Source organism: Pseudomonas zanjanensis, from assembly GCF_014268745.2.
GTDB classification, from domain to species: Bacteria; Pseudomonadota; Gammaproteobacteria; order Pseudomonadales; family Pseudomonadaceae; genus Aquipseudomonas; species Aquipseudomonas zanjanensis.
The window spans coordinates 2928269-3154481 of record NZ_JABWRB020000001.1 but is presented as its reverse complement, the minus strand read 5'-3'; the positions used below and the strand labels follow the sequence as shown (position 1 = coordinate 3154481).

Annotated in this window: 209 protein-coding genes and 5 pseudogenes (1 of these 214 only partly in view); 82 read left to right on the top strand and 132 right to left on the bottom strand. The window is 61.7% G+C overall.

Annotated elements, in window-relative coordinates; translation table 11 throughout:
* On the top strand, positions 1–786 hold the 3' portion of the coding sequence (locus tag HU715_RS13205; protein ID WP_186707525.1) for an ABC transporter substrate-binding protein. Its footprint begins 957 nt before the window's first position; the window shows 786 of its 1743 coding nt (coding positions 958–1743); its start codon lies beyond the left edge, outside the window; it ends in the stop codon at positions 784–786.
* Positions 787–1856: 1070 nt separating this feature from the next.
* On the opposite strand, the pseudogene HU715_RS27675 reads toward HU715_RS13205, so the two are convergent.
* Both HU715_RS27675 and HU715_RS27670 read right to left on the bottom strand, forming a co-directional pair.
* A pseudogene (locus HU715_RS27675) lies at positions 1857–2378 on the bottom strand (methyl-accepting chemotaxis protein); the annotation flags it as partial.
* A gap of 339 nt (positions 2379–2717) precedes the next feature.
* Positions 2718–3800, bottom strand: a pseudogene (locus HU715_RS27670) (HAMP domain-containing protein); the annotation flags it as partial.
* A gap of 289 nt (positions 3801–4089) precedes the next feature.
* Here HU715_RS27670 and HU715_RS13195 point away from each other — a divergent pair.
* Positions 4090–5133, top strand: a complete 1044-nt coding sequence (locus HU715_RS13195; protein WP_186709725.1) for a GlxA family transcriptional regulator — start codon at positions 4090–4092, stop codon at positions 5131–5133.
* A 96-nt stretch (positions 5134–5229) separates the two neighbouring features.
* Here the strand turns inward: HU715_RS13195 and HU715_RS13190 are convergent, their stop codons facing one another.
* Together HU715_RS13190 and HU715_RS13185 are read right to left on the bottom strand one after the other, a co-directional pair.
* The gene (locus HU715_RS13190; RefSeq protein ID WP_186709726.1) at positions 5230–5643 is read right to left on the bottom strand and encodes a hypothetical protein; all 414 of its coding nucleotides are present in this window, start codon (positions 5641–5643) and stop codon (positions 5230–5232) included.
* 398 nt (positions 5644–6041) lie between these two features.
* Positions 6042–6764 carry a pirin family protein gene (locus HU715_RS13185; RefSeq protein ID WP_186709727.1) on the bottom strand — a complete coding sequence of 241 codons (723 nt, stop codon included), beginning with the start codon at positions 6762–6764 and terminating at the stop codon, positions 6042–6044.
* 333 nt (positions 6765–7097) lie between these two features.
* On the opposite strand from HU715_RS13185, the gene HU715_RS13180 reads away from it, so the two are divergent.
* Both HU715_RS13180 and HU715_RS13175 read left to right on the top strand, forming a co-directional pair.
* Positions 7098–8048: a GlxA family transcriptional regulator gene (locus HU715_RS13180; protein ID WP_186709728.1), complete on the top strand. Its 951-nt coding sequence runs from the start codon at positions 7098–7100 to the stop codon at positions 8046–8048.
* Between the two features lie 184 nt (positions 8049–8232).
* Entirely contained in the window at positions 8233–9711 is a 1479-nt protein-coding gene (locus tag HU715_RS13175; RefSeq protein ID WP_186709729.1) for an ATP-binding protein, read from the top strand.
* Here HU715_RS13175 and HU715_RS13170 read toward each other — a convergent pair.
* Positions 9658–12462 carry an ATP-binding protein gene (locus HU715_RS13170; protein WP_186709731.1) on the bottom strand — a complete coding sequence of 935 codons (2805 nt, stop codon included), beginning with the start codon at positions 12460–12462 and terminating at the stop codon, positions 9658–9660. The genes HU715_RS13175 and HU715_RS13170 overlap by 54 nt on opposite strands.
* Before the next feature lie 357 nt (positions 12463–12819).
* Between HU715_RS13170 and HU715_RS13165 the strand changes: the two genes are divergently transcribed.
* From HU715_RS13165 to HU715_RS13135, 7 genes are all read left to right on the top strand, one after another.
* Positions 12820–13641, top strand: a complete 822-nt coding sequence (locus HU715_RS13165; RefSeq protein WP_186709733.1) for an alpha/beta fold hydrolase — start codon at positions 12820–12822, stop codon at positions 13639–13641.
* A 132-nt stretch (positions 13642–13773) separates the two neighbouring features.
* The gene (locus tag HU715_RS13160; RefSeq protein WP_186709747.1) at positions 13774–14715 is read left to right on the top strand and encodes a LysR substrate-binding domain-containing protein; all 942 of its coding nucleotides are present in this window, start codon (positions 13774–13776) and stop codon (positions 14713–14715) included.
* Positions 14712–15125, top strand: coding sequence for a DoxX family protein (locus tag HU715_RS13155; protein ID WP_186709749.1), 414 nt, complete (start codon positions 14712–14714; stop codon positions 15123–15125). Before HU715_RS13160 ends, HU715_RS13155 begins: the two co-directional genes overlap by 4 nt.
* Entirely contained in the window at positions 15118–15744 is a 627-nt protein-coding gene (locus HU715_RS13150) for an antibiotic biosynthesis monooxygenase (protein WP_186709750.1), read from the top strand. Before HU715_RS13155 ends, HU715_RS13150 begins: the two co-directional genes overlap by 8 nt.
* A gap of 159 nt (positions 15745–15903) precedes the next feature.
* On the top strand, positions 15904–17742 hold the full coding sequence (locus tag HU715_RS13145; RefSeq protein WP_186709751.1) for an amidohydrolase: 1839 nt from the start codon (positions 15904–15906) through the stop codon (positions 17740–17742).
* A 142-nt stretch (positions 17743–17884) separates the two neighbouring features.
* On the top strand, positions 17885–18514 hold the full coding sequence (gene ycaC, locus HU715_RS13140; RefSeq protein WP_186709752.1) for an isochorismate family cysteine hydrolase YcaC: 630 nt from the start codon (positions 17885–17887) through the stop codon (positions 18512–18514).
* Positions 18515–18862: 348 nt separating this feature from the next.
* Complete coding sequence (locus HU715_RS13135) at positions 18863–19741, top strand: LysR family transcriptional regulator (protein ID WP_186709753.1); 879 nt, start codon at positions 18863–18865, stop codon at positions 19739–19741.
* A gap of 54 nt (positions 19742–19795) precedes the next feature.
* Here HU715_RS13135 and HU715_RS13130 read toward each other — a convergent pair whose 3' ends face one another.
* The 3 genes from HU715_RS13130 to HU715_RS13120 form a co-directional block, all read right to left on the bottom strand.
* Entirely contained in the window at positions 19796–20272 is a 477-nt protein-coding gene (locus HU715_RS13130) for a PA2171 family ribosome-binding persister protein (protein ID WP_053123224.1), read from the bottom strand.
* Positions 20273–20562: 290 nt separating this feature from the next.
* Positions 20563–20838 carry a type II toxin-antitoxin system RelE/ParE family toxin gene (locus HU715_RS13125; RefSeq protein WP_186709754.1) on the bottom strand — a complete coding sequence of 92 codons (276 nt, stop codon included), beginning with the start codon at positions 20836–20838 and terminating at the stop codon, positions 20563–20565.
* Positions 20838–21110, bottom strand: a complete 273-nt coding sequence (locus HU715_RS13120) for a CopG family ribbon-helix-helix protein (RefSeq protein WP_186709756.1) — start codon at positions 21108–21110, stop codon at positions 20838–20840. The genes HU715_RS13125 and HU715_RS13120 overlap by 1 nt, the downstream gene beginning before the upstream one ends.
* 414 nt (positions 21111–21524) lie before the next feature.
* On the opposite strand from HU715_RS13120, the gene HU715_RS13115 reads away from it, so the two are divergent.
* Positions 21525–21992: a GNAT family N-acetyltransferase gene (locus HU715_RS13115; RefSeq protein ID WP_186709758.1), complete on the top strand. Its 468-nt coding sequence runs from the start codon at positions 21525–21527 to the stop codon at positions 21990–21992.
* 137 nt (positions 21993–22129) lie between these two features.
* On the opposite strand, the gene nuoN is transcribed toward HU715_RS13115, so the two are convergent.
* The 22 genes from nuoN to HU715_RS13005 all read right to left on the bottom strand — a co-directional run bounded on the left by nuoN (position 22130) and on the right by HU715_RS13005 (position 48438).
* Positions 22130–23593: an NADH-quinone oxidoreductase subunit NuoN gene (gene nuoN, locus HU715_RS13110; RefSeq protein ID WP_003203388.1), complete on the bottom strand. Its 1464-nt coding sequence runs from the start codon at positions 23591–23593 to the stop codon at positions 22130–22132.
* Positions 23594–23600: 7 nt separating this feature from the next.
* On the bottom strand, positions 23601–25133 hold the full coding sequence (gene nuoM / locus HU715_RS13105) for an NADH-quinone oxidoreductase subunit M (protein WP_053123219.1): 1533 nt from the start codon (positions 25131–25133) through the stop codon (positions 23601–23603).
* Positions 25134–25172: 39 nt separating this feature from the next.
* Positions 25173–27026, bottom strand: coding sequence for an NADH-quinone oxidoreductase subunit L (gene nuoL / locus HU715_RS13100; protein ID WP_186709762.1), 1854 nt, complete (start codon positions 27024–27026; stop codon positions 25173–25175).
* Positions 27023–27331 carry an NADH-quinone oxidoreductase subunit NuoK gene (gene nuoK, locus HU715_RS13095; RefSeq protein ID WP_003180046.1) on the bottom strand — a complete coding sequence of 103 codons (309 nt, stop codon included), beginning with the start codon at positions 27329–27331 and terminating at the stop codon, positions 27023–27025. The genes nuoL and nuoK overlap by 4 nt, the downstream gene beginning before the upstream one ends.
* 4 nt (positions 27332–27335) lie before the next feature.
* Positions 27336–27836 carry an NADH-quinone oxidoreductase subunit J gene (gene nuoJ / locus HU715_RS13090; RefSeq protein ID WP_186709763.1) on the bottom strand — a complete coding sequence of 167 codons (501 nt, stop codon included), beginning with the start codon at positions 27834–27836 and terminating at the stop codon, positions 27336–27338.
* Positions 27837–27845: 9 nt separating this feature from the next.
* On the bottom strand, positions 27846–28394 hold the full coding sequence (gene nuoI / locus HU715_RS13085; protein ID WP_003180051.1) for an NADH-quinone oxidoreductase subunit NuoI: 549 nt from the start codon (positions 28392–28394) through the stop codon (positions 27846–27848).
* 11 nt (positions 28395–28405) lie between these two features.
* The gene (gene nuoH / locus HU715_RS13080; protein WP_053123213.1) at positions 28406–29413 is read right to left on the bottom strand and encodes an NADH-quinone oxidoreductase subunit NuoH; all 1008 of its coding nucleotides are present in this window, start codon (positions 29411–29413) and stop codon (positions 28406–28408) included.
* Entirely contained in the window at positions 29410–32124 is a 2715-nt protein-coding gene (nuoG, locus tag HU715_RS13075) for an NADH-quinone oxidoreductase subunit NuoG (RefSeq protein ID WP_186709764.1), read from the bottom strand. Before nuoG ends, nuoH begins: the two co-directional genes overlap by 4 nt.
* Positions 32125–32264: 140 nt before the next feature.
* Positions 32265–33623 (bottom strand): NADH-quinone oxidoreductase subunit NuoF, encoded by a 1359-nt coding sequence (gene nuoF, locus HU715_RS13070; protein ID WP_053123209.1) that lies wholly within the window; start codon positions 33621–33623, stop codon positions 32265–32267.
* Entirely contained in the window at positions 33620–34117 is a 498-nt protein-coding gene (nuoE, locus tag HU715_RS13065; RefSeq protein ID WP_186709765.1) for an NADH-quinone oxidoreductase subunit NuoE, read from the bottom strand. Before nuoE ends, nuoF begins: the two co-directional genes overlap by 4 nt.
* A gap of 2 nt (positions 34118–34119) precedes the next feature.
* The gene (nuoC, locus tag HU715_RS13060) at positions 34120–35904 is read right to left on the bottom strand and encodes an NADH-quinone oxidoreductase subunit C/D (protein ID WP_186709766.1); all 1785 of its coding nucleotides are present in this window, start codon (positions 35902–35904) and stop codon (positions 34120–34122) included.
* A gap of 72 nt (positions 35905–35976) precedes the next feature.
* The gene (locus HU715_RS13055; protein WP_030141322.1) at positions 35977–36651 is read right to left on the bottom strand and encodes a NuoB/complex I 20 kDa subunit family protein; all 675 of its coding nucleotides are present in this window, start codon (positions 36649–36651) and stop codon (positions 35977–35979) included.
* 10 nt (positions 36652–36661) lie between these two features.
* Entirely contained in the window at positions 36662–37075 is a 414-nt protein-coding gene (locus HU715_RS13050) for an NADH-quinone oxidoreductase subunit A (protein ID WP_003203367.1), read from the bottom strand.
* A 662-nt stretch (positions 37076–37737) separates the two neighbouring features.
* Positions 37738–39063, bottom strand: a complete 1326-nt coding sequence (gene aceA / locus HU715_RS13045) for an isocitrate lyase (RefSeq protein WP_014337679.1) — start codon at positions 39061–39063, stop codon at positions 37738–37740.
* Positions 39064–39520: 457 nt separating this feature from the next.
* Positions 39521–40282, bottom strand: a complete 762-nt coding sequence (locus tag HU715_RS13040) for a secretin N-terminal domain-containing protein (RefSeq protein ID WP_186709767.1) — start codon at positions 40280–40282, stop codon at positions 39521–39523.
* Positions 40283–40537: 255 nt separating this feature from the next.
* A complete protein-coding gene (locus tag HU715_RS13035; protein WP_186709768.1) occupies positions 40538–40963 on the bottom strand; it encodes a GNAT family N-acetyltransferase in 426 nt (141 codons plus the stop codon).
* Positions 40956–42122, bottom strand: coding sequence for a ribosomal protein uL16 3-hydroxylase (locus HU715_RS13030; protein ID WP_122568505.1), 1167 nt, complete (start codon positions 42120–42122; stop codon positions 40956–40958). The genes HU715_RS13035 and HU715_RS13030 overlap by 8 nt, the downstream gene beginning before the upstream one ends.
* Positions 42123–42206: 84 nt before the next feature.
* Complete coding sequence (gene purB, locus HU715_RS13025) at positions 42207–43577, bottom strand: adenylosuccinate lyase (protein ID WP_186709769.1); 1371 nt, start codon at positions 43575–43577, stop codon at positions 42207–42209.
* Positions 43578–43847: 270 nt separating this feature from the next.
* Positions 43848–44471: a high frequency lysogenization protein HflD gene (gene hflD / locus HU715_RS13020; RefSeq protein WP_053123192.1), complete on the bottom strand. Its 624-nt coding sequence runs from the start codon at positions 44469–44471 to the stop codon at positions 43848–43850.
* Positions 44468–45592: a tRNA 2-thiouridine(34) synthase MnmA gene (mnmA, locus tag HU715_RS13015; RefSeq protein WP_186709770.1), complete on the bottom strand. Its 1125-nt coding sequence runs from the start codon at positions 45590–45592 to the stop codon at positions 44468–44470. Before mnmA ends, hflD begins: the two co-directional genes overlap by 4 nt.
* Positions 45593–45651: 59 nt before the next feature.
* The gene (locus tag HU715_RS13010) at positions 45652–46098 is read right to left on the bottom strand and encodes an NUDIX hydrolase (RefSeq protein WP_186709771.1); all 447 of its coding nucleotides are present in this window, start codon (positions 46096–46098) and stop codon (positions 45652–45654) included.
* A gap of 114 nt (positions 46099–46212) precedes the next feature.
* Positions 46213–48438 carry an NADP-dependent isocitrate dehydrogenase gene (locus tag HU715_RS13005; RefSeq protein WP_186709772.1) on the bottom strand — a complete coding sequence of 742 codons (2226 nt, stop codon included), beginning with the start codon at positions 48436–48438 and terminating at the stop codon, positions 46213–46215.
* 482 nt (positions 48439–48920) lie between these two features.
* On the opposite strand from HU715_RS13005, the gene icd reads away from it, so the two are divergent.
* Entirely contained in the window at positions 48921–50177 is a 1257-nt protein-coding gene (gene icd / locus HU715_RS13000) for an NADP-dependent isocitrate dehydrogenase (RefSeq protein WP_053123183.1), read from the top strand.
* An 80-nt stretch (positions 50178–50257) separates the two neighbouring features.
* Here icd and HU715_RS12995 read toward each other — a convergent pair whose 3' ends face one another.
* Complete coding sequence (locus HU715_RS12995; protein ID WP_275957405.1) at positions 50258–50533, bottom strand: cold shock domain-containing protein; 276 nt, start codon at positions 50531–50533, stop codon at positions 50258–50260.
* Between the two features lie 227 nt (positions 50534–50760).
* Between HU715_RS12995 and clpS the strand changes: the two genes are divergently transcribed.
* Together clpS and clpA are read left to right on the top strand one after the other, a co-directional pair.
* Complete coding sequence (gene clpS, locus HU715_RS12990) at positions 50761–51123, top strand: ATP-dependent Clp protease adapter ClpS (protein ID WP_186709774.1); 363 nt, start codon at positions 50761–50763, stop codon at positions 51121–51123.
* 29 nt (positions 51124–51152) lie between these two features.
* Positions 51153–53423 carry an ATP-dependent Clp protease ATP-binding subunit ClpA gene (gene clpA / locus HU715_RS12985; RefSeq protein WP_024616766.1) on the top strand — a complete coding sequence of 757 codons (2271 nt, stop codon included), beginning with the start codon at positions 51153–51155 and terminating at the stop codon, positions 53421–53423.
* Between the two features lie 747 nt (positions 53424–54170).
* Here the strand turns inward: clpA and infA are convergent.
* From infA to trxB, 4 genes are all read right to left on the bottom strand, one after another.
* Entirely contained in the window at positions 54171–54389 is a 219-nt protein-coding gene (gene infA / locus HU715_RS12980) for a translation initiation factor IF-1 (RefSeq protein ID WP_002553999.1), read from the bottom strand.
* 122 nt (positions 54390–54511) lie between these two features.
* A complete protein-coding gene (locus tag HU715_RS12975; protein ID WP_186710162.1) occupies positions 54512–55219 on the bottom strand; it encodes an arginyltransferase in 708 nt (235 codons plus the stop codon).
* 57 nt (positions 55220–55276) lie between these two features.
* Positions 55277–55957 carry a leucyl/phenylalanyl-tRNA--protein transferase gene (aat, locus tag HU715_RS12970; protein ID WP_186710169.1) on the bottom strand — a complete coding sequence of 227 codons (681 nt, stop codon included), beginning with the start codon at positions 55955–55957 and terminating at the stop codon, positions 55277–55279.
* Between the two features lie 76 nt (positions 55958–56033).
* Positions 56034–56993, bottom strand: a complete 960-nt coding sequence (gene trxB, locus HU715_RS12965; RefSeq protein WP_186710171.1) for a thioredoxin-disulfide reductase — start codon at positions 56991–56993, stop codon at positions 56034–56036.
* A gap of 319 nt (positions 56994–57312) precedes the next feature.
* Between trxB and HU715_RS12960 the strand changes: the two genes are divergently transcribed.
* The 6 genes from HU715_RS12960 to cysG all read left to right on the top strand — a co-directional run bounded on the left by HU715_RS12960 (position 57313) and on the right by cysG (position 64940).
* A complete protein-coding gene (locus HU715_RS12960; RefSeq protein ID WP_186710172.1) occupies positions 57313–59718 on the top strand; it encodes a DNA translocase FtsK in 2406 nt (801 codons plus the stop codon).
* A gap of 58 nt (positions 59719–59776) precedes the next feature.
* Positions 59777–60400 carry an outer membrane lipoprotein periplasmic chaperone LolA gene (gene lolA, locus HU715_RS12955; protein WP_186710180.1) on the top strand — a complete coding sequence of 208 codons (624 nt, stop codon included), beginning with the start codon at positions 59777–59779 and terminating at the stop codon, positions 60398–60400.
* A gap of 152 nt (positions 60401–60552) precedes the next feature.
* The gene (locus HU715_RS12950) at positions 60553–61878 is read left to right on the top strand and encodes a replication-associated recombination protein A (RefSeq protein WP_186710181.1); all 1326 of its coding nucleotides are present in this window, start codon (positions 60553–60555) and stop codon (positions 61876–61878) included.
* Positions 61875–62249: a fluoride efflux transporter CrcB gene (crcB, locus tag HU715_RS12945; RefSeq protein WP_018608522.1), complete on the top strand. Its 375-nt coding sequence runs from the start codon at positions 61875–61877 to the stop codon at positions 62247–62249. The genes HU715_RS12950 and crcB overlap by 4 nt, the downstream gene beginning before the upstream one ends.
* A 15-nt stretch (positions 62250–62264) precedes the next feature.
* The gene (gene serS, locus HU715_RS12940; protein ID WP_186710182.1) at positions 62265–63545 is read left to right on the top strand and encodes a serine--tRNA ligase; all 1281 of its coding nucleotides are present in this window, start codon (positions 62265–62267) and stop codon (positions 63543–63545) included.
* Positions 63546–64940 carry a siroheme synthase CysG gene (gene cysG, locus HU715_RS12935; protein ID WP_053123159.1) on the top strand — a complete coding sequence of 465 codons (1395 nt, stop codon included), beginning with the start codon at positions 63546–63548 and terminating at the stop codon, positions 64938–64940.
* Positions 64941–65078: 138 nt separating this feature from the next.
* On the opposite strand, the gene HU715_RS12930 is transcribed toward cysG, so the two are convergent.
* From HU715_RS12930 to HU715_RS12900, 7 genes are all read right to left on the bottom strand, one after another.
* On the bottom strand, positions 65079–66083 hold the full coding sequence (locus tag HU715_RS12930) for a glutathione S-transferase family protein (protein WP_186710183.1): 1005 nt from the start codon (positions 66081–66083) through the stop codon (positions 65079–65081).
* 88 nt (positions 66084–66171) lie between these two features.
* On the bottom strand, positions 66172–67173 hold the full coding sequence (locus HU715_RS12925) for a glycosyl transferase family protein (protein WP_186710184.1): 1002 nt from the start codon (positions 67171–67173) through the stop codon (positions 66172–66174).
* Positions 67170–67505, bottom strand: a complete 336-nt coding sequence (locus HU715_RS12920) for a TusE/DsrC/DsvC family sulfur relay protein (RefSeq protein WP_186710185.1) — start codon at positions 67503–67505, stop codon at positions 67170–67172. The genes HU715_RS12925 and HU715_RS12920 overlap by 4 nt, the downstream gene beginning before the upstream one ends.
* Positions 67502–67795 carry a sulfurtransferase complex subunit TusB gene (gene tusB / locus HU715_RS12915; protein ID WP_186710187.1) on the bottom strand — a complete coding sequence of 98 codons (294 nt, stop codon included), beginning with the start codon at positions 67793–67795 and terminating at the stop codon, positions 67502–67504. Before tusB ends, HU715_RS12920 begins: the two co-directional genes overlap by 4 nt.
* Positions 67795–68157, bottom strand: a complete 363-nt coding sequence (gene tusC, locus HU715_RS12910) for a sulfurtransferase complex subunit TusC (protein ID WP_186710189.1) — start codon at positions 68155–68157, stop codon at positions 67795–67797. Before tusC ends, tusB begins: the two co-directional genes overlap by 1 nt.
* The gene (tusD, locus tag HU715_RS12905) at positions 68157–68549 is read right to left on the bottom strand and encodes a sulfurtransferase complex subunit TusD (RefSeq protein ID WP_053123601.1); all 393 of its coding nucleotides are present in this window, start codon (positions 68547–68549) and stop codon (positions 68157–68159) included. The genes tusC and tusD overlap by 1 nt, the downstream gene beginning before the upstream one ends.
* A 230-nt stretch (positions 68550–68779) precedes the next feature.
* Positions 68780–69115, bottom strand: coding sequence for a DUF6388 family protein (locus HU715_RS12900; protein WP_186710191.1), 336 nt, complete (start codon positions 69113–69115; stop codon positions 68780–68782).
* A 135-nt stretch (positions 69116–69250) separates the two neighbouring features.
* On the opposite strand from HU715_RS12900, the gene HU715_RS12895 reads away from it, so the two are divergent.
* Positions 69251–69601, top strand: a complete 351-nt coding sequence (locus HU715_RS12895; RefSeq protein ID WP_186710193.1) for a hypothetical protein — start codon at positions 69251–69253, stop codon at positions 69599–69601.
* A gap of 128 nt (positions 69602–69729) precedes the next feature.
* Here HU715_RS12895 and HU715_RS12890 read toward each other — a convergent pair whose 3' ends face one another.
* Positions 69730–70161: a GNAT family N-acetyltransferase gene (locus HU715_RS12890; RefSeq protein WP_186710195.1), complete on the bottom strand. Its 432-nt coding sequence runs from the start codon at positions 70159–70161 to the stop codon at positions 69730–69732.
* A gap of 298 nt (positions 70162–70459) precedes the next feature.
* Here HU715_RS12890 and ggt point away from each other — a divergent pair, with 298 nt between their 5' ends.
* The 4 genes from ggt (at position 70460) to HU715_RS12870 (ending at position 74839) form a co-directional block, all read left to right on the top strand.
* Positions 70460–72187, top strand: a complete 1728-nt coding sequence (gene ggt / locus HU715_RS12885) for a gamma-glutamyltransferase (RefSeq protein WP_186710197.1) — start codon at positions 70460–70462, stop codon at positions 72185–72187.
* Between the two features lie 36 nt (positions 72188–72223).
* Positions 72224–72757: a cysteine hydrolase family protein gene (locus HU715_RS12880; RefSeq protein WP_186710199.1), complete on the top strand. Its 534-nt coding sequence runs from the start codon at positions 72224–72226 to the stop codon at positions 72755–72757.
* Positions 72758–72951: 194 nt separating this feature from the next.
* Complete coding sequence (locus HU715_RS12875) at positions 72952–74172, top strand: helix-turn-helix domain-containing protein (RefSeq protein ID WP_186710201.1); 1221 nt, start codon at positions 72952–72954, stop codon at positions 74170–74172.
* A gap of 34 nt (positions 74173–74206) precedes the next feature.
* Positions 74207–74839, top strand: a complete 633-nt coding sequence (locus HU715_RS12870; RefSeq protein WP_186710202.1) for a Vgb family protein — start codon at positions 74207–74209, stop codon at positions 74837–74839.
* A gap of 152 nt (positions 74840–74991) precedes the next feature.
* On the opposite strand, the gene HU715_RS12865 is transcribed toward HU715_RS12870, so the two are convergent.
* Together HU715_RS12865 and HU715_RS12860 are read right to left on the bottom strand one after the other, a co-directional pair.
* Complete coding sequence (locus HU715_RS12865; protein ID WP_186710203.1) at positions 74992–75852, bottom strand: CAP domain-containing protein; 861 nt, start codon at positions 75850–75852, stop codon at positions 74992–74994.
* Positions 75853–76187: 335 nt separating this feature from the next.
* Positions 76188–77153 (bottom strand): EamA family transporter, encoded by a 966-nt coding sequence (locus HU715_RS12860; RefSeq protein WP_186710204.1) that lies wholly within the window; start codon positions 77151–77153, stop codon positions 76188–76190.
* Positions 77154–77448: 295 nt separating this feature from the next.
* Between HU715_RS12860 and HU715_RS12855 the strand changes: the two genes are divergently transcribed.
* Positions 77449–78540 carry an SMP-30/gluconolactonase/LRE family protein gene (locus tag HU715_RS12855; protein ID WP_186710205.1) on the top strand — a complete coding sequence of 364 codons (1092 nt, stop codon included), beginning with the start codon at positions 77449–77451 and terminating at the stop codon, positions 78538–78540.
* Positions 78541–78742: 202 nt separating this feature from the next.
* On the opposite strand, the gene HU715_RS12850 is transcribed toward HU715_RS12855, so the two are convergent.
* From HU715_RS12850 to HU715_RS12835, 4 genes are all read right to left on the bottom strand, one after another.
* A complete protein-coding gene (locus HU715_RS12850; RefSeq protein ID WP_186710209.1) occupies positions 78743–79129 on the bottom strand; it encodes a DUF1850 domain-containing protein in 387 nt (128 codons plus the stop codon).
* On the bottom strand, positions 79126–81153 hold the full coding sequence (locus HU715_RS12845; protein WP_186710211.1) for a TRAP transporter permease: 2028 nt from the start codon (positions 81151–81153) through the stop codon (positions 79126–79128). The genes HU715_RS12850 and HU715_RS12845 overlap by 4 nt, the downstream gene beginning before the upstream one ends.
* Before the next feature lie 78 nt (positions 81154–81231).
* A complete protein-coding gene (locus HU715_RS12840) occupies positions 81232–82185 on the bottom strand; it encodes a TAXI family TRAP transporter solute-binding subunit (RefSeq protein WP_186710213.1) in 954 nt (317 codons plus the stop codon).
* Positions 82186–82418: 233 nt separating this feature from the next.
* Entirely contained in the window at positions 82419–83417 is a 999-nt protein-coding gene (locus HU715_RS12835) for a LacI family DNA-binding transcriptional regulator (RefSeq protein WP_186710215.1), read from the bottom strand.
* 165 nt (positions 83418–83582) lie between these two features.
* Here HU715_RS12835 and HU715_RS12830 point away from each other — a divergent pair, with 165 nt between their 5' ends.
* The 3 genes from HU715_RS12830 (at position 83583) to HU715_RS12820 (ending at position 87335) form a co-directional block, all read left to right on the top strand.
* On the top strand, positions 83583–84758 hold the full coding sequence (locus HU715_RS12830; RefSeq protein WP_186710217.1) for a Gfo/Idh/MocA family protein: 1176 nt from the start codon (positions 83583–83585) through the stop codon (positions 84756–84758).
* Complete coding sequence (locus HU715_RS12825) at positions 84755–85846, top strand: sugar phosphate isomerase/epimerase family protein (protein WP_346343482.1); 1092 nt, start codon at positions 84755–84757, stop codon at positions 85844–85846. The genes HU715_RS12830 and HU715_RS12825 overlap by 4 nt, the downstream gene beginning before the upstream one ends.
* 256 nt (positions 85847–86102) lie before the next feature.
* Entirely contained in the window at positions 86103–87335 is a 1233-nt protein-coding gene (locus HU715_RS12820) for a nucleoside permease (protein WP_186710221.1), read from the top strand.
* 18 nt (positions 87336–87353) lie between these two features.
* On the opposite strand, the gene HU715_RS12815 is transcribed toward HU715_RS12820, so the two are convergent.
* The gene (locus tag HU715_RS12815; protein ID WP_186710223.1) at positions 87354–88010 is read right to left on the bottom strand and encodes a polysaccharide lyase family 7 protein; all 657 of its coding nucleotides are present in this window, start codon (positions 88008–88010) and stop codon (positions 87354–87356) included.
* 246 nt (positions 88011–88256) lie between these two features.
* Between HU715_RS12815 and HU715_RS12810 the strand changes: the two genes are divergently transcribed.
* Positions 88257–88592, top strand: coding sequence for a hypothetical protein (locus HU715_RS12810; RefSeq protein WP_186710227.1), 336 nt, complete (start codon positions 88257–88259; stop codon positions 88590–88592).
* 149 nt (positions 88593–88741) lie between these two features.
* On the opposite strand, the gene HU715_RS12805 is transcribed toward HU715_RS12810, so the two are convergent.
* The 6 genes and pseudogenes from HU715_RS12805 to HU715_RS12785 form a co-directional block, all read right to left on the bottom strand.
* A complete protein-coding gene (locus HU715_RS12805) occupies positions 88742–90505 on the bottom strand; it encodes an L-lactate permease (protein WP_186710228.1) in 1764 nt (587 codons plus the stop codon).
* A 289-nt stretch (positions 90506–90794) separates the two neighbouring features.
* A pseudogene (locus HU715_RS27665) lies at positions 90795–90893 on the bottom strand (DUF6124 family protein); the annotation flags it as partial.
* Positions 90894–91420: 527 nt separating this feature from the next.
* A complete protein-coding gene (locus tag HU715_RS12800) occupies positions 91421–91801 on the bottom strand; it encodes a RidA family protein (RefSeq protein WP_186710229.1) in 381 nt (126 codons plus the stop codon).
* A 73-nt stretch (positions 91802–91874) separates the two neighbouring features.
* Positions 91875–92756: an NmrA family NAD(P)-binding protein gene (locus HU715_RS12795; protein ID WP_186710230.1), complete on the bottom strand. Its 882-nt coding sequence runs from the start codon at positions 92754–92756 to the stop codon at positions 91875–91877.
* A 17-nt stretch (positions 92757–92773) separates the two neighbouring features.
* Positions 92774–93457, bottom strand: coding sequence for an SOS response-associated peptidase family protein (locus HU715_RS12790; protein ID WP_186710233.1), 684 nt, complete (start codon positions 93455–93457; stop codon positions 92774–92776).
* Positions 93458–94552: 1095 nt separating this feature from the next.
* Positions 94553–95509: a LysR family transcriptional regulator gene (locus tag HU715_RS12785; RefSeq protein ID WP_186710701.1), complete on the bottom strand. Its 957-nt coding sequence runs from the start codon at positions 95507–95509 to the stop codon at positions 94553–94555.
* Positions 95510–95609: 100 nt separating this feature from the next.
* Between HU715_RS12785 and HU715_RS12780 the strand changes: the two genes are divergently transcribed.
* Complete coding sequence (locus HU715_RS12780) at positions 95610–96470, top strand: aldo/keto reductase family oxidoreductase (RefSeq protein WP_186710703.1); 861 nt, start codon at positions 95610–95612, stop codon at positions 96468–96470.
* On the opposite strand, the gene HU715_RS12775 is transcribed toward HU715_RS12780, so the two are convergent.
* Entirely contained in the window at positions 96467–97249 is a 783-nt protein-coding gene (locus HU715_RS12775) for an MBL fold metallo-hydrolase (RefSeq protein ID WP_186710705.1), read from the bottom strand. The genes HU715_RS12780 and HU715_RS12775 overlap by 4 nt on opposite strands.
* Before the next feature lie 91 nt (positions 97250–97340).
* On the opposite strand from HU715_RS12775, the gene HU715_RS12770 reads away from it, so the two are divergent.
* Entirely contained in the window at positions 97341–98309 is a 969-nt protein-coding gene (locus tag HU715_RS12770) for a GlxA family transcriptional regulator (RefSeq protein ID WP_186710707.1), read from the top strand.
* Between the two features lie 6 nt (positions 98310–98315).
* Here the strand turns inward: HU715_RS12770 and kefC are convergent, their stop codons facing one another.
* The 4 genes from kefC to HU715_RS12750 all read right to left on the bottom strand — a co-directional run bounded on the left by kefC (position 98316) and on the right by HU715_RS12750 (position 102898).
* On the bottom strand, positions 98316–100142 hold the full coding sequence (gene kefC / locus HU715_RS12765; RefSeq protein ID WP_186710709.1) for a glutathione-regulated potassium-efflux system protein KefC: 1827 nt from the start codon (positions 100140–100142) through the stop codon (positions 98316–98318).
* Position 100143: 1 nt separating this feature from the next.
* Positions 100144–100665 carry a glutathione-regulated potassium-efflux system oxidoreductase KefF gene (gene kefF / locus HU715_RS12760; RefSeq protein WP_186710711.1) on the bottom strand — a complete coding sequence of 174 codons (522 nt, stop codon included), beginning with the start codon at positions 100663–100665 and terminating at the stop codon, positions 100144–100146.
* Between the two features lie 179 nt (positions 100666–100844).
* Positions 100845–102191: an ATP-binding protein gene (locus HU715_RS12755; RefSeq protein WP_186710713.1), complete on the bottom strand. Its 1347-nt coding sequence runs from the start codon at positions 102189–102191 to the stop codon at positions 100845–100847.
* Positions 102188–102898 carry a response regulator gene (locus HU715_RS12750; protein ID WP_186710715.1) on the bottom strand — a complete coding sequence of 237 codons (711 nt, stop codon included), beginning with the start codon at positions 102896–102898 and terminating at the stop codon, positions 102188–102190. Before HU715_RS12750 ends, HU715_RS12755 begins: the two co-directional genes overlap by 4 nt.
* A 339-nt stretch (positions 102899–103237) precedes the next feature.
* On the opposite strand from HU715_RS12750, the gene HU715_RS12745 reads away from it, so the two are divergent.
* The 4 genes from HU715_RS12745 (at position 103238) to HU715_RS12730 (ending at position 106258) form a co-directional block, all read left to right on the top strand.
* Complete coding sequence (locus tag HU715_RS12745) at positions 103238–104026, top strand: MlaA family lipoprotein (RefSeq protein WP_186710717.1); 789 nt, start codon at positions 103238–103240, stop codon at positions 104024–104026.
* Positions 104019–104255, top strand: a complete 237-nt coding sequence (locus HU715_RS12740) for a hypothetical protein (protein ID WP_186710719.1) — start codon at positions 104019–104021, stop codon at positions 104253–104255. Before HU715_RS12745 ends, HU715_RS12740 begins: the two co-directional genes overlap by 8 nt.
* A gap of 152 nt (positions 104256–104407) precedes the next feature.
* Entirely contained in the window at positions 104408–105709 is a 1302-nt protein-coding gene (locus HU715_RS12735; protein ID WP_186710723.1) for an Nramp family divalent metal transporter, read from the top strand.
* A gap of 69 nt (positions 105710–105778) precedes the next feature.
* The gene (locus HU715_RS12730) at positions 105779–106258 is read left to right on the top strand and encodes a VOC family protein (protein ID WP_186710725.1); all 480 of its coding nucleotides are present in this window, start codon (positions 105779–105781) and stop codon (positions 106256–106258) included.
* 84 nt (positions 106259–106342) lie between these two features.
* On the opposite strand, the gene HU715_RS12725 is transcribed toward HU715_RS12730, so the two are convergent.
* The gene (locus tag HU715_RS12725; RefSeq protein WP_186710727.1) at positions 106343–106744 is read right to left on the bottom strand and encodes a RidA family protein; all 402 of its coding nucleotides are present in this window, start codon (positions 106742–106744) and stop codon (positions 106343–106345) included.
* 129 nt (positions 106745–106873) lie between these two features.
* On the opposite strand from HU715_RS12725, the gene HU715_RS12720 reads away from it, so the two are divergent.
* Positions 106874–107800: a LysR family transcriptional regulator gene (locus tag HU715_RS12720; protein ID WP_186710729.1), complete on the top strand. Its 927-nt coding sequence runs from the start codon at positions 106874–106876 to the stop codon at positions 107798–107800.
* 33 nt (positions 107801–107833) lie between these two features.
* Positions 107834–108226 carry a GFA family protein gene (locus tag HU715_RS12715; RefSeq protein WP_186710731.1) on the top strand — a complete coding sequence of 131 codons (393 nt, stop codon included), beginning with the start codon at positions 107834–107836 and terminating at the stop codon, positions 108224–108226.
* A 331-nt stretch (positions 108227–108557) separates the two neighbouring features.
* On the opposite strand, the gene HU715_RS12710 is transcribed toward HU715_RS12715, so the two are convergent.
* On the bottom strand, positions 108558–109511 hold the full coding sequence (locus HU715_RS12710; RefSeq protein WP_186710733.1) for an alpha/beta fold hydrolase: 954 nt from the start codon (positions 109509–109511) through the stop codon (positions 108558–108560).
* A gap of 633 nt (positions 109512–110144) precedes the next feature.
* Positions 110145–110945, bottom strand: a complete 801-nt coding sequence (locus HU715_RS12705) for a DUF6630 family protein (RefSeq protein ID WP_186710735.1) — start codon at positions 110943–110945, stop codon at positions 110145–110147.
* Between the two features lie 204 nt (positions 110946–111149).
* On the opposite strand from HU715_RS12705, the gene HU715_RS12700 reads away from it, so the two are divergent.
* Entirely contained in the window at positions 111150–111896 is a 747-nt protein-coding gene (locus HU715_RS12700) for a substrate-binding periplasmic protein (protein ID WP_186710737.1), read from the top strand.
* A 238-nt stretch (positions 111897–112134) separates the two neighbouring features.
* Here HU715_RS12700 and HU715_RS12695 read toward each other — a convergent pair whose 3' ends face one another.
* Positions 112135–114234, bottom strand: a complete 2100-nt coding sequence (locus HU715_RS12695) for a TonB-dependent siderophore receptor (RefSeq protein WP_186709247.1) — start codon at positions 114232–114234, stop codon at positions 112135–112137.
* Positions 114235–114565: 331 nt separating this feature from the next.
* Between HU715_RS12695 and HU715_RS12690 the strand changes: the two genes are divergently transcribed.
* Both HU715_RS12690 and HU715_RS12685 read left to right on the top strand, forming a co-directional pair.
* Positions 114566–115615, top strand: coding sequence for a nucleoside hydrolase (locus HU715_RS12690; protein ID WP_186709249.1), 1050 nt, complete (start codon positions 114566–114568; stop codon positions 115613–115615).
* Between the two features lie 94 nt (positions 115616–115709).
* Positions 115710–117698 (top strand): M10 family metallopeptidase C-terminal domain-containing protein, encoded by a 1989-nt coding sequence (locus tag HU715_RS12685; RefSeq protein ID WP_186709250.1) that lies wholly within the window; start codon positions 115710–115712, stop codon positions 117696–117698.
* Between the two features lie 194 nt (positions 117699–117892).
* On the opposite strand, the pseudogene HU715_RS12680 reads toward HU715_RS12685, so the two are convergent.
* Both HU715_RS12680 and HU715_RS12675 read right to left on the bottom strand, forming a co-directional pair.
* Positions 117893–118123 (bottom strand): annotated as a pseudogene (locus HU715_RS12680) (hypothetical protein); the annotation flags it as partial.
* A 330-nt stretch (positions 118124–118453) separates the two neighbouring features.
* Complete coding sequence (locus HU715_RS12675) at positions 118454–119371, bottom strand: LysR family transcriptional regulator (protein WP_186709251.1); 918 nt, start codon at positions 119369–119371, stop codon at positions 118454–118456.
* Positions 119372–119455: 84 nt separating this feature from the next.
* Here HU715_RS12675 and HU715_RS12670 point away from each other — a divergent pair, with 84 nt between their 5' ends.
* On the top strand, positions 119456–120247 hold the full coding sequence (locus HU715_RS12670) for an NAD(P)H-dependent oxidoreductase (RefSeq protein ID WP_186709252.1): 792 nt from the start codon (positions 119456–119458) through the stop codon (positions 120245–120247).
* A gap of 240 nt (positions 120248–120487) precedes the next feature.
* Here the strand turns inward: HU715_RS12670 and HU715_RS12665 are convergent, their stop codons facing one another.
* From HU715_RS12665 to HU715_RS12650, 4 genes are all read right to left on the bottom strand, one after another.
* Positions 120488–120670: a hypothetical protein gene (locus HU715_RS12665; protein WP_186709347.1), complete on the bottom strand. Its 183-nt coding sequence runs from the start codon at positions 120668–120670 to the stop codon at positions 120488–120490.
* Between the two features lie 78 nt (positions 120671–120748).
* Positions 120749–121183, bottom strand: a complete 435-nt coding sequence (locus tag HU715_RS12660; RefSeq protein ID WP_225917593.1) for a hypothetical protein — start codon at positions 121181–121183, stop codon at positions 120749–120751.
* A 62-nt stretch (positions 121184–121245) separates the two neighbouring features.
* Complete coding sequence (locus tag HU715_RS12655) at positions 121246–121494, bottom strand: hypothetical protein (RefSeq protein ID WP_225917592.1); 249 nt, start codon at positions 121492–121494, stop codon at positions 121246–121248.
* Positions 121495–121620: 126 nt separating this feature from the next.
* Positions 121621–121893: a hypothetical protein gene (locus tag HU715_RS12650; RefSeq protein ID WP_018601122.1), complete on the bottom strand. Its 273-nt coding sequence runs from the start codon at positions 121891–121893 to the stop codon at positions 121621–121623.
* Between the two features lie 288 nt (positions 121894–122181).
* On the opposite strand from HU715_RS12650, the gene HU715_RS12645 reads away from it, so the two are divergent.
* Complete coding sequence (locus HU715_RS12645) at positions 122182–122853, top strand: DUF2268 domain-containing putative Zn-dependent protease (RefSeq protein ID WP_186709253.1); 672 nt, start codon at positions 122182–122184, stop codon at positions 122851–122853.
* Here HU715_RS12645 and HU715_RS12640 read toward each other — a convergent pair.
* A complete protein-coding gene (locus HU715_RS12640) occupies positions 122813–123328 on the bottom strand; it encodes an HIT family protein (protein WP_186709254.1) in 516 nt (171 codons plus the stop codon). The genes HU715_RS12645 and HU715_RS12640 overlap by 41 nt on opposite strands.
* A gap of 111 nt (positions 123329–123439) precedes the next feature.
* Entirely contained in the window at positions 123440–124306 is an 867-nt protein-coding gene (locus HU715_RS12635) for a LysR family transcriptional regulator (RefSeq protein ID WP_186709255.1), read from the bottom strand.
* Between the two features lie 102 nt (positions 124307–124408).
* On the opposite strand from HU715_RS12635, the gene HU715_RS12630 reads away from it, so the two are divergent.
* Positions 124409–125326, top strand: coding sequence for a DMT family transporter (locus HU715_RS12630; protein WP_186709256.1), 918 nt, complete (start codon positions 124409–124411; stop codon positions 125324–125326).
* 210 nt (positions 125327–125536) lie between these two features.
* Positions 125537–125734, top strand: coding sequence for an antitoxin Xre/MbcA/ParS toxin-binding domain-containing protein (locus HU715_RS12625; RefSeq protein WP_186709258.1), 198 nt, complete (start codon positions 125537–125539; stop codon positions 125732–125734).
* A gap of 272 nt (positions 125735–126006) precedes the next feature.
* On the opposite strand, the gene HU715_RS12620 is transcribed toward HU715_RS12625, so the two are convergent.
* Together HU715_RS12620 and HU715_RS12615 are read right to left on the bottom strand one after the other, a co-directional pair.
* Positions 126007–126549, bottom strand: a complete 543-nt coding sequence (locus HU715_RS12620) for a hypothetical protein (protein ID WP_186709260.1) — start codon at positions 126547–126549, stop codon at positions 126007–126009.
* A 246-nt stretch (positions 126550–126795) separates the two neighbouring features.
* Positions 126796–126990 (bottom strand): hypothetical protein, encoded by a 195-nt coding sequence (locus HU715_RS12615; RefSeq protein ID WP_186709262.1) that lies wholly within the window; start codon positions 126988–126990, stop codon positions 126796–126798.
* Between the two features lie 111 nt (positions 126991–127101).
* Between HU715_RS12615 and HU715_RS12610 the strand changes: the two genes are divergently transcribed.
* Entirely contained in the window at positions 127102–128229 is a 1128-nt protein-coding gene (locus tag HU715_RS12610; RefSeq protein ID WP_186709348.1) for a mechanosensitive ion channel family protein, read from the top strand.
* 12 nt (positions 128230–128241) lie between these two features.
* Here HU715_RS12610 and HU715_RS12605 read toward each other — a convergent pair whose 3' ends face one another.
* The 9 genes and pseudogenes from HU715_RS12605 to HU715_RS12565 form a co-directional block, all read right to left on the bottom strand.
* A complete protein-coding gene (locus HU715_RS12605; RefSeq protein ID WP_186709264.1) occupies positions 128242–129315 on the bottom strand; it encodes a protein-glutamate methylesterase/protein-glutamine glutaminase in 1074 nt (357 codons plus the stop codon).
* Between the two features lie 2 nt (positions 129316–129317).
* The gene (gene cheD, locus HU715_RS12600) at positions 129318–129815 is read right to left on the bottom strand and encodes a chemoreceptor glutamine deamidase CheD (RefSeq protein WP_186709266.1); all 498 of its coding nucleotides are present in this window, start codon (positions 129813–129815) and stop codon (positions 129318–129320) included.
* The gene (locus HU715_RS12595) at positions 129812–130648 is read right to left on the bottom strand and encodes a CheR family methyltransferase (protein ID WP_186709268.1); all 837 of its coding nucleotides are present in this window, start codon (positions 130646–130648) and stop codon (positions 129812–129814) included. Before HU715_RS12595 ends, cheD begins: the two co-directional genes overlap by 4 nt.
* Entirely contained in the window at positions 130645–131181 is a 537-nt protein-coding gene (locus HU715_RS12590; protein WP_186709271.1) for a chemotaxis protein CheW, read from the bottom strand. The genes HU715_RS12595 and HU715_RS12590 overlap by 4 nt, the downstream gene beginning before the upstream one ends.
* Before the next feature lie 39 nt (positions 131182–131220).
* A complete protein-coding gene (locus HU715_RS12585; protein ID WP_186709272.1) occupies positions 131221–132879 on the bottom strand; it encodes a methyl-accepting chemotaxis protein in 1659 nt (552 codons plus the stop codon).
* A gap of 33 nt (positions 132880–132912) precedes the next feature.
* Positions 132913–135015, bottom strand: coding sequence for a chemotaxis protein CheA (locus HU715_RS12580; RefSeq protein WP_186709273.1), 2103 nt, complete (start codon positions 135013–135015; stop codon positions 132913–132915).
* Between the two features lie 29 nt (positions 135016–135044).
* A complete protein-coding gene (locus HU715_RS12575; protein WP_186709274.1) occupies positions 135045–135329 on the bottom strand; it encodes an STAS domain-containing protein in 285 nt (94 codons plus the stop codon).
* A gap of 15 nt (positions 135330–135344) precedes the next feature.
* Positions 135345–135713 (bottom strand): response regulator, encoded by a 369-nt coding sequence (locus tag HU715_RS12570; protein WP_186709275.1) that lies wholly within the window; start codon positions 135711–135713, stop codon positions 135345–135347.
* A gap of 11 nt (positions 135714–135724) precedes the next feature.
* A pseudogene (locus tag HU715_RS12565) lies at positions 135725–136666 on the bottom strand (methyl-accepting chemotaxis protein); the annotation flags it as partial.
* Between the two features lie 816 nt (positions 136667–137482).
* On the opposite strand from HU715_RS12565, the gene HU715_RS12560 reads away from it, so the two are divergent.
* Together HU715_RS12560 and HU715_RS12555 are read left to right on the top strand one after the other, a co-directional pair.
* A complete protein-coding gene (locus HU715_RS12560; RefSeq protein WP_186709277.1) occupies positions 137483–138829 on the top strand; it encodes an MATE family efflux transporter in 1347 nt (448 codons plus the stop codon).
* Positions 138830–139011: 182 nt separating this feature from the next.
* Positions 139012–139680 (top strand): HAD family hydrolase, encoded by a 669-nt coding sequence (locus tag HU715_RS12555; RefSeq protein ID WP_186709278.1) that lies wholly within the window; start codon positions 139012–139014, stop codon positions 139678–139680.
* A 95-nt stretch (positions 139681–139775) separates the two neighbouring features.
* Here HU715_RS12555 and ppnN read toward each other — a convergent pair whose 3' ends face one another.
* A complete protein-coding gene (gene ppnN, locus HU715_RS12550) occupies positions 139776–141149 on the bottom strand; it encodes a nucleotide 5'-monophosphate nucleosidase PpnN (protein ID WP_053122984.1) in 1374 nt (457 codons plus the stop codon).
* Between the two features lie 217 nt (positions 141150–141366).
* Between ppnN and HU715_RS12545 the strand changes: the two genes are divergently transcribed.
* Together HU715_RS12545 and HU715_RS12540 are read left to right on the top strand one after the other, a co-directional pair.
* Positions 141367–141900 carry a DUF3087 family protein gene (locus HU715_RS12545; protein WP_186709279.1) on the top strand — a complete coding sequence of 178 codons (534 nt, stop codon included), beginning with the start codon at positions 141367–141369 and terminating at the stop codon, positions 141898–141900.
* 106 nt (positions 141901–142006) lie between these two features.
* Entirely contained in the window at positions 142007–142762 is a 756-nt protein-coding gene (locus tag HU715_RS12540) for an OBAP family protein (RefSeq protein WP_186709281.1), read from the top strand.
* Between the two features lie 202 nt (positions 142763–142964).
* Here HU715_RS12540 and HU715_RS12535 read toward each other — a convergent pair whose 3' ends face one another.
* The 8 genes from HU715_RS12535 to HU715_RS12500 form a co-directional block, all read right to left on the bottom strand.
* A complete protein-coding gene (locus tag HU715_RS12535) occupies positions 142965–143192 on the bottom strand; it encodes a hypothetical protein (protein ID WP_186709283.1) in 228 nt (75 codons plus the stop codon).
* A 63-nt stretch (positions 143193–143255) separates the two neighbouring features.
* Positions 143256–143435 (bottom strand): con-10 family general stress protein, encoded by a 180-nt coding sequence (locus tag HU715_RS12530; protein WP_082343568.1) that lies wholly within the window; start codon positions 143433–143435, stop codon positions 143256–143258.
* A gap of 222 nt (positions 143436–143657) precedes the next feature.
* Positions 143658–144221, bottom strand: coding sequence for an ATP-dependent Clp protease proteolytic subunit (locus HU715_RS12525; RefSeq protein WP_186709285.1), 564 nt, complete (start codon positions 144219–144221; stop codon positions 143658–143660).
* A 118-nt stretch (positions 144222–144339) separates the two neighbouring features.
* A complete protein-coding gene (locus tag HU715_RS12520; RefSeq protein WP_186709287.1) occupies positions 144340–145395 on the bottom strand; it encodes a DNA topoisomerase IB in 1056 nt (351 codons plus the stop codon).
* A 206-nt stretch (positions 145396–145601) separates the two neighbouring features.
* Positions 145602–146681, bottom strand: coding sequence for a molybdenum ABC transporter ATP-binding protein (modC, locus tag HU715_RS12515; RefSeq protein ID WP_186709289.1), 1080 nt, complete (start codon positions 146679–146681; stop codon positions 145602–145604).
* 3 nt (positions 146682–146684) lie between these two features.
* Entirely contained in the window at positions 146685–147365 is a 681-nt protein-coding gene (modB, locus tag HU715_RS12510; RefSeq protein WP_186709291.1) for a molybdate ABC transporter permease subunit, read from the bottom strand.
* Positions 147366–148115 carry a molybdate ABC transporter substrate-binding protein gene (gene modA / locus HU715_RS12505; RefSeq protein ID WP_186709293.1) on the bottom strand — a complete coding sequence of 250 codons (750 nt, stop codon included), beginning with the start codon at positions 148113–148115 and terminating at the stop codon, positions 147366–147368.
* Between the two features lie 357 nt (positions 148116–148472).
* Positions 148473–149546 carry an NAD(P)H-dependent flavin oxidoreductase gene (locus HU715_RS12500; RefSeq protein ID WP_186709295.1) on the bottom strand — a complete coding sequence of 358 codons (1074 nt, stop codon included), beginning with the start codon at positions 149544–149546 and terminating at the stop codon, positions 148473–148475.
* Between the two features lie 149 nt (positions 149547–149695).
* Between HU715_RS12500 and HU715_RS12495 the strand changes: the two genes are divergently transcribed.
* On the top strand, positions 149696–150184 hold the full coding sequence (locus HU715_RS12495) for a GyrI-like domain-containing protein (RefSeq protein ID WP_186709297.1): 489 nt from the start codon (positions 149696–149698) through the stop codon (positions 150182–150184).
* Here the strand turns inward: HU715_RS12495 and ada are convergent.
* From ada to HU715_RS12470, 5 genes are all read right to left on the bottom strand, one after another.
* Positions 150148–151221, bottom strand: a complete 1074-nt coding sequence (gene ada, locus HU715_RS12490) for a bifunctional DNA-binding transcriptional regulator/O6-methylguanine-DNA methyltransferase Ada (protein WP_186709299.1) — start codon at positions 151219–151221, stop codon at positions 150148–150150. The two genes, HU715_RS12495 and ada, sit on opposite strands and share 37 nt — an antisense overlap.
* Before the next feature lie 87 nt (positions 151222–151308).
* Positions 151309–151989 (bottom strand): DNA oxidative demethylase AlkB, encoded by a 681-nt coding sequence (alkB, locus tag HU715_RS12485; RefSeq protein WP_437182506.1) that lies wholly within the window; start codon positions 151987–151989, stop codon positions 151309–151311.
* Positions 151976–152695, bottom strand: coding sequence for a 2OG-Fe(II) oxygenase (locus HU715_RS12480; protein ID WP_186709301.1), 720 nt, complete (start codon positions 152693–152695; stop codon positions 151976–151978). The genes alkB and HU715_RS12480 overlap by 14 nt, the downstream gene beginning before the upstream one ends.
* A 276-nt stretch (positions 152696–152971) precedes the next feature.
* Positions 152972–153142, bottom strand: coding sequence for a hypothetical protein (locus tag HU715_RS12475; RefSeq protein WP_186709303.1), 171 nt, complete (start codon positions 153140–153142; stop codon positions 152972–152974).
* 28 nt (positions 153143–153170) lie between these two features.
* Positions 153171–153473, bottom strand: coding sequence for a DUF1883 domain-containing protein (locus tag HU715_RS12470; protein ID WP_003182962.1), 303 nt, complete (start codon positions 153471–153473; stop codon positions 153171–153173).
* A 202-nt stretch (positions 153474–153675) separates the two neighbouring features.
* Here HU715_RS12470 and HU715_RS12465 point away from each other — a divergent pair, with 202 nt between their 5' ends.
* Both HU715_RS12465 and HU715_RS12460 read left to right on the top strand, forming a co-directional pair.
* Complete coding sequence (locus HU715_RS12465) at positions 153676–154026, top strand: hypothetical protein (RefSeq protein WP_186709305.1); 351 nt, start codon at positions 153676–153678, stop codon at positions 154024–154026.
* A gap of 109 nt (positions 154027–154135) precedes the next feature.
* Positions 154136–154366 carry a hypothetical protein gene (locus HU715_RS12460; protein ID WP_186709307.1) on the top strand — a complete coding sequence of 77 codons (231 nt, stop codon included), beginning with the start codon at positions 154136–154138 and terminating at the stop codon, positions 154364–154366.
* A 13-nt stretch (positions 154367–154379) separates the two neighbouring features.
* Here HU715_RS12460 and HU715_RS12455 read toward each other — a convergent pair whose 3' ends face one another.
* Both HU715_RS12455 and HU715_RS12450 read right to left on the bottom strand, forming a co-directional pair.
* On the bottom strand, positions 154380–154661 hold the full coding sequence (locus HU715_RS12455; RefSeq protein ID WP_186709309.1) for a hypothetical protein: 282 nt from the start codon (positions 154659–154661) through the stop codon (positions 154380–154382).
* 129 nt (positions 154662–154790) lie between these two features.
* The gene (locus HU715_RS12450; protein WP_060741669.1) at positions 154791–155003 is read right to left on the bottom strand and encodes a hypothetical protein; all 213 of its coding nucleotides are present in this window, start codon (positions 155001–155003) and stop codon (positions 154791–154793) included.
* Positions 155004–155236: 233 nt separating this feature from the next.
* Here HU715_RS12450 and galU point away from each other — a divergent pair, with 233 nt between their 5' ends.
* From galU to ahpF, 4 genes are all read left to right on the top strand, one after another.
* Complete coding sequence (gene galU / locus HU715_RS12445) at positions 155237–156076, top strand: UTP--glucose-1-phosphate uridylyltransferase GalU (protein ID WP_003182953.1); 840 nt, start codon at positions 155237–155239, stop codon at positions 156074–156076.
* Between the two features lie 318 nt (positions 156077–156394).
* Complete coding sequence (gorA, locus tag HU715_RS12440) at positions 156395–157750, top strand: glutathione-disulfide reductase (RefSeq protein ID WP_186709317.1); 1356 nt, start codon at positions 156395–156397, stop codon at positions 157748–157750.
* 177 nt (positions 157751–157927) lie between these two features.
* On the top strand, positions 157928–158491 hold the full coding sequence (gene ahpC / locus HU715_RS12435; protein WP_053122943.1) for an alkyl hydroperoxide reductase subunit C: 564 nt from the start codon (positions 157928–157930) through the stop codon (positions 158489–158491).
* A 125-nt stretch (positions 158492–158616) separates the two neighbouring features.
* Positions 158617–160179, top strand: a complete 1563-nt coding sequence (gene ahpF / locus HU715_RS12430) for an alkyl hydroperoxide reductase subunit F (protein ID WP_186709319.1) — start codon at positions 158617–158619, stop codon at positions 160177–160179.
* A gap of 276 nt (positions 160180–160455) precedes the next feature.
* On the opposite strand, the gene gloA is transcribed toward ahpF, so the two are convergent.
* Positions 160456–160977, bottom strand: coding sequence for a lactoylglutathione lyase (gene gloA / locus HU715_RS12425; RefSeq protein ID WP_186709321.1), 522 nt, complete (start codon positions 160975–160977; stop codon positions 160456–160458).
* Positions 160978–161273: 296 nt separating this feature from the next.
* On the opposite strand from gloA, the gene HU715_RS12420 reads away from it, so the two are divergent.
* Positions 161274–164144: an acyltransferase domain-containing protein gene (locus HU715_RS12420; protein ID WP_186709325.1), complete on the top strand. Its 2871-nt coding sequence runs from the start codon at positions 161274–161276 to the stop codon at positions 164142–164144.
* Positions 164145–164230: 86 nt separating this feature from the next.
* On the top strand, positions 164231–164758 hold the full coding sequence (locus HU715_RS12415; protein WP_186709327.1) for a DUF4946 domain-containing protein: 528 nt from the start codon (positions 164231–164233) through the stop codon (positions 164756–164758).
* A 100-nt stretch (positions 164759–164858) separates the two neighbouring features.
* Here HU715_RS12415 and HU715_RS12410 read toward each other — a convergent pair whose 3' ends face one another.
* The 3 genes from HU715_RS12410 to HU715_RS12400 all read right to left on the bottom strand — a co-directional run bounded on the left by HU715_RS12410 (position 164859) and on the right by HU715_RS12400 (position 168091).
* Complete coding sequence (locus tag HU715_RS12410; protein WP_072411532.1) at positions 164859–165224, bottom strand: histone-like nucleoid-structuring protein, MvaT/MvaU family; 366 nt, start codon at positions 165222–165224, stop codon at positions 164859–164861.
* 223 nt (positions 165225–165447) lie between these two features.
* On the bottom strand, positions 165448–166992 hold the full coding sequence (locus HU715_RS12405; RefSeq protein ID WP_186709329.1) for an EAL domain-containing protein: 1545 nt from the start codon (positions 166990–166992) through the stop codon (positions 165448–165450).
* Between the two features lie 235 nt (positions 166993–167227).
* The gene (locus HU715_RS12400; RefSeq protein ID WP_186709331.1) at positions 167228–168091 is read right to left on the bottom strand and encodes a LysR family transcriptional regulator; all 864 of its coding nucleotides are present in this window, start codon (positions 168089–168091) and stop codon (positions 167228–167230) included.
* Positions 168092–168313: 222 nt separating this feature from the next.
* On the opposite strand from HU715_RS12400, the gene HU715_RS12395 reads away from it, so the two are divergent.
* Together HU715_RS12395 and hppD are read left to right on the top strand one after the other, a co-directional pair.
* A complete protein-coding gene (locus tag HU715_RS12395) occupies positions 168314–169258 on the top strand; it encodes a DMT family transporter (RefSeq protein ID WP_186709332.1) in 945 nt (314 codons plus the stop codon).
* A gap of 252 nt (positions 169259–169510) precedes the next feature.
* A complete protein-coding gene (hppD, locus tag HU715_RS12390; RefSeq protein ID WP_186709334.1) occupies positions 169511–170587 on the top strand; it encodes a 4-hydroxyphenylpyruvate dioxygenase in 1077 nt (358 codons plus the stop codon).
* 174 nt (positions 170588–170761) lie between these two features.
* Here hppD and rarD read toward each other — a convergent pair whose 3' ends face one another.
* From rarD to HU715_RS12375, 3 genes are all read right to left on the bottom strand, one after another.
* Positions 170762–171646: an EamA family transporter RarD gene (gene rarD / locus HU715_RS12385; protein ID WP_186709337.1), complete on the bottom strand. Its 885-nt coding sequence runs from the start codon at positions 171644–171646 to the stop codon at positions 170762–170764.
* Positions 171647–171799: 153 nt separating this feature from the next.
* A complete protein-coding gene (locus HU715_RS12380) occupies positions 171800–172813 on the bottom strand; it encodes an aldo/keto reductase (RefSeq protein ID WP_186709346.1) in 1014 nt (337 codons plus the stop codon).
* Positions 172814–172936: 123 nt separating this feature from the next.
* On the bottom strand, positions 172937–173884 hold the full coding sequence (locus tag HU715_RS12375) for an IS110 family transposase (RefSeq protein WP_217884314.1): 948 nt from the start codon (positions 173882–173884) through the stop codon (positions 172937–172939).
* A gap of 365 nt (positions 173885–174249) precedes the next feature.
* Here HU715_RS12375 and HU715_RS12370 point away from each other — a divergent pair, with 365 nt between their 5' ends.
* The 4 genes from HU715_RS12370 (at position 174250) to HU715_RS12355 (ending at position 179026) form a co-directional block, all read left to right on the top strand.
* Positions 174250–175386, top strand: coding sequence for a glycerate kinase (locus HU715_RS12370; RefSeq protein WP_186706140.1), 1137 nt, complete (start codon positions 174250–174252; stop codon positions 175384–175386).
* A gap of 239 nt (positions 175387–175625) precedes the next feature.
* A complete protein-coding gene (locus HU715_RS12365) occupies positions 175626–176810 on the top strand; it encodes a pyridoxal phosphate-dependent aminotransferase (protein ID WP_186706141.1) in 1185 nt (394 codons plus the stop codon).
* 208 nt (positions 176811–177018) lie between these two features.
* Complete coding sequence (locus HU715_RS12360) at positions 177019–177720, top strand: response regulator (RefSeq protein WP_122566285.1); 702 nt, start codon at positions 177019–177021, stop codon at positions 177718–177720.
* Positions 177721–177724: 4 nt separating this feature from the next.
* On the top strand, positions 177725–179026 hold the full coding sequence (locus HU715_RS12355) for an ATP-binding protein (RefSeq protein ID WP_186706142.1): 1302 nt from the start codon (positions 177725–177727) through the stop codon (positions 179024–179026).
* 87 nt (positions 179027–179113) lie between these two features.
* On the opposite strand, the gene HU715_RS12350 is transcribed toward HU715_RS12355, so the two are convergent.
* Positions 179114–179755: a DUF1345 domain-containing protein gene (locus HU715_RS12350; RefSeq protein WP_186706143.1), complete on the bottom strand. Its 642-nt coding sequence runs from the start codon at positions 179753–179755 to the stop codon at positions 179114–179116.
* Between the two features lie 619 nt (positions 179756–180374).
* Between HU715_RS12350 and HU715_RS12345 the strand changes: the two genes are divergently transcribed.
* A complete protein-coding gene (locus HU715_RS12345) occupies positions 180375–182453 on the top strand; it encodes a putative bifunctional diguanylate cyclase/phosphodiesterase (protein WP_186706144.1) in 2079 nt (692 codons plus the stop codon).
* Between the two features lie 7 nt (positions 182454–182460).
* Here HU715_RS12345 and HU715_RS12340 read toward each other — a convergent pair whose 3' ends face one another.
* Positions 182461–183561 (bottom strand): DNA alkylation repair protein, encoded by a 1101-nt coding sequence (locus tag HU715_RS12340; protein WP_186706145.1) that lies wholly within the window; start codon positions 183559–183561, stop codon positions 182461–182463.
* Positions 183562–183841: 280 nt separating this feature from the next.
* Here HU715_RS12340 and HU715_RS12335 point away from each other — a divergent pair, with 280 nt between their 5' ends.
* The gene (locus HU715_RS12335) at positions 183842–184150 is read left to right on the top strand and encodes an RcnB family protein (RefSeq protein WP_186706146.1); all 309 of its coding nucleotides are present in this window, start codon (positions 183842–183844) and stop codon (positions 184148–184150) included.
* On the opposite strand, the gene HU715_RS12330 is transcribed toward HU715_RS12335, so the two are convergent.
* Both HU715_RS12330 and HU715_RS12325 read right to left on the bottom strand, forming a co-directional pair.
* Complete coding sequence (locus tag HU715_RS12330) at positions 184147–184470, bottom strand: protealysin inhibitor emfourin (protein ID WP_053122893.1); 324 nt, start codon at positions 184468–184470, stop codon at positions 184147–184149. The genes HU715_RS12335 and HU715_RS12330 overlap by 4 nt on opposite strands.
* Entirely contained in the window at positions 184470–185531 is a 1062-nt protein-coding gene (locus tag HU715_RS12325) for a M4 family metallopeptidase (RefSeq protein WP_186706147.1), read from the bottom strand. Before HU715_RS12325 ends, HU715_RS12330 begins: the two co-directional genes overlap by 1 nt.
* A 144-nt stretch (positions 185532–185675) precedes the next feature.
* Between HU715_RS12325 and HU715_RS12320 the strand changes: the two genes are divergently transcribed.
* Positions 185676–186017, top strand: coding sequence for an FKBP-type peptidyl-prolyl cis-trans isomerase (locus tag HU715_RS12320; RefSeq protein ID WP_092254046.1), 342 nt, complete (start codon positions 185676–185678; stop codon positions 186015–186017).
* Between the two features lie 15 nt (positions 186018–186032).
* On the opposite strand, the gene HU715_RS12315 is transcribed toward HU715_RS12320, so the two are convergent.
* Complete coding sequence (locus tag HU715_RS12315) at positions 186033–187154, bottom strand: cytochrome P450 (protein WP_186706148.1); 1122 nt, start codon at positions 187152–187154, stop codon at positions 186033–186035.
* A gap of 82 nt (positions 187155–187236) precedes the next feature.
* Here HU715_RS12315 and HU715_RS12310 point away from each other — a divergent pair, with 82 nt between their 5' ends.
* Positions 187237–187992: an ArsR/SmtB family transcription factor gene (locus tag HU715_RS12310; RefSeq protein WP_186706149.1), complete on the top strand. Its 756-nt coding sequence runs from the start codon at positions 187237–187239 to the stop codon at positions 187990–187992.
* A 616-nt stretch (positions 187993–188608) separates the two neighbouring features.
* Here the strand turns inward: HU715_RS12310 and HU715_RS12305 are convergent.
* Positions 188609–189403 (bottom strand): AraC family transcriptional regulator, encoded by a 795-nt coding sequence (locus HU715_RS12305; protein ID WP_186706150.1) that lies wholly within the window; start codon positions 189401–189403, stop codon positions 188609–188611.
* A 113-nt stretch (positions 189404–189516) separates the two neighbouring features.
* Between HU715_RS12305 and HU715_RS12300 the strand changes: the two genes are divergently transcribed.
* The gene (locus HU715_RS12300) at positions 189517–190446 is read left to right on the top strand and encodes a DMT family transporter (RefSeq protein WP_186706151.1); all 930 of its coding nucleotides are present in this window, start codon (positions 189517–189519) and stop codon (positions 190444–190446) included.
* A 218-nt stretch (positions 190447–190664) separates the two neighbouring features.
* Here HU715_RS12300 and HU715_RS12295 read toward each other — a convergent pair whose 3' ends face one another.
* From HU715_RS12295 to HU715_RS12275, 5 genes are all read right to left on the bottom strand, one after another.
* The gene (locus HU715_RS12295) at positions 190665–191684 is read right to left on the bottom strand and encodes a branched-chain amino acid aminotransferase (protein ID WP_186706271.1); all 1020 of its coding nucleotides are present in this window, start codon (positions 191682–191684) and stop codon (positions 190665–190667) included.
* Positions 191685–191965: 281 nt separating this feature from the next.
* Positions 191966–193348 carry a dihydrolipoyl dehydrogenase gene (lpdA, locus tag HU715_RS12290; protein WP_186706152.1) on the bottom strand — a complete coding sequence of 461 codons (1383 nt, stop codon included), beginning with the start codon at positions 193346–193348 and terminating at the stop codon, positions 191966–191968.
* Positions 193349–193351: 3 nt separating this feature from the next.
* Complete coding sequence (locus tag HU715_RS12285) at positions 193352–194620, bottom strand: dihydrolipoamide acetyltransferase family protein (protein WP_186706153.1); 1269 nt, start codon at positions 194618–194620, stop codon at positions 193352–193354.
* Positions 194621–195679 carry an alpha-ketoacid dehydrogenase subunit beta gene (locus HU715_RS12280; RefSeq protein ID WP_030141237.1) on the bottom strand — a complete coding sequence of 353 codons (1059 nt, stop codon included), beginning with the start codon at positions 195677–195679 and terminating at the stop codon, positions 194621–194623. It lies immediately after the preceding gene.
* 1 nt (position 195680) lies between these two features.
* Positions 195681–196916, bottom strand: coding sequence for a 3-methyl-2-oxobutanoate dehydrogenase (2-methylpropanoyl-transferring) subunit alpha (locus HU715_RS12275; protein WP_030141238.1), 1236 nt, complete (start codon positions 196914–196916; stop codon positions 195681–195683).
* Between the two features lie 194 nt (positions 196917–197110).
* On the opposite strand from HU715_RS12275, the gene bkdR reads away from it, so the two are divergent.
* Positions 197111–197599 (top strand): Bkd operon transcriptional regulator BkdR, encoded by a 489-nt coding sequence (bkdR, locus tag HU715_RS12270; RefSeq protein ID WP_003202929.1) that lies wholly within the window; start codon positions 197111–197113, stop codon positions 197597–197599.
* A gap of 387 nt (positions 197600–197986) precedes the next feature.
* Here the strand turns inward: bkdR and HU715_RS12265 are convergent, their stop codons facing one another.
* The gene (locus tag HU715_RS12265) at positions 197987–198850 is read right to left on the bottom strand and encodes an MBL fold metallo-hydrolase (RefSeq protein WP_186706154.1); all 864 of its coding nucleotides are present in this window, start codon (positions 198848–198850) and stop codon (positions 197987–197989) included.
* A 226-nt stretch (positions 198851–199076) separates the two neighbouring features.
* Between HU715_RS12265 and HU715_RS12260 the strand changes: the two genes are divergently transcribed.
* Complete coding sequence (locus HU715_RS12260; protein WP_186706155.1) at positions 199077–199877, top strand: sulfite exporter TauE/SafE family protein; 801 nt, start codon at positions 199077–199079, stop codon at positions 199875–199877.
* A gap of 176 nt (positions 199878–200053) precedes the next feature.
* On the opposite strand, the gene HU715_RS12255 is transcribed toward HU715_RS12260, so the two are convergent.
* The 7 genes from HU715_RS12255 to HU715_RS12225 all read right to left on the bottom strand — a co-directional run bounded on the left by HU715_RS12255 (position 200054) and on the right by HU715_RS12225 (position 207159).
* Positions 200054–200923 (bottom strand): aldose 1-epimerase, encoded by an 870-nt coding sequence (locus HU715_RS12255; RefSeq protein WP_186706156.1) that lies wholly within the window; start codon positions 200921–200923, stop codon positions 200054–200056.
* A gap of 198 nt (positions 200924–201121) precedes the next feature.
* Positions 201122–202402 (bottom strand): TRAP transporter large permease, encoded by a 1281-nt coding sequence (locus HU715_RS12250; protein WP_186706157.1) that lies wholly within the window; start codon positions 202400–202402, stop codon positions 201122–201124.
* Positions 202402–202929, bottom strand: a complete 528-nt coding sequence (locus HU715_RS12245; RefSeq protein WP_186706158.1) for a TRAP transporter small permease — start codon at positions 202927–202929, stop codon at positions 202402–202404. The genes HU715_RS12250 and HU715_RS12245 overlap by 1 nt, the downstream gene beginning before the upstream one ends.
* A 76-nt stretch (positions 202930–203005) precedes the next feature.
* On the bottom strand, positions 203006–203974 hold the full coding sequence (locus HU715_RS12240) for a TRAP transporter substrate-binding protein (RefSeq protein ID WP_186706159.1): 969 nt from the start codon (positions 203972–203974) through the stop codon (positions 203006–203008).
* 56 nt (positions 203975–204030) lie between these two features.
* Positions 204031–204936 carry an SMP-30/gluconolactonase/LRE family protein gene (locus HU715_RS12235; protein WP_186706160.1) on the bottom strand — a complete coding sequence of 302 codons (906 nt, stop codon included), beginning with the start codon at positions 204934–204936 and terminating at the stop codon, positions 204031–204033.
* Positions 204937–204979: 43 nt separating this feature from the next.
* Positions 204980–205801 carry an NAD-dependent epimerase/dehydratase family protein gene (locus HU715_RS12230; protein WP_186706161.1) on the bottom strand — a complete coding sequence of 274 codons (822 nt, stop codon included), beginning with the start codon at positions 205799–205801 and terminating at the stop codon, positions 204980–204982.
* A 170-nt stretch (positions 205802–205971) separates the two neighbouring features.
* Positions 205972–207159, bottom strand: a complete 1188-nt coding sequence (locus tag HU715_RS12225; protein WP_437182513.1) for an OprD family porin — start codon at positions 207157–207159, stop codon at positions 205972–205974.
* A gap of 903 nt (positions 207160–208062) precedes the next feature.
* Between HU715_RS12225 and HU715_RS12220 the strand changes: the two genes are divergently transcribed.
* Together HU715_RS12220 and HU715_RS12215 are read left to right on the top strand one after the other, a co-directional pair.
* On the top strand, positions 208063–208413 hold the full coding sequence (locus HU715_RS12220) for a DUF6124 family protein (RefSeq protein ID WP_186706162.1): 351 nt from the start codon (positions 208063–208065) through the stop codon (positions 208411–208413).
* Positions 208414–208643: 230 nt separating this feature from the next.
* On the top strand, positions 208644–209264 hold the full coding sequence (locus HU715_RS12215) for a TetR/AcrR family transcriptional regulator (RefSeq protein ID WP_186706163.1): 621 nt from the start codon (positions 208644–208646) through the stop codon (positions 209262–209264).
* Positions 209265–209309: 45 nt separating this feature from the next.
* Here HU715_RS12215 and HU715_RS27295 read toward each other — a convergent pair whose 3' ends face one another.
* The 4 genes from HU715_RS27295 to hydA all read right to left on the bottom strand — a co-directional run bounded on the left by HU715_RS27295 (position 209310) and on the right by hydA (position 214939).
* Positions 209310–210401 (bottom strand): RHS repeat-associated core domain-containing protein, encoded by a 1092-nt coding sequence (locus HU715_RS27295; protein ID WP_225917591.1) that lies wholly within the window; start codon positions 210399–210401, stop codon positions 209310–209312.
* Between the two features lie 272 nt (positions 210402–210673).
* The gene (preA, locus tag HU715_RS12205; protein ID WP_186706164.1) at positions 210674–211948 is read right to left on the bottom strand and encodes an NAD-dependent dihydropyrimidine dehydrogenase subunit PreA; all 1275 of its coding nucleotides are present in this window, start codon (positions 211946–211948) and stop codon (positions 210674–210676) included.
* Positions 211949–213316 (bottom strand): NAD(P)-dependent oxidoreductase, encoded by a 1368-nt coding sequence (locus HU715_RS12200; protein ID WP_186706165.1) that lies wholly within the window; start codon positions 213314–213316, stop codon positions 211949–211951.
* Positions 213317–213499: 183 nt separating this feature from the next.
* Positions 213500–214939, bottom strand: coding sequence for a dihydropyrimidinase (gene hydA / locus HU715_RS12195; RefSeq protein ID WP_186706166.1), 1440 nt, complete (start codon positions 214937–214939; stop codon positions 213500–213502).
* 606 nt (positions 214940–215545) lie between these two features.
* On the opposite strand from hydA, the gene HU715_RS12190 reads away from it, so the two are divergent.
* From HU715_RS12190 to HU715_RS12175, 4 genes are all read left to right on the top strand, one after another.
* A complete protein-coding gene (locus HU715_RS12190) occupies positions 215546–217030 on the top strand; it encodes an NCS1 family nucleobase:cation symporter-1 (RefSeq protein ID WP_186706167.1) in 1485 nt (494 codons plus the stop codon).
* Between the two features lie 150 nt (positions 217031–217180).
* A complete protein-coding gene (locus HU715_RS12185; RefSeq protein WP_186706168.1) occupies positions 217181–218464 on the top strand; it encodes a Zn-dependent hydrolase in 1284 nt (427 codons plus the stop codon).
* A gap of 85 nt (positions 218465–218549) precedes the next feature.
* The gene (locus HU715_RS12180; RefSeq protein ID WP_186706169.1) at positions 218550–220034 is read left to right on the top strand and encodes a helix-turn-helix transcriptional regulator; all 1485 of its coding nucleotides are present in this window, start codon (positions 218550–218552) and stop codon (positions 220032–220034) included.
* A gap of 240 nt (positions 220035–220274) precedes the next feature.
* A complete protein-coding gene (locus HU715_RS12175; protein WP_053185383.1) occupies positions 220275–220520 on the top strand; it encodes a DUF1652 domain-containing protein in 246 nt (81 codons plus the stop codon).
* A gap of 180 nt (positions 220521–220700) precedes the next feature.
* On the opposite strand, the gene HU715_RS12170 is transcribed toward HU715_RS12175, so the two are convergent.
* Together HU715_RS12170 and HU715_RS12165 are read right to left on the bottom strand one after the other, a co-directional pair.
* A complete protein-coding gene (locus HU715_RS12170) occupies positions 220701–222086 on the bottom strand; it encodes a sensor histidine kinase (RefSeq protein WP_186706170.1) in 1386 nt (461 codons plus the stop codon).
* Positions 222064–222747: a response regulator transcription factor gene (locus tag HU715_RS12165; protein ID WP_053122824.1), complete on the bottom strand. Its 684-nt coding sequence runs from the start codon at positions 222745–222747 to the stop codon at positions 222064–222066. Before HU715_RS12165 ends, HU715_RS12170 begins: the two co-directional genes overlap by 23 nt.
* Before the next feature lie 275 nt (positions 222748–223022).
* Between HU715_RS12165 and hcnA the strand changes: the two genes are divergently transcribed.
* The 3 genes from hcnA to hcnC are packed head-to-tail and all read left to right on the top strand — an operon-like array spanning position 223023 to position 226007.
* Positions 223023–223349, top strand: a complete 327-nt coding sequence (hcnA, locus tag HU715_RS12160) for a cyanide-forming glycine dehydrogenase subunit HcnA (RefSeq protein WP_434575355.1) — start codon at positions 223023–223025, stop codon at positions 223347–223349.
* A complete protein-coding gene (gene hcnB / locus HU715_RS12155) occupies positions 223346–224755 on the top strand; it encodes a cyanide-forming glycine dehydrogenase subunit HcnB (protein ID WP_186706171.1) in 1410 nt (469 codons plus the stop codon). The genes hcnA and hcnB overlap by 4 nt, the downstream gene beginning before the upstream one ends.
* Entirely contained in the window at positions 224748–226007 is a 1260-nt protein-coding gene (gene hcnC / locus HU715_RS12150; protein ID WP_186706172.1) for a cyanide-forming glycine dehydrogenase subunit HcnC, read from the top strand. Before hcnB ends, hcnC begins: the two co-directional genes overlap by 8 nt.
* Positions 226008–226213: the final 206 nt, after the last annotated feature.

Here is a 226213-nt window from a genome sequence, read left to right as displayed (position 1 = left end):
TACGTGGATTGGATGAAGAAATACGCGCCACCGGAAGCGGCGGGCATGACCTTCTCCGAATCCGGCCCGGTGCCGTCCCAAGGCAACATCGCCCAGCAGATTTTCTGGTACACCGCTTTCACCGCCGACATGACCAAGCCGGGCCTGCCGGTGGTGAATGCCGACGGCACGCCGAAATGGCGCATGGCGCCTTCGCCACGCGGTCCGTATTGGGAAGAGGGCATGAAGCTGGGGTATCAGGACGTGGGTTCGTGGACGTTCATGAAGTCCACGCCTGAGAAGCAGAAACTCGCGGCCTGGCTCTATGCGCAGTTCGTGACGTCCAAGACGGTATCGTTGAAGAAGACCATCGTCGGCCTGACGCCGATTCGTGAGTCGGACATCAACTCCCAGGCCCTGACCGACCTGGCGCCGAAGCTCGGTGGCCTGGTGGAGTTCTACCGCAGCCCGGCCCGCGTGCAATGGACCCCGACCGGGACCAACGTGCCGGACTACCCACGCCTGGCGCAACTGTGGTGGAGCCACATCGCCGAAGCGGCCAGCGGCGAGAAGACCCCACAGCAGGCCCTCGACGGGTTGGCCAAGGACCAGGACGCGATCATGACGCGCCTGGAACGCTCCAAGGCCCAAGCCACCTGCGCACCTAAGATGAACCCTGAGCGCGACGCGCAATACTGGTTCGACCAGCCGGGTGCTCCGAAGCCGAAACTGGCGAACGAGAAGCCGAAAGGCGAAACCGTGAGCTACACCGAGCTGTTGAAGTCGTGGGAGGCGGCCCGCAAGTAAAGCCCCTGCTGTGAGTGTGAAAACGGCACCGAAAGGTGCCGTTTTTTTTCCTGGGCTTACGGCGACAGACAGGCCCACCGCCTTCGCGAGCAGGCTCGCTCCCACAGGGTTTTGTGGTGGATGCAGATATGGCTGACATCACAAGTCCACTGTGGGAGCGAGCCTGCTCGCGAAGGCGGTGGGTCAGCTTGCATCAGTATTGACTGTACCGCCGCCATCGCGAGCTCGGCTCCCACAGGGTTTTGTGGTGAATGCAGATATGGCTGGCACCACAAGTCCACTGTGGGAGCGAGCCTGCTCGCGAAGGCGGTGGGTCAGCTTGCATCAGTATTGACTGTGCCGCCGCCATCGCGAGCAAGCTCGGCTCCCACAGGGTTTTGTGGTGAATACAGATATGGCTGACACCACAAGTCCACTGTGGGAGCGGGCTTGCTCGCGAAAGCGGTGTGCCTGTCACCGGAATGCTGAATGTACCGCCGCCATCGCGAGCAAGCCCGGCTCCCACAGGGTTTTGTGGTGAACGCAGACATGGCTGACACCGCAAGCCCACTGTGGGAGCGAGCCTGCTCGCGAAAGCGGTGGGTCAGCTTGCATCAGTATTGACTGTACCGCCGCCATCGCGAGCAAGCTCGGCTCCCACAGGGTTTTGTGGTGAATGCAGATATGGCTGGCACCACAAGTCCACTGTGGGAGCGGGCTTGCTCGCGAAAGCGGTGTGCCTGTCACCGGAATGCTGAATGTACCGCCGCCATCGCGAGCAAGCTCGGCTCCCACAGGGTTTTGTGGTGAACGCAGACATGGCTGACACCACAAGTCCACTGTGGGAGCGGGCTTGCTCGCGAAAGCGGTGTGCCTGTCACCGGAATGCTGAATGTACCGCCGCCATCGCGAGCAAGCTCGGCTCCCACAGGGTTTTGTGGTGAATACAGATATGGCTGACACCACAAGTCCACTGTGGGAGCGGGCTTGCTCGCGAAAGCGGTGTACCTGTCACTCGGATGCTGGATGTGCCGCCGTCACCGCGAGCAAGCCCGCTCTCACATTTGATCTTCAGTGGACGTAAGCCCGGTTTAGAACTTGAAGCGCCCCACCAACCCCTTGAGCTGTCCAGAAATATCCGTCAAGCGCCCCGAGCCGGTCTGCGCCGTGTGAGCAAACTCTTCAACCAGCTGCGCATCGGCATGAATCTGCGCGATGTGCCGGTTGATGTCCTCGGCGACTTGGTGCTGTTGCTCTGCCGCCGTGGCGATTTGCGTGTTCTGGTCGCGAATCGAGTCCACCGAGTTGCGGATCTTGTCGAAGCTGTCCCGCGCCTGCTGGATGCGCTCGACGCTGGTGTGTGACACCTGCAGGCTGCTTTGCATCTGCTGGGTCACTTCCTGGGTGCGCCGTGCGAGGTTGCCCAGCAGGCTGTCGATCTCGCCGGTGGAGTCGGCGGTGCGGCGGGCCAGGGCCCGTACCTCATCGGCTACCACCGCAAAGCCGCGACCCTGGTCACCGGCGCGCGCGGCCTCGATGGCGGCGTTGAGGGCCAGCAGGTTGGTCTGCTCGGCGATGGAACGAATGGTGTCGAGGATGGTGTTGATGTTCTTACTGTCCTGCTCCAGCGCCTGCATGGTCTGGGTCGACTGCTGCAGGTCCTCGCTCAGTTTCAGCACGCTGCCAGTGGCTTCGCCGATATGGTGCTGACCATCGTGTACATCGCGATAGCCCTCGTCCGCACTGGTGGCGGCCTGGCTGCACGAGCGGGCCACTTCGTTGGCGGTGGCAACCATTTCGTTGAATGCGGTGCTCACCAATTCAACGGCCTGGCGTTGGCGCCCGGCGGCGTCGTTCATGTTCTGGGCCACGTGGCTGGTATCGGCTGCGGCGGTCTGCAAGTCGGAAGAGGCGCTGCCGATGCGCTGCATCAGTTGCGCGATCATGCCCAGGAATTGGTTGAACCAGCCCGCCAGGGTGGCCGTTTCGTCCTTGCCTTGCACCGAGAGTTTACGGGTGAGGTCGCCTTCACCCTCGGCGATTTCCTGCAGGCCGTTGGCTACGCCGCGAATCGGCCGCACGATGACGCTGGCGAAACTGGCGCCCACCACAGCGAAGACCGCGGCCAGCGCGGCGGCGATGATGGCGATCAGCCAAGTCAGGCTCGAAGCCTCGGCCATCACTTCATCGCGTTTGATCAGGCCAATGAAGCGCCAGCCCAACCCTTTGGAACTGACCACGTTGGCCATGTAGGGCACGCCGTCGATCTCGATCTGGGTCACGCCATCGCTGCTTTTGGCCAGCTCGGCATAGTTGGGGCCCAGGTCGGCCAGCGGCTTGAAGTTGTGCTTGGCATCGGCGGCGTCCACCAGGACGTTGCCGTTGGCTTCCACCAGCATCAGGTAGCCACTGTCGCCCAGCTTGATGTTCTTCACCAATTCGGTCAGTTGCTTGAGCGACACGTCCAGGCCGACCACGCCCACCAGCTTGCCGGCGGCGTCGGAAACCGTGTGCACGATGCCGATCAACGACACATCATCCGGCGCCCAATAATATGCGTCGGTGCGCACGGTGGTGCCCGGCGCGGCGATGGCCGCCTTGTACCATGGACGCACCCGTGGGTCGTAGTTGGAGATTTTGGGGTCGTCAGGCCAACTGGCATAACCGCCGTCGGCCAAGCCCAGGGAAAGGTAGGCGGTCGTCGGGTGACTCTTGGCGAATCGGTCGAAGATCTCCAGCAGCTGTTTATTGTTCTCGGTAAGCGGGGTTTGTGCAGCGTCGGCACCGGAGTAGTTTTTCAGATCCTTGGCTGCGACGATCCGTGGATCCTTGGCGAAGTATTCGACGTTCTGGCTGATGCCATCGAAGAACTGCTTCATGCCGTTGTCGATCTGGCGGATTTCTCGGCCGCTGCTGTCCAGGAAGTTGGCTTTCGCAGCGTCGCGCAGGTTCAGTACGACAAGCACCGCCACCAGGATAACCGGAAGGCAGGCGATGGTCGCGAACGCCCATGTCAGCTTCTGTTTGATATTCATGACTTCTCCCGCGGAATATTTTAAGTGTTGGAACGGCGGAAACGGCTGTGGTTGGCGTTGCGAGTCTCTGGAAGGGAAAAGCGCCCATGCCTACTGCCAGTGTATCGACCAAAGTCGTAGGCACTTGAGGCTTGCCTTTTTTGGCGCGGGCCGAACGGTAGACGGCGCAGGTGCGAATGCGGCCGGCTTGACTTGTCTGGAAGATAACGTGATCTGCCCTGCGCCTTCGCCCTGCGGCAGGGTACCCACGTGCAGCCAATCCTCATCTTTAATGTACTAACGAGGCCCTATGCCAAGCGCATTCGAGAGCGTACTCAAAAACAAGAACATGGCTTATCGGCCACTCGGATCGGCACCCGCCAGTCAGGCGCCGATCCGCGTCGCGTTTGTATTGATGGACAACTTCTCGATGATGTCTTTCACCGGCGCCGTGGACGCGCTGGTGACCGCCAACCTGATGAGCGACATGCCCCTCTACGAGGTGCTGACGGTGGGGGTGTCGGGTGGGCAGGTGACGAGCGACCTGGGCATTGTCATCTCGACGGACATCGAACTGGCGCAGATACCGGAAAACCAGGATGTGCTGATCGTTGCCGGGGGCTTTCGCGTGAAGTTGCAAGGCCATCCCTTGCTGCGCCGCAAGCTGCGGGCCAACGCGACGTCCGGGGCGATCCTGGGCGGGTTATGGAACGGTGCCTTCTTTGTGGCCGATGCCAATCTGCTGGATGGTTTCGAATGTGCTGTTCACCCAGAAAGCCGCGCCATGATGGCGGAGGTGTTCCCCCATGTGAAGGTGTCCAATCGAGCCTATGTGGTTGACCGGGAGCGGGTCAGTTGCGCGGGGGCCAACAGTTCGCTGCGCATGATGCTCCAGTTGATCCGCCAGACGGGCGGGGCGATGTTGGTGGGGGCTATCGAGGAAATCCTGCGTTGCGATGAGTCCGGCGAGGATGCGACAGACTTGCCGCCGGTTTTTGTCGAGACCGACCCGACGCTGCCGGAAAGCCTCAAGTTGGCGTTGGAACTGATGTGGCAGAACGTAGAAGAGCCCTTGACCATCGATGAACTGGCGGCGTGCGTAAAGATTTCCAAGCGCCAGTTGGAGCGGCGCTTCTGCAGTTTTCTCGGTGCGACCCCCACACGTTATTACCTGGAGCTGCGCCTGACGCGCGCGCGCCAACTCATCCAGCAGACCAATCGGTCCGTGACCGAAATCGCCGTGGCGACAGGTTTCGTCAGTTCGCCGCACTTCCAGCGTCGTTTTCGGGATTTCTTCGGTGTACCGCCTGGCAGCTACCGTTCGAAATCGGAGCGCAAGCAAGCCTTGCGATGAAGACGCTGGTTGATCAGGGATGAGTATCTGGGGCGGGGATAGGGCATTGCCGGGGAGCTATGTGGGAGCAAGCTTTGCTCCCACACAGCTCACGAGTCAGCTGTTATCGTCGGTTTGTGTTTCGGTAGGCAGGTCTTCGGTTTGCGGTGCGGCTTGCGATGCGGTCAAGGTCGTCTCCTTGCACAGCGTCTTGCCGACTTCATCGGCGATCGAGCCGTCGATGATTCGTCCTTGCATCTGGTCGAACTCGGCTTTCTCCAACCCTGCGAGACTGTTGTACATGCCCATGTGCCGTACATTGCGGCTGGCACAGTCGAGTTCCAGTTTCGTGTAGTTGGTGAAGTAAGTGCCCTTTCTCTGCACGGTGGCCTGGATGGCTGAACCGCTGTCGACAGACGAGACGATGGAGTACACGGCATCCGAATCATCATATAGGTATTTGATGTTCTGAACGTCCGCGGTCGCACTGCACGCAATCGAGATTAAAGCGAAGGATATGGCGGTTTTCATGCTTTCTTCCGTGAATAAGCAAGTCAGGAGAGAATTGGTGGCAAAGTGAAATCATTTTGCCTAGGCTCTTGCGTTGGGTCAATTTACTTCAGACAGTATCAATGACCGTCGGTCAGAAACGAAATATTTTCGGGAACTTTATAGTTCGCCGTGCTTCGTGGCAACAGACGAGCGCGTTCAGATTAGACGATGATGCTGTCCGAAGCGTGCTGTAGCTCCAAATAGATCAAAGCCTGAATTTGACCCATCGTTAATCCAATGTGGGAGCGAGCTTGCTCGCGATGGCGTCAGGTCAGCTGATACTCGTGTGATTGACACTCCGCTATCGCGAGCAAGCTCGCTCCCACAGGGGTTAAAGGTTGATCCATGTCATCTGTGGCAGTTTCTCCCACGGTGCTTCATGGCATCTGCGGCAATTCCTGCGGCCGCAGATCGAACACCAGCACCTCGGCATCCTGGCCATTGCTCAAGGTCAGGGCCTGCTCCTGGCGCACCCGCACGCCATCCCCTTCCTGTAATTGCACGCCGTTAAGCTCGACAGCGCCCCGGGCCACGTGCACGTAGGCATAACGATCCGCTGCCAGGGCCAGGGTGGCGCGTTGTTCGCCATCGAACAACCCGGCGTAGACCCGCGCGTCCTGGCGCACCTGGAGCGAGCCGTCGGCGCCATCCGGGGAGATGATCAATTGCAGGCGTCCCTGTTTCTGCTCGCGGCTGAAGTGCTCCTGTTGATAACGGGGGGTGGCACCGCTGACGTCGGGCACGATCCAGATCTGCAGGAAGTGCACCGGCTCGTCCGCGCTGTGGTTGAACTCGCTGTGGGCCACGCCGCTGCCGGCGCTCATCAACTGCACGTCACCGGGGCGAATGACCGAGCCCGTGCCCAGGGTGTCCTTGTGTTCCAGCGCCCCTTCGAGCACATAGGAAAAGATCTCCATGTCCCGGTGCGGATGCTGGCCAAAACCCTTGGCGGCGGCGACCCGGTCGTCGTTGATGACCAGCAGGTCGGAGAAGCCCTGTTCGTTGAGGTTGCGGTAGCTGGCGAACGAGAAGGTGTGGAACGAGGTCAGCCAGCCGTGGCGGGCAATGCCGCGGTCCGAAGCTTTGCGAAGGGTCAGCATGATGAATTCTCCTGATGTCTTTGGGCGGCGGCTGGGGCCGTTCGCCGGGTTCAGGAGAAGGTTAATGGTTACCGAGATATTCAATAAGCAGGTGGAAAACGAAAGACTGTCCGTTTTGGGTGGACAATCGAGAATGCCTACCGGCGGATGCTTCGCTTCGACATAATGCTAATCGTCAGCCCGACGATGAACTTGTGGGAGCGGGCTTGCTCGCGAAAGCAGCGCAACAAGCAGTATTTTCGTCGACTGACACGCCGCTTTCGCGAGCAAGCCCGCTCCCACATGGGATCATCTGTGGCCTACAGTTCCCTCGATTTTTTGGCGTCCCTCTTGATGAAAACCGTTGCAATGGTGCTGTTCCCGGATTTCTTGCTGCTCGACATGGCCGGGCCGCTGGAGGTGTTTTCCATCGCCAATCGTTACCTCGAGACGAACCAGCGTTATCAACTGCTGACCCTGGGGACCGAACGCGGGCCGTTGCGCGCATCCAACGGCGTGGCGGTGCAGGCCGATATCCATATCGACCAGGCCTGGGCGGCCTATGACGTGTTGTTGGTGCCGGGCGGGCCGGGGGCCTATAACGACCAGCATCCGGGGCTGCACACCTGGCTGCGCGCCGCGGCGCAACGGGCGACGCGCTACGGTTCCATCTGCACCGGCGCCTTTGTGCTCGGTGAGGCGGGCTTGCTCGACGGTTATCGCGTCACTACCCATTGGCATTACACCGAACGCCTGATCCAGCGTTTCCCCAAGGCCCTGGTGGAAACCGACAAGATCTTCCTGCAGGACCGCCGTCTGATCACCTCGGGCGGCGTCACCGCCGGGATCGACCTGGCCCTGTCCATCGTCGCCCAGGACCATGGCCGCAAAGTCGCGTTGGACGTGGCCAAGGTGTTGTTGGTGGTGATGAAACGCCAGGGTGGCCAGGCGCAGTTCAGTCCCTCGGTGGCGGCGGTGTCGACACAGGAATCGGCCATCACCCGGGTGCAGAATCATGTGATGGAGCACCTGGAAGAGCCCTTCACCATCGAACGCATGGCCGCGCTGGCCGCCATGAGTGCGCGGCATTTCGCCCGGGTCTTTGCCCGAGAAGTGAAGATGACGCCCATGGAGTTCCTGCAAGGCGCACGCATCGACCGGGCGCGTCAGTTGCTGGAAACCACTGACCTGCCACTCAAGACCGTGGCGTTTCGCAGCGGCTTCGGCAGTGTGCGGCACATGCGTTTTCTGTTCGGTGAAAAGCTCGGCCTGACCCCGGTGCAATATCGTCAGCAGTTCAGTTGAGCCGTCGGTGTCCGTCCAAGGCACCGTGATGTCCGTGGTGCTCCCTGTGCCAGCATTGTCCTGCGGCGTGCGCCTGCCAAGATAACGGCGAACCCCTTGGAAAGGATGCGCAGGAGCCCAGGGCAGACGTGTTCGGTGATCCGCACGCTGACGCCCGCACCGGTTTTCCGGCGCTGGATCGCCCATGAACAGTTTCGTCAAACCCGACAGCGAGCCGGCGGTGAGCTTCGGTCCGTTTGCCTTCTACCGGCAGCAGCGGCTGGTCACCCGTGACGGCCAGCCACTCGCATTGGGTGGTCGCGCCCTGGATGTTCTGCAGGTGCTGGTGGAGCACGCCGGCCGTTATGTCAGTAAGCAAACCCTCATCGCCCACGTCTGGCCTGACAGCGTCGTGGAAGACATCAACCTGCGGGTGCACATTGCGGCGCTGCGGCGGGCCTTCGGCGACGGGCGGGACGGCGCGCGCTATATCCTCAACCATCCACGACAAGGCTATTGCCTGGCGGTTCACGAGGACATCGAGACGCCGTTCAGTCCCCCAGCGGAGCGACACAACTTGCCCGCGCGCTTGAGCCCGTTGGTCGGCCGCGACAGAATCCTGGGACGGTTGTTGGCGCAAGTGCCTCGTCAAGCCCTGACCACCGTGACCGGCCCGGGCGGGGTCGGCAAGACCACCGTGGTGCTGCGGGCGGCAGAGCTGTTGCTTGAATATTTCGACGACGGTGTCTGGTTCGTTGACCTGGCCGCCATCAGCGAGCCCTCGCAGGTGACGGCTCAGGTGGCCGGCGCGCTGGGCCTGGCGCACGGAGCTTTTGGCCGGGGCCTGGAATCCTGCCGGATGTTGCTGGTGCTCGATGGCTGCGAGCATGTGCTCGGCGCCTGTCGGGAACTGGCCCAGGCGCTGGCTGCGACGGCACCGGGGGTGGCGCTGTTGTGCAGCAGCCGCGAACCGCTGGAACTGTCGGGCGAAAAAATCGTGCCACTGCCGGGCCTGGCCGTGGCATCGCCTCTCGAGCCGGAGCACCAGATCGTCGCATGCCCGGCGGTGCAACTGCTGGTTGAGCGGGTTAGCGCCCGGCAGCAGGATTTCAAGCCCCATGGCCGCGACTGGCTGATCCTGGCCCAGATTTGCCAGCGCCTGGACGGCTTGCCGCTGGCGCTGGAATTGGCGGCGGCCCAGGTCGACGCCTTGGGGGTGGCTGGGGTGCTCGAACAGTTGGACTACGGTTTGTCCCTCCTGAGCCATGGGCGGCGTACCGCAGTGGCCCGGCATCGGAGCCTGGAGGCGGTGTTGGATTCGAGTGTCGAGCGTTTGAGCGCTGACGAACGAACCGCGTTCCAGCGCCTGGCGGTGTTCGAGGGGCCGTTTACGCTCAAGGCGGCACAGGCCGTGATCAGTTGCGCTGAACTGAGTGTCGGGCAGGTGCCCAGGTTGCTGTTGCGGTTGGCGAGCGTGTCACTGCTGATGGTCGAGCCGTTGGCCGAGGGCGGGCGTTTTCGACTGCTGCACACCACCCGCGCCTACGCCATGGACAAACTGCGGCGCAGTGGACAGTGGCCTGTGTTTCATCGGCGTTACGTACTGCAAGGTGCTTGGGGGGCGCGGCGTTCACGGCCCCAACCGGCGAGTCAGCGTTTGGAGCAGCGCGTCGGCTTCCAATAGATCGGGAGTGTCGAAGCCCTCGCTGAAGCGGCGGTAGACCGGCCCGAGCAGTTCCTGCGCAGCATGCACCTGCCCTTGACGTTGCCACAAGCGGGCCAGGGAGGTCGCGCTGCGCAGCTCCCAGGCCAGGGCTTGTTGACGACGGGCCACGGCCATGGCGTCCAGCAGTTGCGCTTCGGCGGCTTCCTCCAGGGACGGCTCGTTCCGCGCCAGCAAGGTTTCGGCGCCGGCCCGCAGGATCTCCGCCGAACACCAGCCCGCGGCGCCACTGCGGGCCCGTTCCAGTTGCGCGGGGCTGACCAACTCAGGGCGCAGAGTGACCGCGATGTCTTGGATCAGCCCGTTTTTTGTGCTGGTCTCCAGCGTCTCGCCATCCAATACGCAGCCGTAATGGCAGGCCCAGTCATGGAACAGCATCACCGAATGTTTCTTGGCCTGTTGCTTCAACAGATCGAGCCTTTCCCGCGTGGTCGAATGCTCGCCGGTGTAGTGGGCGATCACGCAACCGGTGAGTGCCAGGGTGTAGCAGATCGAAATGCCGTGATTGATCTGCAAGGCGATCTGCAACGCCAGGTTGGCGGTGCGCCGGGCTTTCTCGGCAAAACCTTGTAGCCAGAGGATCCGCGCCAGAATCGTCAGCGCCGCCACGCTCTGGTCGTATTGCACGCCGAAGCCATGACTGAAGCGGCTGAGGTGGCCGCTCTGGGCCAGGCGCTGGATCACTTGCTCGGCCTCATGCCGCGCCGCGCCCTGGTCGCCGATGAAATGCAGTGCCAGCACCCGCAGGCGTTGGGCGCTCAAGGACAGGGTCGGGTCGCCCTGCAAACCCAACCGATCGAAATCCAGGCTGTGGTCCAAGGCCTGTTGGTACTGGCCGCAACTGAGGTCGACGGTCATTTGCCCGGACACGGCCCGCAGCTCGCCGGCCAGGTCCTGGCATTGCCGGGCCAGTTGTCGGGCGGTGGCAAAGGCCCGCACGGTGGCCGCTGTACCGCCCTCGGTATGGTAGTTGAAACTGGCGTGGGCCAGTTCCAGGGCCAGGGTCAAGCGTGGGCAGGGACTGGGGCTGGCCCGCAGCAAGTTCAGCGCCCGGTTGACGTAGAGGCCGTGCTCCTTGAGCAGCGACAGTTCCTGCCAGAGGGGCAGGGTGCGAGCAGTCAGGCGAATCGCCACGGCGTGTGAACCCTGCGGGCCCAGGCCTCGGTCGAGTGCGGCGCGGATGTCATCGCGATAGTCGGCGTAGCGGGCGATCCACAATCGGGTAGGGGTGTTTTCCCAATCGCGTTCCGCTTGTCCCATGAGCGCCAGGCAGCGTTCGGCGTGGCGTTCCTGGCTGGCCGCCAGTTCCCCGGCTTCGGCGAGTTTTTCCAAGGCATAGCGGCGGGTGGTATCCAGCAGGCGATAGCGCACCTCTTCATCGCCGATCTCGACGTTGAGCAACGACTTGGCGACCAACTGGCTGATCGACACCAGCACCTGTTCGGGCGCCACATGCTGGCCGACGATCACTGCCGCGGCCGAGGCCAGGTTGAAACTGCCCATGAACACCGCCAGCCGCCGCAGGCAGGTCTGCTCGCAGGCCGTGAGCAGCGCGAAGCTCCAGTCCAGCGTGGCGCGCAGGGTTTGCTGGCGCGGTGCGGCGCCGGTGTCGTTGTGGAGCAGGGCGACGCTGTCTTGCAGGTGTCGGTGAAGCTCTTCCAGAGTGAAGCGGCCAAGCTGTCCGGCCGCCAGCTCGATGGCCAGGGGAATGCCGTCCAGCCGCTGGCAGATGTCGATCACCAACGGCACCTCGCGGTCGTTCAGTTCGAAGTCGTCACGGCTGGCCATCGCACGCTCGGCAAACAGTTGCAGCGCCGGGTACTCCAGGGCGGGATAACCCTCGATGGGCATTTCACAGGGCGGGAACGCCAGGGCGTCCAGGCGCTGCATGTGTTCACCTTCGGCGCGCAGGCCTTCGCGGCTGGTGGCCAGGATGTGCAGGTGAGGCGCACCACGCAGCAAGGTTTCGCTGAGCTGGGCGATGGCGTCGATCAAGTGCTCGCAGTTGTCGAGCACCAGCAACAGATGTCGTTCCTTGAGCTGTCGGGCGAGGGTGTCCAGTGGATCGCCGTCCTGCAGGGGCAGGTCGAGCAACGCACAGAGGTTGGGAGCGATCATGGCCGCGTCGTTGAGCGACGCCAGGTCCAGCAGGTGGGTGCCGTCACGGTAATGGCCGATCAGCCGTTCAGCGACCCGCAGGGCAACGGTGGTCTTGCCGATGCCGCCGGTGCCGACCAGGGTAATGAAGCGTTTTCGCGGCAGCTGGGCCACCAGGTTTTCCACCAGGGCCTGGCGGCCGATCAGGCGCGTACGCTGCAGTGGCAGGTTGCGTGCCAGGGACGGATGGGGGATGCGCGCCAATGGGTCAAGGGATTCGAAAGCCAGCGGCGCGACAAAGCTGTAGCCCCGCTGCGCCACGGTGACGATGTAGCGCTGCCCGGCCTGGCCGTCCCCGAGGGCCTTGCGCAGGGCTGCGACGTGTACGCGCAGGTTGGTGTCTTCCACCACGCTTTTGGGCCAGACCCGGGCGATCAGTTGCTGCTTGCTCACCACCTCGCCAGCATGTTCGAGCAACACCAGCAGGATCTCCACGGCCCGCCGCCCCAGGCGCAACGGTTGCTCGCCTTCCAGCACCAGGCGCTGGCGCGGATGGACCCGGTAAGGGCCGAAGTGCACCGTCTGTTCGACGGGCAGGCTGAGGTAGTGGCTCATGGTGCTCTCAATGTTCTGGTCCCGATGCCCGGGCTTTACCCGAGCATATTCCTCAGGTTTGGTGTCAAGCGCAACGGTGCAGGCTCTACTCCCGGCCTTCCAGACGCCGAACCTGTGGCGAGGGAGCTTGCTCCCGCTGGGCCGCGAAGCGGCCCCAAAGGCCCCACCTCCCAATCAATCTGACACTCCGAGGTGACAGTTCTGGGGCTGCTGCGCAGCCCAGCGGGAGCAAGCTCCCTCGCCACAAAAGCGGGTTTTTAACACCGCCGTTCCGAAAAAATTAACAACGTTTAACTCACGCAAACGCCTCCTCTGACCGGACCATGAAGCGATCCACCCACCTCAAGGAACCCTGTCATGAGCACCTTCATCACCCGCGACGGCACCGAGATTTACTACAAGGATTGGGGCACTGGGCAACCGGTGGTCTTGAGCCACGGCTGGCCGCTGAACTCGGACAGTTGGGAGGGGCAGATGATGTTCCTGGCGTCCAACGGCTACCGGGTGATCGCCCACGACCGCCGTGGACACGGCCGCTCCAGCCAACCCTGGGACGGCAACGACATGGACACCTACGCCGATGACCTGGCTGAGCTGATCGAACGGCTGGACTTGAAAGACGCGGTGTTGATCGGCTTCTCCACGGGCGGTGGTGAAGTGGCGCGCTACATCGGCCGCCATGGCGCGGCCCGCGTCGCCAAGCTCGGCCTGATCTCGGCGGTGACGCCGTTGATGCTCAGGACCGCGGCCAACCCCGGTGGCTTGCCGATCGAAGTGTTCGACGGTTTCCGCCAAGCCTCCCTGGCCGACCGTTCTCAGCTATACAAAGACGTGGCCAGCGCGTTTTTCGGCGCCAACCGCCCGGGCGCCAAGGTCTCCCAAGGCATGATCGACTGGTTCTGGATGCAAGGCATGCAGGCCGGCCACAAGAACACTTACGACTGCATCAAGGCGTTCTCGGAGACCGATCTTTCCGAAGACCTGCGCAACATCGACGTGCCGACCTTGGTGGTGCACGGCGATGATGACCAGATGGTCCCCATCGAAGCGGCCGGCATTGCCGCTGCCCAGTTGCTCAAGAACGTGCAGTTGCTGGTCTACCCCGGCGCGCCCCATGGCCTGACCGATACTCACAAGGACCGCTTGAACGCGGACCTGTTGGCGTTCATCCAGGGTTGATCAAGCCACAAACCTGTGGGAGCGGGCTTGCTCGCGAATGCGGTGGCACATTCGACATAAGTGCCAACTGACCCACCGCTTTCGCGAGCAAGCCCGCTCCCACAAGATCGGCATTCAACAGGAACAACACCCATGAACCGCAACGATTTACGCCGTCTCGACATGAACCTGCTGGTGATCTTCGAGGCGCTGATGTTCGAGAAAAACCTGACCCGCGTCGCCGAAAAGCTGTTCATGGGCCAGCCGGCGGTGAGTGCGGCGCTGGGGCGGTTGCGGGATCTGTTCGACGATCCGTTGCTGATCCGTCACGGTCGCGGCATGGAACCGACGCCGCGGGCCCTGGCGATCCTGCGAGAGCTGCAACCGGCCATGGACACCATCTCCGGCGCGGTCAGCCGGGCCAAGGCGTTCGACCCGTCCACCAGTTGCGACGTGTTTCGCATCGGTCTGTCCGACGATGCCGAATTCGGCCTGTTTCCTCCGCTGCTGAGCCAACTGCGCGAAGAAGCGCCGGGGATCATCGTGGTGGTGCGCCGGGCCAATTTCCTGCTGATGTCCTCGCTGCTGGCCAGTGGTGAAATCAGCGTCGGCGTCAGCTACACCACCGACCTGCCGGCCAATGCCAAGCGCAAGAAACTGCGGGACATTCCCTGCAAGGTCTTGCGCGGCGACAAGCGCCCGGGGCCGCTGACCCTGGACGAATACTGCTCGCGCCCCCATGCCATGGTTTCGTTTTCGGGCGACCTGAGCGGCAACATCGACTTGGACCTGGCCCGCATCGGCCGGTGCCGCAAAGTGGTGTTGGCGGTGCCGCAATTCAGCGGGCTGCGAGCATTGTTGGCGGGCACCGAGCTGATCGCCACCGTGCCCGACTACGCCGCCTGCGCACTGGTGGAAGGCTGCGCCTTGCGCGCCGAGGACCCGCCGTTCGAGATCAACGCCGCCGAACTGTCGATGGTCTGGAGCGGCGTGCATGACAACGACCCGGCCGAACGCTGGCTGCGTTCGCGCATCGCCAGCCACATGTCGCAACCACTGCCGGCCGCTGCGGTCGCGGACGGAGCCCACCGATGAACCTGACCGATGAGCGCCCGTTGCAGGACCTGGGCTTGTTGTTCCTGCGCCTGAGTGGCGGATTGTTTTTGCTGTGGGTCCACGGCTTGCCGAAGCTCTTGAATTACAGCAGCGAGCTGACCCGCATCGAAGACCCGTTCCACCTCGGCGCCGCGCCGACCCTGGTCCTGGCGATTTTCGCCGAGGTGCTGTGTCCGCTGTTGATCATGGCCGGTGTGCTGGTGCGCCTGGCGTGCCTGCCGATCCTGTTCCTGCTAGCCGTGGCGCTGCTGGTGGTGCACCCGCAGTGGAGCCTGGAAGAAGGCCAGTTTGGCTGGTTGCTGTTGATTGTATTTACCAGCGTGTTCATTGCCGGCCCTGGACGCCTGGCGCTGAACGCGCGTTTTGATGGAGTGCTGCGTCATGCCTGAGTCCCAAACCCTCGGATCCACCGCGAGCCCGGCGGTACCCGGTTTCGATGAAATCGTCACCTTGGTGGTCAAGCACCGAATCAAAGCCGGGCAGAACGATGCCTATGAGGCCTGGTTGCGGCGCATCGTCACCGTGGCTGGCCAGTGGCCGGGCCATTTGGGCGTCGATGTTGTGCGGGGCAAGCAGGACGGATTGTCATTGTTTACCTGCGTGCTGCGTTTTCGCTCCACCGAGGCCATGCAGCGCTGGCTGGACTCCCCCGAGCGGCGTGAATTGGTGGCCGAGGCTGCGCCACTGTTGGCCGACGGTGATCAGATCGAGGCCGGTTCGCACAAGGAATTCTGGTTCGCCCCGTTGGCCGATGCCGCCACGCCACCGCCGCGCTGGAAGCAATCGGTGGTGACGCTGCTGGTCATCCTGCCGCACACCTTGCTGGTGCCGTTGCTCTGGGGCCCGTTGCTGCAACTCAACGCCTTTCTGTCCAACTACGTGGTCGCCACGTTTTTGATCACCGTGACCATCGTGCTCTCGGTGGTGTACGTGTGCATGCCGCTGGCGACCCGGCTGTTCGCGCCGTGGCTGGAAGCTTCCACAACCCACGAACACTTGGAGCCCTGAGCAGCGCCGAACTTTTGTGACAAACATTGTTGTGGCGAGGGAGCTTGCTCCCGCTGGACGCGTAGCGTCCGCTCTTTTGGGGCCGCTTCGCAGCCCAGCGGGAGCAAGCTCCCTCGCCACGGATTAGTCCGCACATCCATTATTGTTGAAGGAAATCCGATGAACGCCGACCTGATTCTGTTCAATGGCCAATTCCACACCGTCGATCGCGAGAAGCCTCGCGCCAGCGCGGTCGCCATCAGCCAGGGCCGCTTTGTCGCCGTGGGCACCGACGCCGAGGCCATGGCCCTGCGCGGCAGCGGTACCCAGGTCATCGACCTCAAGGGCCGCACCGTCATTCCCGGTCTCAACGACTCGCACCTGCACTTGATCCGGGGTGGCTTGAACTACAACCTGGAGCTGCGTTGGGAAGGCGTGCCGTCGTTGGCCGATGCCTTGCGCATGCTCAAGGACCAGGCCGACCGCACGCCAACGCCGCAATGGGTTCGCGTGGTGGGCGGCTGGAACGAATTCCAGTTCGCCGAAAAGCGCATGCCGACCCTGGAAGAACTCAACCAGGCCGCCCCCGATACGCCCGTGTTCGTGTTGCACCTGTATGACCGCGCCTTGCTCAACCGCGCCGCGCTGCGTGTCGCCGGCTACACCCGCGACACGCCGAACCCGCCGGGTGGCGAGATCGTACGCGACAGCAAGGGCGAGCCCACCGGCATGCTGGTGGCGCGGCCCAACGCGATGATCCTGTATTCGACGCTGGCGAAAGGGCCGAAGTTGCCGCTGGAATACCAGGTCAACTCCACCCGCCAGTTCATGCGCGAACTCAATCGCCTGGGCCTGACCAGCGCCATCGACGCCGGCGGCGGCTACCAGAACTACCCGGACGACTACGAGGTCATCGAGCAGTTGGCCCGCGAGCAGCAGTTGACGGTGCGCATCGCCTACAACCTGTTCACCCAGAAGCCCAAGGAAGAACTCACCGATTTCAAGAACTGGACCGGCAGCGTCAAGCTGCACCAGGGCGACGATTTCCTGCGGCACAACGGTGCCGGGGAAATGTTGGTGTTCTCGGCGGCGGACTTCGAAGACTTCCTCGAACCGCGCCCGGACCTGCCACCGGGCATGGAACAGGACCTGGAGCCGGTGGTGCGTCACCTGGTGGAGCAGCGCTGGCCGTTCCGCCTGCACGCCACCTACGACGAATCCATCAGCCGCATGCTCGACGTGTTCGAGAAGGTCAATCGCGACATTCCGTTCAATGGCCTGCCGTGGTTTTTCGACCACGCCGAAACCATCACGCCGAAAAACATCGAGCGTGTACGGGCACTGGGCGGCGGTATTGCGATCCAGGACCGCATGGCCTTCCAGGGCGAATACTTCGTTGACCGCTACGGCGCCAAGGCCGCCGAAGCCACGCCGCCGATCAAGCGCATGCTCGCCGAAGGCGTGCCGGTGGGCGCCGGCACCGACGCCACCCGCGTGTCGAGCTACAACCCGTGGACTTCGTTGTACTGGATGGTCAGTGGCCGTACCGTCGGCGGCCTGTCGTTGCACGAAGAGGGCCTGCCGCGCCTGACCGCGCTGGAGTTGTTCACCCACGGCAGTGCCTGGTTCTCGTCGGAGCAGGGCAAGAAAGGCCAGATCAAGGTCGGCCAACTGGCGGACCTGGCGGCCCTGAGCGCGGACTTCTTCAGCGTCGAGGAAGAAGCCATCAAGTGGATCGAGTCGGTGCTGACCGTAGTGGATGGCAAAGTGGTGTACGCCGCTGGCGACTTCGAAAAACTCGGCCCGGCCAGCGTCCCGGTGCTGCCGGACTGGTCGCCGGTGGTCAAGGTCCCGGGCCACTGGCGCCCGGCCTCACCGCTGCAGGCGCAAGTCCACCAGTGCAGCGGGCCGTGCAAGGTGCATTCCCACAGCCACGAACGGGCGCGATTGTCGAACGTTCCGGTCAGCGATTTCCAGGGTTTCTGGGGCGCGTTTGGTTGTTCCTGCTTTGCCTTTTGACTAACACATTTTCCCCTGTGGGAGCGGGCTTGCTCGCGAAAGCGGTGTGTCAGCTTGCAAGGCTGTCGGATGTGACGACGCCTTCGCGAGCAAGCCCGCTCCCACAGGGGGCCTGTAACATCCATCCCAAAGGAGTCACCCCATGAGCAACGTTCCCGCCTACAACCGTCTGAACAAAGACGACGCGGTCGTCCTGCTGGTCGATCACCAGACCGGTCTGATTTCCCTGGTCCAGGACTTCTCGCCCAACGAGTTCAAGAACAACGTATTGGCGCTGGCCGACCTGGCGAAGTTCTTCAACCTGCCGACCATCCTGACCACCAGCTTCGAACAAGGTCCCAACGGCCCGATCGTGCCGGAACTCAAGGAAATGTTCCCGGACGCGCCGTACATCCCGCGTCCAGGCCAGATCAACGCCTGGGACAACGAAGATTTCGTCAAGGCAATCAAGGCCACCGGCCGCAAGCAACTGATCATCGCCGGCGTGGTCACCGACGTCTGCGTGGCGTTCCCGACCTTGTCGGCGCTGGCTGAAGGCTTTGACGTGTTCGTCGTCACCGACGCTTCGGGTACCTTCAACGAAACCGTGCAACAAGCCGCCTGGGTGCGCATGACCGCTGCTGGCGCGCAGATGATGAACTGGTTCTCGGTGGCCTGTGAGCTGCACCGCGACTGGCGCAACGACATCGAAGGCCTGGGCAACCTGCTGTCCCAGCGCATTCCGAACTACCGCAACCTGATGAACAGCTACTCGGCGCTGACGGCCAAGTAAGCGGTTCATGTTGTATGACGCCCGCCTTGTGCGGGCGTTTTTGTGCAGGGCATTAAACCCTTGCAAACCGAACCACCGCTATCGCGAGCAAGCTTTGCTCCCACATGGGATCGGGAAAAACCTGTGGAAGCAGCTTGACCAGATCAGCTTTGCTCCCACATGGGATCGGGAAAAACCTGTGGAAGCAGCTTGACCAGATCAGCCTTGCTTCCACATGGGATCGAGGGAAAGCCTGTGGGAGCAAAGCTTGCTCGCGATGGCGATGGTACATTCGACACCTTTCCAACCTGCATTACACCACCCACAATGCCCAACTCATCTCCCTGACTGTCCACTCCAGGAATGACAATGAACCCCTTCGAAGAAATGCGCATCTTTGCCCAGGTCATGGAGTCAGGCAGTTTCACCGCCGCCGCGGACAAGCTCGGGCTGTCCAAGCAGTTCGTCAGCCGCAAGCTCATGGCACTGGAGCAGCGCCTGGGCGTGCGCCTGCTCAATCGCTCGACCCGCCGGCTGGACGTCACCCCGTTGGGCCAGCGTTACTACGAAGCGGCACTGCGCCTGCTCAATGACGTCGAACAAGTGGAGCAGGGCATCAGCGGCCAGACCAGCGAGCCCCGCGGCACGATTCGCCTCAGCGCACCGCTGTCCTTCGCTGTGGCGCACCTGGGCAGCCTGTTGCCGCTGTTTCTGCAACGCTATCCGGGCGTCAGCGTCGAGGTGGACCTGAGCGACCGTTCGGTGGATCTGCTGGGGGAGGGCTATGACCTGGCGCTGCGCATCGGCGTGCTGGAGGATTCGACCCTGATTGCCCGGCGTATCGCGACCATCGAGCGGGTGTATTGCGCCAGCCCCACCTACCTGGCGCAAAAAGGCACACCCGCGCGGCCTGAAGACCTGCGCAGCCATGACTGCCTGCCCTATGGTCACAGTCGTCAGGTGCAGTGGCGTTTCGCGGGGGCGGGCAAACCGTTGACGCTGGAGGTCACGGGGCGCATGCGCGCCAATAATGGTGATTTGCTCAGGGACGCGGCCATTGCCGGCATGGGCATCACCTATCTGCCCGCTTTCATCCTCGGCGATGCCTTGAAGGATGGTCGGCTGATCAAGGTCCTGGAAGGCTTCGAGACCGAACCGTTGGCGCTATCGGCGGTGTATCCCCAGCATCGGCAAAGTGCACGCCCAGTGCAGGCGTTGGTGGAATTCTTACGCGAACAAATGCAGTAAAGGGGCGCAACGCATTCAGCCGCCACATGACGGCTGAAGCATCTGGCGCTTTGATCAGGCGGCGAGGTTGGCGCTGCTCAGTTCTTTTTTGTACTGCGCTTTCATGGTTTCCATTTCCGCGCCCAAGGCGTCGAGCTTGGCCTTACCCAGCAGTTTTTTCGCGTGGGGGAACATTTCCTTTTCTTCTTCTTCGATGTGGTGCTCAAGCAGTTCCTTGACCACTTTCACCCGACCGGCGAATTCCGGCTGGGTTGGATCGGTGGTTTTCAGGTCCGGCAGCACCAACGAGTCGACGGTGCGGTGTTCTTCCTTGGCCTCGTAGTACATTTCGGCCTCGTCCTTGCCACCGGCTTGCTTGAACGCCGGATAAAGAATTTCTTCTTCCAGGCGGGTGTGGATGGAAATTTCCATTTCCAGTTTCGCCAACAGGTCGGTGCGTTTTTTCACGGCGCGCTCGGTCGACTCGCTCAGTTGAGTCAAGATGGCTTTGACGCGCTCATGGTCGGCTTTCAACAGATCGATGGCATTCATGGGGAGCTCCTCGGCAATTCACGGATGCGGGCAGGCTTCGAGCGCCGACGCCGCGTAAGAGCTGAATTGCATGAGCTGTGCCAGCCGAGACGGGTTTTAAAACGCTTTAAAAACAATGGGTTGAGATGTTCTTGATTTTCAGTGTCGTGCAAGCTGCATGAGCCGGGGAAAAAACGCGTTGCAGTTTGCGCTGATGGCTAGCCACGGCGCGTTCGAATCGACATGCATCTCAGCCGATCACCAAATGGAAAGGCCACTGCGCTTTGGCAGTCAGGTTGGTCGAGCCGAAGTTATCGATCCTCACGTGTGTGCCAAAGGCGCAGCAGGTAAAGGGTGGAACTGACTATTTCATAGCGTATTTCGTAGTGGCCGACCTGAATCCTGCGCACATCTCGAGGTTCGAATTCTTCCAGGCGTTCACCCATGCGCGGGTTGGTCAGCAGAACGGTTGGCGCGGCCGTGAGTTGTTGCACGGTTCGCGCGGCGGCGGGTTGATTAACCGCCGCCAGAAACTCGTAAAGTCGAGCAATGTCGGAAAGCGCCTTGCTGGTCCACTTCAATTCCATCAGCGCGGTACCGGTAGCGGCGTGTCGGTGCTGAGACTATCGGCCCAAGCCTGGACAGCCTGGTGGTCAATCACTCGGCCAGCGTCAACATCGGCCAAGGCCTCGTGGGTCAGGCGGCTTCGCTCCTCCTCCTGGTCGATCCAGGCAGATAGCGCTTGTTTGACGATCCAGTTCCTGGAACGCTCAAGACGCTCAGCCATCAGGTCGACTTTTTCGGCCAGGTGCACGGGGACGTGAGCGGTGACCGAGCGGGTTTTGGCGGTGGTTGTCATGATGGAGTTCTCCTTTGGCAAATCGCAATGCGAGCCAGTCTTCTGGAACAGTCGCTTCTGGAAGGTGATTATAGGTGATTGGCTCTGGTTTGCTGTGGGGCAAAATAAATCATATTAAATAAGACTTCATCGATAACTGTCTGAGCCAGACCGAGCCACGGCTGACCGCCTGTCAGACCAGCCTGGATCAGGGGGCGGCAACTTCGCCGCTTTGAAATTGACTTGTCTGGCCACCCACAGCACTATCTGCCCATGACTTACGTACGCCGAATGAACATGATGTATTCCTCCATGACCGCTTCTGGCGGGCCATGAGGTCATGCGTGCATAGCATTTGACGTGTTACCCCAAGCCCCGCCAGAGATGGACGGGGCTTTTTAGTTCTCCGTCCAGACATGGCTGACGGAGAGTGAAATGTTCGAGATTAGACGAGCCAGCCACAGCGATTCCCAGACAGCATTCGACATTCGCCTGTTAGCGATCCGGCACCAATGCATCGGCGCCTACAGCGAGACGCAGCTATTGGCCTGGACGGCCGGTGCGGCCGATGATGGCTATTACACACTGATGGAGAAGCACTTCTATCTGGGCTGTATGGATGGAGAGCCGGTGGCGACAGGCATGCTTGACTTGGAGAACAGCGAAATCGGCGCGATCTTTGTGCATCCTGGCTTTATGCAGCAGGGTATCGGCGGGAGAATCCTGAAGCACCTTGAATGCCTGGCGCGAGAGTTGGGTCTGAAAGAAGTCAAGCTTGATGCGACATTGAATGCGGCTGACTTTTACCGACGCTGCGGTTTCGTGGGGGAGGAGCCTGCAATTTACCATTCCCCTTCGGGGCTTCAACTGGCATGTATTCCTATGGTGAAGCGGTTTTTATAGTGCAGGTTGATTTGATTGCTCAGGAACGGGAGCAAGGAAAAGGCAGTGATCACGGCTTCTGAAAACCATCATCGCCCAAACGCAGAAACGGCACCCAAAGGTGCCGTTTCTGTTTTCTACGATCTACCGCTACACGATCAACCCGTCAGCCCAGCCTGCTGAACCAACGTCAGCAACGGCTGCGGGTACACGCCGAGGAAGAACGCCAACACGGCGATGGCCAGCAGCATCACGCCGCCTGCCTTCTGTTCCCAGTGCAACTCGGCGTCGTGGCGACGCAGGTTCGGTTCCATCAGGTACAGGGTGACCATGACGCGCAGGTAGTAGAACACGCCGATGGCACTGCCCAGCACCAGGGAGCCGACCAGCCACCATTGGTGGGCCTCGACGCCGGTGGCGATGATGTAGAACTTGCCGATGAAGCCGGCGGTCAGCGGAATGCCGGCCAGGGACAGCATCATCACGGTCAGCACGGCGGTCAGGTACGGACGGCGCCAGAACAGGCCGCGGTATTCGTACAGGGCGTCGGCGTCGCGGCCGTTGTACGGCGAGGACATCAGGGTGATCACGCCGAAGGCGCCGAGGCTGGTGATCACGTAGGTGACCAGGTACACGCCGATGGCTTCCACGGCCAGGCCCTTGCTGGCGATCAGGGCGATCAGCAGGTAGCCGAAGTGGGCGATGGACGAGTAACCCAGCAGGCGCTTGAGGTTGCTCTGGGTCAGTGCCAGCAGGTTACCGAACAGGATCGACGCGATGGCGATGATGGTCAGCACGTTGCTCAGCACGCCGCTGCTGGCCACTGGCGAGATCTGGAACAACCGCACCATCACTGCGAACACCGCCACTTTCGACGCAGTGGCAAGGAACGCCGCCACGGGCGCCGGGGCGCCTTCGTAGACGTCCGGGGTCCAGAGGTGGAACGGAACCAGCGACAGCTTGAACGCCAGGCCGATCAGCATCATGCCCAGGCCCAATTGTGCTATCGGGCTAGGAAGGCCGGTGGCGGCCAGGGCCTGGCCGATGCCGACGAAGCTCAGGGTGCCGGCTTCGGCGTAGAGCAGGGCCATGCCGAACAACAGGAACGCGGAACCGGCCGCCGACAGCACCATGTACTTGATGCCGGCTTCCAGGGAGCGCTTGTTGAAGAAGGCGTAGGCCACCAGGCCGTAGACCGGCACCGACAGCAGTTCCAGGCCGATGAACAGGCTGGCCAGGTGCTGTGCGCTGACCAGGACCAGCCCACCGGCGGCGGCCATCAGGATCAGCAGGTACAGTTCTTCGCGGTTGCCCGGGTAACCCGAACCGCCATCGCCGAGGTAGGCGTGGGCGAGAGTGACGCAGGCCAGGGTGGCGACCAGGATCAACGCCATGTAGAGGCAGGCGAAGCTGTCGATCTGGATCAGCGGCGTGACCGCCAGTGGCGCGACTTTCAAGGCCGGCAAGATCGACAGCAAGGCCAGGTTCAGCCCCGCCACCGACAGCAGGAAGGTCTGTGAGTGATTGCGCCGCCAGGCGATCGCCAGCATCACCACGATGATCGTGGCGCTGGTGATCAACAGCGGCGCAAGCGCGATAAAGTGTTGAATCGTGAATTCCATAGCGCTCTTACCGGGCCGAAGCGAGTTGAGAGAAGGCGGTGCCGAGCCACTGCTGCACGCCATGCATCGTGGCGGCAGAGGTGTCGAGGAACGGTTGCGGGTAGACGCCGAGGTAAACCAGCAGCACCGCAAGGCCGAGCACCATGATCAGTTCGCGACCGTCCATGCCACGCAACACTTCATCCGACTTGGCCGGACCGAAGTAGGCGCGGTGGATCATGATCAGCGAGTAGACCGAACCGAACACCAGGCCGGACGTGGCAATCGCCGTGATCCATGGCGCGCTGACGAACGAGCCGATCAGGATCAGGAACTCGCCGACGAAGTTGCCGGTACCCGGCAGGCCCAGGGAAGCGGCCGCGAAGAACAGGCTGATGGCCGGCAGGTAGGCGATGCGCGACCAGATGCCGCCCATCTCACGCATGTCCCGGGTGTGCAGGCGCTCGTACAACTGACCGCTGAGGATAAACAGTGCGGCGGCCGACAGGCCGTGGGCGAGCATCTGGATCACCGCGCCTTGCAGGGCCAGCTGGCTGCCGGAGTAGATCCCGATCAGCACGAAGCCCATGTGCGAAACGCTGGAGAAGGCGATCAAGCGCTTGATGTCGGTCTGGGCGAACGCCAGGAACGCACCGTAGAAAATCCCGATCAGGCCCAGGGTCATGGCAATCGGCGCGAACTCGGCCGAAGCGTTGGGGAACAGCGGCAGGGCAAAGCGCAGCAGGCCGTAGGCCGCGGTCTTCAGCAAGATACCCGCCAGGTCCACGGAACCGGCGGTCGGCGCCTGGGCGTGGGCGTCCGGCAACCAGGAGTGGAACGGCACCACCGGCAACTTCACCGCGAAGGCGATGAAGAAACCGAGCATCAGCACGTACTCGGTGGTCTTGGACATCTGCACTTTCAACAGGTCGGCGTAGTTGAAGGTAATCACGCCGGTGTTGTTGAAGTTGACCAGCACCAGGCCAAGGATCGCCACCAACATGATCAGGCCGGAAGCCTGGGTGAAGATGAAGAACTTGGTCGCCGCGTAGATCCGGGTTTTCTTTCCGTCCGAAGAACTGTGACCCCAGAGCGCGATGAGGAAGTACATCGGCACCAGCATCATTTCCCAGAAGAAGAAGAACATGAACAGGTCCAGCGCCAGGAACACGCCGACGACGCCGCCCAGGATCCACATCAGGTTCAGGTGGAAGAAACCGACGTGACGCTGGATCTCTTTCCAGGAGCAGAGCACCGAGAGGATACCCAGCAGGCCGGTCAGCAGGATCATCAGCAGCGACAGGCCGTCGAGGGCCAGGTGCACGCTGATGCCGAAGCGCGCGATCCAGGCGTGCTTGAACTCAAGCGCCCAGGTCGGATCGGCGCCAGGGGCCGGTGCAAATGAATAGTCGCCGGTCGCCCACAGCCAGAGGCCGAGCGCGAGTTCCAGGGACATGGTCAGCAGCGCAATCCAGCGCGGGAGCGTGGAGCTGGAGCGCTCCGCGATCCAGCACAGCAGGCCGCCGATGAAGGGGATCAGGATTAGCCAGGGCAGAATCATGACGGGCTCGTTTCCTTTCGCAAGTTCGCAAGGTTCATATCAGACCGCTACCAGCACGATGGCGCCGATAACCAGCACGGCGCCAGCCGCCATGGAAGCCGCATACCAACGCAGTTGACCGGTCTCGGTACGGCTCAGGGCAGTGTGGCCGCCCTTGGCCATGCGCGGGATCAGGCCAATGGTCTGGTCGAGCGGGTCTTTGCGCAGAATGTGGCTGATCGCAAGGTATGGCTTGACGAACAGTTTGTCGTAGATCCAGTCGAAGCCCCAGGCGGCGAACCACCAGGCCGAGAGGAAACGCCCGATGCCGCTGTTGGCGATCGCCGTGACGAAACGGCGCTTGCCGAGGAACAGCAGGGCAGCCAGCAGGATCCCCGCCAGGGCGATGGCGCCCGAGGCGATTTCCAGGCTGTGCTTGGCTTCGCCGCCGGCATGGCCGACGCTTTGCGGCAGCACATCGGCCAGCGGTGGGGTGATCATGGCGCCGACGAAGGTCGACAGCACGATCAGCACCGACAGCGGCAGCCAATGGGCAATGCCGTGGCCGGCGTGGGCTTCGGTCTTGGCTTCACCGTGGAACGCGATGAAGATCAGGCGGAAGGTGTACAGCGAGGTCATGAACGCACCCACCAGGCCCGCGTAGAGCAGACCCTGGTTACCGCTGGCGAACGCTTCCCAGAGGATCTCGTCCTTGGAGTAGAAACCGGCGGTGACCAGGGGCAGGGCCGCCAGGGCCGCGCCGCCAACGATGAAGCTGGCGTAGGCCAACGGCAGTTTCTTCCACAGGCCGCCCATCTTGAAGATGTTCTGCTCGTGGTGGCAGGCAACGATCACCGCACCGGAGGCAAGGAACAGCAGCGCCTTGAAGAAGGCGTGGGTCATCAGGTGGAAGATCGCGCCTTCCCAGGCACCGACGCCCAGGGCCAGGAACATGTAGCCGATCTGGCTCATGGTCGAGTAGGCGAGGATGCGCTTGATGTCGGTCTGCACCAGGGCGGCAAAACCGGCCAGCACCAGGGTCACACCGCCGACGATGCCGACCAGGTGCAGGATGTCCGGCGCCAGGGCGAACAGGCCGTGGGTACGGGCGATCAGGTAGACACCGGCGGTCACCATGGTCGCGGCGTGGATCAGTGCCGAGACTGGGGTAGGGCCGGCCATCGCGTCCGCCAACCAGGTTTGCAGCGGCAGTTGCGCGGATTTACCGACAGCGCCGCCCAGCAGCATCAGGGTCGCCAGGACGATCCAGAAGTCACCGACCTTGAAGTGCTCGGGCGCCTTGACCAGCAGTTCCTGGATGTTCAGCGTACCCAGTTGCTGGAACAGGATGAACAGGCCGATGGCCATGAACACGTCGCCGATGCGGGTGACGATGAACGCCTTGAGCGCGGCGTTACCGTTGTTGCGGTTGCTGTAGTAGAAACCGATCAACAGGTACGAGCACAAGCCCACGCCTTCCCAGCCGAAGTACAGGAACAACAGGTTATCGCCGAGCACCAGGAACAGCATGCTGGCGATGAACAGGTTGGTGTAGGCGAAGAAGCGCGAGTAACCGGCTTCACCGCGCATGTACCAGGAAGCGAACAGGTGGATCAGGAAACCCACGCCGACCACCACGCCGAGCATGGTCACCGACAGGCCGTCCAGGTACAGGGCGAAGTTCGGCGTGAAGCCCTCCACCGCCATCCACTGCCACAGCACCTGCACGTAACGGCCACCTTCCGGTGGGGCGACGTTGAATTGCCAGATCACGTAGGCCGTGACGATGGCGGACAGGCCGATGGAGCCCACGCCTACCAGCGCCGACAGGTTTTCCGACCAGCGTCCACGGGAGAACGACAGCAGCAGGAAACCGACAAGGGGAAATATGAAAGTCAGGAAGAGAAGGTTCATCCGCGCATCTCGCTGGCAGCGTCAATATCGAGAGTGTGGAAGCGGCGATACAGCTGCAACAGGATCGCCAGGCCGATACTGGCCTCGGCGGCTGCCAGGCTGATCACCAGGATGAACATGATCTGTCCATCCGGTTGCGCCCAGCGAGCGCCCGCGACGATGAAGGCCAGGGCGGAGGCATTCATCATGACCTCCAGGCTCATCAGCACGAACAGGATGTTGCGGCGGACCATCAGGCCGACCAGACCGAGGCAGAACAGGATGCCGGCAACCGCCAGGCCATGTTCGAGAGGGATAGCAGGCATGTGATTACTCCTTCGCCTCGTTACGGCCCAAATGGAACGCCGTGACGGCTGCGGCAAGCAGCAGCATCGAGGCGAGTTCGACCACCAGCAGGTACGGGCCGAACAGGCTGATGCCCACGGCCTTGGCGTCTACGGTGGTGTGGCCGATGGCCTGGCCGCTCTGGTGAGCGAACAGCACATACAGCAATTCACCCAGCAACAGGGCGGACAGGATCACCGGTCCCGCCCAGATGCCGGGCTTGAGCCAGGCGCGTTCCTGCTGCACCGCGGCCGGGCCGAGGTTGAGCATCATCACCACGAACACGAACAGCACCATGATGGCGCCGGCGTAGGCGATCACTTCCAGGGCACCGGCGAACGGCGCGCCGAGGGCGAAGAAGGTCATGGCCACGGCGATCAGCGAAATGATCAGGTAGAGCAGGGCGTGCACGGGGTTGGTGTTGGTGACCACACGAAGCGTGGACACCACCGCGATACCCGATGCGAAATAGAAAGCGAATTCCATCTTTCTTCCTTAAGGCAGCAAGCTCTTCACGTTGATCGGTTCGGCTTCGTTCTGCGCGGCGCCTTTTGGCTTACCGGCAATGGCCATACCTGCAACACGATAGAAGTTGTAATCAGGGTTTTTACCGGGACCGGAAATCAGCAGATCTTCTTTCTCGTACACCAGGTCCTGACGTTTGAACTCGGCCATTTCGAAATCCGGCGTGAGCTGGATCGCGGTGGTCGGGCACGCTTCCTCGCAGAGGCCGCAGAAAATGCAGCGCGAGAAGTTGATGCGGAAGAAGTCCGGGTACCAGCGACCGTCTTCGGTTTCAGCTTTCTGCAGCGAGATGCAACCCACCGGGCACGCCACGGCGCACAGGTTGCAGGCCACGCAGCGTTCTTCGCCGTCGGGGTCGCGGGTCAGGACGATGCGGCCACGGTAGCGGGGCGCCAGATAGACCGGCTCTTCCGGGTATTGCAGGGTGTCGCGTTTGCGAAAGCCATGGCCGAAGATCATGACCAGGCTTCGCAGTTGGGTACCGGTACCCTTAACGATGTCGCCAATATATTTGAACATGGGTCAAATCCTCACTGAACCGCGGCCGCAGGCGCGTTCATCAAAACGATCGCAGCGGTCACCAGCATGTTGATCAGGGTCAGCGGCAGGCAGAATTTCCAGCTGAAGTCCATCACCTGGTCGTAGCGTGGGCGCGGGATCGAGGCGCGCAGCAGGACGAACAGCATGATGAAGAACGCGGTCTTCAGGGCGAACCAGACGAAGGACAGTTGCGGCAGGATGCCGAACGGACCGTGCCAGCCACCGAAGAACAGCGTTACCAGCAGTGCCGAGATCAGGATGATGCCGATGTATTCACCGACGAAGAACATGCCCCACTTCATGCCGGCATATTCAATGTGGTAACCGTCGGCCAGTTCCTGCTCCGCTTCCGGCTGGTCGAAGGGGTGACGGTGAGTCACGGCCACGCCAGCGATGAAGAAGGTACAGAAACCGAAGAACTGCGGAATGATGAACCACAGGTTCTGGGCCTGGTACTCGACGATGTCGCGCATGTTGAACGAGCCGGCCTGGATCACGATGCCCATGAGCGCCAGGCCCATGAACACTTCGTAGGACACGGTCTGGGCCGAGGCCCGCAGGCTGCCCAGCAGGGCGAACTTGTTGTTGCTCGACCAGCCGGCGAACAGCACCGCGTACACCGACAGGCCGGCCATGGCGAAGAAGAACAGCAGGCCGATGTTCAGGTCCGCCACGCCCCAGGTCGGGGTGATCGGGATGATCGCGAAGGCGATCAGCAAGGCGCTCATGGCCACGATCGGCGCCAGGGTGAAGATCACCTTGTCGGCAAACGGTGGTGTCCAGTCTTCCTTGAAGAACATCTTGATCATGTCGGCGGCGATCTGGAACATGCCGAACGGGCCGACGCGGTTCGGACCGTAGCGGTCCTGCCACCAGCCCAGCAGGCGACGTTCGACGAAGCTCAGCAACGCGCCGCAAACCACCACGGCCAGCAGGATCACGATGGCCTTGAGGACCGTCAGGATCACAGCGATCACTTCAGGGGTGAACCAGCTCATTGCGCTGCCTCCTGCAGACCGTCGACAGTCTTGCCGAAAATCGCCGGTGGAATACCCGCCAGGCCAGCCGGCAGGGCCACCAGGCCGGCGCCCAGTTCTTCATTGATGCGCAGCGGCAGACGCAGGGTCTGGCCGGCCACGTTCAGGCTCAGCAGGGCGCCGTCGTTGACGCCCAGGCGATCGGCTTCCGACTTGGCCAGCGACACGTAGGCGGCGGGGATGCGTTCCTGCACCGGTGCGGCTTTGGAAGAGTTCTCTTCGCTGCCGAACAGGTGATGGAACGGCACGACCTGCCAGGTGCCCGGTGCCGGGTTGAAGGCACGCGGCACGCTGGCGAACCAGCCCAGGCCATCGCCCTGGCTTTCGATCAGGCGGGTGCCCGGGTCACCGGCACGCAGGTGACCACCGACTTCGTCCTGGAACTTGTTCCAGGCTTGCGGCGAGTTCCAGCCCGGCGACCAGGCGAACGGCACTTGCGAGCGCGGTTCGGCGGAGCCCGAGTAACCTTCCATGGAGAACGAGAACGCGGTGTCCTTGTCCTGGGAAGTCCGGGGTTCGTGGACACTGATGTTGGCGCGCATCGCGGTGCGACCGGAGTAGCGCAGCGGTTCGCGGGCCAGCTTCAGGCCCTTGATGCGGAACGCGGCCGATGGCGCGGCATCGACGATGCGAGCCAGTTGCGGGCTGCTCGACGCGACGGCGGCGGTGACGTGGTCCAGTTGCGTCCAGTCGATCGGCTGGTCCAGCAGGGTGGCGCGCAGGGCATGCAGCCAGCGCCAGCCTTCATGGACCAGGATGCTGGCGTCCAGGTAAGTCGGGTCGAACACCTGGAAGAAGCGCTGGGCGCGACCTTCCTGGCTGACCAGCGTACCGTCGCCTTCGGCGAAGCTCGCCGCCGGCAGCACCAGGTGGGCGCGGTCGGTGGTGGCGGTTTTCTGATGGTCGGCGACGATCACAACCTTGGCGGCGTTCAACGCGGCATCGACCTTGGCCTTGTCAGTGCGGGTGAACAGGTCGTTCTCCAGCACGACGATGGCGTCGGCGTTGCCGTCGATCACGGCTTGCAGGGCTGCATCGACGGATTCGCCACCGAGCATGGCCAGGCCGAGGCTGTTGGCTTCCGGCACGATCAGGCTGATGGAACCGTTCTTCTCGCGCAGCTTCAAGGCCTTGGCGATGTTGGCGGCGGCTTCGATCAGCGCCTTGGAACCCAGGGAGGTGCCGGCGATGATCAGTGGGCGCTTGGCTGCCAGCAGGGCGTCGGCGATGCGTTGGGCGAGGGCGGCCGCTTCGCTGTCCAGGCCGTCGACGGCCGGGGCGCTGGCGTCCAGGGCGTGGGCCACGGCGAAACCGATGCGCGCCAGGTCGTCCGGGGCGGCGTGAACGCATTCTTCGGCCACGTCGTCGAGCTTGGTTTCAGCGAGGCTGGCGATGAACAGCGGGTTCAGCGCGTCCTGGCCGATGTTCTTCACGGCGGCGTCGAGCCACGGCTGGACGCGCATGGCGTCGGCCATGGCCTCGGCCTTGCCCTTGACCGACTGGCGCAGGGCAAGGGCCATGCGGGCGGCGGTCTGGGTCAGGTCTTCGCCAAGGACGAACACCGCGTCGTGGTCTTCGATGTCGCGCATCGTCGGCACGGGCAGCGGGCTGTCCTTGAGCACTTGCAGCACCAGGCGGATGCGTTCCAGCTCGCCGGCTTCGATGCCGCTGTAGAAGTGCTCGGCGCCGACCAGCTCACGCAGGGCGTAGTTGCTTTCCAGGCTGGCGCGAGGCGAACCGATGCCGACAATGTTGCGACCGCGCAGCAGCTCGGCGGCCTTGTCCAGGGCTTCGTCCAGGCTCAGCGTGGCGCCGCCCGCCAGCAGCGGCTGGCGTGGGCGATCCTTGCGATTGACATAGCCGTAGCCGAAACGGCCACGGTCGCACAGGAAGTACTGGTTCACCGAACCGTTGTAGCGGTTTTCGATGCGACGCAGTTCGCCGTAGCGTTCGCCCGGGGAAATGTTGCAACCGCTGGAGCAGCCATGGCAGATGCTCGGCGAGAACTGCATGTCCCACTTGCGGTTGTAGCGCTCGGAGTGGGTCTTGTCGGTGAACACACCGGTCGGGCAGACCTCGGTGAGGTTGCCGGAGAATTCGCTTTCCAGGGTGCCGTCTTCAACGCGACCGAAGTACACGTTGTCGTGGGCGCCGAACACGCCCAGGTCGGTGCCGCCGGCGTAGTCCTTGTAGAAACGCACGCAACGGTAGCAGGCGATGCAGCGGTTCATCTCGTGGGAGATGAACGGGCCCAGTTGCTGGTTCTGGTGGGTACGCTTGGTGAAGCGATAACGGCGCTCGTTGTGACCGGTCATCACGGTCATGTCTTGCAGGTGGCAGTGGCCGCCTTCCTCACAGACCGGGCAGTCGTGAGGGTGGTTGGTCATCAGCCATTCGACGACGCTGGCGCGAAACACTTTCGCTTCTTCGTCGTCGATGGAGATCCAGCTGCCGTCGGTGGCAGGGGTCATGCAGGACATGACGATCCGACCACGCTTGTCGTTTTCGTCGGTGTACTGCTTGACCGCGCACTGGCGACAAGCGCCAACGCTGCCAAGGGCGGGGTGCCAGCAGAAATAAGGGATGTCGAGGCCCAGCGACAGACATGCCTGTAACAGGTTGTCTGCGCCATCGACTTCGAGCTCTTTGCCGTCTACGTGGATAGTGGCCATGGTTCAAAGTTCTTCGTTGGCCCGGTGTCAGCGGGCGTGGCTAATGGAATCTTGTCGTTCGTCCGAATCCAAACAGCCTGGTAAAAGGCGTCATCGGACGAAAGGCGCAGGGCACGGACCCTGCGCCTTCTTAAGCGTCGTTACGCGCCGACCATGGTCGGCGTGACCACCTGATTGAGGTCGCCCGCGCGGGTTGGCGCGATGCCGGCCTCGAATTCAGGGCGGAAGTATTTGATCGCGCTGCCCAACGGCTCCACGGCACCCGGTGCGTGAGCACAGAAGGTCTTGCCTGGGCCGAGGAAACCCACCAGACCCAGCAGGGTCTCGATGTCGCCTGGCTGGCCTTCTCCGTTCTCGATGGCCATCAGCAGCTTGACGCTCCAGGGCAGGCCGTCGCGGCAAGGGGTGCAGAAACCGCAGGATTCGCGCGCGAAGAACTGCTCCATGTTGCGCAGCAGCGAGACCATGTTGACGCTGTCGTCCACCGCCATGGCCAGGCCGGTGCCCATGCGGGTGCCGACCTTGGCGATGCCGCCGGCGTACATTTGCGCGTCCAGGTGTTCCGGCAACAGGAAGCCGGTACCGGCGCCGCCAGGCTGCCAGCACTTGAGCGTGTAGCCGTCGCGCATGCCGCCGGCGTAGTCCTCGAACAACTCGCGACCGGTGACGCCGAATGGCAATTCCCACAGGCCAGGGTTCTTGACCTTGCCGGAGAAGCCCATGAGCTTGGTGCCCATGTCTTCGCTGCCGTCGCGGGCCAGGGATTTGTACCAGTCCACGCCGTCGGCGATGATCGCCGGCACGTTGCACAGGGTCTCGACGTTGTTCACGCAGGTCGGCTTGCCCCACACGCCGACGGCGGCAGGGAAGGGCGGCTTGGAGCGTGGGTTGGCGCGGCGGCCTTCCAGGGAGTTGATCAGCGCGGTTTCTTCACCGCAGATGTAGCGCCCGGCACCGGTGTGGACGAACAACTCGAAGTCGAAGCCTGAGCCCAGGATGTTCTTGCCCAACAGGCCGGCGGCCTTGGCTTCTTCCACGGCACGGTTCAGGTGCTTGGCGGCGGTGGTGTACTCGCCGCGCAGGAAGATGTAGCCACGGTAGGTCTTCAGCGCACGGGCGCTGATCAGCATGCCTTCGATCAGCAGATGGGGCAGTTGCTCCATCAGCATGCGGTCCTTCCATGTGTTGGGTTCCATTTCATCCGCGTTGCACAGCAGGTAGCGGATGTTGATGGATTCGTCCTTGGGCATCAGGCCCCACTTCACCCCGGTGGGGAAGCCCGCGCCACCACGGCCCTTGAGGCCGGCGTCTTTCACGGTCTGGACGATGTCGTCGCCGGCCATGTCGGCAAACGCCTTGCGCGCGGCGGCGTAGCCGTTCTTGGCCTGGTATTCGTCCAGCCACACCGCTTCGCCGTCGTCACGCAGACGCCAGGTCAGGGGATGGGTTTCGGCCGAACGCTGGATGCGGTTGGCGGGCCCGAAGGAAGTCAGGGTCATACGTAGCCCTCCAGCAGTTTGGCGACGCCGTCAGGCTTGACGTCACCGAAGGTGTCGTCGTCGATCATCAACGCCGGTGCCTTGTCGCAGTTGCCCAGGCAGCACACCGGCAGCAGCGTGAAGCGGCCGTCGGCGGTGGTCTGGCCGAGGCCGATGCCCAGTTTGCTCTGGATCTCGCCGACCACCGATTCGTGGCCGCCGATGTAGCAGACCATGCTGTCGCAGACACGAATGATGTGACGGCCGACTGGCTGGCGGAAAATCTGGCTGTAGAAGGTGGCTACGCCCTCGACGTCACTGGCCGGGATGCCGAGGATCTCGCCGATGGCGTAGAGCGCGCCATCAGGCACCCAGCCACGTTCCTTCTGGACGATTTTCAGGGCTTCGATCGACGCCGCGCGCGGGTCTTCGTAGTGATGCAGCTCGTGCTCGATGGCCGAGCGCTCGGTTTCGCTCAGGGCGAAACGGTCAGTCTGGATAAGCGTGCTGTTCATGCTTAGCGGTCCACGTCGGCCATAACGAAATCGATACTACCCAGGTACGCGATCAAGTCCGCGACCATGCTGCCTTTGATCACCGAAGGGATCTGCTGCAGGTGCGGGTAGCTTGGGGTACGAATCCGGGTGCGGTAGCTCATGGTGCCGCCATCGCTCGTCAGGTAATAACTGTTGATGCCCTTGGTCGCTTCGATCATCTGGAAGGATTCGTTGGCCGGCATGACCGGGCCCCACGAAACCTGCAGGAAGTGCGTGATCAGGGTCTCGATGTGCTGCAGCGTGCGCTCCTTGGGCGGCGGCGTGGTCAGCGGGTGATCCGCCTTGTACGGGCCTTCCGGCATGTTGCGCAGGCACTGGTCGATGATCTTGATGCTCTGGCGCATTTCCTCGACGCGGACCATGCAGCGGTCGTAGGCGTCACCGTTGGCCGCCAGCGGAACTTCGAACTCGAAGTTCTCGTAGCCGGAATACGGACGCGCCTTGCGCAGGTCGAAGTCGCAACCGGTGGAACGCAGGCCAGCACCGGTGACGCCCCATTCCAGGGCCTCCTTGGTGTTGTAGGCGGCGACGCCGATGGTACGACCCTTGAGGATGCTGTTCTGCAGGGCTGCCTTGGTGTATTCGTCCAGGCGCTTGGGCATCCACTCGACGAAGTCCTTGACCAGTTTCTCCCAGCCGCGGGGCAGGTCGTGGGCCACGCCACCGATGCGGTACCAGGCCGGGTGCAGGCGGAAACCGGTGATGGCTTCGATCACCGTGTACGCGCGCTGGCGGTCGGTGAAGGTGAAGAACACCGGGGTCATCGCGCCGACGTCCTGGATATAGGTGCCCAGGAACAGCAGGTGGCTGGTGATGCGGAAGAACTCGGCCATCATGATGCGGATGACATCGACCTTCTCCGGGACCTTAATCCCGGCGAGTTTCTCCACCGACAGCACGTACGGCAGGTTGTTCATCACGCCGCCGAGGTAGTCGATACGGTCGGTGTACGGGATGAAGCTGTGCCAGGACTGGCGCTCGGCCATTTTCTCGGCGCCACGGTGGTGGTAGCCGATGTCAGGCACGCAGTCGACGATCTCTTCGCCGTCCAGCTGCAGGATGATGCGGAAGGCACCGTGGGCCGAAGGGTGGTTCGGGCCCAGGTTGAGGAACATGTAGTCCTCGTTGGCGCCCGAACGCTTCATGCCCCAGTCTTCAGGCTTGAAGCGCGCGGCTTCTTCCTCGAGCTGTTGCTTGGCCAGGGACAGGCTGAACGGGTCGAACTCGGTGGCACGGGCCGGGAAGTCCTTGCGCAGCGGGTGACCTTCCCAGGTCGGCGGCATCATGATGCGGGTCAGGTGCGGGTGACCGGGGAAATCGATCCCGTACATGTCCCACACTTCACGCTCGTACCAGTTGGCGTTCGGCCAGATGCCGGTCACGGTCGGCACGCTGAGGTCGCCCTCGGACAAGGCGACCTTGATCATTACGTCACTATTACGCTCGATCGACATCAAGTGATAGAACACGGTGAAGTCGACGCCGTCGGGCAGCCCTTGACGCTTGGTGCGCAGGCGTTCGTCCACGCCGTGCAGGTCATAGAGCATGACGTACGGCTTGGGCAGGTTGCGCAGGAAGGTCAGGACTTCGACGAGCTTGGCACGAGCAACCCAAAGCACCGGCATGCCGGTGCGGGTCGGCTGGGCGGTGAACGCCTCGGGGCCAAAACGGTTGTTCAGTTCGACGACCACATCCTGGTCGTCTGCCTTGTAAGGCGGGATGTACAGAGCACTGCCTGTAGTCATGGTTATTTATCGCTTTCGGTCAACGTAAAGAATGAAGCCAGGATCTCGTTTCTTGTACAGAGCAGAGCTGGATCAGACTTCGTCGGGGCTGCGCAGGTTGGTGACTGCGATACGCTGTTCGCGGCGCTGTTCCTTTTGCGACGGCATCTCGGCGCGATAGACGCCTTGATCGCCAACGACCCAGGACAGTGGGCGACGCTCCTGGCCAATCGACTCCTGCAACAGCATCAAGCCTTGCAGGAACGCTTCAGGGCGAGGTGGGCAGCCAGGCACGTAGACGTCCACGGGCAGGAATTTGTCCACGCCTTGAACGACGGAATAGATGTCGTACATGCCACCGGAGTTGGCGCACGAACCCATGGAGATGACCCACTTGGGTTCGAGCATTTGCTCGTAGAGACGCTGGATGATCGGCGCCATCTTGATGAAGCAGGTACCGGCGATAACCATGAAATCCGCCTGGCGCGGCGATGCCCGGATCACCTCGGCGCCAAAGCGCGCGATGTCGTGGGGCGCCGTGAAGGCGGTGGTCATTTCCACGTAGCAGCACGAAAGGCCGAAGTTGTACGGCCATAGGGAGTTCTTGCGACCCCAGTTGACCGTGCTGTTCAGCACGTCTTCGAGCTTGCCCATGAAGATGTTCTTGTGGACTTGATCTTCTAACGGATCGGCGACGGTTTCCCGCTTGCCAATCGGATACTGCTCGTTAGGAGCATCGGGGTCGATCCTGGTGAGATTGTATTGCATTGCCAAAGCCTCATTGTTTCAGCTTCGCTTGCCGCTTGCGCCGAGCTTCCGGAGCCCAATCAAGTGCCCCCACCCGGTAAAGGTAGACAAGACCTGCCAACAGAATTGCTATGAAAACGAGAGCTTCGACGAATCCGGTCCAGCCGCTTTCGCGGACGGACACAGACCATGCAAAGAGAAAGAGGGCTTCGATATCGAAGATCACGAACAGCATCGCGACCAGATAGAATTTGGCTGAGAGCCGCAAGCGGGCGCCACCGGTAGGTAGCATGCCGGACTCGAACGGTTCATTTTTGCTGCGGCCCCAGGCTTTTGACCCAAGCAGGCTCGACACGCCGAGCATGAAAGCACACAGGCCAACAACGCCCAGAAGGAAAATGGCAAAGCCCCAGTTGTGGGCCATGAGTCCTGTCGCTTCGGACATGCTGGAAATCCTTAACAGAGAGCAAAGGTCTCTGAGCTTGAATGAAATAACGCAGTGACGATATGTCGCAGCAATCAATCGCGGTGATTTTATGGCTAAACACCGGGCAAGTAAAATTCCTATAGCGAAATTATTTATTGGAATAAGGACATAGCGCGCTTCCATGACCCCGCAGCCCCGGCGGGGCGGGCATTGACCCGTTATTCAACAATTATATTTCGTGCAGGTTGTAACAAGGAAAGCCTCAGCTAAATGATAATTATTATTGTTTGGCGTGGCTTTTGATCAATGCTGCGCCGCAGTGGCTGAGAACTTTTCTTACATGCTCGTTAACTGCAGTTGTCAGCGCCGGCCGTTTTACTCTTTTTCAGACTGCCTGATACTGCGTTCGATCAATTTTTTTGTCTTTCCTGTAGGAACGCTTCCTTAAGGCTTGTCTGAATCTTGTGGCGAGGGAGCTTGCTCCCGCTTGAGCGCGAAGCGCTCACAAAAAGGCTGCTGCGCAGCCAGCGGGAGCAAGCTCCCTCGCCACGGAATCATTTCATGCGACTACATTGCTGCCAAAGCATAGGCAAAAAAAAGCCCCGAACCAGTCGGGGCGTCAGATCGTCGGCTTTGCGGTTAGCTTTTATTCGGTCCGCAAGGGCCGTTTAGCTCATGGATCAGTGGAACTGTTCTTCTTCGGTGGAGCCGGTCAGTGCGGTCACCGACGAAGTGCCGCCCTGGATCACGGTGGTCATGTCGTCGAAGTAGCCGGTGCCCACTTCCTGCTGGTGAGCCACGAAGGTGTAGCCCTTGGCGGCGTCAGCGAACTCCTGCTCTTGCAGCTTCACGTAGGCGGTCATGTCGTTGCGGGCGTAGTCGTGCGCCAGGTTGAACATGCTGTGCCACATGTTGTGAATGCCGGCCAGGGTGATGAACTGGTGCTTGTAGCCCATGGCGGACAGTTCGCGCTGGAACTTGGCGATGGTCGCGTCGTCCAGGTTTTTCTTCCAGTTGAAGGAAGGCGAGCAGTTGTACGACAGCAGTTGGTCCGGGTATTCCTTCTTGATCGCTTCGGCAAAGCGACGAGCCTCGTCCAGGTCCGGCTTGGCGGTTTCGCACCAGATCAGGTCGGCGTACGGCGCGTAGGCCAGGCCGCGGGCGATGGCTTGGTCGAGACCGGCGCGCACTTTGTAGAAGCCTTCCTGGGTACGGGTGCCGGTGACGAACGGCTGGTCGTACGGGTCGCAGTCCGAGGTCAGCAGGTCGGCGGCGTTGGCGTCGGTACGGGCCAGGATGATGGTCGGTACACCGGCAACGTCGGCGGCCAGGCGGGCAGCGGTCAGCTTCTGCACGGCTTCCTGGGTCGGCACCAGGACCTTGCCGCCCATGTGGCCGCATTTCTTCACCGAAGCCAGTTGGTCTTCGAAGTGAACGCCAGCGGCGCCTGCCTCAATCATGCTCTTCATCAGCTCGTAGGCGTTCAGGACACCGCCGAAACCGGCTTCGGCGTCAGCCACGATCGGTGCGAAGTAGTCGATGTAGCCTTCGTCGCCGGGGTTCTTGCCGGCTTTCCACTGGATCTGGTCGGCGCGACGGAACGAGTTGTTGATGCGCTTGACCACGGTTGGAACCGAGTCCACCGGGTACAGCGACTGGTCGGGGTACATCGACTCGGCGGAGTTGTTGTCCGCGGCCACTTGCCAGCCCGACAGGTAGATCGCCTGGATGCCGGCCTTGACTTGCTGTACAGCCTGGCCGCCGGTCAGGGCGCCCATGCAGTTGACGAAATCTTTCTCGGGACGGAAGGCTGGCTTGGCGCCCTGGGTGACCAGGTTCCAGAGCTTCTCGGCGCCCATCTTCGCAAAGGTGTGCTCAGGTTGAACCGAGCCACGCAGACGGACGACGTCAGCAGCGGAATAATTGCGCTTCACGCCTTTCCAGCGCGGGTTTTCAGCCCAGTCTTTTTCAAGGGCTGCAATTTGCTGTTCGCGTGTCAGTGCCATGGAGATAAACCTCGTCGCATAGGTCTTGGTGGAAAATTCCGGCTCCTGCCGACCAGGGGGCTGGCGTACAAGTCGGTTCAGGCGGGGTGGCGACGGGATGAACGATGGGCTCAAGGGGAAAGTGAGCAGGTAGGGGCGAACTGCGGGCGCATTCGGGCGTCGTGGGCCTTTCATACGAACTCAGAGTGATGCCGGGTTACCTAGTTACGCTTCCGTCCCTCGGGACAACTTCGTTCCAGTCGCAACCTCGTCAAACACACCTTGTGGGCGGTACAGACACGAATCGGCTCGCAGGGTAGTTGCAAGCGTCGACCCGAAGGCCCTTGCCAGGGCCCCTGATTAGCGGGAGCGAGGCCATCATGCCTTCGGTTTTTTGCCTCGTCAAACGTTTTGTAGTGCTTTTTTTATGGCACTACATCTTTGGTCTAATACGACTCATCAGTCAGTTTTTGGTGCTTCAGTTCAGGGTATCGACCTTGACCCGCAAAATCATGTCGTCGCGTCCCTGGGTCGAGTAGCTGCGGGTCAGGCCCTGTTTATCGGCCTGAGTCTGGCGATTCACCCCGGCCAGGGTGATCCATTCGCCCAGGCGTCCGCTGACCGTTGTGTCGGTACTCTGAACGTTCACTACATCGGGACGTTCCTGGCTCATGCGGTCACGGTTGGTACTGATGCTCAGGTGAACGGTTTCGCCGGTGACGCTGGCGGTGACATAGAAACCCTGGGTGACGTTACGGTATTCGGTCTGGCTTTGCAGGCGACCATAGTTGTCGGTCTGGCTGCTGGTGAACGGTACGCTCTGGCCGACCTGAATCAGCGCCGGCTGGCCTTCGCTGGCCTGCACCTGCTGCACGCCGCCGTCACGGCTGGCGGTGCTGCGGTTGATGATGCGGGTCTGGCTGGGCGCGGCGCCGTTGATGGAATAACCCTGGTCGCCCTGCAGGTTGTTTTCGTTGGTATCGACGGTGATCAGCAGGCGCTTGGGCGCGGTGTCCAGTTGGGCGAGGAATTGCCGGAGTTCTTCGATCTTGCCGGGCTCGGCATTGACGATCAGTTGGTTGCCGTAGGCACTGACCTGGCCGTCCTTGCCGATGAAATTCTGTGCCACCGGCAACAGGTCGGCGCTGGTGCGGTAGTTCAGTGGCACGATTTGCGTGTCGGCCATGGCTGACAGGCTGCCACCCAGCAGCAGGAGGGTCAGCAGGGTACGTAGAAGCATGTCCATTTCTCCGTGAGACAAAGGCCTGATATTGCCAGTTTGTCGGCCTCGGGTGGGGCAAGTTGAATGGTAGACGGCAAAACGCCCCGGCATCGGTGGATGGCGGGGCGTTTTGGGCGTTGCATGATGCTTTTGTGGCGAGGGAGCTTGCTCCCGCTGGGTCGCGCAGCGACCCCAAAAAAAGAGGGCCGCTGCGCAGCCCAGCGGGAGCAAGCTCCCTCGCCACAGGGTAGTGTGTTGCTGCTTCTGGCAGTGTCAGGCCGAGCGCCGCACCATGTCCACATGAGGAATGCCGGCCTCCAGGAACTCCTCGCTGACCACCGCAAACCCCAGCCGCTCATAGAACGGCGTGGCGTGCACCTGGGCGCTGAGCATCTGTTGCTGGAGCCCACGCTTCTCGGCTTCGGCGATCACGGCGTGCATCAGCGCATCGCCCACCTTCAGGCCTCGCCAGTCCTTGAGGACCGAGACCCGGCCGATATGGCCATCGGTCAGCAGGCGCGCGGTGCCGATGGGGAAGTCGCCTTCGAAGGCTAGGAAATGTACGGCGTCCTGATCATCCGAATCCCATTCCAGTTCGGGTGGTACGGATTGTTCGGCAATGAACACGGTCTCACGAATGCGCCGGATCTCGGCGTTATCCTTTTGCCAGTCTGCGACACGAACGTGAATTTTATTCATCGGCAAACCCCAGGCTGCCTTGCTTGACCAGCTCGCAGACCAGGCCGCGACCGTCTTCGTCGGCCAACCATGGGCCGAGGTTTTCGATGTGCAGGGCGTCGGCGGCGCAGATCATTTTCAGCAATTCACGCAGCTTGCCCGGCAGGTAGCGGCTCTGGCCGCTGGCGAACAGCAGCAGGTCATCGTCGACTTCCGACCAGGCCAGGCGTGCGCTCGGGTTGCGGATGATCACGGCGCCTTGTTCCAGGCTGGCCAGCAGGTCGTCTTCTTCCAGTTCCGGGCCCACCACCAGCTCCGGGTAGCGTGGCTCGGTCATGAACTGGCCGAACCAGGTCAGCAGCAGGCGCTCGTCGCTCATGTGCTCGGCCAGCAGGCCCTTGAGGCGATCGAGGGCGTCGTGCTGGATCTGGTGCGGGTCGGCCACCGGACGCGCGTCGGCGTCGGTGTAGCGCTCTTCGTCCGGCAGGAACTGGCTCAAGAAGTCGGTGAAGTGGGTCAGCACTTCAGCGGCGCTCGGCGCACGGAAACCCACCGAGTAGGTCATGCAGTCGTCCACGGCCACGCCGCAGTGGGCCAGGCGCGGCGGCAGGTAGAGCATGTCGCCGGGTTCCAGGACCCACTCGTCAGTGGCTTCGAAGTCGGCGAGGATGCGCAGGTCGGCGTGTTGCAGCAGTGGGCTTTCGGAGTCGCACATCTGGCCGATTTTCCAGTTGCGCTGGCCATGGCCTTGCAGCAGGAACACGTCATAGTTATCGAAATGCGGACCCACGCTGCCACCCGGGGCGGCAAAGCTGATCATCACGTCGTCGATGCGCCAGCTCGGCAGGAAGCGGAAGTTCTCCAGCAGTTCGCTGACTTCCGGTACGAACTGATCCACCGCCTGCACCAGCAGGGTCCACTCGCGCTCCGGCAGCTTGCTGAATTCGTCTTCGGCGAACGGGCCGCGACGCAACTCCCAGGGGCGCTCGCCGTGCTCGATCACCAGGCGCGATTCGACTTCTTCTTCCAGGGCCAGGCCGGCCAATTCGTCGGCATCGATCGGGCTTTGGAAGTCAGGAATCGCCTGACGGATCAGCAGGGGTTTTTTCTGCCAGTAGTCGCGCAGGAACTCCCGTGCCGTGATGCCGCCCAGGAGTTGCAGAGGAATATCAGGATTCATGTGTAACCTATTGAAAAAATATACTTTTCAGACGCGAATAAAAACGCCCGGCGCGGCCGGGCGTCTCAAAGGTAAAGCGATGGATCAGATGCGCTTGGCTTGTGCCGCCGCGTTGCCGATGTAGCTGGCTGGCGTGAGCTTCTTCAGCTCGGCCTTGGCTTCGACAGGCATGTCCAGGCCATCGATGAAAGTCTGCAGCGCTTCAGGGCTGATGCCCTTGCCACGGGTCAGTTCTTTCAGCTTTTCATACGGGTTTTCGATGTTGTAGCGACGCATCACGGTCTGGATCGGCTCGGCCAGGACTTCCCAGCAAGCGTCCAGGTCGGCGGCGATCTTCTGCTCGTTCAGTTCCAGCTTGCTGATGCCCTTGAGGCTGGCTTCATAGGCAATGACGCTATGGGCAAAGCCCACGCCCAGGTTGCGCAGCACGGTGGAGTCGGTCAGGTCGCGCTGCCAGCGGGAGATCGGCAGTTTGCTCGCCAGGTGCTGGAACAGTGCGTTGGCGATGCCCAGGTTGCCTTCGGAGTTTTCGAAGTCGATCGGGTTGACCTTGTGCGGCATGGTCGAGGAGCCGATTTCGCCAGCGATGGTGCGCTGCTTGAAGTAACCCAGGGAGATGTAGCCCCAGATGTCACGGTCGAAGTCGATCAGGATGGTGTTGAAGCGTGCGATCGCATCGAACAGCTCGGCGATGTAGTCGTGCGGTTCGATCTGGGTGGTGTACGGGTTGAAGCTCAGGCCCAGTTCGTCTTCGATGAAGGCGCGGGCGTTGGCTTCCCAGTCGATGTCCGGGTAGGCCGACAGGTGGGCGTTGTAGTTGCCCACGGCGCCGTTGATCTTGCCCAGCAGCGGCACGGCGGCCACTTGGGCGATCTGGCGCTCCAGGCGGTAGACGACGTTCGCCAGTTCCTTGCCCAGGGTGGTCGGCGAAGCCGGTTGACCGTGGGTGCGCGACAGCATCGGCACGTCGGCGAAGCGGATCGCCAGCTCGCGGATGGCCTGGGCGGTCTGGCGCATCAGCGGCAGCATCACCTCATCACGGCCTTCACGCAGCATCAGGGCGTGGGACAGGTTGTTGATGTCCTCGCTGGTGCAGGCGAAGTGGATGAACTCGCTGACGTTAGCCAGTTCCGGCAGCTTGGCCGCCTGCTCCTTGAGCAGGTATTCGATGGCCTTGACGTCGTGGTTGGTGGTGCGCTCGATCTCTTTGACGCGCTCGGCGTGCTCCAGCACAAAGTTTTCCGCCAGGGTGTTGAGCACCGCGTTGGCTTCGGCGGAGAACGCCGGGACTTCAGGGATGGCAGGGTGAGCGGCCAGGCGCTGGAGCCAGCGCACTTCAACCAGGACGCGGGCACGGATCAGGCCGTACTCGCTGAAAATCGGGCGCAGGGCCTGGGTTTTGCCGGCGTAGCGGCCGTCAACAGGGGAAACCGCAGTGAGCGAAGAGAGCTGCATGGGGTGTTCTCGGACAGTCGGGCAACGAAATGGGGCGCGTATCATACATGAAAACCAGCGCCGGTCCGTCGCCAACTGACCGGCGTGTTACGCGTAACAAGCAAAACTGTTTATCACCCGTGGCGAGGGGATTTATCCCCGTTGGGCTGCGAAGCGGCCCCAAACCAGGCAACTCGGTGCGCCGGAACATTGAGTTCGCTGCTTTTAGGGCTGCTGCGCAGCCCAGCGGGGATAAATCCCCTCGCCACAAAAAAAGCAAGTTGAGGCGACTTATTCGTTGCGCATCAACGGGTAAAGCTCTTTCAACAATTTGCGTCGGCTGATCACCAGTTGCCAGCGATGGCCACCCAACTGCCGCCACAGCCGTGCCGAGCGGATCCCGGCCAGGAGCAGGGCGCGGATCTTCGAGGCATTGCTCGGCTGTTGCAGGTTGCGCATGTCGCCATGCACCTGGATGCGTTGGCGCAAAGTGCTCAAGGTGTCCTGGTACAGCGAGCCGCAGGCCGCGACGACGTTTTCGTGAGCCGGGCCGAAGTGCTCGACCTGGGACTGGATCTGCGGCAAGCGTTTGCCGATGGTCTCCAGTAGGTCGTCGCGCTTGGCCAACTGGCGCTCGAGGCCCAGCATCGACAGGGCATAGCGCAGCGGTTCGCGTTGCAGGGCGCTGGGGTCGCGCTCCAGGGCGCCAATCAGTGCACGGTAACCTTCACGCAGGTTCAAGTCGTCGCCGCCGTAGACCTCCAGGGTGTCCTTGGGGTCGCGAACCAGCAGGCTGCCGAGCATGCAGGCCACGCCTGCTTCGGAGGCCTGGCCGGTCTTGGCGATCCGGTCCACCAGCACGGCGGCGAGAAACACACCGCCCAATGCCGTCAGTTGTTCCTGGATAGGGGTCATGCCTGGCTGCTCCAGGGTTGCGCGACTTCGATCACGCCGCCGCCCAGGCAGACGTCGCCGTCGTAGAACACCACGGACTGGCCGGGGGTGACCGCCCGCTGCGGGTCATCGAAGGTGGCGCGGTAGCCCGTGGCGGTTTTTTCCAGGGTGCAGGGCTGGTCGCTCTGGCGATAGCGAACCTTGGCCGTCAGGCGGCGAGGTTCGCTGAGGTCGATCGGGTTGACCCAATAGATGTCGGAGGCGAGCAGGGCGCGGGAAAACAGCCAGGGATGGTCGTTGCCCTGGCCGACGATCAGCTCGTTGTGCTCCAGGTCCTTGACCAGCACGTACCATGGCTCTTCGCCGGCGTCTTTCAGTCCGCCGATGCCCAGGCCTTGGCGCTGGCCGATGGTGTGGTACATCAGGCCATGGTGACGGCCGATGACCTCGCCTTCGGTGGTCTTGATCTCGCCCGGCTGGGCCGGCAGGTATTGCTTGAGGAAATCGCTGAAACGACGCTCGCCAATGAAGCAGATCCCAGTGGAATCTTTCTTCTTGGCTGTGGCCAGGTCATGTTTCTCCGCAATTGCCCGTACTTCGGGCTTTTCCAGTTCGCCAACCGGGAACAGGGTCTTGGCGATCTGCTCGCCGCCGACGGCATGCAGGAAGTAGCTCTGGTCCTTGTTCGGGTCCAGGCCCTTGAGCAGTTCGGTGCGGCCGTCGATGTCGCGGCGACGTACGTAGTGGCCGGTGGCGATCAGGTCGGCGCCGAGCATCATGGCGTAGTCGAGGAACGCCTTGAACTTGATTTCGCGGTTGCAGAGGATGTCCGGGTTCGGCGTGCGGCCGGCCTTGTATTCGGCCAGGAAATGCTCGAACACGTTGTCCCAGTATTCGGCGGCGAAGTTGGCGGTGTGCAGCTTGATGCCAATCTTGTCGCACACGGCCTGGGCGTCCGCCAGGTCGTCCATGGCGGTGCAGTATTCGGTTCCGTCGTCTTCTTCCCAGTTCTTCATGAACAGGCCTTCCACCTCGTAACCCTGCTCGATCAGCAGAAGGGCGGAAACGGAAGAGTCCACGCCGCCGGACATGCCGACAATGACGCGTTGCTTGGGAGTGTTCGAAGAGGCTGGATCACGCATAGGAATTCAATGAGTGTCTTGAAAAAGGACGCGATTCTATCAGGCCCGGGCGCGCAAGGCTAAAGAGAAGGACGGATAAGCTCCAGGCTATGGCGATGGCCGGCCAGATAATCGTCGATGCAGCGGATGATCAGCTCGCTGCGCCAGTGTTCGCGCTGTTCGAGCAGTTCGTCGCGGGTCAGCCATCTGGCGCCGAGGATGCCGTCGTCCAGTTGGTATTCGGGATGGTGTTTCAGGGCCTTGGCGGCGAAGCAGACCCGTTGGTAAGTGACACCGTTGCTAGGGGCGGTGTAGAGGTAGATGCCGGTGACGCTGGTGGGCTCGACGTCCCAGCCGGTTTCTTCGAGGGTTTCGCGCACGGCGGCTTCGATCAGGGTTTCGTTGGGGTCCAGGTGGCCGGCGGGCTGGTTGAGTACCGCGCGGCCGCCTTTGGATTCTTCCACCATCAGGAAGCGGCCGTGGTCTTCGACGATGGTGGCGACGGTGATGTGGGGGTGCCAGTTCATGATGGTTCCTCTATTTTCAGATTGGAATGCCGATCTCACAGGGGATTGTTATCAGGGACGGCAGAAACACAAACCCCGGCACAAGGCCGGGGTTCGTGGTGCTTCCTTACAACCTTACACCAGCGCAGCAATCGCCGCGTTGAAGGTGTTGCTCGGGCGCATGGCCTTGCTGGTCAGTTCCGGGTTGGCGAAGTAGTAACCGCCGATGTCCACGGGCTTGCCTTGCACAGCATTGAGTTCGGCAACGATTTTTTCTTCGTTGTCGGTCAATGTCTTGGCCAGGGTGGTGAACTGGGCCTTGAGGGCTGCGTCGTCATCCTGGGCGGCCAGTGCCTGGGCCCAGAACAGGGTCAGGTAGAAGTGGCTGCCGCGGTTGTCGATGCCGCCGACCTTGCGCGAAGGCGACTTGTTGCGGTCCAGGAACTCGCCGGTAGCCTGGTCGAGGGTCTTGGCCAGCACCAGGGCTTTCGGGTTGTTATAGGTCACGCCCAGGTGTTCCAGGGACGCGGCCAGGGCCAGGAACTCGCCCAGGGAATCCCAGCGCAGGAAGTTCTCTTCCAGCAACTGCTGAACGTGCTTGGGTGCCGAACCGCCGGCGCCGGTTTCGAACAGGCCACCGCCGTTCATCAGCGGCACGATGGACAGCATCTTGGCGCTGGTGCCCAGTTCCATGATCGGGAACAGGTCGGTCAGGTAGTCACGCAGCACGTTGCCGGTCACCGAAATGGTGTCCTTGCCTTCGCGGGTGCGGCCCAGGGTGAACTTCATCGCGTCGACAGGCGACATGATGCGGATGTCCAGGCCGCTGGTGTCGTGGCCCTTCAGGTAGGCCTGGACCTTCTCGATGACCACGCCATCGTGGGCGCGCATCGGGTCCAGCCAGAAGATCGCCGGGGTGCTGCTGGCGCGGGCACGGTTGACGGCCAGCTTGACCCAATCCTGGATCGGCGCGTCCTTGGTCTGGCACATGCGGAAGATATCGCCAGCCTCGACGTTCTGCTCCAGCAGGGTCTGACCGCTGTTGTCCGAAACACGTACCACACCGGCGACCTTGATCTGGAAGGTCTTGTCGTGGGAACCGTACTCTTCGGCTTTCTTGGCCATCAGGCCGACGTTCGGCACGCTGCCCATGGTGGTTGGGTCGAAGGCGCCGTGTTGCTTGCAGTCTTCGATCACCGCCTGGTAGATGGTGGCGTAGCAGCGATCCGGGATCACGGCCTTGGTGTCGTGCAGCTGGCCGTCGGTGCCCCACATCTTGCCGGAGTCACGGATCATGGCCGGCATCGAGGCGTCGACGATGACGTCGCTCGGCACGTGCAGGTTGGTGATGCCTTTGTCGGAGTTGACCATCGCCAGGGATGGGCGTGCCGCGTAGACCGCCTGGATGTCGGCTTCGATCTGCGCCTGCTGTTCGGCCGGCAGGGCCTTGATGCGGGCGTACAGGTCGCCGATGCCGTTGTTCAGGTTGAAGCCGATCTGCTCCAGCACTTGCGCGTGCTTGGCCAGGGCGTCTTTATAGAACTCGGCCACGATCTGGCCGAACATGATCGGGTCGGAGACCTTCATCATGGTGGCCTTGAGGTGGACCGACAGCAGCACGCCTTTTTGCTTGGCGTCTTCGATTTCGGCGGCGATGAACTCGCGCAGGGCGTTTTTGCTCATCACGGCGCAATCGAGGATCTCACCGGCTTGTACGGTGGTCTTTTCCTTCAGGACAGTGGCAGTGCCGTCCTGGGCGATCAGCTCGATTTTCACGCTGCCGGCGGTGTCGATCAGGGCGGCTTTTTCGCTGCCGTAGAAATCGCCGGTGCTCATGTGGGCTACGTGGGACTTGGAGTCCGCGGCCCAGGCGCCCATCTTGTGCGGGTGCTTGCGGGCGTAGTTCTTGACCGACAGCGGCGCGCGACGGTCGGAGTTGCCTTCGCGCAGGACCGGGTTCACGGCGCTGCCCTTGACCTTGTCGTAACGGGCGCGCGCGTCTTTCTCGGCATCAGTGGTCACGGTTTCCGGGTAGTCCGGCAGTGCGTAGCCCTGGGCCTGCAATTCCTTGATCGCGGCCTGCAGTTGCGGCACCGAGGCGCTGATGTTCGGCAGCTTGATGATGTTCGCTTCGGGCGTAACGGCCAGGTCGCCCAGTTCGGCGAGGTGGTCGGCTACGGCTTTGTCACCCAGTTGCTCGGGGAAGCTGGCCAGGATGCGCCCTGCGAGGGAGATATCGCGGGTTTCCACGGCGATATCGGCCGAAGCGGTAAAGGCTTCGACGATCGGCAGCAGCGAATAGGTGGCGAGGGCAGGCGCTTCGTCGGTGAAGGTATAGATGATCTTCGAGCGGGTGGGCATATTCGGATTAACTCTCTTCTTTGCTAAAGCATGCGCAGAAACTCGAGGGGCGCCGGGTAAGCGCGTTCGTTCAAAGTCATCCGTGAGCCGAATGTCGAGGTTTCTTCGCGGTGATGTTGGGTGCATCAGTCGAGCGTCAAGCGGTCGGGCCGCGGTAACGGTCCGGCTTTCAAAATGGCGGAAAGTCTCGTAATAGAGCCATCAGCCGTCGTGACCCTGTGGTCAGCGGCGGCATTATACATAGGTAGCTGGCGATCTGCCGATGGTTCATAGACTTCCGTACACGTCCATTGGTCTAAACGTCGCAGTACTCCTGGGGCGGACTATGCTCATGTTTGGCGCTTTTCCCTTGGTTTTCAGGCTTGTACACGGCCAAGTGCAAGGCTTTGCCACGGATGGGCCTAACGTAGGGTTTGCGTGCCGATTCAACTGGGGTACGCTCGAACGCAGCCAGATGTTCAATCCAAGCAATGGAGTTCAGCATGGGGTATCAAAAGATTCAGGTTCCAGCCGTCGGTGACAAAATCACCGTCAATGCAGACCATTCTCTTAATGTTCCCGACAACCCGATCATCCCCTTCATCGAAGGCGACGGCATTGGCGTCGATATTAGTCCGGTCATGATCAAGGTTGTGGACGCTGCGGTTCAGAAGGCCTATGGCGGCAAGCGCAAGATTTCCTGGATGGAAGTCTATGCCGGTGAGAAAGCGACCCAGGTCTACGACCAGGACACCTGGCTGCCCCAGGAAACCCTGGATGCGGTCAAGGACTACGTGGTGTCCATCAAGGGCCCGCTGACCACGCCGGTTGGTGGCGGTATCCGTTCGTTGAACGTAGCCCTGCGCCAGCAGCTCGACCTGTATGTCTGCCTGCGCCCGGTGCGCTGGTTCGAAGGCGTGCCAAGCCCGGTCAAGAAGCCTGGCGACGTGGACATGACAATCTTCCGTGAGAACTCCGAGGACATCTACGCGGGTATCGAGTGGAAGGCCGGTTCGGCCGAGGCCACCAAGGTCATCAAGTTCCTGAAAGAAGAAATGGGCGTGACCAAGATCCGCTTCGATGAGGATTGCGGCATCGGCGTCAAGCCGGTTTCCAAGCAGGGCACCAAGCGCCTGGCTCGCAAGGCCCTGCAATATGTGGTCGATAACGATCGCGATTCGCTGACCATCGTGCACAAAGGCAACATCATGAAGTTCACCGAAGGTGCCTTCAAGGAATGGGCCTACGAAGTGGCGGCCGAGGAATTCGGCGCGACCCTGCTCGACGGTGGGCCGTGGATGCAGTTCAAGAACCCGCGGACCGGCAAGAACGTCATCGTCAAGGACGCCATCGCCGATGCGATGTTGCAGCAGATCCTGTTGCGTCCAGCTGAATATGACGTGATCGCCACCCTGAACCTGAACGGTGACTACCTGTCCGACGCCCTGGCGGCGGAAGTGGGCGGCATCGGCATCGCGCCGGGCGCCAACCTGTCCGACACCGTGGCGATGTTCGAGGCCACCCACGGTACCGCGCCCAAGTACGCTGGCAAGGACCAGGTCAACCCGGGTTCGCTGATCCTGTCGGCGGAAATGATGCTGCGTCACATGGGTTGGACCGAAGCGGCCGACCTGATCATCAAGGGCACCAATGGCGCGATTTCGGCCAAGACCGTGACCTATGACTTCGAACGCTTGATGGAGGGTGCCAAGCTGGTGTCGTCCTCGGGCTTCGGTGATGCCCTGATTTCGCACATGTAAGCGAATCGGCCCTCAGCGCGAATGCCCGGCTCGAGTGATCGAGTCGGGCATTTTCATTCGGGCGGGGAGGCGACTGGCGGTCAGTGCGTCTCGGTGACCCTGAAACTGACAGGGGCGGGTGCGGGTGCGTCTTCGACAGGGACAACCTTGATGTCGACCGCATGCAGGCCCCTGGGGCCCTGGATGACGTTGAACATCACGGGTTGCCCTGCCTTCAGGGTCTTGTAGCCTTCCATCTCGATCGCCGAATAATGGGCGAACAGGTCTTCGTTATCCCTGCCGTCAGCGAGAATGAAACCGTAACCCTTGGCATTATTGAACCATTTCACCTTACCCTTCATCTTGACGCCCGACATAAGCCATTTCCCTCTGCAACGCACTCCATCACTGGAGTATCATCCAGTCCATCCGCAGGCTAATCTTGTTATCAGGATAGATTCCACGGACCTTTTTAACCCACGATGGGCTCTATTGGTTGTAACACCGATTTCCCGATAGTCAAGGTGGCTCCGGTGGTCGTGGTTGAAATCGCCCACAAGCGCCCCCATCACTGTATTCGCCAACTAAACGAACCTTTCTTTCCATGCATGCAGTCAGCCAGATTCGACTAACATTCAATCAGGATCGCCCGGATCTACACGACGACGATTCCGCAGGCATTGCTGTTCAGGAAGCAAAGCCGACATTACAGGCGCCACCGATGTACAAGGTGGTTTTGTTCAACGATGACTACACACCGATGGATTTCGTCGTCGAAGTGCTCGAGGTGTTTTTTAACCTGAATCGGGAGCTGGCGACCAAGGTCATGCTGGCCGTCCATACAGAGGGACGGGCAGTATGTGGAGTGTTTACCCGCGACATCGCCGAGACTAAGGCCATGCAGGTCAACCAGTACGCCCGGGAAAGCCAGCATCCGCTACTCTGTGAAATCGAGAAGGACGGTTAACGCCGACCACTTGGGTATGAGGTGAAGCTATGTTAAACCGCGAGCTCGAAGTCACCCTCAATCTTGCCTTCAAGGAGGCTCGTTCGAAGCGTCATGAATTCATGACCGTCGAGCACCTGCTGCTGGCCCTATTGGATAACGAGGCTGCCGCCACCGTTTTGCGTGCCTGCGGCGCGAACCTCGATAAACTCAAGCATGATCTGCAGGAGTTCATCGACTCCACCACGCCATTGATCCCCGTGCATGACGAGGATCGCGAAACCCAGCCAACCCTGGGCTTCCAGCGTGTCCTGCAACGTGCTGTCTTTCATGTGCAGAGCTCGGGCAAGCGTGAAGTCACCGGCGCCAACGTGCTGGTTGCGATTTTCAGCGAGCAGGAAAGCCAGGCGGTGTTCCTGCTCAAGCAGCAGAGCGTTGCGCGTATCGATGTCGTCAACTACATCGCCCATGGCATCTCCAAGGTGCCGGGGCATGGCGATCATTCCGAGGGTGAGCAGGATATGCAGGACGACGAGGGCGGTGAGTCTTCTTCTTCAGGCAACCCGTTGGATGCCTATGCCAGCAACCTGAACGAACTGGCGCGCCAGGGACGTATCGATCCGCTGGTCGGGCGCGAGGCGGAAGTCGAGCGCGTGGCCCAGATCCTGGCCCGGCGTCGCAAGAACAACCCGTTGCTGGTGGGCGAGGCGGGCGTGGGCAAGACCGCGATTGCCGAAGGCCTGGCCAAGCGCATTGTCGACAACCAGGTGCCGGACCTGCTGGCCAACAGCGTGGTGTATTCCCTCGACCTGGGGGCCTTGCTGGCCGGTACCAAATACCGCGGCGATTTCGAGAAGCGCTTCAAGGCGTTGCTCGGCGAACTGAAAAAACGTCCGCAGGCGATCCTGTTCATCGACGAAATCCACACCATTATTGGTGCCGGGGCCGCGTCGGGCGGGGTCATGGATGCGTCCAACTTGCTCAAGCCGCTGTTGTCGTCGGGTGATATCCGTTGCATCGGCTCGACCACGTTCCAGGAATTCCGCGGGATCTTCGAGAAAGACCGTGCCCTGGCCCGGCGTTTCCAGAAGGTCGATGTGTCGGAGCCTTCGGTGGAAGACACCATTGGCATCCTGCGCGGCCTGAAGGGGCGTTTCGAGCTGCACCACAACATCGAATACAGCGATGAAGCCCTGCGCGCGGCGGCTGAACTGGCCTCGCGCTACATCAATGACCGGCACATGCCGGACAAGGCCATCGACGTCATCGACGAAGCGGGTGCCTATCAGCGCCTGCAACCCGTGGAGAAGCGGGTCAAGCGCATCGAAGTGCCGCAGGTCGAGGACATCGTCGCGAAAATCGCGCGTATTCCGCCCAAGCACGTCACCAGTTCCGACAAGGAACTGCTGCGTAACCTGGAGCGTGACCTGAAGCTGACGGTGTTCGGCCAGGATGCGGCCATCGACTCGCTGTCGACCGCCATCAAGCTGTCCCGTGCCGGTCTCAAGTCGCCGGACAAGCCGGTCGGTTCGTTCCTGTTTGCCGGTCCTACCGGTGTCGGCAAGACCGAGGCGGCACGGCAGCTGGCCAAGGCGATGGGCATCGAGCTGGTGCGCTTCGACATGTCCGAGTACATGGAGCGCCACACCGTATCGCGTCTGATCGGTGCGCCTCCGGGTTATGTCGGTTTCGACCAGGGCGGCCTGTTGACCGAAGCCATCACCAAGCAACCGCACTGCGTATTGTTGCTCGACGAAATCGAGAAGGCGCATCCGGAAGTCTTCAACCTGCTCCTGCAGGTCATGGACCACGGTACGCTGACCGATAACAACGGGCGCAAGGCGGACTTCCGTAACGTGATCGTCATCATGACCACGAACGCCGGTGCCGAAACCGCGGCTCGCGCTTCGATCGGTTTCACCCATCAGGACCACTCGTCCGATGCGATGGAAGTGATCAAGAAGAGCTTCACGCCTGAGTTCCGCAACCGCCTGGACACCATCATCCAGTTTGGTCGCCTCAGCCATGAAGTCATCAAGAGCGTGGTGGACAAGTTCCTTACTGAACTTCAGGCCCAGCTCGAAGACAAGCGTGTGTTGCTGGAGGTCACCGACGCGGCCCGCAGCTGGCTGGCGGAAGGTGGTTACGACGTGACGATGGGGGCGCGGCCGATGGCTCGCTTGATCCAGGACAAGATCAAGCGTCCGCTGGCGGAGGAGATCCTCTTTGGCGAGCTGGCCGAGCATGGCGGTGTGGTTCACATCGACATCAAGGACGGCGAGCTGACCTTCGACTTCGAAACCACGGCCGAAATGGCCTGATCGTTAGCTGCAATAAAGCAAAAGGCGCCGAAAGGCGCCTTTTTGCTGGCTTCAGAAATACGCCGACTTCCTGTGGGAGCGGGCTTGCTCGCGAATGCAGTTGCACATTCAACATCTATGCAAGCTGACCACCGCCTTCGCGAGCAAGCCCGCTCCCACAGTTTGTCTTGGGCAAGGCACAAGATTAGGTTTCGCCCCAATACCCTGTGGGAGCCGAGCTTGCTCGCGATGGCGTCGGTCCGGTCGACATTGATGTTGACTGACGCTCCGCTATCGCGAGCAGGCTCGCTCCCACAGTGTGTCTTGGGCAGGGCACAAGATTAGGTTTCGCCCCAATACCCTGTGGGAGCCGAGCTTGCTCGCGATGGCGTCGGTCCGGTCGACATTGATATTGGCTGACGCTCCGCTATCGCGAGCAGGCTCGCTCCCACAGTTTGTCTTGGGCGAAGCACAAGATTAGGTTTCGCCCCAATACCCTGTGGGAGCCGAGCTTGCTCGCGATGGCGTCGGTCCGGTCGACATTGATGTTGACTGACGCTCCGCTATCGCGAGCAGGCCCGCTCCCACAGTTTGTCTTGGGCAAGGCACAGATTGGGTTTCGCCCCAAGACCCTGTGGGAGCCGAGCTTGCTCGCGATGGCGTCGGTCCGGTCGACATTGATATTGGCTGATACTCCGCTATCGCGAGCAAGCTTGGCTCCCACAAACAAAAACGCCCGGCATCAGCCGGGCGTCTTGTATTGACTTGTTAGCGAGCGCGGTAAGTGATGCGCCCTTTGCTCAAGTCATAGGGCGTCAGCTCGACGCGCACTTTGTCACCGGTAAGAATACGAATGTAGTTCTTGCGCATCTTGCCGGAGATATGCGCGGTTACGACGTGCCCATTTTCCAACTCCACACGAAACATGGTGTTGGGCAGGGTGTCGACGACAGTGCCTTCCATTTCGAAGCTGTCTTCTTTCGACATGCAGTAAAGCCCTCGGTATCCAGTGAATGGCCCGGTGCAACTGCGCCAGGCAAAAGCGGCGTGCATTGTGCCCGAAAAAGGGGGGGCAAGCCAAGGGGTTCTAGCTTTTAAGCCGAAGGGGGCTAACTCAGGACAACCCACCGCTGGTTAACCAGCAATTCGATAGGCCGATATTGGGTCTTGTAGTTCATTTTCTTGCAGTTCTTGATCCAGTAGCCCAGGTACACCGCTTCCAGCCCCAGGCGCCGCGCTTCGTTGATTTGCCAGAGAATGGCAAAGCGCCCCAGGCTGCGCCGTTCCTCTTCGGGCTCATAGAAGGTGTACACCGCTGAAAGGCCGTTGGGCAGCAGGTCGGTGACAGCGATGGCGACCAGTCGCCCCTCGAGGCGGAACTCATAAAAGCGGGAAAACGGCAGGTCACGCACCAGGAAGGTCGAGAACTGATCCCGGCTGGGCGGGTACATGTCGCCATCGGCATGACGTTGTTCGATGTAGCGCTGGTACAGGTCGAAGTATTCCTCGGTGAACTGCGGCTTGGCCGGGCGGACCTGAAGGTCGGCGTTGCGCTTGAAAATGCGCTTCTGCTGGCGATTGGGCAAAAACTGCGCCACGGGGATCCGCGCCGGGACGCAGGCGTTGCAATGTTGGCAGTGGGGCCGGTAAAGGTGGTCGCCGCTACGACGAAAGCCCATTTCCGACAGGTCTGCGTAGACATGCACATCCATGGGCTGGCTAGGGTCGAGGAACAGCGTCGTGGCCTGCTCCTCCGGCAGGTAACTGCAAGAGTGGGGCTGAGTGGCATAGAACTTCAAACGCGCCAACTCGGTCATGAATCAACCCTCGGATGAGCTTTAAATCTAATTGTAAGCCAGGAGCGCGGATGTCGCTCAGCAAACCCAAGTCGCACGGTTGGGTTGGTCCAGGTGCGCCTCCAGATACTCGGCGAACCGCGTACGCGGGATCGAGCGGGCGCCGAGGCTGTGCAGGTGCTCGGTGGGCATCTGACAGTCGATCAGCACGAAACCGGCGGCCTTGAGGTGTTGGACCAACATGGCGAAGCCGAATTTCGACGCATTGTCGGCCCGGCTGAACATGGATTCGCCAAAAAACAGCTGGCCCATGGCCAAGCCATACAGGCCGCCCACCAACGCCCCTTGGTCCCAGACTTCCACCGAGTGGGCGAAGCCGCGCCGATGCAGTTCCAGATAAGCGGTTTGCATGGCCTCGGTGATCCAGGTGCCGTCGGCGTAGTCCCGTGGCGCGGCGCAGGCCTGGATAACCGCGGCAAAATCCTGGTCGAACGTCACTTCATAACGCTGCTTGCGCAACAGCTTGCCCAGGCTGCGGGAGATGTGCAGTTCGTCGGGAAATAACACCGTGCGGGGGTCTGGCGACCACCACAGGATCGGTTGCCCCTCGGAAAACCAGGGGAAGCAGCCGTGGCGATAGGCCTGGATCAGCCGGTCGGCCGACAGATCGCCACCGGCCGCCAATAACCCGTTGGGATCGCGCATGGCTTTTGCCAGTGGCGGAAATTCGAAGCTGTTGCGTTGTAACCAGGTCAGCATGAGTGTCCGGCTTGTAGAAGGGGAGGGCGGGTGACGGGGCTCGTCCGTCACGAGCACCCGCCGGGAAGGTTAACCGTCAAACGGCCGGGATGTCATCGAGATACTTCTCCGCGTCGAGCGCGGCCATGCAGCCGGCGCCGGCGGAGGTAATCGCCTGGCGATAGACATGGTCGGCCACGTCGCCAGCGGCGAATACGCCTTCGATATCGGTCGCGGTGGCGTTGCCTTCGCTGCCGCCGCGCACGAGCAGGTAGCCGTCGCGCATCGCCAACTGGCCCTGGAACAGATCGGTGTTGGGTTTGTGGCCGATGGCAATGAACACCCCGGCCAGAGACAGGGTGCTGGTTTCACCGCTCTCGCTGTGTCGCAGGCGCGCGCCGGTCACGCCGCTGGCGTCGCCCAGGACTTCATCCAGGTTCTGGTTCCAGTGCAGCTTGATATTGCCGCTGCTGGCCTTTTCGAAGAGTTTGTCCTGGAGGATTTTCTCGGCGCGCAGCTTGTCGCGGCGGTGGACCAGGTGCACTTCTCGGGCGATGTTCGACAGGTACAGGGCTTCCTCGACCGCGGTGTTGCCGCCGCCAACCACCGCCACCACCTGGTTGCGATAGAAAAAACCATCGCACGTCGCACAGGCGGAAACCCCTTTGCCGGCGAAGCTTTCTTCCGAGGGCAGTCCCAGGTACTGGGCCGAGGCGCCGGTGGCAATGATCAGCGCATCACAGGTGTAGGTGCCGCTGTCGCCGATCAATTCGAACGGGCGCTGCTGCAACTTGGCGGTGTGGACATGGTCGTAGACGATCTGCGTGTCGAAACGCTCGGCGTGCCGTTGCATGCGCTCCATCAATACCGGGCCGGTCAGGCCTTCGACATCGCCGGGCCAGTTGTCGACTTCCACGGTGGTGGTGAGCTGGCCACCGGCCTGTATGCCGGTTATGACAACGGGTTTGAGGTTGGCGCGGGCGGCATAGACAGCGGCGCTGTACCCCGCAGGGCCGGAACCCAGAATGATCAGGCGTGAATGCTTCACTTCGCTCATAAAAAACACCTCATAAGCCTTTGTCACAAAAGAGAATGCATGGTCCAATTGACGCGTGTGCACCTTGAGTCCGGCTATGTTGCTACCCAGCGCGCGGCCAATGCCTTGGCGTCGACAAACCCGTACAATGCATGGGTTTTGAACGCAGGGTGACCCAAAGATCAAAATTTTCCGCCGCGCCGGCAGTTTTCTGGATGCACCTCACAGTGGTAAAAGTAGTACCGGTTGTGCACATTCACTTTTTTACCTGCTCGTCATGGGCAGTTTTTTATAGTCATTCAACAGATGGACGCGCCATTGGCGCAGGAAAAGAAGCGTTTTGAAGAAATCCACCGCAGCACCCAAACCAGTCGTTCCGCTCTGGCGCCAGCAATTGCACTACCGGCTCAAGGAAGGTGCGTTGATCGCCATCGGCGCCCTGTGCCTGTTCCTGATGATGGCCTTGCTGACCTACGGCAAGGACGATCCGGGCTGGAGCCATAACAGCAAGATCGACGATGTGCAGAATTTCGGCGGTCCGGCCGGCTCCTACAGCGCCGACATCCTGTTCATGGTGCTGGGCTATTTCGCCTACATTTTCCCGCTGCTGCTGGCGATCAAGGCCTACCAGATCTTCCGTCAGCGCCACGAGCCGTGGCAGTGGAGCGGCTGGCTGTTCTCCTGGCGCCTGATCGGCCTGGTGTTCCTGGTGCTGTCGGGGGCCGCGCTGGCCCATATCCATTTCCATGCGCCCACCGGCTTGCCGGCCGGGGCGGGCGGCGCCCTGGGGGAAAGCCTCGGCGACCTGGCCAGGAACGCCCTGAACATCCAGGGCAGCACGTTGTTGTTCATTGCCCTGTTCCTGTTCGGCCTGACGGTGTTCACCGACCTGTCCTGGTTCAAGGTCATGGACGTCACCGGCAAGATCACCCTCGACCTGATCGAACTGATCCAGGGCGCCGTCAACCGCTGGTGGGCGGCGCGCACCGAGCGCAAGCAACTGGTGGCGCAACTGCGTGAAGTCGACGACCGCGTCCACGACGTGGTGGCCCCGACCACACCGGACAAACGCGAGCAGGCCAAGGTCAAGGAACGCCTGATCGAGCGTGAGCAGGCGTTGAGCAAGCACATGTCCGAGCGCGAAAAACAGGTGCCGCCGGTCATTACCATGGCCCCACCCAAGCCGCCGGAGCAGAGCAAGCGCGTGCAGAAAGAGAAACAGGCGCCGCTGTTCGTCGACAGCGCGGTGGAAGGCACCTTGCCGCCGATCTCGATCCTCGACCCGGCCGAGAAGAAGCAGCTCAATTATTCCCCTGAATCCCTGGCGGCCGTCGGCCACTTGCTGGAGATCAAGCTCAAGGAGTTCGGCGTTGAGGTCTCGGTGGACTCGATCCATCCGGGCCCGGTGATTACCCGTTACGAAATCCAGCCGGCCGCTGGCGTGAAGGTCAGCCGCATCGCCAACCTGGCGAAGGACCTGGCGCGTTCCCTGGCCGTGACCAGCGTGCGGGTGGTGGAAGTGATTCCCGGCAAGACCACCGTGGGCATCGAGATTCCCAACGAAGACCGGCAGATCGTGCGCTTCTCCGAAGTGCTGTCGACGCCTGAGTATGACAACCACAAGTCGCCGGTCACCCTGGCCCTGGGCCACGACATCGGCGGCAAGCCGGTCATCACCGACCTGGCGAAGATGCCCCACCTGCTGGTGGCCGGTACCACCGGTTCCGGTAAGTCGGTGGGGGTGAACGCGATGATCCTGTCGATCCTGTTCAAGTCCGGCCCGGAAGACGCCAAGCTGATCATGATCGACCCGAAAATGCTCGAATTGTCGATCTACGAAGGCATCCCGCACTTGCTATGCCCAGTGGTCACCGACATGAAGGACGCCGCCAACGCCTTGCGCTGGAGCGTCGCCGAGATGGAGCGCCGCTACAAGCTGATGGCGAAGATGGGCGTGCGCAACCTGTCGGGCTTCAACGCCAAGGTCAAGGAGGCCGAAGAGGCCGGTACGCCATTGACTGACCCGTTGTATCACCGCGAGAGCATCCACGACGAAGCGCCGCTGCTGCACAAGCTGCCGACCATCGTGGTGGTGGTGGACGAATTCGCCGACATGATGATGATCGTCGGCAAGAAGGTCGAAGAGCTGATCGCCCGTATCGCCCAGAAGGCCCGTGCGGCCGGTATCCACCTGATCCTCGCCACGCAGCGGCCGTCGGTGGATGTGATCACCGGCCTGATCAAGGCCAACATTCCGACCCGCATGGCGTTCCAGGTGTCGAGCAAGATCGACTCGCGGACCATCATCGACCAGGGTGGCGCCGAGCAATTGCTGGGTCACGGTGACATGCTCTACATGCCGCCCGGCACCAGCCTGCCGATCCGTGTGCACGGCGCGTTCGTCTCCGACGACGAAGTGCACCGCGTGGTGGAAGCCTGGAAACTGCGCGGCGCTCCTGAATACAACGACGACATCCTCAACGGTGTCGAAGAAGCCGGCAGCGGTTTCGAAGGCAGCAGTGGTGGCGGTGACGACGATGCTGAAACCGATGCGCTCTATGACGAAGCGGTGCAGTTCGTCCTGGAAAGCCGTCGGGCCTCGATTTCCGCCGTACAGCGCAAGCTGAAGATTGGCTACAACCGCGCCGCCCGCATGATCGAAGCCATGGAAATGGCCGGGGTGGTGACGGCCATGAATACCAACGGTTCGCGCGAAGTACTGGCGCCGGGCCCGATGCGCGACTAATGACCCGGGCGGCCTGCTGAAGCGCCGCCCGCCCCCCCACGACTTCATGAGGACTCCCATGCGCCTGATTCGCATGCTGCTATTGCCCGTACTGGCCTTGTCTACTTTGTCGGCCCACGCCGGCGAAAAGGACGTGGCTCGCCTGACCCAGTTGCTGGGTGGCTCCCAGACCCTGACCGCACGTTTCTCCCAGCTGACCCTCGATGGCAGCGGCACCCAGTTGCAGGAAACCGCCGGCGACATGGCCCTGCAGCGTCCGGGCCTGTTCTACTGGCACACCGATGCGCCAGCCGAACAGCTGATGGTCTCCGATGGCAAGAAAGTCTCCCTGTGGGACCCGGACCTGGAGCAGGTCACCATCAAGACCCTCGACCAGCGCCTGACCCAGACCCCGGCGCTGTTGCTCTCCGGTGACATTTCCGAGATCAGCCAGAGCTTCGACATCACCTCCAAGGAGGCCGGTGGCGTGATTGACTTCACCCTCAAGCCCAAGACCAAGGACAGCCTGTTCGACAGCCTGCGCCTGTCGTTCCGCAATGGCCTGGTCAACGACATGCAGTTGATCGACAGTGTCGGCCAGCGCACCAATATCCTGTTCACCGGGGTCAAGGCGAATGAGCCGATTGCCGCGTCCAAGTTCAAGTTCGACATCCCCAAGGGTGCCGATGTGATTCAGGAATAACCTGCCGGAACCTTGTATGTGGGAGCGGGCTTGCTCGCGAATGCGGTGTTTCAGTTAACAATAATGTCGATTGATACACCGCATTCGCGAGCAAGCCCGCTCCCACAAGGAATCTCGGCAACAGGACCCCAGTGGAGGTTGCATAAGTAGTGATGGACCTGTTTCGAAGCGCCCCGATTGCCCAGCCATTGGCCGCCCGCCTGCGCGCGACCAACCTGGATGAGTACGTCGGCCAGGAGCATGTACTCGCCCGCGGCAAGCCGCTGCGCGAGGCCCTGGAGCAGGGCGCCCTGCACTCGATGATCTTCTGGGGCCCGCCGGGCGTGGGCAAGACCACCCTGGCGCGGCTGCTGGCGGAAGTCTCGGACGCGCACTTCGAAACGGTGTCGGCGGTGCTGGCCGGGGTCAAGGAAATCCGCCAGGCGGTGGAAGTCGCCAAGCAGCAGGCCGGGCAGTACGGCAAGCGCACGATCCTGTTCGTCGACGAGGTGCACCGGTTCAACAAGTCCCAGCAGGACGCGTTCCTGCCCTACGTCGAAGACGGCACGCTGATTTTCATCGGTGCCACCACCGAAAACCCCTCGTTCGAACTCAACAACGCGTTGCTGTCGCGGGCACGGGTCTATGTGCTCAAGAGCCTCGACGAAACGGCGATGCGCAAGCTGGTGCATCGGGCGCTGACCGAGGAGCGCGGCCTGGGCAAGCGGCATTTGAGCCTCAGCGATGAAGGCTTCCAGATCCTGTTTTCCGCCGCCGATGGCGACGGTCGACGCTTACTCAATCTGTTGGAAAACGCCTCGGACCTGGCCGAAGACGACAGCGAGATTGGCGTCGAGCTGTTGCAAAGCCTGCTGGGCGATACCCGCCGGCGTTTCGATAAGGGCGGCGAGGCGTTCTACGACCAGATTTCGGCGCTGCACAAATCGGTACGCGGCTCCAATCCTGACGGTGCCCTGTACTGGTTTGCGCGGATGATCGACGGCGGCTGCGATCCGCTGTACCTGGCGCGGCGCGTGGTGCGCATGGCCAGCGAAGACATCGGCAATGCCGACCCGCGGGCCCTGAGCCTGTGCCTGGCGGCGTGGGACGTGCAAGAGCGCCTCGGCAGCCCGGAGGGCGAACTCGCCGTGGCCCAGGCCATCACCTACCTGGCCTGCGCGCCGAAGAGCAACGCCGTGTACATGGGCTTCAAGGCCGCGATGCGCAGCGCTACCGAACACGGCTCCCTCGAAGTGCCGCTGCACCTGCGCAACGCGCCAACCAAGCTTATGAAGCAGTTGGGCTATGGCGATGAATACCGTTACGCCCATGACGAGCCGGACGCCTATGCGGCTGGCGAAGACTATTTTCCCGATGAACTCGACCCCCAGCGCTTCTACCAGCCGGTGCCCCGGGGCCTTGAGCTGAAGATCGGCGAGAAGCTCAACCACCTGGCGCAACTGGACCGTCTGAGTCCACGGCAGCGGAGAAAACCTTGATCCCCTTGATACTGGCCGTTTCCGCTGGCGGCGTTGCCGGCACCTTGTTGCGTTTCGCCACGGGCAACTGGATCAACGCAAATTGGCCGCGGCACTTCTATACCGCGACGCTGGCCGTTAATATCGTGGGCTGTCTGCTGATCGGCGTTCTATACGGTCTGTTTTTGATTCGCCCGGAAGTGCCCATCGAGGTGCGGGCCGGGCTGATGGTTGGCTTTCTCGGCGGCCTGACGACTTTTTCATCCTTTTCACTGGATACGGTGCGCCTGCTGGAAAGCGGGCAGGTGCCGCTGGCCCTGGGCTATGCGGCCATCAGCGTATTCGGCGGGCTGCTCGCCACGTGGGCCGGCCTGTCCTTGACCAAACTTTGATAACGAGAGACCGACATGCTCGATTCCAAACTGTTACGTAGCAACCTTCAGGACGTAGCGGACCGCCTGGCTTCCCGTGGCTTCACCCTGAATGTCGCGCGCATCGAAGCGCTGGAAGAACAGCGCAAGACCGTCCAGACCCGCACCGAAGCCCTGCAGGCTGAACGTAACGCGCGCTCCAAGTCCATCGGTCAGGCCAAGCAGCGTGGCGAAGACATCGCGCCGCTGATGGCCGATGTCGAGCGCATGGCGGGCGAATTGAGCGCGGGCAAGGTCGAGCTGGACGCGATCCAGACCGAGCTGGATTCAATCCTGCTGGGCATCCCGAACCTGCCTCACGAATCGGTGCCGGTCGGTGAAGACGAAGACGGCAACGTCGAAGTGCGCCGTTGGGGCACGCCGACCACCTTCGATTTCCCGGTGCAGGACCACGTGGCATTGGGCGAGAAGTTCGGCTGGCTCGATTTCGAAACCGCCGCCAAGCTGTCGGGCGCGCGTTTCGCCTTGCTGCGCGGGCCGATCGCCCGTCTGCATCGGGCCCTGGCACAGTTCATGATCAACCTGCACGTGACCGAGCACGGCTACGAGGAAGCCTACACGCCGTACCTGGTCCAGGCCCCGGCGCTGCAAGGCACCGGCCAGTTGCCGAAGTTCGAGGAAGACCTGTTCAAGATCAGCCGCGACGGCGAGGCCGACCTCTACCTGATCCCGACCGCCGAAGTCTCGTTGACCAACATCGTCGCTGGCGAGATCGTCGACGCCAAGCAACTGCCGATCAAGTTCGTTGCCCATACGCCGTGCTTCCGCAGCGAAGCCGGGGCGTCGGGCCGCGACACCCGTGGCATGATCCGCCAGCACCAGTTCGACAAGGTCGAGATGGTCCAGGTCGTCGAACCTTCGAAGTCCATGGAAGCCCTGGAAAGCCTGACCGCCAACGCCGAGAAAGTCCTGCAACTGCTGGAACTGCCGTATCGCACCCTGGCGCTGTGCACCGGCGACATGGGCTTCAGCGCGGTGAAGACCTATGACCTGGAAGTCTGGATCCCGAGCCAGGACAAGTACCGCGAGATTTCGTCGTGCTCCAACTGTGGCGACTTCCAGGCCCGCCGCATGCAGGCGCGCTTCCGCAACCCGGAAACCGGCAAGCCGGAACTGGTCCACACCCTCAACGGCTCCGGCCTGGCGGTAGGGCGTACCCTGGTGGCCGTGCTGGAAAACTACCAGCAGGCCGACGGTTCGATCCGGGTGCCCGAGGTGTTGAAACCCTACATGGGCGGCATCGAGGTCATCGGCTAAATGGACTATCTGCCACTGTTCCACAACCTGCGCGGCAGCCGCGTGCTGGTGGTCGGCGGCGGGGAAATTGCCTTGCGCAAGTCCCGCCTGCTGGCCGATGCCGGCGCGTTGCTGCGGGTGGTCGCACCCGACATCGAACCGCAGTTGCGGGAACTGGTCAGTGGCAGCGGCGGCGAGTGTGTCCAGCGCGGTTACCTGGAGACGGATCTGGACGGTTGCGGGCTGATCATTGCCGCCACCGACGACGAACCGCTCAATGCCCAGGTCTCGGCCGACGCTCACAAGCGTTGCGTGCCGGTCAACGTGGTGGACGCGCCGGCCCTGTGCAGCGTGATCTTTCCGGCCATCGTCGACCGCTCCCCATTAGTGATTGCGGTGTCCAGTGGCGGCGATGCGCCGGTGCTGGCGCGGCTAATCCGGGCCAAGCTGGAAACCTGGATTCCTTCGACTTACGGGCAACTGGCGGGGCTGGCGGCGCGTTTCCGCAATCAGGTCAAAGGTTTGTTCCCCGATGTCCAGCAGCGCCGGGCATTTTGGGAAGAAGTGTTCCAAGGCCCCATCGCCGACCGTCAGTTGGCCGGGCAGGGCGGCGAGGCCGAGCGCTTGCTGCGGGAAAAGATCGACGGCCAGGCGCCGAACGCGCCGGGCGAAGTCTATCTGGTGGGGGCCGGGCCGGGTGATCCGGACCTGCTGACCTTCCGCGCCTTGCGCCTGATGCAGCAGGCGGACGTGGTGTTGTACGACCGCCTGGTGGCCCCGGCGATCCTGGAACTGTGCCGGCGCGACGCCGAGCGCATCTACGTCGGCAAGCGCCGCGCCGACCATGCCGTGCCCCAGGACCAGATCAACCAGCAATTGGTCGACCTGGCCCGCCAGGGCAAGCGTGTGGTGCGGTTGAAGGGCGGTGATCCGTTCATTTTCGGCCGTGGCGGGGAAGAGATCGAGGAACTGGCGGCCCATGGCATCCCGTTCCAGGTCGTCCCAGGCATCACCGCCGCCAGTGGTTGCGCGGCCTACGCCGGGATCCCGCTGACCCATCGCGACTACGCCCAGTCGGTGCGTTTCATCACCGGCCATCTCAAGGACGGCACCAGCGATCTGCCGTGGGCCGACCTGGTGTCCCCGGCGCAGACGCTGGTGTTCTACATGGGTTTGGTTGGCTTGCCGATGATCTGCAACGAGCTGATCAAGCACGGCCGTGCGGCGGACACGCCAGCGGCGTTGATTCAGCAGGGTACGACGTCCAACCAACGGGTTTTTACCGGCACGTTGGCGGATTTGCCGCGTCTGGTGGCCGAGCATGAGGTGCATGCGCCGACGTTGGTGATTGTTGGGGAAGTGGTGCAGTTGCGTGAGAAGTTGGCTTGGTTTGAAGGGGCTCAGGGGCAGGTCTGAAGACCGCGTCGCGCCCTTCGCGAGCAAGCCCGCTCCCACATTTGATCGCGTTCAGCCGAAGAATCAAGGCCAACGCCAATCCAGTGTGGGAGCGGGCTTGCTCGCGAAGAGGCCCTCAACTGCAACAAAGATCCAGGATCAATCCCCAGCCCCGCGCCAAATCCCTTTCCCACTCAACCGCTCCCGATCATGGGCCACCGTAAAATCCTGCTTCGGCCCCTTGGGCACGATCCCATTCGGATTGATGGTCTTGTGGCTGCCGTAGTAATGGCCCTGGATATGGGTGAAATCCACGGTGTCGGCAATCCCCGGCCATTGATACAGCTCCCGCAGCCAGTTCGACAGGTTCGGGTAATCGGCGATGCGCCGCAGGTTGCATTTGAAATGGCCGAAGTACACCGCGTCGAAGCGGATCATCGTGGTGAAGAGCCGGATGTCGGCCTCGGTCAGGTATTCGCCCGCCAGGTAACGACGGTTTGCCAGCAACGTTTCCAGCCAATCCAGCTCGGCAAATAATCGGTCGAAGGCTTCTTCGTACGCCGCTTGGGCCGTGGCGAATCCAGCGCGATAGACGCCGTTGTTCACCGCCGGGTAGATGCGCTCGTTCAACGCGTCGATCTCGCCGCGCAGGTTTTCGGGATACAGGTCCAGGTCGTTGCCGGTCAAGCCGTCGAAGGCGCTGTTGAACATGCGGATGATTTCCGCCGATTCGTTGCTGACGATGCGCCGTTGCTGTTTGTCCCACAGCGCCGGCACGGTGACGCGACCGGTGTAGTCCGGCGTGTCGGCGGTGTAGCGCTGATGAAGGAATTGCAGATCGTCGAGTTTGTCACCCGTGGAGCCGTGGGCCTTGTCGAAGGTCCAGCCGTTCTCCAGCATCAGGTAGCTGACCACCGAGACGTCGATCAGATTTTCCAGGCCCTTGAGCTTGCGAAAGATCAGCGTGCGGTGGGCCCAGGGGCAGGCCAGGGAGACATACAAATGGTAGCGCCCGGCCTCGGCGGCAAAGCCGCTCTCGCCGGAAGGGCCGGCGCTGCCGTCGGCGGTCACCCAATTGCGGCGTTGCGCCTGCTCGCGCTGGAAACTGCCGTCCTTGCTTTCATACCACTGGTCCTGCCAGCGGCCCTCGACCAACAAACCCATCTGAATGTCCTCGCTCAATAATCATTGGAGACGAGTCTATTCCGATAGGTTCGAACTAAAAGCGCAAAGGTTGGGCGTTAATGATCGGTTAAATCGAACGGTCCCGGGCGTCCCAATACTGCTGGGCTTTTTCGAACGCTTCTTCGCGAGCCAGGCCCAGGCCACGCAGGGCCAATGCCATGGTGGCGATCAGGGCCAGTTGCGGGTAGCTGTCCTCGACGTCACCGCGCCAGATTGCCTTCAAGTGCTCGGGGTCGAGGCGCTCGGGTTTGACGTGGCGCTGCTCGGCCAGTCGCGGCCATTCTTCGTCCCAACTGGTGCCGCCAGTGGTGCCATACAGGTGGCTATCGGCGTCCGGGTTGATCTCGATCTCGCCGCCGTCGCCCTTGATTACGATGGCGGTGTCACCGAGCAGGCCGCTGGCATCGCGATGCACGGCCTGGTAGCCCGGGTGGAAGATGCTTTGCAAGCCGCAACGAGCCGCCAGCGGATTGAGGATCCGCGCCAGGGAATGGATCGGCGAGCGCAGGCCCAGGGTGTTGCGCAGGTCGATCATGCGCTGCATTTGCGGCGCCCAATCCACCAGCGGCATGAAGGCCAGGCCGCCGTTGTCCAGCGCGCTGCCGACCTGTTGCCAATCCCTGCACAGCGGGATCCGCAGCAAGCCCAGCAATTGTTCGGTGTAGAGCCGCCCGGCGGTGTGAGCGCCGCCGCCGTGCATGAAGATCCGCACGCCGTTCTGCCCCAGGCATTTGGCCGCCAGCAGGTACCACGGCAAATGGCGCTTCTTGCCGGCGTAGGTCGGCCAGTCGAGGTCCACCGTCAACGCCGGAACCACCAGGCGCTCACGCAGGGCTTCGGTGAAGCCGGCCATTTCCTCGGCGCTTTCTTCCTTGTGCCGCAGCAGCATCAGGAAGGCGCCCAGTTGGGTGTCCTCGACTTTTTCATCGAGGACCAGGCCCATGGCTTCGCGGGCTTCTTCGCGGGTCAGGTTGCGGGCGCCGCGCTTGCCTTTGCCAAGGATGCGCACGAACTGGGCGAATGGGTGTTCGGCCGGGGTTTCAAGGGTCAGCGCTGGGAAGTCGGTCATAAGCAATTCGTCGGTTTGGGCAGGCCCGCCAGCTTGGCGGCGAGTTTGGCGGGAGTGCCTTTGAACAATCGGTTCAGGTGCAGGCTGTTGCCTTTGTCCGCCCCCAGTTTCAGCGCCGTGTATTTGATCAGCGGCCGGGTCGCGGGGGAGAGTTGGAATTCGTCGTAGAAGCCGCGCAGCAGTTCGAGGATTTCCCAGTGTTCGGGGCTCAAGTCGATGTCTTCGGCGGCGGCCAGGGCGGTGGCGACTTCGGCCGACCAGTCGTCCAGGTCGACCAGGTAGCCGTCCTTGTCCAATGCGATGGCGCGACCGCCCACGTTCAGCGTATTCATAGCCAGGTGTTGACCTTGTCGTGCTCGATCGACAGTTCGACGAAACCTGAGTAGTTGATGGCTTCGGCCCAGTCTGGCGTGTCCAGGGCGCGGGCCTGTAAGTCTTCGGCGAGCACGAACAGGCTCACGCCCGCAGCCTGCAGCACTTCGAACGGTGGGCTGCCCGGTTGCAACGCGTACGTCGCGTCGCCGCACAACAGCAGCGCATCCTGATTGCCCAGTACCCGCAGGCAACTGGCGAGGCGGTTGTCGCCGAAGGGCGAATGAGACAACACATGCAAAGTCGACATCAGAGGGTGATCACCTGGTCGTAGCGGTCGATGAGCGCGGCGATGTCCGCGGCGCCCAGTACTTTCACCTCGCCCAGCGCCAGGGCATCGGTGGCGACGCCGCGTTCGGCGGCGCTGTCGGCGCAGAGAAACAGGTCGTCGACACCGAACATCGGCAAGGCCTGCAGGTTGGCGCTCAGGTCCTTTTGCTGGACTGCCTTGGCGTTTTGGCCGGCGCTGAGCTGGAACACGCCGTCATCGAGAAACAGCAGGCCGATGGGCAGGTCGAACGCCCCGCCGGCGAGGACGATGTCCAGCGCTTCACGGGCGCCGGGGCCGGACCATGGGGCTTGGCGGCTGATCAGCAGTAAAGACTTGGCCATCATGCGCCTCCAAAACAGATCAAGCGGTCGGCGTCCTGGATCGCATCGTGCAACTGGCCCAGCCCGGACAAGGCCCAGGGCGCTTCGACACTGGCCGCCGAGCGCTGATAGCGCTGGGCCTCTTCCTCGTTCAACACGCCACGGCGCAACGCCGCGGCGATGCAGACCACGCCGTCGAGCCGGTTGTCGCTGACAAAGGCGCGCCACTGCTGGGGCAGGTCCTGCTCGTCCTGGGGCGTGACGACACTGGCACAGGCGTTGTAGACGCCGTCCTGATAGAAAAACAGCCGTACGATCTCATGCCCACCCGCCAGCGCCGCCTGGGCAAACAGCAAGGCACGGCGCGAGGAGGGCGCATGAGCGGCGGAAAACAGCGCAATGGCGAACTTCATGACAGACCCGATCAGCAAAACTGCGGCCATGATAAAGCTTTATGGGCGGTGGGGCGATTGTGAGGAGAGGGCGAGGCCTTTGGAGGATGACCCTGTGGCGAGGGAGCTTGCTCCCGCTGGGCTGCGCAGCAGCCCCTGGATCAGGCAACGCAGTGTGTCAGGTTGAATGAGTTGCTTTTTTTAGGCCTGCTGCGCAGGCCAGCGGGAGCAAGCTCCCTCGCCACAAGGGTTCAGTGCTTGGCCTTTAGGCCATTGAGCTCGCAATACTCGGCCCACTCCATCCCCGCCATTTCCGCCACTTCCTTATGCACCTCCAGGCGCTGGGCCTGGTAGTCCTCGGGCGAGGCGGCGGTCAGTTGCAGGGTCAGTTCCCAGGCAAACAGCCCCAGGCGCTCGGCCTCGGCTTCGAACGCTTCATGCAAGCGCTCGGCGCGGTACTGCGTGGCGGTCTCGCCCTTGGCCTGGGCCAGCAGCGGGTTGAGGTGGTCCAGTTCGTGGCGCAGTTCGGGGCGCTCATCGAGAAACCGTTCCAAGGCTCGTTCGTGTTGCTGTTCGGTTGCCGCCATGGTCACTCCTTGGGGGACAGGGCGCGACAGAGTGCGTGAATCGGTGTTCGCTGTCGCGGGTAAATTTCAGTAAAGCAGCACGATGACTGGGGCCGCAGTGCTACAGTCCGTTTTTTTTCTCGATGAGTGAACGCAATGCGAATGTTGACCGTGGCCCTGGCCGCCACCTTGCTGGCCGGCTGCGCGGGTTCGGCGATGAATGAAGCCCGGACCCAGGCCCCTTACAAGACCCTGAGCTCGGACAAACCGGAACAGGTCGTGGCCCAGTGCGTGCAGTTTTCCTGGCAGGACGAGGCAGTATTCGGCGTTGATGCCGGCGCCTACCTGCAACCGGGCAAGAAGGGCGGCTCGACGGTCTATACCCGCTCCGCCGAATCGTTTGTCGATTTGCACGCCGGTGCGACGGGCACCGAGTTGAGTTATTACGCCAAGCATGACGACTTCGTGGCCAAGCGCCGGTTGGCGGCGTTGGCGACTTGTCTTTAAGCAATCCGAATTGAAAACCGGATCGAGTGTGGGAGCGGGCTTGCTCGCGAAAGCGGTTAATCATTCAACATTGTTGTCGACTGATTCTCCGCCTTCGCGAGCAAGCCCGCTCCCACAGGATCAGTATTTCAATGGGCCTGAGTCAGGCGCTTCTGAAGGAAAAAGTGCTGGTGGCCCGGCGGGTAGTCGTCGATCTGGCCGATTTCCGTGAAGCCGTGTTTGCGGTAGAACGCCGGCGCCTGGAAGTCGAAGGTGTCGAGCCAGATGCCCACGCAGTTTTTCTCCCGGGCCAATTCTTCGGCCATTTGCATCAGGGTCGAGCCGGTGCCCTGGCCCCGGGCCTGTTCCGGCACGACCAGCAATTCGATGTACAGCCAGCTAAAAAACACTCGGCCGTACAGCCCACCGACAATTTCCCCCTGTTCATCCCGCACCAGCCAAGCCACCAGTTCCGGCACCGTCCCGCCGGTCTTGGCGGTGTTATAGGCGCGTAGCGGCGCGAGGATGGCCTGGCGTTCTTCGTCGGTAGGTGTGTCCGTGCGTTCGATTCGTAGCGTCATCGGCGATGTCCTTATGCAGTCAAGATGAACCGCAGGAGCCTATCCCAAAGGCTGCCCTGACGTCATCCGGTTGACTTGAAACGGGCGAATTACCCAAACCCAGCCATACTGAAATGTCCTGAAACATCCACTCGTCAAAAAAAGTGGGAGCAAGGCTTGCCCGCGATGCACACATCTCGGTGTAACTGAAAAGCCGAGGCGATGCCATCGCGGGCAAGCCTTGCTCCCACAGGTGATACAGGACACTTGTGCTCTTGATGCGCTCCCCCGACTTTCTAAAACAAGAAGAGGCCGACTCATGAAGTTCGAATCCTTAGCCCGGACCCTCATCGCTACGTCATTGACCCTCGGTTGTTTATCGACGTACGCCGCCTCCCAGGCGCCAGTGGCCGCCGAAAACGGCATGGTGGTCACCGCCCAGCACCTGGCGACCCATGTCGGGGTCGATGTGCTCAAGAACGGCGGCAATGCCGTGGATGCGGCGGTGGCGGTGGGCTATGCCCTGGCGGTGGTGTATCCGGCGGCAGGCAACCTGGGCGGGGGCGGTTTCATGACCCTGCAACTGGCCGATGGCCGCAAGACGTTCCTGGATTTCCGCGAAAAAGCCCCCCTGGCCGCCACAGCGAACATGTACTTGGACAAGGACGGCAACGTCGTGCCCGAGCTCAGCACCCGCGGCCACTTGGCAGTGGGTGTGCCCGGCACCGTGTCCGGCATGGAACTGGCGTTGAGCAAGTACGGCAGCAAGCCCCGGGCGGAACTGATCGCGCCGGCCATCCAGTTCGCCGAGGAAGGCTTCACCCTGGAGCAGGGCGATGTCGATCTGCTGGAAACCGCCACCGAGGTGTTCAAGAAAGACATGCGTGACTCCGGTGCGATCTTCCTGCACAACGGCGAGCCCATGCAGGTCGGCCAGAAGCTGGTGCAAAAGGACCTCGCCAAGACCCTACGGGAAATTTCCGCCAAGGGTGCCGACGGTTTCTACAAGGGCTGGGTCGCCGATGCCCTGGTCACTTCCAGCCAGGCCAACAAAGGCATCATCACCCAGGCCGACCTGGACAAATACAAGACCCGCGAGCTGGCCCCGGTGGAGTGCGACTATCGCGGCTACCACATCATCTCGGCGCCGCCGCCCAGTTCCGGCGGAGTGGTGCTGTGCCAGATCATGAACATTCTCGACGGCTACCCGATGAAGGAGTTGGGGTTCCATTCGGCCCAGGGCATGCACTACCAGATCGAAGCCATGCGCCACGCCTACGTGGACCGCAACAGCTACCTGGGTGACCCGGACTTCGTGAAGAACCCCATCGACCATCTGCTGGATAAAAACTACGCCGCCAAGCTGCGGGCGGCGATCGAGCCGCAAAAGGCCGGCGACTCGCAGAAGATCAAGCCCGGCGTAGCACCCCATGAGGGCAGCAACACCACCCATTACTCCATCGTCGACAAGTGGGGCAACGCCGTTTCGGTCACCTACACCTTGAACGACTGGTTCGGCGCCGGTGTCATGGCCAGCAAGACCGGGGTGATCCTCAACGATGAGATGGACGACTTCACCGCCAAGGTCGGCGTGCCCAACATGTATGGCCTGGTGCAGGGCGAGGCCAACGCCATCGCGCCGGGCAAGGCGCCGTTGTCATCCATGAGCCCGACCATCGTCACCAAGGACGGCAAGACGGTCATGGTGGTGGGCACCCCGGGCGGCAGCCGCATCATCACCGCGACGTTGCTGACCATCCTCAACGTGATCGACTACGGCATGAACCTCCAGGAGGCGGTCGACGCGCCGCGTTTCCATCAACAGTGGATGCCGGAGGAAACCAACCTGGAGACCTTCGCGGCCAGCCCGGATACCCAGAAGTTGCTGGAAAGCTGGGGGCACAAGTTCGCCGGCCCGCAGGACCCCAACCACATTGCCGCGATCCTGGTGGGCGCGCCATCATTGGGCGGCAAGCCCGTGGGCAAGAACCGCTTCTATGGCGCCAACGATCCTCGTCGCAACACCGGGCTGTCGTTGGGTTATTGAGGGCGCGCGGCTCCGATACCGTCAGAAGAGGGAAATATGAACACCGCATTGCTGATCATCGATGTCCAGGAGGCGCTGTGCAGCGGCGAAGAAGAGTGCTTCGATCGCCAGCGCATCCTCCAGACCATCAACGACCTCAGTGCCAGGACCAGGGTTGTCGGCCGGACAGTGATCCTGATCCAGCATGAAGAACTGGAGGGCGCGCTAGCCTATGGCGCTGCCGGCTGGCAACTGACCGCCGACCTGTTGACCGCGGCGGATGACCTGCGGGTGCGCAAGACCACCCCCGATGCCTTCTACCAGACCGACCTGCAACCGTTGTTGCAAGCCCGGGGCATCGACCGCCTGGTGATCTGCGGGTTGCAAACCGATTGTTGCATCAATGCCACCGTGCGCCAGGCCCATGCCCTGGGGTACGACGTGGTCCTGGCGGCCGACGCTCACTCCACCGTGGACAACGGCAGCATGGCGGCCGAGCAGATCATCGCCAATCACAACAACCGGCTGGGGCGGCTGAGCAGCGCGGTGTCGCGGATCGATGTGGTGGCGGCGGCTGGCATTCGCTTATAGCCGATACCCATTGCTTGGGCTGCGGCAGGTTTGGGTTGGGGCACGCATTTGTGGCGAGGGAGCTTGCTCCCGCTGGGGTGCGAAGCGTCCCCCATGAAGCTGCCCACATCAACCTGACACACCGTGGCGCCTGGTCTTGGGGCCGCTGCGCAGCCCAGCGGGAGCAAGCTCCCTCGCCACAAAGGTCGTTGTTCATGGATCACGAGATCACCACGGCAGCGCGCGCACTGGCAGCGGGAGACCCCGTGGCCGCGCTCAATCGCATCGCCTTGCGCAACGATGCCCCAGCCCTCGCGCTTCGCGGCACCGCCATGGCGCAGTTGGGCGATCTGGCCAAGGCCCGGGCCCTGATGCGTCGGGCCGGCGCGGCCTTCGGGCCCCAGGAGGCGGTGGCACGGGCGCGTTGTGTGATCGCCGAAGGTGAAATCGCCCTGGCGTCCCGTGACCTGGCATGGCCGATGAAACGCCTCGATGCCGCGCGGGCGGTGCTCGAAACCCACGGCGACCGAGCGAACGTCGCCCATGCCCACACGATCGAGATCCGCCGCCTGCTGTTGATCGGTCGACTCGACGAGGCCGAGCTCAAACTCGTTGATCTGGATTTTGCCTGGCTGCCCTTGGCATCTCGGGCGACTTGCGAGTTGGTGGCCGCGGGGATCGCCATGCGACGCCTGCAAACGCAAACCGCCCGTGCCGCCCTCGAACGAGCCGGGCACGCCGCTCAGCAAGCAGGAATCGGTGCGCTGAGCGCCGAAATCGAAAGCGCCTGGCAATTACTGAGCACGCCCGCCGCGCGCCTGATTGCCCGGGGCGAAGAGCGCCTGCTCGTGCTGGAAGAGGTGCAAGCCCTGTTGGCCGGCGCGGCGCTGGTGGTGGACGCGTGCCGCTATGGAATCAGTGGCGCTGGCATTCAGGTCGACCTGGCTCGGCGCCCGGTGTTGTTCGCCCTGGCGCGGGCATTGGCGCACGCATGGCCCGGCGACGTGTCGAGGGCAGCGCTCATGGCCCAGGGCTTTGGCTTGAAGCTGACGGATGAGTCCCATCGCGCCCGGCTGCGGGTCGAGATGGGGCGGTTGCGGGCGATGCTTCGCCCGTTGGCGGAGGTGAAGGCCACCCCGCGCGGTTTTACCCTGGTGCCGCGGCTGGCTGACGAGGTCGTGGTGCTCGCGCGCCCCGTCGAGGAACCCTACGGCGCGGTGCTGGCGCTACTGGCCGATGGCGAAGCCTGGTCCTCGTCGGCTTTGGCGCTGGCCCTGGACATCAGCCAGCGCAGCGTGCAGCGAGCCCTGGAAACACTGGCCGCCGCCGGCAAGGCGCAGTCGTTCGGGCGCGCCAGGGCCCGGCGTTGGATGGCGCCGCCGATGCCTGGATTCGCGACGGTATTGTTACTCACGGCACTGCCATCCGATGGCTAGGATGCACTCAACCCCTACCGATGAGGCGAGTGAAATGAAACGTTCAGAGGCACAGATCCTGCGTGAATACGGCCCGTTCCCGGGCGTCGACTGCGTGCACGGCGTCAGCCATGATGGCGAGCGCGTCTGGTTCGCTTCAGGCGAGAAGCTGCACGCCCTCGACCCCGCCAGCGGCCAGACCGTGCATGCGCTTGATGTCCCGGCGAACGCGGGCACGGCGTTCGACGGTGAGCATTTGTTCCAGATCGCCGGTGACAGTATCCGCAAGATCGACCCGCGCACCGGCCAGGTCCTGGCCACGATTCCGGCCCCCAACAGCGGTGATGATTCCGGCCTGGCGTGGGCCGAAGGCTCGCTCTGGGTCGGTCAGTACAAGGCGCGCAAGATCCTGCAGATCGACCCCGCCGACGGCCGGGTCCTGCGCACCATCGAGTCCAACCGCTTCGTCACGGGCGTGACCTGGGTCGACGGCGAACTGTGGCATGGCACCTGGGAAAACGACGAGAGCGACTTGCGGCGCATCGATCCGCAAACGGCGCAAGTGCTGGAAAGCGTGACGATGCCTCCGGGGATCGGTGTGTCGGGGTTGGAATCCGATGGGGCCGACCGGTTTTTCTGTGGCGGCGGAGGCAGTGGCAAGGTGCGGGCGGTGCGTCGGCCTATATGAGCGCTGGCCGATTCGCCGTAGCCCTTGTGGCGAGGGAGCTTGCTCCCGCTCGACCGCGAAGCGGTCGCCAATGCCTTGGGCCTGCTTCGCAGTCCAGCGGGAGCAAGCTCCCTCGCCACCACAGCGTATGGTTCAGCGCTGGGAGTAATGTTTCACGGCGCGCCAAGCACCATCGTCCAATACACCCCCGCATCGCTGCGTGAATCGCGGGCGGAGGCGGCGCCCATTTGGGTGAACATCGGGTTCATCAGGTTGGCGCAATGTCCGGGGCTGGCGAGCCAATCGTTCAGGGCCTGGCTTGGTGAGCGTTGGCCGGCGGCGATGTTCTCGCCCAATTTACGTCCGCGAAAACCGGCGCTCTTGGCCCGATCGGAGGTGGAGCGTCCGTCCGGGTCGCGATGGGCGAAATAATTCTCCCGGGCCATCGACCGGCTGTGGCCTTGGGCCGCCGTGCCCAAGGCGGCGTTCCAGCTCAGCGGCCGAGTCGCCGCGAAGCGCTGGCGCCCGCACATCCGGGGCTTGGCCCTGGCGGCATTGACCTGGGCCAGCAGCGTCTTGTCCGACGCTCCCGCATCGCTCATCCGCGCGCCGCCCATGGGCTGCGCCAGCACGACGCGCCATTCATCACCGACCCGATTGACGCCGATATCGGCGTACTGGTTGTCCAGCAGCGCTGCGCAATGTTCATCGGCCAGCATTTCAAAGGCTTCTTCGGCGTCCCGCGCATCGGTCAGGCGAATGCTGCGCACGGCCTGGGCTTGATAGCCGGCGTCTTTCAAGGTGTCCCGCAGACCGCCGCGAAAACCGGTCGGCAAGCCCAGGCTCGAACGCAGCACCAACGGCTGCGCCGCCCGCACCGTGCGCCATTCACAACGGTGGGACTGGCTACGGAAGTCGTTGATGGCTTCCACCAGCTGCCTTTCGCCGCGGGCCTGGGCGGGGCTGGTGAATAGGGGAAACAGGGCAAGCAGGCACAGCGAAACGAAACGGCAAGAGCGAACAGGGTGGCGCATGGGGCGAACGGCTCAAGAAGGGGGAGTTGCGTTAGCGCCAGGCTTGGCGCCGATCAGTTGGAAAATTCGTCGCTGCAGGTCGGCGAGGTTTTCACGGCTGGGGTAGGACTGTGGGTTTGGGAACAAGTTTCCGCAGGGCGGAGACTTAATCTCAGCCTGCGCGAACCCATGACAGGGCGGGCGCCGGGGCATTGACCGAACACACCCTTGTGGCGAGGGAGCTTGCTCCCGCTGGCCTGCGAAGCAGGCCCAAGGCATTGGCGACCGCTTCGCGCTGGAACGCCAGCCCGGCCGAGCGGGAGCAAGCTCCCTCGCCACAAGGGTGGTCAGTCAGTTCAATTCGCTGTTCCAGCCACCGGCACCTTGGCCCGCTCAACCTTGCGATAGGTCAGCAACACGATGCCCGTGACCACAATCGCGCCGCCCAGGATCTGGCCCGGGTTGAGCATCTGGTCCAGCACCAGCCAACCGATCAGCAGCGTCGCCAGCGGTTCGATGTTCATCACCGGGGCGTTGCGCGGCATGTCCAGGCGGGGCACGGAAATGAACAGCACGATGAAGCCGGTGCCATAGAGCACCACCAAGGTCGCCAGGGCGAACCAGCCGGTGCTGCTGGCCGGCAGGTCGAAACCGCCGGGCAGGGCACCGGTCAGGCCGGCGAGGTTGACGCTGCTGAACACGATGAAAATCGTCAGCAGGCTGCGAACTGAACCGCGCACCTGGGACAACTTGTGATCAGTGATCCACAGCGCACAGGCGAACACACACGCGGCGCAGAAGGCCAGGCCCACCCCGAGCAGCCATTGCGGGCCAACGTCCTGCCCAGACGACAACCGCGCCGGCACTTCCAGCACGAACACCAGCCCCACCAGGATCATGCCCATCAACGCGGCGGTGCGCGCCGTCGGGCGAGGGCCACCCAACGCCCAGGTCAGCAAGGCCAGCAGGATCGGAAACACGTTGCCCACCAACAAGGCCAACGCCACCGGCACCCGCGCCACAGCGGAGTACAGGCACAGGCTCTGGGCGCCGATCAACAGCCCCAGGGTCAATTGCCAACGCCACGCACCGGGCGGCAAGCGCAGGCTTTGCCGTTGCCAGAGCACCATCGCCGCCAGCACCAGCAGCGTCCCGCCCGAACGCAGCAGGATCGCCAGCAACACCCCGGCACCGTCATCGAACGCGGCCCGGGCGGCGACGTGGTTGCCGGCGAAGGCGCAGCCCATACACAGCAGGACAAGTACGGCGAGGTGGCGGGGTAACGGTGTGGGGGTAGCAGGTGTAGCGGTGGAGCGGGTCATGGCAGGGTCTCAAAAAGTGAAGTGCTGAAGTCAGGCAGCGTGGATATTATTATTTATGTTGTCGTACAACTTATGGATTTGTACCCCATAAGGCTCGCAAGAGACAAGCGCCGAAACGCGCCGCGGTGTCTACGTTGGGCTGCCGAAGGCCTCTATCAGCGTGGGAATGAAAGGTTTGTTCCGGCGAACCTGCCTGAGTCTCGGAAAATGAAAGCGTTTGAGTTGATCTTGTACGATGTCCTACCAAAGAGTAAAACTGTCATCCCCGTCCAATAATAATTAACGGAGACGCACGATGGATGCTTCGCAATCTGCAACCGCCGCCGATCAAGGCCGCCGGGTCTTCCTGAAAAAATCCCTGGTGGTCTCGGCCGCCGCCGCTACCCTCGGCAACCTGCCGGGGCTCGCCCAGGCCGAGCCCTTGAGCCAGCGTTACCCGGACCCGCTGATCAACATCCTTGATCCCAGCTTCATGGACTTGCGCATCTTCAACGCCAGCGTGGAGAAACTCGCCAGCGGCCTGCGTTGGGCAGAAGGGCCGGTGTGGGTCGGTGACGGGCGTTACTTGCTGGTCAGTGACATCCCCAACAACCGCATCGTGCGCTGGGATGAAATTACCGGTGGCCTGTCGGTGTACCGGGAAAACTCCAATTTCTCCAACGGCATGTGTCGCGATCGCCAGGGGCGACTGCTGGTGTGCGAAGGCTCCACCACCGCCAGCGAAGGCCGGCGTATCACTCGCACCGAACACAACGGCACCCTCACCGTGCTGGCGGACAGTTTCGAGGGCAAGCCTTTCAACTCGCCCAACGACATCGTCTGCAAGCGGGACGGTTCGGTCTGGTTCACCGACCCACCGTTCCAGACCGGCAACAACTACGAAGGGCACAAAGTCACCCCGGTCCAACCCCACGCGGTGTACCGCATCGACGGCGAAACCAGCAAGGTCAGCCGGGTGATCGACGACCTGGCGGGGCCGAACGGGTTGTGTTTCTCCCCGGACGAGAAAACCCTCTATGTGGTCGAAGGCCGGGCCAAGCCCAACCGCTTGGTCTGGGCCATCGCGGTCAAGGCCGACGGCACCCTGGGCGAGCGGCGCAAGCACATCGAAGGCCTGGATTACGCGGCGATCGACGGCATCAAGTGCGATGAAAGCGGCAACCTCTGGTGCGGTTGGGGCGGCAATGGCGACCCCAAGGCCGACCTGGAAAAACTCGACGGCGTGCGGGTGTTCAACCCCGAAGGAAAGGCCATCGGGCACATCTCCCTGCCGGAGCGATGCCCTAACGTCTGCTTCGGCGGCCGGGAAGGCAATCGGTTGTTCATGGCCGGCAGCCACTCGTTGTATTCGCTGTTCGTGAATACCCGAGGGGCGACGTTTGCCTGATTGAAGCACCCATCTTCGATGGCGTGATGGTCTCTGTGGCGAGGGAGCTTGCTCCCGCTGGGGCGCGAAGCGGCCCCCAATGAAACTGATTGAATCAACCAGACACACCGCACTACCTGGTTGAGGGGCTGCTACGCAGCCCAGCGGGAGCAAGCTCCCTCGCCACAGACGTCTACTTTTTCTCAGGTGTTTTCTGATGGGCTCAGGACTGTCCGCAACTCCACAGCTCCACCGTCGGCTGGCCCGCCGTAGGCGGCCCCAACCAATGACTCATCGGCCGACAACCCCCGTCGAAACACAATTGATAATCACCGGCCTGGGGCGTGCGCCCCAGTTTCAGCGGTTGCAGGGGTGGCACCTGGCGCTGATAGTGCCAGCTGCCATTTCCCAGCCGGGCATCGTCGGGAATCTCCATGCCCGCGCCGTTGCCCTTGACCCTGGCCTCACCCAGGACCAGCCCCTGCTCACTGACGCGATAGTCTTCCTCCCAGCGGATCTTCTCGATGGTGTGGTCCCACGCCAGGGTGAAATCGGTCACGGCAAGCTGGGCCCAGACCACGCCGGACAGGCCCAGGCACAGCCCGATCACGCCAAGGCCCGTCCGCTACGTCGTGCGCGCCAAACATGCTGGAAGATCAGCAGCCCACCCAGCACGAAGCCAATCTCATCAGTCAGGGGCAGGGCAACCACCAGTAACGCGCCAGCGGCAAAGCACAACAGGCGTTCCCACACCGGCATTTTCTGTTGCATATAACCGGTGGATGCCATCCCCCAGAGCCCAATGGCCAACAACGTCTTGACCAGCATGTACGCGGTCATCCACAGGTTGTCGCCCTGGAGCATCAAGGCCGGGTTATAGACCGTCATGAACGGGATGACGAAACCGGCGAGGGCGATGCGCACCGCCCAGAAGCTGATCTTCAGGCCACTTTCCCGGGCAATGGGCGCGGCGGCGAAACACGCCAGTGCCACGGGCGGGGTCAGGTCGGCGAGGATGCCGAAATAGAACACGAACATGTGCGACACGATCAGCGGCACGCCCAGTTCCAGCAGGGCCGGCGCGGCGATGGAGCTGGTGATGATGTAGTTGGGAATGGTCGGGATGCCCATGCCCAGCACCAGGCAGGTGAGCATGGTCAGCAGCAGCGACAGGAACAGGTTGTCCTTGCCGATCGCCAGGATGTAGCCGGCGAAGGTGGACGCCACGCCCGTCAGCGACACCACGGCGATGATGGTGCCGACCAAGGCGCAGGCGATCCCCACCGGAACAGCGTGACGTGCGCCATCCACCAAGGCATGCAGGCAGATGACCAGGGTTTCCCGCGTGCCTTGAATGAACCAGCACGCCACCACCAGCAGGCCGATCACCGCGAACACGATACCGATGCCCAGCCGGAAGAAACCGACGCACAGAATGCCCAGCGCGACCCAGAAGGCGCAGCGCAAGGCGTAGTTGGAAACTTTGAGAATGATCGCCGAACCGAGAATCACGATGGCCGTCAGCGCCAGCCCGACCATGCCGGAGAACAGCGGCGTGCGTCCGGAAAACAGCAGATAGACCAGCACCCCCAGCGGGATCAGCAGGAACCAGCTCTCCTTGACCGCGCCCCAGGCGCTCGGGCATTGGTCCTTGGGCAGGCCCTTGAGGTCGGAGCGCTTGGCTTCCAAGTGAACCATCCAAAATACCGAGCCGAAATACAGGCACGCCGGTATCAGCGCGGCCTTGGCGATTTCCACGAACGGCACGTTGATGGTTTCGGCCATGATGAACGCCACCGCGCCCATCACGGGTGGCATGATCTGGCTGCCCATGCTCGACGTCGCTTCCACGCCGCCGGCAAACGCCGCCTTGTAGCCAAAGCGTTTCATCAGCGGAATGGTGAACTGCCCGGTCGTCACCACGTTGGCGATGCCCGAGCCGGTGATGGTGCCCATCAGCGCCGACGACACCACCGACACCTTCGCCGGACCGCCCAGCTTGTGACCGAACAGGCCCATGGCGAAATCGGTGAACAGCTTGATCATGCCGGCCTTTTCCAGGAAGGCGCCAAACAGGATGAACAGGAAAATGTAAGTGGCCGATACATAGGTCGGCGTGCCGTAGAGCCCTTCGGTGCCGAAGGACAGTTGATTGACGAGTTGATCGACGCCGTAGCCGCGATGGGCCAGGTCGCCTGGCAGGTGTTCGCCGAACAGGCCATAGGCCAGGAACAGGCCGCAGATGATCGGCAAGGCGATGCCCATCACCCGCCGCGCCGCCTCGAACACCAGCACGATCAACATGATGCCGATGACCATGTCGGCAGTCGTCAGGTCGCCGGAACGCTGGATCAGGTCGGCCTCGAACACCCATTGATAGAGCGCCGTTGCCATTCCCGCCAGGCCCAACGCCCAAGCCAGGGGTTGCCAGGGTCGTTGCTTGCCATGGGCGGGGTAGCTGAGGAACACCACCCACAGCAGAAAGCCCACATGCACCGCCCGCAGCACAATGCTGGAAACCGGTGAAAAGGCTGCCGTGATGATTTGAAAGATGGAAAACAGCAACGCCACGTAAAACAGCGTCTTGGGCCAGTCCCTCGGGTCCGTGGCGATGCCGTGCTGGTCTTCACTCATGAAATGCCTGCCTGTTGTCGACGTGCGGATGCGAAAGGCAATGCTGCAACGGCGACGCGCGCCGTTGCAGGCCAGGGGCTATAGCGCGCCCACTTCCTTGTAGTAGCGCTCGGCACCGGGGTGGAGCGCGATGGGCAGGTTTTTCGCGGCGTTTTTCAGGTTGATGTCCTTGGCCGCCGAATGGGAAGTGCCCAGGCGGGCGAGGTTGTCGAACAGCAGCTTGGTCATCTGGTAGGCCACTTCGTCCGGGACGTCCGCGCGGGTCACCAGGATATTGGTGATGGCCACGGTGGGCACGGCATCAGCCTGGCCATCGTAGGTGTTGGCGGGGATCATCGCGCTCTGGTAGGCCGGGTTGCCGATTTTCTCCACCACATCGGTGGGAATCGACACGTAATTCAACTTCATCGTCGACGCCAGGTCACGAATGGCCGCCATGCCCAGGCCGGAGGATTGCAGGGTGGCGTCCAGTTGCCGGTTCTTGATCAGGTCAACCGACTCGGCGAACGGCAGGTATTGGACCTTCATGTCGTTGTAGGTGAGGCCGGCCGCCTTGAAGATCGCCCGGGCGTTGAGCTCGGTGCCGGATTTCGCCGCGCCCACGGAAACGGTCTTGCCCTTGAGGTCCGCCAGGGTCTTGATCCCCGATTCCTCGCTGGCAACGATCTGGATGTAATTGGGGTACGCGCCGGCAATCGCCCGCAGCTTGGTCAGCGGTGCCTTGAAGCCGGCATCCTCCACGCCGTTTTTCGCGTCGGCCACCGAGTCGCCCAAGGCCAGGGCCAACTCACCGCGCCCGGCTTGCAGCAGGTTCAGGTTTTCCACCGACGCCTTGGTGGCCTGGACCGACGTCTTGGAACCTTCGATGCCGCTGCTGTAGATCTGTGAAAGCCCAACCCCGATCGGGTAATAAACCCCGCTGGTGCCCCCGGTCAGGATATTGATAAACACCGGGGGAGCCGCGTGAGCGGTGGTGGTGACCGCCAAGGCTGCCGCGGCGGCCAGGAGGGTGAAGCGCTTGTTGACTCGCATGGGAAACTCTCCGTCTTGTTATGGCTTTATGCAGAGTCCTTCCACTGTAGTTCAAACGGGGGCGGAGGCGAGTCGAGGCACCGTAAAGGCTTTTTGTGGCGAGGGAGCTTGCTCCCGCTGGGCTGCGTAGCAGCCCCTCGACCAGGCAGCGCGGAGTGTCAGGTTGATTGAGTCCTGCTTTGGGGCCGCTGCGCGCTCCAGCGGGAGCAAGCTCCCTCGCCACAGGTTCCCGGTCACGCCAGGGGCGCTGTACTGCCACGCACCGTCAACTCAAACGGCAACACCACATGCCGTTCGGCAATCGGCTTCTTCTCGATCAAGGCAATCAGCATCTGCACCGCCTTTTGACCAAACGCTTCGGCAGGCTGGGAAATGGTGGTCAGGGGCGGGTCGCAGTAGGCGGCGAATGGGATGTCGTCAAAGCCCACCAGGGAAATATCCTCGGGCACTCGCAGGCCCATGTGCTTGATGCGCCTGAGCGCGCCGATGGCCATTTCGTCGTTTTCACAGAACAGCGCGCTGGGGCGGTCGGCCAACGCCAGCATCGCGCCAGCGCCGTCGTCACCGGCCTTCAAGGTGAAGTCGCCATGGCAAATCAGGCTGGGGTCGACGGCGATGCCGGCCTGGCCCAGGGCATCCTGATATCCGGCCACGCGGTCCAGGGTCAGCGGGCTACTGCGCGGTCCCTTGATGATGCCGATGCGGCGGTGGCCGAGGCCGATCAGATGCTTGGTCATGGCCTGGGCGGCGGCGCGGTTGTCGAGGCTGATGGTCGGGTAGGGGGCCCCCTTGACCACTTCACAGGCGTTGACCAGCGGCAGGCTATCAGCGCCTGCGGGCATCGATGCGTAAGGATCGCTGGCGCGCAACTGGATCACCCCGTCCGCCTGGCGGGCATAGACCAGGGCGGCGAACTCTCGCTCGATCTCCACCCGGCCCTGGGTGTCGCACAGCAGCAATCGGTAACCCGCCGCCTGCGCGGCCTGCTGCGCGCCACTGATGACCCGGGCGAAAAACGTGTTGGCGATGGCCGGCACCAGGATCACCAGGTTGCCGGTGCGGCGGGAGCGAAACTGCACCGCCATCAGGTTGGGCCGGTAGCCGGCCTGTTCCACTGCTGCGTTGACCTTGTCCCGGGTCTCGGGAAGCACCCGCTCGGGGGATTTCAGCGTTCTGGACACCGTGGCCACTGAAACACCCGCCAGCCGGGCCACTTCACGAATGTTGGACAAAATCACCTCGGGGAACAGGGGGACGGTGGGGGAGCTTACCGCAGGTTGGGCGCCTGACAAATGTTCAGGCGTGACCTTCTGGGTTTGACACGGAGGGAAACTGAGCCTAGATTTCCGCCATGATGTAACCGGTTACATCTGCATCCTGACAAGAAGAGAATCGCGATGAATCCTGTGGCACCGAAAATAAGAATGGGCTTCGTCGGCGGTGGAGAGGGCGCGTTCATCGGCCAGGCCCATCGTCAGGCGGCGGGCCTGGATGGCGGTTTCGAGCTGGTGTGCGGCGCGTTCAGCCGCGACCCTCACAACACTCGGCAAACCGGCGCGGCCCTGGGCCTGACGGCGTCGCGTTGCTACCACGACTGGCAGCAGATGCTCGACACCGAAGCGTTGCTGCCGCTTGACCAGCGCATGGAATTGCTGGTGATCGTCACGCCCAATCACCTTCACGCACCCATTGCCAGCCAGGCCTTGAAAGCCGGTTTCCATGTGTTCAGCGAGAAGCCCGCCGCCCTGGACCTCAAGGAGTTGCTCGCCCTCAAGCAAGTGCTGCAAGGCAGCCGTTGCCTCTATGGCCTGGCCCACACCTACCTGGGCTATCCCATGGTGTGGCAGGCCCGGGACATGGTGCGTGCGGGTGTGATCGGCGCGGTGCGCAAAGTGCTGGTCGAATACCCCCAAGGCTGGCTCAGCCAGGATGTCGCCGCCCAGGGCAACAAACAGGCCGAGTGGCGTGACGACCCTTCGCAGTCCGGCCTGGGCGGCTGCATCGGCGACATCGGCACCCATGCGTTTTCCCTGGCCGAGTTCGTCGCCGACCAGCCGATCCAGCAGCTGTGCGCGGCGTTGGGCACCCATGTCCCGGGCCGGCAGTTGGACGACGACGCGGCGATGCTGTTCAAGATGGCGGGCGGTGCCAGCGGTGTGTTGATCGCCAGCCAAGTCTGCACCGGCGAAGAGAACCCGCTGAAGATTCGTGTCTACGGCGACAAGGGCGCCTTGGAGTGGCGCCAGGAAGAACCGGCGAGCCTGATCCATCGCGCCTTCGACCAACCCTTGCGCATCCTGCGCAGCGGTGTCGGCCAGCCGTGGCTGTGCGAGGCGGCTCAACGTCGCATGCGTCTGCCGGCCGGGCATCCCGAGGGTTACCTGGAAGCCATGGCCAACCTCTATGGCGATTTCGCCCAGGCCATTCGCAGCCATGCCGAAGGCCCTGACGCCCCAGGCGTACCCGGCATCGAGACCGGTTTGCGGGGCATGGCGTTCATCGAGGCCGCCATCCTCAACCACCGCGGCGAGGCGAAATGGACCGCCGTACAAACTGGAGCATCCTTGTTGTGAATACCCCCGACCCAACACCGAGCGGCCTGCGCGGCCCCGGTATTTTCCTGGCGCAGTTCATGTCTGCCGAGGCCCCGTTCGACACCCTGGCCAACATTGCCCAGTGGGCCGCTTCGCAAGGCTACAAAGCCATTCAAGTGCCGACCTCGGGCACGCAATACATCGATCTGGCCCGGGCCGCCGAGAGCCAGGATTATTGCGATGAACTCAAGGCCACCTGTGCCCAGGCCGGTGTGGAGATCAGCGAGTTATCGACGCACCTGCAAGGCCAGTTGGTGGCGGTGCACCCGGCGTTCGACGCGCTGTTCGATGACTTCGCCCCGGCCCATGTGCGTGGCCAGCCCCAAGCGCGGACCGAGTGGGCGATCGAGCAACTCAAGCTGGCCGCCCGCGCCAGCCAGCGTCTCGGCTTGAAGGCCCATGCGACGTTTTCCGGAGCGCTGTTGTGGCCGTATGTCTATCCGTGGCCGCAACGCCCGGCGGGTTTGGTGGAGCAGGGCTTTGCCGAGCTGGCCCGGCGCTGGTTGCCGATTCTCGATTGCTTCGACGCGGCGGGGGTGGACCTGTGCTACGAAATTCACCCCGGCGAAGACCTCCACGACGGGGCCTCGTTCGAGCGCTTCCTGGAGGCGGTGGATCATCACCCACGGGCGGCGATTCTCTACGACCCCAGCCATCTGCTGCTGCAACAGATGGACTACCTGGGTTTCATCGACCGCTACCACGAACGCATCCGCATGTTTCACGTCAAGGACGCCGAATTTCGCCCCGATGCCCGTTCCGGCGTGTACGGCGGCTACCAGGGCTGGGTCGATCGCCCCGGGCGGTTCCGTTCATTGGGTGACGGCCAGATCGATTTCAAATCGATCTTCAGCAAGCTGACCCAATACGATTTCAGCGGTTGGGCGGTCCTGGAATGGGAATGTTGCCTGAAGGATTCGCAACAGGGGGCTGCTGAAGGGGCGGCGTTCATCCAGCGGCACATGATCAGCAAGACCGGCAAGGCGTTCGATGATTTCGCCAGCGTCACGGCGGATGAGGACTCCAATCGGCGGTTGTTGGGTTTGCCACCAATACCAAAAGCGTAACCCCTGTGGCGAGGGAGCTTGCTCCCGCTGGGCTGCGAAGCGGCCCCAAATGCGCTGGCGCGGTTTTCCAGAAGCACCGCGTCAGGAGGTTTTACGACTGCTGCGCAGCCGAGCGGGAGCAAGCTCCCTCGCCACAAAAGCAGGCCATAAAAAGCAGGCCACAAAAGCAGGTTACAAAAGCAAGTTACAAAAGCAGGCCACAAGCGCTGTGCAAGCTTTTCATTTTTACAAGAACAACAATAAAACGGTGACTGTCATGACCACGATGAATGCACGCCTGAGCGTGATGATGTTCCTGCAATTCTTTATCTGGGGCGGCTGGTTCGTCACCCTCGGCACCTTTCTGTCCAGCACCCTGGGCGCCAGCGGTGGGCAGATCGGCATGGCCTTCTCCACGCAATCGTGGGGGGCGATCATTGCGCCATTCGTCATCGGCCTGATCGCCGACCGCTTCTTCAACGCCGAACGGATCCTGGCGGTGCTGCACCTGCTTGGCGCGGTGTTGCTGTATCAGCTGTATTCAGCGGCGGATTTCAGCGTGTTCTACCCGTACGTGCTGGTGTACATGGTGGTCTACATGCCAACGCTGGCCCTGGTCAATTCGGTGGCGTTCCGGCAGATGCGCGACCCGGCGCTGGAGTTCTCTCGCATCCGGGTGTGGGGCACCCTTGGCTGGATCGTCGCCGGCGTGGTGATCAGCTTCGTGTTCGCCTGGGATTCGCGCGAAGCGATCGCGGCTGGCGGCTTGCGCAATACATTCTTGATGGCCGCCATCGCGTCCCTGGTCCTCGGGCTCTACAGCTTCACGCTGCCGGCCACGGCACCGCTCAAGGAACAGGCCAGCGCTGGCGGCGTCAAGCAACTGCTGGGGCTGGATGCGTTGGGGCTGTTGAAGGATCGCAGTTACCTGGTGTTTTTCATCGCCTCGATCCTGATCTGCATTCCCTTGGCGTTCTATTACCAGAATGCCAACCCGTTCCTGGCCGAAACCGGCATGACCAACCCCACGGCGAAGATGGCCATCGGGCAGGTCTCGGAAGTGCTGTTCATGTTGCTGTTGCCGCTGTTCATCCAGCGCTTCGGCATCAAGCTGGCGCTGCTGGTGGGCATGCTGGCGTGGGCGTTGCGCTACGTATTGTTTGCCTACGGCAATAACGGCGACCTGGCGTTCATGCTGTTCACCGGCATTGCCCTGCACGGCATCTGCTACGACTTCTTTTTTGTCTCGGGGCAGATCTACACCGACGCCAAGGCACCGGAGCGCTTCCGCAGCTCGGCCCAGGGCCTGATTACCTTGGCGACTTATGGTGTGGGGATGCTGATCGGTTTCTGGGTGGCGGGGCAGGTGACCGATCACTTTGTCGTGGCCGGTGGGCATGATTGGCAGAGCATCTGGCTGTTCCCGGCCGGTTTCGCGCTGCTGGTGTTGGTCGGCTTTGTGTTTACCTTCCGTGGCCAGCAGGCGCTCGCCACGCCATCAAAGGCTTGAAGCGGGGCTGAGCGTCAGTCATTTGTGACTGGCGCTCAGTTTAGTGTAGGTCACTTTCCCGCCTTCATTGGAATAGCCCTTGTTATCCAAGGTGTAGACGCCGGCCTTGAAATAGAAGTTGTAGCCTTGCCAGGACTTGTCCAACTTCACCTGTTTACCGCTCTTGCCGATCAGCACCGAGAGCTGGCCTTGCTTGTCCATTTGCAGCGTATACGAGAAGGATTTGTTCAACGGCACCTTGGGCACGGTGTAGATCACCGGGCTTTTCTTGTCCTTGGGTTTGAACCGGTATTCCACATCGATATTGCCGATGCCCTTTTCGTAGCGGTACACCAGTTTCAACAAGGGCGTCGGCGCATCCTTGGCGTGAATCTGCGCCACCACCACACGGCCTTCGGAAGGCACCTGGTTCACCGACAGCTCGCCCTTGAGGGTATTGATGGCGCTGTTGTAGCGCCAGTTGCGGTGTTTCCCGTCCCGGCTGGTTTCCCGCAGTTCGGAACGCGGGTATTTGCTGTTACCGGTATGGGAGCCGGTGACGGGCGCCCAGAAGATGATCCTCTGGCCGTTATTGTCGAAATACTTGTTCTTCAAGGTCGGCATGGCTTTGGTCGCCACGACCTGCGCCGGCGTTTGCACCGGCAGGGTTACGCTCCAGACAGTCACGTCAATCATATGAAATCCTCCAACGGGAGCGGCCGTTACCTGGCGGCCGTCAAGACAAAGAACGGCCTTCCGTGGCGTAGTTTTCATGTTATCGACGAGGGTCTGTTTCGCTGGAGGCGCACCTGACGGATGGCTCTGCGATGAGCCTCTCGGGCACTGAATTGGGCGGATTATGGTGTGTCAATTTATTACTGATCGGTTAGAGTACGCGCCGCCCGAGAGACGGATCCCGGGCGTCTTCCCATGGAGCGTCAAATGAATCACATCAGTAAAGTTGTTGCGTGCGCAGTGTTCGGCCTGGCCTTGGCGGGTTGCACCGGCACCCCGATGAAAACCCAGCAATACGACAGCACCCAATACACCGTTGTCGGCCACAGTGAAGCCAAGGCCACCGGCCTGCTGCTGTTCGGTCTGATCCCGATCCAGCAGAACAACCGTTTCGTGCGCGCCCAGACCGCCGCGATCAAGGCCAAGGGCGGCGACGCCATGATCAACACCCAAGTCCAGGAAAACTGGTTCTGGGCCTGGGTCCTGACCGGCTACACCACCTCGGTGTCCGGTGATGTGGTCAAGCTGAAAAGCGTTCAGTAACACCCAAGCGTTAAAGGTAAGCGTGCTTACCCGTGGCGAGGGAGCTTGCTCCCGCTCGATTGCGCAGCAATCGCAAAACAAGGGCTGCTACGCAGCCCAGCGGGAGCAAGCTCCCTCGCCACAACAGCCCGATCATGCCCGATCCTCGGTCAACGTCCGCCCACCACCATATGCGTGAACGGCTCGACATACGCCTGCAACGTCACCAGCCCGCCCACCAGGATCGCCAAGACCACCGAGTGGAAAAACACGTAGCGCAGGATTTCGCCTTCGTGGCCGTACCAACGGGTCGCGGTGGAGGCGACCACGATCGACTGGGCGTCGACCATTTTCCCCATCACCCCACCAGAACTGTTGGCCGCGGCCATCAGCACCGGGCTGATGCCCAACTGTTCCGCCGTCACCCGTTGCAAACCGCCGAACAACACGTTGGACGCCGTGTCCGAACCGGTCAGCGCCACGCCGAGCCAGCCCAGCAGGGTGCCGAACATCGGATAGAAAATGCCCGTGGCGGCGAAAGCCAGGCCCATGGTCGCGTCCAGGCCTGAATAACGCGTGAGGAACCCCAGCGCCAGCATCGCCACGATGGTGATCAGCGAGTAGCGCACCACCCACAGCGTTCGCAGGTAGTGGCGCACCAGTTGCGGGATGGAGTAGCCCATCAGCAAGCCACCGAGAATCGCCGCCAGGAAGATGCCGCTGCCCGTGGCGGTGAACCAGTTGAACTTGTAGACCGCTTCCTCGGTTTTCGGCTGCGGGACCACGGGCGGGACTTTTTCGATCTGCTGGTGGATGGTGCCGAAGGTCACCAGTGGCGAGAAGATCGGGTTGGCCTCGCGCATCGGCTTGCCTTGGGGGTCGAGCTTGGCCGATTGGGTTTGCGGGTCCAGTGCCGGGCGGGTGTCGAACAGATTCTTGAAGCCCTGGGTGCCCCAGGCGAAGACGAATACCGTGAGGATGATCCAGGGCATCCACGCACGCAGCACGGCGGGGCGATTGTCACTGCCGAAAGCGCCGGTGCTGACCGGTTGCTGCTGCTCGCTCGCGTCGATCTTCGAGTCGTCGTGGCGCCCCGTCAGCGCCGCGGACGTATGCACCGTGGCCGGTTTCCAGACCTTGAGGAAACCGGTGAGGCAGGCCATGGAGATCAACGCGGCGATGACATCCACCAGCATCGGCCCGTGGTAGTTGGACACCAGGAACTGCGGGATGGCGAAGCTGACGCCGGCCACCAGGATTGCCGGCCAGACCTCCAGCATCTTGCGCCACCCGGCGAAGGCCCAGATCAACCAGAACGGCACCAGCACCGAGAAAAACGGCAACTGCCGACCGACCATCATCGACAATTCCATTTCATCCAGCCCGGTGACTTTGGCCAGGGTGATGATGGGCGTGCCGAGGGCGCCGAACGCCACCGGCGCGGTGTTGGCGATCAGTGCCAGGCCCGAGGCGGCCAAGGGGGAAAATCCCAGCCCGATCAGGATCGCGCCGGTCACCGCCACCGGCGTGCCGAAGCCCGCCGCGCCTTCGAAGAACGCGCCAAAACAAAAGGCGATCAGCAGCAGTTGCAGGCGCCGGTCGTCGGTGATGCGCGCGAGGGAGTCCTGCAGGACCTTGAACGAGCCGTTTTCGGTGGTCAGCCGGTGCAGGAAAATGATGTTGAGGACAATCCAGCCGATGGGCAGCAGGCCGTTGGCCGCGCCATACAACGCCGCCGAACCGGCCATGTCGGCGGGCATGCCGAAGGCGAAGATCGCGATCAGCAAGGCCGAGGCCAGGGCGTACAACGCCGCCAGGTGCGCCTTGACATGAAAGAACGCCAGGGACGCCAGCATCACCACCACCGGAACCGCCGCCAGGAGCGTCGACAGCACCGCATTACCGAAGGGATCGTAGACTTGTTGCCAGACCATGTTCCACCTCTGCTTTTTATTGTTGGAAGTGCAGGCCCCGGGGGGGGGTGGCAGAGAAGTATAGGCGGGGATTTGTTAAGCGATTGCCAGGCAAACCCCTGTGACGAGGGAGCTTGCTCCCGCTGGGTGGCGAAGCCGCCCTAAGAATTTGTGCTGAAACAATGAACCTGGGCCTGCTGCGCCCGAGGCGTCGGACCGGTCCAGCGGGAGCAAGCTCCCTCGCCACAAAAGCGGGTTCGCGCTGGTCTCTGGGCGTTGTTCCTCAGAGGCCAGTTTCAAGGGGGATCGGCTAACGTGCTTCGACGTTATCCAATGCACGGTTCGCCAGCATTGCGCTCAGTTCGATCAATTGCTGGACACCCAGGGCAATGTGGCGTCTTGAGCCTTGATTGGTTGAGCCACCACGACCTATCGCTAAACAAGTAAAGGTGGCGGCTGTACGCAGGTTAGCGATCCGGGTCACAGAAACCCCGGGTAGACCAGAAGGTCTCCCACGCACAGCCACCATAAAGCGAGTTGCAGACGTAAAGACTGCAATCGAGACTGGGCATTGTTGCGTCTGTGTTGAGTCGGATCGCTAAACCCGATCGCTGATTTATCAGCGACGGGGAAACGACAAAGTCCGACCTTCAGGCGCACAAGCCGGCGGATTCTGGCGTAGTTGTAGGTAACGGCGCAAGACAACGTAGCCCGAACCCGAACGTTCCTACATCGGGATAAACAAGGTCTCCCGCTGGACGGGGGACCTGGGTTAATAAAACACCTGTGGCGAGGGAGCTTGCTCCCGCTGGGTGGCGAAGCCGCCCCAAAATTTCTGCATTGAGCAAAAAAACTTGGGCCTGCTTCGCAGTCCAGCGGGAGCAAGCTCCCTCGCCACAAAAGCAGTGCAGCGCTACAACGGTGCAGTGCGTCCGCTTAACCCTTCGCCGCCATCGCCGTCACTTCCACCTTCATCCCCTCGACCGCCAACGATGCCACGCCCACGGCGGCGCGAACCGGCCAGGGTTTGGTGAAGAAGCGTTTGTAGACCTCGTTGAACGCGGCGCGATCGGCCATGTCGGTCAGGTAGATGGTCAGGTGCAACACCCGGTCCATGGAACTGCCGGCACCCTCCAAGGCGGCCTTGAGGGCTTGCAACGTGCATTCGCTCTGCAGCGTGATGTCGCCCAGTTCCAGGCTGCCGTCGGCGCGGGTGGGGATTTGCGTGGAAACCAGCAGGCCGCCGAAGCCGGCGACGTCGGAGGAAATCGAATCGGCGTCCGGATCTGGAATAAACGTGATGTCTGGGTTGCTCATGCAAAGCCTCATGCAGGAAAGAAAAAGGACCGCCGCAGTTTACCGTCCATTGCCGCGCCGTTCCTGCATTCCTTTAGCCGTGCGTTTCCAGGCCATGGTTTTGCACCAGCGCCTGGATGTAGGCCTCCAGCGTCGTGGTGCCGTGCAGGGCCGCGTCGTCGCCCACCTCGAAGCCGCTGTCGAGGCTGACGGCGCTCATGCGCGCATAGGATTGCGCCGCAGCGGGGCTGAAGCCGAGGCTCCGGAAATGGCTTTCCCATTGGTCCCTGGGGATCACCTGGACCTCGACCGGCCGGCCGAGTGCCTGGGAAAACGCCTGTGCCACATCGTTGGGCGAATACAGGCGAGGCCCTTGCACATGACGCACGCCAACGTCGTCAATCGGCGAAAGCAAGCGCGCGGCGGCGACCTCGCCCAAGTCCCGGGGCGCCACCATGGGAAACGCCAGGTCGGCGGGGAACAGCGTGGGCAGCTTGCCGGTCTCGCGGACGGTGTCGAGCAGGTTGTCCCAGTTACTCATGTAGTAAGCCCCGCGATTGATCGCCGCCGGGATCGACTGGTTGCGCACGCCTTCTTCCAGTTCCCACAAGACGCTGAGATCACCGATGCGCTCACCGGGCTGGGCGCCGGCGGTGGATTGCACGACGATTTTCTCCAGCCCCGAGCCGTCAAGGGCCGCGAGGATGTTGGCGACCGTGCGCCGTTCCACCGCGTCGGTATCGGTACTGGGTGCGGCGGGCGGGTTGAGAATGAAGGCCCTGCGCCCGAGCCGAAAGGCGGCACGCAATGACTCGACATCTTCAGCATCGGCTTCGACGATTTGAGTGCCCCTGGCGTGCCATTCAGCGGCGTGGCTGGCATTGCGGGTCATGACCATCACGGCATGCCCTGGCGCCAGCAAGGCCCGGGCCGTGGCCGATCCAACGTGGCCGGTGGCGCCCATGATCACGTACATGGCTTCATCTCCTGGAATCAAAGGCCACCCTGGGCCGGACGTTGGGTGGTTTGCGCCGGTTCAAGGGGCGGTTGCGTGCCGTTCAGGCGTGCGACCAGTTGTTGTGCCTGTTCCCATCCCAGATCGGGCTCCAGCCAGTCGAGAGCGTCGTCGGCGCTGAAGGCCAGGACCCGTTGTTGCTGGTTGGCGATGTCGCCATAGGTCACCAGGGCCAAGCCGTCACAACCAAACGGGGTCTCGCTGGCCTGGGCCAGGGCGGCCAGGAAAATCGGCGCCGATTGCCGAGCGGTCAGGTAGGCGAGGCGTGGCGCCTGGGACGGCGAGGCGGGTGCTTGCGACTCATACCAGCCCTCCACGGCGACCAGTACGCGGCCTTCGTGCTTGATGGGATCGAAGACTTTGGAACGCATGACCAGGTGCAAGGGCAGGTGCGTCAGCGGCGGCATGGTGCCCACCGACCAGATCGGCGACCAGCCCCAGCGAACCTTGATGCATTCCAAGTGCCCGCCGCGACGGCGAATGGCGCTGACCTGCATGTTCGGCTTGACCAGGCTGTGCCGCTCCTGAGCCTTGGGCGGCGTTGTTTCGTACAGGTCCAGGGGCGTGACGGATGTACCGAAACGGCTGCCGGAGGTGTCTCGCTGGGCGAAATACGCCAGGGAATCTTTTGAAGAAACGTGTTGAACCAGACCGTCACACATAACGAACACTCCCGGCAGAGAAACGCAAAGAAGCCTTGATGTACCCGCCGTTCAAACCCCGGTTGCCGTGGCTTTCAGCGGTGTCATGTAGGTCCGAACCCGTGGCGAAATGCTTGGTTCGAAAATCCTCGCGGCGGGGAGACGAGCGGGCAATTGGGGTGGATGCACTGACGCCATCGCGAGCAGGCTCGCTCCCACAGTGGAATTGTGGCGGGTCAGGTCTCAGCTACACCGCCGAGCCCCCTGTGGGAGCGAGCCTGCTCGCGAAAGCGGTGGATCAGATTGCATCAATGCTGAATGTGCCGGCGCCTTCGCGAGCAAGCCCGCTCCCACAATGGAGTTGTGGTGGGGCAGGATTCTCAGCTACACCGCCGAGCCCCTGTGGGAGCGAGCCTGCTCGCGAAAGCGGTGGATCAGCTTGCATCAATGCTGAATGTGCCGCCGCCTTCGCGAGCAAGCCCGCTCCCACAATGGAGTTGTGGTGGGTCAGGATTTTCAGCTACACCGCCAAGCCCCCTGTGGGAGCGAGCCTGCTCGCGAAAGCGGTGGATCAGCTTGCATCAATGCTGAATGTGCCGGCGCCTTCGCGAGCAAGCCCGCTCCCACAGTGGAGTTGTGGTGGGGCAGGATTCTCAGCTACACCGCCGAGCCCCCTGTGGGAGCGAGCCTGCTCGCGAAAGCGGTGGATCAGCTTGCATCAATGCTGAATGTGCCGGCGCCTTCGCGAGCAAGCCCGCTCCCACAATGGAGTTGTGGTGGGGCAGGATTTTTAGCTACACCGCCGAGCCCCTGTGGGAGCGGGCTTGCTCGCGAAAACGGTGTGTCAGCTTGTATCAATGCTGAATGTGCCGCCGTCTTCGCGAGCAGGCTCGCTCCCACAATGGAGTTGTGGTGGGTCAGGATTCTCAGCTACACCGCCGAGCCCCTGTGGGAGCAGCCTGCTCGCGAAAGCGGTGGATCAGCTTGTATCAATGCTGAATGTACCGCCGCCTTCGCGAGCAAGCCCGCTCCCACAATGGAGTTGTGGTGGGTCAGGATTTTCAGCTACACCGCCAAGCCCCCGGTGGGAGCGAGCCTGCTCGCGAAAGCGGTGGATCAGCTTGCATCAATGCTGAATGTACCGCCGCCTTCGCGAGCAGCAGGCTCGCTCCCACGGCGTTGTGCATGGATGAAGTCTATAAACGCCCTCAACGGCGAAGGCAAGTAGCGCCGCCCGGGGTAGTAGAGGAACGGCCCGGTGAAGCGTTGCCACCAGGGTTCGAGCACCGGTTCGAGGGCGCCGCTGTCCAGGTGGGGCCGTAGCCAGTCCTCGAACAGGTGGACAATGCCCAGCCCATCCACCGCCGCCTGCACCGCCAGGTCCATGGCGCCGCCGATGCGCACGATCAACGGGCCGCTCGGGTCGACGCTCACGGTTTCGCCGTCACGTTCGTATTCCCACAAGGGCAAGGCGCCGCTGGGAAACTTGCCCGTCAGGCAGGCGTGCCCCAGCAGGTCCCGTGGATGTTCGGGGCGGCCCCGGGCGTCGAGGTACGCCGGGGCCGCGGCCGTGGCGAAGCGCTGGAACCGCGGGCCGATGGGGATGGCGATCATGTCTTGCTCCAGGCGTTCGTCGTAGCGAATGCCGGCGTCACAGCCAGCGGCCAGCATGTCGACGAAACTCTCTTCGGTGACCACTTCCAGGCGGATGTCGGGGTAGCTTTTCAGGAACGGCGTGATAATCGCCGGCAACACCAGCCGGGCAGCGCTGACGGGCACGTTCAGCCTGAGGGTGCCCGAAGGGCGGTCGCGAAAATCGTTGACCACGTCCATCGCCGCCTCGACTTCGCCCAGGGCCGGCACGATGCGCTCCATCAACCGGGCGCCGGCCTCGGTCGGCACCACGCTGCGGGTGGTGCGGTTGAGCAGGCGCACGCCGAGCCGGCTTTCCATCCGCCGTACGGCATCGCTGAGGCTCGACGCGGACTTGCCGCTCAACCGCGCGCCTTCACGAAAGCCCTTCGCATTGACCACCGCCACGAAGGCCAGCAAGTCTTGAATATCCGTCGCCATTGTTCTCTCCACCGTACAACCCGTGCTGATTGCACCTGATTATCACGGGAATGGTCAACGCCTATAGTCGGCCCACTCACATCGATCCGAGGGCTACGAGATGAACATTGCATACAAGGCGGGCAACTTTTTATTGGGCGAGCGCACGGTCAATCGCATGGGCTATGGCGCGATGCAGTTGGCGGGGCCCCAGGTCTTCGGCCCGCCGAAAGACCCGGCCGCCGCCGTCGCCGTGCTGCGCGAAGCGTTGGCGAGCGGGGTCAACCACATCGACACCGCTGATTTCTACGGGCCCCATGTCACCAACCAGCTGATCCGTGAAGCGCTGCACCCTTACGCCCAGGACTTGGTCATCGTGACCAAGGTCGGCGCCGTGCGCGGTGCCGACGCGTCCTGGAACCCGGCCCACAGCCCCGCCGAATTGACCCGTGCGGTCCACGATAATCTGCGCAACCTCGACGTGGAAGTCCTGGACGTGGTCAACCTGCGTGTGTGGGGCGACCTGCATTCGCCCACCGAAGACTCCATCGAGGCATCCTTCACGGCACTGGCCGAGCTGCAGCGCCAAGGCCTGATCCGCCACTTGGGCCTGAGCAACGTCACAGCCGCACAGGTCAGGGAGGCCCAGGGCATTGCGAAGGTGGTCTGCGTGCAGAACCACTACAACCTGACCCATCGCGACGATGAACAACTCATCGCCGACTTGGGCCGGCAGGGCATCGCCTATGTGCCATTCTTCCCGCTGGGTGGGTTTACGCCACTGCAATCGGAAACCCTGTCCAGCGTGGCGGCGCGCTTGCAGGTGTCACCGCTGTGCGTGGCCCTGGCGTGGTTGCTGCAACGCGCGCCGAATATCCTGTTGATTCCCGGCACATCGTCCGTGGCGCACCTGCGGGAAAACCTCTCGGCGAGTGCGCTGACGATTCCTGCGCAACTGCTCGCCGAGCTGGATGCAATCTAGGCCGCCTGGAACACCAACGTCTCGCCATCCTCCGGTATCAACAACCGGCTTGCGACACCGGCCAGTGCGGCAGCCTCGGCCAAGGCCTTGCGGGTCGTCGGGCAATGGCTGATCGCTTCCAGGTGATTGGCCACCACGGTCCCACGGCTCAGGCGGGTGAATTCCAGCGTCTCGTCGATGCCCATGATGATGTCGCCGCCGATATCGAACCGTGCCCCGCCTGCCGGCACCACGCTGACCTGCGGCTGGTGGCGCAAGACGAATTCGCGCACGGTGGGGGTGAGCACGGTGTCGCCGGTGAGGTAGACACTCGGTTCGCCGGGCAACTCGATCAGGTAGCCGACCCCATGCTCCATCAACTTGCCCACCAGGCCCAGCCCATGGGTGCATCTCACGGAGCGAATGGTGCCGCCGAGGAAGGGGTTGGATTGGTCATGTGCCTGGGCAAGTGGCTGGACGTTCAAGCCACGCTTGGCCAGGTACGGGGCGTCATGGGGTGTGCAGATGACGGGGATCTGTCTTTCCCTCAGCCAGCGCTTGGCCGCGCGGTCCAGATGATCGAAATGGCCTTTCTGGCAGTGGGTGATCAGGCAGTGCGTGACCGTCTCCAGGTCCTTCGCTGTTGACGCCGGAAGCGCCACCAGCGGATTGCGCTGGTTGGCACCAAACAGTCGAAGCGGCGGCAGCGTGCCCTTGTCCGCCAGCATTGGGTCGACGAGCACGCGATACGGGCCGAATTCAAGAAGGATGGTGGCGTTACGGATCTGCTGGATATTCATGAGGCGTTCCTGTTGAGCGAGCGCTTCATGGTGCCGATCCGGTCCGGTGTGCATAATGGCCGGATCTGACATCTTTGATTCGTTTTATGCCATGACCCAAAAACTCCGCATCGGTCTGCTCCTGTTTCCCGACTGCATGCCTGCCGGCCTGTTCGCCTTTGCCGATCTGCTGCACGCCGCCAACCGCAGGCGAGGGCGTGCGCTGTTCGAGGCACGCTACATCGCGTTGCAGGCCGGGCCGGTGGTGTGCGCCCATGGCGTGACCCTGCACGCGGAAGCGGCCCTGGAAAACGCCGGGCTGGATGCGGTCCTGGTTCCCGGTTTCTGGGCCGAATCGGCCGAGCAGGTGAATGCCGTCCTGACCGAGCAGACAGCCCTTTTGAGCGCGTTGTCGAAGCAAGCCCGAGCACTGCAGCTCTGGTCCTATTGCACCGGTGTCTGCGTGCTGGCCGCCAGCGGTCGATTGGACGGGCAGGGCGCGACGGTGACCTGGTGGCTGGCGCAAGCGATGCAACAGCAATACCGAAAGGTTCATTGGCAAAGCGAACAGAACTGCGTGTTCAACGCGCGCACGGCGACCGCGTCCGGGGTGAACGGCTACCTGCCCATCGCCGAACAACTCATCGAGCGCAGCGTCAGCAGCGACGTCCTGCGCGACATCACCCGGCTCATGGTGCTACCGCGTCCGGCCATTCCCCATGCGGCGTTCCAGGGCAGCACGCTGATCGAGCAACCCAACGGATGGTTGCGGCAGTTGCATGGGTTGATCGAGCAGATGCCGGCCGAGGGGATCACCGTGCAGGCCCTGGCAAGCGCGCTGGCGGTGTCCGAGCGCACCTTGGCGCGCAAGGTCAGTCGTGAAACGGGGCAGGCCGTCGCGGCCTACGCCCGGCGCATCAAGTTGAACCAGGTCAGCGAGCGCCTGACGTTGACCTCGCTGCCCCTCGCCAGCATCGGCGCCGAGCTGGGTTTCAGCAGCAGCTCCAACTTGCAGCGCATGTTCAAGGCGCTGACCGGGCTGACGCCGATGGCATACCGGCGCAAGTTCGGGCGTGTGTGACGTCGGTCAGCCCGGCGTCTTGTCGGTTTCGTTGCGATGGTGTTCCGGCCAGTTGTCCACGGGGTGGGCACGGTCTTCGTTGAACATCTCCGTGAGCAGCGCATTGGCGCGGCGGTAGGCGTCATGCCGGAACTTGAGGTCGTCTTCCGGCTGGGCGACGATTTCCTCCAGCATCTTGAGGTTCAATCGGCGGAACTGATCCGCGCGCTCACGCGCTTCGTAAGCCCCGACGCCCATGCGCTCCAGCGCGCTGCGACCTAAGGACAGCGCGCTCTCGAATGTCTCCCGCTCGGCCGCCTCCACGCCCATCTGCCGCAGGATGATGAGGTGGCCCATGTCCCGCGCCCGTACGATCAACTGCAACGCCGGGAAATGCTCCTGGGCCAGTCGAGTCAGTGTCAGGTTGTCTTCCTGGTTGTCGATGGCGTTGATCAAGACCGTCGCTTGGGCGGCGCCGGCTGCATGCAGCAAGTCGAGGCGCGTGGCATCGCCATAAAAGACTTTCACGCCGAATTTGCGCAGCGTCTCGATGTTGTCAGGGTCGTGGTCCAGAACCACCACGTCGACGCCGCAGGACATCAGCAGGCGTCCGGCGATCTGCCCGAAGCGGCCGAAGCCAGCGATGATCACGCGGGGATTCTGCTGGTCGACGAGGTCGGATTCGCGCTTGTTTTTCTGGGTGACGGACTCGAAGCGATCCAGCAGCAGGATCAGCAAAGGCGTCAGGCACATGGACAACGCCACCGCCAGGGTCAGGCTCTTGCCCCATTGGTCGGTCAGGATCCCGGCCAGCGTCGCGGCACCGAACACCACGAAGGCGAATTCGCTGCCCTGGCCCAGCAACACCGCTTGCCAGGAACGCTGGCCGGCAGGGACATTCAAGAAGCGGCTGATGGTCTTGATCACCAGCAACTTGATCAGGATGAAACCCAGGGTCAGGGTGATGACTTTCAGCGGTGCGTTGATCAACGTGCCGAAATCGATCGACATGCCGACGCCGATGAAAAACAGACCCAGCAGCAGGCCCTTGAACGGCTCGATGTCGCTTTCCAGGGCATGGCGGTATTCGGAACTGGCCAGCAGCACGCCGGCGAGGAATGCGCCCATGGCCATCGACAAGCCGGCTTCCTCCAGCAGGAAGCCGAAGCCGAACACCAGGAAAAGTGCGACGGCGCTGAAAATCTCGCGCAAGCCTGAGCGTGCGGCGAAGCGCAGCAGCGGTCGCGTCACGTAGCGCCCCAGCAGTACGACGATGGCGATGGCGGCGACGATTTTGCCAATCGACAGCAACAGCGCGGTGCCCGAAGGCGTGTCGCCGTGGGCCGACAACAACGGAATCATCGCCACCAAGGGAATGGCGGCGATGTCCTGGAACAGCAGCACGGCAAAACTGCTGCGGCCGACGGCGGTGGCGGTCAGGTTGCGTTCGCTCATGGCCTGCATGGCGATGGCCGTGGAGGACAGGCTCAGGGTCAGGCCGACCAGCAGCGCCGCCGTCCAGTTCAGGCCCAGGGCCGCGCAGAACGTTGCGATCGCGCCGCCGCAGGCGAGCATCTGCAAGGCGCCGCCGCCGAAGACCATCCGGCGCAGGGCCCAGAGCCGCTTGGGATCGAGTTCAAGGCCGATGATGAACAGCATCAGCACCACGCCGATTTCAGCGAACTCCAGAATCGCCTTTACATCGGTAATCAGCTTCAGCCCCCACGGGCCGATGATGCACCCGGCCAGCAGGTAACCCAGCACCGGGCCCAGGCCGAACCGAACGGCAATCGGTACGATCAGCGTCGCCGAGGCCAGGTAGATCAGCATTTCAATCAGGCTGTGCGTCTCCATCTCAATTTCCCTTCCAGGCGGCCAGGCGTTCGCCGTAATGTTCGATTTGGGCGCGTTGGGCCTCGGAGTCGGCGGCATACGCGCCATGCACGGCAACGGGTTCCAGCCAGCGCATGCCGCAATAAATGGCCGTGGCGTGGAGGGGTTGGGCCAACGCCGAAAAACCCGGGTAGGCGCCGATCTGGAAATGATCCTGTTCGCCACCCGTGGTCACGGCCCACAGCAACCGCTTGTCCTTGAGCACCGTGGCGCCTTTGCCATAGGCCCAGCCGTGGGTGAAGACTTTATCGATCCACAGTTTCAGCAGCGGCGGGGTGCTGTACCAGTACATCGGGTGCTGGAGGACGACCAGCTCCGCTTGTTCCACTGCGCGTTGTTCCGCTTCGACATCGATATCGAAGTTGGGATAAAGCGCATACAGCGAACGTATGACCACGTCCGGATTGCTGGATACTCGCTTGAGCATCTGCTGGTTGACCCGCGATTTGTCAGGGTAGGGGTGCGCATAAATGATAAGAATCATCGGTGAATTCCTTGGTTTGGCTCCGTCGATTCTTGTCTGTCGTGAGCGCGAGCGATGGCACATGGAGCCGAGCGATACAAACAAGAGCGCCTTCCCATGCAGGGTCGAGGCCGGAAAGGCCGGACATCCTACCGAGGAAGGCGCTGATTGTTTAGCGCGGATCGATACATCGGGACACTTCAGCCAAGCGGCAGCGAGACCCTGGCCTCCAACCCGCCACCCTTGCGATTCCTCAGGGTCAGTGTCCCGCCATGCTCCAGTACCGTCGCCCGGGCCGCCGACAGGCCCAGCCCGACGCCGCCGGTGTGCTTGTTGCGCGAGCCTTCGATGCGAAAGAACGGCGTGAAGACCTGCTCAAGGTGTTGGGCATCGATGCCCGGCCCACGGTCGAGGATGCGAATGTCCACCCGGTGGGCGTCGGCTTGGAGCCGAACCGTCGGCTCGCCGCCATACTTGATCGCGTTGTCGATCAGGTTGACCAAGGCACGCTTGATGCCGATGGGCCGGCCGACGTACACGAAGCGCTGGGCGCCTTCGAATGCGACCTCGGTGCCAGCGTCCTTGAGGTCATCGACGATGGTGTGCAGCAGTTCGGCCAGGTCGAACGCGGTGGCATGTTCCAGCCGGGCATCGTCGCGGAAAAACTCCAGGGCGCAATTGACCATCGCCTGCATTTCATCCACGTCCCGGAACAGGCGCGATTGCTGCTCGGCATCCTCGATGAACTCCCCGCGCAGGCGCATGCGGGTCAACGGTGCGCGCAGGTCATGGGAGATGGCCGCGAGCATCTGCGTGCGGTCCTGCAGGAAGTGCTTGAGCTGGGCCTGCATGGCGTTGAACGCGAGGATCGCCTGGCGGATTTCGTGGGGGCCGATGACCGGAATCGGCGGCGCCTGGTGGTCGACGCCAAAGCGCCGCGCACCTTCGGCAAAGCGTTCCAGCGGTGCGGCCAAGTGCCGGGTGGCGATCAGCGCGACGATAAACGTCGAGAGCAGGATCAGCGCGATGATGATCAGGTTGCGCGCCCATTCGCCCAGCCCCCAACTGCGCGATGGCACGGAGAAAATCACCCAGGAATGGTCGGCCAGTTCGATGATCACCGCGTAGCGCGCATCCGCTTGGTTGGCTGGCCAGTCGGCCGGTTCGTAGGCTTCGATCCTGGCGTCCGGTCGGCCCAATTGCTGGCGCAGGAGCGCCGAGCCTTCGCTGAATTCCGGGTCATCGATCACCGGTAGCCGGGCCTCCTCATGGCGTTGTAGCCATTGCGCGTTGAATGCCTGGTTGCTCGCGGCCTTGGCAATCGCCGGCCGTTGTTCAGCGGCGACGGAGTCGATGATGCGGGTGATGGTGGCGGCCCTTTCCATCAGGCCGGTTTCCATCAGGGGAGGGCGCGCCCAGGCACCGGCCAGCAGGCTGAACAGCTCGTTGAGGGCGAGCAGGGTCAGCATGGCGATCATGGTGGTCAGGGCGATCCAGCGCGCCACCGTGTCCCTTGGTCGACGAATGCCTGGGCGCGAGCGCTTCATCGCTTCACCACGTGGGGGCTGAACAGATAGCCGCTGTTACGCACGGTGCGAATCATCGAGGCGCCGGGGATGTCGGTTTCCAACTTGCGTCGCAGGCGGCTGACCTGGACGTCGATGCTGCGATCGAACGCCTCGAAGGTTTCCCCACGGGCCAGGTCCAGCAACTGCTGGCGCGTCAGCACCCGGCGCGGGTGTTCGGCAAACACCAGCAGCAATTCGAACTCGCCGCTGGACAGCGGGATCATGACCTTCTCCGGTGAGCGCAATTCGCGGCGGGTGACGTCCAGCTGCCAGTTTTCGAACTCCAGGATTGGCCGGGATGAGTCGTTCAGCGTGGCCCTGGCTTCACCGGTGCGCCGCAGCACGGCACGCACCCGGGCCAACAACTCCCGGGCGTCGAACGGCTTGGTCAGGTAATCGTCCGCTCCCAGCTCCAGGCCGACGACGCGGTCGCTCAATTCACCCATGGCGGTGAGCATGATGATGCCGACCGTGTGCTCGGCCCGCAGCCGTTGGCACAGCACCAGGCCGTTGTCCCCCGGCAACATGACGTCGAGGATGATCAGGTCCGGCACTTGGCGTTCCACCGCTTGCCACAGGGCATTGCCGTCGGCGGCCACGTCAACGCTATAGCCATGTTGTTCGAGGAATTTGCGCAAGAGGGCGAGGACTTCGAGGTCATCGTCCACCAGTAGTAAATGGCTCACGGTGGGCACGCAGGGTAATGAATACAAGGGGAATACTAGGGGCAATCCAGGGCCTGCGTCATATATTTCAACCCGGAAACAAAGTTGCCGGCGGGCAATATTGTGGAAATCTGTGGGCAAAAAAACGGCGGCAGGATGGCCTTGATGTCGGTCAGTTGAACAGCCAGCCAACGCTGAACCCGTGGCGAGGGAGCTTGCTCCCGCTTGAGTGCGAAGCGCTCACCGCTTTTTAGGGCCGCTTCGCGCCCCAGCGGGAGCAAGCTCCCTCGCCACAGAGGGTGGTGTTTGGCTTTTTGACCGGCCTATGCAGCATCCCATTCCTCGCCGAGATAACCCCGTATGCCGATCACCAAGCCCGCTCCGTTGTTCGTTCGCTCCACCGTCGTGGTTGTATTGGCGGCACTCGCCAGTGGTTGCTCCAGCACGCCAGCCGCAAAACCAGGCTCGTGTGAAAGCGCGACCTACACCGTTTACGATCCCGCCGAACCCGTCAACCGTGGCATCTTCGCCTTCAACCGAACCGTGGATGACTACGCACTGGCACCGGTGGCCCGTGGTTATCGCAAGCTGCCGGAGATGTTCCAGGCCGGGGTGCACAACTTCGTGGCGAACTTCGGCGAGCCCAAGGTGTTCATCAACGACTTGCTGCAAGGCAATGCCCAGCGCTCGGTCAACACACTGGGCCGTTTCGTCATCAACTCCACGGCGGGCATCGTCGGGCTGATCGACGTGTCGGGCAAACTGGGCATCGAGCGCCACAAGGCCGACTTCGGCCAGACCTTCGGCGTCTGGAACCTAGCCCCTGGGCCCATCCTGGAACTGCCACTGCTGGGCAGCGCCAACCTGCGGGATGCGACGGGTAAAGTGCTGAGCTTTGCCGTCGACCCGTTCGGCGACAACAGCAGCACGGTCGAGACCCTGGGCACGATCAACACCGTCGGCGGCATTGTCGATGGCCGTGCCGAGGCGTTGCCAACCACCGATCAATTGCAGACCGAAGCGGACTACTACGCGGCCCTTCGCGATGCCACGGCGCAGCGGCGTGCCGATCTTGTCGCCCAGGGCAAGTTGGGGTCGGTGGTGGAGGACAATCCGCAATGCCAGGAGGAAGGGGCCGCTGATGAGTAACGAGGCGCTGGTCTTGCATCGGCGAATGCGTTTGCTCCAGCCGGATGCATTGCATTGCCGTGAGGTGGAACTGCGGTTGGCCGAGGACGGTAGCCACGTGCTGCTCAACCATTATGTCGAGCTGTATCGCCATCAACGTCTCGGTTGGTGCGCCCTACGGCAACATCGGGTGCCGTTGGCGGCGATAGTGCGCTGGATGATCGATAACGGCGAACAGATGAGGGGTTAGTGGCAATTTGCTGCTTAATACAACGGCATTTTGAGCGCAAATGCCGTGAAATATTTATACATAATTACGGATTAATAATGGTTGTACGACGTCGTATCTAATATGTTCGACTGTGGCCGTTTCTTACAAAAAAAATAAACGGAGATTCACCCATGACGAGCATTCCTACCGCTGAGGAACAAGCTGCGGCGCCCGTGCAAGGCCGTTTCGTACGCCTGCTGAAGCTTCTCGGCCCCGGCATCATCGCCGTTCTTTCCTGGCTGGGCGCCGGCGATCTCATCACGTCCTCCGTGGCCGGCGCGAACTACGGCTACGCGATGATGTGGGTGCTGGCGGTCTCTCTGCTGCTGCGCTACCTGATCGTCAATATCATCGCGCGTTTCCAGCTCTGCAATAACCAGGGCATGACCATCCTGCAGGGGTATGCCCAGCTCAATCCGTTTTTCGCCTGGTTCCTGCTGGTGTATGCGCTGCTCATGGGGCACCTGATGAATGCCTACATGATCAAGGGGGCCGGTGAGGCCCTGGCCATGCTGCTCAAGATCGACTACCCGCTGCTGTGTTCGGTGGCGGTGGTATTGGCGGTGTGGATGCTCGTCGGGCGCAATATCTATTCGATGATCGAAGGCGTGATGAAAGGCCTGCTGGCGATCATGACGCTGGCGTTCCTGGCCCTGGCGGTGATGTCCGGCCCGGATGTCGCCGGCATCGTCAAAGGCACCATCGGCTTCAGCATTCCGCCCGATGAAGGCGTGCATGGCGCGCTGTTGGTGGCCGTCTCGGTGATCGGCGCAGTGGCCGGTTCCATCGCCAACTTCGTTCATCCGTATGTGATGCGCCAGAAGGGCTGGGTAGGACCTGAGCACAAGCGTATCCAGCGCAACGACCTGCTGTTTGCGGTGTTTGTCGGGATCATCATCAACCTGGCCATCTGGATCGTCGGCGCGGAAATCCTGCGACCCAACGGCATCGAGGTCAAAACCCTGGGCGACCTGGGCAAGGCCCTGGAAATATTCTTTGGTCCGATCGGTTGGTACGTATTCTTCGTGGGTGTGTTCGCCACGCTGTTCGCCAGCATTTCGGGCAAGACCACGGCGTTCCCGATGCTCATCACCGACGCCTTCCAGCATGTGCGCCCCGAGCGCCGGGAGCGTTACGGCAAAGAGTTCCACCGTGACCCGATGCACAAATGGTTCATGCTGTTCATCCTGGTGACGCCACTGATCTGGTCGCTGCCGGGCATGCCGGACTTCGTCACGCTGACCATCGGCGTCAACGCGCTGAACATCGTCGGCTTGCCAGTGATTTCCCTGGGCCTTTTGATCATGTCCAACCAGAAGTCCTTGCTGGGCAAGGAATACCGCAACAACCTGTTCGAGAACATCGCGCTGGTGTTTGCTACAGGCCTGGCATTGTGGGTTGCGTTCCAGTTGGGGGTCGATCTGTTTACCTGAGGCCCGGCCATCTGCAACGTTCGGGGGGACTGCTAGACTTTATCGTCCAGTCCCTTTCGGAGAAGCGGAATGAACAATAAAAACAGGATCTGCCTCTGGTACGACGGCAACGCCGAGGAAGCTGCGCGGTTCTACGCAAAAACCTTTCCCGACAGCGCGGTGAACGCTGTCTACCATGCCCCAAGTGATTATCCGTCGGGCAAGGAGGGCGATGTGATCACCGTTGATTTCACGGTGATCGGCATCCCCTGCATCGGCCTCAACGGCGGGCCGGTGTTCAAGCACAACGAGGCCTTTTCATTCCAGATTACAACTGAAGACCAGGCCGAAACGGACCGTTTGTGGAACGCCATCATCGACAACGGCGGCCAGGCAAGCGCTTGTGGCTGGTGCAAGGACAAGTGGGGTTTGTCGTGGCAGATCAGCCCGCGGGTGTTGCTTGAAGCGGTCGGCAGTCCTGACAAAGCCGTGGCCAAGCGGGCCTTCGAAGCGATGATGACCATGACCAAGATCGACATTGCCGCGATTGAAGCGGCGGTGAAAGGCTAGCCGGCGAATCACCACCATCATTTTCTTGTGGGAGCGAGCCTGCTCGCGATGACGGCGGTACAGTCAACCCTGATGCAAGCTCACCTATAGGGCGGCCTCAGGCACCCTGGCAATCACCTTGATCTCAAACTGAAAACCATACAGCCACGTCACCCCCACCGCCGTCAGTGTCGGATGCGGTGCGTTGCCCCAGAATTCGGGCACGACGCTCCAGACCCGTTCGAAGATCGACTCGGGATCGACCATGAACACTGTCACGTCCACCACATCGTCAAAACTGCAATCGGCCGCGGCGAGGATCGCCTTCAGGTTGTTGAACGCCAGCCGGACCTGAGCCTCCAGGTCCGGCTCTGGCGAACCGTCGTCGGTGCTGCCGACTTGCCCGGAGACGAACAGGAAACCATTGGAACGAATCGCCGGCGAATAGCGATTGCGCTCATACAGTGCCTGGCGTCCAGGCGGAAAAACCACATCACGCTGTGTCATGAATACCTCCATCAAAAAGTGGTTCCAAACGATGAACTCACTCTAGGGGCTTGTATCCGGGCGATAAACGAGCAACCTTGGCGCACACTGTTTGTGAATCCCAAACAATCGAACCATGCCGGGGCAGAAATGGACCGTTTTGATGCGATGCAAGCGTTCGTGCGAGTCGTGGAGGCGGGCAGCTTTACCAAGGCGGCAGAAACCCTGCACATGAGCAAGACCACCGTGACCCAACTGGTGCAGCAACTCGAGGCACGGTTGCGGGTCAAGCTGCTCAACCGCACCACACGCAAAGTCAATGTCACCGCCGACGGCGCGGCTTATTACGAGCGGGTGATCCGGTTGCTGGCCGACATGGACGATGCCGAGACCAGCGTGGCCGGCGCCCAGGCGTTACCTCGCGGGCGACTGCGGGTGGACGTGCCGAGTCCGCTGGCGGCGATGATCCTGATACCAGCCTTGCCGGCGTTCTACGCGCGTTACCCGGACATCCAGATCGACATGGGCGTCAGCGATCGCATCGTCGACATGCTTGATGAAAACGTCGATTGCGTGGTGCGCGGCGGTGAATTGCGGGATCAGTCGCTGATCGCCCGACGCGTTGGCGACCTGGCCCTTGGCGTCTTCGCCGCCCCGAGTTACCTGGCACGGTTTGGCCCGCCCGCGCACCCTCGCGAACTGGAAGACTCGCACCATCGCACCGTCGGTTTCCTCTGGGCTCGCACCGGCAAATCCTTGCCCTACGCCATGCGCCGTGACAGTGAGCTGCTTCACGTCAAAGGGCGCTACGCGTTGGCCATCGACGACGGCAACGCCTACCTCGCGGCCGGGCTGGCGGGGCTGGGCGTGCTCTGGCTGCCCGAGTACATGTCCCGGCGTCACCAGGCGCAAGGGGAATTGGTGCCGTTGTTCGAAGACTGGCAGCTGGACCCGATGCCGCTGTACCTGGCTTACCCCCCGAACCGGCATATCAGCGCCAAGTTGCGGGTGTTCATCGATTGGGTCGTGGAGCTGATGGCGCAGCATGCGCCTATTATTGATCGATCTGTTTCGTGAAATTTGGCTGTCCAGTTGTAGAGGAGATACACCATGGACCGATTCACCGGCGGTTGCCTGTGCGGCAACGTTCGACTTGAAGCCTCAGGGCGCCCGTATCGTGTTGGTCTTTGTCACTGCCTCGATTGCCGCAAGCATCACGGGGCACTGTTCTACGCGGCAGCTGTGTTTCCCCAGGACGCGGTGGCGATCGAGGGTGAAACCCGGGATTACGCCGGACGATTTTTCTGTCCGCGCTGTGGCTCGTCGCTGTTTGCCCGCTCGGGCGATGAGATCGAAGTGCACTTGGGGATTCTGGATAGCCCCGATCAACTGCTGCCCACCTACGAAAGCTGGACCGTGCGCCGTGAGTCGTGGTTGCCGGCGTTTGCGCTTACCCGATGTTATGAGCAGGATCGTGAGGGTACGGGGCGGTCTGAGGAATAGATGCAAATGTGTTCCACCGCTATCGCGAGCAGGCTCGCTCCCACAGTTTGGTCTTGGGTGTACGCCAGTTCTGGATTCACAACCAACCCCCTGTGGGAGCGGGCTTGCTCGCGATAGCGGTAGATCAGTCGATGAAGAAGTTGGATGTACTGCCGTCTTCGCGAGCAAGCCCGCTCCCACAGTTTGATCTTGGGTGTACGCCAATTCTGGATTCACAACCAAACCCCTGTGGGAGCGGGCTTGCTCGCGATAGCGGTAGGTCAGTCGCCTTCAATGCCGACTTATCCGACGCCTTCGCGAGCAAGCCCGCTCCCACAAGGAATCTGCGCTTTTATTCCTTGAGGAACGTCAGCAGATCCTGGTTCAACCGGTCCTTGTGGGTCTCGGTCAAGCCGTGCGGTGCGCCAGGGTAGACGATCAGTCGGGCGCCTTTGATCAGCGCCGCCGAGGCCCGGCCTGCAGCGTCGATTGGCACGATCTGATCGTCATCGCCATGGACGACCAGGGTCGGCACATCGAACTTCTTCAAATCGCCGCGGAAATCTGTCGCCGAGAAGGCCGCGATCGAGTCGTATGTATTTTTGCTGCCACCCTGCATGCCCTGCACCCAGAACGATTGGATCAGCCCCTGGGACGGCTTGGCGCCCTTGCGGTTGTAGCCGTAGAACGGGCCCGAGGCGATGTCCAGGTACAGCTGCGAGCGGTTCTCCAGGGACGCCTTGCGCAGGCCGTCGAACACTTCGATAGGCAAGCCACCAGGGTTGGTTTCTGTCTTGAGCATCAACGGTGGCACCGAAGAAACCAGCACGGCTTTTTTCACCCGGGCGGTACCGTGGCGACCGATATACCGCGCCACTTCACCGCCCCCCGTCGAGAAGCCCACCAGCGTCACGTTCTTGAGGTCCAGCGCTTCAATCACCGCCGCCAGGTCGTCGGCGTAATGGTCCATGTCGTTGCCTTCCCAAGGCTGGCTGGAGCGACCGTGACCGCGACGGTCGTGGGCAATCACCCGATAGCCTTTCGAGGCGAGGAACATCATCTGGCCTTCCCAGCTGTCGGAGTCCAGCGGCCAGCCGTGGCTGAACGTCACGACCTGGCCATCACGCGGGCCCCAGTCCTTGTAGTACAGCTGCACGCCATCCTGGGTGGTGATGTAGCTGGCGGACTGGACCACGCTGCCGACAGCAGACACGCTGGCAGCGGCCTGGACCGGCGACGCGGCTTCGGCGTTGAGGGTGGCCAAGGCCAGGGTCGCGACAGCCAGGGTGCGGTTGAAGGTGTTCATCGTGTCTCTCTCCATAAGGTCGGTTTGATCTGCGGCGATCGTCATCGATCGCGTTGGTGGGCAGATTAGAGAGAGAGGCCGATGACGAGAACGGCGTGGGCATCGATAGCAACTATGGGAAAATCGGATAGCTGCGTTGCGCTTCGGTTGCCATGGCTCGTTCGTGGCGAGGGAGCTTGCTCCCGCTGGGTGGCGAAGCCGCCCCAAACGGAGCGATGCGAGTCTTCCAGGTGTATTTCATTGGCCGATGTGCGACGGCTGCGCCGCCGAGCGGGAGCAAGCTCCCTCGCCACAATGTATTGTTCAAGCGCCCTGAAATCGCCCTCAACCAAACGAAGGCATCGGCCCCAACGAATTAAAGATCCACACGACCACCGCTACGGCCGCCAGCACCGCGACCACGATGCTGATAAGCACCCATTTAAGAATTTTCAGCCCTTTCGACGGAGCCCCCGGCGCGAGGGGCTCCACCGGGAACGTCATCTCCCCGGCGCATCGTGGGCAAACAGCGGTGTCGTCAAGGAGGAGGTACCCGCAGTGTTCACAGTTTGTCATGTCGTCGCTTCAAGGCTCAAAGGAGGGTAGCCCTCTATGGGCTTGTAAAAGCGGCCGAAAACACCGGGCGCCAGTCGCTTAATATTTGTAGACGATGCCCAGCCTGCCCATGATCTCCAAGGCATTGACCAGGCCCAGGCCATTCATGGGCAGGCAGGCGAAGGCCTGGTATTCATCGAAGTGCGTGCCGATGGCCAGCAACTTCAAATCATGGGTTTCCAGCTGCCCATTGAAGTAGTGCAGGAGCGTGCGTTCCCAATCGTCGGCGCGGTTGACCGCCTCGATGGTTTTACGCTCGGGCGTCGGAATTTCAATGCCCAGTTGCCGCAATGGGGCCAGGGCATTGACCGCATCGATGCCGCAGGACGACCATTCCTTCCATTCGAACCCGGCCAATTGATTGGCCTCGGTGAGCGCTGACTCGACTTGCGTCCAGGCCCAATCCCATTGCCCGGTAGGTGCCGGCAGGTTCTGAATGAGTACCTGTGCTTGAGCCTCGTCGAACAGGCTATCGAACAGGTCAGCCAGGGTATCGGCCAGGTCGGGCTGCGGCCCTTGCCCCTGGGTGTCCAGGTCGTGGCTCAAGCGCTGCCACAGGTTGCTCAGCTCGTCCCAATCCTCGTCATCCATGTCATCCTCGATCACCTGGGCCTTATGGCCGCGCAGGTAATTGTCCAGCCGCGTCTTGCGCACACGCACGCTGCCTTCGGCAAGATCGACATCATAGCTGCGGTAATCCAGGTAGGTGGTCTGGAACACGATGCGGTCGGGAAACACTTCATGGGCAAGGCTTTCCTCCACGTCGAAATACGCCGCGCCTTCGAAATCGCCATGGGCGCTGATGATGCGTTGCAACGACAGGGGATCGATTGGGTTCATGTGGGCTGGGTCACAAGGAGGAGGGCGAGAGGAGAGCGCCGCGTATCGGGTTCGCGCTGATCCTACACCAAGCTCCAGTGGCTGCTAAGGGGCGGAATGTGGACTGCGTCAACTGTCGGGCAAGTGTTTGGGTCTATGCTTACCTTGCCTTCGTGAATCAGGCCCACCCATGCACGAACACCGAACGGTCCACAGGGAGTACGCGTGAGACATTCGATACCGGCTGCAGCGTTGTTTTGCCTATTGCTCGGCACGGTTGCCAGGGCCGAGCAGTATCAAATCGTCACCGAAGAATGGGCTCCGTACAACTATCAGGAAAACAACCGGCTCACCGGCATGATCACCGAAATCGTCCGGGCCATCATGGCGCTGACCGGGGATGATTTCGAGCTGTTGCTGCAGCCCAGCATGCGCGCCAGCCAGATACTCAAGCACCGCCCCAAGACCATCATGTACTCCATGTTTCGCACGCCGGAGCGCGAATCGCAGTTCAAATGGGTAGGGCCGATCGTGGAAGAGTCCATCCACCCTTATCAACTGGCCAATACGCCTCCACTGGACACACTGGAACAACTCCTTAACGCCCCGCAGATCACCACGCGCCACGCCGGCCTGGTACCTCAAAGACTGCAATCACTGGGCTTCAACAACCTGGACAAAAGCGCCACCGAGAGCAAGCTGCTCTACCGCATGCTGCTTGCCGGTCGCACCCAGATCATTGTTGGCGACACTGATGCGGGCGTGGCTTATTACAGCCGCCAACTGAACATCGCCCCGGGCACCCTGCGACGGATTCCTATCGAACTGTATCGCTCATCGCTGTACATCGCTTTCAGCCCTGATAGTGACGATGAGGTGGTGGCGGCGTGGTCCCGGGCGTTGGAGCAGTTGCGGCGTTCGGGGGAATTGGAGCGGATTCAGCGGCGGTATGAGGGGGCGGTTGGGCGGTGAGGGAAATGGGGCTTTCCTCTAAGCGAAATAAAGCCGGGCAATAACCCTGTGGCGAGGGAGCTTGCTCCCGCTGGGTCGCGCAGCGGCCCTGTTTTTGGGGCTGTTTACAGCCCAGCGGGAGCAAGCTCCCTCGCCACGGCTTGTGTGTTTGTCAGGGGTAGGGGGATAGGCCTGTTTCCAGACAGGTAGAGCCTCCGTTCAGGCCGAAAGGGGGCGTTCCAAATGGCGCCCCTTTCTTCTAGAAACTGTACTTGGCCGTCAACATCATATTGCGCGGGCTACCGTAGGCATCACCGCCGTAGCTTGCGGAGTTGGCGATGGTCGAATAGTACCGACGGTCAAAGATGTTGTTGGCGTTGACCTGCAAATCCAGGTTCTCGTTGACCCGGTAGCCGGCCATCAGGTCCGTAACCGCGTAGCTGCCTTGTTTGAGCCGGTATTCACTGCCATTAGCCAATGGGATGTCGTTGTACATGCGGCTCTGCCAGGAGACGCTGCCACCCACGCGCAGTTTTTCCAGCGGGCCCTGGAGTTGGTAGCTGGTGGTCAGCTTGAACAGATGCTCCGGTGTATCGGTGTCGAACTGCTTGTTCACATTCTGTGGATTGGCCGCATCCTTGACGGTGTGGGTGCGCGCGTAGGTATAGCCACCGCCGACTTGCCAGTTTTCGGTCAAGGCGCCTTGCAATTCGAAGTCGATACCTTGGCTGCGAATCTCTCCGGACGCCTCATAACAGCTTGCCTGTGGGCAGTTTGCCGTGAACAGTTGCACCGCACGGTTTTCCTGATCGACGCGAAACAGCGCCACGCTCGCATTCAGCGCGCCACCAAAATATTCGCCCTTGATACCGACCTCGTAGTTCTTGCCAATGATCGGCTTGACCGGGGTACCCGAGGTGTCCTTTTCACGCTGCGGCGTGAAGATGTCGCTGTAGCTGACGTAGGCTGAGTGATGGTCGTCCAGGTCGTAGATCAAGCCAGCGTAACGGGTGACGTTTCGGGTGACCTTGTAGTCGGTGTCGCCGTCCCGGTTATCGTAGTCATACCAGTCCAGGCGCCCGCCGAGGATCAGCTTCAGCGGGTCGGCCAAGTTCAGGCGTGTGGTGAGGTAGACGCCATCTTGAGTGGTCACTTCGCGCTGGTCGTTGGTGTGGACGAAATTCGGTTTACCGGCATTGATCGGCCAGTTCATGTCGTACGGGCTGTAGTTGTGGGTGGTCATGTCGTAGATGCGCTTGCTGGCGCCCACCACCAGTTCATGGGTGCGCCCGAACGCCTCGAAGGGGCCACTGGCAAAGGCATCTACGCCGGCCTGGTTTTCATCGAAGTCGGCCTGGTAAACCGTGCGCGCCAATGTGTTGTTGACCCAGCGCGATTGGTAAGAACCGGAGAACAACGCGTTCTGTTCGGCGTAGTTGGCGTTGACCTGAAGGTTCCAGTCGTTGGCCAGGCGATGACGGACTTCGGCGAATACGGTGTTGATCTCCTGATCCTTGTTCTCCCAATCCGTACCTGGATTGTAGGAGCGCGGGAGGTCCAGGTGATGGCCGTCCTGGCCGATCATCGAAGAACCCCAGAAGTAATTGGTCTTGTCCTTCTGATGGGAAAACCCCAGGGTCAGGGTGGTGTCTTCGCTCAGGTCCGCTTCGGTGACCGCATAGAACAGGCCGTGATCCTCCTCGACATTGTCGATGAAGCTGTTGGCATCGCGGTAAGAGGTCACGACCCGGCCGCGCAATGTGCCACTGTCATTGAGCGGGCTGGAGGCATCGAGCTCGCCGCGGTAGTCGTCCCAACTGCCGGCGGCACCGGTCAGGGTCACTCTCTGCTCGGCCAATGGGCGCTTGCGGATCAGGTTGATGGCGGCCGAAGGGTTGCCTGCACCCGTCACCAGGCCGGTCGCACCGCGCACGACCTCGACTCGATCAAACATCGCCAAGTTAGGCTGGGCGCCGACGTTAACGCCATCGTAGCCACTCGGGATGCCGTCATACATCAGGTTGTCGATCTCAAAACCGCGCGCCTTGTAAGTCTGCCGGCCAGGACCGCCGGAAAAGTCCAGGAACAAACCGGGCGTCGCCTTGACCACGTCGTTGATACTGGTCATCACCTGGTCATCCATGCGCTGGCGCGTAATGACGGTGACGGCTTGTGGGGTTTCACGCATGGTCAGCGGGAGCTTGGTCGCGGTCGACATCGCGCCGGTGGTGTAGGACTCGGTGCCTTCCGTGGTGCTGCCCAGTTGACCGCTGCCGGAGACTTCGGTCGCGTCCAGTTCCAGGGTGGCGGGTGGGGTGGTGCTGTTGTCATCGGCGTAGGCGGGGGCCAGGGTGGTCAAGAAGATTGCGGGCAGGAGTGAAGTGACGCGGCGGGGTGGTGCGAGTCGACATGAGCAGGTCCTGATTTATTAATGCTTGTGAGAGTGATTCGCATTAAGTATTGCAGGATTTATCTGACGGATAAAGCTTGTAGAGGTTGGAGTAGGCGATGCGCAGGGGCTTGTAGCGGGCACATTCTGGAGCCGCGTGACCGGGCGGCGGTAAATCGCTTTTAAACAGGCGTTTATCTTGGGCGATGCTACTGTTACATCGCTACCTGCGGCGGGAGGCGACCGCTGACGGAAGACCTATATCGGACGTGAATTCTTCATTGGCCAGGAGGCTAGCACTATGTCAGCACAATCCCTCACGCACCTGCTTATCGATACCGATGTCGATTTCGACGACTACATGGCCATCTCGTATTTGCTGAAGCATCCTGCCGTCAAGGTCGAAGGCATCACCGTGACAGGGGTGGGCGCTGTTCACTTGAGTCACGGCGTTCAAAACATCAGCAACTTTCTCACCGTGTTCAATGACCCGGAGATCGAGCGCATCCCCGTTGTCGCTGGCTTTCAGCGGCCCATGGTGTACAGCAATACCTTTCCCTTCGAAACACGCCAGGCAGCGGATCAACATTACGACGCGTCGTTTCCGCGGACAAACCTGAATCCCACGCGAACAGACGCGATTGCTTTCCTAAGGGAAACATTGAAGAACGCCGATCATAAATTTACCGTATTGATGATCGGTGGCGGCACGACCTGGGGGCATTTGTTTCAGCAGGCTCAAACCGATAATGCATTACAAGACTTGTTGCGCAGCAAAATCGACCGCATCGTGATGATGGGAGGCAATTTGTTGCCGCAGTACGTCCAGCCCGGCGCGGGCGGCAATATTATTGATGCTCTGGGCAAGACGCCTTACTACACCAATCAAGTGGCCGAGTGGAACATCTTCCTGGATCCGCTTGCTACCCAATATGTTTTTGATAGCGGGATTCCAGTGCAATTGGTTGCGCTGAACGCTTGTAACCAGATACTCCTTACGCCGGATTTTCTGCGACAACTCTCCAGAATCAGCAACCCGGTTGCTCAATTCCTCACGCAGGTGTTGCAAAGCTCGACCATCGCCCCCGGTATCGGCGCTTATCTGTATTTTTGGGACCCGTTGGCGGCCATCGCGATAACCGACCCTCGGTTTATTCAATTTACCCGTTATGGCCTGCGGGTCGAGCAAGAGCTGAACGAAGAACAGGATACGAGCGGGCAGTTGATTCCGGATGACGCTGGCGCTCCGGTCGACGTTGCCCTGGGAACGTCACCAGGTTTCGTCTTGTCGCTTTACCTGAACACTATTGCCGGAAAGTCGGCCGAGGCCACGACATCGATAGCAGACTAGGTCGTCCAAGAACCTCCCTTCGTCTCGTAAAGTGGCAACCTGACTGAGCCGTGTCTATTGTCTCTGGCGACAGATAGCTATCGGAGGCATCGACATGACTCAGATCATTTCGCCCGCCGCTTCAGCTGTGCGGAACACGGGCATGGTCGCGACAACTTTATGGGGCTCGGACAAAATCGGCGGTATCGCGGTCGATCCGGACGGTACTCTCTGGCTTGGCGCTTATAGTCGCCTGGGGCTCGGCGGCGAAGAGGATTCAGGTTTCACCGGTAGCCTGGTCCGGTTCAATGCCGACGGCAGCCTGGACCGCAACTTCAGTGGAGACGGTAAATCCCTCCTCCCGGTGGCGCTCGATATCGAGGACGGCGGTAATGCGGCCGTGCAGCCGGGAGGCGGTTACCTGGTGACGCGCTACGTGAAAGTAGGCGATGCCTGGGTGTCGGGCATCAGTCGTAACTTGGCTGACGGCAGCCTCGATACGAGCTTCGGCAACGGCGGTACCGCGACAGTGCCTTTCTATTGGAATGAAGATCTGGGCCAGCAAGCGTCGTTCTCCGTGCAACGCGACGGCAGCTTTTTCGCAAGCGCTGGGTATGCCTCCGGGGAGATCTACATAGCCCGCTTCGACGCGACGGGGACCTTGGTCTCGTCTTTCGGCGAGTCTGGGGTCCTGCATCTGCCAGCGTCCGTCGGCATTCACCCCAGCCGCACGCTCGACGTTTCGCTGCAGGCAGACGGGAAGGTTTTGGTCACGGGGCAAGCGACCCTGACCCGCCTCAACCCGGACGGCACCCTGGACAGCAGCTTTGCAAACGGCGGCAGCCTGGCCCTGGATGTTCACGCAAACGCCCTTGTCATCCAGGATGACGGCAAAATCCTCCTGGCGGGCGCCTCGGGCGGTGTAGCGACCGTCATTCGACTCAACACCGACGGCTCACTCGACACCCAATTCGGTGATGGCGGTCAGGTACGTTGGGGCTCGGAAAGCGCTCCTTTCGCAGTCGCCGACATGATCGTGCTGGCCGACGGCAAGCTATTGATTGGTGGAAGCCAGGGCACGCGGGCGGACGGTTATCTGGCCGCCTTGGTTCAGTTGAACCCCGACGGCAGTCTGGACCACAGCTTTGGCAATCCCGACGACGGTTATCACCACCTTGACGGTGGCCGCAATGACGACTACTTGCTCGGTACCGCCTCGTTCGACGATGCGATCTCTGGCGGGGCCGGTAACGATCTGCTCGATGGCCAGCAAGGTCGTGACCTGCTGACGGGCGGCGCCGGGGCCGATACGTTCCGTTATGAGTCAGTCACCGACAGTTACCGAACCGCAACCGCTGCCCATAGCGACCGAATCACCGACTTCGACCCCAACACCGACACGATCGATCTCTCGTCCCTGGGCTTCCTCGGGCTGGGTAATGGACATGACGGAACCCTGGCAATACGCGTCAATGAAAGCGGGACGCGGACCTACCTCAAAAGTTTCGAGGTCAATGCGGATGGCGAACGTTTCGAATTGGTCTTCGACGGTAACTTGGGCCAAGCGCTGAATGAAACCAACATCCTGTTTCAGCAACCCAGGTTGACGGGCACCGAAGGGGCCGATCATCTACAAGGCAACGCCCGAGGCGAAATCATCGAAGGGCGCGCGGGCGATGATCGCCTGTATGGCGCGTTAGGGAATGATGTCCTGGTGGGTGGAGAGGGCCGGGACCTGTTGGCGGGTGGCGGCAACAACGATGTGTTCCGCTTCGACTTGCTGAGCGACAGCTACCGTACCGCCACCGAAAACCACACTGATCGCCTGATGGACTATACCGTGGGGGAAGACACGATTGATGTGTCCGCCTTGGGCTTTACTCGGTTGGGAAATGGTTACGACGGCACGTTGGACGTGGTTTTTAATGAAGCCAAGGACCTGACTTATTTGAAGAGCTATGAAACTGACGCGGATGGGGCTCGGTTCGAGTTGAGCTTGGTGGGGGATTATTCCGGGTATCGTAATTTGGATGTCGTGTTTGCCGAGCCGTTGGGGGAGGAGGCCGTTCAATTGATCGGAGTGGCTGATAACTTCTGGGTGTAAAACGCAAATCTGGAAAAGGGGAGCGGACTGTACTGCTCTATGATTTTCATGGAGGTTCGATGATAGAAGGTCCGCTTCTGCGGGGCTTGTCCGGTTAGATGAACTTGATCAGCAGCGTGGTGACGGTGGCCACCGTGCCGATCAAACCGGTGGCAACCGCGACTGGATACCAGAAAGTTTCGCGAGAGAGTGGGTCATCGATGGCTCGCAGGCGCGCTGGTCGTGTGTACCTTGGCCAGGCGCAGGCGCCAGTCGCCGCCATGCCGGAGGCGGCATTCTTCTTCGAAGTCGAAACTGACACAGCGGGCCATATGTACGCCGGCGTCGTTCAGGGCGACGGCGGTCAGCTCACGCCTGCGTTTGTCTGCCCCCGTTGAGAGGGCGTGTTCCTGGCTGGCGCGGCTGTCGAAAATCCAGATCACGCGCGGTGTGTCAGGCTAATTGAGTTGACGACATGGGTCTGCTGCGCAGCCCAACGGGAGCAAGCTCCCTCGCCACAAAGGCAATAGCTTGCACTTGATGAACTGACCCGCCACCGAACCGCTCTTGTGGCGAGGGAGCTTGCTCCCGCTGGGGCGCGAAGCGGCCCTGAAACCTGGCACCCTTGGCTTTGGGGAAAGGCGCGATAGTCGACGGTGTGGGTGAGCCAGGCGAAGCCAGGGATTTCAGTTTTGGCGGTTTCACAGGCTTCGGTCAGGGTGGCGATGAGACGACGCTCAATACGGGCGTCGTCATCGTTTCATGGTCCGGTCCATTCATTTCTGCACGCCGGTTGTTCCCAACGTCGAAGCAATAAGCTCGCGCAGCCACATATGGGCAGGATCGCGATGCAGTCGCTCGGGCCATAACATCAGCATTTCAAATCCGGGAATGGCGAGGGGAGGTGGCTGGACGTGAAGCGCTGGCTCATGTTTCACCAGGCTTTCCGGCACCACCGCAACCAAATCGCTGTGCACCAATGCTGAGACCAGCGAGTTGAAATTGGACACGGACAATACCACTCGCCGTTCCAGACCTTCAGCTGCCAGCGCGTGATCGGTACTGCCAACGAAGCCGGCGCCATCAGGTGACATGATGGCATGTTCAAGGGCGCAGAACGCTTTGAGCGACAGCTTGGTTGCCAGAGCGGGATGGCCGCGCCGCGCCGCCAGCACATAGCGTTCGTGAATCAAGGAGCGCTGACGCAACTTGGGCGGCGCTTCATCGCGGGTGTGCAGCGCCAGATCGATAAGGCCGTTCTCCAGATCCTTGGCATAGTCGCCAGTCGGTTTATTCATAAGCGCCAACCGCGTGTACGGGGCCAGGTGCCTGAGCTGCGAGAGCGACGGCCAGATCAAGGCAGTCGTCGCATAATCACTGGCAGCGATCTTCCACGTTTGATGGGACCGTCCGGGTTCAAAAGCGGCAACAGGACTCAGTGCGCTTTCCAGCGCGGCCAACGCGTCACGCAGGGGCCCCTGCAACTCGCGTGCTCGCTCGGTGGGCGACATCCCTCGGGGGCCAGGCAGCAAAAGCGGATCATCAAGCAGATCTCTCAGCCTGCCCAGTTGCAGGCTGACGGTCGGTTGCGCGAGATTGAGCAAGCGCGCCGCCCGCGTCACATTTTGCTCGGCCAACAAGGCATCTAATGTGACCAGCAAATTAAGATCCAGACGGCGCAAGCTATTGTGCATGCAAATACCATGTGTTTCGGGAATTCATTTCTATCATAGCGGATGCATGCTTACGCTGAGGGACAAACTCAACGCGGAGCCCTCATGAACATACTGCTGATCTACGCCCACCCCGAACCTCGTTCGCTCAATGGCGCGCTCAAGGATTTTGCGATCACTCATCTGGAAACAGCAGGCCACGAGGTCCAAGTCTCGGATCTCTACGGCATGGGGTGGAAAGCCTCCCTCGATCCGGACGACGCCCCAGGTTATGACGCAGAAACGCCTTTCAACCCGGCGCTTGAATCCCAGCGTGTATTTGCCGCTGGCAGCCAACCGGCGGACATCCAGGCAGAGCAGGCCAAATTGCTCTGGGCCGATGCCGTCATCTTTCAGTTTCCGCTGTGGTGGTTCTCGATGCCCGCGATTCTCAAGGGCTGGATCGAACGCGTCTACGCTTACGGGTTTGCCTATGGCGTCGGCGAACATAGCGAAAACCACTGGGGCGATCGCTACGGCGAAGGCAGCATGACAGGCAAGCGCGCCATGTTGGTGGTCACAATGGGCGGTTGGGAATCCCACTACAGTGGCCGAGGGGTGAACGGCGCGTTGGATGACCTGCTATTTCCTATCCAGCATGGGGTGCTTTTCTATCCTGGCTTCACGGTCATGCCGGCCTTCCCAATCTATAAAACCAGCAAGATGGACGCCGCCCGATTCCAATCCATTTGCACGGCTTATGCCGCTCGCTTGAATACGCTTTTCAGTGATCAACCCTTGCCATTTCGTCGCCAGAATCACGGTGATTACGAAATCCCGGCGTTGACGCTTAAGCCGCATCTTGCAGTTGGTCGTTGTGATCTTGGTATTCATATCGGTGACGGTGAGAGGGTTTGAGGTGAAACACGCATTGGAGAAAGTGGCCTAGCGCGCGACTTGGCGCGTAGCTGGAGGCTTGAGCCCAAGGGTGCTGGTAGCCGGGTTGTGCGCCTCAGGATTGATCATTCCTGGAGGTCAGAACGAGAAAGGGGACGGATTTAATTGCTTTTAAATATATCCGTCCCTTTTTGGTGGTAGGGGACCACTTCGGGTATCGTAATTTGGACATCGTCTTTGCCGAGCCGGGGGCCTGTCCGGTTAGATGAACTTGATCAGCAGCGTGGTGACAGTAGCCACCGTGCCGATCAAACCGGTGGCGACCGCGACTGGATACCAGAAAGTTTCGCGAGTCATTTTCCCGGCTTCGGCGTTGAGCTTCTTCGTCTCGGCCATCAGCTTAGCGATTTCGACGTGGACCTTTTCCAGCTCTGCGCCGCTCATATTGAATTCCTGCATGGTGTTCATCCTTTCGGGTCAAGTCGCGCTTTGTGCGCTGCCCTGAGATCCATGCGGTGACCTCTAAGGTACATATCGCAAGCTTTCCTGATCCCAGTATAACCATTCGAACTCTTGACGGTTCAATGCCGCGACCAATTGCGCGTCGCGCATCCTTCTCGCTATGCCAAGGCCAAGACCGGAGTTATCTCTTGCGGGACACGCCCGGCGATACGATGACAGCCCCAACAGCGTCGCCAGCTTGGCATCGGTGTTGTAGGTCGGAAAAATGCGCCTGAGGTGCCGGAAGTAGGCACCAATTAGATCCCGGTGCGGTGGCTCCCTTTCTTCTTGCCCGGTCAGCAGAAGGGGTCGCGAGTGCTGGCTTTCGTCCACCTCGGTTTGCCCTGGCAGTCTTTGTGCTTCCAAGTTGCATGGGAGATGTGCCACGCCCGCTTGCATAGCCGCTTCGAACACGAAAGCCTGTTTTTCTGTAATGCTCGGTAGATTGTCGCTCATAAACCAATTCCTTAAGCACCTGCGCGAGAAATCGGGGCCAGACCACGACTATCAAGGGGCGGTTAGGCGGTGATAGCTCTAGTATCTACGAAGCCTGCGGCGATTCCTTGGGGCTTATTTACGTCTTTTTCTTTTGCGATTTCAGCCAAAGCATGAATGAGGCTCTCGAAATTATCGGTTTTTATACTTTCAGCTAAATAAGTCGCTATAACGTCCGGGCTATCGAGAAAACGCGACGCCTCATAACGAGTAGTATTCGTAGTGTTGAGATTGAGGATAGGAATACCCTCAGGGTTGAATTTATCGCTCATGTCATTCACCTCTCCACATGTCCAGGATCGTGCGCCTTTCTTAATACCTGGCTTTGATCTGTTTTATCGCAACCGCTGACCGAGCCGAGGGTGAGAAAGGGCGCTTTTTAAACGCCCTAAGCTCCCTCAGCTTTCAACCTGCGCCTGAAGCCGCCGACCAATCACCTCCAGCAAATCACACCCATCCCGCAACGGAATCACCAAAAGCTGTGCAAAGTCCGAAAGCACCACCGTATCGCTGGTGATCTCAGAGCGAAACGCAATGTTCTCCAGCACCTGAGTCACCACACGGATGCGGTAATCAGCTGTGGCGTGTAGCACGTCAAGCGGGGCTTGGGTGTCGATGAGCAGGGAAGCGGGAGTGCAGTCGATGCCGGTGATGGGCGTGTATCTTTGCATGGGATTGCTCCAATTAATTCAAAGGGCTGATCCGATACGCAGGTCGCCAAACCTGATCACCCTATTCGGCGATGGGAATGACTATAGATTTCACCAGACACGACGGACAAGACACCAGCTTCCGATAGCCTTGTAGGAATCGCGACAGTTTTTTGCCAGAGATAACCGGGCAGACAGAGGCGCAGTCAAACCTGATCGACACTGGACAGCTGCCCGGCGGGGGATCTACCGTCGCGAGCGGCCTGGAGTCATCGAGCCAGGTGCTTTGATCAATAAAGGAGAGGGGACATGGAAAAATGGACGCTGCACTGGCTAGAGGCCTCGGGAAGTCTGGCCGAGCTTCGCCACGAGTTGGTTGATGAATTTGACGCCGCCTACGAAGCCATTGCTCGCCTAATGCCTCCACCGCGCCTCGATGTCCTGATTCAGCGGCTACCGGGCGAAACCATTCCGGAAAGGGGCCTGGTAGGACGGGCGTATCGCAGTTCCATGTTTACCATGACCCTTGATCCCGACAATCCGAATTTCTTTTCCAGCCTACGCACCGGCGCACTGCGTCGGCATGTTGTTCATGAGGTTCACCATTGCCTGCGCATGGGCGGCCCTGGTTATGGTTGGACGTTAGGCGAGGCGTTGGTCAGCGAAGGGCTTGCCGGTCAGTTTGTTCGGCATGTGCTTGGTAGCGATCCGGAGCCTTGGGAGCATGCCATCGCATCTGCCGATCTATTGCGCTCACCGGTTGGGCTGCAAACTCTTGAATCACGGTATTACGATCACAACGAGTGGTTCTTCGGTTTTGGCGACAAACCCAAATGGCTTGGTTACTCGTTGGGCTATCAAATGGTCGGGCGTTGGCTTGCATCGAGGGGCGAAACGGATATTTCGACCTGGGTCAACGCATCTGCAGCGGACATCATGGCTAGCGCGCTGGAGGAAGGTTTGGTGTTGGCTGAGTCCTGAACGCCTGCCGCAACCGTTCAATCACCTGGCTAATAGAAGGCCCTTGGATCGCGGGCGGCGTGGGGCTCTCACCAAACTCACGCCAGATGAACAACGTCAGCTCTGCGCCATCGGTCAATGTCTGGGCGTTTTCTTGAGCCCCAAAGGTCTCCAGCAACCTGTACCGCGCATCTTTCCAGAACAGTGCCTCGACCCAGTCGTACACCGGGATGAAATGGAAGTGGATGGGGTAGCGGGGATCGTGGCCGAAGCGGCTGATGTAAAGCCATTTGGGGTTCAGTTGTGTTTCAACGACGCTCTGGATGTTTGCCATCAGGCCACCCAGTTCCGCGAGTGCGGGTTCGGGCAGTTGCGCCAGTGAATTAACGTGATGCTTGGACCCGAGCATGAGGTAGCCGGGCAGGGCGGATGCCAGGTGGTGGTTGACTAGCCAGTGGGTGGTTTCGTGGAGGATGAAGTGTGGGGCTAATTTCAAAGCTGACTCCCTGTTAATTTGAAATCTTCGTTTATCAGGATGATCGGGTATTGGGGCTGCTTCGCAGCCCAGCGGGAGCAAGCTCCCTCGCCACAAGGGGCAGTGCTGCAACTAGCTTTCGAACTCCGTTTGCAGCATTGTCAAAAACGCCTCTCTGGCAGGATGCCGGCCAGCGTTTTCATGCCAGTAGAAAAGGTTATCGATGCCCGTCAGCTCGGGAAACTCATAGCCTGTCCAACCAGCGCCCTGGCGATATTGCTCGTAGATTCCCCGGGGCACCAGCGAGACGCCGGCACCGGCGCTGACACAGCCAACAATGGCGCCATAACTGGCGATGCTGATGATCGGTTGCACTTGGTCATGACGCAGCAGCCACTGCTCCAGCGCCAAGCGGTACGGACAGCCTGTGGGCCACATGAAGATCGCCTTGCCTTGCAGATCGGCGGCGCTGCGCAGCGGGCCGTGGGACTCGGAGGCGATGAGCACCAGGTCTTCGCGGTACATCACCGCTCGCTTGAGTCCAGGCCCTTCGATGTCTACCGCTACGATCACGCCATCGAGCCGGTGATGCTGGATATCGTCCAGCAACTGCGCCCAGGTGCCGGTGCTCAGTTCCAGTGACACTTGCGGATACTGCGCGTGGTATTTGGCGAGCAGTTGGGGCAGGCGCCCGGTGGCGCTGGACTCGATTGCGCCGATACGCAGTGGGCCACTCGGGGCGCGGGTGGGGGCGACTGCGCGGCGGGCTTCTTCTGTCAGGCTCAGTATTTTTGTCGCGTATTCCAGAAACACTTCGCCCGCCGGGCTGACCCGCAGCCCGCGACCTTCGCGGAAAAACAGCGGCGTGCCGAGTTCCCGTTCCAGGGCCTTCAGACGTGCGGTGATGTTGGACGGCACGCAGTGCAGCACTTCGGCGGCGCGGGCGATGCTGCCGGTTTCGCAGACTGTCTTGAGCATGCGCAGTTGGGACAGTTCCATAGCTCACCAAAAGTGAATGGTGGACTGAGTTTAAGTCACTTGTGCTGAGGTGGGGTGGTTTCGATACTTCGAGGCAAATCGGCCAGTGAGCAGGAACTCTAGATGGAAACGCGTTTTGCGCGGGTTGAAGGTTCCTCCAGCAAAACCGGTGTGAAGGTTATCCTGGCAACGCTGTTGGTGATTATTTGCTGGGCCTATTCGCCGATTGGTATCCGCATTGGCTTGCACGCTTATGAGCCGGGTCAATTGGCGTTGGTGCGGTTTCTCATCGCTTCCGTGTTCATGGGCTTCGTGGCGATGGTGAAGGGTATTTCCTGGCCGCGTCTCAGGGATTTGCCGTTGCTGGCGGTGTTGGGTTTCTTTGCCGTCAGCTTGCACCACATCGCCCTCAATTACGGCCAGCGGGGCGTCAGCGCCGGGGCGGCCAGTGTGCTGGCCCAGTCCACGCCGTTGTTCAGCACGTTGCTGGCGCATTTTGTCTTCAAGGACAGGGTCAGTGGTTGGCAATGGGCGTGTGTGTTGTGCGGCTTGCTTGGCGCAGGCGTGGTCGTCGCGGGGGATCGTGGCTTGGGTGACATGGACGCTCATGGGCTATTGATCCTGTTGGCGGCGCTGTCCTGGAGTGTGTATTTCGCTTTGCAGAAGCGCCATGCCCATCGTTATGACGGTTTGACCGTGGTTTGCTACACCGTTTGGTCGGGCACGATCCTGTTGTTCATTTTTGCGCCGGGGGTGTTGAGCGCGGCGCGACAGGCATCGGCTTCGGTGAATCTGGCGGTGTTGGTTCTGGGTATTTTTCCCAGCGCGCTGGCGTACCTTGCTTGGGCTTATGTGTTGGCGCACAGCAACGTGAGCCGCGCTTCCATGGCGCTTTACCTGATACCGCCCACGGCGATGTTGATGGCTTCTTTGGTGCTGGCTGAGCGCCCGTCAATGATGGTTATTGTGGGGGCGGTGATTGTGTTGATGAGCGTGTTGGCGTTGAGGATTGAGCCGGGGAGTGGGGCAAAAGTCGGTTGATGCTGTTGTGGGTGTAGGCAATGACGTTGGGTGGGGAATCACGAAACGCCGTCCTACAGACAGGCGACCGCTTTGGGATAAATCACAGAAGTCTCTGACAACTTATTAGGGTTGGCCTTCGGAAGTACCGGCCTTACGATCTGGATTGACTCAATGCTCAGCGTGGTATCCGGCGCGCTCAGCTTGGCTTTATATCGTGAGGACAGATCGATGCCTGAAACTCCCTACGCCAAGGCTTTGGAACACGCCGCCAATGTTTTCGGCAGCCAGCGGTTGGCTGAAGACTGGTTGAGCAAACCCTGTACATACCTGGACGGTCAGGTGCCATTGGAACTGATCGATAACGCGCAGGGTTTCAAGTTAGTTGAGGATTACCTGACCCGGGTGGAGCTTGGGGTGTATCAATGAATCCTTTGTTCTGCTGCGTGTTTTTTGGGGCTGCTGCGCAGCCCAGCGGGAGCAAGCTCCCTCGCCACAGGGTGTGTTATGGCTACAACTTTTTCCATCCTCGTCCATCGGTCGTGCGGTAGGTTCCCCCAGTGGTGGCGGGCCCTTGAAAACGAGCTCAGGTGGCGCGTCGAGCAGGGCGGTGTTTAGCGGGTCTGGCTCTGAGCCGTACTCGCAAGCCGTTAGCGTGCACATGGCGAGAGCCAGGCACGTTTGCCAAACACCCTGCGGCATTATTTCTTGACCGGGTAATCCTCCCCCCATATCCGCACCGTTCTGACCGCCTCGTTCATGCCTTCGAACACGAACTTCTGGCGCACGGCGGTCTTCGGCGGGATGGTGACTTCGTCCGGGTTGTCCAGGCCGGTGAGGCGGTTGGAGTAGCCCGCCTGGTCAATGGCCAGCAGCACGCCGGTCTGGCCGAGGTTGACCACGCGCAGTTGGGTGTCGGTGCTGTTCTTGAAACCGAGGGTAATGCTGACGTTTTCGTCGCTGGGTTCGAACTTCAACACTTCGACGGCGATGCGGTCTTTCATTTGCTCGCCGGAGGAAATGATCGCGGCGCCATCGGTGCCTTGGGCTGATTCGCGGCCATCGAGCACGCCTTCACTGACGCCGCCCAACAGGTTCTTGCCGGCGGTAATGAACGTTGAAACGGCGGCCTTGGTCGAGTCCTTGATGAGGCTGCCGTCGGTTGGCTCGCCTTCGGCAAAGCACAAGGAGCTGAGCAGGAGACTGGAGACGAAGAGGGTGGTGCGTGACGGCAGAAAAGTCATACCTGGATCCTTGAGGGTGGCCTGCGACATCGCCTGTCAGAAGGGCGAGCGGCAATCATAGCCGTGATCGAGGACCGTTAGCGATTTACCTGCTTGAGTTTTCGGTCGTGCGCGGCGGCCCGGTCCCAGGTTAATTGCATTGAGCGAGCCCTGTGCTGGCCTGGGGGGCGTCTGATCCGTACTTTCCTGCCTCAGGTGCCTCTGTAACGCGCCCAGTCGCCACCCCAGAATAACCACGCGGTTGGCCTAGCGGACGGCCCGTGTACTGCAATTTCTTGATTCAGGAGTGCTCATGGCGAAGATGGCGATTTTTTTAGGTGGGTTTTTGGCACTGACGCTTTTGATCGGCGTACTGGCGACGATTTCGCCGGTATAGGCAAGGTGGTTGGCGCTTTTTCCTGGCGACGACGTGACGATTTCATTGAACACTGCGGTGCCCATAACGACTAATCCCCAACAGGCCACTTGATTTGCGCAAGGGATCAAGCGGCGAGTTTGACCTGGCGCGGCTCCATCACTCATGCGCAGCCGCAGGATTTCAAGGGTGGGGCGATGATTGAGGGTTTCGAGGCGTTTTTCACGGGGTACATGATTCTAGGTATTTCACTGGCTAGCTGGATCTTTGCATGTTGTGCAGCTGTGCTCAGCTACGTGCTTGCAAAAACCGCGATCCGGTTTGTGTTCAGGAGAATCCAGGCGAGGGCGAAGGCGGGCGATGGTCATCTCAGCTACATTGCCAGCCAAGTGCTCTCAGCGACCAGTAACACGCTGCTGTTATTGGCGTCGATTCTGGTGGGGATAGGCATCCTTGATTTGCCTGAACGTTGGCTCAGTCGCGTCAGCAGCCTTTGGTTCGTGGTGGCGGCGTTGCAGGTCGGCTTTTGGACGAACCGAGCGTTGGCGCTGTTGCTGCATCGCTATTTCTCGGTCCATGGTGCGAACGGGACATTCCAGGCAAGTGCCTTGGCGACCCTGAGCCTCTGGGGCGCAAGGGTGCTCCTGTGGGCGGTGATCCTCCTCGCGATGCTCTCGAACGTTGGCGTTAACATCACGGCCTTCGTGGCGAGCCTTGGTGTGGGTGGTATCGCCGTGGCACTGGCGGTGCAGAATATTCTTGGCGATGTGTTCGCCTCGCTGTCGATCGCCGTTGACAAGCCATTCGAGGTGGGCGATTTCATCGTGGTGGGTTCGCTTGCCGGTACGGTGGAGCACGTTGGCCTGAAAACCACCCGGATACGAAGCCTGGGGGGCGAGCAGATTGTCATGGCCAACGCCGATATGATCGGCAGCACCATCCAGAACTACAAGCGGCTGCAGGAGCGTCGGATCGTCTTCGAGTTTCGCCTGACTTATGAATGTTCCACCGAACAGATCAGGCAGATCACGCAACGGGTTGAAGCGATCATCAGGAATGAAGACAAAGCCCGGTTCGACCGGTGTCACTTCAGAAGTTTTGGCGAGAGCGCCCTGGAATTCGAGACGGTGTATATCGTTCTGGACGCCAGTTACAACGTCTACATGGACGTCCAGCAACGGATCAATCTGGCGATAATGGAAGCGGTTGCAGAACTCGACACGCAGTTTGCTTTCCCGTCACGCATGGTCCATGTCGCGTCATTGCCCGACTCTGCGGCACTGCGCCCGGTCACACAGCGTTCGTCGCGTGCCGGGCATGCTTGATTCACTCCCTGGCTATCGATGCAAGATCACCTGCGCAATCTCCTGTAACCCCATCACCCGTTGCGCGGCATTGAGCTTGATCGCTTCCTTGGGCATGCCGAAGACCACGCAGCTGGCTTCGTCCTGGGCCACGGTGCTGGCGCCGGCGTCGAGCATTTCCTTCAGGCCGCGGGCGCCGTCGTCGCCCATGCCGGTCATGATGATGCCGGTGGCGTTGCGGCCGGCGAACTTGGCCACGGAGCGGAACAACACGTCCACCGAGGGCCGATGGCGGTTGACCAGCGGGCCGTCCACCACTTGCACGTGATAGAACGCCCCGCTGCGAGTCACCATCATGTGTTTGCCGCCCGGTGCGATGAGCGCCAGGCCCGGGTGGATACGGTCGTTGTTGCGGGCTTCGCGCACTTCGATCTGGCACAGGCTGTTGAGCCGGGCCGCGAACGAAGCGGTGAATTTTTCCGGCATGTGCTGGACGATGACGATGCCCGGGCTCACACGCGGCAGGGCGGTGAGCACCGCTTCCAGGGCCTGGGTGCCACCGGTGGAGGTGCCCAGGGCGACGATGCGTTCGGTGGTCTGGGCCATGGCGTGGCCGTTGGCGGCGGGCAGCATGGCGTCTGCCGTGAGTTTGGTCGCTGGCGTCAACGCCGCCGGGGCCGGGCGCTTGCCCAGGTTGCGCACGTTGACCTGGGCCGCGGCGCGGATCGCCGAGACCAGTTCCGGCGCCGACTCCAACAGAAAGTTCTTCAGCCCGGTGGTGGGCTTGGTGATGATTTCCACCGCGCCAGCCGCCATCGCTTGCAAGGTGGTTTCCGCGCCCCGGGGCGTCAGGGACGAGCAGATCACCACGGGCGTGGGCCGCTCGCTCATGATTTTCTTCAGGAAGGTGATGCCGTCCATGCGCGGCATTTCCACGTCCAGCACGATCACGTCGGGCCATTCCTTGGCCAGTTTGTCCATGGCGAAAATCGGGTCGGACGCCGCGCCCATGACGTGGATGTCCGGCGTGTCGCTGAGGATCGCCAGCAACACCTGGCGAACCACGGCAGAGTCATCCACCAGCAGTACATTGATCTTTTTTGACATGGTCAGTGCCGGGTCCTTATGGGTTGGTGCCTGACCCACACATCGCCACTGCACAGGTCGAAGATAATGCTGCGGTGGCCGGTGCTGCCCATGTCTTGGGCGATCAGGTCGAGGCGATAGAGGGCGGCCATTTCCAGCGCGGCGTTGACGTTCAGCCGCGCCACATCGCCGTAGGGCACGTGGCGTTGCAGCTCGGGGAACATCTCGCCGCCGCCGAACAGCTTGAGTTGGTAGTCTTCGGGGTCGGTGCGATGGGCCCTGGCCTGGCGGATGAACAATTCGATGGCTTCGTCGGCGTAGAGGCCGTTCAGTGCGGTGGAGCAGCGCACCCGACTGGGCAGCATGAAATGGCACATGCCGCCGATTTTGCGTTCCGGATGCCACAGCGTGATCGCCACGCAAGAACCGAGGATCGTGCGCAGGCGGGTCGGGCAGGTGGCGAAGCGAAATTCCCCGGGCGCCAGGTACACCTCGGCCACATCCCTGATGGCGGCGCTCATGGTTTGCGGTAGATCGAGGGCGCCACCAGTTTCAATGCATCGGACACGCCGTTGAGGCTTTCCGAGTGGCTGATGATGAAATAGCCGCCGGGCTTGAGCCGGGGGAGCAGGCGGGCAACCACCTTGCTTTTGGTGGGCTGGTCGAAATAGATCATGACGTTGCGCAGGAAGATCACGTCGAACTCCCCCAACTCCGGCAAGGTGTCGTTGAGGTTGACCTGGATGAAGTTGACCCGGCTGCGCAACGCCCGGTCGATGAGGAACGTGCCTTGCTGGCTGCCGGTGCCCTTGAGGCAGTATTTCACCAGCAGCGGCTGGGGCAGGGTGCGGGCGCGTTCCATCGGGTAATGCCCGGAGCGCGCCTTGGCCAGCACCTGGCTGCTGATGTCCGAACCGATGACTTCCCAAGGCGTGGTGCCGAGCCCTTCGGCGAGGGTCATGGCCAGGCTGTAGGGTTCTTCCCCCGATGAGCTGGCCGCGCTCCACAGGCGGAAGGTCTTACCGGGCGTGGCGTGGGGCAGTACGTGTTGGCGCAGGAAGTCGAAATGCTTGGGCTCGCGGAAAAAATAGGTCTCGTTGGTCGTCAGCAGGTCCAGCGCCACCTGCAGTTCATCGGTGCGCTGGCCGTTCATGATCAGCTTGAAATACTCGCCGTAGCTGTCCAGCCCATAGTGCTTGAGGCGCTTGAACAAACGCCCGGCCACCAGGGCTTTCTTGGCCTCGGACAGGCTGATGCCGGCGGCTTGGTACAGCCAGGACTGGAACTGGCCGAACTCTCGGTCGGTGAGCGCCTGTGCGTTCAGCGTGCGTTCCTTGCAGGTATCGGCGTTCACGGGGCATCCACTTCCAGCGCGTTCGGGCTGGCTTCGGCGAGTTGGGACATTTCGTCGATGGACAGCACGCGGTCCACCTCCAGCACGATGACGAACTTGCCATCGACCTTGGCCATGCCACTGATGAAGTCGGCACGAATCTTCGCACCGAAGCTCGGTGGCGGCTCGATCTGCGAGGCCGGGATTTCCAGCACCGCCGACACCGTGTCCACCAGCAAGCCGATGTCCTGGGCGAGGCCGTCGGCGCTGGACGCTTCGATGATCACCACGCACGAACGCCGGCTGATCGCCGAATTCGGCCGGCCGAAACGGGCCGACAAATCCACCACCGGCACCACCGCGCCCCGCAGGTTGATCACCCCGCGCACGAAGGCCGGCATCATCGGCACCACGGTGAGGTTGCCGTACTCGATGATTTCCTTGATGCACAGGATGCCGATGGCAAACATCTCCGTGCCCAGCATGAACGTCAGGTATTGCGCTTCTTCCTCGACCGCGAGGGCGGTTTGACGTGTGGTCGCGATGGCGCCCATTGCCTTTTCTCCTTTAAGCAAACCTGTGGAACCGGGCCATCAGAACCGGGTGAAGTCCGATTCGTTGAGCTCGTGGGCCGTGTTGTAGGCATACACCGGGGGCTTGACCGGAGCAGGTGCCCGCGCCGGTTTGCGGCTGGACGGACCTGGGGTGTTATCGACCCTGGCAACTTGCACGGCAGACTTGGGCGGCGTGTCCAAGGTGAAGAAACTCATGGCCTGTTGCAGTTGCTCGGCCTGGCTGCTCATTTCCTCGGCGGTGGCGGCCAGTTCTTCGCTGCTGGAGGCGTTCTGCTGGGTCACCTGGTTGAGCTGGGTCATGGCGGTGTTGATCTGCGCCACGCCGGCGGCCTGTTCTTCGGAGGCGGCGCTGATTTCTTGCACCAGGTCCGAAGTCTTGTTGATGGAGGGGACCATCTCGTTGAGCAGGTTCCCGGCTTTTTCTGCCATGTCGACGCTGCTGGAGGACAGCTCGCCGATTTCCTGGGCGGCCACCTGGCTGCGTTCGGCCAGCTTGCGTACTTCGGCGGCGACCACCGCGAAGCCTTTGCCATGCTCGCCGGCACGGGCTGCTTCGATGGCGGCGTTGAGCGCCAACAGGTTGGTCTGGTAGGCGATGTCGTCGATGATGCTGATGCGCTGGGCGATTTTTTTCATCGCCACCACGGTCTGCTGCACCGACTCGCCGCCGTCGGTGGCTTCCTTGGCGGCCTTGCTGGCCATGCCGTCGGTGACCTTGGCGTTCTCGGTGTTCTGGTTGATGCTGGCGCTCATCTGTTCGATGGAGGCACTGGTTTCCTCGACGCTGGCGGCCTGTTCGCTGGTGGCCTGGCTCATCGACTGTGCGGTGGCGCTGACTTCTTCGGAGGCGCTGGCCAGGTTGTCCGCGGCGTTACGCACTTCGCCGATGATGTGCGAGAGCTTGCCGACCATGTTCTGCATGGCGTTGAGCACCATGCCGGTTTCGTCCTTGGAGCCGCCTTCGATTTTTGCGTTCAGGTTGCCTTCGGCCAATTGTTCGGCGACAACCGCCGCCTGTTTCAAAGGACGGGAGATGATGCGCGAGATGAACAGTGCCAGGCCCACGCCCACCAGCAGGGCGGCAACCAGCACGGCGATGATCGACAAGCGTGCGTTTTCATACAGCTTGGTGCCGTGTGCACTGGCGACATCAGCGCCAGCCGCGTTGAGCTCGACCATTTTTTGCAGGTCGCCGGTCACCAGGTCGAACCGACGCTTGGACTCGCCCTTGAGCATCGCATTGGCCTGCTCGGTCAGGTTCTGCCGCGACAATGCGAGCAGGTCTTTGCTGATCGCCAGATAGGCGGCCCAGTCGTTGCGGGTGGTGTCGAATACCTGCCGATCTTCAGCGCTGGAGAGCAGTTTTTCGTAAGTGTCCAGGCGCGTGTCGAAGGCTTTCCTGGCTTCCTCGGCTTCTTGCTCGAGGGTGACGCGCTCTTGCTCGGAATCGGCGGCAATGTGGCGATTTTCCTTGAGGCGATAGCTCGCCGCGTAGAAACGCATGCCCGAGGCGGCGCGCATGGACGGCATCCAGTTTTCGCGGATGTCGAGGGCGGTGTGGTTCACCTGGCCCAGTTGAATGATCGAGAACACCCCCATGACGGCGGTCAGCGCCAGCACCACAAGAAATGAAGTGATCAGTTTGGTGGCGATTCTAAGGTCGTAGAACCATTTCATTGGGAAGTACCTCTCCATGGAATTGCTAAAGCGTCAGCGAGCGTTGGCTTGTTGTAATTGAGTCGGGTTGAAGCGGTTTTCGGCCTGGGCGATCTGCGTGAGCAGGGCCGGTACGTCGAGTATCAACGCCACGGCGCCACTGCCCAGGATGGTCGAGCCACTGATGCCGCGAAGGGCGCCAAACAGTTTGCCCAGCGGCTTGATCACGGTCTGGAATTCACCGAGCAAGTCATCCACCACCAGCCCGGCCTTGAGTTCGGCGTAGCGCACCACCACCACGTTCTGCCGACGCGCGGGCGGGCCTTCATGGTTGAAGTGATCGCGCAGGTAGACCAGGGGCAGCACCTCGCCACGCAGGTCGAGGTAGCCTTGTTCGCGGCTGGCGAGCCCATCGTCTTCGCTCAGTTCGATGCATTCCTGGACCATGTCCAGCGGAATGACATAGGTCGACTGACCGATGCCCACCAGGAATCCATTGATGATCGCCAGGGTCAGCGGCAGGCGGATGCGCACCACGGTGCCCTTGCCGGTTTGGCTGTCGAGGTCGACGGTGCCGCGCAGCAGGGTGATGTTGCGCTTGACCACGTCCATGCCCACGCCACGCCCCGACAGGTTGGTGACGGCCTGGGCGGTGGAGAAGCCGGGTTCGAAAATCAGGTTGTAGATCTCCTGGTCGGTGGGGCTGGCACCCTGGGGCACCAGGCCACGTTCCTGGGCTTTTTCCAGGATCCTGTCGCGGTTCAGGCCGGCGCCGTCGTCGGCGATTTCCAGCACGATGCTGCCGGAGTCGTGGTAGGCGTTGAGGTGCAGGTGCCCCTTGGCCGGTTTGCCGGCGGCCAGGCGGGCCTCGGCGGTTTCAATGCCGTGGTCCATGGCGTTGCGCAGCAGGTGCATGAGTGGGTCGCCGATTTTTTCCACCACGGTCTTGTCCAGCTCGGTCTCGGCGCCGCTGATGATCAGGTCGATGTCCTTGCCCAGCTCCTGGCTGACATCGCGCACCACCCGACGGAAGCGATTGAAGGTTTCGCCGATGGGGATCATGCGCAGGCGCAGGGCGCCGTCGAGGATTTCTTCCACCAGCCCGGAGACTGACGAAGTGGCTTCCTGCAACGGGTCGTTGTGGCAGGTGCGGGCCAGCAGGCTCGCACCGGCGCTGGCGATGACCAGTTCGCCCACCAGGTTGATCAACTCGTCGAGCTTGTCGGCATTGACCCGCACGTAGGTGCCGTCCTTGCCCTTGCTGTCGCTGGTCACCGGTTGTTTGTCGGTGGCGATCTGGGCGGGCATGCGCGGCGTCTTGCGCTGGTCGCCGAGCAATTCGCCGGTGGCGACTAACGCGGTGTTTTCCTCGGGCGGCTCCGGCGAGGTCGTGACCAGGCCAGTGTTTCCCTGTGGCGCGGCGGCGTCATCGATGGCAACGATGTCGATTTCGCAGTCTTCCCGGACGAAGTCGAACACTTCGTTGATCGCGCCGTGACTCGCGGCCGAGCGAAACGCGATGTCGAAGCCCAGGTAGCAGGATTCGGCGTCCCAGGCTTCGGCGGCGGGCAGGGCGTCGGTCAGGGTGGCGATGTCGACGATTTCACCCAGGGTTTGCAGGTAGCGCAGGAACGACAGCGGGTCCATGCCGTTGCGGAACACGTCCTGGCCGAAGCGCAGGGAGATGTGCCAGAGACGCGTTTCGCCGGGTTCGCTGGGGTTGGTTTCAGGGGCTGGTGTCGGGGCCGCGGCGGGCGAGGGCGCCTGGTACTCCTGCAGGATCTGGCACAGCTCCACTTCCCGTTGCAGGGCCGGCGGCGGCAGCGTTCCGCCCTGGTTGGCGGCCACGTTGATCAGTTCCAGCATGTGGTCGCTGGACTTGAGCAGCACCGCGATCAGGCCGGCGTCCACCTCGACGCTGCCGTTGCGCAGGCGATCGAGCACGTCTTCGACGATGTGGGTGAAACTGACGATCGGTTCCAGGCCGAACAGCCCGGCCGAGCCCTTGATCGTGTGGGCCGCCCGGAAGATCGCGCCAATGGCGTCATCGTCGCCGGGGTCGGTTTCCAGTTGCAGCAGCGACTCTTCCATCGCTTGCAACTGTTCCCGTGCCTCGACGATGAAGGTCTGTTGTGCCTGATCGAGATTGATGCTCACGCTCATATCCTTTGTCGTGTCCGACGTCCCTAGGCAACCAGGTTGCACAGGGCAAGTGTTTCGGTGACGGCCTTGCTTTGGCCGGTCAGGCTCAGTTGAGTCCCGGCCCTGGAGGCCTCGCGCTGTACCATCAACAGCAGTTGCAGGCCGGCGCCGTCCATCTCGGTGATCTGCGACAGATCCAGGGCCATCCGCGGTGTTGCACCCAGGTGCGGCAACCATTGCGCGGCCAGTTCGGCCGCGGTGTAGATCGTCAGCTCGCCGTCGATGTGCACCTGGGCGGTGTCATCGGTTGTTTCGTAGTGCAACGGCATCTAAGCCTCCGGCCATCAAGGAAGAATCAGCTTGGAGACCGCCGCCAGCATCTGCGCCGGCTGGAACGGCTTGACCACCCAGGCTTTGGCCCCTGCGGCCTGGCCTTCCTGTTTCTTCGATTCCTGGGATTCGGTGGTGAGCATGATGATCGGCGTGAACTTGTAGCTGGCCAGCTTCTTGACCTCCTTGACGAAGGTGATGCCGTCCATGTTGGGCATGTTCACGTCGCTGATGATCAGGTGCACTTTCTGGCCGTTGAGCTTGCCCAGGGCGTCCCTGCCATCGCTGGCTTCGATCACGTCGTAGCCGGCACTTTTCAACGCGATGCCGACCACCTGCCGAACGCTCGCGGAGTCGTCGACAACCAATACACTTTTAGCCATGAACGGCTCTCCTAAAAGAAGGTGATTTCCTGTGAAGTCTGTTGCGCGCTCGAGTCGCCGTGGTGATTGCGGCGTTGCTCGTCGGTGGCGTAAGTGGTTTCCATGCGCGCCAGCCATTGGCGGGCGTCGATGGAGACGGCCTGTTCGGGCGACTGACTGGCCTGCTGCAAATGCACATGCAGGTCCTCGATGTTGTCGCGCACGTGGCTGAGAATCTGGCTGACCCGGTCCTGGAATTGCAGGCTGACCAGCACCTCGGTGAGCTCATCGCGAATGCCGAAGCTTTCCCGTTGCAGCATGTCGGCCGAGTCGGCCAGCCGGCCGGTGACACTCTTGAAGCGCTCCAGCACTTGCTGGATGCTCTGCTCGGAGGCGCTGACGGAATGGCTGTCCTGGTCGGCACCGCTGGACGCGGCATGGACCAGTTGGGTGATGGCGGTGTTGATGATGTCGACCTTGGCCGACATCTGCTGGCCGGTCTCGCTGGACTTGCTCGACAGGCTGCGCACGGCGTCGGCCACCACGGCAAAGCCACGCCCGGCTTCGCCGGCACGGGCGGCTTCAATGGCGGCGTTGAGGGCCAGCAGGTTGGTCTGCGCGGCAATCGCCGCGACGTCGGCGGCCATGGTCCGCAGCTCGCCGGTATAGGCCGTCAGGTTGCGCACCTGGGCCAGGGTTTCGTCGCGGCTGGCCTGGGTGGCCTTCAGGGAATCGATGACCTTGACCAGTTCGCCTTCGCTCTGGGCCAGCACCTGCACGGCGCCGCCACTGCTCTGCCCGGTCAGTTCACCGGCGGCCATTTGCGAGGCTTGCACGGTGTCTTCCAGGCGCGACGAAATGCCGGTGAAGCGGCTGGTCAGGGAGACGATCGCGGTTTCGGTCTGCTGCCGGGAGCTTTCGACTTGCTTGGCCCAGATCGGCATGGCACCGAGAATGACTTCGTTGAATTGTGCGTGGGTTTTATGAGCCTGATGCTCGCTGCCTTGCAGGTCGTGGTCGGCCATGGCGGCGGCGAGGGCGCTGTCGAACTGCTGGCGTTGTACGCGCGCTCCCCATATGCCACTAACCACGCCCAAGGCCAGGATCGCCACGCTCAAGCCGATGTTCGATGCACTCGCGCCATTGAGCGCGAGCACGCCAACGCTCGCGGCAATGGCCACCAGCACGGCACTCCAGAGGATGCGCGGTTGTGGTTGGGAAAGGGAATGACCGTGAGAATACGACGTCATGGTTCGGTCCTTGAACAGTGTTGCGGACAGGTTATTTGCGAATAACTGGTTATCTGCGACCCTTACTCGGACTTTAAGACCGGCTGTCCGATTCCGATATTGCCGTAGGCATTGGCCTACCCAGTACGTGGCACTGTGCCTTCAGATTAGACGCTGTCTGGGAAATGTCGAATGGCCCCGACGAAGGTATGAACCCCATTGGCGAGATAGCGGGTGCGCGGGGCTTTTGTGGCGAGGGAGATGGCTCAAGGGAACCTTTGTGGTGAGGGAGATGGCTCAAGGGGCCTTTGTGGCGAGGGAGCTTGCTCCCGCTGGAGCGCGAAGCGGTCCCAAAAGCGGCTGGCGAGGTCAGCCTGATACACGGCGTGTCCAGGTTTCGGGGCCGCTGCGCAGCCCAGCGGGAGCAAGCTCCCTCGCCACAAGAGCCACAAGAGCCACAAGAGCCACAAGAGCAGCCTGCGCCGAATCTTCTGAAACGAGTTGTATGGATTGAGCTAAATTACCGGCACCCGGATTTTCAAACCTGCCATCAGAGCCCCCATGCCCACCCAGCCTCTCTGGAAAACCTATCTCCTGTTCCTGCTTCCCATGGTCCTGTCCAATTTCCTGCAGTCCATGTCCGGCACGCTCAACAGCATCTACATCGGCCAGATGCTGGGGACCCAGGCGTTGGCAGCGGTGTCGGGCATGTTTCCCATCGTGTTTTTCTTTATCGCCTTGGTGATCGGCCTCGGCGCGGGGGCCGGGGTGTTGATCGGGCAGGCCTATGGCGCCGGCGAAACCGGCACGGTGAAGGCGATTGCCGGGGCGACCTTATTGCTGGGGGCGATCATCGGCCTGGCGGCGGCGGTGCTTGGCAGTGTCTTTGCGCGACAGGCGTTGCAGGGGCTCGGCACGCCGGCCGATGTGCTGGAGGACGCCGTTTCCTACGCCCGGGTCATGCTGTGGATCTTGCCGATGTTGCTGGTATTCGTGCTGTTCACCCAACTGCTGCGTGGGGTGAGCGATACGGTGTCACCGATGTTGGCGCTGCTGGTGTCCACCAGTGTCGGGCTGCTGCTCACGCCGGCGTTGATTCGCGGCTGGCTGGGTTTGCCGCAGATGGGCATCCAGAGCGCGGCATGGGCGGGGCTGGTGGGGACGACGTCGGCGATGCTGATGCTGGCGTGGCGCCTGAATCGTCGCGAGCATGCCCTGGCGCCGGACCGTGCGTTGTTCGCGGCGATGCGCCTGGACAAGGACATCCTCGGCAAAGTGCTGCGCATTGGCCTGCCCACAGGGTTGCAGATGGTGGTGATCTCGCTGTCGGAGTTGGTGATCCTCGCGCTGGTCAATCGCCACGGTTCCGAGGCCACGGCGGCCTACGGCGCGGTGACGCAGATCGTCAACTATGTGCAGTTTCCGGCGCTGTCGATTGCCATCACCGCCTCGATCCTCGGCGCCCAGGCCATCGGTGCCGGACGCCTGGAGCGCCTGGGGCCGATCCTGCGCACGGGGCTGGCGATCAACCTCTGGCTCACCGGTGGGCTGGTGCTGCTGGGCTATTTGTTGTCCCACTGGCTGTTGGGACTGTTCATCACTGACCCGGCGGCGCGGATCCAGGCCGAACACCTGTTGCATATCATGCTTTGGAGCTTGCTGTTGTTCGGTTTCCAGGCAATCGTCGGCGGCATCATGCGCGCCAGCGGCACGGTGCTGGCGCCGGTCGCCATTTCGATCTTCTGCATCGTCGCCGTGCAAGTGCCGGCGGCGTATCTACTGGACGCCCGCTTCGGGTTGCAAGGGGTGTGGATGGCGTTCCCGGTGGCTTACCTGAGCATGCTGCTGTTGCAGACGCTGTACTACAAGCGGGTGTGGCAGCATCAGCCGATCGAGCGGTTGGTGTAGATCGCTGCTGTGTGACACAACTCAAATCCAAATGTGGGAGCGGGCTTGCTCGCGAATGCGGTGTTGCATTCAACAACAACATTGACTGATCCACCGCCTTCGCGAGCAAGCCCGCTCCCACAGGTTCGGGGCATAGCGATGTTACAGTGGCCGTCATGCGCCCCTTCATCATTGAGGATCCGATGCCTGTCACTCTGCGCTCCAACATCGCCTACCGCGCCTTCCTGTTCGACATGGATGGCACGTTGCTCAATTCCATCGCCGCCGCCGAGCGGATCTGGACACGCTGGGCCCTGCGCCATGGCGTGGACGTGGCGGCGTTCCTGCCGACCATCCATGGCGTGCGCGCTATCGACACCATTGCCCGACAGCACCTGCCAGGGGTGGATGCCCAGGCGGAAGCCGAGCAGATTACCCGTGAGGAAATCGAAGATGTCGAGGGGGTGGTCCAGGTGCCCGGTGCGCAGGCCTTTCTGAACAGCCTGCCGCCAGAGCGCTGGGCAATCGTCACCTCAGCGCCCATGGCATTGGCCTTGCGCCGCATGGAAGCCGCCGGAATCCCGCGTCCTTTGGTCATGGTCACGGCCGAAGACGTCAGCGACGGCAAGCCCAACCCCGCCTGCTATCGCTTGGCCGCCGAGCGCCTGCAAGTGACGCCCCAGGAATGCCTGGTCTTTGAAGACGCCGAGGCGGGCATCCGGGCAGGCGAGGCCGCCGAGGCGGATGTGCTGGTGGTGACGGCAACCCATACGCACCCGGTGGTGACCCTTCATCCGCAGATCAAGGATTACCTTGGGCTAGGCCTTGAAGTGGATGAAGCCGGGCTGATGCGACTGACCCCTCTTTCGTAATCTCAGCAGATCCCCTTTATGGATGCGAGCCTGGGGGCAAACCTGTGGGAGCAAGCTTTGCTCCCACCTTGGACCTGCAGTGGTCTTTGAACCGGTCAGGTCACCACGCGATAGCACGGCACATACGCCGCGCCGCCCGGCAGTTTCATGCGGTGCTGGGCGACGAAGGCCTGGAGCAGGCGGTCGAGGGGTTCCATGATGGCGGGGTCGCCGTGGATTTCGTAAGGACCGTGTTCCTCGATCAGGCGGATGCCCTTGTCCTTGACGTTACCGGCCACGATTCCCGAAAACGCCCGGCGCAGGTTGGCGGCCAATTCGTGGGCCGGCAGGTCGCGGCTCAGGCCCAGGCTGGCCATGTTGGCGTGGGTCGGGTCGAACGGGCGCTGGAAGCCCTCGTCGATCTTCAGCAGCCAGTTGAAGTGGAAGGCGTCGTTGCGCTCGCGGCGGAATTGCTTGACCTCCTTGAGCCCCTGGGTCATCTGCCGGGCCACTTCGGCCGGGTCGTCGATGATGATCTGATAGTGCTTCTGCGCCGCCTCGCCCAGGGTGGCACCGACAAACGCGTGCAACTGGTCAAGGTACGGCGCGGCGCTTTTCGGCCCGGTGAGCACCACTGGGAAGGGCAGGTCCTGGTTGGCCGGGTGCATCAGGATACCCAGCAGGTAGAGGAACTCTTCCGCCGTGCCGGCGCCGCCCGGGAAGATGATGATGCCGTGGCCGACCCGCACGAAGGCTTCCAGGCGTTTCTCGATGTCCGGCAGGATCACCAGCTCGTTGACGATCGGGTTCGGTGCCTCGGCGGCGATGATGCCCGGCTCCGTCAGGCCCAGGTAGCGCCCGCCATGGATGCGCTGCTTGGCGTGGGCGATGGTGGCGCCTTTCATCGGGCCTTTCATCACGCCCGGGCCGCAGCCGGTGCAGATGTCCAGGCTGCGCAGGCCCAGTTCGTGGCCGACCTTCTTGGTGTATTTGTATTCTTCGGTGTTGATCGAATGACCGCCCCAGCACACGACAATTTTCGGCTCGACACCCGGGCGCAGGGTGCGGGCGTTGCGCAGCAGGTGGAACACGTAGTCGCTGATGCCCTGGGACGAGCTGAGGTCGATGCGCTGGCTGTCCAGCTCGTTCTCGGTGTAGACGATGTCGCGCAAGGCGCTGAACAGCATCTCGCGGGTGCTGGCGATCATTTCACCGTCGACGAACGCATCGGCTGGCGCGTTCAGCAGCTCCAGGCGCACGCCCCGGTCCTGCTGGTGGATGCGGATCTCGAAGTCCTTGTAGGCTTCCAGGATGGTCTTGGCGTTATCGACATGGGCGCCGGTATTGAGGATGGCCAGGGCGCACTGGCGGAAGAGGTCGTAGATGCTGCCGGAGCCGGCTTCGCTCAGTTGTTGCACTTCGCGCTGGGACAAGGTTTCCAGGCTGCCTTTTGGGCTTACCGAAGCGTTGATTACATGTCTTTGAGTCATTCAGCTTTCCTTGAAAACGATGCCATGCACACAACGACGGCATCTTGAAAAAAACGTCCACACCGAAAGATCGCACGATCCTTGCGCCATCGCCATGGACTTCGATCCTCGCCCGGCGAGTCGGTAGCGATACAAAATGAGCCCCAGCATAGCTAAATCGACCGGGCAGGCGATAATGCGTGACTCTTTTGATGCCGTACAAGGAAATTGCGCCACGATGTTCGAGATCAAACCGTGGGATGGCGATACCTACCGCAGGCAGACCCGCCGCAGCACCCTGATCATCGCGGTGGTGTTCCTGGCCCTGGCGATGCTGCTGTCCAGCCTGGCCGTGATGCTGTTCGGTACGCCCGGAGGCGATAACTTTCGCTTCAACCTGGGCGGGGTGATTGTCGCCGTGTTGGCGATGGCGGTGCTGATGCGCCAGTATTTCTGGTCGCAGCCGTGGATGGCCGCCGCGGTGTACGGCTGGCAACTCAAGCGCAGCCTGATGAAAGTCACCAACGTGATGCACCAGGTGACCGCCGGTGTGCAGGCCCAGGACCCCGCCGCCATGAAGCTGCTGCGCTTCTATCACCTGGGGCTGGCGCAGATGCATCAGCTGGACGCCAACTCCAGCGCCCAGGGTTCCCTGGCACGAGAGGCCGACGCGCATCTGGCGAAGATGCAGGCGTTGGGCCTGGACACTGAACAGTCGCGCCTGGACCCGAGCTGGATCGAGACGGTGAAGCAAATCCATAGCGCCGGTTGATCGCAGAGGTTGCCGATGCGCGCCATTCGTCGGTAGGTCGCCAGGAAAATCAAACCCGCCCCCGGCACTGTCTTTCTCATGAACAGTCATGAAAAGGAGAGATGACATGCCAGATCGAAGCGTTTATGGCGTCTGGACACTGCTTTGGGCGACGGCTTTGGGATTGACCGGTTGCGCGGGCGGCACGAGCGGCTCGCCCGTCGATGCGCCGGGCGCTGCGAAGACCCCGACCACCGCGACGCTGGAAACCGGGGCGCGGCTCATGCAGGACAAACCGCCGTTGCGGGCCCTGGACACCTACCTCGATGGTTTTCATTTCTATAACGGGCGGATGTCCGGGCAAATGGAAGCGCATCACTACTGCACGGCGCTGAACGAGGAAGTCTTTCAGTGCGCGATCTTCGACGGCAACACCGCCAGCGCCAAGCTGATGGGCGTCGAGTACATCATCAGCAAGCGTTTGTTCGAAGGGTTGCCAACCAGTGAAAAACAGCTGTGGCACAGCCATGTGCATGAGGTGAAATCCGGACAATTGATCGCGCCGGGGATCCCCCAGGCCGCGGAAACCCGGCTGATGGAAAACCTGGTCGGCACCTATGGCAAGACCTGGCACACCTGGCATACCGAACAGGGCAACGCACTGCCTTACGGAGTGCCTCAGTTGATGATGGGGTTCACGGCCGACGGGCAGATCAGCTCACGGCTGGTACGCGAGCGGGACGGTCGGATGGGCATCGACAGCGAAGCGAAAAAGCGGGCCCGAGCGGGTATTGAAGCGCCGGCGATCGATCCCGGTGCGGACGCCTGGCAGAAAGGACAGGTGTGGCAACTCAAGGATCCGACAGGGGATCACGCCCATTAAAAGGTTGTCGAAATTCCGCTTTTTTGTGGCGAGGGAGCTTGCTCCCGCTGGGCTGCGCAGCAGTCCCATTAACCCTCAGGCATATCACTGACCGAGTTGAGCAATAGAGGGGGGCTGCTTTGCAGCCCAGCGGGAGCAAGCTCCCTCGCCACAGGGTATTCGGAGTAATAAAGGGAGTAAGTGCGTTTCGGAATAGTTTGAACTACGGCTGTTTGAAATGCCCCGGCACACCATGTTCTTCTTCGTTGGGCCGGGTTTTTTTCTGAACTTGGACATCGCTAAGTTCAACATCCTTGAGTTCACTGAACGTCGCCCTCAAGAGTGCTTCGGCTTCGTCGGCACTCAATGTCTCGGTGCTCGCCTGCACCACACGATTGTCAGGTTGGTTGTTGCTGATGAAACTGATGATGAATCGATCCTGGTTGCTCATGGGCGGCCTCGCTGCGGTTAAGCGCCAGGGCGCAGCAGTACTGCGCCCCGACGGTTTTCCAGGTTACGATTTCCTGCCGCCGCCATGGCTGCGTTCGCCACCTTTGCGGCCGGCTTCAGAGGCTTTTTCCCGGTCATTTGCAAAATTGCCGCCCGAAGCGTGTCCGCCTTTCTTGCCGGCTTCCGAAGCTTTCTCACGGTCATTTGCGAAATTACCTGGGTTCTTGTTTCCGGTGTTAGCCATTTTGAGAATCCTCATTTTGGTTAAGCGAGCAAAAACTGCCTCGCCTAACTGTGAAAGAAAATTCCCGAGGGAAGTTTAAAGAAAACGTTTCGTTGGCGACGAACGGTAATCAGCTTGATAAGCACAGGGAAAACGTTATACAGCCGCTTCGCTTGGAAGTTGTACAAGGTTGCCGCTTTTAATTGAAAATCCAACGAACATGTTATTTGTTAATGCCATTGTTTAATCTTCACCACCACTGACTTTCCAATGCTTGGCTTGCGCGGGGAACACCACTTGTTCGACCCGGTGGGCGATGCCAAAGGCCAGGGAATTCTCGGCCGGAATCACTCGTTCCTCGGCGCACAGGCACTTGAAGATATCCAATTGGGTCGCCGCGCCGGCGGTTTCCTTGACGTAGATTTCCACGTACCGCGCCACGTCGTTATCCAGGCTGGACAGGTACTCGCGCAAGCGTGAGTGGTCCACGGATTTCTGGCCGAAATACCAGTTCATCGGATGAATCAGGAAGCGTGAATGGGGGGTGGTGGTGCGGTCGCTGGCAGCCAGGAACATGACGATGCCCATCGACTCGATATTGCCGGCATTGACTGCACGCACCGGCACCGGGAGGGACTTGATGAAGGTATACAGCGTAAAACCGAAGTTGGTGCTGCCGCCGACGGTGGAGAGGTTGAGCATCAGTGAGTCGGCGCCTTGCTCGATGGCCTCCAGGCAGTTGTCGCGAAAGCGTTCCGTGGTTCCCTGGTCGATCTGGCAATGAAAATGGACGATGTGTTCGGACATCTGAAACTCCTGTCGATTTCACCCTTTTTGAATACCTGCGCAGTGGTCGTGCCCTACAGTTGGGAGTCCGGTGGTCTGCTGATGTTCCGCCGCCTTGACTCGCCGCGGGTCCATTGCGTTAACCCGATTGCGCCTGTTCGCAGGCCTCGGCCGCTTGGGTCATACGCTTCAAGAATAGCGCCAGTCCGGCTTCTTCTTCGCTGAGGCCTTTGCGGGCCCGGGGTTTGGGCAAGGCCTTCAGGGCGCCGAGCAGGAAACCTTCCACCACTGCGGGGTGGATGTAGCATTTACGACAGACGGTCGGCGTGTTGCCCAGCTGTCGAGAGACCTGCCTGACCATCTCGGTGACGTGTTTCTTGGCTTCGGTCTCGGTTTCCCAACGCAGCGCCCGCAGCCCGGCCAGCGCCGCTGCGCTGCCGGCCCAGGTGCGGTAGTCCTTGGCGGTGAAATCGGCGCCGGTCAGCGTCTTGAGGTAGGCGTTGATGTCCGAAGAACTGATGGAGTGGCGCTCGCCATGTTCGTCCAGGTACTGGAACAGGTTCTGCCCGGGGATCTCCTGGCAGCGCTTGATGATCCGCGCCAGGCGCCGGTCCTTCACGGTGATCTGGTGCTCGACGCCGCTCTTGCCACGGAACTGGAAGGCGATGGCGCTGCCGTTGACCTCGACATGTTTGTTGCGCAGGGTGGTCAGGCCGTAGGAGCGATTGGCGCGAGCGTATTGGGGGTTGCCGACGCGAATCAGGGTCACGTCCAGCAGGGTGATGACCGTGGCCAGCACTTTGTCCCGGCTGAAGCCGGGCGTGGCGAGGATTTCTTCCAGGCGTTTGCGCAAGCGTGGCAGGGCGCGTCCGAACTCCAGCATCCGCGAATACTTGTCCGCGTCGCGCACCTCACGCCAGCGCGCATGGTAGCGATATTGCTTGCGCCCGCGGGCATCGCGCCCGGTGGCCTGGAGATGACCACGGGGGTCGGTGCAAATCCAGACATCGGTGTAGGCCGGCGGCACCGCCAGGGCGTTGATGCGCTGGATCTCGGCGGCGTCGGTGATGCGTTGGCCCTGCGGGTCGAAATAACAGAATTTGCCCCGGAGCTTCTTGCGGGTGATGCCCGGGGCCGTGTCATCGACATAATGCAGGTCGGCCGGCAGTGCATCCGGCGGCAGGGTGTCGGGCATGAAAAAAGTCCTTGGCAACGAATCCGGTGGCCTGTGAATTCATTGACCGCAGCCCGTTGCGGTCGTGCCAAGATTTTGAGGTCCCCCCAAACCTGTGGGAGCGGGCTTGCTCGCGAAAGCGGTGGGTCAGCCAGCAAAAGTATTGAATGTGCCGTCGCCTTCGCGAGCAAGCCCGCTCCCACAATAGAGTGGTGTGGCTCGATACCCTAAGCCAACACCGCCACCGCCTTGATCTGCGCCCACAACACCTGCCCCGGGTGCAGCTTCAACTGGTCGCGGGAGTAGCGAGTAATGCGCGCCAGCAGCGGGGTGCCGGCCGCTTCCAGGCGGATCAGCACATGGGCGGCGTTGTCGGCGGCCTGTTCGCTGATCACGGTGACCGGCAGGCGGTTGAGAATACTGGTCTGGGCATCGTTCGCCAGGCTGAGGCTGACATCCCGGGCCTGGACCTTGAAGCGCAGCGATTGGCCGAGGGCCAATGAAGTATGGGCCACGCGAACGTTCAGTTGGCTGTCGGGCAGGTTCAAGGTCAGCAATTGATACGCCGGGTCATAGCCGCTGACCTTGCCTTCGATCACCACCCCGGCGTCATCCCCCAAGGCCAATGGCAGGTCGAGCCGGGCCAGGGTTTCCCCGATGGGGCCGCTGGCCTGGGCGCGACCAGCGTCGAGTAGCACGATGTGATCGGCCAGGCGCGCCACTTCGTCCTGGGAATGGCTGACGTACAGCACCGGGATGTCCAGCTCATCGTGGAGCCGTTGCAGATAAGGCAGGATCTCGTTTTTACGTCGGGTGTCGAGGGCCGCCAGCGGCTCATCCATCAGCAACAGTCGCGGGCTGGTGAGCAAGGCGCGGGCGATGCCCACCCGTTGGCGTTCGCCGCCGGAGAGGTTGTGCGGCTGCCGATCGAGCAAGTGCCCGATGCCCAGCAGGTCGGTGGCCTGGTCCATGTCCACCCGCCGTTGTGCCGGTGCAATGCGCTTGAGGCCGAATGCCAGGTTGGCCCGCACCGACAGATGGGCAAACAGGCTCGCCTCTTGGAACACGTACCCCACGGGACGCTTGTGGGGCGGCACGAACACACCGTGCTCAGTGTCCTGCCACACCTGGCCGTTGACCTCGATAAACCCCTGGGCCGGCCGTTCCAACCCGGCAATGCAGCGCAGGCAGGTGGTCTTGCCGGAGCCGGAAGGCCCATACAAGGCTGTCACGCCACGGCCCGGCAGTTGCACATCCAGGTCCAGGGAAAACGCCCCATGGTCGAGCTGCAAACGCGCGTGAATCATCGATCAGCTCCAGCCAGCGCGGGCTCGGCGGCTGGAGTACAGCGCCAACAGCACGAGGAATGAAAACACCAGCATCGCCGCCGCCAGCCAGTGGGCCTGGGCATACTCCAGGGCTTCGACATGGTCGTAGATCTGCACCGACACCACCCGGGTTTTCTCCGGGATGTTGCCGCCGATCATCAGCACCACCCCGAATTCGCCAACGGTGTGGGCGAAACCGAGGATCGCCGCAGTGATGAAACCGGGGCGGGCCAGGGGCAGGACGACGCTGAAAAACGTGTCCCAGGGTCCGGCCCGCAAAGTGGCGGCGACTTCCAGGGGGCGACTGCCGATGGCGGCGAAGGCGTTCTGCAACGGCTGCACTACGAACGGCATGGAATAGATCACCGAGCCGATCACCAACCCGGTGAAACTGAAGGTGAGGGTGCCCAACCCGAGGGCTTGGGTGAACTGGCCGATCCAGCCGTTCGGCCCCAACGCCAGCAATAAATAGAAGCCGATCACCGTGGGCGGCAGCACCAATGGCAACGCCACCACCGCACCCACCGGCCCGCGCAGCCAGGAGCGGGTGCGCGACAGCCACAAGGCGATGGGCGTGCCAATGAGCAGCAGGATCACCGTAGTCAATGACGCCAGTTTCAGGGTCAGCCAGATGGCGGCGTAATCGGCGCTGGTCAGGGGCATTTAGCGTTGGTAACCGTAGGTCTGGATGATGGCGGCGGCTTTCGGACCTTTAAGGTAATCCACCAGGGCAGTGGCGGCGGGGTTGTCCCGGCCTTTGTCGAGGATCACCGCGTCCTGTTTGATCGGGTCGTGCAGGTCGGCAGGGACGATCCATGCCGAACCGCTCGTGACTTTGCCGTCCTTGTACACCTGGGACAAGGCGACGAAGCCCAGTTCAGCGTTACCGGTGGAGACGAACTGATAGGCCTGGGTGATGTTCTGGCCTTCGACCAGTTTGCCTTTGACCTGGGCGGTCAAGCCGAGCTTGTCCAGCACCTGGGTCGCGGCCAGGCCATAGGGCGCGGTTTTCGGGTTGGAGATGGACAGGTGTTGGAAATCGGCGTGCTGGAGGACTTGGCCCTTGTTGTCGACATAACCGGCCTTGGCCGACCACAGCGCCAGGGTGCCGACAGCGTAGGTGAAACGCGAGCCCTTGACGGTGTCGCCTTCGCTTTCGAGCCTGGCCGGGGTGGTGTCATCGGCGGCGAGGAACACTTCGAACGGCGCGCCGTTCTTGATCTGCGTGTAGAACTGCCCGGTGGCGCCGTACGCTGCTACCAGTTTATGCCCGGTGTCTTTTTCGAAATCGGCGGCGATGGCCTGGATCGGCGCGGTGAAATTGGCAGCGACCGCCACCTGCACCTCGGCGGCCTGGACGGCACCAATCGTCATGAACGGGAACAGTAACGGCGCGAAGTGGGTGAGGCGCATGGGTGAGGCTCCGGGGCAGGTTCGCTATATACCGGAATATATAGCGAATGACCGACAAACGGAACGCGGCATTTTGCCTGGGGTAGTGGGGGCAAGGCCTGGCCCCATCGCGAGCAGGCTCGCTCCCACACGAGGCCTGGGGTGAGAGCCGGATTTTTGTCCACCCCAGAACTCTGTGGGAGCGGGCTTGCTCGCGAAGACGGCGGCACATTCAACTCCGTTGCTAACTGACCCACCGCTTTCGCGAGCAAGCCCGCTCCCACAGGTACAGTGGCGTCACCCAATGTCGTGGTTGCCAGCAGTCCCCTGTGGGAGCGAGCCTGCTCGCGATGGCGTTCTAACGGGCGATGACGGCCATCAGGACCGACCAAACCGATTGAGCTGAGCCTGCGTCTCTTCAGCCAACCGCCGCGTCAGCTCGGCCGCCGGCAACTCGCGGCCCATAGGGAAGGCCTGGCCGGCCCAGAGGTTGCTGAAGTCCGCTTCGCCCTTGGCCCGCAGCGGCATCAACGCGCCGCCGGCCAGGGGGAACGCTGGGGCCAGCGGACTCATCGGGCCCACTTCGCGCATCACCCGGTTGACGATGCCCCGGGCCGGACGGCCGGTGAACAGGTTGGTGACCGCGGTCTGGCTTTCCTTGGCCGTGCGCAACGCCCGGTGATGGGACGCGCTGATCTTCGCCTCGGGCGTGAACAGATAGGCGCTGCCCAATTGCACCGCCGAGGCACCGAGGGCGAACGCCGCGACAATCCCCCGCGCATCGCCAATGCCACCGGTGGCGATCACCGGCACCTTCACCGCATCCACCACCTGCGGCAACAAGGCAAACAGCCCGACCTGGGTGTTGAGGTCGTCGCTGAGGAACATTCCGCGATGCCCCCCGGCTTCATAACCCATGGCAATGATCGCGTCGCAACCGTGCTGTTCAAGCCAGATGGCTTCCTCGACGGTGGTGGCCGAAGAAAGGATCTTCGCCCCGGTGGCCTTGACCCGGTCCAGCAGGGATTTTTCCGGCAGACCGAAGTGGAAACTCACCACTTTGGGACGGATCTCCTCCAGCACCCGGCAGGCTGCATCATCGAAAGGCGTGCGGTTGGACACCGGCGTCGGTGCGTCGAAGTCGACGCCCAGTTCCTCGTAGTAGGGCTTGAGCCGTTGCTTCCAGGCCTCGGCCCGTTGTTCGTCGAAGGCCGGTGGCTGGTGAGAGAAGAAATTCACATTGAACGGCTTGTCGGTCTGCTCGCGGATGGTCGTCAGCGCCTGGCGCAGTTGTTCGACATCGAGCATCGCCGCTGGCATCGAACCCAACCCGCCGGCATTGCAGGTCGCGACCACCATGGCCGGCCCGGTCACCCCGGCCAACGGCCCCTGGATGATGGGCAGCTCGATACCGAGCAAGTCAAGAATGCGAGTGTCTGGCCACTGGCTCATGTACGGGTCTCCGACGGCAGAAGGAAACAGCGTTTTTAACAGGTGTGGGCCGGCGACGGCCAGTCGAGTTTTTCAATCGAGTGCTTGCCGCTTGATCCCGACGCCGTGAGGGTTACCATGCGGGCTTCATACATCAAGGAGCCTGACCCATGGATGTGAAACTCAAGACTGTCGAACCCTTCACCGTGGCCGGTTTGCAGGTGCGCACCCGCAACGCCGACGAGCAGCATCCCGACACGGCGAGGATCGGCCCGATGTGGCAACGATTCTTCACCGAAGGGTTGTTCGACACGATTCCGGCCCGGCAGTCGGAGTCGTTCGTCTACGGTGTCTATTCCCATTACGAGTCCGACGCCACCGGTCACTTCGACGTAACGGCCGGGGTGCAGGTGGATGCGACCAGCGCAGGCTACCCCGCCGTGGATATCGAGGGCGGGGATTACCTGGTGTTTTCGGCCAAGGGGCCGATGCCCGATTGCGTGATCCAGACCTGGGGCTTGATCTGGGCGTACTTCGCCGATAACCCGCAGACGCTGCGCCGTTTCACCACCGATTTCGAGGTCTACAGTGGCCCCGAATCGGTGGCGATCTACATCGGCATTCAATCCCCGGACGAGCGTTCCAGCGCCAGCAACTGACGCTTGCGCTCCACGCCCCAGCGATAGCCCGACAGGTTGCCGTCGCTGCGCACCACCCGGTGGCAAGGGATCGCCACTGCCAGGCTGTTGGCGCCACAGGCTTGGGCCACGGCGCGCACGGCCTTGGGCATGCCGATGCGCTGGGCGATCTCGGCGTAGCTGGCGGTGCTGCCGACGGGGATGTCCCGCAACGCTTGCCAGACTCGCTCCTGGAAGGCGGTGCCGCGCAGGTCCAAGGGCAGGTCCAGGCCCAAGGCGGGAGCTTCGATGAAGCCCACCACTTGGGCGATCAACTGCTCGAACTCCCGGTCGGCACCGATGAGGTTGGCCCGGCGGAATTTGTCCTGCAGGTCCCGCACCAACGCATCCGGATCGTCGCCCAGCAGGATCGCGCACACGCCACGCTCGCTTTGCGCCACCAGGATCGCCCCGAGGGAGCACTGGCCGACGGCGAAACGGATGTCGGTGTTCTGCCCGGCGGCGCGGTAGTCGGCGGGCTTCATGCCCAACACCTTGTCGGCGGCCTCATAGAAACGGCTGTTGGAATTGAAACCGGCGTCGTACAGCGCCTCGGTGATGGTGCCGCCATCGGCCAGGCGTTCGCGGACCTTGCGTGAGCGGTGGGCGGCGGCGTAGCCCTTGGGCGTCAGGCCGGTGACGGCCTTGAAGACCCGATGGAAATGAAAGGGACTCAAGCCGGCGCTGTCTGCCAGTTCATTCAGGCCGGGCAGCGCCTCGGCCGCCTCGATCTGCCGGCAGGTCGCCGCGACCCGGGCCGCTTGTTGGGCGGCGACCTGGGTCTGGTCCCGGGCCACGCGCTTGCTGGGCCGGTAGCCGGCGGCCTGGGCCTGTTCCGGCGTGTCGAAGAATTCGACGTTGCGCGGGTTGGGCAGGCGCGACAGGCTGCTGGGGTGGCAGTAGATGCCGGTGGTTTTCACGCCATAGACAAATGTTCCGTCGGCGCGCGGATCGCGGGCGAGCACGGCGGCCCAGCGGGGATCCTGTTCAGGGGCGAGATTGTTTGAAGTGCTGTTCATGGTCGTTATTCCATTGGCCCGTTTTGGCTACATTAGCCAGCCTGCGAGAGGGCGACACTCCGGGTCTTGCGGTTGAATTCTGCACCTTCACCCGGCGGTGCGAAACGTCAGGTTGATCCGCTGGGCGCCCAGGCGCGGGTGTTGTCCTTCCTTGAGGGGCAGCACGCCGTGGTAACGCAAGCGGTCCACGCCGCCCCAGACCACGATGTCGCCATGGAACAGCGGGATGCGCAGGCTTTTGTCGCTGCGCGCGAAGCCGCCGAACTGGAACACCGCCGGCAAGCCCAGGGACATCGAGACGATGGGGGCGTCGAGGGAGCGCTCGTTCTTGTCCTGATGCAGCGACATTCGCGCGCCGGGCACATAGCGGTTGATCAGGCAGGCGTCGGGCTCGAATGCCTCGAACCCCGCCTGGCGGGCGGCGGCCTGGGCCAGTTCGCGAAACACCGTCGGCATGTCGGGCCAGGGGCGGCCGGTCTGCGGGTCATGGGCGGTGTAGCGATAGCCGCTGCGGTCGGTGGTCCAGCCCAGCGCGCCGCAACTGCTCAAGGCCACCGACATGGTAAAGCCGCCGGGCGTGACCATCTGCCGGAACGGCGCAGCTTGCAAGACGTTCTCCAGGGCCGGCAGCAAACGCTCGAGCCATGGCAGGGCGAACCCGCGCAGCACGAACGCTTGCTGGCCGATCTGTTCGACCTGGCCGGGCGTGGTGGGCGCCTGCTCGGCGAACAGGTCCAAGGTGACCGGTGTGTCGTCATTGCGCATCATGAAAAATGATTCCCAAGGTGTGCCGTCTGCCGCTGCGCACGCAGCTGACGCCATGGCGCATGTTCACCCGATAATAACCGCGAACGCCTTTGACCGGCCGCTGGTGTACGGCAAATACCAGCGCATCGCCCTGTTTCAGATCCATGACCAGGGGCCGCGACTGCATGCGCGGGCGTTGTTCGGTGAGGACAAACTCGCCACCGGTAAAGTCCTGGCCCGGTTCCGACAGCAGGATCGCGATCTGCAAGGGGAACACCTGTTCGCCGTACAGATCCTGGTGCAGGCAGTTGTAGTCCTGGGGGCCATATTGCAGCAACAACGGTGTGGGGCGCGATTGTCCGGCATCGTGACAGCGCTGGATGAAGTCGACGTGTTTGTGGGGGTAGCGCACGTCCAGGTCCATGCATTCATTCCAGCGGTTCGCCAGCGGCCCCAGCATGGGGTACAGCGACTGACGCAGCTGTTGGATGAGGTCCGGTAGCGGATAGCGAAAATACTGATACTCGCCGCGCCCGAATCCATGGCGGGCCATGATCACCCGTGAACGAAAAAGGCTGGGTTCTGCGTACAGACCAGCCAGTTGCCGGCATTGCGATGGCGGCAGCAGGTTGCGAATGACTGCACAGCCGTCCTGGTCGAGACTTTGCTCCAGGGTGGGCCAGTCAAGGTTGGTGAGGTGCTGGGGCAGGGAAGACGTAGGGGGCACGATGGCAATCCTTGTTGGAAAGGACTGTTCAGTCTGCGCAGTGCGGCGATGCCGGGCACTCCGATTCTTGCGGTGCACCATTGAGCACAATGCTCTTGTGGCGAGGGAGCTTGCTCCCGCTGGGCGGCGAAGCCGACCCAAAATGACTGATGTGTTCTTGCAGGCAGGCCGCGCCAGCAGGTTTTGCGACTGCTGCGCAGCCGAGCGGGAGCGAGCTCCCTCGCCACAAAGCATCGTGCCCACCCAGTGGCTACAAAAATCAATCAGGATGAGCCGTTACAGCGCCTTGCTGACCTTGACCTCGCTGATCACATCGCCGGTCTCGCCGTGCAGTTTTTGCAACGCGGCCCGGGCTTCTTCCTCGGTGCCGGTTTCCAGTTGCGCGAATTCGAAGCGGCGTTCGTCGTTGAGCTTGTACTTGATGACGTATTTGGTCGTCTGGGCCACGGTTTTGCCTTTCTTGAAAGGGCGATGTTCAGCTCAGTTTCGAGCTGGAACGCCGGATGATCTTGATCTTGTGGGTCAGGGTCGGCTTGCGCGTGACGCTGATTGCACGGCGGTTGACGGTGTCGATGGTGATGTTCCAGAAACCGGTGCTCGGCGCCGTGATCCTCGCCGGGAAGGTGTCGAACGCGCCGCCGTGATACGTGTGCCGGCCGCCGTTCTTGAAGCTGCGGAAGTTGGCGTCGTTCATCAAACGGATGTTGCACATTTGCGAGCATTCGATGACGACAATGTCGTCTTCGTTCAGGTGCTCGCGCTGGTGAATGAATTTCATGGGCGCCTCCAGAAGGGCTTTTTCTACAAAATCAAAACGATAGCAAGGGGCAATGAGGCGCAGTTTATCAGCCCCGAGTGTTAATATCCGGCCCGCGCGCCAGGCTTTGTTCATTTATCGCAGGTAGCGGGAAAAAAAAGCGGTGCGGCACCGGAGCAAAACGGTGTTTGCACTGTCGGAGCATCTTTATTGGAGGAAACATATGAAGCGCAGCGTGTGGGTGTTGGCATTGGCCATGAGTGGATGTGCATCGGTATCGGACATCAACCAGACGCCCCCCACCATGAGCGTCATCTCCGGAAAGAAACCCCACGAATATGCCAAGTGCGTGGCCGACAAGCTGGCCAGCAGCCGTGGCTCGCTGCAAATGGAACCGCACAAAAACGGCGTGCGGCTGATCGTCCCGGGCAAACTGTCGGCCCTGCCAGCGGCAGTGTTCGACATTGACGAGCGTTCCAGTGGCAGCAGCATCAAGCTGCATGAAAGCATGTCCAACGTGCCCGTGCGTCCGGGCGATGTGCAGGACGCAGCCAACGCCTGCATTTCCGGCTGAACACCGTCAGCGCCTGACGAGCGGACCGACCATCGGATAAACTGCTGTCCCTCGACAAAAATGCCGCCACGGTCAACGTTGGCGGCATTGTCATTCATGGAGTCATTCGATGAAACGCGAGCAGGTGCGCGAGCGCCATGCAGAAGGCCTTATCTTTGCCACCCACGTGATCCAGAACCCGGCGAGCCCGGGCGAATGGATCGTGTTCTTCAAGAAAAGCGCCGGGCGCAGTTTTTTCCTGGTGGATGAGCAGGACGAAGTCGAGTCCTTCAGCCAGCTCGATGACCTGGTCGAGACCATACGTGGGCTGGGCATCAAGTTCGCCGAGATTCACATCTGATTTCTTTGCAAACTTATTTGCAGACCACCACGACACTGCGGCTGCTGAAATTGCCGACGTCGACGCCCAGGGTCTTCTCGCTGTCCTTGGCCTGGGGCGTGCCGTCGGTGCCGACGATGCGGTAGCCGGTGCCGGCACAGGACGCATCGGCCTTTTCATAGCAAGTCGCCCAGGAATTGGCCTCGCCCGAACAGTCGATCGCCAAGCCTTGTTCGCCATTATCGAGATAGGTTTTTTCGGCCGAGGCACAGCCCGCCAGGGCCAGGACTGTAAACAGCGCCAGAAGTGTTTTCATGGGATCGTCATCGAGGAGGGAAGGGCAAAGGCGAGGTTATAGCGAATGGCCATTGCGGTACAGCTAAACAAGCCTCGTTCGATGCGCCGGTGGCATTTACTAGAGGCTCGTCTGTTTATTTCCTGCGGCTCATTTCTTGCGGCGGGGGCTGCGGGCGGGGGCGCTTTCGCGTTCTTTCGTCGCTGGAGCCGCGCGTTCGTCCTGGAATACCGCAGCCACTTCCACTGCCATGGCCTTGCTGGGCAAGGGACCGGCGACCTGCTCGCCGTGGTAGTTGATAATCCACCACTGGCCGTCCTTGCCCTGGCTGACCGAATAACCGTTTGCGTTTCTTGCCGACATCTAACTGCCTCGTTGGCGTGATCAAGGCCGCCATGATACGTCAAATGCCCGCAAACAGCCCTCACTGGCGTACAGTGGACCGCTGCAGCCATCGAAACGAAAGGCGATTGAACTATCCGCCGTTTTTTATTTCTCTATGATGGCACCGGTTGGCCAGTGCGGGCATTGTAAGGTGCCCGTCGCCTGATTAGACTGCGCCGAAACTCGTACACACCGCCTTTTCAAGGACTTATATGATCAAGAAATGCTTGTTCCCAGCAGCCGGTTACGGTACTCGCTTCCTGCCAGCGACTAAAGCCATGCCCAAAGAAATGCTGCCGGTGGTGAACAAGCCACTGATCCAGTACGGCGTCGAAGAAGCCCTTGATGCGGGTCTGACTGAAATTTCCATCGTGACTGGCCGTGGCAAGCGCGCCCTGGAAGACCATTTCGACATCAGCTACGAGCTGGAAAACCAGATCAAAGGCACCGACAAGGAAAAGTACCTGGTCGGCATCCGCAAACTGCTGGATGAGTGCTCGTTCTCCTACACCCGCCAGACCGAAATGAAAGGCCTGGGCCACGCGATCCTGACCGGTCGCCCACTGATCGGTGACGAACCGTTCGCCGTGGTCCTGGCGGACGACCTGTGCGTCAACCTCGAAGGCGACGGCGTCCTGACCCAGATGGTCAAGCTGTACAAGCAGTTCCGCTGCTCCATCGTGGCGATCCAGGAAGTCGATCCGCAGGAAACCAACAAGTACGGCGTGATCGCCGGCGAAATGATCCGCGACGACATCTACCGCGTCCACAGCATGGTTGAAAAACCAAAGCCTGAAGACGCGCCGTCGAACCTGGCGATCATCGGTCGCTACATCCTGACCCCGGACATCTTCGACCTGATCGAACAGACCGAGCCAGGCAAGGGCGGCGAAATCCAGATCACCGACGCCTTGATGAAACAGGCCCAGAACGGCTGCGTCATGGCCTACAAGTTCAAGGGCAAGCGTTTCGACTGCGGTGGCGCCGAAGGCTACATCGACGCGACCAACTTCTGCTTCGAGAACTTCTACAAGACGGGCAAGGCTTACTGATAAGCCTGCGCCACGCCATAAAAAACGCCCCGACTGGTTCGGGGCGTTTTTTTTGGCTTGGGAAAAAATCTCTCGCAAGCCATACAAGGGATTCACCTTGTGGGAGCGGGCTTGCTCGCGAAGAGGGCGGCACAACCAGCATTGATGTCGTTTGACACACTGCATTCGCGAGCAAGCCCGCTCCCACAGGTTTTGGGCTTGACCGCTCGACATGATCCAGTCCAACTGGCTTTTCCATTTTCCGCCCCCATAACCATCGCAACGCTGCCTCAGGCGAAAACAGCAGGTATGCTGGTGACCTGCCGAAGGAGATAGAAGATGGCCTACGATTTTGACTTGTATGTGATTGGCGCCGGTTCCGGTGGCGTGCGGGCTGCGCGGTTCGCCGCCGGTTTCGGGGCCAAGGTGGCCGTGGCGGAAAGCCGCTACCTGGGCGGGACCTGCGTGAACGTGGGCTGCGTGCCGAAAAAGCTGCTGGTCTACGGCGCGCATTACGCCGAGGACTTCGAGCAGGCATCGGCCTATGGCTGGACGGCGGGCGAGGCGAGTTTCGACTGGGCCACGTTGATCGCCAACAAGGACCGCGAGATCAGTCGCCTCAATGGTATCTACCGCAACCTGCTGGTCAACAGTGGCGTGACGTTGCATGAAGGCCACGCCAGGATCAGCGGCCCGCACGAAGTCGAGATCAACGGCCAGCGCTACACCGCCGAACACATCATGATCGCCACGGGCGGCTGGCCGGTGATTCCTGACATTCCAGGTCGCGAGCATGCCATCAGTTCCAACGAGGCGTTTTTCCTCAAGACGTTGCCCAAGCGCATGCTGGTGGTGGGCGGCGGCTACATTGCCGTTGAATTCGCCGGGATTTTCCATGGCATGGGCGCGCAGACGTCCTTGCTCTATCGCGGCGACTTGTTCCTGCGTGGCTTCGACGGCGCCGTGCGCAAGCATCTGGCTGAAGAGCTGCAACGTCGTGGCCTGGACCTGCAATTCAACGCCGACATCCAGCGCATCGATAAAGAAGCGGACGGCGGCCTCAAGGTGACACTCAAGGATGGTCGCACGCTGTCGACCGATTGTGTGTTCTACGCCACGGGCCGACGGCCGATGCTGGACAACCTTGGGCTGGAGAACACGGGCGTCAAGCTGGACGAAAAAGGCTTCGTGCAGGTCAACGAAAAGTACGAGACCACCGAACCGTCGATCCTGGCCATTGGCGACGTGATCGGCCGTGTGCAGCTTACGCCGGTGGCCCTGGCCGAAGGCATGGCGGTGGCGCGGCGGCTGTTCAAGCCCGAGCAGTATCGACTGGTGGATTACCGGATGATCCCCACCGCCGTGTTCAGCCTGCCGAACATCGGCACGGTGGGCCTGACCGAAGAGCAGGCCCGGGAGGAGGGGCACGAGGTTCAGATTTTTGAAAGCCGTTTCCGGCCGATGAAGCTGACCCTCACCGACTGCCAGGAACGCACCTTGATGAAACTGGTCGTCGATGCCAACACCGATAAAGTCTTGGGCTGCCACATGGTCGGACCGGACGCCGGGGAAATCGTCCAAGGCTTGGCCATCGCCCTCAAGGCCGGCGCCACCAAGCGCGACTTCGACGAAACCATCGGCGTGCACCCAACTGCCGCCGAAGAATTCGTGACGATGCGTACCCCCGTCGCCTGACGCGGTATGTAGGCGCCGTGTAGGAGCTCCTACACGGCCCCACAGATTTCTTCTATCTATATAGATTCCTGATAGCCAAAACCAATCATTCGCATCAGGTTTGCCAATGAGCCAGCCTGGGGATGAGTGGGTAAGATCCTCTCCATCAACTTTTCAACCCCTGACGGAGAAACATCGATGCCTATCATCAACAGCCAAGTTAAACCGTTCAACGCCACCGCTTTCAAAAACGGCGCTTTCGTCGAAGTGTCGGACGCCGACCTGAAAGGCAAGTGGTCTGTCGTGTTCTTCTACCCGGCTGACTTCACCTTCGTTTGCCCAACCGAACTGGAAGACCTGGCCGATAACTACGCCGAATTCCAGAAACTGGGCGTCGAGATCTACAGCGTTTCCACCGACACTCACTTTGCCCACGCGGCCTGGCACAACACTTCGCCAGCCATCGGCAAGATCCAGTACACCATGATCGGCGACCCGACCCACGTCATCTCCCGCAACTTCGACGTGCTGATCGAAGAAGTCGGCCTGGCTGACCGCGGTACTTTCGTGATCAACCCAGAAGGCCAGATCAAGATCGTTGAAATCAACGACGGCGGTGTAGGCCGTGACGCTTCCGAGCTGCTGCGCAAGATCAAGGCCGCTCAGTACGTTGCCGCTCACCCAGGCGAAGTCTGCCCAGCCAAGTGGAAAGAAGGCGAGGCCACCCTGGCTCCGTCCCTGGACCTGGTCGGCAAGATCTAAACCTGTGAGTCATCCGAGGGCGATCCGCTCTTAATCAAGTAAGCCGCTTCGCCCCACAAAACGCCCGGGCGAGATTCGCTCGGGCGTTGTTTTTTCTGAAATTCAAAAAAATGGAAATCGCCCGTATGTTGGACGCCAATCTTAAAGCTCAGTTGAAGTCATACCTGGAACGGGTCACCCAGCCGATCGAGATCGTCGCCTCCCTCGACGACGGTGCGAAATCCCAGGAAATGCTCGCGTTACTCCAAGACGTTGCCAGTCTTTCCCACCAGATTACGTTGCTCGACAACGGCACCGATGCGCGCAAGCCTTCGTTTTCGTTGAACCGCCCGGGAGCCGATATCAGCCTGCGTTTCGCCGGCATTCCCATGGGGCATGAATTCACTTCGCTGGTGCTGGCCCTGCTGCAAGTCGGTGGCCACCCGTCGAAGGCCAGTGTCGAAGTCATCGAACAGATCCGCTCGCTCAAGGGCGAGTTCAACTTCGAGACATATTTCTCGCTGTCGTGCCAGAACTGCCCGGACGTGGTCCAGGCGCTGAACCTGATGGCGGTGCTGAACCCGAACATTCGCCACGTCGCCATCGACGGCGCGCTGTTCCAGGCCGAAGTCGATGAGCGTCAGATCATGGCTGTGCCCAGCATTTACCTGAACGGCGTGAACTTTGGCCAAGGCCGCTTGGGCCTGGAAGAGATTCTCGCCAAGATCGATACCAGCGGTATCGAACGCCAGGCCGAGAAAATCAGCGCCAAGGACGCCTTTGATGTGCTGGTGGTCGGCGGTGGCCCGGCCGGCGCTTCGGCGGCGATCTACGCGGCCCGTAAAGGCATTCGCACCGGTGTGGCGGCCGAGCGTTTTGGTGGTCAGGTGCTCGACACCATGGCCATCGAGAACTTCATCTCGGTCCAGGAAACCGAAGGGCCGAAACTGGCGGTTGCCCTGGAAGAACACGTCAAGCAGTACGACGTGGACATCATGAACCTGCAACGTGCCGACGGCCTGGTGCCGGGCAAGGACGGCGGGCTGCATGAAATCAAGTTCGCCAGCGGTGCGAGCCTCAAGGCCAAGACCGTGATCCTGGCGACCGGTGCCCGCTGGCGCGAAATGAACGTGCCGGGCGAGCAGCAATACCGCAACAAGGGCGTGGCGTACTGCCCGCACTGCGACGGCCCGCTGTTCAAGGGCAAGCGCGTGGCGGTGATTGGCGGCGGTAACTCCGGCGTCGAAGCGGCGATCGACCTGGCCGGTATCGTCGCCCACGTCACCTTGCTGGAGTTCGATGTGCAATTGCGTGCCGACGCGGTATTGCAGCGCAAACTGCACAGCCTGCCGAACGTGACGGTGATCACCAACGCCCAGACCACCGAAGTGACGGGGGATGGGCAGAAGGTCAACGGCCTGCGCTACAAGGACCGTCCGAGCGGTGAAGTGCGCGACGTGGCGCTGGAAGGGATCTTCGTACAGATCGGCCTGTTGCCTAACACCGATTGGCTCAAGGGCACCGTCGAGTTGTCACCCCGTGGCGAGATCATCGTCGATGCCCGTGGCGAAACCTCGATCCCTGGCGTGTTCGCCGCCGGTGACGTGACCACCGTGCCGTACAAGCAGATCGTGATCGCCGTGGGCGAGGGCGCCAAGGCTTCGCTGAGCGCCTTCGACCACCTGATCCGCACCTCCGCGCCGGCCTGAACAACCAATAGCGGAAAACACAAAACCCCATGAGCCATTGGCTCATGGGGTTTTTTATCTGCGCATTCTGTGGCAGACGTGGTATTCACCCTACTAGATCGAGTTGCCTCCTTCGCGAGCAAGCCCGCTCCCACACTGGATCGCTGTCGTACGCAAAACCTGTGAACGACACGGTCCAGTGTGGGAGCGGGCTTGCTCGCGAAGAGGCCCTCAAATCCAGCATCACCGTCGACAGGTAAACAGCTATCGAGCTATCACAATGGACGGTGGTGAGGTTTACAACGGCGCAGGCTGGATGATCTCGACCCAGTAGCCATCCGGGTCCTTGATGAAGGCCAGGCTTTTCATGCGTCCGTCGCTCAGGCGCTTCTGGAAGTTGCAGCCCAGTGCTTCGAAGCGCTCGCAGGCTGCGACGACGTCCGGTACCGAGATGCAGATATGGCCGAAGCCGCGAGGGTCGGTGTTGCCGTTATGGTAGGCGAACGCCGGGTCGCTTTCGGTGCCGTGGTTGTGGGTCAGTTCCAGGATGCCGGGGATCGACTTCATCCATTCGGTACGCGCCGCGGCGTCCGCCGGGATCTGGTGCTTGTCCACCAACGCCAGGAAATACAGGCTGAATTCGGCTTCCGGGAAGTCGCGCTTTTCCACTAGCGAGAAACCCAGCACGCGGGTGTAGAAATCCAGGGACTGGGTGATGTCCTTGACCCGCAGCATGGTGTGGTTGAAGACGAACTGGGCCGTGGCGGCGTCAGGTTGGGCGGTGACGCCAGGGAAAGTATTGAGTTCGTGCAGGCTCATGGGCCCTCCGGAGAAAAAGTGGGGCAAACGGCGTCGCAAGCGTGGTCGCGACGGGTTCCTGGGCTTGCGTCAACGGCTTCCTTGCAGCTGCGCCCATGATACGCAAGGGGCGTGGTATCGCCAAATTCTTGATGAATCGATTCACTGTCGAAACTGACAGTAGTTCTAAGGCACAGGGAGCCTATTTTGGAGTGGTCCGGTTGATCGGTATTTTCCATTCGCCGCCCATCTCTTTTCGATCTCCCCGTATCAAAGGTGCGAGCGGGGATGAGCCGAGTGATGCCAGGGAGTTGCATATGTCATTTCAATTGGCTTCATTGCGCGAGAACGCCATCTTTATGTTCCCAGGCCAGGGTACTGATCTTCAAGGCACCCTGGCGACTCTCCATGGCATCGGTCCAGAATTTGCGCAACGGATAGAGGAAGTCTTGTGCGCTGTGGACATAGCCTTAGAAAGTGCCCAACAGCACCGACCTATTGCGTCGGGCGTGATTCGGCGGGTGTTGCTTCATCCTGATGGCAAGAGCCCGCTGCCGGTGGGTGTCCCGCAAATGGCATCGTTTACGGCTTCGATCGCACTGGTCAGGGTCTTTGAACTTTTCGGTATTCGGCCCCGAGTCATCGTCGCCCAAAGTCTGGGGGAAATCGCGGCGATGGTTTGCGCCGGCGCGCTTGAACTGACAGATGGCGTGCGTGCGATTTGCGCAGCAAACAACGCCTTTCAGGACCAAGAAGGCAAAGGGGCGATGGTTCTGGTGGGTGGAAGCGAGCAGGACACCGTGAGCATCATTGAGGCCGTGGGGCGGTCGGACTTGGTGTTGGCCGGCGTCAATACGCCACGTCAATGTCTCGTCAGCGGCCCCAACGAGGCCGTCGACGCGTTAATGAGTCAGGCCCCTGGCAGCGTGAGGTTGATGAAATTGGATGTGCCATATGCGTCCCATCATCCAGCCTTGACGTCTACGGCTCAGTGTTTTCTTACACAAATTCGCGAGTTTTCTCCGCGTTCTTTGCGGGTCCCCGTGTATTCCTGTGTGGCGCGAAGGGTTTATCGTGAGAACGACGACCTGCTGCAGGGGCTCGCCGATTGTATTATCAAACCGGCCCACTTATTACAGGCGCTGCGGGAAGTCGACAGGAATGAGCAGACAGTCTTCGTTGATCTCGGCGTCGGTGGAGGTTTGTCGCGGTGCGTACACGCTACACTGCCTAGGGTGCAAACATGCGCCCCGTTGATGCAGGATCACGAAGAAATAAGTGCGTTGTTCGACGAACTGCAGTACTCGCCTGGGGCCGGAGATCCGCTGAAGGATCGGACAATCTGCGACCTTGTCGATGCACTTGAAACAGGCATATCCACTGACATACGAGCCCAGGCTGCGCAGGTCCTTGCAAGTTTGGATCTCAGCCACCGCATTGGCATGAGTAATCTGGAACTTCATCGGGCTACCTATGCGCGGTTGCGCGCGCTAATCAAAGCGCTGCCCGCCAATACCCGATTGTTCGATCAGCCCGACCTGATGCTGGCGCTCTCGCAATCGCTGGGGGTGACCGATCCGTCTCTGTTTATCGCCTTCGCCATCCAGTATGGGCTTTGTGTCGGCACCTTGATCGAGTTCGAGCAGGACAACCCGAACGCCATCCGTTTGCGCCAGGCGTTGGAGTCCGGCGAAAAGGTCAGTGCCTACATGATCACCGAAATAGGCGGTAGCAACAGTCAGATTGCCAATCGTACCGAGGCTGTATTCGATCTCGCGAGTAGGTCCTTCACGTTGCATACACCGGATAACGGTGCGCTGAAGTTTACCAATGTGGGAATCAGTGACCAGGCCAAGATCGGGGTCGTGTGCGCGCGCTTGAAGATTGATGACCGGGACTGCGGTGTCTACCCTTTCGCCTTCGATATCAGCGATCACCGAGGCCCTCATCCGGGCGTGCGGTTGTCTTCCCCGGCAGAAATCCCCCTGGTTCCCTTCGATTATGGATTGGCGGGATTCGATCACGTGCACCTACCTTATTGCGCTTGGTTGTCCGGCACGGCCTCCATTGATGAACAAGGTATCTTGCATGATCCACTCAGCGATCTGGACGAACGGCTTGTCCGTACATTAGTGGCACCCGCGCATGTCTGGGCCATGGCGGCTGTGGCAATGTGCGCGGTGGCCCGTGCCAGTGTCGGGCTGGCCTTGAGTCATTCATTACGTCGTTCCACGATGGCGCGCATTGGCGCCGATGCCAGTTTGCTGAGCTACAGCACCCAACGTCGTGCGCTGTTCGCTGCCTTGGCGACCACATACGTCACTACCTGCCAGGTTAATCATGAAGTTGAAGGCTGGATGCAAAGGGTGCGGGAGCGGACCACTCGACGCACCGCCGACGCCTCAGCCTTGACTTGGGCGCCGTGGTCCAGCGCGAACCGATCGTTGGCCTTGAGCAAGGCGTTGTGCACCTGGGCCGTCGAACAGGTGGTCAGCGAATGTCGGCTTCGTTGTGGCGTCGCGGGAGATCTGACGTTGAACCGTTTCATGGAGTACCAAGGGCTAGCCCATATATTTAACGATGGCGGCGGTAATAATCTGCTGATCGTTCTGGATACCGCCAAAAGCTTGAGTGCGTTACCTCTCGACTTACCCCCGGTATTTTCCGGGAGCGCTCGATTGTCGGAGCCCGAATATTGGCTATTCCTGTTTCGAACACGCGAATACCGGTTGATCAGCCGGCTCAAGGCAGACGTTGAAGCGGCTGAAGTACTGGGCTGCGATCCGATGCAAGTGTGGAATCCGTTACTGGTCGGTGCCCGGGCCGTGGGCGAGGCGCACGGTTTGCGTCTGTTTCTTGAAAGCGCGCTCCAGGCCCTGTCAGTCGTGTCCTTGCCTCGGGTGAAAAAAATGCTGGGGAATTTGACCGCGCTGTTTGTGCTTGAGCGTATCGAACAGAATGCCGCCTGGTTCATAAGCGAGGGACTGCTTGAATTGGACATGTACCGTCAGTTGGAAGGCGAGATAACGGTGTTGTGCGACCAGCTTGCGCAACACACACCGCTATGGATCGCTGCGTTTGGCTATCCGGGGAGTGCAACCCAGGCTCCCATCGGAGACGACTTGGATTATGCCAGCGCCTTGGCTGATGCCTTGAGTTGGGCGGTGGGTGCCCACCCCCAGCGTTAAGCTCAATGTTCCCGGCGTTCAATCTGCTGTAGCTCTCATCGAAATCATGCTTCAGACTTCACGCTTCGCTCTTGAGTGCCAATGCAATGATTCGACCGTTCCTTTCGCTGTTTGTCCTGCTGCTGGTGAGCGTCGGCGGCGTCCAGGCGTCCGAACCGCAAATTACCTGGCCCCAGGGCTGGGTCGTCGAACCCATGCCCGCAGAGGCATCGGCCTCGGCAGCCCCTGGAACCCTGCGCCAACGGGCTACCAAGAGTGATTCGGCAGGCAATGCCGTGATGGTCTTGGAACTGACCACGACCCCCGTTGCCCCCGATCACCAAGTCAACTTGCAGGGCGTGTTGCTGGAAATGCGCAAATCAATCCAGAAGGATTTTTTCCAGGGCGGTTATCAAAGTGTGTGCACTAAGGTGCATGCTTCCATGTTAGGGGGCGTAACTGCATTGGAAACCACTTGCACGATCACGCAAAACGGACGACATGTATTGTCTCAGGCACTCGTCGCGGCACTAAATGAGGGCAAGGCTTATGTGCTGTCCTATGCCGGGCAGGCGCAGGCGTTTGTTGAAAGCCAGGATGAAATACAGTCGGTGCGAAACAGTTTGAAACTATGATGCCTTCAACGTAATACCCCAAAGGGGTTAACCCTAAAGTTTAGTCCATAAAAAAGCCCTGAATATTCAGGGCTTTTTGGCCTGGGCTGTCAACGCACTGTCAACCACGCAACCAAGAATCAACAGTCGCTGCACCGTATTGTTCTTTCCAGGCTTTCAGGCCGCGGTGATTGCCGCCCTTGGTCTCGATCAACTCACCGGTGTGCGGGTTCTGGTAGACCTTCACCACGCGCGCACGACGGGTCTTGGTAGGCTTGGTCGACTGCAGGCTTGCCTTGGACGGGTTCGGGTCGAGGATCGCGACGATGTCGCGCAGGTTCTTGCCGTAGGTTTTCATCAGTCCCTGGAGCTTTTCCTCGAATTCGATTTCCTTCTTGAGCCCGGCATCGTTCTTCAGCGATTCCAGCTGCTTGAGCTGTTCTTGAAGGGCCTTTTCGGCTGCACGAAATTCAGCGAGTCTGGACAAAATGATTACTCCAATCAAAATATTTGGCTGATACCAACCGCAAACAAAGCTATAAGCCAAGCGCCTTGAAGCGACTCGGTGTTAATGACTCTCTCCTGTTATGTGGCACAGGTAGAAAAATTGTAGTAGTTAATCCGGAAAGTGTAAATCGTAACTTTTTCGTTATGTAACAACAGCAAGCGTTTTATCAATGGGCAGGTCGTCGTCAATAGATCGACGGCAGTTAACTGCCATTAGTGCCGGTCAACGCCTCAGCGAATGCCTGCCCGCTAATGGGGCGACCAAATAGATAACCCTGCAGAAAGTTCACCCCATTTGCGCTCAGGTAGTCGCTCTGTTCGACGGTTTCGACGCCCTCGGCCACCATGTCCAGATCCAACTTGCCCGACAGTTCGATGATGCTATCAAGGAGGTGGCGCGACAGCGCGTCGGCACCGATCATCGCGACAAAACTCTGGTCAATCTTTAGAAAATCCACGTTGAACTGGCGCAAATACGCCAGGCTGGAATGGCCGGTGCCGAAATCGTCGAGCGCGATCTTGACCCCCAGTTCTCGCAGTAGGTCGAACAGTTGCCGGGCCACGGGCGTCGGTTCGATCAGCTCGCGTTCGGTCAACTCCAGCACCAGGGTTATCGCACCCGGCGCGAAGGCGCCGAGAAACTCGCGACAATCGTCCACCAGCGCCAGGTCCTGGCAGTGGCGGGCGGTAATGTTGATGCCGACGTGAAACGGCGCTTCGAGTCGTGGCGCGAGCGGCACCAGCAGGCGCATGGTCTGCTGCATCAGCGCACGGGTCATCGGCACGATCACGCCGCTGTGTTCGGCGAAGGGAATGAACAGGTCCGGACGGACCAGGCCTTCCTTGGGGTGGTTCCAGCGCATCAGCACCTCGACGCCGGCCCAGCGTTTGCTGTCGCTGTGCACGACTGGTTGCAGGTAGGGCACGAACTCGCCGGCTTCCAGCGCCCGTTGCAGTTCACGGCTGGGAGACGAGGCGCGCTTTTGCAGCCAGTGTCCGAGTGTCCCCGCCACAGCGCCAAAGAAGATCAGCAGGCTGAACAGTGGAGGATATTCCCTGGCCATGTAGCGCCAGGTTTCACCCTCCTCGAATCCGGCTTCCACATGAAAGGGGTAGCGCGATGAGCCCAGCTCGCTCTGGGCCACCGGCAGCCCGGGCAAGGGCGCTGGCCGGACCTTGCCGTCCGCCGCCAGCCAATTCGGGCCGATTTGCAGCCGCAGCCGGGTCTGGCCGCCGATCAGGCGCAGGACATTGGCCAAGTGATACCCGTCAAGTGTGGCCAAGGCGCCTTGCCGACCCTCATTGAGCCTGTAGATCAGCAGTGCGGAATCCGGCGTGACCGGGTTGCCATCCATGAGCCACAGCGTGCCCTGATGATAGTCGCTCGGGTTGACCCGTTCTTCGAAGGCGCCGAACAGCGAGCTGCAATACAGGCTGTCGTCCCATATCAGGTTGGTCGAGCGGACAAATGGCCGGCGCGTCACTTGTTCGCGTAGGGCCAGCTTCACCGCTTCGCAGGGCTGGCCGGCCAGGGGCAACAATTCACGGGCCGCCATGGCGGTGTTGTCGAGCATCAGCTCAATCTGCCGCACCAGTTCCTCGGCGGTCTGCCGGGTGTGTTGCGCCAGCGTCCGTTCGGCCTGCATGTACAAAATAGCCAGCCCTGACAGCATCGGCACCAGGCCGCACAGCAGGGTGACCAGGTAGCGGCGGGGCCGAGTGTGCGAGCGGGTGGTGGTCAAGGGCATCGGCACGACCTGATGAAAAAGGGGGTAGGGGGGAAGCATTGGATGCCGACCATGATAGATGGCCTGTCGGTGACTTGCTGGCACCAGTGTGACTGTGGGAGCAAGGTCTGTGGGAGCAAGGCTTGCCCGCGATGAACGATCATGCGGTCCACCTGGAGAACCGAGGTGCCTTCATCGCGAGCAAGCTTTGCTCCCACAGGTTCAATGCCAGGCTCCCCCAGGTTTGATGCCGGGCTCATGACTGCCGGGCCAGTTCGATGAACGCCAGGGTGGCGGGCGAGGCCTGGCGGCTGTCCAATACCGCCAGGCCGATCTGGCGCGGCACCCGGGGCGACAAGGGCCTGGCGACGTAACCAGGGTTCCTGTCATCTGGCAACGACCCTTCGGACACCACGCTCACCGCCTCGCCACGCCTGACGACATCCAGGGTGCTGAGCAATTGCGAGCAACGCAAGCGCACGTTCGGTGTCAGCCGGGCGGCATTGAACAGGCGCGTGACCAACTCCGACGATCCCGCCTCGGTGAGCACGAAGGGGTCGTTGCACAGATCCTTGAGGCTTAGGCTGGCCCGGGCGGCGAGGGGGTGTGCGGTGGGCAGCAGGGCGACCATCTGATCTTCCGTCAGCATGTACGTATCGAAACGCTCCTCGGGCAGCACCACGAAACCAACATCGATCCGCCGTTCGTCCAGCCATTGGACCACCTGCCTGTCGGGCCCTTCATCAATGTGCACTTCGATGCCGGGGTGCAAGGCTCGATAGCGCCGCAGGATCCCGGGCAGCAGTTTCATCGATGACGTCGGCCCGAACGAGCCGATGCGCAACGTGCCCCGGCGCATGCCCCGGGCATCGGCGGCTTCCTGGCGCAAGGTGTTCGCCAGCCCGAGCATGGCCCGGGCCCGCAACAGCAATTGCTGGCCGATATCGCTGAGCTCCACCACCGACTGATGCCGCCTGAGCAATTCCACGCCCAGTTCTTGTTCCAGGGATTTGATGGCGTGGGACACCGCGGATTGACCAATGCCCAAGCGCGTGGCCGCAGCGGTGAAACCACGCAGTTCGGCGACCAGGGAGAAGATTTCGAGTTGGGTGAGGGTCATGAGGGATTGCTCATTTTACGATGATCGAACATGAGCCGAACAATACGGCATCCCAACCGTACACGGAACCGTGGCCCAGGCGCTTTTCCGTGGCGAGGGAGCTTGCTCCCGCTGGACCGCGCAGCGGGCCCATTGCGGGTGAATCAGAGGGCCGCTTCGCAGCCCGGCGGGAGCAAGCTCCCTCGCCACAGGTCATTCGTCTTATTTCAATGTGGTGAAACCATGAAAACCCTCGAACAAGCCGTCCCAATCCCCTCGGACCTGCCGGTCTACCTGAAGCTCGCCATGGTCACCATGATCTGGGGCGGAACCTTTGTGGCCGGCCGGATCCTTTCCGATGCCCTGGCACCGATGTTTGCCGCCAGCCTGCGTTTCCTGCTGGCAAGCATCGCGCTGCTGGTGTTTCTCGCGTTGGCCGGGATTGCGCTGGTCCGGCCCAGTGTGAAGCAAGGGCTGCAGCTGGCCGCGCTGGGGTTCTTCGGGATCTTTTTCTATAACCTGTGTTTCTTCTACGGCTTGCAGTACATCAATGCATCCCGGGCCTCGCTGATCGTGGCGTTGAATCCGGCGGTGATCGGGCTGGCGTCCTGGTGGCTGTTCAAGGAACGGCTGAGCCGCTTGAAAGTGGCCGGCATCGTGCTGTGCATCGGCGGGGCGGGATTGGTGATCGTCAGTCGTGATCCGTCCTTGTTACAAGGCGCGGCGCAGGCCTGGATCGGCGACCTGCTGATTTTTGGCTGTGTGCTGGGCTGGGGAATCTATTCGCTGTTTTCGAAAAAACTCAACGAAAGCCTCGGCCCCTTGCAGACCGTGACCTGGTCGATTCTGCTGGGCACGCTGATGTTGTGGCTGGCCTGCGCGGCGGCGGGGGAGATTCGTCTCCAAGCCCTGGGCGGGCTGGACGTGGAGCAATGGTTGAGCCTTTTGTACCTCGGCGTGCTGGGCTCGGCCCTGGCTTATATCGCCTGGTACGACGGCATTCGTCGGATCGGCGCGACCCGCTCCGGCGTATTTATCGCGCTCAATCCGCTGACGGCGGTGCTGCTGGGCGCGCTGTTGCTGGACGAACGGCTCACGGCGTTGATGTGCGTCGGTGGGGCCGTGATCCTGCTGGGCATCTTCCTCTGTAACAAACCCCTTGCGCGGTCGAAGGAAAAGGCGATTTGATACAGGAGGCGGACAAATTCGGTTACGCTGTGTAGAATCGATTTACGCATATAAGAATAACGTCTTCTGGCAGCAGAAGCCTCGCCCGCAAGAGCCTTGGGTCGACAATGAAGATACTTGGGTTTCAACTGATCTACGGCGATTTCCTCGCCCGCAGCGTTCGTGGCATTTCCTGCGCGCCGCCCCGTGCCCTCAGCACTGCCTGCAACTAACGTTTTTTTTGTTAATTGACCCGCATGATGAGGCGCCGACATGGCAGATCTATACGAAAACCCCATGGGCCTGATGGGCTTCGAATTCATTGAGTTCGCATCCCCGACCCCCAACACCCTGGAGCCGATCTTCGAGATCATGGGCTTCACCAAGGTGGCCACACACCGGTCCAAGAACGTGCACCTGTATCGCCAGGGCGCGATCAACCTGATCCTCAACAACGAACCCCACAGCGTCGCTTCGTACTTCGCTGCCGAGCACGGCCCGTCGGTGTGCGGCATGGCGTTCCGGGTCAAGGATTCGCAGCAGGCCTACAAGCGCGCCCTCGAACTCGGCGCCCAGCCGATCCACATCGAGACCGGCCCGATGGAGCTGAACCTGCCAGCCATCAAGGGCATCGGCGGCGCGCCGCTGTACCTGATCGACCGTTTTGGCGAAGGCAGCTCGATCTATGACATCGACTTCGTGTTCATCGAGGGCGTTGATCGCAACCCGGAGGGGGCGGGCCTGAAGATCATCGACCACCTGACCCACAACGTTTACCGCGGGCGCATGGCCTACTGGGCCGGCTTCTACGAGAAACTGTTCAACTTCCGTGAGATCCGCTACTTCGACATCAAGGGCGAATACACCGGCCTGACCTCCAAGGCCATGACCGCGCCGGATGGCATGATCCGCATCCCGTTGAACGAAGAGTCGTCCAAGGGCGCCGGGCAAATCGAAGAGTTCCTGATGCAGTTCAACGGCGAAGGCATCCAGCACGTGGCCTTCCTCACCGATGACCTGATCAAGACCTGGGACCAGTTGAAAAGCATCGGCATGCGTTTCATGACCGCGCCGCCGGACACTTACTACGAAATGCTCGAAGGCCGCCTGCCGAACCACGGCGAACCGGTGGATGAACTGCAATCGCGGGGCATTCTGCTGGACGGTGCTTCCGAGCAGGGTGATAAGCGCCTGCTGCTGCAGATCTTCTCGGAAACCCTGATGGGGCCGGTGTTCTTCGAGTTCATCCAGCGCAAGGGCGACGATGGTTTTGGCGAAGGCAACTTCAAGGCGCTGTTCGAGTCGATCGAGCGTGACCAAGTGCGTCGTGGTGTGCTCGCGACCGAGTAAGGCCTGATGAAAAAAGCCCGTCCGGCAGTGATGCCGGGCGGGTTTTTTTTGTTGCCGATGCAGTCCCGAATGTGGGAGCGGGCTTGCTCGCGAAAGCGGTGTATCAGTCGATATAAATGGCGCCTGACACGCCGCTTTCGCGAGCAAGCCCGCTCCCACAGGTTCGATGCAGGCTCAGGCCCTGCGCCGCTGCCGTACCAAGTGCTTGAACCCTTCGAACACCAGCACCGCCACGGCCATCCAAATGGGGATATAGGTCAGCCATTCCTCGGCCTTGATGCTTTCCCCCAGCAACAGCGCAACCCCCAGCAGCAACACCGGCTCGACGTAACTCAACAATCCGAACAGGCTGAACGGCAGCAACCGGCTGGCGACGATGTAGGACACCAGCGCGCTGGCGCTGATCACGCCGAGCAATGGGATCAGCCAGGTCAGCCGCGGGTAGTGATCGAACACGGCGAAACCTTGTTCGCCGCTTTGCACGAACCACAGTGCCACGGGCAACATCAGCGTCATGTCCAGCCAGAGCCCGCCGAGGTTGTCGGTCTTGATGCGTTTGCGCAGGATGAAATAGATCGGATAGCCGATCACCACCAGCAACGTTGCCCAGGAAAAACCACCCACTTGGTACAACTCGTTGAACACGCCGAGGGTGGCGAAGAACACCGCGACTTTCTGCAGATAGGAAAGGCGCTCGCCATAGACGAGCCGCCCGGTGAGGACCATCGACAGCGGCAACAGGAAGTACCCCAGCGACACGTCCAGGCTGTAGCCGTTGAGTGGCGCCCACATGAACAGCCACAGTTGTGCGCCCATCAAGGCCGATGACGCTATCGCGCCCAGCAGCAAGCGCGGTGTGGTGATCAAGCGTGCAACCAGATCCGAAACGAGCTTCCATTCACGGGAAATCAGCATGAACGCGGTCATGCACGGCATCGTCAACAACATCCGCCAACCGAAAATCTCCAGGCCGGTCAGTGGCGTGAGCAACGAGGTGTAGTAATACATGACGGCGAACAGCGCAGAGGCCGAGACCGATAGAGCGATGCCTTTGGACACGGATGCCTCTTGTTATTGGAATTGCAGCACGATACGGAAAGCCGTTTACCCGTGGCGAGGGAGCTTGCTCCCGCTGGGTCGCGTAGCGGCCCCAAAAGAGCGACTGCTGCGCAGCCGAGCGGGAGCAAGCTCCCTCGCCACAGTCTGTGCATGTTACGACGTACGCGGCACTCGCCCAGGCACGAAATGACTCACATCATTGAACCCCGGCGTCGAAGCGTGCCCCGGCGTCACCAGCGAATCGATGAAGGCTTCATCTTCCGCGCTGATCTTCACCGCTTGCGCCTTGATGTACGAATCCCATTGTTCCTCGGTGCGCGGCCCGACGATGGCCGAGGTCACGGCGCTGTTGTTCAGCACCCAGGCGATGGCGAACTCGACGATGCCCACGCCTCGGCCCTGGGTGTACTGCAGGATTTGCTGGGCAATGCGCAGGGATTCGACCCGCCATTCGGTTTCCAGGATGCGTTTGTCCTGGCGGCCGGCGCGGCTGTTGGCGTCCGGCGCCACGTCCGGCGCGTACTTGCCGCTGAGCACGCCACGGGCCAGGGGGCTGAACGGCACCACGCCGAGGCCGTAGTTCTGGGCCGCGGTGATCTGCTCGGTTTCTGCCTGGCGGTTGACGATGTTGTACAGCGGTTGGCTGATCACCGGCCGGTCGATGCCCAGGCTGTCGGCGATCCGTATCACTTCGGCGATGCGCCAGCCACGGTAGTTCGACAGGCCCCAGTAGCGGATCTTGCCCTGGCGAATCAAGTCGCCAATGGCCGACACGGTCACGTGCAGCGGGGTGTTGTGGTCTTCGCGGTGCAGGTAATAGATGTCCAGGTAATCGGTGCCCAGGCGCGTCAGGCTGGCCTCGATGCCATTGAACAGATGCTTGCGGCTCAGGCCGCTGCGGTTGGGCACGCCGTCCGGCGGGCCGAAGCCGACCTTGGTGGCCAGCACCCATTCCTGGCGGTGACGGGCGATCGCCTCGCCGACGATCTCTTCGGAACGGCCGTTGGTGTAGACGTCCGCGGTGTCGATGAAATTGATGCCCTGGTCCCAGGCCTTGTCGATGATCCGCAGCGAATCCTCGGCGCTGGTCTGTTCACCGAACATCATCGTGCCCAGGGTCAACGTCGAGACTTGCAACCCGGAATGGCCTAGCGTGCGGTAGCTCATGACAAGATCCTTTTATCCTTGGGGAAAGGTCCAATCAAATACCAGAACCGCCGCGTGGATCCAACCGATTTCTCAACCCCTCACCCATCAACTGTGGGAGATTCTATGGTTGAGGAGAAGCCCTCAAGCCGCTTTTGGTTGGTATTCGCTTTGTCCTTTCAGCAAAGCGAATACGATCCGAGCAAGCTTGCGAGCCAGTATTACTAGCGCCTGCGTGGTAGCGAAGCCCCGAGCTCTTAGTTTTTCATAAAAGCCTTTCCAGGCAGACGTACGGCTGGCCGACATGGCTGCGTTGTGCAAAAGCCGACGAACTTCCGGGTCGCCGCGTTTGCTCAAGCTTCGCCGGTCATCTTTTTGTCCTGATTGGGACACTCGCAAATCCATTCCCAAGAAAGCGATAAAAGCGTCTGCATTCTTGAAGTCGCCCCGCTGAAATGCCGTAAGCAAACGAGCCCCGGTCAAAAATCCGATGCCCTCGACTTTCAGGCAACGGTTCAGTTGACCTAGCAAACCGGCATTTTTCAGATGATCCTTGATCGTCTTCTCGATCAATGTCTCAAGCCTCTGCATGGCGGCGATTTGCTCGGCGAAAGCTGTCTTCAGTAGTGGCTCGTTCGCCCAGCTTTGTACCAGGGCGACTCGAGCCTGAACCGAGGCAGCGCGACGGCGGAAAAGGCTTAGAAGCTGGCGATACAACGGAGATGGCGGCGCCCATGGATGAAGCTCATGCCCTTCGTTCTTCAGGTAACGAGCCAGCAGCTTGGCGTCCAGCGCGTCGGTTTTGGCGCGTATTTTTACGCCTTTGCGGTAATGATGAAGTTCATAACCGCCCACCATATAGATCGTGCAACCGGCCTCATAGGCCAGATCAGCAAAATCCAAGTGATAGATATTGGTCGACTCAATGGCAACATCGACGGGTCCCGGCAATACTTTCAACCACCTTTTGATGGCCGCCTTGTCGTTAGGAATCGCTTCCAACACATCAAGCTCTGCGTGATAGATCACCAGCTCGTTCTTGGCGACATCCACGCCCACGATTGGCTTTGTGACAGAAACCGGCATTGCCATTGAAAATCCTCCGGGCTAAGGTTTGAACACTTGAAGGGGTCACCCAGAGGCGCAGGCTTGTCTCTATCGTCGATCCAGGCCGAAGCATTCTTTATCGGCGCTTGGGTGAAAGGAGGAGGGGCGAAATCTCCCACGGTCTGTACTGCGCGAACAGTCAGAATCGAGCCTTGTCCCTCCTCCTCCCTTCAAGTCCTACCATACAAGCGAGCCTGCTCGCGATGAGGCCGGCCGCTTCAACCTGAATTTCCCTGGAAAACCAATTTTTGTAATCTTGAACAATAATGCCCAGTGTCTTTTGTGCGGCGGACCGGCGTCACGGCTGCGGTCAGCTGGCAGCATGCAGTGCATCGGAACCGGAGAATAATATGAAAATAGTCATCGCCCCCGACTCGTTCAAGGACAGCCTCAGCGCCCAGGGCGTCGCCGATGCCATCGCCCAAGGGCTGGCCGAGGTCTGGCCGGATGCGCAGTTGATCAAATGCCCGATGGCGGACGGCGGGGAGGGGACGGTGGAGTCGGTGTTGGCGGCCTGTCACGGTGAGTGGCGCCGCACCCGGGTCCGCGGTCCGTTGGGTGTCGCCGTCGAGGCGCGCTGGGGCTGGTTGGCCGAGAGCCGCACCGCGATCATCGAGATGGCCGAGGCCAGCGGTTTGCAATGTGTGCCGCCGGGGCAACGCGATGCCTGTTCCAGCAGCACCTACGGCACTGGCGAGCTGATTCGCGCGGCCCTCGATGCAGGCGCCGGGCGGGTGATCCTGGCGATTGGCGGCAGTGCCACCAACGACGGCGGTGCCGGTGCGATGCAGGCCCTGGGCGTGGCATTGCTGGATGAGCAAAGCCAACCCCTTCCACCCGGAGGCCTGGCCTTGGCGAACCTGTCGCGCATCGACCTGAGCGACCTCGACCCGCGCCTGGCCCAGGTCAGCTTCGAGATTGCCGCCGATGTCGATAACCCGCTGTGCGGCCCCCACGGCGCGTCTGTGGTTTTCGGTCCGCAGAAGGGCGCCACTGCCCAGCAAGTGCAGGCGCTGGACCGGGCCCTTGGGCATTTCGCCGAACAGTGCGCCCGGGCGTTGGCCAAGGATGTGCGCGACGAGCCGGGTAGCGGCGCCGCCGGTGGCCTGGGCTTCGCGGCCAAGGCGTTCCTGGGGGCGCAGTTTCGTACCGGGGTGGACGTGGTCGCCCAGTTGACCGGGCTGGCCGAAGCGGTCAACGGCGCCGACCTGGTGATTACCGGCGAAGGCCGTTTCGATGCCCAGACCCTGCGCGGCAAAACCCCTTTCGGCGTGGCCCGCATCGCCCGCGAGCATGGCGTACCGGTGGTGGTCATTGCCGGCACGCTGGGGGAGGGCTACCAGGCGCTGTATGAACATGGCATCGACGCCGCCTTCGCCCTGGCAAGCGGGCCGATGACCCTGCAAGAAGCCTGCACCGACGCCCCGCGCCTGCTGAGCGAGCGCGCGCGGGACATCGCCCGGCTTTGGCGGGTGGCCGCGCGGTAAGCTCGATAGGCACTTGGCCCAGGAGTAGGGTGAACCTGTGGCGAGGGAGCTTGCTCCCGTTGGGTTGCGAAGCGGCCCCAAATGGAAGTGCCGACCAGATGCATTGAAGTGAATGGTTTCAGGGCCGCTTCGCGCCCCAGCGGGAGCAAGCTCCCTCGCCACAAAAGCGCTGCGAGGGTGGCGTGGTGTGTGATTTGAGATAGGGTTGAGGCTGGATATCGCGCAATCAGGAGAGATACATGCGCTTCTCAGCTTTGACCCAACGCATCACCGGCGACGGTGCCGCCGCCTGGCAGATTCACGACCGGGCGCTGGCCATGCGCGAACAGGGCATGGATGTGTTGTTGCTGTCAGTGGGCGATCCGGACTTCGACACCCCGCGCGCCATTGTCGAGGCCGCCGTGGGCAGCCTGCGGGCCGGTGAGACCCACTATTCGGACATCCGCGGCTTGCACACCTTGCGGGCCAGCATTGCCCGGCGTCATCGCTTGCGCTGCGGCCAGCCGGTGGGGGCCCAACAGGTCGTCGTGCTGCCGGGCGCGCAGTGTGCGGTGTATGCGGTCGCGCAATGCCTGCTCAACCCCGGCGACGAAGTCATCGTCGCCGAGCCGATGTATGTCACCTACGAAGCGGTGTTCGGTGCCTGCGGCGCGAAAGTGCTGCCGGTGGCGGTCCGCCCGGAGAACGGTTTTCGGGTCGAGCCGGCGGACGTTGCCCGTCTTGTCACCCCGCGTACCCGGGCGATGCTGCTCAACAGCCCGAACAACCCATCCGGCGCCAGCCTGCCGATGTCCACTTGGCAAGCATTGGCGCAGTTGTGCATTGAACATGACCTGTGGCTGATCAGTGACGAGGTCTACAGCGACCTGCTCTACGACGGCGAACACATCAGTCCGGCCAGCCTGCCGGGCATGGCCGAGCGCACCGCGACGATCAACAGCCTGTCCAAATCCCACGCCATGACCGGTTGGCGGATCGGCTGGGTTGTTGGCCCCGAAGCCCTCACTGAGCATCTGGCGAACCTGTCGTTGTGCATGCTGTTCGGCCTGCCGGACTTCGTGCAGCGGGCAGCCCAGGTTGCCCTCGAGCAAGAATTGCCGGAAGTCGCGCAGATGCATGAAGAATATCGCCAGCGCCGCGACCTGGTGTGCGCCATGCTCGACGATTGCCCGGGGCTCAAGCCGGTGCGGCCCGATGGCGGCATGTTTGTGATGGTCGACATTCGCCAGACTGGCCTCGATGCTCAGGCGTTTGCCGAGTGCTTGTTGGACGATCACGGCGTGTCGGTATTGGCCGGCGAGGCGTTTGGGCCCAGTGCGGCGGGGCATATCCGCATCGGGCTGGTGGTCGATCAACTGAAACTGGCGGATGCGTGCCAGCGGATTGCTTCGTGTGCGGCGGATCTGCTACGGGCCCAGCGGTAAAGTTTTGTAGAGGCTGTGTGAAATTGTGTAAGGGTTTTGCTCGGGGATGAGCGGGGGCGTATATCCTTGGCAGCTTGATTCCTTGGTGACTGTAGTGACGCCTTCGCGAGCAAGCCCGCTCCCACAGTGGTCACGCGAACCCTGTGGGAGCGGGCTTGCTCGCGAAGGCGATCTATTGGGCGCCACAGTACTTTTTCTGGAAACACCCATGCCCAACATCCTCCTGGTCGAAGACGACACCGCACTCTCCGAACTGATCGCCAGTTACCTGGAACGCAACGGCTATCAGGTCAGCGTGCTCAGCCGTGGCGATCATGTGCGTGAGCGGGCGCGGGTCGACCCGCCGGACCTGGTGATCCTCGACCTGATGCTGCCGGGGCTGGACGGCTTGCAGGTCTGCCGCCTGCTGCGGGCCGACTCGGCGACTTTGCCGATCCTGATGCTCACCGCCCGGGACGACAGCCACGACCAGGTCCTGGGCCTGGAAATGGGCGCCGACGACTACGTCACCAAGCCTTGCGAGCCCCGGGTGTTGCTGGCGCGGGTGCGCACCTTGTTGCGCCGCAGCAGCCTCACCGAGCCGCAGACGGCCAACGACCGGATCCTCATGGGCAACCTGTGCATCGACCTCTCCGAGCGCACCGTGACCTGGCGCGGGCAGCCGGTGGAGTTGTCCAGTGGTGAATACAACCTGCTGGTGGTGCTGGCCCGGCATTCCGGCGAAGTGCTGAGCCGTGACCAGATCCTGCAACGCCTGCGGGGCATCGAATTCAACGGCACCGACCGTTCGGTGGATGTGGCGATTTCCAAGCTGCGGCGCAAGTTCGATGACAACGCCGACGAAGCCCGCAAGATCAAGACCGTGTGGGGCAAGGGTTATCTGTTCAGTCGTTCCGAGTGGGAATGCTGAGCCGATGTGGAAGCTGCTGATTCGTCTGTACCTGGTCACCATCGTCTCCTACAGCGCGGCGATCTACCTGATGCCGGAGCTGGTGATCCGCCTGTTCCAGGAGCGTTTCCTGACCTACAACCTCGATTATTCCCGGGGCCTGCAAACCCTGATGGTCAAGCAGTTCCGCGCCGTGCCCAGCGAGCAGTGGCCGGCGCTGGCGGCGCAGATGGACAAGGAGTTCGAGCCGCTGCGCATCGAACTGGCCGCGGTCGATGACGAGGGCTTCAGCGCCGATGAGCAGGCGCGTCTCAAGCGCGGCGAGAACGTGGTACGCCTCGGCGACTGGGCCTGGCGAACCCTGGCGGCGGCACCGCTGGACGAGCGCACGGCGGTGAAGATGGTCGTGCCGCCGGACCCGGCCGATGTCAGTTGGTTGTACTGGAGCATCAACGTGTTGATCGGCGCGACGATGCTGGCCTGCCTGTTGCTCTGGCTGCGGCCGCACTGGCGTGACCTGGAGCGCCTCAGGCGCACCGCCGAACGTTTTGGTAAAGGTCATTTGGATGAGCGTACGCACATCGCTTCCAGCTCGAACATTGGCAGCCTGGCCCATGTGTTCGACACGATGGCGGGGGACATCGAGAATCTGCTCAACCAACAGCGGGACTTGCTCAACGCCGTGTCCCACGAATTGCGCACGCCCCTGACGCGGCTCGATTTCGGCCTGGCCCTGGCGCTGTCCGATGACCTGCCGGCGCCCAGCCGCGAGCGCCTGCAAGGGTTGGTGGCGCACATTCGCGAACTCGATGAGTTGGTGCTGGAACTGCTCTCCTACAGCCGTTTGCAAAACCCCCAGCGCCTGCCCGAACGGGTCGACGTGGCGCTGGACGAATTCATCGACAGCATCCTGGGCAGCGTCGACGAGGACCTGGCGGCGCCGGACGTGGTCATCGACGTGCTGTTGCACGGGGCGTTGGAACGTTTCGTGCTGGACCCGCGCCTGACCGCACGGGCGTTGCAGAACCTGCTGCGCAATGCCATGCGGTATTGCGAAAAGCGCATCCAGATCGGTGTGCTGGTCGGTGACCAAGGCTGTGAGATCTGGGTCGACGACGACGGCATCGGCATTCCCGACAGCGAGCGCGAGCGCGTGTTCGAACCGTTCTATCGCCTGGACCGCAGCCGCGACCGCGCCACGGGCGGCTTTGGCCTCGGCCTGGCCATCAGCCGCCGGGCCCTGGAAGCCCAGGGCGGCACATTGACTGTCGAGGCTTCGCCACTGGGCGGGGCGCGCTTCAAGTTGTGGTTGCCGACACCGTCCTGAGGTTCCCCGCGCTGTCTATTGCCCGACGCTGACCCTGTGGCGAGGGAGCTTGCTCCCGCTGGGCCGCCAAGCGGCCCCAAATGCGCCTCACCCAAACAACCCCGCCGCAATATTGATCGAAAACCCCAGGATCGCCGTGTTGAACACAAACCCGATCAACGATTGCGCCAGCACGATCTTGCGCAATTGCCGCGTGGCAACCCCCACATCCGAGGTCTGCACCGCCACGCCGATGGTGAAAGAGAAGTAGAGGAAGTCCCAATAGTTGGGCGTGGTCAGCCCTTCGGCAAACCGCAGCGCCGGCTCCTTGCCTTCCCAGGTGTAATACAACCGCGCGTAGTGAACGCTGAAAATCACCCCGATCAGCAACCATGAACCGATCACCGTCATCGCCGTGAAGCCGTAATGCAACAGCTTGCCGACGGCTTGCAGGTCGCGGCTGCCTGCCAGCTCGAAGGTGATGGTTGCCAGGCTGGCCAATGCCGCGACGCAGACCATCAGCAGCACCAGCCCGGCATTTTCATCTTCGATTTCGGCGATGCGCTTCACATCGGGCGCCTTGGCCCGCACGGTCAGCCAGAACATCAGCACCAGGTAGGTCCAGACCCCGGCATTCCAGCCGATCAGGACCTTGCTGATGATCGAGTCCACGGGAACCAGGATTCCCACCGCCAGGCCAAGGACCGTGGCGCTGGAAAGACGCGGGTGGGTGCGGGCGAGGAGGGGCATGGAGGTTCACTGTCCGGAAAAGAACCTAGTATGAGCCATCAGGCAACCGGCCGGCCGTCTATCGCGCTCGACTCGATCAATTGCACACCCGCTTCCTGCATCCGCCGGATCGCCGCCGCCAACGAGCCATCCTGATCGATGCTCGCTCCCACAATGGATTTGCGGTGGACGCATGACGGATAGCTAGCCGGTTAACCTGTGGGAGCGAGCCTGCTCGCGAAGAGGCCAGCACATCCAACATCCCTGCAAGCTGGCCCACCGCCATCGCGAGCAGGCTCGCTCCCACAATGGATTTGCGGTGGACGCATGGCCGATGGCTAGCCGGTTAACCTTGTGGGAGCGGGCTTGCTCGCGAAGAGGCCGGCACATCCCACATCCCTGCAAGCTGATCCACCGCCTTCGCGAGCAAGCCCGCTCCCACAGGCCATCTGCGGTGAGCAGATCGCGATGGCTCCCCAAAAAAATATTCACCCTGCTGCCGGTAGTGTCTTTCGTCGAAAATATTCCAGGTTTGATGGCTTTTTGACATTTGGTTCGTGCGTCCCAGCCACGATTCAGTACAATCGCCGGCCCCACCGGGCATGGAAGCCGTCCGGTTCTCCTGTTACGAGAAAAAACCATGCTCATCGGCAGTTATTCCCCCGCCCTTGTTTCGATTTCCTTGTTTGTTGCCGTGCTGGCTTCCTACACCGCGCTGGATTTGGCCGGGCGGATCGCGACCGCCAAGGGGCGCGCCGCGCATTTGTGGATGACCGGGGGCGCGCTGGCGATGGGGGTGGGCATCTGGTCCATGCACTTCATCGGCATGCTGGCGTTCACCTTGCCGATCGAGCTTGGCTACGACGTACCGATCACCGCGCTGTCGTTGCTGACCGCGATTCTTTCCAGCGGGTTTGCCTTGTGGCTGGTCAGCCAGCCGCGATTGCCGGCGTGGCAGTTGGCTTTCGGTGCGCTGATCATGGGCGCCGGAATCAGCGCCATGCATTACACCGGCATGGCCGCGCTGCGGATGCAGCCGGGCATCGATTACGACCCGACGCTGTTCACCGCTTCGTTGGTGATTGCCGTCGGCGCGTCTGCCGCGGCGCTGTGGATTGCCTTTCGCCTGCGCCAGAACACCCCCCACGTGCGTCTGGCCCGGGCGGGCGCCGCGGTGATCATGGGCATCGCCATCGTTGGCATGCACTACACCGGCATGGCAGGGGCGCGCTTCAGCGAGGGCAGCTTTTGCGGCTCGCTGGATGGCTTGAGCGGCAAGGGCCTGGACAATCTGGTATTGATCACCACCCTGGCGGTGTTGGCCATTGCCCTGCTGACCTCGATTCTCGATGCGCGCCTGGAAGCCCGCACCGCCGAGCTGGCCCAGTCCCTGACCCAGGCCAACCGGGAACTGACCCAGTTGGCCCTGCACGACCCCCTCACCGGACTGCCCAACCGTGTGCTGCTGGCCGATCGGATCGACCAGGCCATGCATCGGGTGCAAGAGCAGGGCGGTTGCTTCGCCTTGATGTTCATCGACCTCGACGGTTTCAAGCCAGTCAACGACGCCTTTGGTCACCACATGGGCGATCTGTTGCTGCGGGACGTGGCCCTGCGCCTGCGCGAAGACCTGCGCAGCCAGGACACCCTGGCGCGGATCGGCGGTGACGAGTTCGTGCTATTGGTGCAACTGGCCGAGCCCGACGATGCCCTGCGCCTGGCAGCCCGTCAGGTCGGCTTGATCGGGCGCACGTTCCGGGTGGCTGACCATGACTTGCAGATCTCCGCCAGCGTCGGCATCGCCGTTTACCCTGGCAATGGCCAGAGCGCCGAAGAGCTGTTGATGAACGCCGACGCGGCGATGTATCACGCCAAGGGCGCCGGCAAGAACGGCTACAGCTTTTTCGACGCCTCGATGAACAGCAACGCCCGCAAGCAATTGCAGTTGCTGCAAGATCTGCGCACGGCTGTCGAACAGCGGCAGTTCAGCCTGCATTACCAGCCCAAGTTCGATGCGGCCAATGGCCGTCCGGTCGGGGCCGAGGCTTTGTTGCGCTGGACCCACCCGACCCAGGGCCTGTTGATGCCCGACACGTTCATCGACCTGGCGGAAAAGACCGGCTTGATCATCCCCATCGGCGAATGGGTCTTGAACGAGGCCTGTCGGCAGATGCGCGAATGGTACGTGCTCGGTTATACCGACTGGCGCATCGCGGTGAACCTCTCGGCCTTGCAGTTCTGCCACACCGGTTTGGTCCAGAGCGTGGCCAAGGCGTTGGAAACGCATAAGCTGGCGGCCAACAGCCTGACCCTGGAAATCACCGAAACCACCGCCATGAGCGATGCGGACGCAAGCATGACGGTGCTGCAACAGCTGTCTGACATGGGCGTGGATCTGTCCATCGACGACTTTGGCACCGGCTATTCGAGCCTGATGTACCTCAAGCGCCTGCCGGCCAACGAGCTGAAGATCGACCGCGGCTTCGTGCGTGACCTGGAGCACGACAGCGATGACGCGGCCATCGTCTCGGCCATCGTCGCCCTCGGCCAGGCGCTGGGCCTGCGGATCGTCGCCGAAGGCGTGGAGACCGATGTGCAGCAAGACTTCCTGACCCAGCTGGGCTGCGATTCGCTGCAAGGTTACCTGTTGGGCCATCCGCTGCCGGCCGAGCGTTTCCTGCAGGAGATTCGCCAGGCCAAACGCCTGGCGGTGGTCTGAGACGCCCTCAGGGAACGATATCGAACGCCGTGCTACCCAGTCGCTCGCCGTTGACCAGCAGGTGAACGGCATGCCGGCCCGCGTAGTGTTTGCGGGTGGTCAGCTCGCGAATGTATTGGGAACGGCTGAGGTTGACGAGACCTTGGGCGGGCAGGTCGAAGGTCTTGAGCTTGAAGACCTTCGCCGAGGTGCCGCCCGAGGCCTTCACGTAGTCGATGGCGTAGTCGATCACCAGGCGCTGGCTCTGTTCGAGGGTTGATTGCACGGTGAAGGACAGCGTGACCTGCTCCCCCAGGCGAATCACCGCTGGCGTCACCTGCAAATCCAACACCTGGACCTGCGCCTTGCCGCCGGCACCGATCACCCCCAGGGCCCTGGGGTTGCCTTGCTTGATCAAGCTACGCAGCGCATGCCGGGCGATCCACGCCGTGTGACGGTCGTGCAGTGGCCAGCCTTCGATCTGGTCCAGCACCCAGTCGGGATGCTGCTTGGTGACATCGTTGAGGTGGTTGGCCACGGATTTGCGCACATAAAGGCTGTCGTCGGCCTTGAGCGTGTCGAGGATCGCGGCGGCAAGGTCGGGGTTGGCCTGGATCGGCTCCAGGTGAAACGACCACGGCAGGCGGGGCCGGCTGCCTTCGCTGGCGAGGCGGCGCACGTGCTCGTTGGCGTCCAGCGCCCAGTCGTGCATGACTTTGAGGGTGCGTTCCAGGTCATCGCGCAGAAAGTGGCGCACGGCGAACTCCGACGAACCGAACCGGGTGAAATACTTGAGCGCGTCCAACGACACGTCGAAGTGCTGCCGGCCGTAGGACGCCACATAGTGCGGCAGGAACATGCTGACGAACATGCTGTTCAGGCGCGGGGCCAGGGCGCGCAGCACCTCCAGCGACGCCTCGTAATCGAGGGGCAGCACCGCGTGCAGGCACTCACTGACCCGGGCCATGCGCTGCATCACCGACAAATCGGCCAGCCCATCGTTGGCCATGTGCAAGAACGCCTTGGCGTCGAAGGCAGGGTACACCCGGCGCATTTCGCCGGCGATGTGCTCCAGGCGGGCGTTGTTGAAGATTTCCTTGAGGGCAGGGGAAGAGGTGGTGGTGCTCATGGTGGGTCCGTCCGGCGGGTTGTCGTTCAGGCTTGCCACTATGCCATGCACAACCGTGGCGAGGGAGCTTGCTCCCGCTCGACTGCGCAGCAGTCGCAAACCCGGTGAATGCGGTATCACTGGACGAACGCGTTGCCTGGATTGGGGTCGCTGCGCAACCCAGCGGGAGCAAGCTCCCTCGCCACAGGGGAAGGGGGCCTTCAGAAGCAACAGTAAACGGAATGATTCGCCGCCCGCGCAGTCCCAGATTCTAGTCTTTTGAATAATTTGGAGTTTTTCTATGCGCCAACCCACCCTGATCGCCAGCCTGTTCCTGATCGCCGGCCTCACCGCCTTTGGGCCTGTCGCGCAAGCGGTCGAGAAAACCGGTGACGCCCTGGAGCATTCGCCGAGCAATGGCCGCAGGTTGGTGGAGAACGACCGGGTACCGGCGGACTACCAGCGTGCGGACAGGGCCGTGAAAGACTGGAAGCAGAAGGAACTCGAGCAGCCGACAAACGACCAGCAATGGGTGCAGATCGACGACAAGTACTTGCTGATCGAAACCGTGTCCGGTGCCATCGTCAAGATCGTTCCGGCCACCCGTTAAAGCACTTCGCCTTTGTCCCACAAATGCACCAACTCGCCAGGTGCCCGGTCCTCGGGCACCTGCAGCACCATCTCGTCGTCCTGATCGTTGGCGCGATAACGCACCTCGATCTGGAAAAATCGCTGGTCCCCGCGCCCGGGCGTGGAGGAGGTCAGCGGCAGGCAGCCCTCCAGGACCGAGCAGATGCGGGTGCGCTGGTCGAGGTCGCACTGGGCGAACTCGATTTCCCGTGGCCGGGTCAGCGCATGGATGGCGGCCACGCCGCCCTGGCGCGACAGCCGTACCACGGCCTTGTCGTCGAGGTCTGGAAGGGTTTTCATCAGTTCTCCTGTGTCAGGTCGACGCCGACCTGGGCCCAGCCGTTCTGCACCGCTTGCACTTCCCGCGTGCCGAAGCGCTGGCGGGCGTGCTCGACAGTCAGGCGGGCGAAGGCGCTGAAGGACGCGTCATTGGCCAGTCTTCGGTCGCACAAGGTTTCATACCAGATCCGGCCGGCCTTTTCCCAGGCAAATCCGCCCAGCGTGGTCGCCGCCAGATAAAAGGCCCGGTTGGGAATGCCCGAGTTGATGTGCACGCCACCGTTGTCTTCACGGGTGATCACGAACTCGCGCATGTGCGCCGGTTGTGGGTCCTTGCCCAGCAACGGGTCGTCGTAGGCGGTGCCGGGGTTGGACATGCTGCGCAGGCCGTCGCCGTTGATCTTGTCGGTGAGCAGGTCGGCGCCGATCAGCCAGTCGGCCTGGTCGGCGGTCTGTTCGAGCACGAACTGCTTGACCAGCACACCGAACACGTCGGAGATGGATTCGTTCAGCGCACCGGACTGGTTGGCGTAGATCAACCCGGCTTCGCTTTCGGTGACGCCATGGGCCAGTTCGTGGGCCACCACGTCGAGGGAGCGGGTGAAGCGCTGGAAGATTTCGCCATCGCCGTCGCCGAATACCATCTGCGCGCCGTTCCAGAAGGCGTTTTCATAGCCCTGGCCATAATGCACGCTGCCCACCAGGGCGAAGCCTTTGTTGTCGATGGAGTCGCGCCCCAGGACCTTCCAGAAAAAATCATAGGTGGCGCCGAGGGCATCGTAGGCTTCGTCCACGGCCGGGTCGCCACTGGCCGGCTGGCCTTCCAGGCGTACCGGCTGGCCGGGCAGTTCCATGCGGTTCTGGGCGTCGTGCACGCTGCGTTGCGGGTGTCCGGCCTTGCCGGGCTTGGGCAGCGCGGCCGCGACGGGCGGGTGGCTGGGCGGTCCAGGGTTGTGCCGCAGGTTGCGCACGTGGGTCAAGGTGCCGAGGGCGCTGGAGCGTTGCTGCTCGGAGCCATGGGCAATGATGCGATTGAGGATGTACGGCGGAATGAAACCGTGGAGCGGGCGAGAGTCGATCATCAGAAAATCCTTATCTGAAATGCAGGGTCGATACCCATGTGAACCGAAGAGGCCGTTGCGGTTCCGTGGCCATGGCAGACAACGTTTGCCATGGGCCCTGATTTCTGCGAAAACCCCGCGCCAGGATCACACGAGGGATACGCCATGAATGAAGAACTGCAAATCATCGACCTGCAACAGGGCGACGGCAAAAGCGTAGTCAAAGGTGCGCTGATCACCACCCAATACCGCGGCACCCTTGAAGACGGCACTGAATTCGATTCGTCCTACAGTCGCGGCAAACCTTTCCAATGCGTGATCGGCACCGGCCGTGTCATCAAGGGCTGGGACCTGGGCCTGATGGGCATGCAGGTCGGTGGCAAGCGCAAGCTGCTGGTGCCGGCGCACCTGGCCTACGGTGAGCGGTCCATGGGCGCCCATATCAAGCCCAATGCCAACCTCATTTTCGAAATCGAGTTGCTGGAAGTCCTGACCCGGGACGATTGAGGGGCGTGGAGCGGGTCAGGATCGCTCGCTGAACACTGGGATGCGTCCGTTGACCGAGGGACGGTAGCGCCAGGTCAACTGCTCCAATCCGGGTTCGCTTTCCAGAAGTACCGCCAGGGTGGCGTGGGCGATGCCCATGGCCAGGGTTTGGCCTGGACATTCATGACGCCCGCTGCCGAAGCTGAAACTGCGGCGGTTCGGTCGGTCGAGCAACAGCGTGTCCGGTCGTGGGTTGAGCTGCGGGTCGCGGTTGGCCGAGGCCAGCAGCACCAGGATCGTTTCGCCGGGGTTCAAGGCGCTGCCGAGGATTTCGCAAGGGGCGACGACGAAGCGGCGGGTGTTCTGCACGGGCGGGTCGAAACGCAGGACTTCGGCCAGCAACGGGCCGAGTTGTGCCGGATCGTCCCGCAGTGCCTGGCGCAACGCCGGGTCGCCGATCAGCGCCAGCAGCGCGTTGCCGATCAGGCCAGCCGTGGCTTCGTAGGTTTGCGAGAGCAGGCCGATCAGGTTGGCGATCTTGCTGTCCGGCGCCGTGTTTTCGAAGCCTTGATCAATGTGCGTCAACAAAGGGGTGTCCTGCGCCTCGATCCGTTCCTCGAACAACCTGGCCAGTTGCTCGCTGGCCCGGTGCGCCGCGTCCAGTTGCGGCGCCTGGCTCAGGGGCGACAGGCAGGCGACGAAGCTCCCTGTCAATTCGCTGATCAGGTGACTGTCCGTCGGGTTGAAACCCAGCAACGCCGCGACCACGCTGACCGGCCCGATGAACTGGGCCTGATGCAGGCCTTCGGCGCCGTCCTGGAGCAAGCGGGCCCTGACCCGTGCTTCGACCTGTCGGGGGGCGATGTCCTGCAACCCCGGCGCAATCACTGCCCTCGGGCACCGCTGGCGTTCACCTTCGTTCATGCGCATCAGGTGGCCGAACACGCGGCCGGCCGGCCCCCCGGCGATGGCCTTGGGCACGGGCTCGTGGGCCGGGCGCACGTGGCAATCGGGATGATGCAAGACTGCACACACTGCCTCGGCGCTGCTGGCGATCCACAGGTTCAGCCCGGGGTCGAAGGCCAGACCGCCGGCGGCGCGCAGGGTGGCGTAGAAAGGGTAAGGGTCGGGATGCGTCGCGGCGGTGATCGGGTCCATGAAGCGCTGCCTTGTTCGTGAGGAAGAAAGTGTTGCTACTATCTCCAGTCGATGCATGGCTTGATTCGTCAGGGAGCGAAATATGAACGCAGAACAGCATGATCTGGGTGTGTCCCACGTGGCCGCGGCCATCGCCGAGCCGGCCCGCACCCGAATGCTCTGTGCGCTGATGGACGGCCATGCCCGCACCAGTACCGAGTTGGCGAGCATCGCCGAGGTCAGCGCTTCAACCGCCAGCGCCCATCTGGCGAAACTCAAGCAGATGGCCCTGGTGCGCCTGCATGTCCAGGGGCGGCATCGTTATTACAGTTTGGCGGACCCGCGCGTGGCCCAGGCACTGGAGGCGCTGATGGTGATCGGCCAGAGCGCCGCGCCGACCTTCACGCCGCGCACGCCGGATCGCCTGCAATTTGCCCGCACCTGCTACGACCACATGGCCGGCACCTTGGCGGTGCGCCTGCACGATCGCATGCTCGAGATGGGGTGGTTGGTGGAGGTGGAGGGCGAGGGTTATCGACTGAGTGAATCCGGCGAGGCGCTGTTCGACGGATTGGGTATCGATGTCCAGCGCCTGGCCACGCAACGCCGCCGATTCGCCTGCCCCTGCCTGGACTGGAGCATGCGCCGCCCGCACCTGGGGGGAGCCTTGGGCGCGGCGTTGCTGCAAGTGGCGATCAAGCGCAAATGGGTGATCCAGGATTTGGACAGCCGGGCGCTGGGAGTGACGGCCAGTGGTCGCAGGGAGATGGTGTCGCGGTTTGGGATCAATGCCGAAATCGACGCCAAACCCACTGGCGCTTTCGCGAGCAAGCCCCCTCCCACAGTGGACCTGCGCTGAACACAAGACCCCTGACCACCCCCAAATCCCCTGTGGGAGCGAGCCTGCTCGCGAAGGGGCCTTCACATCCACCCTCCATGCAAGCTGATCCACCGCTTTCGCGAGCAGGCTCGCTCCCACAGTGGATCTGCGCTGAACACAAGACCCCTGACCACCCAAGATCCCTGTGGGAGCGGGCTTGCTCGCGAAGGGGCCTTCACATCCACCCTCCATGCAAACTGACCCACCGCTTTCGCGAGCAAGCCCGCTCCCACAATGGACCTGCGCTGAACACAAGACTCATGGCCACCCCCAAATCCCCTGTGGGAGCGAGCCTGCTCGCGAAGGGGCCTTTACATCCAACCTCCATGCAAACTGACCCACCGCTTTCGCGAGCAGGCTCGCTCCCACAGTGGACCTGCGCTGAACACAAGTCCCCTGACCACCCAAGATCCCTGTGGGAGCGGGCTTGCCCGCGAAGGGGCCTTCACATCCACCCTCCATGCAAACTGACCCACCGCTTTCGCGAGCAGGCTCGCTCCCACAGTGGATCTGCGCTGAACACAAGACCCATGACGACCCCAAATCCCCTGTGGGAGCGAGCCTGCTCGCGATAGCCATTCCAGCACCACCCTCGTCATCCAGCCATGTGCCTGCGCCGATATTCATCCGGCGTGGTGCCCATCATTTTGCGGAACATGCTGATGAATGCCGAGGCGCTGCTGTAGCCCAGGTCCAGGCCGATGGTTTCCACGCTCTGGCCGCGTTCGAGCAGGGCCAGGGCCTCGATGACTTTCAGGCGCTGGCGCCATTCCACCAAGGACATGCCCAGGTCCCGTTGGGCCCGGCGCATCAGTGTGCGCTCGGTGGTGTTGGCGGCGCGGGCCAGTTGCGGCAAGGAACGCGGGTCGCTGGGGTTCGCCTCCAGGGCCCGCAATACGGGCCCCAGCAGTGGGTCATCGGAGAAAGGCAAGTAACTGCCGACATGGGGCGCTTGCGTCAGCTTGTCCACCAGCACCTGCAACAAGCGCTGCTGCTCGGGCGTCTGCGGTTGGCTCGGTGGGTCGCTGCGCAGCTCTTCCAGCAACGCGCGGATCAGTGGGCTCAAGGTCAGCGCGCAGGGTACCGCCGGCAGCGCAGCGCACAGTTCAGCCGCCAGGTACAGCGAACAATGGCAGGCCTCATGCCGATTGAAGCCCACGTGTTCCATGTCCGGCGGCAGCCAGATGCCGTACTGCGGTGGCGCCAGGTAATGGTGCTGGGCGATCTCGATTTCCATCACCCCACTGTAGGAATAGACGAACTCACCCCAGGCATGCCGGTGCCGCGGGTAAGTGGCGTGGGCCGGCATGCAGGCGCTGCGGAAGAAAATCGGCGAGGGCAGGGCCGCGTCGAACGGAGGAATCTTCAGGTGTTGGGCTGGAGGCTGCATATCGACCGCAATGGCGGATTACCGGGATGGCTTGTCGGGTAATCACTATATCCAGCAAAGGTGTCAGGCAGACAATCCTTTCATCTGTTATTTCTGCCCAAAGGACCTTTCCCATGACCACCCGCCGTGCCCTGGATGGCCAGGTCTGCGCCCTGATGACCGGCCTCTGTGCCATCTGGGGTTTCCAGCAAGTCGCGATCAAGGCCGGTGCCGTCGACATGGCGCCGATGCTGCAACTGGGCGTGCGCTCGGCCATCGCCGCGGTACTGGTCTGGCTGTTGGTGCTGGCCCGCGGTGAGCGTCTGTCCCTGGCCGATGGCAGTTGGCGCCCCGGCCTGCTGGTGGGGTTGTTGTTTGCCTTGGAGTTCGTATTGGTGGGCGAAGGCCTGCGCCATACGACGGCTTCGCACATGGTGATTTTCCTCTACACCGCACCGATGTTCGCCGCCCTCGGCTTGCACTGGAAACTGCCGAGCGAGCGTCTCAAACCGGCGCAATGGTTGGGCATCGCCGTTGCATTCGGCGGGGTCGTGGTGGCCTTCAGTGGCGGCTCGGGTGCAGCGAACGGTAGCTCATTGCTTGGCGATGGCATGGGCTTGCTGGCGGGTGCGCTGTGGGGCGCAACCACGGTGACGGTTCGTTGTTCGCGGTTGACCGACGTACCGGCCAGCCAGACGCTGCTGTATCAATTGGTGGGCGCCGGGGTGCTGTTGATCGGAATGTCGGCGGTGCTGGGACAAACGACGATCAATCCCACGCCGCAACTCATCGCCAGTATGGCGTTCCAGGTGTTGCTGGTGTCCTTCGCCAGTTTCCTGGTCTGGTTCTCCCTGCTACGCCGTTACCTGGCTTCGCAACTGGGGGTGCTGTCGTTCATGACGCCGCTGTACGGCGTCGGATTTGGCGTCTGGTTGCTGGATGAGCCGCTGGAGCCGAACTTTATCGTTGGCGCGGTGATGGTGCTCGGCGGGATCTTGCTGGTCAGTGGTTACGGATGGTTTCGCCAGCGTTGGGGGCGATGGCCGGTTTTACGGCGCGATTAACTGAGCGAAGTGTAAAAAAAAAGCCCACCCCTGCTGAAGCAGGAGCGGGCTTTTTATTGAGGTCGCGCAATCTCTGTGGCGAGGGGATTTATCCCCGCTGGGTTGCGCAGCAACCCCCAAGTATTCGGGGGCGCCGCAAATCATGCGAGCGCTTCGCACTCGAGCGGGGATAAATCCCCTCGCCACAAAAAAGCCCTCAAGTCCCTAGGGGGCTTGGCTCAAACCTTGACGATCCAACCCGCCGGCGCTTCCACGTCGCCGGTCTGCACGCCGGTCAGCTCTTTGTAGAGCTTCTGGGTGATCGGGCCGACTTCGGTTTCGCTGTGGAACACGTGCAGCTTGTCCTTGTAGCTGATGCCGCCAATCGGCGTGATCACCGCAGCGGTACCGCAGGCGCCGGCTTCCTTGAAGTCCGCCAGCTTGTCGATGAACACGTCGCCTTCGATCACTTCCAGGCCCAGGCGCGATTTGGCCAGTTCGATCAGCGACAGGCGGGTGATGCCCGGCAGGACCGAAGGGGAGTTGGGGGTGATGAATTTGTTGTCGTGGGTGATGCCGAAGAAGTTGGCCGAGCCGACTTCCTCGATTTTCGAGTGGGTCAGCGGATCCAGGTAGATGCAGTCGGCGAAACTGGCCTTCTTGGCTTGGGAGCCGGGCATCAGGCTGGCGGCGTAGTTGCCACCGACCTTGGCCGCACCGGTGCCTTGCGGGGCGGCACGGTCGAAGCTGGAGATCAGGAAGTTGTGCGGGGTCAGGCCGCCCTTGAAGTAGGCGCCGACCGGGATGCAGAAGATCGAGAAGATGAACTCGGGTGCGGTGCGCACGCCGATGTTGTCACCCACGCCGATCACGAACGGGCGCAGGTACAGCGCGCCGCCGGTGCCATACGGCGGGATGAAGCGCTCGTTGGCGCGGACCACTTGCTTGCAGGCTTCGACGAACTGCTCGGTGTCTACGTGCGGCATCAGCAGGCGGGCGCAGCTGCGTTGCATGCGGGCGGCGTTCTGGTCCGGGCGGAACAGGTTGATCGAACCGTCCTTGCAACGATAGGCCTTCAGGCCTTCGAAGCACTGCTGACCGTAGTGCAGGGCAGTGGAGCCTTCGCTGATGTGCAGCACGTTGTCTTCGGTCAGGGTGCCTGTGTCCCAGGCGCCATCGCGCCAGTGCGACAGGTAGCGCTTGTCGGTCTTGATGTAGTCAAAGCCCAGTTTGTCCCAATTGATGCTCTCGTTACCCATGACACCCTCTATTTCCTGACAACCGTCGAAACGGTTCAAGGCTTCTGACGTTTTGAATGGGGACAACAATACTTCATTCCGGGGGTGTTTCGCAGCCTGCGCGATGAGGAGCAGGAGATATTTGCTGCCGACTCCCCGTGGCGAGGGAGCTTGCTCCCGCTCGGCTGCGAAGCAGTCGTATCCCGGTGAACGCGGTGTGACTGGATAATCCCGTCGCTTGGATTAGGGCCGCTTCGCAGCCCAGCGGGAGCAAGCTCCCTCGCCACGGGTGCAGCGCAAGCCTACAGATGCAACGCATGCCCCAACGCCCGCAACGCCGCTTCCTGCACGGCCTCGCCCAGGGTTGGATGGGCATGGATGGTGCCGGCGATGTCCTCCAGGCGCGCACCCATTTCCAAGGATTGGCCGAATGCGGTGGACAGCTCCGACACGCCCACGCCAACCGCTTGCCAGCCGACGATCAAGTGATTGTCCCGGCGCGCCACGACGCGGACGAAACCGCTTTTCGATTCCAGAGTCATGGCCCGGCCGTTGGCGGCGAACGGGAAGCTCGACACGATGCAATCCAGACCGGCAGCCTTGGCCTCGTCCGGCGTCTTGCCCACCACGACCAGTTCCGGGTCGGTAAAGCACACCGCCGCGATGGCCGTCGGGTTGAATTCCCGGTGCTGGCCGGCGATCAGCTCGGCGACCATCTCGCCCTGGGCCATGGCCCGGTGGGCGAGCATCGGTTCGCCGCTCAAGTCGCCGATGGCCCAGACATTGCGCATGCTGGTCTGGCAACGGCTGTCGATCTTCACCGCCGCACCGTTCATCGCCAGGTTCAGCGCTTCGAGGTTCCAGCCCTGGGTGTTGGGTTTGCGCCCAACCGCCACCAGCACCCGGTCGGTGTCCAGGTTCAACGTGTCGCCATTGGGATCTCGCACTTGCAAGGTGCTGGCCTGGGCGTCGAAACCTTCAACGCTGTGCTTGAGGTACAACTTCACGCCCAATTGCTTGAGCGCCTCGTGCACCGGTTGCGTCAGCTCGCCGTCGTAGGCCGGGAGGATGCGCTCCTGGGCCTCGACCACGCTGACCTCGGCGCCGAGCTTGCGATAGGCGATGCCCAGCTCCAGGCCGATGTAGCCACCGCCGACCACCACCAGGTGCTTGGGCACCGAGGTGGGGGCGAGGGCTTCGGTGGACGAGATGATCGGTCCACCTAACGGCAGCATCGGCAGGTTGACGCTTTTCGAACCGGTGGCCAGCAGCAAGTGTTCGCACTGGATGCGGGTGTCGCCGACTTCGACGGTCTTGCCATCGATGACCTTGGCCCAGCCGTGCATGACCTGGACCTTGTGCTTCTTCAGCAACGCGGCGACGCCGGTGGTCAGGCGATCGACGATACCGTCCTTCCATTCCACGCTTTTGCCGATGTCCAGCGTTGGCGCCGAAACCGTGATGCCCAAGGCTGAGCCCTGGCTGTGATGCCGGGTCTGGTGGAACTGCTCGGCCACATGGATCAACGCCTTGGACGGGATGCAGCCGATATTCAGGCAGGTACCGCCCAGTGACTGGCCTTCCACCAGGATCGTTTCAATGCCCAGTTGGCCGGCGCGAATCGCCGCTACGTAACCGCCCGGGCCGCCGCCGATGATCAGCAGCTTGGTGTTCAGAGTTTGCATGGCTTACTCCACAAATAAAGTGGCAGGTTGTTCGAGCAAGCCACGCAGGGCCTGGATGAATTGCGCCGCGTCCATGCCGTCGACCACCCGGTGATCGAAGGAACTGGAGAGGTTCATCATCTTGCGAATCACGATCTGGCCCTTGATCACCATGGGCCGCTCGACGATCTTGTTCACGCCGACAATCGCCACTTCCGGCAGGTTCAGCACCGGCGTGCTGACGATGCCGCCCAACGCGCCAAGGCTGGTCAGGGTGATGGTCGAGCCGGACAGTTCATCGCGACTGGCCTTGCCCGTGCGGGCCGCCGTGGCCAAGCGGGAAATTTCCGCCGCGCTGTCCCACAGGCTGCGAGCCTCGGCGTGACGCACCACCGGCACCATCAGGCCGACGTCGCTCTGGGTGGCAACACCGACATGCACCGCACCGGAGCGATGGATGACCTGGGCCTCGTCGTCGTAGCGCGCGTTCATTTGCGGGAAGTCCCGCAGGGCCACGACCAGGGCGCGGACCAGGAACGGCAGTAAGGTCAGCTTGCCGCGACTGGCGCCGTGTTTTTCATTCAGGTGAACCCGCAGCTCTTCCAATGCGGTGACGTCGATTTCCTCGACGTAGCTGAAGTGCGCGGCGCGCTGGGTCGCTTCCTGCATGCGCTGGGCGATCTTGCGGCGCATGCCGATCACCGGGATCTGCTGCTCGTCATGGCGCTCGGCATAACCCGAGCCGCCCATGGCCTGGGTCGACGAACCCTGGGCCAGATAGGCTTCCAAGTCTTCATGCAGAATTCGCCCGGCAGGGCCGCTGCCCTGGACCAGGCGCAACTGGATGCCCAGGTCCAGCGCGTGTTTGCGCACGGCCGGCGAGGCCAATGGGCGCTCTTCCGGGTCGCGGGCCACAGGCGCTTGCGGGGCGCAGCGTGGCGCGGCGGCTTTTTCCACCACCGGTTCAGGCGTGGCCACTGGCGCTGGCTTTGGCGCCGGTACAGCCGCCGCGGCTGGAGCCGGTTGCGCCGATTCTTTCAAGTTACCCGCGCCTTCGACTTCAATGCGGATCAGTTCGCTGCCCACCGCCATCACTTCACCGGGCTCGCCACCCAGGGCGATGACCCGGCCATGCACCGGCGAAGGGATGTCGACCATCGCCTTGTCGGTCATGACATCGGCCAGCACCTGGTCTTCGACCACCATGTCGCCGACCTTGACGTGCCACACCGACAGTTCAACTTCCGCGATGCCTTCGCCGATGTCCGGCATCTTGATAACGTGCGTGCCCATTCAGACCTCCATGACCCGTTTCAACGCCGCGCCCACACGGGACGGCCCTGGGAAATACGCCCACTCCTGCGCGTGCGGGTAGGGGGTGTCCCAACCGGTGACACGCTCGATGGGCGCTTCCAGGTGGTGGAAGCAATGTTCTTGCACCAGCGACACCAGCTCGGCGCCGAAACCGCAGGTGCGGGTGGCTTCGTGGACCACCACGCAGCGGCCGGTTTTCTTCACCGACTTGACGATGGTCTCCAGGTCCAGCGGCCAGAGGCTGCGCAGGTCGATGACTTCGGCGTCGATGCCGGTCTCCTCGGCGGCGACCTGGGAAACGTAGACCGTGGTGCCGTAGGTGAGGATGGTCACGTCCTTGCCCGGACGGGTGATGGCGGCGACGTCCAGCGGCACGGTGTAGTAACCGTCCGGCACTTGTGCCTGCGGATGCTTGGACCACGGTGTTACCGGACGGTCGTGGTGGCCGTCGAACGGGCCGTTATACAGGCGCTTGGGTTCGAGGAAGATCACCGGGTCATCGTTTTCGATGGAAGCGATCAGCAGGCCCTTGGCGTCGTAGGGGTTGGACGGCATCACGGTGCGCAGGCCGCAGACCTGGGTGAACATCGCCTCGATGCTCTGGCTGTGGGTCTGGCCGCCATAGATACCACCGCCGCAGGGCATGCGCAGGGTCATCGGCGCGGTGAACTCGCCGGCCGAGCGATAGCGCAGGCGCGCCGCTTCGGAAATGATCTGGTCCGACGCCGGGTAGACGTAGTCGGCGAACTGGATTTCGGCCACCGGCCGCAGCCCATAGGCGCCCATGCCCACTGCCACGCCGACGATGCCGCTTTCGGAAATCGGTGCGTCGAATACCCGCGAGGTGCCGTACTTGTTCTGCAGGCCTTCGGTGCAGCGGAACACGCCGCCGAAGTAACCGACGTCCTGGCCGAACACCACGACGTTGTCGTCGCGCTCGAGCATCACGTCCATGGCCGAGCGCAGGGCCTGGATCATGGTCATGGTGGTAGTGGTCATGGCGGTGTCCAACGCAATATTGTTGTTGTGATCGTTCATGTCAGATCCCCAACTGCTGACGCTGGCGCTTCAAGTGCTCCGGCATCTCTTTGTAGACGTCTTCGAACATGGTCGCGGCGCTTGGAATCTGCCCGCCGGCGAGGGTGCCATACTGCTCGGCTTCCTTCTGCGCGGCGATCACTTCGGCTTCGAGCTCGGCGGTGACGGCGGCATGTTCCTCTTCGGACCACTGGCCGATCTTCACCATGTGCTGCTTGAGGCGGGCAATCGGATCGCCCAGGGGGAAGTGGCTCCAATCGTCGGCGGGGCGGTACTTGGAGGGATCGTCCGAGGTGGAGTGCGGGCCGGCGCGGTAGGTGACCCATTCGATCAGCGCCGGGCCGAGGTTGCGGCGGGCGCGTTCGGCGGCCCAGCGCGAGGCGGCGTAGACCGCCATGAAATCGTTGCCATCGACACGCAGGGAGGCGATGCCGCAGCCGACGCCGCGTCCGGCGAAGGTGGTGGCTTCACCGCCGGCAATGGCCTGGAAGGTGGAGATTGCCCACTGGTTGTTGACCACATTGAGGATCACCGGCGCCCGGTAGACGTGGGCGAAGGTAAGGGCGGTGTGGAAGTCCGATTCGGCGGTGGCGCCATCACCGATCCAGGCCGAGGCGATCTTGGTGTCGCCCTTGATCGCCGAGGCCATGCCCCAACCCACGCCCTGGATGAATTGCGTGGCGAGGTTGCCGGAAATGGTGAAGAAACCGGCGTCCTTGACTGAGTACATGATCGGCAACTGCCGGCCCTTGAGCGGATCGCGCTCGTTGGACAGCAGTTGGCAGATCAGGTCCACCAGCGGCACTTCGCGGGCCATCAGGATGCTTTGCTGGCGGTAGGTGGGGAAGCACATGTCGTCGATGTTCAACGCCAGGGCCTGGGCGCTGCCGATGGCTTCTTCGCCAAGGCTCTGCATGTAGAACGACATCTTTTTCTGGCGCTGGGCGACCACCATGCGGTTGTCGTAGATGCGCGTCTTGAGCATGGCGCGCATGCCCTTGCGCAGGATCTCGACGGGGATGTCCGCGGCCCAATCGCCCAGGGCATTGCCCTGGTCATCGAGCACGCGGATCAGGCTGCGGGCCAGGTCGGCGGTGTCGGCGGGTTCGACGTCGATGGGTGGTTTGCGCACCGTGCCGGCATCGGACAGATGCAGGTAGGAAAAGTCGGTCTTGCAGCCGGGACGGCCCGAGGGTTCGGGAACGTGCAGGCGTAGCGGTTCATACGCTGGGTTCATGGCTTTCTACGCTCGATCTTGTGAATTTCTTGTAGTGGGCGCGCTAGCTGACGAATTTCCCTGGGTAGGTGGGAAATTGTCCTACAACAATCATAGGCTCGACGAAGAAGAATATTTTTCTCTGTTCGCTTGCTGTTCAGATCATTTGCAGATAAAAAATCTGCACAACGATAAAAAACAGGACTATTTGTCTCATGCGTAAATTGGATCGCACCGACATCGGCATTCTGAACAGCCTTCAGGAAAACGCCCGCATCACCAACGCCGATCTCGCCCGTTCGGTCAACCTGTCACCTACGCCGTGCTTCAACCGCGTCCGGGCCATGGAAGAACTGGGGGTGATCCGCGAGCAGGTCACGCTGCTGGATGCCGACTTGTTGGGGTTGCACGTCAACGTGTTCATCCATGTGAGCCTGGAGAAGCAGGTGGAAGAGGCGCTGCAGCACTTTGAGGAAGCGATTTCCGACCGGCCGGAGGTGATGGAGTGTTACCTGATGGCCGGCGACCCGGATTACCTGATCCGCGTGCTGGTGCCGACGATCCAGTCGTTGGAGCGGTTCATGATGGACTTTTTGACCAAGGTCCCGGGCGTGGCGAACATCCGCTCCAGCTTTGCCCTCAAGCAGGTGCGCTACAAGACCGCGCTACCGTTGCCGGCCAATGGGTTGACCTTGGGTACCTGAACATCAAAGGATCGCAGCCTTCGGCAGCTCCTACAGTTGTGGATTTCTGACGGCTCATTGTTGCCTGACCCACCGCCATCGCGAGCAGGCTCGCTCCCACATTGGATTTGTGGTGTTGCCGGGTACTGCGACCGCCGCCAATTCTTGTGGGAGCAAGGCTTGCCCGCGATGACGGCGGCACATTCAATATCGCTGCAAGCTGACCCACCGCCATCGCGAGCAGGCTCGCTCCCACACCGGATTGTATTGTTGGTCGAGTTCTGCGATCACCGCTGAACCCTGTGGGAGCGAGCCTGCTCGCGAAGGCGTCGGCATATTCAGCTCTGATGTAAGCAGACCCACCGCTATCGCGAGCAGGCTCGCTCCCACATTGGATAGGTGGCGACCTTAGAGCTGGTTGATCGGAATCTTCAGATAAGTCACGCCATTGCCCTCGGCCGGTGGCAGGTGTCCGGCGCGCACATTCACCTGAATCGCTGGCAGCAGCAGGGTTGGCATGCCCAGCGTCTTGTCGCGCTGGGTACGCATGGCCACGAACGCGGCTTCATCAACCCCATCGCGGACATGAATATTGTGCTGGCGCTGTTCACCCACGGTACTCACGCACTGGGGCTCCCGCTCCTCCGGTGGATAGTCATGACACACATACAGCCGCACGCCCGCGGGGAAGGCCAGCAGCTTGCGGATCGAGGCGTAAAGCTGACGGGCGTTGCCACCGGGAAAGTCGCAACGGGCGGTGCCCACGTCGGGCATGAACAGCGTGTCGCCCACCAATATCACGTCGCCATCGATCAGGTAGGCCATGTCCGCCGGGGTGTGGCCGGGCACGTGCAGCGCGGTGGCCTTGAGGTTGCCGATCAGGAAGGACTCGTCGGCCGCGAACAGGTGGTCGAATTGCGAACCGTCGACGGCGAATTGCGGCTCCAGGTTGAACAGGGCCTTGAACACGTTCTGCACCTGGCCGATGGACTCGCCAATGGCAATCTTGCCGCCCAGTTCCCGACGCAGATAAGGCGCGGCGGACAGGTGATCGGCGTGGGCGTGGGTTTCCAGCAGCCATTGCACCGTCAACCGATGTTCACGCACGAACGCGATTACCCGATTGGCCTGCACGGTGCCGCTACGGCCTGAAGCCGGGTCGTAGTCGAGCACCGGATCGACCACCGCGCAGTGCCCGCCGTCGTGTTCGTACACGACGTAAGTAAAGGTCTTGGAGGCGGGGTCGAGAAAACTTTGGATCTGCGCGGGCATGACAGCGAACCTATGCGGGAAGAACTCATGAGGGGGCTGCTACGCCCGAGGCGTCGGACCGGCCCAGCGGGAGCAAGCTCCCTCGCCACCTCTTTATCTTGGATAAATGGCATTTGTTGCAAACCTTGAGGTTTACAACTTATGGTCCGCAGCTTAGTGAGGGCCAAGGCGTCCTGCAAATGCGATCGCACCTGCCAACAGGTGTGCGCGGCTTGAGAGAACCTGAATGTTACTGGCAAGTTTTTTTGGTGTGGTCATGGGCCTGGTCCTTGGCCTGACGGGCGCGGGCGGCGGCATCCTGGCGGTGCCAGCATTGGTGTTGGGGTTGGGCTGGAGCATGACCCAGGCCGCGCCGGTGGCGTTGTTCGCGGTGGGCAGCGCCGCGGCGGTGGGGGCCATCGATGGGCTGCGTCATGGGCTGGTGCGCTATCGGGCGGCATTGCTGATTGCGCTGCTGGGTGCGGTGTTTTCGCCGCTGGGCATCTACCTTGCCCACCAGCTTTCGGAAAAAATCCTGATGATCCTGTTCAGCCTGTTGATGGTGCTGGTGGCGGCGCGCATGTTGCGCCGGGAAACGCCGCAAGCGGGGCCCAGCGATCACGGTGCCGCCAGTTGGGGCCAGAAGAATTGCATGCTCGACCGCCAGACCGGGCGCCTGGCCTGGACCGCCCGCTGCACAGCTACGCTGTCGGCATTGGGGGCAGTGACAGGCATGGTCTCGGGGCTACTGGGCGTGGGCGGCGGCTTCCTGATCGTGCCGGCGTTCAAGCAACTGACTGACGTGCAGATGCGCGGGATCGTCGCGACGTCCTTGATGGTCATCAGCCTGATTTCGCTGATTGGCGTGGTGGGCGCGTTTCATGCCGGCGTGAGCATCGACCGGGTCGGTGCGGTGTTCATTGCGGCGAGTATTGCTGGGATGGTGCTCGGGCGGCGATTGTCGACCCAGGTCCCGGCCCGGGCGTTGCAGGTGGGGTTTGCCGGGGTGTGCCTGACGGTGGCGCTGTTCATGTTGGTGCGGGCTTAGCGACGACGAATCAGGATTGCACATTGCCTTTGTGGCGAGGGAGCTTGCTCCCGCTGGACAGCGAAGCAGGCCCATACGGTCTTGACCCACGGCGTCTGCTTCGCAGCCGAGCGGGAGCAAGCTCCCTCGCCACAGGGGGCGATGTGATCCGCCTAACCACAGGGATCGCGTGATGTTTACAACGTTCGGCACTGCATCGAAAACCCCAACACCACCGATTGTCCTTGCTCAAGCAAACGCAACCCCGGCCGTCCTGGCAGGTGGTGGGCATTGACCGGATGACTGACCGGTTCGATGCAGAAGAAATCCAAACCCACTGGACAGTACAGCAGGAAAAATTCGCTGCCGCTGGCACGGCATTCCAGTTCATAACCCAGGTCCGGTTGTTGGATCAGGCACTGCCCATCCCAGCCACCGAAGCCGTTGTCGACAAGGGTGTCCGGCAGTAACCGGGACTGCTGGAAATCCCACTCCGAGGGAACGCCCCTCAATTCCGTTGGCAGTTTCGAGGCGTCGCACATCCACACTTCGCTGGCACCGGTTTGCAGACGGGTACCGCTTGTGCGCGGGAAATACGGATGCAAACCCAGCCCGTGCCAGGCGGCCTGCTCGGCCAAATGCGTCACATGCAACGCCATTTGCAATTGGCCGCCGCTGAGGCGGATCCGCAGGCTGGCGCAATAGGCAAATGGGGTTTGGCTGTCGAGTTGCAACAAGGCTTCCTGGGCGCTGTGCTCTGTCACTTGCCACGGTTGCTGCCAGGCACTGCCATGGATCGGAAACGGATCGTTGGGGCTGTTGGCTTCCAGGGCGAGCCAGCCGCCAGGGCAATCGAAACCGCCTTGGGCGATCCGATTCGACCACGGGATCAACGGGAAGCAGCCGAGTTTGCCTGGCAGGCCGTTTTCCAGTGCGTGCGGCGCGGGCGGGCGTAGCAGGGGAGCGCCGGTGCTGCGCAATGTCCATTCAACGAGGCTGGCGCCCAGGTGCGGGGCCAGGGTCAGGCGGGTCAGTTCGTCTTCGAGGTGGAGAAGGGGCTGCGTCATGGTGGTCGCGTCTATTGGGAAGGGCAGATATAGGACGGGCAGATAGCTTTTTTGGGAAGGGCAGATAGCTTTTGTGGCGAGGGAGCTTGCTCCCGTTCGGCTGCGGAGCAGACGCCCGAGTTCAAACCGGGTGGGCCTGCTGCGCAGTCCAGCGGGAGCAAGCTCCCTCGCCACAAGGGGGCTTGCGCGCCTACAGGGCTACAACACCAAATGCGGCAACCACAGCGAAATGGCAGGCACGTAGGTCACCAGCAGCAGCACCAGGAACAGCATGGCGTAGAACGGCAGCAGGGCCTTGACCGTGCTTTCGATGCTGACCTTGCCGATGGCGGAACCGACGAACAACACCGCGCCCACCGGTGGCGTGATCAGGCCGATACCCAGGTTCACCAGCATGATCATGCCGAACTGCACCGGGTCCACGCCGATGCCGACGATCACTGGCATCAGGATCGGCGTCAGGATCAGGATCAGCGGCGCCATGTCCATCACGGTGCCCAACAGCAGCAACATCACGTTGATGCACATCAGGATCACGTAGCGGTTGTCCGACAGGGTCAGGAACGCGGTGGTGATCTTCGCCGGGATTTCCATCAGCGTCATGATGTAGCCGAAGCTGGCGGCGAAGCCGATCAGGATCATCACGATGGAGATGGTGCGCACCGTACGGTGCATCAGTTTCGGCAACTCGCTCCACTTGTAGTCGCGATAGATGCACATGGTGACGAAGAACGCCCACACCACGGCAATGGCGGCCGATTCAGTGGCGGTGAACACACCCGAGAGAATGCCGCCAAGGATGATGAACAAGGTCATCATGCCCCACATGGCTTCCTTGCAGATCTTCAACGCTTGTTTGAGCGGAATCACTTCGCCCTTGGGGTAATTGCGCTTTTTCGCGAAAACCAGGCACAGCGCCATCAGGCAGAGGTTCATCATGATGCCGGGGACGATGCCGGCCATGAACAGCGAACCGATGGAGACGGTGCCGCCGGCGGCAAGGGAGTACAGCACCGCGTTGTGGCTGGGCGGTGTCAGCAGCGCTTGTACCGAACCACTGACGGTGACGGCGGTGGCGTATTCACGCGGGTAGCCCCGGCGTGTCATTTCCGGGATCAGCACCGAGCCGACCGAGGCGGTATCGGCCACCGAGGAACCGGAGATCGCGCCAAAGAAACTCGAGGCCACGAGGTTGACCAAGGACAGGCCACCGCGCACGAAACCTACCAGCACGCTGGCGAACGCCACCAGTCGGCGGGACATGCCGCCCTCGGCCATGATCGCACCGGCCAGCACGAAGAACGGAATGGCCAGCAGCGAGAATTTGTTCACCCCGCCCGTTATCTGAATCATCATGGCCTGGAACGGGATATCGATCCACCACGCCCCGATCAGGGCGGCAGCGCCCAGCGCGTAGGCGACTGGCATGCCGATCAGGATCAACAACAAAAAACTGCCCAGCAGAATCAGAGCGTCCATTAAGCGGCACCTTCGTTTTCTTCAACCAGGTCGAACTGCACGACCCGACGCTGGCTTTGATCACCCAGCAAGAGTTTTTCCAGGACAAAAATCAGGGTCAGGAAACCACCGACCGGGATCGGCATGTACGTGATGCCGACGCGCAGGGTAGGGATGGCGCTCATGAATTGATTCCAGGTGGTCATGCACAGCTTGGTGCCCCAGATAGTCATGAAAATGCACACGGCCGCCATCAGCAGCTGGGAGAAAATCGACGCTGCGTTTTTCAAGTGAGGTGGCAGGCGGCTGGTGACCATGTCCACGGCCATGTGCGAGCCGGAGCGGTAACTGGCGGCGGCACCGATGAAGGTGAAGACGATCATCAGCAGAATGGCGGTGGGCTCCGGCCAGCTCGAGCCTGAGCCGAGCACGTAACGGGCAAACACCCCCCACGGAATCATCAGCGCAACGGCGAGGACAGAAAGGCCGGCCACCCAGATGCAAGTCATGTAAATCTTGTCGTTGATACGCAGCAGCAAATTCTTCATCGGGTTCCACCGTAACTGGGCGCGCCTCTTAACCGCAGGCGCGCCCAGCCGTTTCATGAGTACAGATTAAGAGGCCTTACTGGACAGCTTCGATGCGCTTGATCAGGTCGGCGTACGGCGCACCGTATTTGGCCCGGATTGGCGCAGTGGCGTCATAGAAGGGTTTCTTGTCGACGGTGATGAACTCGACGCCGGCGGCCTTGAGTTTTTCTTCACTGGCGGCGGACTTCTTGTCCCACAGCACGCGCTCTTCAGCCTGGGCAGCCTTGGCGGCTTTCTTCACCATGTCCTGCTGCTCTGGGGTGAGCTTGTTCCAAGTGATTTTCGACATCACGATCGGCTCAGGCAGGATCAGGTGACCGGTCAAGCTGTAGAACTTGGCGTTCTGGTAGTGGTTATGCTCGAGCATGGTCGGCGGGTTGTTTTCGGCACCGTCGATCACGCCGGTCTGCAAGGCGCTGAAGATCTCGCCGGTGTCCATCGCGATGCCGTTGGCGCCCATGGCGTTGAAGGTCTCGATGAACATCGGGTTGCCTTGGACGCGAATCTTCATGCCCTTGAGGTCTTCGATCTTGCGCACCGGCTTCTTCGTGTAGAGGTTGCGCGTGCCGCCATCCATCCACGCCAGGGCCACCAGGCCGAACTCGGAGTTGGTGATGCGGTCGAGGATTGCATCGCCGACTTCACCGTCGATCACGGCGCGCATGTGGGCCTGGTCGCGGAAGATGAACGGCATGTTGAAGACGTTCACGTCCGGCACCACAGGGCCGACGATGCCCAGGCTGACGCGAGACATCTGGATCGCGCCGGCTTGCATCTGCTCGATGACTTCTTTTTCGGAACCCAGTACGCCGCCCGGGAAGTACTTGAACTTCAGTTCGCCTTTGCTCTCGGCTTCCAGGGTTTTACCCATGGACTCCTCAGCGACCACGGTCGGGTAGCCCTTGGGGTGGATGTCGGCGATCTTGATGTCCAGAGCGTGTGCCGCCTGGGCCAGGAAGGCCAGGGGCAAGGCCGCGATCAGAAGTGTGCGTTTGAAATTCATGGTCAATCTCCAGTGTTGTTGTTTTTATGTCTATCGATGTGAAGCGGCAAAGCAGATCAGTTCGTGGAGTGTTTCCATCCTCCGAACGCAGGTTCAGCCAGGCCCTTGACGCCGGGGTTCAGCGCGAACACGCCACCGGCCAGGGATTGCGGTTCGTTGTCGTCACCCGGACGAATCGAGGTGACGAAGAGGGTGTCCAGCTGGCTGCCGCCAAAGGCGCACATGGTCGGTTTTTTCACCGGCACTTCCAGCGAACGGTCGAGACGTCCGTCCGGGGTGAAACGGTGAATCAACCCAGCGTCGTTGGCGCAGATCCAGTAGCAACCGTCGGCGTCCACCGCCGCGCCATCCGGGCGGCCGGCCAACGGCATCATGTCGACGAACAGCCGGCGGTTGGACGGGGTGCCGCTGTCGATGTCGTAGTCGAAGGCCCAGATCTGTTGGATCAGCGGGTGAGAATCGGAGAGGTACATCGTCCGGCCGTCCGGGCTGAAACCCAGCCCGTTGGGCACGATGAACCCACTCAGTTGCGCCTCCACCGGGCTGCGTTGCCCAGCGTCATAACGGTACATCCGGCCTTCGTCGGCGTTGGCGCCCATGTTCAGCACCATGCTGCCGGCCCAGAAACGGCCCTGGCGGTCGCAACGGCCATCGTTGAGGCGCATGTCGGTGCGGCTGTGTTCGACGCTTGCACAGAGTTCGCTGTCGAGGCTGCCGTCGTCATGGGGGTGCAGGCGAAAGAAACCGCTTTCCATACCCGCGATCCAGCCGCCGTCCTGGTGGCGGGCGATGCAGGCGAGCATTTCGGGCGCTTCCCAGCCTTGGACTTTTCCGCTGCTGGCGTTCCAGCGCTGCAGGCCACCGTTGGGGATGTTCACCCAGTACAGCGAGTTTTCCTCGGGGACCCACACCGGGCTTTCCCCGACAGCATTGCGTGCATCGACAATCAATTCGGCTTGCATGGTGATTCCTTGGTTCGTTCGTATCCCATGAACAACAGACGAATCAGTCGTCGAACGGGCCGGCTGCGACAAAGGCGCCGCCCTGGTAGATCCTGGCCGGATCATCGGCGGCCGGCATCGGCTGCGCTTCGACCTTGTCGCGGAAAATTTCGGACGTGTCCTTGGGCTGGTAGCCCAGGTGCGCGGCGTGGCTGTTGTCCCACCAGACATCGCGGTTGGCGGATACGCCGTAGACCACGGTGTGGCCGACCTTCGGCGTGTAGAGCGAGCATTCAATCAGTTGGGTGAGGTCGTCGAAGCTCAGCCAGGTGCTCATCATCCGGCGGTTCTGCGGCTCGGGGAACGACGAGCCGATGCGGATGCTCACGGTCTCGATGCCGTAGCGATCGAAATAGAAACTGGCCATGTCTTCGCCGTAGGACTTGGACAGGCCGTAGTAGCCATCCGGACGGCGAAGGCAATGGGCGTCGAGGGCCTCGTCCTGCTTGTAGAAACCGATGACATGGTTGGAGCTGGCGAAAATCACACGCTTGACGCCGTGCTTGCGCGCCGCTTCATAAATGTGGAACACGCCACTGATGTTGGCGCCAAGGATCTCTTCGAACGGGCGCTCCACCGAGACACCGCCGAAATGCAGGATGGCGTCGACGCCTTCCACCAACTGGTGCACGGCCTGCTTATCCGACAGGTCGCAGGGCACCACTTCTTCGCTTTCGTCGATGGCCGGGGCCATGTTGGCGATGTCCGACAGGCGAATGTGGCGGGCGTAAGGCTTGAGGCGTTCGCGCAAGACTTTGCCAAGGCCGCCGGCGGCGCCGGTCAAGAGCAGGCGATTGAAGGGGGGGCGAATCTGTGTCGTGGTCATGGCATTACCTGAGCAAACAGTGAGAGGTACAGTTGTTATAAGTTGTCGTACGACCGAGAGGAAATATCCTTATCCTTCCGCTACCTTGTCAACGTTTGATCGACGAACCGCTCTGGATCGGCGTCCCTGCCGCAGGTTGCCATGGGATGCGCCCATGGCAATATCCCGTGTTACAGCAGCGAGATCGGGTAGTTGAAGATGATTCGGTTTTCGTCGAATTCGTTGGTGCTGAAGTCACGACGAAGCGACGAGTTACGCCATTTCACGTTGAGGCTCTTCAGCACACCGCTCTGCACGGTGTAGGCCAGCTCGCTTTCACGGCCCCATTCCTTGCCATCGTCAACGGTGGCGGTGTGCACGTTGTCGCCGCTGATGTAACGGTTCATCAAGGTCAGGCCCGGCACGCCGACAGCGGCGAAGTTGAAGTCGTGGCGCACTTGCCAGGATTTTTCCTTGGCGTTGTCGTAGCTGGAGTTGTAGCTGTCGTTCGCCAGGGTGCCGCCGCTGGTGCCGTTGACGCGCATCCAGGCATCATCGCCGCCGACTTTCTGCAGGCCGACGTAGAAGGTGTTGCCGCCGTATTTGGCCGAGAGCATGGCGAACGCGGTTTTGTTGTCCAGGTCGCCGGCCAACGCGCTGCCGTTTTCCTTGCCGGTGAAGTAGCCAAGGTTGGCGCCCAGGGTCCAGTCGCCCATGGGCTGGCTGTGGGTCAGGTTGAAATATTGCTGTTGGTAGATGTCGGACAGTTCTGCGTACCAGACGCCGACCTGGGTGCGTTTTTCGTTGAAGGCGTATTCACCGCCGCCGAAGTTGAAACGGTCGGAGGTGAACGCGCCGCGGCCGTTCATCGACATGTCTTCCATGCTCGCGTCGTTACGCGGGCTGTTGCCACGGAACTGGCCACCGTAGAGGCTCAGGCCGCTGATTTCGGTGGAGGTGACCTGGCCGCCGCGGAAGGTTTGCGGCAGGGAACGACCGTCGTCGGAACGCAGGATCGGCAGCACCGGCATCCATTCGCCGACCTTCAGTTCAGTCTTCGAGACCTTGGCCTTGAGGGCCACGCCGAGGCGACCGTAATCGTCGGCCGGGCGACCGTCGTCATGAATCGGCAACAAGGAAGTGTTCGCAGTACCACGGCCGCCGTCGAGTTTGACCGAGTACATCCCCAGCACGTCCACGCCGAAGCCGACGGTGCCTTGGGTGAAACCGGACTTGGCGTCGAGAATGAAGCTCTGGGTCCATTCTTCGGCTTTGCCTTGGGCATTGTTCGGGTTGGTGAAGTTGCGGTTGATGTAGAAATTGCGCAGGTTCAACGTGGCCTTGGCGTCATCGACGAAGCCTTCGGCGCTGGCGGTCATGGGCAGAAATGCGGCAAGGCTGCTGCAACCGAGCAGGACCAGGGCGGGGCTGGAGCTCAGAAGGGTACGGCGGTTTGGACGATGGTTGGGCGAAAAACGGACACGTGTGCTCACTATGGCGCTCCCTACTTTTTGTTGTTTTTATTTGTCATACGTCGTCGTACAACATGGCGGTGATTATTTGGAAGCGGCTGCTCGTTGTCAACTGGCCATTATCGGAATTATCCAACTTGGGTGTGCTTCAAAATGAGGCAGTGCAATGGCTGTCGCTGGCGCAGGCCAGGATCGAAAGCGGTGGCACCGGGTGGATACGGGGTTTGAGAATAGCGGTGAGGGTGCTTGGTTGTGCGATGACTGGTCTAAGACATTAGTCGAATGTCCTGATCGGAAGGCTTGAGCGGGCTCTTTGTGGCGAGGGAGCTTGCTCCCGCTGGGTGGCGAAGCCGCCCCAGGAATTCGTGCTGAAACAAAGAAATTTGGGCCTGCTGCGCAGTCCAGCGGGAGCAAGCTCCCTCGCCACAAGGGTTGGGTTGTCCAGCCTGTTTCCAGTCCAAACAGGCCTGTGTTTATCCAGACGTAGGATTGTTCGGGATTGGGCTACGTTGTCTTGCGCCGTTACCTACAACTGCGCCAGAATCCGCCGGCTTGTGCGCCTTGGGCCAGGGTTTTATCGTTTCCGGGTCGCTGATTGAATCAGCGATCGGGTTTGGTAGCCCGGCTTTTGACTTGTCGCATAGCCCTCGTCATACAGTCCATTTCGGAACTGTTTTATGGCGGTCATGCGCAGGGCGTCTTCGGACGCGCCGGTTCTCCAAGTCACCGGTCTACCAACCCGCGTATGGCCGCCACCCTTCGTTTGGTAGCGAGAGTGATGGCTCCATTTTTCGATTTGGAGATTCATCTATGTTCAAAGTAACCCCCAACCCACCGGATACAGATCCATCCAACTCAAAAGCGTTCGACGAAGCCGCCGACCGCATTCTCGACTCCTACCTCAAGCCCAAACCCAAACCCAGCAAACCCGAAGCCGATCCCGGCCAACTGTTCACCGTCGTCAACGGCGTCGACACCGAAACCCTGCTCGCCAACCTCAGCGAAAACCTGGCCTCGGCCAACGCCATGGTCAATGACCTGGCCTTCGACCTGAAAGGCTCGAGGCGCCACATTGCCCTGGGCATCCAGCAACTGATCGAACTGAGCGCAATGCTGGCGAACCGCGCGCTGGATAACGTCGAACCCCGCCAGTCGACATAACGCAAAACCCGCTTTTGTGGCGAGGGAGCTTGCTCCCGCTGGGCTGCGCAGCAGCCCCAAAATGGACTGACGCGGTTTTCCAGGGATAGCGCGCCAGCCGGTTTTACGACTGCTGCGCAGCCGAGCGGGAGCAAGCTCCCTCGCCACAAAAGCTTTCCCACAAGCGGCATCGGTGTTTTCAAAGATGGGTGAATGCTAGTCTTGACCAACGCTGTTGCCAGGGAGCCCTCATGGGCAATCACAAGATCGAGATTCGTCGCAGTAACGTCGAGAAAATCCTGTTGGCCGCCGAGAAGGTCTTCGCCGAGAAAGGTTTCGGCAGCACCGCCATGGCCGACATCGCCGCCGAAGTGCAGTTGCCGCGTTCCAACCTGCATTACTACTTCAGCACCAAGAGCGAACTGTACAGCGCCGTGCTGTTCGACCTGCTGGAAGTCTGGAAACAGGACGCCTTGTGCTTCGAAATGTTCGACGACCCGCGGGTGGTGCTTAGCAGTTACATTCGCGCCAAAATGAACCACTCCCGCAGCCGGCCCTACGGCTCTAAAGTCTGGGCCAACGAAATCATCCACGGCGCCCCGACCCTGGGCGAGGCGCTGGACGCCAGCCTCTATGACTGGGCCAAGATGAAGGAAGCGAAAATCCGCCAGTGGGTGGAGGACAAACGCATCCTGCCGGTGGAGCCTTCAAGCCTGCTTTATATGATCTGGGCCTCGACCCAGCACTACGCTGACTTCGACCACCAGATCAATATTCTCAATGACCATCAAGCGCTGTCGGACATGCAGTTCGAGCGGGCGGTGCAGACGGTGACCAGTGTAATTTTGCGGGGGATTGGGTTGGAGCCGTAACCTCAAGGTCATCCGCGGTAGCGTACTTCGTTGAAGTTGGGTTCGTTATGTTTGCTTGCGAAATTGGGATTGCTTTTTATTTAGATTTTCCCAGCGATTTTTATTGATCTTTAGTCTCAATCGGGAGATTTTTGCGTCTATTGGCTTCAAATAACGAGCTCTGGCCTCAAGTTTTAAGCCAAGTGTAGTTGCTTTAGACGCCTCGGTGTGACGTATTTCTTTATACCGGTTGAACAATTTTATCAAAGCAGGATCAGCCAGCTCTGGGCCGCCTGGATTCTTGGCGTCGTGTTCTATCCAAGCGTCTGATATTTTTTTAATCTTAGTTTTATATCTGCGTGTATAAACCGTGCTTGGATGTGTTGAAAGTTCTTCGGGTGGTTTAGGTTGTCCATTTTTATATAGGGGTGTGGGTTGGTTTTGGGCTGAGGAGGCGGTAACTTCCCGCGGGTTCTGTAGGAGCTGAGTAATAGTTTGGGGCTGAATAATAGTTTTTGTGTGGGAAGCTTGGGAAGCAGGTCGGGCAATAGCTCTGGACGAACGATTTAATGCAGTAGGTGCTGTGAATCCTCTAGTGGCTTGCAATTTTAGTACAATGTGGAAGGGAATATTCCCACTCGGATCATACCGATTAACCGGATCCCCCCCACAATACGCATACGCATTTATCCCCCCATCCCCAAAAGGACTCAATTCATCTGGGCTATTAAACCGCATCAACACCGGATTAAACGCTCGATTACCCTGTCCCAATAAATAATGCCCCGTTACCGGATCAGGGCGCTCACCATTAAACCCGAGCAAACTGCTCAAACCACTTTCCGCAGGCCGATGACCATAGGCGGTATACGCCATCGGCTGGGTATCAGTGCCAGCCAGCGTCTGCAAAACCGACCGCTGCTGGTCCGTTGCCAGCAGCGTCGTCTCGGTGACATTGGCGATGTGCAAGCGTTGCGCCAGGGGCTGGGCTTCGTGGCGAAGGATCGTGAGTTCCACCTGGCCTTCGATCTCATTGACCAACTCGTCGTCCTGGTAAAAGCGCTGCGTGTCCAGGTGCTCCGCTGGTTTCAAGCCGGTCAGGCGATCCAGGGGGTCGTATTGGTAGCGGCACAGTATCTTCATCGATGACGTCGACATGGGCTGGGCTCTTGCTGGTGGACTGGGTTATGTCAGGCTCGGGTATTTCTTCGGGGGTGTCTACTAGCAGAACTGTTAGTCCGCGAAGCTGGTGGATTCGGATGGCAGTGGGTTTGGTTGAGGGCCTGAAATTTGTGATGTGGCTGATGGCCCCTTCGCGAGCAAGCCCGCTCCCACACTTGATCTGCAGTGAACACAATATTTGTGAACGACAGCAATCCACTGTGGGAGCGGGCTTGCTCGCGAAGAGGCCAGCCCAGCCTCCTCAAACTTCAAGCCGTTACATGGTAGGGATTGCGCGGATCATGGTTCCAATCCAAAAACGGCTTGCCAGTGTCCACCGTCACCATTTCGATGCAGTCCTGCACCGGGCAGGTGATCTGGCACAGGTTGCAGCCCACGCATTCCTCATCGATCACCTCATACACATGCGTGCCGTTCGCCTGCTTGAGGCTGGCGATGGCCTGGTGCGAGGTGTCTTCGCAGGCGATGTGGCAGCGCCCGCAGCCGATGCAGGCCTCCTGATCGATCTTGGCGATGACCTGGTAGTTGATGTCCAGGTACTTCCAGTCGGTGGTGTTGCCCACCGCACGGCCGGAGAACGCCTGGAGGTTGGCGTGCCCGTGATCGTCCATCCAACGTGACAGGCCGTCCTTCATTTCTTCGACGATGCGAAACCCATGCAGCATCGCCGCCGTGCAGACCTGCACCGCGCCGCTGCCCAGGGCAATGAATTCGGCGGCGTCGCGCCAGCTGCCGATGCCGCCGATGCCGCAGATCGGCAGGCCCTGGGTCTGCGGGTCGCGGGCGATTTCGGCGACCATGTTCAGGGCGATGGGCTTGACCGCCGAGCCGCAGTAACCGCCGTGGGTGCTCTGGCTGCCGACGCTGGGCAGGGCGACCATGCGGTCCAGGTCGACGCTGGTGATGGAGTTGATGGTGTTGATCAACGACACCGCATCCGCCCCGCCGCGATGGGCCGCGCGGGCGGCGACGCGGATGTCGGTGATGTTCGGCGTGAGCTTGACGATCACCGGCAGCGAGCAATAAGTCTTGCACCAGCGGGTCACTTGCTCGACGTACTCCGGCACCTGGCCGACCGCCGCGCCCATGCCCCGTTCCGGCATGCCGTGGGGGCAACCGAAGTTCAACTCGATGCCGTCGGCGCCGGTGGCTTCCACCAGGGGCAGGATGTTTTTCCAGGATTCTTCGACGCAGGGCACCATCAGCGACACGATCAGCGCCCGGTCCGGCCAGTCCTTTTTCACCTGGGTGATTTCCCGCAGGTTGATCTCCAGGGAACGGTCGGTGATCAGCTCGATGTTGTTGATGCCCAATACCTCGCGATTGGCGCCGTAGTGGGCCGAATAACGCGAGGACACGTTCACCGCCGCCGGGTCCTCACCGAGGGTTTTCCAGACCACGCCACCCCAGCCGGCCTCGAACGCGCGGACGACGTTGTAGGCCTTGTCGGTGGGTGGCGCGGAGGCCAGCCAGAATGGATTGGGGGCTTTGATGCCGGCGAAGACAATCGACAGATCGGCCATTTACGCAGCCTCCACGTTAAGCATCAGTTGAGCGTTGATCGCCTCGGCGGCGAGTTTGCCGTGCTGCACGGCCTGCACGGTGAGGTCCTGGTCGAGGCTGGTGCAATCGCCGCCGGCATAGACCCCGGGAACGCTGGTGCGCAGGTGTTCGTCCACCAGGATCCGCCCGTCCTGGCGCTTGAGCTCCCGGGCCAATGGGTCCGCCAGCGCGTTGTCGTCGAAGGCTTGGCCAATGGCTTTGAAAATGGCATCGGCGGGCAGGTCGAAGGTCTCGGCGCCGATGACCAGTCGGCCGTTTTCCAGATGGGTACGGGAAAAGCGCATGCCGCGCACCTGCCCGGCGTCATCGAGCAACACCTGTTGCGGTTGGGCCCAGGTCAACAGGCGTACCTGATTGGCCTTGGCGATGTCTTGCTCGTGCAAGGTGGCGCCCATGTCCTCAAGGCCGCGGCGGTAGACCAGGTTGACGTCCCGGGCGCCGAGGCGAGCCATTTGCACGGCCATGTCGATGGCGGTGTTGCCGGCGCCGAGGACGATGCAACGGTCGGCCAGGGGCAACTGGCTGAGGTCATCGGCCTGGCGCAGTTCGCGAATGTACTCGGTGGCGGCCAGCAGTCCCGGGGCTTGTTCGTCGCTCAGGCCCAGTTGTTTGCTGGCGGCCAGGCCGAGGCCGAGGAACACCGCGTCGAATTGCTGGTGCAGGTCGCTCAGGCTCAGGTGCTCGCCGAGCTTCTGGCCATGGCGGATTTCGATGCCACCAATCTCCAGCAGGAAATCCAGCTCCCGTTGGGCGTAATCGTCCACCAGTTTGTACTTGGCGATCCCGTATTCGTTGAGGCCACCGGCTTTGTCCCGGGCTTCGAAAATCACCACGTCATGGCCGTGCATGGCGCTGCGATGGGCGCATGACAACCCCGCGGGCCCGGCGCCAACCACGGCGATGCGCTTGCCGGTGGCGGCGGCCCGTTGGAATGGGTGCGCGCTGAAGTGGGCGTTGTCCACCGCGTAGCGTTGCAGCGAGCCGATCAACACCGGGGCGCATTCATGGGCGTTGTTGCGCACGCAGGCTTGCTGGCACAGGACTTCGGTGGGGCAGACCCGAGCGCAACTGCCGCCGAGGATGTTGGCCGAAAGAATCTTCTGCGCCGCGCCTTGGACGTTGTCCTGGTGGATGTTGCGGATGAACGAGGGAATGTCGATTTCGCTCGGACAGGCGTTCACACACGGCGCGTCGTAGCAATACAGGCAGCGGGACGCTTCCAGGTGGGCTTGGCGCGCGTTGAGGGGCGGCGCCAGGTCGCTGAAGCGTGCGGCGAGGGTGGCCGGGTCTTCCTGGGAATGGGGGAGATGACTCAAGGGCTGGATCATGGAATGGGCCTCACGGTGTTTGAGGTGCTGCCTCTGGTGGGCAGTGGTTTTTTTCGGTGTCTGGGCTGACGCCTTCGCGAGCAAGCCCGCTCCCACATGGAATCTGTTGTGTACACAGATTCTGTGCCTGCCCGAGATTCAGTGTGGGAGCGGGCTTGCTCGCGAAGGCCGAAGGCCTCGATTTCAGCGTTTCACGGCACTTGGCTTATTCAACTCCGCCCGCTTGCTCAGCAAATCGAACACCGCCGGATACGCCGGCCGTTCGATGTAGCGCCCCGCGCCGCGCTCGGCCCGCAGGTCGCCGTCGGCCCACACCAGCCGACCCTGGCTGATGGTGTGGCTGGGCACGCCGCGTACGGTCTTGCCTTCGAAGATGTTGAAGTCCACTTGCTGGTGGTGGGTCTTGGCGGAAATCGTGCGGCTGCCTTGCGGGTCCCAAAGCACCAGGTCGGCATCGGCACCGACGCGGATCGCGCCCTTGCGCGGGTAGAGGTTGAAGATCTTCGCGGTGTTGGTGGAGGTCAAGGCGACGAAGTCCTGCATCGACAATTTGCCGCTGTTGACCCCCTCGTCCCAGAGCACCGCCATGCGGTCTTCGATCCCGGCGGTGCCGTTGGGGATCTTGCTGAAGTCGTCACGCCCGGCGGCTTTCTGTTCGGCACAGAAGCAGCAATGGTCGGTGGCGGTGGTGTGCAGGTTGCCGGATTGCAAGCCACGCCAAAGTGCTTCCTGATGCCCCCGTGGGCGGAAGGGCGGGCTCATCACGTAGCCGGCGGCGGTCTGCCAGTCCGGGTCGCGATAGACGCTGTCGTCCAGCAGCAAGTGCCCGGCCAGGACTTCACCGTAGACCGGCTGGCCCTTGCTGCGGGCGTAGGTGATTTCGTCCAGGGCTTCCCGGGTGGACACGTGCACCAGGTACAGCGGCGTGCCTAGGGTTTCGGCGATGCGGATGGCGCGGCTCGCGGCTTCGCCTTCCACTTGCGACGGCCGCGACAGCGGATGGGCTTCTGGCCCGGTGATGCCCTGGGCCAGCAGCTTGCGTTGCAGGTGATACACCAGTTCGCCGTTCTCGGCATGCACGGTGGGCACCGCGCCCAATTCCAGGCAGCGCTCGAAGCTCGCCACCAAGGTGTCGTCGGCGGCCATGATTGCGTTCTTGTAGGCCATGAAATGCTTGAAGCTGTTCACGCCGTGGTGGCTGACCAGCTCGGCCATTTCTTCGCGGACCTGTTCGCTCCACCAGGTGATCGCTACGTGGAAACCGTAGTCGCTGGCGCTTTTTTCGGCCCAGCCGCGCCATTGATGAAAGGCTTCCATCAGTGACTGCTGGGGGTTGGGAATCACGAAGTCGATGATCGACGTGGTGCCCCCGGCGAGGCCCGCCGCCGTGCCGCTGAAGAAGTCTTCACTGGCGACCGTGCCCATGAACGGCAACTGCATATGCGTATGGGGATCGATGCCGCCGGGCATCAGGTATTGACCGCTGCCATCGAGCACTTCGACAGCGGCCGGAACATCCAGGTTTTGACCAATGGCCTGGATCACGCCGTCGGCGCAAAACACATCGGCGCGATAACTTTCATCATGGGTAATAACGGTGGCGCCACGGATCAACAGAGACATTCCGAGTTCCTCGCAGGCATGACCGACTGTTGCCGGTTCTTTATGTTTTATCCATCACGGTAGGTAAAGTCGTGCCGGTTTACATTCTTGTCACGACTGTCAGGATTAGACGCTAGCTGGAGTTATTGAAATGAGCAAGATTATTTTTTATAAGCTTATGCGTTATTTAACTAGTTGAAATTAAAGGGTTAATTTACAAAATCACCAAAATGGTGAGCCTGCTCACCATTTTGACGCACTTGACAGGATCGTTATTTGAGCGAGATTTGTCATGGTAAATCAGCGGCTTGAAAGCGTTGGAAGTGCGGGCCAGACACCTCGCATTGTTGCGGGGTGCACCACTTTGAATCTCCCACTCGACAGGGCGTGAAGGTCATCTAGCCTCAATGTCGCAAAGCCGGGACTGAAACAAAGCAATCACTTGGCTTTAAACGTTAAACATCAAAAGGTTGAAAGGGTTATATCGATCATTCGGTCAGCTCGGCGTGTTATTCGGCACGGTTATTGAGTGCTGTCGTGGCCTGGCGGGGTGGTGGATAGCACGCGTGCAAGTACTCCGGCCATCGCCAGTCGATGAGCAAAAATAATGAAAACAGTGGAGCGGACATGACCAGATCAACAGTGACCGAGCGCGACGGATTATTCGAGCTTGAAGCCGGCAGCGACGTCCTCGACAGCCCCCGTTATAACCACGACATCGCGCCGACCAAGGTGCACGAGCGAACCTGGAACAAATGGCACATCACCGCACTGTGGGTGGGCATGGCGATCTGCGTGCCGACCTATACCCTCGGCGGCGTGCTCACCGCCTATTTCGGTTTGACGGTGGGCGAGGCGCTGCTGGCGATCCTGTTCGCCAACATCATTGTGCTGATCCCCCTGACCCTGAACGCCTTCGCCGGGACCAAGTACGGCATTCCGTTTCCGGTGCTGTTGCGCTCGTCCTTCGGCGTGATTGGCTCCAACGTGCCGTGCCTGATCCGCGCCCTGGTGGCGTGCGGTTGGTTCGGCATCCAGACGATGTTCGGCGGGTTGGCGATCCACTTGTTTCTCGGCTCGGTGTTCGAAGGCTGGAAGAGCCTGGGCGGCACCGGCGAAGTAATCGGCTTCATGGTGTTCTGGGTCATCAACCTGTGGGTGGTGTTGCGCGGTGCCGAGTCGATCAAATGGCTGGAAACCTTGTCCGCGCCATTGCTGGTACTGGTGGGGGCGGGGCTGCTGGTATGGGCGTTGCCCAATGTCTCGTTGACTGAACTGATGGCGGTCCCGGCCAAGCGGCCTGAAGGCGCCGGGGTGACGAGTTATTTTCTTGCCGGGCTGACGGCCATGGTCGGCTTCTGGGCCACCCTGTCGTTGAACATTCCGGACTTCAGTCGATATGCCAAGAGCCAGAAAGACCAGATCGTGGGGCAGATCATCGGCCTGCCGTTGACCATGTTCCTGTTCGCCTCCCTCGGCGTGGTGATGACCGCCGCCTCGGAGAAACTGGTGGGGGTGACCGTCTCCGACCCGGTGACCTTGATCGGCCACATCCAGAGCCCGGTGTGGGTGGCGCTGGCCATGGTGCTGATCATCGTCGCCACGCTCTCGACCAACACCGCGGCCAACATCGTCTCGCCCACCAACGACTTCCAGAACCTGGCGCCGAAGCTGATCGGCCGCACCAAGGCAGTGATGCTCACCGGATTGGTAGGGCTGGCGCTGATGGCCCATGAGCTGTTGAAGAAACTCGGCCTGATCGTGTCCGAGGTCAGCCTCGAGTCGGTCTATTCCAATTGGTTGCTGGGCTATTCGAGCCTGCTGGGACCGATTGCCGGGATCATGGTGGTGGATTATTTCCTGATCAAGAAACAGCAACTGGACCTGGCCGGGTTGTACCGCGACGACATTTACCCGGCCTGGAACTGGAACGGCTTCATCGCCTTTGGCGTGCCGGTGGTGCTGACGCTGCTGTCCCTGGGCAGCGACGCGTTCAGTTGGTTCTACAGCTACGGCTGGTTCACCGGCTCGGCGCTGGGTGGGGTGATTTATTACGGGTTGTGCAGTATGCAAGGGGCCAGCCCGGCGGTCGCCAAGTCACCTCTGCAATAGCAGATGAATGCGGTGCCTGTGGGAGCGGGCTTGCTCGCGAATGCGGTACGTCAATCAACATCAATGCTGACTGATACACCGCATTCGCGAGCAAGCCCGCTCCCACACTGGACCGCGTCGAAATGAGATAACTGCCTGAAGGAGATCCCCATGAACGCAGCCCTCGACGTCCTGCAATCCACTCATCAGCACATCAACCGCGATCGCCTGTGGCAATCGCTCATGGACCTGGCCCAGCTCGGCGCCACGGTCAAGGGCGGTGTGTGCCGGCTGGCCCTGACCGACCTCGACCGCCAGGCCCGCGACCTGTTCGTGCAATGGACCCAGGCGGCGGGCTGCACCGTCAGCATCGATGCGGTGGGCAATATCTTCGCCCGTCGCCCGGGGCGCAATCCGAACCTGCCACCGGTGATGACCGGCAGCCACATCGACACCCAACCCACCGGTGGCAAGTTCGACGGCTGCTTTGGTGTGCTATCCGGGCTGGAAGTGCTGCGCACCCTCAATGACCTGAACATTGAAACCGAAGCACCATTGGAGGTGGTGGTCTGGACCAACGAAGAAGGCTCGCGCTTCGCCCCGTGCATGATGGGCTCCGGGGTGTTCTCCGAGAAATTCACCCTCGAAGAAACCCTCGCCAAGACCGACGCCGAAGGCATCAGTGTGGGCCAGGCGCTCAACGCCATCGGCTATGCCGGCCCGCGCAAGGTCAGCGGGCATCCGGTGGGGGCGTACTTCGAGGCGCACATCGAGCAGGGGCCGATCCTCGAGGATGAGGGCACGACCATCGGCGTGGTGATGGGTGCCCTGGGGCAGAAGTGGTTCGACCTGACCTTGCGTGGCGTCGAAGCCCACGCCGGCCCGACCCCGATGCACCTGCGCAAGGACGCCCTGGTGGGCGCCTCGCTCATCGTCGGCGCCGTCAACCGCGCGGCCCTCGGTCATCAACCCCATGCCTGCGGCACGGTCGGTTGCCTGCAAGCCTATCCGGGGTCGCGTAACGTCATTCCCGGCGAGGTGCGCATGACCCTGGATTTCCGTCACTTGGAACCGGCGCGCCTGGATTCGATGATCGCCGAGGTCAAGCAAGTGATCGAAGACACCTGCCGGCAACACGGCCTGACCTTCGATTTGAAACCCACCGCCGACTTCCCGCCGCTGTATTTCGACCAGGGCTGCGTCGACGCCGTCCGCGGCGCTGCCCAAGGGTTGGGCCTGTCCCACCTGGACATCGTCAGCGGTGCCGGCCATGACGCGATCTTCCTCGCCGAACTGGGCCCGGCCGGAATGATCTTCGTGCCCTGCGAAGGTGGCATCAGCCACAACGAAATCGAAAACGCCGCCCCGGACGACCTCGCCGCCGGTTGCGCGGTGCTGCTGCGAGCAATGCTGGCCGCCTCCCAGGCGATTGCCGAGGGACGCATGGCGGCGTGAAGGGGCCGATGCACTATTGCAAAGCCATGTGGTCGTAACTTTCAGCGCATCCATGCTTGAAACCTACTGACCACATGGAGACCCAATGAATCAGCAAGTCCCGACCACCGATACCAACCGTCGTCAATTGCTGCAGATCATTGCCGGGCTGTCCGACGGGGTGATGTTGATCGAGGTCGACCAGACCATTGCCTGGGCCAACGCCGCAGCGTTGGCCATGCACGGCGTCGAGGACCTCAATGAGCTGGGCACCACGGCCCGGCAATACGCCCGGCGTTTTCAATTGCGTTACCGCAACAACCATCCGTTGACCGAAGACAACTACCCCATCGCCCGGGTGGCCCGTGGCGATGAGTTCAGCGATGTGCTGGTGGAGGTTACGCCCAAGGCCGACCCGGATCGCACCTGGGTGCATCGGATTCGCAGCATGGTCCTGGCCGACCGTAATGGTGAGCCGGAACTGCTCGTGCTGATCCTCAGCGACGCCACCGAATGGGCCAGCGCCGAGCAGCGTTTCGAAAAGACCTTCGGGGCCAACCCGGCACCGGCGGTGATCTGTCGTCTCAGCGACCTGCGCTACATCAAGGTCAACCCGGGATTCCTGGAGATGACCGGCTATAGCCGCGACCAGGTGATCGGGCGTTCGGTGTACGAACTGGATGTGCTCGAAGCCGCCGAGAAACGTGACCTGGCCATCGAGCGCCTGGGGCAGGGCGCGACCATTCCGCAAATGCAGGCTGAGTTGAAATTGCCCGATGGCACCAGCAAGCAGGTGATCGTCGCCGGCCAGCCCCTGGACCTGCATGACGAAGACTGCATGCTGTTTTCCTTCATGGACATGGAGCCGCGCCGCAAAGCGGAAACGGCGTTGCGCCAGAGCGAGGAGCGCTTTGCCAAGTCGTTCCGCCTGTCGCCCGTGCCCACGTTGGTGTGCAGCGCCGAACAACAGCTGCTGGAGATCAACGAAGCGTTTCTCCAGACCACTGGCTACGCCAGCGAAGAGCTGTTGGGTAAAACCGTGGAGGAAATCGGTTTCCTCGACAAGGCCGCCAGCGTCGCGCTGTTTGCTCGGCTGGAAAAGGTCGCCGCTGTCTCGAGCATCGACGTCAAGGTGCACAAGAAAGGCGGCGAACTGATCGACTGTGAGGTCGCTGCCGACACGGTGCTTATCCAGGACAAACCCTGCTACCTGCTGGTGCTGATGAACATCACCGAACGCAAGCGCTCGGAACTGGAACTGGTGGCGGCGATCGAGGAGGTGATGAAGGACGCGTCCTGGTTCAGCCGGACCCTGATTGAAAAACTGGCCAACGTGAAGAGCATCAATGCCCAGGTGCCCAGCGCATCCTTCACCGAGCTGACGGCCCGTGAGCGTGATGTGCTGGGACTCATCTGTGAAGGGTTGGCCGACAAGGAAATCGCCGCGCGCCTGAAGCTTGCGCCTAATACGGTGCGCAATCATGTGGCTACACTTTATTCGAAACTGGATGTCCATAGCCGCAGCGAGGCGATTGTCTGGGCGCGGGAGCGCGGTTTGTTCGCCAATGAATGGCGAATGAAGGCACCATGATAGCCAGTGCAAATGCACCGGGTGTGCTGGTGCAAATTCAGGTTTTGCAAGGGGGGGCGGTTCCTTAGGCTGTGAGTGTGCGACATCCTCCGTGATGCCGCGTCCCCCACGAAACACTCAAGGAATACGCCTCAATGTGCTATGAACGAACCCCATATGTGAGCGACAGGATGTCTATGCGGACCAGGAGGTCGGAGCTGTCTACCGTTCATTTGCGCCCCCGGGGCTGAGGTGCATCGTATGACCCATCTGGCCCCCTTGCGTGCCCGCCTTGAAGAAAGTTTTACGCCCTTGGCCTGCGAATGCAGCCTCAATGGTGACGGTACCCTCACCGTGCGCCTGTATCACCGTGAAAGCGGTGAGGTGGACCTGGTGGTAAGCGGCATGAGTGTCGACAGCGTCCGCTCGGAAGAGAGCATCGCCAAGTTGATCGATGAGCTGCGCTACGAGCTGCAAAACACCCCGCCGCATCGCAGTGAGCCTTGATAACTAAGATCTGGCACACCACACTTTGTGGCGAGGGAGCTTGCTCCCGCTGGGGCGCGCAGCGGCCCCAATATCTGTCGGATGCACACGCCAGCCAAATCCTATCCATCGGTTTTGCGACTGCTTCGCAGCCGAGCGGGAGCAAGCTCCCTCGCCACAGGTGTTGCTCCAGCCCTATGTCTACAACAACGTCGCCCGGCAATCGAGCACCAACCGCGCGCCGCCGTGTTCGCTGCTACCCACTTCCAACGTGAACCCATGCAGATTGACGATCGCCGCGACGATCGATAGGCCCAGGCCAAATCCGCCGTGCTGGCTGCTGCCCTCGGCGCGGTAGAAGCGGCGAAACACGGCCTTGCGCTCGGCCTCGGGGATGCCGGGGCCGGAGTCGAGCACTTCGATGCGCGTGCTGTCGCCCTGATCGACCCCGCGCAGGATCACGGTGCCCCCCGGTGGGGTGAACTTGATGGAGTTGCTCAACAGGTTCGACACGGCCTCGAACAGCAAGGCCCGGTCGCCATTGAGCAGGGGCAGGGCGTCGGGCACCTCCAGGATAAAGGTCAGTTCGCCTTCCTCGGCCAGCGGCAGATAAAAATCATGCAGTTCTTGCAGTAGCTGCAACGGATCGAGGCGCACGAAGCCCGAGCGCCGCTGCTGGTCCTCCAGTTCGGAAATCCGCAACAAGCCACGGAACCGCGCCATCAGGGTGTCGGTCTCGGCGAGCACCTGGTCCATCTGCAAGGCCTCGGCGGAGCCGTCCGGTGCTTGCTGCTGGATGCGATAAAGTTGGGCGCGCAAGCGCGTCAACGGGGTGCGCAGGTCATGGGCGATGTTGTCGCATACACCCTTGACCTCGTTCATCAAGCGTTCGATGCGTTCGAGCATGGCATTGACGATCGCCGCCAGCATGTCCAGCTCATCGCGCCGGCTCGACAACGGCAGGCGATGGGTCAGGTCACCGGCGACGATGGCTTCGGCGCTGGCCTGCAACTGGCGAATCCGTCGTAGCGGTCGGCGGCGCAACAGGTGCCAACCCGCGATGCCCGGCAGGATCGTCAGCGATACCCCCCAGAACAGCGCGTGCAAGATGATCCGCGTCACGGCGAACAGCGAGCCGTTGTCCCGGGCCAGGACCAGCCAGCGACCGTCTTGGGTCCGGGTCGCCACCGCGTCGCAGCTGTCGGAAGGCACGCCCGGTTGATCGGAATCGACGCAGCCGCCGAGCATGTGGATCTTGCCGTCCAGCGGCAGGTCGGCGGGCACCCTCTGGATCGGTCCGCTCAAATGGCGCAATTGCGGATCGAACAGCCCGTAGGCGTCGACCCCACGCTCGTCCAGCGTCAGGCTGGCCATGAGCGCGTCTTCCAGTTGGTCGCCGTGGATCCGCGCGAACAGGTGTTGGCGCTGCATCAGGGAGTGCTTGGCCAGGCTGTCGAGGTAGCCAAACACTTCGTAATACATCACCCCCATCAGGATCGCGCTCCAGATCACGAACAGCGAACTGTACAGCGCCAGCAGACGGCTGCTGGAGGAGCGCCAGCCCTTAGCGGGGTTCAGCAATGACATAGCCGGAACCCCGTACCGTGCGAATCAGCGGTTCCAGGCCCGGCGGGTCGATTTTCTTGCGCAGGCGGCCGATGTGGACGTCGATCAGGTTGGTGCCGGGGTCGAAGTGATAACCCCAGACTTCCTCGAAGATCATCATGCGCGAGAGAATCTGGCCGCTGTTGCGCATCAGGAACTCCAGCAGCTTGTATTCGGTGGGCAGCAGGCTGAGCAGCTGTCCGTTGCGGCTGGCTTCGCGGCTGATCAGGTTCAGCTCCAGGTCGGCCACCCGCAGCGCGGTTTCCGGCTCGCGGGTGCCATTGTTGCGCCGCAGCAGCACTTCGACCCGGGCGGCCATTTCGTCGGTGGCGAACGGCTTGGTCAGGTAGTCGTCGCCGCCGGCCCGCAGGCCACGCACACGTTCGTCCACATCGGAGAGGGCGCTGATCATCAGGATCGGCGTGGCCACGCCCATGGTGCGCAGGGTGGTGACAATCACCAGGCCATCGAGTTCGGGCAGCATGCGGTCGAGGGTGATCAGGTCGTAGTCGCCGCTGACAGCCCGTTCCAGGCCTTCACGACCGTTGTCGACCCAATCGACATCCAGGCCGTTGCGGGTCAGCTCGGCAACGATTTCACGAGCGGTCACGGCGTCGTCTTCGATGGTCAGGATGCGGTTCATGGGCGGTACCCTGTAGAGAAAATGGAGCGATTGCGCAGCATTCTGCCAAAGAATACCTGTCGGCTTTCTGAAAAAAAGTTCATGAGCCGACGAGCCGATTCGCTGGCCTGGATCAACACCTGGTCACAAATAATCCCTAACATAAATTTCGTGCGCACTATCATGTGGCGTCTGTTGCCCTGCTTTGGCGCGCTGCCGCTGCCGGGCACTGATGCGAACCGGTGATGGTGTGCCGCAAGGAGCCGACCCCCACAGAACCTTCAAGGAAGAGCAGCATGATGCAACCTTCAGACCTTCTACGCCGGAAATTCGATATCCAGCCGCTGGCACAGGCCGATATGACGGTGCGCTTGGACGGGCAGGCTGTCAGCGCTGCCCACGGCGAAACCGTCCTCACCGTCATCCAGTCCCTGGGGCAACGCCAGGTGGCCCGCAACGACCACGACCAGATCAGCGGCGCCTACTGCGGCATGGGCGTGTGCCAATGCTGCCTGGTCAAGATCGATGGTCGTCACAAGCGCCGTGCCTGCCAGACCCTGGTGCGCCCTGGCATGCAGATCGAAACCCGGGTCAACCGCATCACCGAAACGGAGGCGCCATGAGCCTGGATCCGGTGATTGTCGGCGGTGGGCCGGCGGGCATGGCAACGGCCATCGAGCTGGCCTCCCACGGGGTTCGTTGCACACTGCTCGAAGAGGCGCCGCGCCTCGGTGGCGTCGTGTATCGCGGGCCGCTGCGCGATGGCGTCAGCCTCGACTACCTGGGGTCGCGCTACAGTGACGCCCTGGAGAAACTCCACGGTGAATTCCAGCAACGCGCCGGCCTGATCGACGTGCGATTAAGTAGCCGGGTCATCGGTGCAGAAGGCTTCCGGGCGCTGATGCTGCTGGATGCCGACGAGCGCCTGGGGGAGGTCGCCTATTCCCATCTGGTCCTGGCGGCCGGTTGTCATGAACGCAGCGTGCCGTTTCCAGGCTGGACGCTGCCGGGGGTGATGATGCTCGGCGGCCTGCAATTGCAGATCAAGAGCGGCGTGGTCAGGCCGCCGAGCCCGGTGGTGATCGCCGGCACCGGCCCGTTGCTGCCGCTGGTGGCCTGCCAACTGCACGCTTCGGGCGTGGCGGTGGCGGGCGTCTTCGAAGCCTGCGCGTTCGGCCGCATCGCCAAGGAAAGCCTGGCGTTGCTGAACAAGCCGCAGCTGTTCCTCGATGGCCTGAGCATGTTGGCCTACCTCAAGCTCAATCGCATTCCCGTGCGCTATGGTTGGGGCGTGGTACAGGCTGACGGCGAGGGCGAGTTGAGCCACGTCACCGTCGCGCCTTACTCCACGACCTGGGAACCCGACCTCAAACGCGCCGAACAGGTGCCGGCCCAGACCCTGGCGGTCGGCTACGGCTTTATTCCGCGGACTCAATTAAGCCAGCAGATGGGCCTGGAGCACGGTTTCAGCGAGGACGGCTATTTGCGGGCGGTGTCCGATGCCTGGCAGCAAAGCAGCGAAGCGCACATTCACCTGGCCGGCGACATGGGTGGGATTCGTGGCGGTGAAGCGGCCATGCTCAGCGGGCGCATCGCAGCGCTGTCGATCCTGATGCAACGCAACGTACTCGATCCGTCCGAGGCCCTGGCCCAACGGGAACGCTACCAGGCGCAATTGCAGCGGATCATTCGCTTTCGCGCCGCCGTGGATCGCTACACCCAGCGTGGCGCCGGACAAACCGCCTTGCCGGCCGCCGACACGGTGATCTGCCGCTGTGAACAGGCCACCCGCGCCGACATCGACCGGGCGCTGGAGCAAGGCGTGCAGGACATGGCCAGCCTGAAGATGCGCACCCGCGTGAGCATGGGCGATTGCCAGGGGCGGATGTGCGTTGGCTACTGCAGCGATCGCTTGCGCGAAGCCACCGGTCGCGCCGACGTCGGTTGGCTGAGGCCACGTTTTCCCATCGATCCGATTCCCTTTTCAGCGTTCCAGAACGTCGCCACGGAGGCCGTTTCCCATGATTAAGGATTATGACGTGGTCATCGCCGGAGGTGGTGTGATCGGGGCTTCGTGCGCCTATCAACTGTCCAAGCGCAAACACCTGAGGATCGCCTTGATCGACGCCAAGCGCCCCGGCAACGCGACCCGGGCTTCGGCGGGTGGGCTGTGGGCCATCGGTGAGTCGGTGGGCCTGGGATGCGGGGTGATCTTCTTTCGCATGATGTCGGCCAACCGCAAGCGCCAGACCCAGGGCGCCGCTGTGGCGGTGGATGCCAGCACCCCGCACATCCTGCCCCAGTCGTTCTTCGATTTCGCCTTGCAGTCCAACGCAATGTATCCGCAGTTGCACCGCGAATTGATCGACCGTCACGGCATGGATTTCAAGTTCGAGGAGACCGGGCTCAAGTTCGTGATCTACGACGAGGAAGACCGTTCGTACGCTGAGCACATCGTCGCCTGCATTCCCCACCTGGCAGACCAGGTGCGCTGGCTCGACCAGGCGGCCCTGCGCTCGGCAGAGCCGAATGTCAGCCATGAGGCCCTGGGCGCGCTGGAATTTCTCTGTGATCACCAGGTCAGTCCGTTCCGCCTGGCCGATGCCTACACCGAAGGCGCCCGACAGAACGGCGTCGACCTGTTCTTCAACACCCATGTGACCGAGGTGCTGCGCAGCGGCACGCGGGTGACCGGGGTGCAAACCGCCGAGGCGGGGACGTTCAACTGCCGAACCCTGATCAACGCGGCCGGTGCCTGGGCCGCGGACCTGAGCGAGCAGGCCACCGGCGTGCGGATTCCGGTCAAACCGGTCAAGGGCCAGATCCTGCTGACGGAGCGCATGCCGAAAATCCTCAACGGCTGCCTGACCACCAGCGACTGCTATGTGGCGCAGAAAGACAACGGTGAAATCCTGATTGGCAGCACCACTGAAGACAAAGGCTTCGACGTGACCACGACTTATCCGGAAATCGAAGGGCTGGTGCAAGGCGCGGTGCGCTGTATCCCGCAGTTGATCGACATCAATCTGAAACGAACCTGGGCCGGCCTGCGCCCGGGTTCGCCCGATGAGTTGCCGATCTTGGGGCCGATGCGCGGAGTGGCGGGCTACCTCAACGCCTGCGGGCATTTTCGCACCGGCATCCTGACCTCGGCCATCACCGGGGTGCTGCTGGATAAACTGGTGAACAATGAGCCCCTGCCACTGGACATCACGCCGTTCCTGGCGGATCGCTTCGAAGTGGCGCCGACGGTAAAGCCCAGGGAAGTGGAGCTGGCCTGAGCAATCGCCGCACGCCAGCAGCCACCCGGGGACAAGAACTGTGGGAGCGAGCCTGCTCGCGATGGCGTCGTATCAGCCAACATCAATGTCGCCTGACATACCACTATCGCGAGCAGGCTCGCTCCCACAAGGGGGGCGGTGGTGTACCTGAAATCCTGGTACACCACAGAGCCCTGTGGGAGCGAGCCTGCTCGCGAATGACGTCA

Coding starts and splice junctions, on each gene's coding strand:
- HU715_RS12300 (WP_186706151.1), top strand. CDS start 189,517: ATGACCACCCGCCGTGCCCTGGATGGCCAGGTCTGCGCCCTGATGACC.
- nuoH (WP_053123213.1), bottom strand. CDS start 29,413: ATGAGCTGGTTCACCCCTGAAGTGATCGCTGTGATCCTGACGGTCCTC.
- clpA (WP_024616766.1), top strand. CDS start 51,153: ATGTTAAACCGCGAGCTCGAAGTCACCCTCAATCTTGCCTTCAAGGAG.
- clpS (WP_186709774.1), top strand. CDS start 50,761: ATGCATGCAGTCAGCCAGATTCGACTAACATTCAATCAGGATCGCCCG.
- HU715_RS12560 (WP_186709277.1), top strand. CDS start 137,483: ATGCCCACCCAGCCTCTCTGGAAAACCTATCTCCTGTTCCTGCTTCCC.
- HU715_RS12500 (WP_186709295.1), bottom strand. CDS start 149,546: ATGAGCCAGTGGCCAGACACTCGCATTCTTGACTTGCTCGGTATCGAG.
- HU715_RS12190 (WP_186706167.1), top strand. CDS start 215,546: ATGACCAGATCAACAGTGACCGAGCGCGACGGATTATTCGAGCTTGAA.
- nuoK (WP_003180046.1), bottom strand. CDS start 27,331: ATGCCTGCTATCCCTCTCGAACATGGCCTGGCGGTTGCCGGCATCCTG.
- HU715_RS12660 (WP_225917593.1), bottom strand. CDS start 121,183: ATGAGCGACAATCTACCGAGCATTACAGAAAAACAGGCTTTCGTGTTC.
- HU715_RS12315 (WP_186706148.1), bottom strand. CDS start 187,154: ATGGACCCGATCACCGCCGCGACGCATCCCGACCCTTACCCTTTCTAC.
- HU715_RS12215 (WP_186706163.1), top strand. CDS start 208,644: ATGGGCAATCACAAGATCGAGATTCGTCGCAGTAACGTCGAGAAAATC.
- HU715_RS12320 (WP_092254046.1), top strand. CDS start 185,676: ATGAATGAAGAACTGCAAATCATCGACCTGCAACAGGGCGACGGCAAA.
- HU715_RS12920 (WP_186710185.1), bottom strand. CDS start 67,505: ATGAATACGCTGAACGTGGGCGGTCGCGCCATCGCATTGGACAAGGAC.
- HU715_RS12610 (WP_186709348.1), top strand. CDS start 127,102: ATGATTGAGGGTTTCGAGGCGTTTTTCACGGGGTACATGATTCTAGGT.
- HU715_RS12250 (WP_186706157.1), bottom strand. CDS start 202,402: ATGGACGCTCTGATTCTGCTGGGCAGTTTTTTGTTGTTGATCCTGATC.
- HU715_RS12845 (WP_186710211.1), bottom strand. CDS start 81,153: ATGAGTGAAGACCAGCACGGCATCGCCACGGACCCGAGGGACTGGCCC.
- tusB (WP_186710187.1), bottom strand. CDS start 67,795: ATGTCGACTTTGCATGTGTTGTCTCATTCGCCCTTCGGCGACAACCGC.
- HU715_RS12375 (WP_217884314.1), bottom strand. CDS start 173,884: ATGGCAATGCCGGTTTCTGTCACAAAGCCAATCGTGGGCGTGGATGTC.
- HU715_RS12175 (WP_053185383.1), top strand. CDS start 220,275: ATGACCCATCTGGCCCCCTTGCGTGCCCGCCTTGAAGAAAGTTTTACG.
- HU715_RS12355 (WP_186706142.1), top strand. CDS start 177,725: ATGTGGAAGCTGCTGATTCGTCTGTACCTGGTCACCATCGTCTCCTAC.
- HU715_RS27295 (WP_225917591.1), bottom strand. CDS start 210,401: ATGTCGACGTCATCGATGAAGATACTGTGCCGCTACCAATACGACCCC.
- hydA (WP_186706166.1), bottom strand. CDS start 214,939: ATGTCTCTGTTGATCCGTGGCGCCACCGTTATTACCCATGATGAAAGT.
- HU715_RS12420 (WP_186709325.1), top strand. CDS start 161,274: ATGTCATTTCAATTGGCTTCATTGCGCGAGAACGCCATCTTTATGTTC.
- modB (WP_186709291.1), bottom strand. CDS start 147,365: ATGCCCCTGACCAGCGCCGATTACGCCGCCATCTGGCTGACCCTGAAA.
- HU715_RS13040 (WP_186709767.1), bottom strand. CDS start 40,282: ATGCTTCTACGTACCCTGCTGACCCTCCTGCTGCTGGGTGGCAGCCTG.
- purB (WP_186709769.1), bottom strand. CDS start 43,577: ATGCAGCTCTCTTCGCTCACTGCGGTTTCCCCTGTTGACGGCCGCTAC.
- HU715_RS12585 (WP_186709272.1), bottom strand. CDS start 132,879: ATGAAATGGTTCTACGACCTTAGAATCGCCACCAAACTGATCACTTCA.
- HU715_RS12900 (WP_186710191.1), bottom strand. CDS start 69,115: ATGGCGGCAACCGAACAGCAACACGAACGAGCCTTGGAACGGTTTCTC.
- HU715_RS12815 (WP_186710223.1), bottom strand. CDS start 88,010: ATGATTGACGTGACTGTCTGGAGCGTAACCCTGCCGGTGCAAACGCCG.
- preA (WP_186706164.1), bottom strand. CDS start 211,948: ATGGCCGATCTGTCGATTGTCTTCGCCGGCATCAAAGCCCCCAATCCA.
- HU715_RS12340 (WP_186706145.1), bottom strand. CDS start 183,561: ATGAGCACCACCACCTCTTCCCCTGCCCTCAAGGAAATCTTCAACAAC.
- HU715_RS13160 (WP_186709747.1), top strand. CDS start 13,774: ATGAACCGCAACGATTTACGCCGTCTCGACATGAACCTGCTGGTGATC.
- HU715_RS12400 (WP_186709331.1), bottom strand. CDS start 168,091: ATGACCCTCACCCAACTCGAAATCTTCTCCCTGGTCGCCGAACTGCGT.
- kefC (WP_186710709.1), bottom strand. CDS start 100,142: ATGGAGACGCACAGCCTGATTGAAATGCTGATCTACCTGGCCTCGGCG.
- HU715_RS13195 (WP_186709725.1), top strand. CDS start 4,090: ATGCCAAGCGCATTCGAGAGCGTACTCAAAAACAAGAACATGGCTTAT.
- nuoE (WP_186709765.1), bottom strand. CDS start 34,117: ATGAACAGCACGCTTATCCAGACTGACCGTTTCGCCCTGAGCGAAACC.
- HU715_RS12770 (WP_186710707.1), top strand. CDS start 97,341: ATGACCCAAAAACTCCGCATCGGTCTGCTCCTGTTTCCCGACTGCATG.
- HU715_RS13115 (WP_186709758.1), top strand. CDS start 21,525: ATGTTCGAGATTAGACGAGCCAGCCACAGCGATTCCCAGACAGCATTC.
- trxB (WP_186710171.1), bottom strand. CDS start 56,993: ATGAGCGAAGTGAAGCATTCACGCCTGATCATTCTGGGTTCCGGCCCT.
- HU715_RS12665 (WP_186709347.1), bottom strand. CDS start 120,670: ATGAGCGGCGCAGAGCTGGAAAAGGTCCACGTCGAAATCGCTAAGCTG.
- HU715_RS12330 (WP_053122893.1), bottom strand. CDS start 184,470: ATGAAAACCCTTCCAGACCTCGACGACAAGGCCGTGGTACGGCTGTCG.
- gorA (WP_186709317.1), top strand. CDS start 156,395: ATGGCCTACGATTTTGACTTGTATGTGATTGGCGCCGGTTCCGGTGGC.
- HU715_RS13145 (WP_186709751.1), top strand. CDS start 15,904: ATGAACGCCGACCTGATTCTGTTCAATGGCCAATTCCACACCGTCGAT.
- HU715_RS12220 (WP_186706162.1), top strand. CDS start 208,063: ATGTTCAAAGTAACCCCCAACCCACCGGATACAGATCCATCCAACTCA.
- HU715_RS12345 (WP_186706144.1), top strand. CDS start 180,375: ATGCTCATCGGCAGTTATTCCCCCGCCCTTGTTTCGATTTCCTTGTTT.
- HU715_RS12775 (WP_186710705.1), bottom strand. CDS start 97,249: ATGAATATCCAGCAGATCCGTAACGCCACCATCCTTCTTGAATTCGGC.
- hcnB (WP_186706171.1), top strand. CDS start 223,346: ATGAGCCTGGATCCGGTGATTGTCGGCGGTGGGCCGGCGGGCATGGCA.
- HU715_RS13190 (WP_186709726.1), bottom strand. CDS start 5,643: ATGAAAACCGCCATATCCTTCGCTTTAATCTCGATTGCGTGCAGTGCG.
- HU715_RS12415 (WP_186709327.1), top strand. CDS start 164,231: ATGATTCGACCGTTCCTTTCGCTGTTTGTCCTGCTGCTGGTGAGCGTC.
- HU715_RS12710 (WP_186710733.1), bottom strand. CDS start 109,511: ATGAACACCTTCAACCGCACCCTGGCTGTCGCGACCCTGGCCTTGGCC.
- HU715_RS12930 (WP_186710183.1), bottom strand. CDS start 66,083: ATGGGTTTGTTGGTCGAGGGCCGCTGGCAGGACCAGTGGTATGAAAGC.
- ahpC (WP_053122943.1), top strand. CDS start 157,928: ATGCCTATCATCAACAGCCAAGTTAAACCGTTCAACGCCACCGCTTTC.
- HU715_RS12380 (WP_186709346.1), bottom strand. CDS start 172,813: ATGAGCTACCGCACGCTAGGCCATTCCGGGTTGCAAGTCTCGACGTTG.
- HU715_RS12335 (WP_186706146.1), top strand. CDS start 183,842: ATGCGCCAACCCACCCTGATCGCCAGCCTGTTCCTGATCGCCGGCCTC.
- nuoF (WP_053123209.1), bottom strand. CDS start 33,623: ATGACCCTGACTTCCTTCGGGCCCGCCAACCGCATCCAGCGTTCGGCC.
- HU715_RS12690 (WP_186709249.1), top strand. CDS start 114,566: ATGTCAGCACAATCCCTCACGCACCTGCTTATCGATACCGATGTCGAT.
- HU715_RS12865 (WP_186710203.1), bottom strand. CDS start 75,852: ATGCGCCACCCTGTTCGCTCTTGCCGTTTCGTTTCGCTGTGCCTGCTT.
- HU715_RS12670 (WP_186709252.1), top strand. CDS start 119,456: ATGAACATACTGCTGATCTACGCCCACCCCGAACCTCGTTCGCTCAAT.
- HU715_RS12605 (WP_186709264.1), bottom strand. CDS start 129,315: ATGTCAAAAAAGATCAATGTACTGCTGGTGGATGACTCTGCCGTGGTT.
- hflD (WP_053123192.1), bottom strand. CDS start 44,471: ATGACCCCTATCCAGGAACAACTGACGGCATTGGGCGGTGTGTTTCTC.
- HU715_RS12795 (WP_186710230.1), bottom strand. CDS start 92,756: ATGTACGTGATCATGGGCGCCACCGGCCACGTTGGATCGGCCACGGCC.
- nuoG (WP_186709764.1), bottom strand. CDS start 32,124: ATGGCCACTATCCACGTAGACGGCAAAGAGCTCGAAGTCGATGGCGCA.
- HU715_RS12275 (WP_030141238.1), bottom strand. CDS start 196,916: ATGAACCCAGCGTATGAACCGCTACGCCTGCACGTTCCCGAACCCTCG.
- HU715_RS12570 (WP_186709275.1), bottom strand. CDS start 135,713: ATGGCTAAAAGTGTATTGGTTGTCGACGACTCCGCGAGCGTTCGGCAG.
- HU715_RS12590 (WP_186709271.1), bottom strand. CDS start 131,181: ATGGGCGCCATCGCGACCACACGTCAAACCGCCCTCGCGGTCGAGGAA.
- HU715_RS12715 (WP_186710731.1), top strand. CDS start 107,834: ATGGACCGATTCACCGGCGGTTGCCTGTGCGGCAACGTTCGACTTGAA.
- HU715_RS13170 (WP_186709731.1), bottom strand. CDS start 12,462: ATGAGCCACTACCTCAGCCTGCCCGTCGAACAGACGGTGCACTTCGGC.
- HU715_RS12975 (WP_186710162.1), bottom strand. CDS start 55,219: ATGACCGAGTTGGCGCGTTTGAAGTTCTATGCCACTCAGCCCCACTCT.
- hcnC (WP_186706172.1), top strand. CDS start 224,748: ATGATTAAGGATTATGACGTGGTCATCGCCGGAGGTGGTGTGATCGGG.
- HU715_RS12895 (WP_186710193.1), top strand. CDS start 69,251: ATGCGAATGTTGACCGTGGCCCTGGCCGCCACCTTGCTGGCCGGCTGC.
- cheD (WP_186709266.1), bottom strand. CDS start 129,815: ATGAGCGCCGCCATCAGGGATGTGGCCGAGGTGTACCTGGCGCCCGGG.
- HU715_RS12755 (WP_186710713.1), bottom strand. CDS start 102,191: ATGAAGCGCTCGCGCCCAGGCATTCGTCGACCAAGGGACACGGTGGCG.
- HU715_RS12840 (WP_186710213.1), bottom strand. CDS start 82,185: ATGCGAGTCAACAAGCGCTTCACCCTCCTGGCCGCCGCGGCAGCCTTG.
- HU715_RS12350 (WP_186706143.1), bottom strand. CDS start 179,755: ATGCCCCTCCTCGCCCGCACCCACCCGCGTCTTTCCAGCGCCACGGTC.
- HU715_RS12735 (WP_186710723.1), top strand. CDS start 104,408: ATGACGAGCATTCCTACCGCTGAGGAACAAGCTGCGGCGCCCGTGCAA.
- HU715_RS12280 (WP_030141237.1), bottom strand. CDS start 195,679: ATGAACGATCACAACAACAATATTGCGTTGGACACCGCCATGACCACT.
- HU715_RS12265 (WP_186706154.1), bottom strand. CDS start 198,850: ATGCCCGCGCAGATCCAAAGTTTTCTCGACCCCGCCTCCAAGACCTTT.
- nuoI (WP_003180051.1), bottom strand. CDS start 28,394: ATGTTCAAATATATTGGCGACATCGTTAAGGGTACCGGTACCCAACTG.
- nuoM (WP_053123219.1), bottom strand. CDS start 25,133: ATGATTCTGCCCTGGCTAATCCTGATCCCCTTCATCGGCGGCCTGCTG.
- HU715_RS12740 (WP_186710719.1), top strand. CDS start 104,019: ATGAGTAACGAGGCGCTGGTCTTGCATCGGCGAATGCGTTTGCTCCAG.
- HU715_RS13130 (WP_053123224.1), bottom strand. CDS start 20,272: ATGAATGCCATCGATCTGTTGAAAGCCGACCATGAGCGCGTCAAAGCC.
- HU715_RS12890 (WP_186710195.1), bottom strand. CDS start 70,161: ATGACGCTACGAATCGAACGCACGGACACACCTACCGACGAAGAACGC.
- HU715_RS13180 (WP_186709728.1), top strand. CDS start 7,098: ATGAAAACCGTTGCAATGGTGCTGTTCCCGGATTTCTTGCTGCTCGAC.
- HU715_RS13035 (WP_186709768.1), bottom strand. CDS start 40,963: ATGAATAAAATTCACGTTCGTGTCGCAGACTGGCAAAAGGATAACGCC.
- HU715_RS12630 (WP_186709256.1), top strand. CDS start 124,409: ATGGAAACGCGTTTTGCGCGGGTTGAAGGTTCCTCCAGCAAAACCGGT.
- HU715_RS12460 (WP_186709307.1), top strand. CDS start 154,136: ATGAAACGCGAGCAGGTGCGCGAGCGCCATGCAGAAGGCCTTATCTTT.
- HU715_RS12365 (WP_186706141.1), top strand. CDS start 175,626: ATGCGCTTCTCAGCTTTGACCCAACGCATCACCGGCGACGGTGCCGCC.
- HU715_RS12810 (WP_186710227.1), top strand. CDS start 88,257: ATGAATCACATCAGTAAAGTTGTTGCGTGCGCAGTGTTCGGCCTGGCC.
- HU715_RS12310 (WP_186706149.1), top strand. CDS start 187,237: ATGAACGCAGAACAGCATGATCTGGGTGTGTCCCACGTGGCCGCGGCC.
- HU715_RS12370 (WP_186706140.1), top strand. CDS start 174,250: ATGAAAATAGTCATCGCCCCCGACTCGTTCAAGGACAGCCTCAGCGCC.
- HU715_RS12255 (WP_186706156.1), bottom strand. CDS start 200,923: ATGACGCAGCCCCTTCTCCACCTCGAAGACGAACTGACCCGCCTGACC.
- modC (WP_186709289.1), bottom strand. CDS start 146,681: ATGATTCACGCGCGTTTGCAGCTCGACCATGGGGCGTTTTCCCTGGAC.
- HU715_RS12870 (WP_186710202.1), top strand. CDS start 74,207: ATGAAACGTTCAGAGGCACAGATCCTGCGTGAATACGGCCCGTTCCCG.
- HU715_RS12880 (WP_186710199.1), top strand. CDS start 72,224: ATGAACACCGCATTGCTGATCATCGATGTCCAGGAGGCGCTGTGCAGC.
- HU715_RS12620 (WP_186709260.1), bottom strand. CDS start 126,549: ATGACTTTTCTGCCGTCACGCACCACCCTCTTCGTCTCCAGTCTCCTG.
- HU715_RS12200 (WP_186706165.1), bottom strand. CDS start 213,316: ATGATCCAGCCCTTGAGTCATCTCCCCCATTCCCAGGAAGACCCGGCC.
- HU715_RS12450 (WP_060741669.1), bottom strand. CDS start 155,003: ATGTCGGCAAGAAACGCAAACGGTTATTCGGTCAGCCAGGGCAAGGAC.
- HU715_RS12855 (WP_186710205.1), top strand. CDS start 77,449: ATGGATGCTTCGCAATCTGCAACCGCCGCCGATCAAGGCCGCCGGGTC.
- HU715_RS12240 (WP_186706159.1), bottom strand. CDS start 203,974: ATGAATTTCAAACGCACACTTCTGATCGCGGCCTTGCCCCTGGCCTTC.
- HU715_RS12655 (WP_225917592.1), bottom strand. CDS start 121,494: ATGAGCGATAAATTCAACCCTGAGGGTATTCCTATCCTCAATCTCAAC.
- cysG (WP_053123159.1), top strand. CDS start 63,546: ATGGACTATCTGCCACTGTTCCACAACCTGCGCGGCAGCCGCGTGCTG.
- HU715_RS12455 (WP_186709309.1), bottom strand. CDS start 154,661: ATGAAAACACTTCTGGCGCTGTTTACAGTCCTGGCCCTGGCGGGCTGT.
- HU715_RS12615 (WP_186709262.1), bottom strand. CDS start 126,990: ATGGGCACCGCAGTGTTCAATGAAATCGTCACGTCGTCGCCAGGAAAA.
- HU715_RS13155 (WP_186709749.1), top strand. CDS start 14,712: ATGAACCTGACCGATGAGCGCCCGTTGCAGGACCTGGGCTTGTTGTTC.
- HU715_RS12185 (WP_186706168.1), top strand. CDS start 217,181: ATGAACGCAGCCCTCGACGTCCTGCAATCCACTCATCAGCACATCAAC.
- HU715_RS12555 (WP_186709278.1), top strand. CDS start 139,012: ATGCCTGTCACTCTGCGCTCCAACATCGCCTACCGCGCCTTCCTGTTC.
- HU715_RS12995 (WP_275957405.1), bottom strand. CDS start 50,533: ATGTCGGGCGTCAAGATGAAGGGTAAGGTGAAATGGTTCAATAATGCC.
- HU715_RS12525 (WP_186709285.1), bottom strand. CDS start 144,221: ATGTCCGAACACATCGTCCATTTTCATTGCCAGATCGACCAGGGAACC.
- HU715_RS12535 (WP_186709283.1), bottom strand. CDS start 143,192: ATGAGCAACCAGGATCGATTCATCATCAGTTTCATCAGCAACAACCAA.
- HU715_RS13135 (WP_186709753.1), top strand. CDS start 18,863: ATGAACCCCTTCGAAGAAATGCGCATCTTTGCCCAGGTCATGGAGTCA.
- HU715_RS13120 (WP_186709756.1), bottom strand. CDS start 21,110: ATGACAACCACCGCCAAAACCCGCTCGGTCACCGCTCACGTCCCCGTG.
- HU715_RS12545 (WP_186709279.1), top strand. CDS start 141,367: ATGTTCGAGATCAAACCGTGGGATGGCGATACCTACCGCAGGCAGACC.
- lpdA (WP_186706152.1), bottom strand. CDS start 193,348: ATGCAAACTCTGAACACCAAGCTGCTGATCATCGGCGGCGGCCCGGGC.
- HU715_RS12745 (WP_186710717.1), top strand. CDS start 103,238: ATGCCGATCACCAAGCCCGCTCCGTTGTTCGTTCGCTCCACCGTCGTG.
- HU715_RS12470 (WP_003182962.1), bottom strand. CDS start 153,473: ATGAAATTCATTCACCAGCGCGAGCACCTGAACGAAGACGACATTGTC.
- ggt (WP_186710197.1), top strand. CDS start 70,460: ATGAAGTTCGAATCCTTAGCCCGGACCCTCATCGCTACGTCATTGACC.
- HU715_RS12225 (WP_437182513.1), bottom strand. CDS start 207,159: ATGACCGCCAGCGCCGAAGGCTTCGTCGATGACGCCAAGGCCACGTTG.
- nuoL (WP_186709762.1), bottom strand. CDS start 27,026: ATGAACCTTCTCTTCCTGACTTTCATATTTCCCCTTGTCGGTTTCCTG.
- HU715_RS12675 (WP_186709251.1), bottom strand. CDS start 119,371: ATGCACAATAGCTTGCGCCGTCTGGATCTTAATTTGCTGGTCACATTA.
- HU715_RS12395 (WP_186709332.1), top strand. CDS start 168,314: ATGAAAACCCTCGAACAAGCCGTCCCAATCCCCTCGGACCTGCCGGTC.
- HU715_RS12305 (WP_186706150.1), bottom strand. CDS start 189,403: ATGCAGCCTCCAGCCCAACACCTGAAGATTCCTCCGTTCGACGCGGCC.
- tusD (WP_053123601.1), bottom strand. CDS start 68,549: ATGAAGTTCGCCATTGCGCTGTTTTCCGCCGCTCATGCGCCCTCCTCG.
- hppD (WP_186709334.1), top strand. CDS start 169,511: ATGGCAGATCTATACGAAAACCCCATGGGCCTGATGGGCTTCGAATTC.
- HU715_RS12800 (WP_186710229.1), bottom strand. CDS start 91,801: ATGAGCAACCCAGACATCACGTTTATTCCAGATCCGGACGCCGATTCG.
- HU715_RS12235 (WP_186706160.1), bottom strand. CDS start 204,936: ATGCAAGCCGAATTGATTGTCGATGCACGCAATGCTGTCGGGGAAAGC.
- HU715_RS12730 (WP_186710725.1), top strand. CDS start 105,779: ATGAACAATAAAAACAGGATCTGCCTCTGGTACGACGGCAACGCCGAG.
- lolA (WP_186710180.1), top strand. CDS start 59,777: ATGCGCCTGATTCGCATGCTGCTATTGCCCGTACTGGCCTTGTCTACT.
- icd (WP_053123183.1), top strand. CDS start 48,921: ATGGGGTATCAAAAGATTCAGGTTCCAGCCGTCGGTGACAAAATCACC.
- aceA (WP_014337679.1), bottom strand. CDS start 39,063: ATGGCACTGACACGCGAACAGCAAATTGCAGCCCTTGAAAAAGACTGG.
- HU715_RS12875 (WP_186710201.1), top strand. CDS start 72,952: ATGGATCACGAGATCACCACGGCAGCGCGCGCACTGGCAGCGGGAGAC.
- HU715_RS12790 (WP_186710233.1), bottom strand. CDS start 93,457: ATGTGTGACGGTCTGGTTCAACACGTTTCTTCAAAAGATTCCCTGGCG.
- infA (WP_002553999.1), bottom strand. CDS start 54,389: ATGTCGAAAGAAGACAGCTTCGAAATGGAAGGCACTGTCGTCGACACC.
- ppnN (WP_053122984.1), bottom strand. CDS start 141,149: ATGACTCAAAGACATGTAATCAACGCTTCGGTAAGCCCAAAAGGCAGC.
- HU715_RS12820 (WP_186710221.1), top strand. CDS start 86,103: ATGACCACGATGAATGCACGCCTGAGCGTGATGATGTTCCTGCAATTC.
- HU715_RS12705 (WP_186710735.1), bottom strand. CDS start 110,945: ATGAACCCAATCGATCCCCTGTCGTTGCAACGCATCATCAGCGCCCAT.
- HU715_RS12405 (WP_186709329.1), bottom strand. CDS start 166,992: ATGCCCTTGACCACCACCCGCTCGCACACTCGGCCCCGCCGCTACCTG.
- HU715_RS12230 (WP_186706161.1), bottom strand. CDS start 205,801: ATGACCACGACACAGATTCGCCCCCCCTTCAATCGCCTGCTCTTGACC.
- ahpF (WP_186709319.1), top strand. CDS start 158,617: ATGTTGGACGCCAATCTTAAAGCTCAGTTGAAGTCATACCTGGAACGG.
- HU715_RS12495 (WP_186709297.1), top strand. CDS start 149,696: ATGGATGTGAAACTCAAGACTGTCGAACCCTTCACCGTGGCCGGTTTG.
- ada (WP_186709299.1), bottom strand. CDS start 151,221: ATGAACAGCACTTCAAACAATCTCGCCCCTGAACAGGATCCCCGCTGG.
- HU715_RS12635 (WP_186709255.1), bottom strand. CDS start 124,306: ATGGAACTGTCCCAACTGCGCATGCTCAAGACAGTCTGCGAAACCGGC.
- HU715_RS12575 (WP_186709274.1), bottom strand. CDS start 135,329: ATGCCGTTGCACTACGAAACAACCGATGACACCGCCCAGGTGCACATC.
- HU715_RS12540 (WP_186709281.1), top strand. CDS start 142,007: ATGCCAGATCGAAGCGTTTATGGCGTCTGGACACTGCTTTGGGCGACG.
- HU715_RS13185 (WP_186709727.1), bottom strand. CDS start 6,764: ATGCTGACCCTTCGCAAAGCTTCGGACCGCGGCATTGCCCGCCACGGC.
- HU715_RS12325 (WP_186706147.1), bottom strand. CDS start 185,531: ATGATCGACTCTCGCCCGCTCCACGGTTTCATTCCGCCGTACATCCTC.
- aat (WP_186710169.1), bottom strand. CDS start 55,957: ATGCTGACCTGGTTACAACGCAACAGCTTCGAATTTCCGCCACTGGCA.
- HU715_RS12685 (WP_186709250.1), top strand. CDS start 115,710: ATGACTCAGATCATTTCGCCCGCCGCTTCAGCTGTGCGGAACACGGGC.
- HU715_RS12245 (WP_186706158.1), bottom strand. CDS start 202,929: ATGAAGAATTTGCTGCTGCGTATCAACGACAAGATTTACATGACTTGC.
- HU715_RS13150 (WP_186709750.1), top strand. CDS start 15,118: ATGCCTGAGTCCCAAACCCTCGGATCCACCGCGAGCCCGGCGGTACCC.
- HU715_RS12520 (WP_186709287.1), bottom strand. CDS start 145,395: ATGCCCGACACCCTGCCGCCGGATGCACTGCCGGCCGACCTGCATTAT.
- HU715_RS12165 (WP_053122824.1), bottom strand. CDS start 222,747: ATGAACCGCATCCTGACCATCGAAGACGACGCCGTGACCGCTCGTGAA.
- HU715_RS12260 (WP_186706155.1), top strand. CDS start 199,077: ATGTTACTGGCAAGTTTTTTTGGTGTGGTCATGGGCCTGGTCCTTGGC.
- HU715_RS12785 (WP_186710701.1), bottom strand. CDS start 95,509: ATGGCGACGGATATTCAAGACTTGCTGGCCTTCGTGGCGGTGGTCAAT.
- galU (WP_003182953.1), top strand. CDS start 155,237: ATGATCAAGAAATGCTTGTTCCCAGCAGCCGGTTACGGTACTCGCTTC.
- HU715_RS12360 (WP_122566285.1), top strand. CDS start 177,019: ATGCCCAACATCCTCCTGGTCGAAGACGACACCGCACTCTCCGAACTG.
- HU715_RS12180 (WP_186706169.1), top strand. CDS start 218,550: ATGAATCAGCAAGTCCCGACCACCGATACCAACCGTCGTCAATTGCTG.
- HU715_RS12170 (WP_186706170.1), bottom strand. CDS start 222,086: ATGTCATTGCTGAACCCCGCTAAGGGCTGGCGCTCCTCCAGCAGCCGT.
- HU715_RS12950 (WP_186710181.1), top strand. CDS start 60,553: ATGGACCTGTTTCGAAGCGCCCCGATTGCCCAGCCATTGGCCGCCCGC.
- HU715_RS13010 (WP_186709771.1), bottom strand. CDS start 46,098: ATGAACTGGCACCCCCACATCACCGTCGCCACCATCGTCGAAGACCAC.
- serS (WP_186710182.1), top strand. CDS start 62,265: ATGCTCGATTCCAAACTGTTACGTAGCAACCTTCAGGACGTAGCGGAC.
- HU715_RS12295 (WP_186706271.1), bottom strand. CDS start 191,684: ATGGGTAACGAGAGCATCAATTGGGACAAACTGGGCTTTGACTACATC.
- HU715_RS13165 (WP_186709733.1), top strand. CDS start 12,820: ATGAGCACCTTCATCACCCGCGACGGCACCGAGATTTACTACAAGGAT.
- HU715_RS12530 (WP_082343568.1), bottom strand. CDS start 143,435: ATGGCTAACACCGGAAACAAGAACCCAGGTAATTTCGCAAATGACCGT.
- alkB (WP_437182506.1), bottom strand. CDS start 151,989: ATGATGCGCAATGACGACACACCGGTCACCTTGGACCTGTTCGCCGAG.
- HU715_RS12465 (WP_186709305.1), top strand. CDS start 153,676: ATGAAGCGCAGCGTGTGGGTGTTGGCATTGGCCATGAGTGGATGTGCA.
- gloA (WP_186709321.1), bottom strand. CDS start 160,977: ATGAGCCTGCACGAACTCAATACTTTCCCTGGCGTCACCGCCCAACCT.
- HU715_RS13050 (WP_003203367.1), bottom strand. CDS start 37,075: ATGTCCGAAGCGACAGGACTCATGGCCCACAACTGGGGCTTTGCCATT.
- HU715_RS12285 (WP_186706153.1), bottom strand. CDS start 194,620: ATGGGCACGCACGTTATCAAGATGCCGGACATCGGCGAAGGCATCGCG.
- HU715_RS12725 (WP_186710727.1), bottom strand. CDS start 106,744: ATGACACAGCGTGATGTGGTTTTTCCGCCTGGACGCCAGGCACTGTAT.
- HU715_RS12925 (WP_186710184.1), bottom strand. CDS start 67,173: ATGACCGACTTCCCAGCGCTGACCCTTGAAACCCCGGCCGAACACCCA.
- nuoN (WP_003203388.1), bottom strand. CDS start 23,593: ATGGAATTCACGATTCAACACTTTATCGCGCTTGCGCCGCTGTTGATC.
- mnmA (WP_186709770.1), bottom strand. CDS start 45,592: ATGCGTGATCCAGCCTCTTCGAACACTCCCAAGCAACGCGTCATTGTC.
- kefF (WP_186710711.1), bottom strand. CDS start 100,665: ATGATTCTTATCATTTATGCGCACCCCTACCCTGACAAATCGCGGGTC.
- nuoJ (WP_186709763.1), bottom strand. CDS start 27,836: ATGGAATTCGCTTTCTATTTCGCATCGGGTATCGCGGTGGTGTCCACG.
- HU715_RS13030 (WP_122568505.1), bottom strand. CDS start 42,122: ATGAATCCTGATATTCCTCTGCAACTCCTGGGCGGCATCACGGCACGG.
- HU715_RS12860 (WP_186710204.1), bottom strand. CDS start 77,153: ATGACCCGCTCCACCGCTACACCTGCTACCCCCACACCGTTACCCCGC.
- HU715_RS13055 (WP_030141322.1), bottom strand. CDS start 36,651: ATGCAATACAATCTCACCAGGATCGACCCCGATGCTCCTAACGAGCAG.
- HU715_RS12645 (WP_186709253.1), top strand. CDS start 122,182: ATGGAAAAATGGACGCTGCACTGGCTAGAGGCCTCGGGAAGTCTGGCC.
- nuoC (WP_186709766.1), bottom strand. CDS start 35,904: ATGACTACAGGCAGTGCTCTGTACATCCCGCCTTACAAGGCAGACGAC.
- ycaC (WP_186709752.1), top strand. CDS start 17,885: ATGAGCAACGTTCCCGCCTACAACCGTCTGAACAAAGACGACGCGGTC.
- tusC (WP_186710189.1), bottom strand. CDS start 68,157: ATGGCCAAGTCTTTACTGCTGATCAGCCGCCAAGCCCCATGGTCCGGC.
- HU715_RS12720 (WP_186710729.1), top strand. CDS start 106,874: ATGGACCGTTTTGATGCGATGCAAGCGTTCGTGCGAGTCGTGGAGGCG.
- HU715_RS12805 (WP_186710228.1), bottom strand. CDS start 90,505: ATGGTCTGGCAACAAGTCTACGATCCCTTCGGTAATGCGGTGCTGTCG.
- HU715_RS12650 (WP_018601122.1), bottom strand. CDS start 121,893: ATGCAAAGATACACGCCCATCACCGGCATCGACTGCACTCCCGCTTCC.
- bkdR (WP_003202929.1), top strand. CDS start 197,111: ATGCGTAAATTGGATCGCACCGACATCGGCATTCTGAACAGCCTTCAG.
- HU715_RS13005 (WP_186709772.1), bottom strand. CDS start 48,438: ATGCCCACCCGCTCGAAGATCATCTATACCTTCACCGACGAAGCGCCT.
- hcnA (WP_434575355.1), top strand. CDS start 223,023: ATGATGCAACCTTCAGACCTTCTACGCCGGAAATTCGATATCCAGCCG.
- HU715_RS13175 (WP_186709729.1), top strand. CDS start 8,233: ATGAACAGTTTCGTCAAACCCGACAGCGAGCCGGCGGTGAGCTTCGGT.
- HU715_RS12830 (WP_186710217.1), top strand. CDS start 83,583: ATGAATCCTGTGGCACCGAAAATAAGAATGGGCTTCGTCGGCGGTGGA.
- HU715_RS13125 (WP_186709754.1), bottom strand. CDS start 20,838: ATGGAATTGAAGTGGACCAGCAAGGCGCTTTCCGACATTGCTCGACTT.
- HU715_RS12625 (WP_186709258.1), top strand. CDS start 125,537: ATGCCTGAAACTCCCTACGCCAAGGCTTTGGAACACGCCGCCAATGTT.
- modA (WP_186709293.1), bottom strand. CDS start 148,115: ATGCGCCTCACCCACTTCGCGCCGTTACTGTTCCCGTTCATGACGATT.
- HU715_RS12780 (WP_186710703.1), top strand. CDS start 95,610: ATGAACATTGCATACAAGGCGGGCAACTTTTTATTGGGCGAGCGCACG.